General features: G+C 71.9%; 166 protein-coding genes and 9 pseudogenes (1 of these 175 running past the window's edge). 92 read left to right on the top strand and 83 right to left on the bottom strand.

Going from position 1 to position 197,736, the window contains the following annotated elements:
* From ACP4IX_RS10225 to ACP4IX_RS10245, 5 genes are all read right to left on the bottom strand, one after another.
* Nucleotides 1-473, bottom strand: partial view of a hypothetical protein gene (locus tag ACP4IX_RS10225; protein WP_426555309.1) — the 5' portion only. 349 nt of this gene lie to the left of the window's left edge; the window shows 473 of its 822 coding nt (coding positions 1-473); it begins with the start codon at nt 471-473; its stop codon lies off the left edge, out of view.
* Nucleotides 474-738: 265 nt separating this feature from the next.
* A complete protein-coding gene (locus ACP4IX_RS10230) occupies nt 739-1,044 on the bottom strand; it encodes an SCO0607 family lipoprotein (protein WP_426522621.1) in 306 nt (101 codons plus the stop codon).
* Between the two features lie 71 nt (nt 1,045-1,115).
* Nucleotides 1,116-2,081, bottom strand: coding sequence for a hypothetical protein (locus ACP4IX_RS10235; protein WP_426555310.1), 966 nt, complete (start codon nt 2,079-2,081; stop codon nt 1,116-1,118).
* Between the two features lie 24 nt (nt 2,082-2,105).
* Nucleotides 2,106-2,696, bottom strand: coding sequence for a DUF488 family protein (locus tag ACP4IX_RS10240; protein ID WP_426522623.1), 591 nt, complete (start codon nt 2,694-2,696; stop codon nt 2,106-2,108).
* A gap of 110 nt (nt 2,697-2,806) precedes the next feature.
* The gene (locus tag ACP4IX_RS10245) at nt 2,807-3,388 is read right to left on the bottom strand and encodes a GNAT family N-acetyltransferase (protein ID WP_426522624.1); all 582 of its coding nucleotides are present in this window, start codon (nt 3,386-3,388) and stop codon (nt 2,807-2,809) included.
* Nucleotides 3,389-3,631: 243 nt separating this feature from the next.
* On the opposite strand from ACP4IX_RS10245, the gene ACP4IX_RS10250 reads away from it, so the two are divergent.
* Nucleotides 3,632-4,270: a TetR/AcrR family transcriptional regulator gene (locus ACP4IX_RS10250; protein WP_426555399.1), complete on the top strand. Its 639-nt coding sequence runs from the start codon at nt 3,632-3,634 to the stop codon at nt 4,268-4,270.
* A gap of 34 nt (nt 4,271-4,304) precedes the next feature.
* Nucleotides 4,305-5,480 carry a GDSL-type esterase/lipase family protein gene (locus ACP4IX_RS10255; RefSeq protein ID WP_426555311.1) on the top strand — a complete coding sequence of 392 codons (1,176 nt, stop codon included), beginning with the start codon at nt 4,305-4,307 and terminating at the stop codon, nt 5,478-5,480.
* Nucleotides 5,481-5,483: 3 nt separating this feature from the next.
* On the opposite strand, the gene ACP4IX_RS10260 is transcribed toward ACP4IX_RS10255, so the two are convergent.
* Complete coding sequence (locus tag ACP4IX_RS10260; RefSeq protein WP_426555312.1) at nt 5,484-6,182, bottom strand: type 1 glutamine amidotransferase; 699 nt, start codon at nt 6,180-6,182, stop codon at nt 5,484-5,486.
* Nucleotides 6,183-6,303: 121 nt separating this feature from the next.
* Between ACP4IX_RS10260 and ACP4IX_RS10265 the strand changes: the two genes are divergently transcribed.
* Nucleotides 6,304-7,044, top strand: coding sequence for a class I SAM-dependent DNA methyltransferase (locus ACP4IX_RS10265; protein WP_426555313.1), 741 nt, complete (start codon nt 6,304-6,306; stop codon nt 7,042-7,044).
* Between the two features lie 41 nt (nt 7,045-7,085).
* Here the strand turns inward: ACP4IX_RS10265 and ACP4IX_RS10270 are convergent, their stop codons facing one another.
* Nucleotides 7,086-8,213 (bottom strand): lipid II:glycine glycyltransferase FemX, encoded by a 1,128-nt coding sequence (locus tag ACP4IX_RS10270; protein ID WP_426522689.1) that lies wholly within the window; start codon nt 8,211-8,213, stop codon nt 7,086-7,088.
* Between the two features lie 217 nt (nt 8,214-8,430).
* Between ACP4IX_RS10270 and ACP4IX_RS10275 the strand changes: the two genes are divergently transcribed.
* Nucleotides 8,431-9,510, top strand: a complete 1,080-nt coding sequence (locus tag ACP4IX_RS10275) for a Ku protein (RefSeq protein WP_426555314.1) — start codon at nt 8,431-8,433, stop codon at nt 9,508-9,510.
* 13 nt (nt 9,511-9,523) lie between these two features.
* On the opposite strand, the gene ACP4IX_RS10280 is transcribed toward ACP4IX_RS10275, so the two are convergent.
* The 3 genes from ACP4IX_RS10280 to ACP4IX_RS10290 form a co-directional block, all read right to left on the bottom strand.
* A complete protein-coding gene (locus tag ACP4IX_RS10280) occupies nt 9,524-10,369 on the bottom strand; it encodes an RNA polymerase sigma factor SigF (protein WP_426522629.1) in 846 nt (281 codons plus the stop codon).
* Between the two features lie 134 nt (nt 10,370-10,503).
* Complete coding sequence (locus ACP4IX_RS10285) at nt 10,504-11,433, bottom strand: anti-sigma factor RsbA family regulatory protein (protein WP_426555315.1); 930 nt, start codon at nt 11,431-11,433, stop codon at nt 10,504-10,506.
* Nucleotides 11,430-11,783 carry an STAS domain-containing protein gene (locus tag ACP4IX_RS10290; protein WP_426522631.1) on the bottom strand — a complete coding sequence of 118 codons (354 nt, stop codon included), beginning with the start codon at nt 11,781-11,783 and terminating at the stop codon, nt 11,430-11,432. The genes ACP4IX_RS10285 and ACP4IX_RS10290 overlap by 4 nt, the downstream gene beginning before the upstream one ends.
* Before the next feature lie 171 nt (nt 11,784-11,954).
* Here ACP4IX_RS10290 and ACP4IX_RS10295 point away from each other — a divergent pair, with 171 nt between their 5' ends.
* Together ACP4IX_RS10295 and ACP4IX_RS10300 are read left to right on the top strand one after the other, a co-directional pair.
* On the top strand, nt 11,955-12,311 hold the full coding sequence (locus ACP4IX_RS10295) for a PRC-barrel domain-containing protein (RefSeq protein WP_426522632.1): 357 nt from the start codon (nt 11,955-11,957) through the stop codon (nt 12,309-12,311).
* A 64-nt stretch (nt 12,312-12,375) separates the two neighbouring features.
* Complete coding sequence (locus tag ACP4IX_RS10300; protein WP_426522633.1) at nt 12,376-12,660, top strand: hypothetical protein; 285 nt, start codon at nt 12,376-12,378, stop codon at nt 12,658-12,660.
* On the opposite strand, the gene ACP4IX_RS10305 is transcribed toward ACP4IX_RS10300, so the two are convergent.
* The 3 genes from ACP4IX_RS10305 to ACP4IX_RS10315 form a co-directional block, all read right to left on the bottom strand.
* Entirely contained in the window at nt 12,657-13,220 is a 564-nt protein-coding gene (locus ACP4IX_RS10305) for a Dps family protein (protein ID WP_426522634.1), read from the bottom strand. The genes ACP4IX_RS10300 and ACP4IX_RS10305 overlap by 4 nt on opposite strands.
* 343 nt (nt 13,221-13,563) lie before the next feature.
* Nucleotides 13,564-14,169, bottom strand: a complete 606-nt coding sequence (locus ACP4IX_RS10310; RefSeq protein WP_426522635.1) for a flavodoxin family protein — start codon at nt 14,167-14,169, stop codon at nt 13,564-13,566.
* Between the two features lie 127 nt (nt 14,170-14,296).
* Nucleotides 14,297-14,512 carry a hypothetical protein gene (locus ACP4IX_RS10315; protein WP_426522636.1) on the bottom strand — a complete coding sequence of 72 codons (216 nt, stop codon included), beginning with the start codon at nt 14,510-14,512 and terminating at the stop codon, nt 14,297-14,299.
* Between the two features lie 367 nt (nt 14,513-14,879).
* Here ACP4IX_RS10315 and ACP4IX_RS10320 point away from each other — a divergent pair, with 367 nt between their 5' ends.
* From ACP4IX_RS10320 to ACP4IX_RS10330, 3 genes are all read left to right on the top strand, one after another.
* Nucleotides 14,880-15,614: a hypothetical protein gene (locus ACP4IX_RS10320; protein ID WP_426522637.1), complete on the top strand. Its 735-nt coding sequence runs from the start codon at nt 14,880-14,882 to the stop codon at nt 15,612-15,614.
* 191 nt (nt 15,615-15,805) lie between these two features.
* Nucleotides 15,806-16,423 (top strand): sigma-70 family RNA polymerase sigma factor, encoded by a 618-nt coding sequence (locus tag ACP4IX_RS10325; protein WP_426555316.1) that lies wholly within the window; start codon nt 15,806-15,808, stop codon nt 16,421-16,423.
* Between the two features lie 588 nt (nt 16,424-17,011).
* Nucleotides 17,012-17,734: an FAD binding domain-containing protein gene (locus ACP4IX_RS10330; protein ID WP_426555317.1), complete on the top strand. Its 723-nt coding sequence runs from the start codon at nt 17,012-17,014 to the stop codon at nt 17,732-17,734.
* A gap of 26 nt (nt 17,735-17,760) precedes the next feature.
* Here ACP4IX_RS10330 and ACP4IX_RS10335 read toward each other — a convergent pair whose 3' ends face one another.
* The 7 genes from ACP4IX_RS10335 to ACP4IX_RS10365 form a co-directional block, all read right to left on the bottom strand.
* On the bottom strand, nt 17,761-18,597 hold the full coding sequence (locus tag ACP4IX_RS10335; RefSeq protein WP_426555318.1) for a lysozyme: 837 nt from the start codon (nt 18,595-18,597) through the stop codon (nt 17,761-17,763).
* A gap of 250 nt (nt 18,598-18,847) precedes the next feature.
* Nucleotides 18,848-19,681 carry a cytochrome c biogenesis CcdA family protein gene (locus ACP4IX_RS10340; protein ID WP_426555319.1) on the bottom strand — a complete coding sequence of 278 codons (834 nt, stop codon included), beginning with the start codon at nt 19,679-19,681 and terminating at the stop codon, nt 18,848-18,850.
* Nucleotides 19,674-20,480 (bottom strand): DsbA family protein, encoded by an 807-nt coding sequence (locus ACP4IX_RS10345; RefSeq protein WP_426555320.1) that lies wholly within the window; start codon nt 20,478-20,480, stop codon nt 19,674-19,676. The genes ACP4IX_RS10340 and ACP4IX_RS10345 overlap by 8 nt, the downstream gene beginning before the upstream one ends.
* A 77-nt stretch (nt 20,481-20,557) precedes the next feature.
* Complete coding sequence (locus ACP4IX_RS10350; protein ID WP_426522643.1) at nt 20,558-21,055, bottom strand: hypothetical protein; 498 nt, start codon at nt 21,053-21,055, stop codon at nt 20,558-20,560.
* A 53-nt stretch (nt 21,056-21,108) separates the two neighbouring features.
* Nucleotides 21,109-21,585 (bottom strand): hypothetical protein, encoded by a 477-nt coding sequence (locus tag ACP4IX_RS10355; RefSeq protein ID WP_426555321.1) that lies wholly within the window; start codon nt 21,583-21,585, stop codon nt 21,109-21,111.
* A gap of 498 nt (nt 21,586-22,083) precedes the next feature.
* A complete protein-coding gene (gene absA2, locus ACP4IX_RS10360) occupies nt 22,084-22,752 on the bottom strand; it encodes a two component system response regulator (protein ID WP_426522645.1) in 669 nt (222 codons plus the stop codon).
* 18 nt (nt 22,753-22,770) lie between these two features.
* Nucleotides 22,771-24,480: a sensor histidine kinase gene (locus ACP4IX_RS10365; RefSeq protein ID WP_426555322.1), complete on the bottom strand. Its 1,710-nt coding sequence runs from the start codon at nt 24,478-24,480 to the stop codon at nt 22,771-22,773.
* A gap of 136 nt (nt 24,481-24,616) precedes the next feature.
* Between ACP4IX_RS10365 and ACP4IX_RS10370 the strand changes: the two genes are divergently transcribed.
* Both ACP4IX_RS10370 and ACP4IX_RS10375 read left to right on the top strand, forming a co-directional pair.
* The gene (locus ACP4IX_RS10370) at nt 24,617-25,570 is read left to right on the top strand and encodes an ATP-binding cassette domain-containing protein (RefSeq protein ID WP_426555323.1); all 954 of its coding nucleotides are present in this window, start codon (nt 24,617-24,619) and stop codon (nt 25,568-25,570) included.
* A 6-nt stretch (nt 25,571-25,576) separates the two neighbouring features.
* Nucleotides 25,577-26,371 (top strand): ABC transporter, encoded by a 795-nt coding sequence (locus tag ACP4IX_RS10375; RefSeq protein ID WP_426555324.1) that lies wholly within the window; start codon nt 25,577-25,579, stop codon nt 26,369-26,371.
* A 142-nt stretch (nt 26,372-26,513) separates the two neighbouring features.
* Here ACP4IX_RS10375 and ACP4IX_RS10380 read toward each other — a convergent pair whose 3' ends face one another.
* From ACP4IX_RS10380 to ACP4IX_RS10390, 3 genes are all read right to left on the bottom strand, one after another.
* Nucleotides 26,514-27,416 carry a PhzF family phenazine biosynthesis isomerase gene (locus ACP4IX_RS10380; protein WP_426522649.1) on the bottom strand — a complete coding sequence of 301 codons (903 nt, stop codon included), beginning with the start codon at nt 27,414-27,416 and terminating at the stop codon, nt 26,514-26,516.
* A gap of 145 nt (nt 27,417-27,561) precedes the next feature.
* Entirely contained in the window at nt 27,562-29,394 is a 1,833-nt protein-coding gene (locus tag ACP4IX_RS10385; RefSeq protein WP_426555325.1) for a LamG-like jellyroll fold domain-containing protein, read from the bottom strand.
* 53 nt (nt 29,395-29,447) lie between these two features.
* On the bottom strand, nt 29,448-30,209 hold the full coding sequence (locus ACP4IX_RS10390; protein WP_426522651.1) for a FadR/GntR family transcriptional regulator: 762 nt from the start codon (nt 30,207-30,209) through the stop codon (nt 29,448-29,450).
* A 233-nt stretch (nt 30,210-30,442) separates the two neighbouring features.
* Here ACP4IX_RS10390 and ACP4IX_RS10395 point away from each other — a divergent pair, with 233 nt between their 5' ends.
* From ACP4IX_RS10395 to ACP4IX_RS10420, 6 genes are read left to right on the top strand one after another with little or no spacing between them, the layout of a single operon-like run.
* Nucleotides 30,443-31,810 (top strand): MFS transporter, encoded by a 1,368-nt coding sequence (locus ACP4IX_RS10395; protein WP_426522652.1) that lies wholly within the window; start codon nt 30,443-30,445, stop codon nt 31,808-31,810.
* Nucleotides 31,807-33,564 carry a dihydroxyacetone kinase family protein gene (locus tag ACP4IX_RS10400; protein ID WP_426555326.1) on the top strand — a complete coding sequence of 586 codons (1,758 nt, stop codon included), beginning with the start codon at nt 31,807-31,809 and terminating at the stop codon, nt 33,562-33,564. Before ACP4IX_RS10395 ends, ACP4IX_RS10400 begins: the two co-directional genes overlap by 4 nt.
* Nucleotides 33,565-33,575: 11 nt before the next feature.
* Nucleotides 33,576-34,058, top strand: a complete 483-nt coding sequence (locus ACP4IX_RS10405; RefSeq protein WP_426522654.1) for a ribose-5-phosphate isomerase — start codon at nt 33,576-33,578, stop codon at nt 34,056-34,058.
* On the top strand, nt 34,058-34,837 hold the full coding sequence (locus tag ACP4IX_RS10410; RefSeq protein ID WP_426522655.1) for a triose-phosphate isomerase: 780 nt from the start codon (nt 34,058-34,060) through the stop codon (nt 34,835-34,837). Before ACP4IX_RS10405 ends, ACP4IX_RS10410 begins: the two co-directional genes overlap by 1 nt.
* Nucleotides 34,837-35,646 (top strand): sugar phosphate isomerase/epimerase family protein, encoded by an 810-nt coding sequence (locus ACP4IX_RS10415; protein WP_426555327.1) that lies wholly within the window; start codon nt 34,837-34,839, stop codon nt 35,644-35,646. The genes ACP4IX_RS10410 and ACP4IX_RS10415 overlap by 1 nt, the downstream gene beginning before the upstream one ends.
* On the top strand, nt 35,646-36,521 hold the full coding sequence (locus tag ACP4IX_RS10420; protein ID WP_426555328.1) for a phosphogluconate dehydrogenase C-terminal domain-containing protein: 876 nt from the start codon (nt 35,646-35,648) through the stop codon (nt 36,519-36,521). Before ACP4IX_RS10415 ends, ACP4IX_RS10420 begins: the two co-directional genes overlap by 1 nt.
* Nucleotides 36,522-36,772: 251 nt before the next feature.
* On the opposite strand, the gene ACP4IX_RS10425 is transcribed toward ACP4IX_RS10420, so the two are convergent.
* Nucleotides 36,773-38,704: a TerD family protein gene (locus ACP4IX_RS10425; RefSeq protein ID WP_426555329.1), complete on the bottom strand. Its 1,932-nt coding sequence runs from the start codon at nt 38,702-38,704 to the stop codon at nt 36,773-36,775.
* Between the two features lie 149 nt (nt 38,705-38,853).
* On the opposite strand from ACP4IX_RS10425, the gene ACP4IX_RS10430 reads away from it, so the two are divergent.
* The 6 genes from ACP4IX_RS10430 (at nt 38,854) to ACP4IX_RS10455 (ending at nt 44,601) form a co-directional block, all read left to right on the top strand.
* Nucleotides 38,854-39,927 carry a polyprenyl synthetase family protein gene (locus ACP4IX_RS10430; protein WP_426522659.1) on the top strand — a complete coding sequence of 358 codons (1,074 nt, stop codon included), beginning with the start codon at nt 38,854-38,856 and terminating at the stop codon, nt 39,925-39,927.
* Nucleotides 39,928-40,116: 189 nt separating this feature from the next.
* Nucleotides 40,117-40,308, top strand: a complete 192-nt coding sequence (locus ACP4IX_RS10435) for a hypothetical protein (RefSeq protein WP_426522660.1) — start codon at nt 40,117-40,119, stop codon at nt 40,306-40,308.
* A 138-nt stretch (nt 40,309-40,446) separates the two neighbouring features.
* On the top strand, nt 40,447-40,731 hold the full coding sequence (locus tag ACP4IX_RS10440; RefSeq protein ID WP_426522661.1) for a polyprenyl synthetase: 285 nt from the start codon (nt 40,447-40,449) through the stop codon (nt 40,729-40,731).
* Entirely contained in the window at nt 40,724-41,872 is a 1,149-nt protein-coding gene (locus ACP4IX_RS10445; protein WP_426555330.1) for a polyprenyl synthetase family protein, read from the top strand. The genes ACP4IX_RS10440 and ACP4IX_RS10445 overlap by 8 nt, the downstream gene beginning before the upstream one ends.
* Nucleotides 41,873-41,884: 12 nt before the next feature.
* Nucleotides 41,885-43,045, top strand: coding sequence for an oxygenase MpaB family protein (locus tag ACP4IX_RS10450; protein WP_426522663.1), 1,161 nt, complete (start codon nt 41,885-41,887; stop codon nt 43,043-43,045).
* Nucleotides 43,046-43,167: 122 nt separating this feature from the next.
* A complete protein-coding gene (locus tag ACP4IX_RS10455; RefSeq protein ID WP_426522664.1) occupies nt 43,168-44,601 on the top strand; it encodes a WGR domain-containing protein in 1,434 nt (477 codons plus the stop codon).
* A gap of 11 nt (nt 44,602-44,612) precedes the next feature.
* Here ACP4IX_RS10455 and ACP4IX_RS10460 read toward each other — a convergent pair whose 3' ends face one another.
* Complete coding sequence (locus tag ACP4IX_RS10460; RefSeq protein ID WP_398132261.1) at nt 44,613-45,035, bottom strand: DUF350 domain-containing protein; 423 nt, start codon at nt 45,033-45,035, stop codon at nt 44,613-44,615.
* Between the two features lie 128 nt (nt 45,036-45,163).
* Nucleotides 45,164-46,264: a DUF475 domain-containing protein gene (locus ACP4IX_RS10465; RefSeq protein ID WP_426555400.1), complete on the bottom strand. Its 1,101-nt coding sequence runs from the start codon at nt 46,262-46,264 to the stop codon at nt 45,164-45,166.
* 204 nt (nt 46,265-46,468) lie between these two features.
* Between ACP4IX_RS10465 and ACP4IX_RS10470 the strand changes: the two genes are divergently transcribed.
* From ACP4IX_RS10470 to ACP4IX_RS10480, 3 genes are all read left to right on the top strand, one after another.
* Nucleotides 46,469-46,915, top strand: coding sequence for a Fur family transcriptional regulator (locus ACP4IX_RS10470; RefSeq protein ID WP_426522665.1), 447 nt, complete (start codon nt 46,469-46,471; stop codon nt 46,913-46,915).
* Nucleotides 46,916-46,939: 24 nt separating this feature from the next.
* Entirely contained in the window at nt 46,940-49,162 is a 2,223-nt protein-coding gene (katG, locus tag ACP4IX_RS10475) for a catalase/peroxidase HPI (RefSeq protein ID WP_426555331.1), read from the top strand.
* A gap of 397 nt (nt 49,163-49,559) precedes the next feature.
* Nucleotides 49,560-49,826, top strand: coding sequence for a hypothetical protein (locus ACP4IX_RS10480; RefSeq protein ID WP_426555332.1), 267 nt, complete (start codon nt 49,560-49,562; stop codon nt 49,824-49,826).
* Nucleotides 49,827-49,889: 63 nt separating this feature from the next.
* Here ACP4IX_RS10480 and ACP4IX_RS10485 read toward each other — a convergent pair whose 3' ends face one another.
* The gene (locus ACP4IX_RS10485; protein ID WP_426555333.1) at nt 49,890-50,900 is read right to left on the bottom strand and encodes a MerR family transcriptional regulator; all 1,011 of its coding nucleotides are present in this window, start codon (nt 50,898-50,900) and stop codon (nt 49,890-49,892) included.
* Nucleotides 50,901-51,021: 121 nt separating this feature from the next.
* On the opposite strand from ACP4IX_RS10485, the gene ACP4IX_RS10490 reads away from it, so the two are divergent.
* Entirely contained in the window at nt 51,022-52,566 is a 1,545-nt protein-coding gene (locus ACP4IX_RS10490) for an alpha/beta hydrolase (RefSeq protein ID WP_426555334.1), read from the top strand.
* Between the two features lie 612 nt (nt 52,567-53,178).
* Nucleotides 53,179-54,861 carry a cellulase family glycosylhydrolase gene (locus tag ACP4IX_RS10495; protein WP_426555335.1) on the top strand — a complete coding sequence of 561 codons (1,683 nt, stop codon included), beginning with the start codon at nt 53,179-53,181 and terminating at the stop codon, nt 54,859-54,861.
* Between the two features lie 76 nt (nt 54,862-54,937).
* Here ACP4IX_RS10495 and ACP4IX_RS10500 read toward each other — a convergent pair whose 3' ends face one another.
* Nucleotides 54,938-55,159: a hypothetical protein gene (locus ACP4IX_RS10500; protein WP_426555336.1), complete on the bottom strand. Its 222-nt coding sequence runs from the start codon at nt 55,157-55,159 to the stop codon at nt 54,938-54,940.
* Here ACP4IX_RS10500 and ACP4IX_RS10505 point away from each other — a divergent pair.
* From ACP4IX_RS10505 to ACP4IX_RS10515, 3 genes are read left to right on the top strand one after another with little or no spacing between them, the layout of a single operon-like run.
* Nucleotides 55,152-55,499 (top strand): hypothetical protein, encoded by a 348-nt coding sequence (locus ACP4IX_RS10505; RefSeq protein WP_426555337.1) that lies wholly within the window; start codon nt 55,152-55,154, stop codon nt 55,497-55,499. The two genes, ACP4IX_RS10500 and ACP4IX_RS10505, sit on opposite strands and share 8 nt — an antisense overlap.
* A 53-nt stretch (nt 55,500-55,552) precedes the next feature.
* Nucleotides 55,553-56,242 (top strand): response regulator transcription factor, encoded by a 690-nt coding sequence (locus ACP4IX_RS10510; RefSeq protein ID WP_426555338.1) that lies wholly within the window; start codon nt 55,553-55,555, stop codon nt 56,240-56,242.
* Nucleotides 56,239-57,570, top strand: coding sequence for an ATP-binding protein (locus tag ACP4IX_RS10515; protein ID WP_426555339.1), 1,332 nt, complete (start codon nt 56,239-56,241; stop codon nt 57,568-57,570). The genes ACP4IX_RS10510 and ACP4IX_RS10515 overlap by 4 nt, the downstream gene beginning before the upstream one ends.
* 72 nt (nt 57,571-57,642) lie before the next feature.
* Here the strand turns inward: ACP4IX_RS10515 and ACP4IX_RS10520 are convergent, their stop codons facing one another.
* Nucleotides 57,643-58,518 (bottom strand): CAP domain-containing protein, encoded by an 876-nt coding sequence (locus ACP4IX_RS10520; RefSeq protein WP_426555340.1) that lies wholly within the window; start codon nt 58,516-58,518, stop codon nt 57,643-57,645.
* Nucleotides 58,519-58,844: 326 nt separating this feature from the next.
* Between ACP4IX_RS10520 and ACP4IX_RS10525 the strand changes: the two genes are divergently transcribed.
* The gene (locus ACP4IX_RS10525) at nt 58,845-62,219 is read left to right on the top strand and encodes a pyruvate carboxylase (protein WP_426522675.1); all 3,375 of its coding nucleotides are present in this window, start codon (nt 58,845-58,847) and stop codon (nt 62,217-62,219) included.
* Nucleotides 62,220-62,273: 54 nt separating this feature from the next.
* Here ACP4IX_RS10525 and ACP4IX_RS10530 read toward each other — a convergent pair whose 3' ends face one another.
* The 11 genes and pseudogenes from ACP4IX_RS10530 to ACP4IX_RS10580 all read right to left on the bottom strand — a co-directional run.
* On the bottom strand, nt 62,274-62,603 hold the full coding sequence (locus ACP4IX_RS10530; protein WP_426522676.1) for an antibiotic biosynthesis monooxygenase family protein: 330 nt from the start codon (nt 62,601-62,603) through the stop codon (nt 62,274-62,276).
* Nucleotides 62,604-62,629: 26 nt separating this feature from the next.
* Nucleotides 62,630-63,436 carry an endo alpha-1,4 polygalactosaminidase gene (locus ACP4IX_RS10535; RefSeq protein ID WP_426522677.1) on the bottom strand — a complete coding sequence of 269 codons (807 nt, stop codon included), beginning with the start codon at nt 63,434-63,436 and terminating at the stop codon, nt 62,630-62,632.
* Nucleotides 63,433-64,095: a spherulation-specific family 4 protein gene (locus ACP4IX_RS10540; protein WP_426555341.1), complete on the bottom strand. Its 663-nt coding sequence runs from the start codon at nt 64,093-64,095 to the stop codon at nt 63,433-63,435. Before ACP4IX_RS10540 ends, ACP4IX_RS10535 begins: the two co-directional genes overlap by 4 nt.
* Nucleotides 64,092-65,018: an NAD-dependent epimerase/dehydratase family protein gene (locus ACP4IX_RS10545; RefSeq protein ID WP_426555342.1), complete on the bottom strand. Its 927-nt coding sequence runs from the start codon at nt 65,016-65,018 to the stop codon at nt 64,092-64,094. Before ACP4IX_RS10545 ends, ACP4IX_RS10540 begins: the two co-directional genes overlap by 4 nt.
* A 7-nt stretch (nt 65,019-65,025) precedes the next feature.
* A complete protein-coding gene (locus tag ACP4IX_RS10550; protein ID WP_426522680.1) occupies nt 65,026-65,739 on the bottom strand; it encodes a nucleotidyltransferase family protein in 714 nt (237 codons plus the stop codon).
* Nucleotides 65,740-65,773: 34 nt separating this feature from the next.
* On the bottom strand, nt 65,774-66,775 hold the full coding sequence (locus ACP4IX_RS10555; RefSeq protein ID WP_426522681.1) for an SDR family NAD(P)-dependent oxidoreductase: 1,002 nt from the start codon (nt 66,773-66,775) through the stop codon (nt 65,774-65,776).
* Nucleotides 66,776-66,914: 139 nt separating this feature from the next.
* Entirely contained in the window at nt 66,915-68,324 is a 1,410-nt protein-coding gene (locus tag ACP4IX_RS10560) for a hypothetical protein (protein WP_426555343.1), read from the bottom strand.
* Nucleotides 68,321-69,850 carry a GT4 family glycosyltransferase PelF gene (gene pelF, locus ACP4IX_RS10565; RefSeq protein WP_426522683.1) on the bottom strand — a complete coding sequence of 510 codons (1,530 nt, stop codon included), beginning with the start codon at nt 69,848-69,850 and terminating at the stop codon, nt 68,321-68,323. Before pelF ends, ACP4IX_RS10560 begins: the two co-directional genes overlap by 4 nt.
* A gap of 58 nt (nt 69,851-69,908) precedes the next feature.
* Nucleotides 69,909-72,047, bottom strand: coding sequence for a hypothetical protein (locus ACP4IX_RS10570; RefSeq protein WP_426555344.1), 2,139 nt, complete (start codon nt 72,045-72,047; stop codon nt 69,909-69,911).
* A 448-nt stretch (nt 72,048-72,495) separates the two neighbouring features.
* Nucleotides 72,496-73,023: a hypothetical protein gene (locus ACP4IX_RS10575; RefSeq protein WP_426526767.1), complete on the bottom strand. Its 528-nt coding sequence runs from the start codon at nt 73,021-73,023 to the stop codon at nt 72,496-72,498.
* Between the two features lie 615 nt (nt 73,024-73,638).
* Nucleotides 73,639-73,785: pseudogene (locus tag ACP4IX_RS10580) on the bottom strand (TetR/AcrR family transcriptional regulator C-terminal ligand-binding domain-containing protein); the annotation flags it as partial.
* A 2-nt stretch (nt 73,786-73,787) separates the two neighbouring features.
* Here ACP4IX_RS10580 and ACP4IX_RS10585 point away from each other — a divergent pair.
* Both ACP4IX_RS10585 and ACP4IX_RS10590 read left to right on the top strand, forming a co-directional pair.
* Nucleotides 73,788-73,997 (top strand): annotated as a pseudogene (locus tag ACP4IX_RS10585) (aldo/keto reductase); the annotation flags it as partial.
* Nucleotides 73,998-74,125: 128 nt separating this feature from the next.
* Nucleotides 74,126-74,515 (top strand): hypothetical protein, encoded by a 390-nt coding sequence (locus ACP4IX_RS10590; protein WP_426526769.1) that lies wholly within the window; start codon nt 74,126-74,128, stop codon nt 74,513-74,515.
* Nucleotides 74,516-74,932: 417 nt separating this feature from the next.
* Here ACP4IX_RS10590 and ACP4IX_RS10595 read toward each other — a convergent pair whose 3' ends face one another.
* The 3 genes from ACP4IX_RS10595 to ACP4IX_RS10605 form a co-directional block, all read right to left on the bottom strand.
* The gene (locus ACP4IX_RS10595; RefSeq protein WP_426526771.1) at nt 74,933-75,928 is read right to left on the bottom strand and encodes a GlxA family transcriptional regulator; all 996 of its coding nucleotides are present in this window, start codon (nt 75,926-75,928) and stop codon (nt 74,933-74,935) included.
* A gap of 9 nt (nt 75,929-75,937) precedes the next feature.
* Complete coding sequence (locus tag ACP4IX_RS10600) at nt 75,938-76,582, bottom strand: HD domain-containing protein (protein WP_426555345.1); 645 nt, start codon at nt 76,580-76,582, stop codon at nt 75,938-75,940.
* Nucleotides 76,583-76,707: 125 nt separating this feature from the next.
* Nucleotides 76,708-77,865 carry a M23 family metallopeptidase gene (locus ACP4IX_RS10605; protein ID WP_426555346.1) on the bottom strand — a complete coding sequence of 386 codons (1,158 nt, stop codon included), beginning with the start codon at nt 77,863-77,865 and terminating at the stop codon, nt 76,708-76,710.
* A gap of 411 nt (nt 77,866-78,276) precedes the next feature.
* Between ACP4IX_RS10605 and ACP4IX_RS10610 the strand changes: the two genes are divergently transcribed.
* Nucleotides 78,277-79,113: a nucleotidyltransferase domain-containing protein gene (locus ACP4IX_RS10610; RefSeq protein ID WP_426555347.1), complete on the top strand. Its 837-nt coding sequence runs from the start codon at nt 78,277-78,279 to the stop codon at nt 79,111-79,113.
* Between the two features lie 36 nt (nt 79,114-79,149).
* Here the strand turns inward: ACP4IX_RS10610 and ACP4IX_RS10615 are convergent, their stop codons facing one another.
* Complete coding sequence (locus ACP4IX_RS10615; protein ID WP_426555348.1) at nt 79,150-81,786, bottom strand: SpoIIE family protein phosphatase; 2,637 nt, start codon at nt 81,784-81,786, stop codon at nt 79,150-79,152.
* A 544-nt stretch (nt 81,787-82,330) separates the two neighbouring features.
* Between ACP4IX_RS10615 and ACP4IX_RS10620 the strand changes: the two genes are divergently transcribed.
* Both ACP4IX_RS10620 and ACP4IX_RS10625 read left to right on the top strand, forming a co-directional pair.
* A complete protein-coding gene (locus ACP4IX_RS10620) occupies nt 82,331-82,552 on the top strand; it encodes a hypothetical protein (RefSeq protein WP_426526781.1) in 222 nt (73 codons plus the stop codon).
* 375 nt (nt 82,553-82,927) lie between these two features.
* Nucleotides 82,928-84,349: a Gfo/Idh/MocA family protein gene (locus ACP4IX_RS10625; protein WP_426555349.1), complete on the top strand. Its 1,422-nt coding sequence runs from the start codon at nt 82,928-82,930 to the stop codon at nt 84,347-84,349.
* Nucleotides 84,350-84,443: 94 nt separating this feature from the next.
* On the opposite strand, the gene ACP4IX_RS10630 is transcribed toward ACP4IX_RS10625, so the two are convergent.
* Nucleotides 84,444-85,529: a GNAT family N-acetyltransferase gene (locus tag ACP4IX_RS10630; RefSeq protein WP_426555350.1), complete on the bottom strand. Its 1,086-nt coding sequence runs from the start codon at nt 85,527-85,529 to the stop codon at nt 84,444-84,446.
* Between the two features lie 715 nt (nt 85,530-86,244).
* The gene (locus ACP4IX_RS10635) at nt 86,245-87,009 is read right to left on the bottom strand and encodes a L,D-transpeptidase family protein (protein WP_426555351.1); all 765 of its coding nucleotides are present in this window, start codon (nt 87,007-87,009) and stop codon (nt 86,245-86,247) included.
* Between the two features lie 530 nt (nt 87,010-87,539).
* Between ACP4IX_RS10635 and ACP4IX_RS10640 the strand changes: the two genes are divergently transcribed.
* A complete protein-coding gene (locus ACP4IX_RS10640; protein ID WP_019330262.1) occupies nt 87,540-87,743 on the top strand; it encodes a cold-shock protein in 204 nt (67 codons plus the stop codon).
* Nucleotides 87,744-87,842: 99 nt separating this feature from the next.
* On the opposite strand, the gene ACP4IX_RS10645 is transcribed toward ACP4IX_RS10640, so the two are convergent.
* Nucleotides 87,843-88,676 (bottom strand): alpha/beta fold hydrolase, encoded by an 834-nt coding sequence (locus ACP4IX_RS10645; RefSeq protein ID WP_426523502.1) that lies wholly within the window; start codon nt 88,674-88,676, stop codon nt 87,843-87,845.
* A gap of 223 nt (nt 88,677-88,899) precedes the next feature.
* Nucleotides 88,900-89,715, bottom strand: a complete 816-nt coding sequence (locus tag ACP4IX_RS10650) for an SAM-dependent methyltransferase (protein WP_426555352.1) — start codon at nt 89,713-89,715, stop codon at nt 88,900-88,902.
* Between the two features lie 265 nt (nt 89,716-89,980).
* Here ACP4IX_RS10650 and ACP4IX_RS10655 point away from each other — a divergent pair, with 265 nt between their 5' ends.
* Nucleotides 89,981-90,598: a DinB family protein gene (locus ACP4IX_RS10655; protein WP_426555353.1), complete on the top strand. Its 618-nt coding sequence runs from the start codon at nt 89,981-89,983 to the stop codon at nt 90,596-90,598.
* A 212-nt stretch (nt 90,599-90,810) separates the two neighbouring features.
* Here ACP4IX_RS10655 and ACP4IX_RS10660 read toward each other — a convergent pair whose 3' ends face one another.
* The 3 genes from ACP4IX_RS10660 to ACP4IX_RS10670 form a co-directional block, all read right to left on the bottom strand.
* Nucleotides 90,811-91,722, bottom strand: coding sequence for an SMP-30/gluconolactonase/LRE family protein (locus ACP4IX_RS10660; protein ID WP_426555354.1), 912 nt, complete (start codon nt 91,720-91,722; stop codon nt 90,811-90,813).
* A gap of 115 nt (nt 91,723-91,837) precedes the next feature.
* Entirely contained in the window at nt 91,838-92,023 is a 186-nt protein-coding gene (locus tag ACP4IX_RS10665; protein ID WP_426555355.1) for a hypothetical protein, read from the bottom strand.
* A 145-nt stretch (nt 92,024-92,168) separates the two neighbouring features.
* Entirely contained in the window at nt 92,169-92,903 is a 735-nt protein-coding gene (locus ACP4IX_RS10670) for an SDR family oxidoreductase (protein ID WP_426523497.1), read from the bottom strand.
* Between the two features lie 135 nt (nt 92,904-93,038).
* Between ACP4IX_RS10670 and ACP4IX_RS10675 the strand changes: the two genes are divergently transcribed.
* Nucleotides 93,039-93,887 carry a helix-turn-helix domain-containing protein gene (locus ACP4IX_RS10675; RefSeq protein ID WP_426523496.1) on the top strand — a complete coding sequence of 283 codons (849 nt, stop codon included), beginning with the start codon at nt 93,039-93,041 and terminating at the stop codon, nt 93,885-93,887.
* Nucleotides 93,888-93,960: 73 nt separating this feature from the next.
* Here the strand turns inward: ACP4IX_RS10675 and ACP4IX_RS10680 are convergent, their stop codons facing one another.
* The 5 genes from ACP4IX_RS10680 to ACP4IX_RS10700 form a co-directional block, all read right to left on the bottom strand.
* On the bottom strand, nt 93,961-95,193 hold the full coding sequence (locus ACP4IX_RS10680) for a hypothetical protein (protein WP_426523495.1): 1,233 nt from the start codon (nt 95,191-95,193) through the stop codon (nt 93,961-93,963).
* Between the two features lie 134 nt (nt 95,194-95,327).
* Nucleotides 95,328-96,581 (bottom strand): TolB family protein, encoded by a 1,254-nt coding sequence (locus ACP4IX_RS10685; protein WP_426523494.1) that lies wholly within the window; start codon nt 96,579-96,581, stop codon nt 95,328-95,330.
* Between the two features lie 228 nt (nt 96,582-96,809).
* Nucleotides 96,810-97,901: an AI-2E family transporter gene (locus ACP4IX_RS10690; RefSeq protein ID WP_426555356.1), complete on the bottom strand. Its 1,092-nt coding sequence runs from the start codon at nt 97,899-97,901 to the stop codon at nt 96,810-96,812.
* 69 nt (nt 97,902-97,970) lie between these two features.
* Entirely contained in the window at nt 97,971-99,488 is a 1,518-nt protein-coding gene (glpK, locus tag ACP4IX_RS10695; RefSeq protein WP_426555357.1) for a glycerol kinase GlpK, read from the bottom strand.
* 24 nt (nt 99,489-99,512) lie between these two features.
* A complete protein-coding gene (locus ACP4IX_RS10700) occupies nt 99,513-100,358 on the bottom strand; it encodes an MIP/aquaporin family protein (protein WP_426523491.1) in 846 nt (281 codons plus the stop codon).
* A gap of 313 nt (nt 100,359-100,671) precedes the next feature.
* Between ACP4IX_RS10700 and ACP4IX_RS10705 the strand changes: the two genes are divergently transcribed.
* Nucleotides 100,672-100,875 carry a hypothetical protein gene (locus ACP4IX_RS10705; protein ID WP_426555358.1) on the top strand — a complete coding sequence of 68 codons (204 nt, stop codon included), beginning with the start codon at nt 100,672-100,674 and terminating at the stop codon, nt 100,873-100,875.
* A 359-nt stretch (nt 100,876-101,234) separates the two neighbouring features.
* Here ACP4IX_RS10705 and nadE read toward each other — a convergent pair whose 3' ends face one another.
* The 4 genes from nadE to ACP4IX_RS10725 all read right to left on the bottom strand — a co-directional run bounded on the left by nadE (nt 101,235) and on the right by ACP4IX_RS10725 (nt 107,829).
* The gene (gene nadE / locus ACP4IX_RS10710; protein ID WP_426523489.1) at nt 101,235-102,065 is read right to left on the bottom strand and encodes an ammonia-dependent NAD(+) synthetase; all 831 of its coding nucleotides are present in this window, start codon (nt 102,063-102,065) and stop codon (nt 101,235-101,237) included.
* A 135-nt stretch (nt 102,066-102,200) separates the two neighbouring features.
* Nucleotides 102,201-105,209, bottom strand: coding sequence for a family 16 glycoside hydrolase (locus ACP4IX_RS10715; RefSeq protein WP_426555359.1), 3,009 nt, complete (start codon nt 105,207-105,209; stop codon nt 102,201-102,203).
* 170 nt (nt 105,210-105,379) lie between these two features.
* A complete protein-coding gene (locus ACP4IX_RS10720) occupies nt 105,380-106,768 on the bottom strand; it encodes a DEAD/DEAH box helicase (RefSeq protein WP_426555360.1) in 1,389 nt (462 codons plus the stop codon).
* A gap of 257 nt (nt 106,769-107,025) precedes the next feature.
* Complete coding sequence (locus ACP4IX_RS10725; protein WP_426555361.1) at nt 107,026-107,829, bottom strand: SDR family NAD(P)-dependent oxidoreductase; 804 nt, start codon at nt 107,827-107,829, stop codon at nt 107,026-107,028.
* 289 nt (nt 107,830-108,118) lie between these two features.
* Here ACP4IX_RS10725 and ACP4IX_RS10730 point away from each other — a divergent pair, with 289 nt between their 5' ends.
* On the top strand, nt 108,119-108,958 hold the full coding sequence (locus tag ACP4IX_RS10730; RefSeq protein WP_426523485.1) for an SDR family oxidoreductase: 840 nt from the start codon (nt 108,119-108,121) through the stop codon (nt 108,956-108,958).
* Complete coding sequence (locus tag ACP4IX_RS10735; RefSeq protein ID WP_426523484.1) at nt 108,955-110,031, top strand: type I phosphomannose isomerase catalytic subunit; 1,077 nt, start codon at nt 108,955-108,957, stop codon at nt 110,029-110,031. The genes ACP4IX_RS10730 and ACP4IX_RS10735 overlap by 4 nt, the downstream gene beginning before the upstream one ends.
* 12 nt (nt 110,032-110,043) lie before the next feature.
* Here ACP4IX_RS10735 and ACP4IX_RS10740 read toward each other — a convergent pair whose 3' ends face one another.
* Nucleotides 110,044-111,003, bottom strand: coding sequence for an alpha/beta hydrolase family protein (locus tag ACP4IX_RS10740; RefSeq protein ID WP_426523483.1), 960 nt, complete (start codon nt 111,001-111,003; stop codon nt 110,044-110,046).
* 244 nt (nt 111,004-111,247) lie between these two features.
* Nucleotides 111,248-111,658, bottom strand: coding sequence for a PGPGW domain-containing protein (locus tag ACP4IX_RS10745; RefSeq protein WP_426523481.1), 411 nt, complete (start codon nt 111,656-111,658; stop codon nt 111,248-111,250).
* Nucleotides 111,659-112,074: 416 nt separating this feature from the next.
* Here ACP4IX_RS10745 and ACP4IX_RS10750 point away from each other — a divergent pair, with 416 nt between their 5' ends.
* The 3 genes from ACP4IX_RS10750 to ACP4IX_RS10760 all read left to right on the top strand — a co-directional run bounded on the left by ACP4IX_RS10750 (nt 112,075) and on the right by ACP4IX_RS10760 (nt 115,161).
* Nucleotides 112,075-112,773: a bleomycin resistance protein gene (locus tag ACP4IX_RS10750; protein WP_426555362.1), complete on the top strand. Its 699-nt coding sequence runs from the start codon at nt 112,075-112,077 to the stop codon at nt 112,771-112,773.
* A 188-nt stretch (nt 112,774-112,961) separates the two neighbouring features.
* A complete protein-coding gene (locus tag ACP4IX_RS10755) occupies nt 112,962-114,827 on the top strand; it encodes a CocE/NonD family hydrolase (RefSeq protein WP_426555363.1) in 1,866 nt (621 codons plus the stop codon).
* 91 nt (nt 114,828-114,918) lie between these two features.
* Nucleotides 114,919-115,161 (top strand): DUF5302 domain-containing protein, encoded by a 243-nt coding sequence (locus ACP4IX_RS10760; protein ID WP_426523478.1) that lies wholly within the window; start codon nt 114,919-114,921, stop codon nt 115,159-115,161.
* A gap of 228 nt (nt 115,162-115,389) precedes the next feature.
* Here ACP4IX_RS10760 and ACP4IX_RS10765 read toward each other — a convergent pair whose 3' ends face one another.
* Complete coding sequence (locus tag ACP4IX_RS10765; RefSeq protein WP_426555364.1) at nt 115,390-116,334, bottom strand: methionyl-tRNA formyltransferase; 945 nt, start codon at nt 116,332-116,334, stop codon at nt 115,390-115,392.
* A gap of 235 nt (nt 116,335-116,569) precedes the next feature.
* Here ACP4IX_RS10765 and ACP4IX_RS10770 point away from each other — a divergent pair, with 235 nt between their 5' ends.
* From ACP4IX_RS10770 to ACP4IX_RS10805, 8 genes are all read left to right on the top strand, one after another.
* Nucleotides 116,570-117,925, top strand: coding sequence for a lysine N(6)-hydroxylase/L-ornithine N(5)-oxygenase family protein (locus tag ACP4IX_RS10770; RefSeq protein WP_426555365.1), 1,356 nt, complete (start codon nt 116,570-116,572; stop codon nt 117,923-117,925).
* Nucleotides 117,926-117,936: 11 nt separating this feature from the next.
* Nucleotides 117,937-118,995, top strand: a complete 1,059-nt coding sequence (locus ACP4IX_RS10775) for a FecCD family ABC transporter permease (RefSeq protein WP_426523475.1) — start codon at nt 117,937-117,939, stop codon at nt 118,993-118,995.
* Between the two features lie 35 nt (nt 118,996-119,030).
* On the top strand, nt 119,031-120,095 hold the full coding sequence (locus ACP4IX_RS10780) for a FecCD family ABC transporter permease (protein ID WP_426523508.1): 1,065 nt from the start codon (nt 119,031-119,033) through the stop codon (nt 120,093-120,095).
* Between the two features lie 38 nt (nt 120,096-120,133).
* On the top strand, nt 120,134-120,994 hold the full coding sequence (locus ACP4IX_RS10785) for an ABC transporter ATP-binding protein (RefSeq protein ID WP_426523474.1): 861 nt from the start codon (nt 120,134-120,136) through the stop codon (nt 120,992-120,994).
* 90 nt (nt 120,995-121,084) lie between these two features.
* Nucleotides 121,085-122,143, top strand: coding sequence for an iron-siderophore ABC transporter substrate-binding protein (locus ACP4IX_RS10790; protein ID WP_426523473.1), 1,059 nt, complete (start codon nt 121,085-121,087; stop codon nt 122,141-122,143).
* On the top strand, nt 122,140-123,930 hold the full coding sequence (locus ACP4IX_RS10795; RefSeq protein WP_426523472.1) for an ABC transporter ATP-binding protein: 1,791 nt from the start codon (nt 122,140-122,142) through the stop codon (nt 123,928-123,930). The genes ACP4IX_RS10790 and ACP4IX_RS10795 overlap by 4 nt, the downstream gene beginning before the upstream one ends.
* Nucleotides 123,931-123,987: 57 nt before the next feature.
* Nucleotides 123,988-134,913 carry an amino acid adenylation domain-containing protein gene (locus ACP4IX_RS10800; protein ID WP_426555366.1) on the top strand — a complete coding sequence of 3,642 codons (10,926 nt, stop codon included), beginning with the start codon at nt 123,988-123,990 and terminating at the stop codon, nt 134,911-134,913.
* Nucleotides 134,900-136,600, top strand: coding sequence for an ABC transporter transmembrane domain-containing protein (locus ACP4IX_RS10805; protein WP_426555367.1), 1,701 nt, complete (start codon nt 134,900-134,902; stop codon nt 136,598-136,600). Before ACP4IX_RS10800 ends, ACP4IX_RS10805 begins: the two co-directional genes overlap by 14 nt.
* A gap of 75 nt (nt 136,601-136,675) precedes the next feature.
* Here the strand turns inward: ACP4IX_RS10805 and ACP4IX_RS10810 are convergent, their stop codons facing one another.
* A complete protein-coding gene (locus ACP4IX_RS10810) occupies nt 136,676-137,767 on the bottom strand; it encodes an alpha/beta fold hydrolase (RefSeq protein ID WP_426555368.1) in 1,092 nt (363 codons plus the stop codon).
* An 88-nt stretch (nt 137,768-137,855) separates the two neighbouring features.
* Here ACP4IX_RS10810 and ACP4IX_RS10815 point away from each other — a divergent pair, with 88 nt between their 5' ends.
* From ACP4IX_RS10815 to ACP4IX_RS10830, 4 genes are all read left to right on the top strand, one after another.
* Complete coding sequence (locus tag ACP4IX_RS10815) at nt 137,856-138,068, top strand: MbtH family protein (protein WP_426555369.1); 213 nt, start codon at nt 137,856-137,858, stop codon at nt 138,066-138,068.
* 119 nt (nt 138,069-138,187) lie between these two features.
* Complete coding sequence (locus ACP4IX_RS10820; RefSeq protein WP_426523467.1) at nt 138,188-139,084, top strand: aminoglycoside phosphotransferase family protein; 897 nt, start codon at nt 138,188-138,190, stop codon at nt 139,082-139,084.
* 583 nt (nt 139,085-139,667) lie between these two features.
* The gene (locus tag ACP4IX_RS10825; protein WP_426555370.1) at nt 139,668-141,011 is read left to right on the top strand and encodes a GDSL-type esterase/lipase family protein; all 1,344 of its coding nucleotides are present in this window, start codon (nt 139,668-139,670) and stop codon (nt 141,009-141,011) included.
* A 272-nt stretch (nt 141,012-141,283) separates the two neighbouring features.
* Entirely contained in the window at nt 141,284-142,039 is a 756-nt protein-coding gene (locus ACP4IX_RS10830) for an SDR family NAD(P)-dependent oxidoreductase (RefSeq protein WP_426523466.1), read from the top strand.
* A 113-nt stretch (nt 142,040-142,152) separates the two neighbouring features.
* Here the strand turns inward: ACP4IX_RS10830 and ACP4IX_RS10835 are convergent, their stop codons facing one another.
* From ACP4IX_RS10835 to ACP4IX_RS10845, 3 genes are all read right to left on the bottom strand, one after another.
* Entirely contained in the window at nt 142,153-143,229 is a 1,077-nt protein-coding gene (locus tag ACP4IX_RS10835) for a P1 family peptidase (RefSeq protein ID WP_426555371.1), read from the bottom strand.
* Between the two features lie 262 nt (nt 143,230-143,491).
* Nucleotides 143,492-144,199, bottom strand: coding sequence for a B3/B4 domain-containing protein (locus ACP4IX_RS10840; RefSeq protein ID WP_426523464.1), 708 nt, complete (start codon nt 144,197-144,199; stop codon nt 143,492-143,494).
* A gap of 38 nt (nt 144,200-144,237) precedes the next feature.
* Nucleotides 144,238-144,885 (bottom strand): FMN-binding negative transcriptional regulator, encoded by a 648-nt coding sequence (locus tag ACP4IX_RS10845; RefSeq protein ID WP_426523463.1) that lies wholly within the window; start codon nt 144,883-144,885, stop codon nt 144,238-144,240.
* Nucleotides 144,886-145,178: 293 nt separating this feature from the next.
* On the opposite strand from ACP4IX_RS10845, the gene ACP4IX_RS10850 reads away from it, so the two are divergent.
* Nucleotides 145,179-145,754, top strand: a complete 576-nt coding sequence (locus ACP4IX_RS10850) for a helix-turn-helix domain-containing protein (RefSeq protein ID WP_426555372.1) — start codon at nt 145,179-145,181, stop codon at nt 145,752-145,754.
* A 316-nt stretch (nt 145,755-146,070) separates the two neighbouring features.
* On the opposite strand, the gene ACP4IX_RS10855 is transcribed toward ACP4IX_RS10850, so the two are convergent.
* Nucleotides 146,071-147,120, bottom strand: coding sequence for a pentapeptide repeat-containing protein (locus ACP4IX_RS10855; RefSeq protein WP_426555401.1), 1,050 nt, complete (start codon nt 147,118-147,120; stop codon nt 146,071-146,073).
* A 280-nt stretch (nt 147,121-147,400) separates the two neighbouring features.
* The gene (locus tag ACP4IX_RS10860; RefSeq protein ID WP_426555373.1) at nt 147,401-148,312 is read right to left on the bottom strand and encodes an NAD-dependent protein deacetylase; all 912 of its coding nucleotides are present in this window, start codon (nt 148,310-148,312) and stop codon (nt 147,401-147,403) included.
* A gap of 362 nt (nt 148,313-148,674) precedes the next feature.
* On the opposite strand from ACP4IX_RS10860, the gene ACP4IX_RS10865 reads away from it, so the two are divergent.
* Both ACP4IX_RS10865 and ACP4IX_RS10870 read left to right on the top strand, forming a co-directional pair.
* A complete protein-coding gene (locus tag ACP4IX_RS10865; RefSeq protein WP_426555374.1) occupies nt 148,675-150,018 on the top strand; it encodes an APC family permease in 1,344 nt (447 codons plus the stop codon).
* Between the two features lie 176 nt (nt 150,019-150,194).
* Entirely contained in the window at nt 150,195-150,569 is a 375-nt protein-coding gene (locus ACP4IX_RS10870; RefSeq protein WP_426555375.1) for a VOC family protein, read from the top strand.
* Between the two features lie 416 nt (nt 150,570-150,985).
* Here the strand turns inward: ACP4IX_RS10870 and ACP4IX_RS10875 are convergent, their stop codons facing one another.
* Nucleotides 150,986-153,670 carry an erythromycin esterase family protein gene (locus tag ACP4IX_RS10875; protein WP_426555376.1) on the bottom strand — a complete coding sequence of 895 codons (2,685 nt, stop codon included), beginning with the start codon at nt 153,668-153,670 and terminating at the stop codon, nt 150,986-150,988.
* A gap of 604 nt (nt 153,671-154,274) precedes the next feature.
* Here ACP4IX_RS10875 and ACP4IX_RS10880 point away from each other — a divergent pair.
* Both ACP4IX_RS10880 and ACP4IX_RS10885 read left to right on the top strand, forming a co-directional pair.
* Nucleotides 154,275-155,372 (top strand): winged helix DNA-binding domain-containing protein, encoded by a 1,098-nt coding sequence (locus ACP4IX_RS10880; RefSeq protein ID WP_426555377.1) that lies wholly within the window; start codon nt 154,275-154,277, stop codon nt 155,370-155,372.
* Between the two features lie 114 nt (nt 155,373-155,486).
* Nucleotides 155,487-158,927, top strand: coding sequence for a phosphocholine-specific phospholipase C (locus ACP4IX_RS10885; RefSeq protein ID WP_426555378.1), 3,441 nt, complete (start codon nt 155,487-155,489; stop codon nt 158,925-158,927).
* A 453-nt stretch (nt 158,928-159,380) separates the two neighbouring features.
* On the opposite strand, the gene ACP4IX_RS10890 is transcribed toward ACP4IX_RS10885, so the two are convergent.
* On the bottom strand, nt 159,381-160,172 hold the full coding sequence (locus ACP4IX_RS10890) for a class I SAM-dependent methyltransferase (protein ID WP_426555379.1): 792 nt from the start codon (nt 160,170-160,172) through the stop codon (nt 159,381-159,383).
* Nucleotides 160,173-160,364: 192 nt separating this feature from the next.
* Between ACP4IX_RS10890 and ACP4IX_RS10895 the strand changes: the two genes are divergently transcribed.
* The 3 genes from ACP4IX_RS10895 to ACP4IX_RS10905 all read left to right on the top strand — a co-directional run bounded on the left by ACP4IX_RS10895 (nt 160,365) and on the right by ACP4IX_RS10905 (nt 162,741).
* Entirely contained in the window at nt 160,365-161,609 is a 1,245-nt protein-coding gene (locus tag ACP4IX_RS10895; protein WP_426523454.1) for a sensor histidine kinase, read from the top strand.
* A gap of 20 nt (nt 161,610-161,629) precedes the next feature.
* Nucleotides 161,630-162,259: a response regulator gene (locus ACP4IX_RS10900; RefSeq protein ID WP_426555380.1), complete on the top strand. Its 630-nt coding sequence runs from the start codon at nt 161,630-161,632 to the stop codon at nt 162,257-162,259.
* Nucleotides 162,260-162,369: 110 nt separating this feature from the next.
* Nucleotides 162,370-162,741, top strand: coding sequence for a hypothetical protein (locus ACP4IX_RS10905; RefSeq protein ID WP_426523452.1), 372 nt, complete (start codon nt 162,370-162,372; stop codon nt 162,739-162,741).
* Between the two features lie 344 nt (nt 162,742-163,085).
* Here ACP4IX_RS10905 and ACP4IX_RS10910 read toward each other — a convergent pair whose 3' ends face one another.
* The 3 genes from ACP4IX_RS10910 to ACP4IX_RS10920 all read right to left on the bottom strand — a co-directional run bounded on the left by ACP4IX_RS10910 (nt 163,086) and on the right by ACP4IX_RS10920 (nt 164,941).
* Nucleotides 163,086-164,156: a hypothetical protein gene (locus ACP4IX_RS10910; protein WP_426555381.1), complete on the bottom strand. Its 1,071-nt coding sequence runs from the start codon at nt 164,154-164,156 to the stop codon at nt 163,086-163,088.
* Between the two features lie 98 nt (nt 164,157-164,254).
* The gene (locus ACP4IX_RS10915; protein ID WP_426523450.1) at nt 164,255-164,629 is read right to left on the bottom strand and encodes a hypothetical protein; all 375 of its coding nucleotides are present in this window, start codon (nt 164,627-164,629) and stop codon (nt 164,255-164,257) included.
* Nucleotides 164,630-164,680: 51 nt separating this feature from the next.
* On the bottom strand, nt 164,681-164,941 hold the full coding sequence (locus tag ACP4IX_RS10920) for a hypothetical protein (protein ID WP_426555382.1): 261 nt from the start codon (nt 164,939-164,941) through the stop codon (nt 164,681-164,683).
* A 396-nt stretch (nt 164,942-165,337) separates the two neighbouring features.
* Here ACP4IX_RS10920 and ACP4IX_RS10925 point away from each other — a divergent pair, with 396 nt between their 5' ends.
* The gene (locus ACP4IX_RS10925; protein WP_426523448.1) at nt 165,338-165,487 is read left to right on the top strand and encodes a hypothetical protein; all 150 of its coding nucleotides are present in this window, start codon (nt 165,338-165,340) and stop codon (nt 165,485-165,487) included.
* A 351-nt stretch (nt 165,488-165,838) separates the two neighbouring features.
* Here the strand turns inward: ACP4IX_RS10925 and ACP4IX_RS10930 are convergent.
* Both ACP4IX_RS10930 and ACP4IX_RS10935 read right to left on the bottom strand, forming a co-directional pair.
* A pseudogene (locus ACP4IX_RS10930) lies at nt 165,839-166,025 on the bottom strand (IS1380 family transposase); the annotation flags it as partial.
* A 497-nt stretch (nt 166,026-166,522) separates the two neighbouring features.
* Nucleotides 166,523-167,257, bottom strand: a complete 735-nt coding sequence (locus ACP4IX_RS10935) for a D-Ala-D-Ala carboxypeptidase family metallohydrolase (protein WP_426555383.1) — start codon at nt 167,255-167,257, stop codon at nt 166,523-166,525.
* Between the two features lie 726 nt (nt 167,258-167,983).
* Here ACP4IX_RS10935 and ACP4IX_RS10940 point away from each other — a divergent pair.
* The 11 genes and pseudogenes from ACP4IX_RS10940 to ACP4IX_RS10990 all read left to right on the top strand — a co-directional run bounded on the left by ACP4IX_RS10940 (nt 167,984) and on the right by ACP4IX_RS10990 (nt 177,715).
* Complete coding sequence (locus ACP4IX_RS10940) at nt 167,984-168,604, top strand: DM13 domain-containing protein (RefSeq protein WP_426555384.1); 621 nt, start codon at nt 167,984-167,986, stop codon at nt 168,602-168,604.
* Nucleotides 168,605-168,608: 4 nt separating this feature from the next.
* Nucleotides 168,609-169,346 (top strand): response regulator transcription factor, encoded by a 738-nt coding sequence (locus tag ACP4IX_RS10945; protein WP_426555385.1) that lies wholly within the window; start codon nt 168,609-168,611, stop codon nt 169,344-169,346.
* Nucleotides 169,343-170,578: a sensor histidine kinase gene (locus ACP4IX_RS10950; protein WP_426523443.1), complete on the top strand. Its 1,236-nt coding sequence runs from the start codon at nt 169,343-169,345 to the stop codon at nt 170,576-170,578. The genes ACP4IX_RS10945 and ACP4IX_RS10950 overlap by 4 nt, the downstream gene beginning before the upstream one ends.
* A gap of 368 nt (nt 170,579-170,946) precedes the next feature.
* Nucleotides 170,947-171,636 (top strand): hypothetical protein, encoded by a 690-nt coding sequence (locus tag ACP4IX_RS10955; protein ID WP_426555386.1) that lies wholly within the window; start codon nt 170,947-170,949, stop codon nt 171,634-171,636.
* Nucleotides 171,637-171,727: 91 nt separating this feature from the next.
* Nucleotides 171,728-172,261 (top strand): SigE family RNA polymerase sigma factor, encoded by a 534-nt coding sequence (locus ACP4IX_RS10960; protein WP_426523441.1) that lies wholly within the window; start codon nt 171,728-171,730, stop codon nt 172,259-172,261.
* Nucleotides 172,258-173,157, top strand: a complete 900-nt coding sequence (locus tag ACP4IX_RS10965) for a hypothetical protein (protein ID WP_426523440.1) — start codon at nt 172,258-172,260, stop codon at nt 173,155-173,157. Before ACP4IX_RS10960 ends, ACP4IX_RS10965 begins: the two co-directional genes overlap by 4 nt.
* 113 nt (nt 173,158-173,270) lie before the next feature.
* Nucleotides 173,271-173,900: a zinc-binding dehydrogenase gene (locus ACP4IX_RS10970; RefSeq protein WP_426555387.1), complete on the top strand. Its 630-nt coding sequence runs from the start codon at nt 173,271-173,273 to the stop codon at nt 173,898-173,900.
* A 322-nt stretch (nt 173,901-174,222) separates the two neighbouring features.
* A complete protein-coding gene (locus ACP4IX_RS10975) occupies nt 174,223-175,605 on the top strand; it encodes an erythromycin esterase family protein (protein ID WP_426523438.1) in 1,383 nt (460 codons plus the stop codon).
* Between the two features lie 10 nt (nt 175,606-175,615).
* A pseudogene (locus ACP4IX_RS10980) lies at nt 175,616-175,708 on the top strand (MarR family transcriptional regulator); the annotation flags it as partial.
* A gap of 165 nt (nt 175,709-175,873) precedes the next feature.
* Entirely contained in the window at nt 175,874-176,146 is a 273-nt protein-coding gene (locus ACP4IX_RS10985) for a DUF4190 domain-containing protein (protein WP_426555388.1), read from the top strand.
* A 1,107-nt stretch (nt 176,147-177,253) separates the two neighbouring features.
* Entirely contained in the window at nt 177,254-177,715 is a 462-nt protein-coding gene (locus tag ACP4IX_RS10990; RefSeq protein ID WP_426523436.1) for an SRPBCC family protein, read from the top strand.
* Nucleotides 177,716-177,858: 143 nt separating this feature from the next.
* Here the strand turns inward: ACP4IX_RS10990 and ACP4IX_RS10995 are convergent.
* Nucleotides 177,859-178,191: pseudogene (locus ACP4IX_RS10995) on the bottom strand (AraC family transcriptional regulator); the annotation flags it as partial.
* 67 nt (nt 178,192-178,258) lie between these two features.
* Between ACP4IX_RS10995 and ACP4IX_RS11000 the strand changes: the two are divergent.
* From ACP4IX_RS11000 to ACP4IX_RS11010, 3 genes are all read left to right on the top strand, one after another.
* A complete protein-coding gene (locus tag ACP4IX_RS11000; RefSeq protein WP_426555389.1) occupies nt 178,259-178,507 on the top strand; it encodes a trypsin-like serine protease in 249 nt (82 codons plus the stop codon).
* A 38-nt stretch (nt 178,508-178,545) separates the two neighbouring features.
* Nucleotides 178,546-178,932, top strand: coding sequence for a trypsin-like serine protease (locus tag ACP4IX_RS11005; protein WP_426555402.1), 387 nt, complete (start codon nt 178,546-178,548; stop codon nt 178,930-178,932).
* 365 nt (nt 178,933-179,297) lie between these two features.
* The gene (locus ACP4IX_RS11010) at nt 179,298-180,647 is read left to right on the top strand and encodes an endonuclease domain-containing protein (RefSeq protein ID WP_426555390.1); all 1,350 of its coding nucleotides are present in this window, start codon (nt 179,298-179,300) and stop codon (nt 180,645-180,647) included.
* A 28-nt stretch (nt 180,648-180,675) separates the two neighbouring features.
* On the opposite strand, the gene ACP4IX_RS11015 is transcribed toward ACP4IX_RS11010, so the two are convergent.
* Nucleotides 180,676-181,137 (bottom strand): SpoIIE family protein phosphatase, encoded by a 462-nt coding sequence (locus ACP4IX_RS11015; protein WP_426555391.1) that lies wholly within the window; start codon nt 181,135-181,137, stop codon nt 180,676-180,678.
* Between the two features lie 226 nt (nt 181,138-181,363).
* Here ACP4IX_RS11015 and ACP4IX_RS11020 point away from each other — a divergent pair.
* Nucleotides 181,364-181,827, top strand: a pseudogene (locus ACP4IX_RS11020) (IS630 family transposase); the annotation flags it as partial.
* Nucleotides 181,828-181,954: 127 nt separating this feature from the next.
* Here the strand turns inward: ACP4IX_RS11020 and ACP4IX_RS11025 are convergent.
* Nucleotides 181,955-182,560, bottom strand: a complete 606-nt coding sequence (locus tag ACP4IX_RS11025; RefSeq protein ID WP_426523433.1) for a lytic polysaccharide monooxygenase auxiliary activity family 9 protein — start codon at nt 182,558-182,560, stop codon at nt 181,955-181,957.
* A gap of 1,143 nt (nt 182,561-183,703) precedes the next feature.
* On the opposite strand from ACP4IX_RS11025, the gene ACP4IX_RS11030 reads away from it, so the two are divergent.
* Both ACP4IX_RS11030 and ACP4IX_RS11035 read left to right on the top strand, forming a co-directional pair.
* The gene (locus ACP4IX_RS11030; protein ID WP_426555392.1) at nt 183,704-184,474 is read left to right on the top strand and encodes a calcium-binding protein; all 771 of its coding nucleotides are present in this window, start codon (nt 183,704-183,706) and stop codon (nt 184,472-184,474) included.
* Nucleotides 184,475-184,627: 153 nt separating this feature from the next.
* Nucleotides 184,628-185,230, top strand: coding sequence for a GPP34 family phosphoprotein (locus ACP4IX_RS11035; protein ID WP_426555393.1), 603 nt, complete (start codon nt 184,628-184,630; stop codon nt 185,228-185,230).
* A 105-nt stretch (nt 185,231-185,335) separates the two neighbouring features.
* Here the strand turns inward: ACP4IX_RS11035 and ACP4IX_RS11040 are convergent.
* Nucleotides 185,336-185,616 (bottom strand): annotated as a pseudogene (locus ACP4IX_RS11040) (TerD family protein); the annotation flags it as partial.
* Between the two features lie 131 nt (nt 185,617-185,747).
* Between ACP4IX_RS11040 and ACP4IX_RS11045 the strand changes: the two are divergent.
* The 3 genes from ACP4IX_RS11045 (at nt 185,748) to ACP4IX_RS11055 (ending at nt 189,116) form a co-directional block, all read left to right on the top strand.
* The gene (locus ACP4IX_RS11045; RefSeq protein WP_426523430.1) at nt 185,748-186,281 is read left to right on the top strand and encodes a GNAT family N-acetyltransferase; all 534 of its coding nucleotides are present in this window, start codon (nt 185,748-185,750) and stop codon (nt 186,279-186,281) included.
* A gap of 380 nt (nt 186,282-186,661) precedes the next feature.
* A complete protein-coding gene (locus ACP4IX_RS11050) occupies nt 186,662-187,228 on the top strand; it encodes a PadR family transcriptional regulator (protein WP_426523429.1) in 567 nt (188 codons plus the stop codon).
* Nucleotides 187,229-187,397: 169 nt separating this feature from the next.
* Nucleotides 187,398-189,116, top strand: a complete 1,719-nt coding sequence (locus tag ACP4IX_RS11055) for an acyl-CoA dehydrogenase family protein (protein ID WP_426555394.1) — start codon at nt 187,398-187,400, stop codon at nt 189,114-189,116.
* A gap of 314 nt (nt 189,117-189,430) precedes the next feature.
* On the opposite strand, the gene ACP4IX_RS11060 is transcribed toward ACP4IX_RS11055, so the two are convergent.
* On the bottom strand, nt 189,431-189,976 hold the full coding sequence (locus tag ACP4IX_RS11060; protein ID WP_426523427.1) for a pyridoxamine 5'-phosphate oxidase family protein: 546 nt from the start codon (nt 189,974-189,976) through the stop codon (nt 189,431-189,433).
* Nucleotides 189,977-190,288: 312 nt separating this feature from the next.
* Between ACP4IX_RS11060 and ACP4IX_RS11065 the strand changes: the two are divergent.
* Nucleotides 190,289-190,405: pseudogene (locus ACP4IX_RS11065) on the top strand (class I SAM-dependent methyltransferase); the annotation flags it as partial.
* Nucleotides 190,406-191,064: 659 nt separating this feature from the next.
* Here ACP4IX_RS11065 and ACP4IX_RS11070 read toward each other — a convergent pair.
* Nucleotides 191,065-191,337 (bottom strand): annotated as a pseudogene (locus ACP4IX_RS11070) (transposase); the annotation flags it as partial.
* Nucleotides 191,338-191,444: 107 nt separating this feature from the next.
* On the bottom strand, nt 191,445-191,867 hold the full coding sequence (locus ACP4IX_RS11075; RefSeq protein WP_426523425.1) for a hypothetical protein: 423 nt from the start codon (nt 191,865-191,867) through the stop codon (nt 191,445-191,447).
* 1,811 nt (nt 191,868-193,678) lie between these two features.
* Between ACP4IX_RS11075 and ACP4IX_RS11080 the strand changes: the two genes are divergently transcribed.
* From ACP4IX_RS11080 to ACP4IX_RS11095, 4 genes are all read left to right on the top strand, one after another.
* Nucleotides 193,679-194,464 (top strand): cytochrome P450, encoded by a 786-nt coding sequence (locus tag ACP4IX_RS11080; protein WP_426527024.1) that lies wholly within the window; start codon nt 193,679-193,681, stop codon nt 194,462-194,464.
* Between the two features lie 282 nt (nt 194,465-194,746).
* Entirely contained in the window at nt 194,747-194,980 is a 234-nt protein-coding gene (locus tag ACP4IX_RS11085) for a hypothetical protein (RefSeq protein WP_426555395.1), read from the top strand.
* Nucleotides 194,981-195,215: 235 nt separating this feature from the next.
* Complete coding sequence (locus ACP4IX_RS11090; RefSeq protein WP_426555403.1) at nt 195,216-196,091, top strand: alpha/beta fold hydrolase; 876 nt, start codon at nt 195,216-195,218, stop codon at nt 196,089-196,091.
* A gap of 66 nt (nt 196,092-196,157) precedes the next feature.
* Nucleotides 196,158-197,291: an IS630 family transposase gene (locus tag ACP4IX_RS11095; RefSeq protein ID WP_426555396.1), complete on the top strand. Its 1,134-nt coding sequence runs from the start codon at nt 196,158-196,160 to the stop codon at nt 197,289-197,291.
* The last annotated feature ends 445 nt before the right edge of the window (nt 197,292-197,736 follow it).

Consider the following 197,736-nt stretch of genomic DNA (forward strand, 5'->3'; position numbering starts at 1 on the left):
GACGTGGCCTGCGCCGATGCCTTCTTCGCCGCCGGCTTCCTGGTGGTCTTGGCGGCCTTGGCGGCCTTGGGGGACGGCTTGGCGGCAGGGGCGGCGCCGGCCTTCGCGGCAGGCTTGGCACCCGACTTCGCGGCGGTGGCGGCGCGCTTGGGCGCGGTGCCGGTCTTCCCGTTCCGCGTCCGCTTCCCGGAGGCCGGTTCCGTGGCGGCACTGTCACGGGGAGCGGGCACAGCCGCGGCGTCGGGCTGCGGCGCGGTCGCGGGCCGGGCCGGCGGCCCGGTGATGCCGAGCGCCTGCTGCATGTTCACCAGCAGTGCGTGGTCGTGCTGCAGCGAGGCCAGCTGCTGCTGCAGGGACGTGATCTCCTCGCTGATGCGTTCCTGCTCCTTGACGTTGCGCTCCAGGTCATCGGTGACCTGGACGCTGTACTGCGAAGCCAGTTGGGTGGCGGCCTGCTGTGTGGTCTCGGACATGGTGGTGACTCTCCTCGATTCGCGGCCGTGAAGGCTCGTGAGGAACGGCGGGACATCAGGCGCGGGACATGGGGACCATGCCCGGTCGGCGCCCGGCAGCGGGGAATGCGAGACTGCCACCGGCTGTGCTGACACACAGATAGTACGGATGGACGGTGCCTGTTGTTCCCCTGTTTGCTGCCGGGCCGGTATACCACGTAAAGCCGTCAACGTGGTATGTCACGCGGGTTCCTCGTGCGTCCGTTCGGAGCGTCGGTACCCGGACTCACCCGCCGTCGGACACCTCGACGACCTTTCCCTCCCTGTCGACGGTGTGGGTCTGCCAGTAGGTGTCCCACGTGTCGCCGACGTGCTCCGGGACCTTGCCCTCCGGGTAGCGGGTGTATCCCTCGGGCGGCTCCTCGCCGTCCGGCACGCACGCACTGCCGGTGCTGCCGATGGCCAGGACCGGGTACTCGCCGCCGCCGCAGGTCGCCTGCTCCGTGGAGCAGCCGGTCAACACCGCGGCAGCGGTCGCGCAGGCCAGGGCGAGGCCCAGCGCCGGCCGGTGAAGTCGGCTGGTGGTACGCATGTTGACTCCTCCTGCGTGTCTGGTACGGCAAGCCTCCCCGACGGGAGCAGGCGCCTCATGAGTACGGGTACTCAGCGGGACGGGCCGGACTGCCTGCCCCGGCCGGCCGAACGGTCCACCCGGCGTGCGGTCTCCTGCGCTTCCCGCTCGGCCCGGGCCAGCGCGTCCGCGGCCGTACGCCGCCGCTCCTCGGCCTCCCGCTGCTCCCGTCCGGCCCGGGCGAGATCCTCGCGTGCCTGCCGCAGTCGCCGCTCGGCGGCGGACACCTCCTCCCGGGCCCGGTCGTGTTCCTCGTCGGCCCGCCGCAGTGACGCGTCGGCGTCGGCCCGATCCGCGCGTCTGTCACGCAGTTGCCGCGCGGCGGTCGCCGCAGCCTGTTCGGCCCGCGCGAGTTCCTCCTGCCGTTTGCGTCGCCGTTCGGCGAGTTCGTCCTGCGCCCGAGTGCCGCCGGCGGCGCGCGGGGAATCCGGCCGGGCCGGCCGTTCGCGCGGCGCGGCCTCCGCCCGGGCGGCGCCCGCGGGGAACTGCGACGGAGGCGTGAGGGAGACCTCCAGGCGTCCGCCGGCCCACTGGTCGGCCGCGTCCGGGTCCGCGAGGACCGCGCGCAGCGTCGACTCGACCTCCCGCTGCGCCGATTCCGACAGCGGGTGTCCGGCCTCGTGGGCGAGCCGGGCGGCCTGCCGGGACAGGGCGGCGACGATGCGCCGACGCTGCGCGGAGAGCTCCTTGAGACCGGCGGCGTCGAGCGTGCGGTGTGCCTCGCGCAGGGCATGGCCCAGCTCCAGGAACCGCTCGCTCTCCTCCGGCCGGGAGCGTCTGAGCAGATTCGCCGCCCAGGCCGCGAGCGTGGGCCGGTGTGCGGCGTGGATCCGACGCGCGTCCTCTTTGCGACCGGCCTTTCTGGCGGCCGCGACGTGTTCCTCCCGACGGGAGACGAAGTCGGACGGCGGCGTGGCGTAGAGCTGTTCGAGGACCGAATCGACCGGTTCCACGTGCCGGTCACCGGTCTCCCGGTGGTTTCCGCCCTTGCGCTGCATGCTCCTCCGTCCCCGCCTCGGCCCCTACGGTTTCCACGACCGCTGGGACCGCGCGGGCCGGGAGGCGGCGGGCTCGGCCGCCGCCTCCTCGTCGTCGTAGACGAGAAGGCCGTCCGTCCGCAGCCGCGCACCCGGGGTGGGGGAGTGGGCCGTCAGGCGGCCGTCGTGCATGAGGTGGTCCACGGGGGTGTCGCGGGCCAGCACGGCGAAGTCGGCGATGAGGCGTCGGTGGCACCGCCACCACACCGCTTCGCCGCACATCACCGCGGTGCGTTCCCGCGCCACCTGATCCAGCAGCTCGTCCATGGCGGTGACGAACTCCGGCGTGCGGGTGTGACCGGCGTACCCCCTGAACGAGGTGTTGCGCCAGACGACGTCGGGTGAGTCCGGTGCCGGCTTGCGGAAACCGCCCAGACGCCGGTCCCACCGGTAGGCGAGGCCCTCCTCGGGCAGCCACCCGGCGAGCCGTTCCCGGAGCAGGTCGGCATCGCGGCGGCTGCCGGGCGCCGTCCTGACATCGACCACGGCGGCGAGCCCGGCACCGCGCAGCAGTTCGGCCAGCGACGTGCGGCCCGCGGTGCCGTGCCCGAACGTGACCAGGTGAGGCGGGGACATGTGGTCGGGGTCCCCCGGCTGCTTGCGTCCATGCCTCCTGTTCCACGGTCACGCCGACCGCTCCGCGGCCCGGAACGGGACCCGCCCGGGCGGGTGCCGAGCGGTGGCCGTCAGCCGAACGTGCGCCGTTGGGCGTGCGGGCCGGCCCCGAGCGCCGACCACTCCTCGCGCAGGATGCCGAACAGCACCCGGTCGTAGCGCCGCCCCTCCATCAGTACGGCCGAGCGGAGGCGGCCCTCCTCACGGAAGCCCAGCTTGGCGAAAGAGCGCATGGCGCGCTCATTGCCGCTCCAGGTGTCCAGTTCCAGCCGGTGGAGACCGTACGCTCCGAACAGGTGGTCCATGAGCAGCCGTACGGCCTCCGACCCGTGGCCGCGCCCCCAGAACGCCTTGTCGCCGATGGTGATGCCGAGGGTGGCCACCCCGGCGTACGGGTCCAGGTCGCGGTAGTCGGCCATGCCTATCACCCCGCCGCCGGACACGTCCTCGACGGTGAACACGGCCGACTCCCTGGGGCTGAGCCGCAGCATGGTGTCGAAGGCGGCCGAGATCGCCTCCGCCGTCACGGGGCCGAAACACGGGTCACCGGCAGCGGCCCAGCGCACCACCTGAGGATCGTTGCGCCACCGGAGATGGTGTGCCGCGTCCTCGGACCGCAGCGCGCGCAACCGTGTCAATTCGCCTTCGATCATTTCGGGATCCTAACCGCGCGTCGCGGAACACCCCTCACGCGATCACCTTGTCGACGGAGCCCGGACCGTGGCGAACCTCGCGCGGCCGCCCGCCTGCCGCGGCCGGGCGGCAGGCGGCCGGGGCCGCCGCTGTGCAGGCGCCCACCGAGTTGCCCTGCTGCCCGGCCCGCCTGCCTCCGGGGCGAAGTTGCCTAAAGGGATTAGGTAAATGTTTAATCGGTTCAGGTGAATGAGGAGATGATGATGGCGCGTGCGGGGCTGACCACGGAACGTCTGGTGCGGGCGGGCGCGGAACTGGCCGACGAGGTCGGCTTCGAGCAGGTGACGGTCTCCGCGCTGGCCAGGCGCTTCGACGTCAAGGTCGCGAGTCTGTACTCGCACGTGAGGAACTCCCATGACCTCAAGACGGGGATCGCGCTGCTCGCCCTAGCCGAACTCGCCGACCGGGGCAGCACGGCACTGGCCGGACGGGCCGGGAAGGACGCCCTCGCCGCCTTCGCGGACGTCTACCGCGACTACGCCCGGGAACACCCCGGCCGCTACGCCGCGGCCCAGCTGCGGCTCGACCCGGAGACGGCGGCGGCCAGTGCGGGCGTGCGCCACGCACGGATGACCCGGGCCATCCTGCGCGGTTACGACCTGGCGGAACCCGACCAGACCCACGCGGTACGCCTGCTGGGCAGCGTCTTCCACGGCTACGTCAGCCTGGAGATGGGCGGCGGCTTCAGCCACAGCGCACCCGACACCGAGGAGACGTGGGCACGGATCGTGGACGCCCTCGACGCCCTGCTGCGCAACTGGCCCGCGCGTGAACCGCACACCGTCAGCCCCGGCCGGTGGACCTCGCACCGGCAGCCCCGACCGGCCGACCCCGCGCCGTGACACCGACACCATCACGCCATCAGCCGGAGGCGGCATGCACACCCACGACGACTGGATCACCACGCCGATCACCCAGGACCTCCTGCGCGGCGCCCTCGACCTGGAACGCACCGAGCGCGGCCTGCTGCCGCACCGGCTGCCCGCCCGGGCCCGCGCCCAGAACACCGACGGACAGCTGGCCATGGCCGAGTCCCAGCCCTCCGGGGTCCGCCTGGCCCTGCGCACCCGGGCCACCGCCCTCGAGCTGGACACCGTGCCCACCAAGCGGGTCTACGCCGGTGCCCCGCCCCGCCCGGACGGCCTGTACGACCTGCTCGTCGACGGGCGCCCGGCGGGCCAGGGCAGTGTCGCGGGCGGCGACGTGCTGACCATCGACATGACCACCGGCACGGCGGGCGTGGAGCGCGGCCCCGTGGGCACCCTGCGCTTCGCCGGGCTGCCCGAGGGCAGCAAGGACATCGAGATCTGGCTGCCGCACAACGAGACCACCGAGCTCGTCGCCCTGCGTACCGACGCCCCTGTCGAGCCCGCCCCGGACCCGGGCCGCAGGGTCTGGCTGCACCACGGCAGCTCGATCAGCCACGGCTCGGACGCCGCGAGCCCCACCACCACGTGGCCGGCACTCGCCGCGTCCCTCGGCGGCGTCGAACTCGTCAACCTGGGCCTCGCCGGGAGCGCCCTGCTCGACCCGTTCACCGCGCGGGCCATGCGCGACACCCCCGCCGACCTGATCAGCGTCAAGATCGGTATCAACGTGGTCAATCACGACGTCATGCGTCTGCGTGCCTTCGGCCCCGCCGTGCACGGCTTCCTCGACACCGTCCGCGAAGGCCATCCCACCGCCCCGCTGCTGGTCGTCTCGCCCGTCCTGTGCCCCCTCCACGAGGACACCCCCGGCCCCCTCGCCCCCGACCTCGCCGGCCTCGGCGAGGGACGGCTGCGCTTCGTGGCCACGGGCGACCCGGCGGAACGCGCGAGCGGGAAACTGACCCTGAACGTCATCCGGGACGAGCTGGCCCGGATCGTGGCCCAGCGCGCGGCCGACGACCCGAACCTGCACCACCTAGACGGCCGTGACCTCTACGGCGAGGCCGACGCCGCCGAACTGCCCCTGCCCGACGGCCTCCACCCGGACGCGGCCACCCACCGCCGCATCGGCGAACGCTTCGCCGGCCTGGTCTTCACCGGCGGCGGTGCCTTCTCCGGCTGACCCTCACGCCCCGACGACCGCGGCGAAGCGCCGGGCGACCTCGCGCCAGACGGCTTCCGCCGCGGGCTCGTCGCGTTGCGCCCGGCGGGAGAGTTCCGCCGGGTCCAGGCCCCTGGCCCGTAGCCGCTCCGGATCCCACGACCGGACCCGGTCCGCGCCCGCCTCCGGGTGGAACTGCACGCCCCACGCCCGGTCGCCGACCCGGAACGCCTGGTACGGGCACCTCTCGCTCTCCATCAGCCAGGCGGCGCCCGGCGGCAGGGCGGTGACCGCGTCCACGTGGTGCTCGACCGCCGTCACCCGCTCGGGCAGCCCGTGGAAGAGCGGATCACGCCCGGCCTCCGACCGCAGGGTGAGCGGCGTACTGCCGAACTCCGGCTCGCCGTGGTCGCCCCGCACCGTGCCGCCCGCGACCTGCGCGAGGAGCTGCCCGCCGAGACAGACACCGAACACCGGAGCGTCCCGCTCCACCGCCTCGGCGACCAGTGCGCGGGTGGGGGCGAGCCAGGGCGCGCGGTGGTCGTCATCCGGGAGGTAGCCGCCGCCCAGCACCATGACGCCCTCGTGCTCCGGACGACGGGGGAGCGGCGCACCGGCGTACGCGTGCACCACGTCCAGGGACAGCCCCTCGGCGACCAGCCAGTCACCGAACCGGCCGGGTCCCCCGCCCGGACCGTTCTGCACCACCAGCAGCCGCGACATCGCCCGCCCCTCGTTCGTCGTTCTCCGGACCACATCCTGCTCTACGCTGCCCGCGTACGCGGCCCCGTGCGCGGCGGAAAATCGCAGGCGTCGGCGACCTGACGAGAGGTACGGTCCCCGCATGTCTGATGAGGACGGCTACTTCGGGGAAAGCGTCGCCGCGCGGTACGACGAGTCGGCGGCGGACAGGTTCACGCCCGACGCGGTGGTCCCCGCGGTCGACCTGCTGGCCGAGCTGGCCGGCGAGGGACGCGCCCTCGAGTTCGGCGTCGGCACCGGCCGGATCGCGCTGCCGCTGTCGGACCGCGGGGTCCCGGTGCACGGGATCGACATGTCACGGGCCATGACCTCCCGGCTGACTGCCAAGCCGGGCGGCGACGCCGTCGGGGTGACCATCGGCGACTTCGCGACGACCCGGGTGCCGGGCACGTTCACGGTGGCGTACCTCGTCTTCAACACCATCAACAACCTGACGACGCAGGACGCCCAGGTCGACTGCTTCCGCAACGCCGCCGCCCACCTGGCACCCGGCGGCTGCTTCGTCATCGAGGTCGGCGTCCCGGAACTGCGCCTGCTGCCCCCGGGACAGACCGCCGTGCCGTTCCGTATCGGCCCCGGCGGGTGGGCGTTCGACACCTACGACACCGCCACCCAGGCGATGAGTTCGAACTACGTCACCCTCGTGGACGGACGCCCCGAGTACGAGTACTACCCCTTCCGGTACGTGTGGCCCGCCGAACTCGACCTGATGGCCCGGCTCGCCGGCCTGCGGCTGCGCGACCGGTGGGAGGGGTGGACCCGGAAGCCGTTCACCCACGAGAGCCGCGGCCACGTATCGGTCTGGGAGAAGCCCGCCGACTGACCGGGACCGGTCCGGCGCCGGACGGTTCAGCGCCGGACGGTTCAGCGCCGCGCCATGTACAGGCCCAGGGCCTTGTGCAGCACCTTGTTGAGCGGGTGGTCCCACTCACCGAGGTACTCGACGGCCTCGCCGCCGGCGCCCACCTTGAACCGGAGCAGGCCGAGCAGGTGGTTGTCCTCGTCCAGGGTGTCGGTGATACCGCGGAAGTCGTAGACGGCCGCGCCGAGCTCGTGGGCGTCGCACATCATCCGCCACTGGAGCGCGTTGTTCGGCTGCACCTCGCGCCGGCGGCCGGTGGACGCGCCGTAGGAGTACCAGACGTGTTCCCCGACGGTCAGCATCGTGGCCGCGGCGAGCACCTCACCGTCGTGATGGGCGAGGTAGAGGCGCATGCGGTCGGGGTCCTCGGCCGTCAGCGCGGTCCACATGCGCTGGAAGTAGGCGAGGGGGCGCGGGACGAACCGGTCCCGTTCGGCGGTCTCGACGTAGAGCTCGTAGAACGCCGGCAGGTCCTCGTGGTCACCCCGGACGACCTTGACGCCGGCCTTCTCGGCCTTCTTGATGTTGCGGCGCCACTGCTGGTTGAACCCGTTCTGCAGCTGAGCCGGCGACCGTCCGGCGAGCGGTACCTGGCACACGTAGCGCGGCTGGCCCGCGGCGAAGCCGTCCTCGCCCCCCGGCTCGGTCCGCCGCCAGCCCATCCGGCGCAGCCGCTCGACGACGGCGTCGGCCCCGGGCTCGCACACGGTGGCCTCCACGTCCCCCAGCCGTCGCGCGCCCGGATCGGCGATCGCCGCCTTGACCGCTTCGGCACTCCAGCGCCGGGCCACCACCGGCGGCCCCATCCTCACCGAGAAGGCGCCCCGCTCCTTCAGGTACGCGAGCATCGGCTCCAGCCACCGCTCCAGATCCGCCGCGCCCCAGTCGATGACCGGACCCTCGGGCAGATAGGCCAGATACCGTTTCGGCTTCAGCTTCGGCAACGGCCGCAGCAGCACCAGTCCGGTTCCCACCAGGTCGCCGCGCTCGTCGGACCAGCCCAGGCTCTCCGCCCGCCAGTCCGGCTTCACGTCGCCCCACGCGGGGGTCTGCAGGTGACTCACGGAGGGCCGGGCCGAGACGAAGCGGAGATGTTCCTCGCGCGTGATCGTCTTCACGTGACAGTCCATGGACAGTGCCCTTTGTTCGACGTCGTTCGGGGAGAGACGGCCGATGCGCGGGGTGCGGTCGCCGTCCCGCACCTCACAGGGAATACCGGCCGCGGCCGGTGCGCGCGCTGTCGCCGTGCAGCCCACCCGTGTGCGTCGTCCGGCGCGCGCGTCCGGGGGCGGGATGTCAGCGTGGACGGGGTGGGCGGTACGGGCGGGACGGACGGAGCGGACGGTCATGGCGCGGGCGATCTGGACAGGTGTCGTCACGTTCGGGCTGGTCTCGGTGCCCGTGGGCCTGTTCTCGGCGACGCAGGACCACACGGTCCACTTCCACCAGTTGCAGCGCGGCACCTCGGACCGGATCCGCAACCGGCGGGTCAACGAGCGCACCGGCGAGGAGGTCGACTCCGGCGACATCGTGAAGGGCTACGAGGTGGGCGAGGGCGAGTACGTCGTCGTCGAGCCGGAGGAACTGGAAGAGATCGCGCCGGGCCGGTCCCGCACCCTCGAGATCACCGACTTCGTCGACCTGGACCGCATCGCGCCGGTGTACTTCGACCGGACGTACTACCTCGCCCCGCGCGGCGAGGAGTACCTCAAGGTCTACGAGCTGCTCCGCACCGCCCTCGCCGAAGCCGGCAAGGTCGGTGTCGCCACCTTCGTCATGCGCAACCGGCAGTACCTGACCGCGCTCCGCGCCGAGGACGAGGTCCTGGTGCTCCAGACGCTGCACTGGGCCGACGAGGTCCGCGACCCGGTCGAGGAGCTTCCCGAGCTGCCCTCGGGCCGGGCGGACCGGGGCAAGGAACTGGACATGGCGATGCGACTCGTCGACGCCCTCAGCGGTCCCTGGGACCCCGCCCGCTACCACGACACCTACCAGGAGAAGGTCCGCGAGCTGGTCCGGGCCAAGGCCGAGGGCAAGGAGATCGCCGTCGCGGAGGAAGCACCCCGGGCCACCAACGTCGTCGACCTCATGGAAGTCCTGCGGGGCAGCCTGGAGCAGGCGAAGGGGGCCGCCGGCGGTCAGTCACCCGCGAAGGCGGGGAGCACCGGCGCCGAACAGCCCCCGGTACGGCAGAAGAAGGGCACCGGGCCGCAGAAGAAGGGCACCGACCCGCGGAAGAAGGCCACCGCGCCCTCCCGCAAGGCGCCGCCGAAGCGGGGCGAGCTGCGGGAGCTCAGCAAGACGGAGCTCTATCAGCGGGCCACCGACCGGAACATCGCCGGACGGTCGAAGATGAGCCGCGAACAGCTCATCGACGCCCTCGTCGGGTCCGGAACCGGCCGCAGGAAGAAGCCGACAGCCGCGTGAAGGCAGCCGCCGCTCAGTGGGTGGCGAGCATGCCCTCCCGCAGGCGGGCCAGCAGGCGCGAGATCAGCCGGGACACATGCATCTGCGAGACGCCGAGGCGTTCACCGATGTCCTTCTGGGTGAGCTCCTCGACGAACCGCCAATGGATGATCTGCCGGTCGCGTTCGTCCAGCTCGGCGATCATCGGGGCCAGGGCGTGGAAGTCGTCCACGAGCGCCAGCGCGGAGTCGTCCGCGCCGATGAAGTCGGCCAGCGCCGACTCGCCGTCCTCGCTGCCGTTGATGGCCGCGTCCAGCGAGGCGGAGTTGTAGCCGTTGGCCGCCAGCCGGGCCTCGACGACCTCGTCCTCCGGGAGGCTCATCAGTTCGGACAGTTCCGCGGTGGTGGGGTTGCGGCCCAGCCGGCTGCGCAGCTCCTCGGTGGCGCGGGCCAGCTGGACACGGGCCTCCTGAAGCCGCCGGGGGACGTGCACGGCCCACGAGGTGTCACGGAAGAACCGCTTGATCTCGCCGACGATGTACGGCACGGCGAAGGAGGTGAACTCGACCTCGCGGGTCAGTTCGAACCGGTCGATGGCCTTGATGAGGCCGATCATGCCGACCTGGACGATGTCCTCCATCTCCTCCGGTCCGCGGCTGCGGAACCGGCCGGCCGCGAAGCGGACCAGGGACATGTTCATCTCGATCAGCGTGTTGCGCGCGTACTGGTGTTCGGGTGTGCCCTCTTCGAGCACCGCCAGCTGCTCGAAGAACAGCTTCGACAACTCCCGCGCGTCCTTGGGCGCCACCTTGGACGGATCCGCTACCTCCGGCATGCCCGTGGTGGTCGGCTCGGTGGTCTGTGCGGTCGTCGTCGCCATGATGTGCCCTCCCAGTCGATCGGCCCCCGTCACTGTCGGCCTGTCGTCCGACGAGAGACCGCCTACCCCGGGTCAAGGGCACCATGCATGCTTCTGCGGTCGGCGTGGTGGGCCGGGGGCGTTCCGACGCCCTTTCAGAGCCCGAGGTAGAAGCGGACGGTGGTGCCGTCGTCCATCGTGTGCACGCGCACCAGATCCGCGACGTAGTGGACGAGCAGCAGGCCACGGCCGCCGATCTGACCGTGCTCGGGGGGCCGGCGGCCGGCCAGCGGATCCGTGAGCCGGCCCCTGTCGCGGACCTCGCACACCACCTGCCCCGCCTCCGCCCAGATCGCCAGCGTCCCGTGACCGCCGCCGTGGACCACGCTGTTGGTGGTCAGCTCGGCCACCGCCAGTTCCGCGTCCTGCAGCCGTCGCTCGGCCAACCCGAGCGACGTCGCCCGGTCCACGACGAAGCGGCGCGCGTCCGGCAGCTCCCCGGCACCGAAGGCGAAGACGTCGGCGTGCGGCGCCGGCCCCAGCGGCTCGTTGTAGCGGGCGACGACCGCACGCCAGTCGTAGGCCTCGCTGGCCCGCTGACGACCCCCGGCGATGACCGTCGGATGGGTGACGAGGGCGTCGGCCAGGACGTCCGCGTCCAGCCGGGTCTCGTCGTACGGGCACAGGATCGTCGCGGAACGGCCCGCGAAGGCCACGTTGATCAACGCCTCGTGCTGGGCGCACGCCGGGTACTCCGCCGTACTGCGTCCCGCCCAGACCGGCTCGCCGATAATGCGCACCCGTTCGCGCGCGTGCGCGTCGGCGAACGCCCTGAGCACGCCGGGGATGATCCGCCCCGGGTTCCGCCCGGCCTCCGTCATGTCCAGGAAGGAGACGTCCCCCGCCTCCGTGCCCAGGCCCGCCCTGATCAGCTCCAGGTTGGGGGCGGGCACGGCCACCGCCACCGGCTCGCCCGCGGCGAGCCCCTCCCGGACGAACGCCACCGTCCGGTCGGTGTACTCGCCCTCGGAGCGGTAGAACAGCGCGGGATGCGCGAAGTGCGCGTCGGTGTTCACCGTGCTCATCGCGGCGCCACCTCGATCCGGTGCAGCGACGGCCAGAACAGCTCCAGGACGCGGGGGAGTTGCGGCGGGGGCTGTTCCACCACGACCCGTCCGCCGGGCAGGTTCATGGCGGTGACGGCGAGTGCCGTGACCCCGGCCACGTCGACGAACCGCACGCCGGACAGTTCCACGTAGGACACGTCCGCGTGCCGCCTGGACAGCTCGGTGAGGGCCCTCTCCCAGGACAGGCGGGTGGTCACGCTGATCTCTCCACTGGCACGGATGCCGGGACGGCCCGGCAGCGGGCCCACCTCCAGCACGGCCCCGCCGCGCACCCGGGGCGGGCCGTCCGTGGGGCCTGTGGCATCCACACTCGATCTCCTTCGGAATCCGTCGGGTGTCCGTCCGCCCCACGGCGCCTCGTCCGGCCAGGCAGCCTATCGCGATCGGGCGCCGTACGGCGTTGAGGGGACAAACATGCGAGGGAGGCGCGAAGTGGGGAACAAGACAGTGAGCGCGTCCTCGGGAAGGGAAGACCGGACATGTTTGAAGCCGACAACATTCGTGAATGGCGTGACCATGACGTCGTCGACAGCGACGGCCGCAAGATCGGGACTCTGGAGTCCGTCTACGTCGACACCGCCACCGACCGGCCCGCGTTCGCCGCGGTCCTGGTCGGGCTGCCGACCCGCCGGCGCCTGGTGTTCGTCCCGGTGGACAAGGCCACCGTCGGACCCGGCTACCTGAAGGTGACCTACGACAAGAGCCTGGTCAAGGACGCGCCCGGGATCGACCCGGACGGTGAGCTCGCGGCGGAGGACGAGCAAGCCGTCTTCGCCCATTACCACCTGCCCTACGAGCAGGGCAGCCGCGGCGAACGCCGGCTCGGCCGGCGCTGAACCGTCCGACGAGCCCTGCCGGGGGAGACCTCCGTGAGCCCGTCCGCCCCTCCTGCTGTCACTGGTGGCATTCGTCCTGGGGGTGATCGGGCCGGCCGGTCTGATCGGGCCGGCCGTCGAAGGACTGTTCCACCTGTTCGTCGTCGGCGTGGTGGTCCTGGTCGCCGATCTGGTCCTCGCCGGAGTGCCCATCGGCCGCACGCCGGGGACGCCCCGCACGCCGAGTGCGCACGCCGGGCGGACACCGGGGGCCGACCGCCGACCGTTCCGCCGCCGGCACACGGCCGGCGGTCGGCCCGTCCTGCTCCACCACCGGGCAGGCTCGTCCAGGAGAGCTCCGCGCCGCTAGGAAAGCTCCGCGCCGCGTTCCGCCGCCTCCGTCTCGGAGGTCGCGCTGCCCGTCGCCAGCGTGCCTCCGGAGCTCTCCAGATGGGCGCGCACGAACCACTGGAACTGCTCGAGGTCCCTGAGCTGGCCGATCAGGAGGTCCTCCGTGGCGGGGTCGATCTCGCCGGCCTCCTTCACGGCCGCGCGCACGCCCTCGATCACACCCGTGTACACGACGTCGAGCGCGCCGAGATGGGCGATGGCGTCGGCCCGTCCGATGGAGTAGTCGTCCCAGGGCCGCTCGGCCACCAGGGCGCCGGGCGTGCCCTGCGCCACCCCGCCGAGCGCGGCGATGCGCTCCGCGACGTCGTCGGCCATGTCGCGCACCTGGTCGACCTGGGGGTCGATCATCTCGTGCACGGCGATGAAATGCGGTCCCACCACGTTCCAGTGCACGTGCTTGAGGGTCAGATGCAGGTCGTTGAGGGCGTGCAGGCGCAGTCGCAGCACGCCGATCAGCCGGCCGGCGGCCTCGCGCTCGATGCCGGGGACCGTGTACTTCGGGGTCAGGTCGTGCGTCATGGCGGACTCCAGCTCCTCATGTGTCTCGTACGTCGTTGCACGTGCACGACTGCCCCGCTTCGGCGGCGGCAGACATCCACGGGCGCCGTGCCTGAGGAGGACGGGTCTCCCCCGAGCGGGTGAACCAACCGTCGGGATGTCCTTCCGGCGCCGGGTTCCGGACCGTCCCCGGGAGCGACGCCGGGGCGCCGGCCCGCCGACAGGACGATGTGCACGACCACGACACCGCAGCACGCCATCCCCGCCCGCTGGGCGGTCCTCGCCGTGCACACGGTCGTGCTCCTCACGGTCATTGCGGCGGCGCTGCCCCTCCCGCAGGTACGCTCGCCGCGCGCCGACGAGGTCAGGACGGCGGGGCCGGCAGCGGCATCGCGCTGAGCGCACGCGCCGCGTGGACCAGGTTGGACGCCATGGCCCGGCCGGTGGAGGTCGACCAGTCGTGGCCGCGGTCGTCGTCGAGGAAGTCGGGACCGGGCCCCGGGCCGAGGTGCCAGTAGGTCCAGGCCTGTCCCGGAACGGTGTAGCCGATGTCCGCGAGTCCGCCGCTGATCTCACTGATGACGTGGTGGGCGCCGTCCTCGTTCCCGGTGACCAGGACTCCGGCGACGCGGTTGTAGGCGACGGGGCGCCCCTCGTCGTCGGTTTCGCCGAGCATGGCGTCCATGCGTTCCAGGACCCGCTGGGCGACCGAGGACGGGCGGCCGAGCCAGGTCGGCGACGCGATGATCAGGATCTGCGACGACAGCAGCTTCGCGTGCACGCCCGGCCAGTCGTCTCCGTCGCCCATGTCGGTCTCGACCCCGGGTTTCAGGTTCAGGTCGACGGCCCGTACGACGTCCACCTCCGCCCCGTGGCCTTTCAGTGCCGCGATGACCGTGGCGGCGAGGGCCTCGGTGTTCGACGGCTGGGGGGAGGGCTTGAGGGTGCAGTTGATGACGAGTGCGCGCATGCCTACCCCTCTTCCCCGGGCGGTGGCCTTCGACCGGCGCACCGCGCGGCCGTTCACCCGCCTGGACGTACGGCGATCGGGGGAGCGGGTGGACGGCGGCTCGGCGGGCCTGCGGGGCGGTCTCTGCTCAGGGCAGGGCGATGCCGTCCAGTCTGCCCTGCTTGGCGTCGTCGACCAGCGACGAGAACTGGTCGGCGCTCATCTGCACGCGCTGGCCGAAGTCGTCGGTCAGGACGATCCGTTGCTCCGCGGGAGCGTCGGGGTCGACGAACAAGCGGGGGCAGCCGCAGTCGCAGTTCCCGCAGAACGCCGCGACGGGTTCCAGGCCATGAGGATCGGTCATACCGGGGCACCTTCCATGGGGCGGGTCAGTCATGAGGCGGTTCAGCCATGGGGCGGTCGGTCACCGCGCCGGCGTCCGCACCGGCGGTGGTGGGGACTGCCGGGGAGATACCCGGTGCGGCGGCCGTGGACGCGCGGCCCCCGCCGGGCGCGGAGGCACGGCGGACGGTGCCCGTGCGCCGGTGCTCCCGCGTCCGCTTCCGCCGCTCCGGCCCGGCGGGGACGGCCGGGAACCGGGCGGGCACCCGTTCCGACCGTACGCGTGCGAAGTATGGCGCGGATCACGTCCGTCGGGTTGAGTGGAAGGCCGCACCGAAGTCCGTACCCACAGGTGATCGCGGAAGCCCGGATGCAAGGATGAGGCCGCCATGACTGCAGGGTGGTGTTCTCGCACGGTACGCGCCGCGGTGTTCGCGGCCGTGTGTGTGCTGCTCGCCGCTCTGGGGCACCTTCTGATGTCCGGAACCGCGGTGCCCTGGTGGGCGGTTGCCGCCGGCTTGGCGGCGACGGGCGGCATCGCCTGGTGGCTCGCCGACCGGGAACGCGGACCGCTCGCCGTCGTCTGTGTCGCGGTGGCCGCCCAGACCGTACTGCACGCGTCGTTCTCGCTCGCCCAGGCGACGCGGCGGTCGAGTTCCTCGGGCGACGAGCCCCTCGTGCGCCGGTGGCTGGACATCCTGCTGTGCCGGATGCCGTCCGGCCCGGGCGGGCAGCGGGAGGCCGTGCCGAGATCCGTGGGCACCGTGGACCACGGCGCCCACGCCGCGCACTCCATGCCCGGTACGAACGCGATGGACGCCGTGGATCCCGCGGGACACGCCCTCGGCGGCATGTCCTCGACCGGCATGCTCGTCGCCCACCTGGTGGCCGCTTCGCTGTGCGGGCTCTGGCTCGCCCACGGCGAACGCGCCGCGTTCCGCCTCGTACGGTCCCTCGCCGCCCGGCTCGTCGCGCCGCTGCGCCTGCTGCTCAGGCCGCCGGCGCCGTCGTACCGGCCGCGCGTCCGGGCCCGTCGAGCCGCCTCGGACCGGGCACCGCGCCGCCTCCTCCTCGCCCATGCGATCACTTCTCGGGGCCCGCCCGCCGGGGGCGCTGTCGCCTGACGACAGCAGCTCCCCGAGGCCGTCGACGAACCCACGAGCCGTCGAGCGCCACGTCGCGCCTCGGGCACCGGTCGTGCGCTCCCGTGCCCGGCCGCCACCCCGTCGCCGGTCCCGTCGTGCCGTCGGCCCGTCCCGCACGGGCCGGCCCGGCTCGGAGACCGGATCCCTGATCCCGAGAAGGACAGACACAGGTGATCACTCCTGCCCCGCCCCCCTCACGCACGCAACCGGGTACGGACGCGAAGGAGGCGTCGATCACGGCCTGGGCGCTCGCCGCGCGCACCGGTGACCCCGACGCCGTCGACCACTTCGTACGGGCCCTGCACCGGGACGTCCGCCGCTACGTGACCTTCCTCGGCGCCGATCCGCAGAGCGCCGACGACCTGACCCAGGACACCTTCCTGCGGGCCCTCGGCAGCCTGCACCGTTTCGAAGGACGTGCCTCGGCCCGCACCTGGCTTCTCTCCATCGCCCGCCGAGCGGTGGTCGACAGCATCCGCTACGACGCCTCCCGGCCCCGCCTGGCGGCCACGGACGACTGGGAGTCGGCCGCCGAGCGCACCCAGCCGCGGGATCTGCCGGGCTTCGACGACGGCATCGCCCTCGCCGAACTGCTGGCCATGCTCCCCGCCGACCGCCGCCGGGCATTCGTCCTCACCCAGGTGCTCGGGCTGCCCTACGCGGAGGCGGCCGACGTCAGCGAGTGCCCGACCGGGACGGTGCGTTCACGCGTCGCCCGAGCCCGCACCTCCCTGATCGAATGGCTGAACGACGCCGAGCGCCCCGTGCCGGTGGCCCCCGCCGCGTGACGGCTTTCCGCACGGCGGCGGACCCGGGTCACTCGAGTGGCCCGGGCTCGCCGCGGGGCGGCCTCGGCCTCCGGCCGCCGCCGCGACGAACCGCGCGCGGAGTCACGATCGACCACGTCCGGACGCGTCCCGGGCAGCGGAACGGCGGGTACGGACACCACTGACCGCGTTCGACGGGACCGCAGGCGCTCGCCGAGGCGGGCGCGGGCGGCCGGCACGTGGTCGACTTCTGCCCGCTGTTCCATGTGGTCGAGGAATCCGACCGTCGCTGGGAACACCGAGGGCTCCCCTCCGCGATCGGCGCCCGGCACCGCACCGCCGGTGGGAGGGACAGGGGCGGACGCAGGCCGGCTCCGGGGCCTTCCCCTGGCGGTACCGCAAGCGCCCCCCTGAAACGCGGACAGTGTCCGCCGGGCGTGGCCCGGCGTTCACGTGGTGCTCCGGCGCGCGAAAGGCGCACGCCGTGGACGGTGTGAGCCCTGTACGCGCCCCCGCGGCGGTACGGACAATGCGCAGTGGCCGTGATCACGCGGCGGGAGGCGCGGCGTCGTCCGACCGCCGCCCTCCGGGGAAAGCAGGTCGATCGCCATGCTGTTGCGTCTGCCCACATCCGTGTCCGAAGCGCAGGAGTGCATGGCCGAGGGAGCGGTGCCCATCGGCGGTGCCACCCTCGTGTGGGCCACCTGGCAACGGGACGGCTTCCCGGAACTGGCCATGTCGCTGCGCGACCTGCCCGAGGCGACCGCGGTCGGACCCGAAGAGCTGGGGGCGGCCGTGGTGCTCCACCGCGTCGACGACCGCGTACCGGAGGTACTGCGAAGGGCGGCCGGCACGGTGGGAACCGGAGCCGTACGCCGGACGGCCACGGTCGGCGGCAACCTCGTCGGCAGCAGCCTGCGCTGCCTGCTGCCCGCCGCCCTCGTTCTGGACGCCCGCGCCACGGTGCTGGGGCCGGACCGGGCCTACGAGACCGACCTCGCCGAGGTCATGGCGAAGCGTCACCTGCTGCTCGCCCTGAGCTGGCGCATCCCGGTGGCCAGCGGCTACCGCAAGCAGCCCGCCGAGGCCGGCGGGCCGCCGCCGCTGGTCGTCGCCACCGCCGTGCACGCCGACGGAGAGGGCCGGCGCCGACTGCGGGTCTCCGTGCGCGACGGTTACGAGGTGCTCAGCGAGACCGCGCCGTGCGACGCGGGCGTCGACGAGGCGCTCGACACGCTGGAGCGGACGGACGTCGGCGCGCTGCCTCCCGTTGCCCGGGACGTGGTGCGTGAGCAGGTCGCCGACATCCTCGGTCCACTCACCGGTCGTTGACGGAGCCGGCCACCCCGCGGCCGGCGTCAGCCGTTCGCCAGCTCCTTGACCCGGTCGAGTGCCCCGTTGAACTTGTCGTGGTCCCCGACGATCGGCCCGGACGAGGTGTACTGCCACATCGTGTGGTAATCCCAGCCGGCCGGGAGGGGGCCCACGGTCGAGGCGTACCGGGCGATCCACAACGGGTTCGTGGAGCCGAAACCGCTGTAGTCCCCGGTGCACTGCTTCCACCAGCTGGTGGACGTGTAGATCACGGCGTGGCGGCCGGTGCGCGCCTTGTACCGGTCCAGGAAGTCGCTGATCCAGCCGACCATCTCACTCGGGGTTCTGCCGTAGCAGGTCTCCCCGTACGGGTTGTACTCGATGTCGAGCACGCCCGGGAGCGTCCTGCCGTCCTTCGACCAGCCGCCGCCGTGGTCGACGAAGTAGTCGGCCTGGGCCGCGCCGCCGGAACCGTCCGGGATCGCGAAGTGGTACGCGCCGCGGATCATTCCGACGTCGTACGAACCGCTGTACTGCTGCGAGTGGTAGGGGTTCCGATAGGACGTCCCCTCGGTGGCCTTCACGTAGGCCCACTTCACCCCGCTGTTCCACAGGGCCGCCCACGCGACGCTGCCCTGATGGCTGGAGACGTCGACCCCTTCCGTCTGGGTGGCCCGGGTGCCGGCGGGGCGCCCCTGGACTCCCTCGTGGGCGAGAACGCCTCCGCCCATGTAGGCGGAGCCGCGGACGGGTGGCCCCGCGTCGTCGGCCGACGCGGGGACCGCGGACACGGTGAGGAGGAGTGAGTGGGCGGCGAGGAGGACGCCTGACGTGAGCAGGCGGCGTGAGTGGCTGGAGGCCACGGCTATGGGTCTGCGCATGGCACCCATCCGATCCGCTGTCCCGCCCGACCGCATCTCACAGTCGGCCGTACGGTGTTGGGGGGGCGGGTCCCCGAGGCGCGAAGTCGTGTCACCCACCAGGTGAACGAGTTCCCCGCAACCCCGCCGGTCCCGGGCCCGGCGCACGGCTCCCGACGGCACACGGCGCACACGGCTGCCGGGAACGGCTTGACCGACGGGCCGACGCACAGGGACGCCCGAGGCGCCCCTGTGCGTCGGCCCGAGGCCGTCAGCGTCCCCGTCCCTCGCGGACCCCGCGCACCAGGACGGCCAGGGCCCCCGCGGCCAGGCCGAGGGCGAGCACGCCCAGCAGCGTGCGGTCGGAGACGGCGTCCCCGAGGCGGGACGCGCGCTGCTCCCAGGCGAACTCCGTGTCCACGCCCATCAGCGACGGCAGCGCCGACGTGCCGTCGAAGAGCAGGAACACCACGCCCAGGGCGATGAACATCGCCCCGCCCAGCAGTGACGTGGAGTGCGTCCGCAGCGGGCCCAGTCGCACCGGCCGCCCGCGCAGCCACTGCCGTCGGCCCAGGTCGAACCGGTCCCACAGCGCCGCGAGCAGGAACATCGGCACGGCCATGCCCAACGCGTACACCGCGAGCAGCGCCCCGCCCCGCCAGGGGTCACCGCCGATCGCGGCGACCGTGAGGACGCTGCCGAGGATGGGACCGGCGCAGAAGCCGGCCAGCCCGTACACCGCACCCAGTGCCGTCACGGACAGTGCCGAACCCGACCGGCGTCCGCCCGCGGCCTGCTGCATACGGCGCGAACCGAACCCCAGGCCCAGCACCTGCGCCGCCCCGAGGGCGATGACGAGCCAGCCGCCCGCCGTGACCAGCAGGTCGCGGTGACCGTAGAAGAGGCGCCCGGCCAGCGATCCCGCCACGCCCAACGGCACCATGGTCAGGCACAGCCCCGCGTAGAACAGCGCGGTGCGCCCCAACAGCCGGGTGCGGCTGGTGAACGAGTAGGCGAAGAACGCGGGCAGCAGAAGAGCCGAGCAGGGGCTGAGCAGCGCCAGCAGCCCGCCGAGGAAGGCGACCGCGAAGCCCGGGTCACTCATCGGTGCCACCCTGTGCCCGCGCTCCTTCGGCGGCCTCGGCCGCCTCGACCGCCTCGGCGAACACGTCCGTGGGCTGGGCGCCCAGGATCGGCCGGCCGTTGACGAGGAAGGCGGGGGTGCTGCTGACGCCGAGCGCGTAGCCCTCCTCGACGTCCCGGGACACGGCCGCGTCGGCCGCGGAGGAGTTCATGTCCGCGCGGAAGCGGTCGAGGTCCTCGATCCCCGCCTCCTCGGCCATGGTGAGCAGCGCCTTCTCGGCGAAGTCGCCCTTGTTGCGCTCGCGCGGATGGGCGTATGCGGTGTCGTGGAACTGCCAGAACCGGCCCTGCCGCCCCGCCGCCCAGGAGGCGCGGGCCGCCTGCTCCGACTCCGCGCCGAAGAGCGGGAAGTGGCGCCACTCGATCCGCAGCACACCCTTCTCGACGTAGTCGCGCAGCAGTTCCGGCTTGCTCTCGCGGGCGAACCGGCCGCAGAAGGGGCACTGGAAGTCCGAGTACTCGATCAGTACGACCGGCGCGTCCGGCTTCCCCAGGGCGTACGGGTCACCGGACTCGCGTCGGGCGAGCGCGAGCAAGGAGGGATCGGCGGGAGCCGCCGCGGACGGAGCGGCGGAGGCCGACGTGCCGGCGGGACGGCCGGCGGAGTCCCCGCCGCCGGCCAGGGCGACGACGGCGACGACGACGGCGGTCACCAGGACGAGGCCGGCGAGGACCGGCCGCAGCCGGCGGCGCGATACCGCACCGCTGCCGGGGGCGGCGCCCGCACGGGGCTTTGCGGGCAGGCGTGATTCAGCGTTCATGGGTCGACTCCACAGCAGGAGGGAGAGGGTGAGACGGAGCGCGGGGGAGGGCTCCGGGGAAGCGCGGCGGACGGCGCTCAGGTGCGGACCGGCAGCGGACAGGCCTCGGCCGTCGACAGCCTGCGCAGTGCCGCCTCGGCCAGCAGCACCAGCGAGGCGACGGCGACGACCGGCTGGAGCGGAGCCCAGTAGGTCAGCGCGCCGGAACTGCCGAGCAGCAGCAGGACCACCTTGTTGCAGACGGGACAGCCCACGGCCAGGAAGGACAGGAGGCCGCCGAGCGGGCCCAGCCTGCTGCCGGGACCGTCGGTCCGCGGCGAGTCGGCCGTCCCCGGAAGGCGGACGAAGGTGGCCAGGACCACGCCCGCCAGCGCGGCGGTGGCGGCGAGGACCGGATAGTTCCACCACTGGACGGGGACGGCCCGGCCGAAGAAGGGGGAGGGCACGACCGCGGTGGGGACACCCACGACGGCGGCGGTCAGAGCGGCACCGGCTCCGGCGGCGGCCCACTGGGCGGTCCGCCAGGACGCGAGGGCCGCTCCCGCCCGGCGCGGCGACCGGGAGGAGGAAGACATGGGGAATGGACTCCGTTCGAAAGGATGCGACGGACGCGGCACGGAAGTCCGGTCTAGATCCTCAGAACGGTGGTCGAGGTACTACTGGCACAGCCCGGCGGCGGCGCGGTCCCCGAGGCCGGATGCCGGGGCGGGGACGACAGCGGCGTCCCGCGCTGCGAGCCCGTGTCCACGGACCCGGCGGGCGACGGCTCGGGAACGCGGAGGTCCCCGCGCGCCGAAGAGGGCTCGGACAGCCCCTTCTTCTCGCACGGACGAGGCAACGCCGGTTCGTCCGCCGTCGGTCCGGCCGCGGAGGGGACGTCGGCGGAGGACACGACGACCGACGACGAGTAGCCGGTCACGGCCGTCCCGTCGCCGGTGGCCGGAGAGCGGCTCGCCCCCGACACGCACAGCACGGCGACGGCCACGGTGACCATCGCCAGTACGCAGCGCAGCAGCGACACCGCTCGGGTCTGCCTGCCGCGCTGGGACATCGGGGACGGCTCCTGCTGCTGTGACTGCTGGGGACGGACGTATGCGGAAGCCACCCTACATACCCCCCGTCGAGCCGGTCGACGCCGCCTTGCAGAGCGATCGAATCGAGCTTCCCGAGGGGTGGACGAGTCGTCGCGGGCTCCGGGCGGCCGAGTCGCCAAAAGCCGTACCCACCGCGACAGGCAACGAGCCATACCCAGAACCCTGGGCCCCGCCGATCCCACGAATGACCTACGACGGCGGGTTCTTGCTGATGCTCGACGCGCCGTTCGACGCGGACGAGGCCACGCTGGACGTCTCGGCGGCGAACTGCGGCGTCATCCGGCCGCCGATGTGCCATCTCCACCTGGACGACGCGGGCGACCGGCAGATCCGGCTCTCCGGCAGCTGCCTCACCACCGGCCAGGTGGCCGAGGGAGCGCGCCGCGGCCGGCCCGGTTCATCAAGGACCAGGCACCCGCCTGACCGCCCGGCGGGCCCCTACCACGCCGGTGTACGCCCCCACGCGCCCGCAGGCACGGTTTCGGACACGCCCTCACGCATGCCCGGCTCTAACGGCCGAGACCGCCGTCCTTCACCAGGCCCGCCTCGTAGGCGATGATCGCCGCCTGCACCCTGTTACGGACCTCCAACTGCGTGAAGATCGCGCTGACATACGTTTTGATCGTGCCCTCGACCAGGTGCAGACGCTGGGCGATCTCCGCGTTCGACAGGCCGGCCCCCAGCATGCCGAGGACCTCCTGCTCCCGCTTGGTCAGCAGGGTCGTGCGCTCCCCCGCCACCACCGAGAGCGGCGAGGGCGCCCGGCGCAGCTCGGTCATCAGCCGGCGCGCGACCAGCGGGGAGAGGCAGGAGCCCCCGGCCGCCACGGCCCGTACCCCGGAGATCAGGTCCCGCGGGTCGGACGCCTTGAGCAGGAAACCGGCCACCCCCTGGTCGAGGGCCCGCTCGATGTACTTGTCCTCGCCGAAGGTGGTGAGGACGACGACCGCCGTGTCCGGGTTGGTTTTCCGCAGCTCACCCGCGGCCGTCAGGCCGTCCGTCTCCGGCATCCGGATGTCGAGCAGCGCCACGTCGGGCCGGTGCTTGCGGGCCAGTTCGACCGCTTCACGCCCGTCGGACGCCTCGGCGACCACCTCGATGCCCGGCTCGGTGGTCAGGATGGAGCGAACCCCGGCCCTGACGATGGTCTCGTCGTCGGCGAGCAGTACGCGAATCATGCGTTCCCTTCCTGGAGTTCAAAGCGTGTCCTTGGCCGTCAGGACATCGTTCTCGAAGCACAACCGGTACATCGTGTCGGTGAAGTCGAGGAGGCTGGAGCTCGCCCGGTAGTACTCGCACCCGGCGCCGGCCGGAACGGGCGGCTCCGAGGTGACCGGCGGCGGCTTCCTGATCCGACGCGTCGGCAGCATCGGCGCCAACTCTGCGCGGGTCTCACCGACCCGGATACGGGCGTAGTCCTCGGGAGCGACCGAGGTGGTCGCCGCGGTGAAGACGTAGAGCCCCACGAGGAACGTCACGAGGGCGGCGCCGAGCACCACCGGTATCAGCGCGGCCCGTCGGGCGTCCCGCCTGAGCCGTGCCCTGGTCCGCAGCAGCGCGGTCCGCGAGGCGCTCCCCCACGGCGCGGGATGTGCGGTGGGGGCGCCGTCGGCCGCGGATCCGGCGTCGTCCCCAGGGGCGCTCGAGCCGGTCCCGGTGCCGTCGTGCTCGTCGGAGTACGGTCCGCCGGCGCCGGCGCCGGGCGGCTCGGCGGACCTGGACGGCGCGGAGGCCGTGCACGGCAGCCGCGCCCTCACCTCGAAGCCACCGGGCCGGAAGCCCGTCCGCAGGGTTCCCCCCGCGAGGCGGACCCGCTCGTCGAGCCCGATCAGTCCAAAACCGCTGCCCACCGCGGACGCGCCCCGGTCCTGTGCCAGCCGCTCGTTGACGACCGACACCACGGTCTCGTCCGCCGTGTGCGTCACCCGTACGGTGATCGGGGCACCCGGTGCGTGCTTGGCCGCGTTGGTCAGCGCCTCCTGCGCCACCCGGTAGGCCGCGAGGTCGGACAGCAGCGGCGTACCGCGCCGGGCCGGCACCGCGTCCTCGTGGAACTCCACCGGCGTGCCCGACTGTTGGAACCGGCGTACGAGCTGGGCGATCGTCTCGTGAGCGGGAGTCAGCGACGGCGTGGGGTCCTCCCGCAACAGGCCGATCACCTCGTGCAGCCGCTCGGTGGCCATGGTGCACCGCTCCCGCAACTGGCCGGCGGATGCGCGGTGCTGCTCCGACAGGCCGGGGGCCAGCTCCAGCCCGCCGGCGAGCAGGGCCATCACGCTCAGCTCGTGGCCGAGGGAGTCGTGGATGTCCTGGGCGATCCGGGCCCGCTCCTTGAGCCGGGCCTGATCGGCGATGTAGCGCTGCCGCCACTCCAACTGCTCGGCGTGCTCCCAGCCCGCGTGCGCCAGCGCGGTGCGCTGGCTCCACCAGTTGCCCGCCCACCAGGGCAGGACGCAGGCGATGAACTCGGTCATCAGCAGGCTCAGCCAGTCCTTGGTGTCGGCGAAGGCGCCGGCCGTCGGGAGTCCGGCCGCCGCGACACAGACGAACACCAGGTGCGCGGGCCAGATCCGGGCCAGTCTGCGGCCCGCGAGACAGCTGAGGACCGCGGCCGCCACGGTCGGCCACAGGCTCGCGCCGAACCACGGGTAGAAGAGGGTGAGGAGCGCCGCGAACAGCAGGGACAGCAGCGGCGCCGTGCGCTGCACCACCACTGCGGCCGTGACGACCACGCAGGCGGTCAGCCAGCCGGCCGGCGTGGTCACGAGCGCTTCCATGGTGAACGCGGAGGGCACGAGCAGCATCAGCAGCAGCACCAGGTCGCCGCGCAGGGCGAAAGGCCGTTCGGAGCCCAGGACCCGTAGGTGCGACTCGGTTCGTCGGCGCACGGCCTGCCATCGATGCATGCCGGCACGCTACAAGAGGGCGTGCCGCCTCCGGACCTGCCGAAAGTCGCATGCGGTCGTTGCCGATCGCCAGATGTTTCCGGCCCGCCCGGCTCCCTAGCGTCGAGGACGTGACTGTGGAAGGAGCCACCAGGCGATGATCACTTTGGACCGGCTGACCAAGAGGTACGGCGACAGGACGGCCGTCTCGGATCTCTCGTTCGAGATCAACCCCGGAAAGGTCACGGGATTCCTCGGCCCGAACGGCGCGGGAAAGTCGACCACCATGCGCATGATCGTCGGTCTGGACGCACCGACGTCCGGGCGAGCACTCGTGGCGGGAAAAAGGTACGAGGCCATGCGGCACCCGCTGCGCGAGGTCGGCGCGCTGCTCGACGCGCGCGCGGGCCACCCCGGCCGCTCGGCCCACTCGCACCTGCTGGGCCTGGCCCGCAGCAATGGCATCCCGGCATCCAGGGTCGACGAAGTACTGGCGACCGTCGGCCTGACCGAGGTGGCGAAGAAGCGCATCGGCTCCTTCTCCCTCGGCATGGGCCAGCGGCTCGGGATCGCCGCGGCGCTGCTCGGCGATCCGGAGGTGCTGCTCTTCGACGAGCCGGTCAACGGACTCGACCCGGACGGTGTGCGCTGGATCCGTGAACTGATGCGTTCCCTGGCCTCGGAGGGCAGGACCATCCTCGTCTCCAGTCACCTGATGAGCGAGATGCAGGAATCCGCCGACCACCTCCTGGTCATCGGCCGCGGAAAGATCATCGCCGACGCGCCGATCGAAGAGGTCATCGCGGGCAGCTCGCTGACCGCCGTCCGGGTCCGGACGCCGCAGCCCGACGTGCTCAGGCGGGAACTGCTGCGGTCCGGCCTGAGGATCGAGCCGGACACGAGCTCCTCGTCCGACGAACTCCTCGTCGTCGGCGGCACCTTGGAGGAGATCGGCGACCTGGCGTTCCAGCACCGCGTCCCCCTCCGCGAACTGAGCATGCGCAAGGCCAGCCTGGAACAGGCGTACATGGAACTCACCGCGGCGAGCGTGGAGTACGGCTCTCCCGCGCTCTCCCAGGTCACCGAAGCCCCGGCCCGTCAGAAGGCGTAACTGGACATGACTACTACCACCGTCCCCAAGCTCGTGGGCCCCGTCAAAGGCGGCGGCTTCAAGGGCGCAGTCGCGTTCGAGTGGACGAAGTTCTGGAGCGTCCGGGCCACCTGGTGGAACCTCGCCGTCGGCCTGCTGCTCACCGTGGGTTTCGCCGCCATGGTCGGCGCGTCGGCCGACGCCAGTGCGCAGAAGGGCGTCGACGTCACGATGCCCGCCCCGCACCACGCGGCACAGGCGTTCCTCATCTCCCAGTTGACCGTGGTGGTGCTGGCCACCCTCGCCCTCACCAGCGAGTACTCCAGCGGTTCCATCCGCACCACGCTCCAGAGCGTTCCCGCCCGCGGCCGGATGCTCCGGTCCAAGACGCTGGTCGTGATGGCCGTCGTGGTCGCCGCCGGTTTCGTCTTCAGCGCGTTCGGCACCCTGGTGGCGGCGTCCCTGATGGGTGACCACGGTGCCTATTCGGGCGGCGAGTTCCTCGGCACCGCGCTCGGCGCGGGGGTCTACCTCTCTCTTCTCGCCGTGATGTCCATCGGTCTCGGCACGGTCCTGCGCAGCGCCGCCGGCACCATCACGACCGTGATCATGGTGCTGCTGGCGCTGCCGCAGCTGATGGGCGTCATCGGTGCCAAGTGGCTGGAGACCGCCTCGGACTACATGCCCAGCGTGGCCGGCACCGTGCTGCTGACGCAGGACACCGACCCCTACGGCGCCGGGACCGCGCTGATCGTCCTCGTGCTGTGGGCGCTCGCCGCGTACGTCGCCGGCTCCGCGGCGCTGCGCCGGCGCGACGCCTAGCCTGACTCTGCTGGGGATCTCGGGATGTCGGTTCCGCCCGCCGCCTGCTCGAAGAACTCGACACCGGCTACGTCGTCGCCGTGCCGACATCCCAGCAGATCAAGTCCCCGGCTGGCAGCTGGCGCGTCGACCAGCTGGAGTGCTAAGGGATGGGCACCGCCTGTCCCGTGACCCGGACGCGGGGATCCTGGGGGCTCACGTCGATCAGCAGGTCGCTGGGGCGGCCCATGTCCTCACCCTGGCGGATCGCGATCGTGCCGGGGCGGGTGACCAGGCCCAGTTCACGGAGGTACCCGCCGAACGCGGCGGCCGCCGCTCCCGTCGCCGGATCCTCCACGACGCCGCCGACGGGGAACGGGTTGCGGGCGTGGTAGCGCTCCGCGGACTCGCGCCAGACCAGGTCCACCGTCGTCCAGCCGTGGCGCCGCATGATCTCGGCGAGCTCCTCGAAGTCGTAGTCGAGGCCGGCCAGCCGGGCCCGGGACGCGGCGGCGAGCACAAGGTGGTCGTTGCCGCCGAACGCCACGTGGGCGGGCAGGGCGGGGTCCAGGTCGGCTGCGGACCAGCCGAGCGCCCCGAGCGTGGCGTCGAGTTCCGCGGCGAGAGCCGGACGGGAACGCGTCGGCACGCTGGTGAGGGTGGCCCGCACCGCTCCGGCGTCATCGGCCGCGGTGGACACGGGGATCTCGCCGGCGGGGGTGTCGAGGACGATCCCGCCGGGCCCCAGCCGCTGGGCGAGAGCGACGGCCAGCGCGACCGTCGCGTGCCCGCAGAACGCCACCTCGGTGAGGGGACTGAAATAGCGGACCCGGAACCGTCGCGCCGCCTCGTCGCCGCCGGTGACGAAGGCCGTCTCGGAGTAGCCCACTTCGGCGGCGATCGTCCGCATCGCCGTGCTGTCGAGCCCGGAGGCGTCGAGGACCACCCCGGCCGGATTCCCGCCCTCGGGGACGTCGGTGAAGGCGGAGTAGCGCAGGACTCCTGTCTCGGCAGGCTGCTCGGAACGGTCTTCCACGTCGCTCGGTCCCCTCACGTCGGTGGTCATGACCCCACCCTGTCATCCTGTCATGCCGCACGGCACCCGACGCCGCACCGACCGGCCGGTGGGCGCCGGCCCGAAGGGGACTGCCGTACGCAGGGTCCCGGTGCGCCCCGACGGCCACGTCGCCCGACCGGCCCCCGGGCGGACGTCAGTCGAACGGAGTGAGGAAGTCCCGTGTCCGCAGGGGCCGGTCGACGATGCGGGTGTCGCCGATCCAGCCGTAGAAGCCCTGTCCGAAACGCCCGTCGAACTGGGTGCCCCCGAGAACGAAGGGCTTGCCGAGGGTGGCGATTCCGGTGGAGGGGGCGGTGGGGTTGCGGGCGATCTTCGAGCCGTCCACGTACACGACGGTGCGGCGGCCGTCGTTGACCACGGCGACGTGCATCCAGCGCCCCACCGGCACGGCATGGCTCCACGACGTGGGATCCGCGTCCTGGCGGTGGGGGTACACGACGAACTGCAGGAACCGCTCCGGGGACAGGTTGAGGCTGCACGTGGGCTCGAGCGGAGACCAGCCGGTGGTCTTGCCCGCGTCCCCGTTGCGCCCCTCCCAGCTGAGGATGCCCATCCAGCTGTGATCGCCCTCGAACGGCTCGGGCAGCCGGACGAAGGTCTCGATGGTGTACCCGCGCAGGAACTTCTCGTTGTTCAAGGGCGCCCGCGGGCCCGTGCGGAGGACGGCGCCGCGGTCCGGCCCCTTGCCGCCGTCGAAGCGGAGGCTGGCGTGCGCGGGCTGCCCGGGATGGTGGTCCGGCGACCAGGTGAGCGCCTCGGGCCCGCTGGAGTGCAGGCGGCCGACGACGAGGTCGTTGCCGTGGCCGGAGAGGTCGCGCACGACGGAGCCGTCCGCGACCGGGCCGTCGTGCGCGGTGGTCGTCATGCCGGAGGCGTCGAACCTCCAGTAGGCGACCGTGCCGCGCGGCATCACCGCGGCGGCGGGGCGGGGCTTCGGTGCCACGACGGGGGAGAAGCCCCGGAAGCGCTCGTCGAAGTCGATGCTCAGGCTGAACCGGTCGGCGGGGCCGGTCAGTTCGACCGTCTCGGCCTCCAGCGGCGTCCGCCGCCCGGGGTCGCGGGCCAGGAACCACGGCGCGAACGTCTCCACGTCGATCACTCCGCGCACGACGTCGAACCCGTAGGTCCGGATCATGCCGGCGCCGCCGTAGTAACGGTCCTGGTAGTTGGTGATGTGGATGTGGACATCGTTGTCGGCGTCGTTGCGCAGAACCGTGCGGCCGGGCGGCCAGTAGTGTCCGCCGAGCGCCAGGAAGATCTGGTCGTTGCCGCGGATCAGGCCGTCCCACAGCCGCTGCCCGTTGCCGGACAGCCGGGCCGATCCCTCGTCGTCCGCGAAGGCGAGGTCGTGCGTGGTGAGCACGGCGGGCAGGGCGGGGTGCGCGTCGAGCACCCCCTGCGCCCATGCCGTGCCCTTGTCGCTGATCCTCCAGTCCAGGGCGAGGACCAGCCAGTCGCGGCCCGCGGCACGCACGACGTGGTAGCTGTTGTAGCCGTCGGGCGAGGCGCCCTTGAAGGTCGGCATCGAGGCGTAGCGCCGGGGCCCGAACTCCCGCAGGTAGGCGGAGTCGCCGCGCTGGTCGTCCGTCGACGACGCGATGTCGTGGTTGCCCGCCAGCACGCTGTAGGGCACCTTGCCGTGCAGCGTGCGGAAGGTCTGGGCGGCGCGGCGGATCTCGTCCTCGGTGCCGTGCTCGGTGACGTCGCCGAGGTGGGTCATGAAGGCGATGTTGGCCTCGGACCGGTCGGCCACCAGGTAGCGGAAGGTCTCCCGCAGGGGGGCGGGGTCGGTGCTGTCCGCGTCGAACAGGTACTGCGTGTCCGGCAGGACGGCCAGCGTGAAGCGCGGGCTGCCGGTGTCGAAGCGCCGTCCGCCGGACGCCTCGGCGGCCCGCGCGGGCACCGCTCGAGGCTCACGGTGCTCACGGGCGTTGACCGTGTGCTGACGGTGAGCTGAACGCCGCATGGTGGGCGGCGGGCCACTGAAGGGGCTGGTGGGGCCGGCGGGGTGCGGACGGGTCAGGCGTCGCCGTCCACGGAGGCGCGCAGCCGTGCGCTGGCCATCCGCATGTGCTCGGCCATCGCGCGGTCCGCGGCCTCCGGGTCGCGCGCGCGGATCGCCTGGAGCACCGCGTCGTGCTCGCACAGCGTGCCGCTGACGGTGCCTTCGATGTCGCTGACGCGCTCCATCCAGACCTGGAGCAGCGCCCGGATGCTGTGCAGGATGTCGCTGAGGACGGTGTTGCCCGCGATGCGGGCCGTCTCCAGGTGGAAGGCGATGTCGGCGTCGATGAACGCCCTGACGTCGCCGCCCGCGTCGCGCATGTGCTGGAGATGCTCCTCCAGCAGTGCCACGTCCTCGTCGGTGGCGCGCTGTGCCGCCAGCCGGGCCGAGACACCTTCCATGTACGTGCGCACCTCGACGAGGTCCCGGGTGCGCCGCTGACCCAGCATCAGCCCCCAGTTGATCGCCCGGGGCAGGAACTCGGAGGTGCCCTCGCGCACGTAGGAGCCGGAGCCCGGGCGGATCTCGATGATCCCGAGGACGTCCAGGGCGGACAGTGCGCCGCGCACGCTGGAGCGTGCGACGCCGAGGGCCTCGGCCAGCTGCCGTTCGGCGGGCAGCCGCGTGCCGGGCCGGATGTGGCCGGCCGAGAGGTGGTCGAGGAGCCGCTTGGCGACCTCGCTCACGGAGGACTCGCGTACCACGGGGCGCAGCAGCTGCGCGAGATCGGGCGCGGCGGCGGAGCTCTGCTGATCAGGCTGACTGGTCACGGTCACCAGTCAACCAGATGCCGTACCCACCCGACTGACCAGGCGGTTCACCCATCCCTTGGGTGTGGTTTGTCAAGAGTTGGGCCGCCGGGAAATCTATGATCGTCACCACACTGGTAAATTGGTGACCAATTTGGTCCCGAGGCATAGCGTGAGGGCGAACCGGCCGGCCGCCCCGTGGCGACCGTCCGGCACGACCCACCCCGGACGGAGCTGTCCGGGCGAGCCGAGGAGTCGCCATGGGTGCCCAAGCGCCATCCGCGGCAGTCGAGAGAACTGCCATCAAGAAGGTCTCAGTCCGCCTCGTGCCGTTCGTGGCGCTGATGTTCTTCGTGAACTATCTGGACCGCACGGCGGTCTCGTTCGCCGAACCGAACGGCATGGGACAGGACCTCGCCCTGACCGCCGCCCAGTTCGGCTTCGCGTCCGGGATCTTCTTCCTCGGCTACATCGTGCTCGAGGTCCCCAGCAACATGGCCCTGCACCGCTTCGGGGCCCGCCGCTGGCTGGCCCGGATCATGGTGACGTGGGGCATCGTCTCCCTGTTGTTCACGTGGGTCAGCAGCAGCGGCCAGCTGTACACCCTGCGCTTCCTGCTCGGCGTCGCGGAGGCCGGATTCTTCCCCGGCGCGATCCTGTTCCTCAGCCAGTGGGTGCCCTCCCGCCACCGCACCAAGATCCTCGGCCTGTTCTACCTCGCCCAGCCGCTGACCACCGTGTTCGGCGCCCCGCTGGCGGGCTGGCTGATCGGCCGCCACGGCCTGTTCGGTCTCGAGGGCTGGCGCGTGATGTTCCTGTTCGTGTCGCTGCCCGCGATCATCCTCGGCGTCGTCGCCTGGTTCTACCTGATCGACAAGCCCGCCGACGCCAAGTGGCTCACCCCGGCCGAGCGCGACTGGCTGACCGGCGAGCTCGCCGCGGAGAACGCCCAGAAGACCGGGCACGAGAGCAAGCACGCGAAGGGCGACCTGAAGAAGGCCTTCACCAGCGGCCGGGTCTGGACCCTCGCCGCGGTCTACTTCGGCTTCGTCTACGGCCTGTACGCCCTCGCCTTCTTCCTGCCGACCATCATCAACGGCTTCCAGGAGCAGTACGACACCACGTTCAGCGTGATGGACAAGGCCTGGATCACGGCCATCCCGTACCTGCCCGCGGCCGTCGTCCTCTTCTTCTGGAGCCGGCACGCCACCCGCCACGGCACCCGCACCTGGCACGTGGCCGGCCCGGCCGTCGTCGGCGGCGTCTCCATCCCCCTCGCCCTCTACATGGGCTCGCCGACCGCCACGGTCGCCGTGATCACCGTGACCGCCTGCGCCATCTTCGCCGCCCTGCCGGTCTTCTGGTCCGTGCCCTCCCGGTTCCTGACCGGAGCCGCCGCCGCGGCGGGCATCGCCCTGATCAACACGGCCGGGAACGTCGCCGGATTCGCCTCCAGCTACATCACCGGCTGGCTCAAGGACTGGACCGGCGCCTACTACGTACCGCTCTACCTCGTCGGCTTCTTCATGCTGCTCTCCGCCGCCCTGATGGTCCGGCTCGCCGCCCGCCACCGCACCGACGAACCGGCCGCCGACCCCGAGCACAAGGCCATGGAGGCCCTTCGATGACCCGCCTGTTCAACGACCCCGCCGCCTTCGCCGACGAGGCGCTGGAAGGCTTCACCGCCGCCCACCGCCGCTGGGTCCGCTCCGTCACCGGCGGAGTCGTCCGGGCCACGGCCACGCCGGCCGGTCAGGTGGCCGTGGTGATCGGCGGCGGCTCGGGCCACTACCCCGCCTTCTCCGGCCTCGTCGGCCGGGGCCTGGCGCACGGAGCCGCGGTCGGCAACGTCTTCGCCTCGCCCTCCGCCCAGCAGATCCGCTCCGTGGCCAGGGCCGCGCACGGCGGCGCCGGGGTGCTCCTGATGTACGGCAACTACGCCGGTGACGTCCTGCACTTCGGGCAGGCCGCCGAGCGGCTCGCCGCCGACGGCATCGACGCCCGGACGTTCGCCGTCGCCGACGACGTCGCCAGTGCGGTCCCGGACGAGTCCGCCAAGCGCCGCGGCATAGCCGGTGACCTGCCCGTCTTCAAGGCGGCGGCCGCCGCGGCCGAGCAGGGCCTGCCCCTGGACGAGGTGCTGCGCGTCGCCGAACGGGCAGGCGCCCGCACCCGCTCCTTCGGCATCGCCTTCTCCGGCTGCACCCTGCCCGGCGCCGACCGCCCCCTGTTCACCGTTCCCGAGGCCCGCATGGCCGTCGGCCTCGGTATCCACGGGGAGCCCGGCATCGGTGAGGAGACGCTGCCCACCGCCGACGAGGCGGCACGGCTCCTGGTCGACACCCTGCTGAAGGAACTCCCCGACGACGTCGACGGCCCGGCCGGACAGCGCGCCGCCGTCATCCTCAACGGACTCGGCTCGGTCAAGTACGAGGAACTGTTCGTCGTCTACCGCAAGGTAGCGGCCCTCCTCGACGAGGCCGGCGTGGAGATCGTCGACCCCGAGGTCGGTGAACTGGTCACCAGCTTCGACATGGCCGGTGTCTCCCTCACCCTGACCTGGCTGGACGACCGCCTGGAGGAGCTGTGGCGGGCGCCGGCCGACACCCCGGCCTTCCGCAAGGGCACTCTCGACGCACCCCGACAGGACGGCCGGGACCTTCTGGCGGAGGACACCCCGGACACCGCCGTACCCCCCGCCTCCGAGACCTCCCGGCACGCCGCCGGCACCGTCCTGGCCGCGCTGGACGCGGTGGCCGCCACCGTCGACACGCACGCCGACGAACTCGGCCGCATCGACGCCGTCGCCGGCGACGGCGACCACGGCATCGGCATGCGGCGCGGCTCCACCGCCGCCCGCCGGGCAGCCGCCGACGTCCACGCTCGCGGCGCGGGGGCCGGCACCGCCCTGACACATGCCGCCGACGCCTGGGCCGACAGGGCGGGCGGCACCTCCGGCGCCCTGTGGGGCACCATCCTGCGCTCTCTCGGCACCGCCCTCGGCGACCAGGACACCCCGGACGCCGCCAGGGTCGCCGCCGGGATCACGGAGGCCTCCGCCGCCGTACGCCGGCTGGGCGGGGCCGAGGTCGGCGACAAGACCATGGTCGACGTCCTCGTCCCCTTCGCCGACACACTCGCCGACGCCGTGGCCCAGGGCCTGGGCCTCACGGACGCCTGGGACCGCGCCGCCACCGCCGCCACGCAGGCGGCCGCCGCGACCGCCGGCCTGCTGCCCCGCAAGGGCCGGGCCCGCCCGCACGCCGAGAAGTCCCTCGGCACCCCCGACGCCGGCGCGCACTCCCTCGCCCTGATCACCCGCGCCGTCCACGGCGCACTCCTCGACCACCCCCGCGAAGACCACCCCCACGACCACCTCTGAGGAAAGCCGACATGACCGACAAGCTCCGCATCGTCGTCGGGTCCGACGACGCCGGCCACCAGTACAAGGAAGCCCTCAAGCAGGACCTGCGCAGCAGCGCCCTGGTCGCCGAGGTCACCGACGTCGGCGTCGACGCCGACGGCCACACCGCCTACCCGAAGGTCGCCATCGCCGCCGCCGAGATGGTCGCCCGCGGCGACGCCGACCGCGCCCTGCTGGTGTGCGGCACCGGACTCGGCGTCGCCATCGCCGCCAACAAGGTCAAGGGCATCCGGGCCGTCACCGCCCACGACTCCTTCTCCGTCGAGCGGGCGATCCTCTCCAACAACGCGCAGGTCCTCACCTTCGGCCAGCGCGTCGTCGGCCTGGAACTCGCCCGCCGCCTGGCCGCCGAGTGGCTCACGTACCGCTTCGACGAGAGCTCGGCGTCGGCGGCCAAGGTCCAGCTGATGTGCGACTACGAGACCGCCGCGGGCGACGGGGCAGCCGCCTGATGTCCGCCTCCGCACCGTCACCCGTCCTGCTGGGGGTGAGCCTGAAGATGTACTTCGGCCACCACCAGACGCTGAACTGGTCCCGCCGGATCGCGACCCTGGCCGAACGGCATCCCGCGGTCACGTCCGGCGCCGCCCGCCTCTTCGTCCTCCCGGCCTTCCCCACGCTCGTCCCCGCCACCGGCATCCTCGCCCCGTACGGCGTCGCCATCGGCGCCCAGGACATCGCCGCCGAGGACAGCGGCCCCTACACCGGCGAGGTCGGTGGCCCCCTCCTGAAGGAGATCGGCTGCCGCTACGCCGAGGTCGGCCACGCCGAGCGCCGCCGCCTGTACGGCGAGGGCGACACCGTCGTCGCCGCCAAGACCGCCGCCGCCCTGCGCAACGGCCTCATCCCCGTCCTGTGCGTCGGCGAACGCGACGAGGCCGACCCGGCCGACGCCGCGGCCCGCACGGTCGCCGAGGCGGAACGCCTGCTGCACGGGCTGGACGGCGCGGTCGTCCTCGCCTATGAACCCCAGTGGGCCATCGGTGCCCCCGAGCCCGCCTCCGCGGACCACATCGCGACCGTGTGCACCGCCCTGCGCGGCTGGCTCGCGACCCGCCCGCGGCACGCCGGCTCCACCGTCATCTACGGCGGCAGCGCGGGCCCCGGCCTGCTGACCCGCCTGGCCGGCACCGCCGAGGGCCTCTTCCTCGGCCGCTTCGCCCACGACCCGGCGAACGTCGAGGCCATCCTCGACGAGATCCGCTCCCCGGCCCCGGCGGCGGTGGCGTGATGGCGTACGGCATCAGCACCTACGCCTACTTCTGGCGCGTCTCCGCCCGCGCGCCCGAGCCGATGAGCCTGCCCGCGATGCTCCGCGACACGGCGGAGCTCGGTGGCGAGGTCTTCCAGATCTGCGACTACGCGCCCGTCGAGTCCTACGACGCCGCGCGGCTCGCCGACGTCCGCGCCACCGCCGACGACCTCGGCCTCACCCTGGAACTCGGCACCCGCGGCATCCGCCCCGAACACCTGCTGAAGTACCTCGACATGGCGGGCGAACTGGGCGTCACCCTGGTCCGCTCCATGCTCAACACGGCCGACCACCGGCCCGGCACCGCCGAGGCGGTCGCCCTGCTGAAGGAAGCGGTGCCCCGCTACGCCGCCGCGGGCGTCACCCTCGGCCTGGAGACCTACGAGCAGGTCGCCACCGACGACCTCGTGGACGTCGTACGCGCCGTCGACAGCCCGCACCTCGGCATCGTCCTCGACCCCGGCAACAGCGTCGCCCGCCTCGAGCGGCCCGTGGACGTCGTCGCCGCCACCGCGCCGCACGTGGTCAACATCCACGTCAAGGACTTCACCTTCACCCGCCGCGACGGCTGGGTCGGCTTCACCTACGCAGGCTGCCCGCTCGGCGAAGGCCTCCTCGACCACGAGGGCATGATCGCGGCCGTCCGCGCGGCCCGGCCGGGAGACCGCGGCATCAACCAGATCGTGGAGCACTGGCTCCCGTGGCAGGACGAGGGCTACGACGCCACCGCCCGGCTCGAACACCAGTGGACGCAGCACAGCATCGACACCCTCCTGAGGAGCGAGTAATGGCCACCGAGATCCAGCACCGGGCCGACGCGAAGACCGTCGCCGTCATCGGGGCCGCCGGCAAGATGGGCCAGCGCGTCTCCGACAACCTGGTGAAGAGCGACTTCAGGGTCCTCTTCAGCGAGGCGTCCCCCAAGGGCCAGGAGCTGATCCGCGACCTGGGCCGCGAACTGACCGAGTCGACGGACGCCGCCGCCGAGGCCGACGTGGTCATCCTCGCCGTGCCGGACGTCGTCCTCGGCAAGGTCTCCGAGGAACTGGTGCCGCTGATGAAGCCGGGCACGGTCGTCCTCACCCTCGACCCGGCCGCCGCCTACGCCGGCCTGCTCCTCAGCCGTGAGGACATCCACTACGCCTGCGCCCACCCCTGCCACCCGTCGGTGTTCCTCGAGCGCACCACCAAGGAGGAGTGGCAGGACACCTTCGGCGGCATCGCCGCACCGCAGGAGGTCGTCGCCGCGTACGAGGGCGGGGACGAAGCCAAGCAGGAGCTCGCCGACGCGGTCATCCGCGTGATGTACGCCCCCGTGGTCGACGTCCACTGGGTCACCGTCAAGCAGCTCGCCGTGCTCGAACCCACCCTCGTCGAGACCATCGCCTGCATGGTCGGCGCCCTGCTGACCGAGGCCCTGCACGAGACGGTCCACACCGTCGGCGTCCCGGAGAAGGCCGCCCGCGCGATGCTGCTGGGCCACACCCAGGTCGCCCTGGCCAACACCCTGAAGGGCTCCAACCCGTTCTCGGACGCCTGCCTGATCGCCATGGACTACGGCCGCGAGTCCATCGTGCGCGACGACTGGAAGAAGGTCTTCGACGACGAGGAGCTGGACAAGGTCATCACGCGCATGCTGAAGATCAAGGAGATCAAGCGCTGACGTGCCGGCGGCCGTGACGCCGGAGGCCTGCACGGGCCTCGGGCGTCCGGCCCGCCCACGCCCGCATGCCGGACGCGGCGGTGACACCCGGCAGTCCGGACGCGCCCGCCGGCCGCCCGGAGCCGTACCGCGGCCCGGGCGGCACGGACACGCAGGCCTTCACCGAGCGGACATCCGCTGCCTCGGCTTCGAGGACCCGCGGCTGCGGGTGATGACCCGGCTGAGCCGGGGCGGCCGAGAGGGGACGGCGGTCAGTCGGCGACGTCGACGCCGTAGCCCCGGGCGAGGGTGCCGAGGCCGTGGTCGTAGCCCTGGCCGACGGCCCGCATCCGCCAGCTCTGCCCGCGCCGGTAGATCTCCGCGAGCAGCATGGTGTGCTCGGTGGTGGCCGCGTCCAGCGTGGCCTGAGCGAGGGCCGCCGCGCTGCTGCCGGGGCCGGAGACGATGTGCAGGGCGCCGACCTCGCCGAACGCGGGGGAGCCGTCGATGGCGGCGGCGATGACGACCTTGCGGGCCGAGGGCGGCAGGGTGGCGAGGTCCACGCTGACGGTCTGCTCGGTCGGGCCGTCGCTCAGCAGCCGCACCGTCCCGCCCGGGTTCTCCGGGGCGCCGTAGAAGACGAAGTCCTCGTCGAAGGAGACCTGCTCGTCCTCGTCCAGCACGAACGCGACGACGTCGATCTCGCACGCCGTCTGCTGCGCCCACGACGCGGTGACCGTCCAGCGGTGCGCCTCTCCCCGCCCGTGCTGGAGCGGCAGATCGACGACGCCGCCGCGCGGCAGCACATGCGCGGCCGTACGCCGGTCGTCCGCCGGCGGCGCCGCCGTGACGACCGGCGCGGCCAGCCACGCGGCGTCGTGCGTGGGCAGCAGCAGCGCGGCGATGCGGGGCAGTCTGCGGTCGGTGTGGCCGCCGTCGAGGACGACCACGTCGGTCACGCCGGCGGACAGGTTGATGGCCGCGGCCCCGCCGAGTTCGACGACGCGCGTACGGGCGGCCACCGCGTCGGGGTGGGTGCCGCCGAGCACCAGGACCCGCCGTCCGGTCAGCGGGCCGCGCGGTTTGCCGGGGCGCCGGCCGGGCTTGGGGCCGGCGGCCGGCGGGGCCGGTTCCGTCCGCACGGCCGGGCCGGGGAGGGCGGCGGGCCCGGTGGTCTCCGGGGCGACCGCCTCGGCCGCTTCGGGCGTGCGCGGCGCCGGGACGGCCGGCAGCGCGGGAGAGCCGGAGGGCGGGACGGCCTCGGTCTCCGGCGGCGCTCCCTCGTGCGGGACACCGGGCCGGACATCGCCGAGCAGTCGCAGGAAGGCAGCCTCGTCGATGACCGGAACACCCTCGGTGAGCGCCCGCCGGGCCTTGGCGGAGCCGGCCGACGGGTCGTTGACGACCAGAGCACTGGTGTGCCGGCTGACGGAGGACATCATGTTCAGTCCCGCGGCGGAGCCCCGCAGCAGCAGATCCGTCCGTGCGGTCACGGTCTCCCCGGTGACGGCGATCTTCATGCCCTGTACCAGCGGGCCGCCCGTGGTGAGCCGTCCCGGGTTGCGGAAGGCGCACGGCGTCTTGGGCGGCTTCGGCGCGAACTGCGCGTCCTGCCGGGGCGGGCAGGCCACCAGCGGCAACGACAGGTCCAGTTGCGCCGCCTCCCGCAGCGTGGCGCGCAGCACGCCGGCCAGCACCCGCGTGTCGTCCAGCGCGTCGTGCGCCTTCACCTGGGGGACGCCGTAGTGCGCGGCGAGCGTGCCGAGTCTCAGGTCGTCGGTCGGCGGGTCCACGCGGCGGTTCAGGGCCAGCGTGCACAACCGCCTGGCGACGGGCAGCCGCAGCCGGGCCCGCGCGAACTCGTGGGCGAGGAAGTCGTAGTCGAACTGGGCGTTGTGGGCGACCAGTACCCGCCCCTCCAGCAGCGCGCCGATCCGCTCGGCCACCTCCTCGAAGGCCGGCGCACCCCGCAGCCGCTCGGCCGTCAGACCGTGCACGTGAACGGGCCCCGGGTCGCAGCCGGGATCCAGCAGGGTCGAGAACTCCCCGGTCTGCTCGCCGTCCGGACCCAGCGTCACCACGGCCACCGACAGCACCCGGTCACGGCGCGGTACGAGACCGGAGGTCTCCACGTCGACCAGCGCCCATTCGAAGGCGTAGTCGCGCAGGTCGGACGGATCGGCGGCGGCAGACGTGAGAGACATGAAGGAAGGATGGAGGTGTGTCCACGGTTCGTTCAACTCGAATGCCGATTGATCCCGGTTTACGGCCTCCTCGATCGTGCCGCTCGGCGACCGGACACTCCCTGGCACACTGCTGGTGTGTCACCCGCCCGCCTCAGGAGGACTTCGTCATGACCGAGCAGCCGCTGGACCGTGTCGCCCGGTACGAGCGACGGTTCAACAGGCTCTTCGCGGAGTACTTCGACACGCTGGACGCGACGTTGGACGCGCCGGAGTTCAGCCGCTTCACCCCGGACTGCCTGGCGCTGCTGCGTGACCTGTCCCTGCGCGGCGGCAAGCGGATGCGGGTCGTGCTGCTCCACGAGGCCGCGCGCCTGGTGAGTGACGCGCCGGTCGAAGGGCTGGACGCCGCCGCGCTGAGCATCGAACTGCTGCAGACCCACGGCCTGGTGCACGACGACCTCATCGACGACAGTGCCACCCGCCGGGGCGGGCCCACCACCTACTACGCCTACCGGGAGAGATTCCCCCGGCATCCGCGGGCGGCGCTGGGGCTCACCGTGCTCGCGGGCGACCTCGCGCTCGCCCTCTCGCTTCGCGTGCTCCTGGAAGCCAAGCTTCCGGTCGAGGTGCGTCAGTCCATGGTCGAGGTGCAGACACGGGCCGCGACCGACACGTTCGTGGGCCAGATCGCCGACCTGGAGCGCGACTTCGCCGCCGGGGCGCCGGACGACGAAGTCCTGCACGACGTCGCCGACCACAAGTCGGCCCGCTACTCGGTCCTCGCCCCCCTGTGCCTCGGTCTCCTGGCCGCGGGCGAACAACCGGACCTCTACGAGAAGGAGTTGCGCCGCTACGCGCGACTGGTCGGCATCTGCGGGCAGATGCGCGACGACTACCTGGACCTGTTCGGCGACGCGGCCACGATGGGCAAGCCGACGGGCACCGACATCCGCGAGGGCAGGCGCAGCTACACCGTCGCCCGCCTGCTGTCGGCCGTGAGCGGTGCCGAGCGTGCCGTCGTGGAAGCGGCACTGGGGAGCCCGTCCTGCACGCCGGAGACCGTCGCCGCGCTCCGCGAGATCGGCGAGCGCCACGGTGTGGCCGACCGGATGCGCGCGCAGATGCGGGGGTACGCCGAGGAGGCCCGCACGGTGGCCGAGGGGTGGCGTCCGCGGTGGCGCGAGGAGGCGGTCGTCTTCTTCGAGCGTCTGCCGCGGTGGAGCGTCGAGCGGGCCGGCTGAACGGCTCACCCGCCGGTCGGCGCGGACCGGCCGTATCCGTGTATCGGGAACCCGCCCGGCACGGACGCCGACCGGCGAGGAGTCGTGTCGCGCCGGCCGGGGCACCCGCCCGGCCCGGACCTGCCGTCCAGCGACTGACAGGATGGAGCTGGTCTCGGGAACGGGAGCAGGAAAGGGAGAGTGGGGAACATGGCCGTGCTGGTCCTGTCGGGTGTGCTCGTGCTCGTCGTCGGAGCATGTGTCTGCGTCGTGTGGGCGGCGCGGGGCGGTCCGCCCTGGGTACGTGCGGTGTCCGCCGTGACCCTGACGGCGAGTGACCTGGTGCGCGGTTCGAAGGGCTCCGGCAGCCGTTCGGGCAGGCAGGACGACTCAGGCGACTGACCGGACCGCCTGACACCTGTTCCCCACGTCGCTCAATGGGGTATTCGGGATCTTCCGCTCCGGATGCCCGGTCATGCTCTGACCGGATGCGTCGTTCACAAGGCGCATCGGTGACGACGCGATCCCTGGGGGAGAAGCATGACGAACTCGACGCGACGGGGCAGCGTCCTGGACGGCCAGGCCGTACTGCTGGCCGCCGGACTCGCGGATCTGGCCGTGAGCACGATCGGCTCCGCGGTGGGTGGACTGCGCGGTCTCCTGCGTCGTTCGGACACCGCCGACCTGGTGCGGGAAGCGGAACAGGACCTCCAGGCCCGGGGCAGGCTGGCCCTGGACCGGTGTACGAACGTGCCACCCGCCCACCTGGAGGTACTCGCCCAGCACGCGCGGGCTCGGCGGGCAGCCGACGACGGCGATGTCTGACCGGTGGGACCCGGCCGCCTTCAGAACCCGCGTCGACGGCGTCCTGCGGGACTTCCTGGACGAGGAGGCCGGCCACCTCGTGGCCGTCGACGACGCCCTCGAGCCCGTGGCCGGGCAACTGCGGAGTGCGGCCGGTCACGGGAAGAGGCTGCGGGCGGCCTTCTGCTACTGGGGATGGCGGGCGGCCGGACAGCCCGACAGCGACGCCCTGGTGCGGGCGGCGGCCGCCATGGAGCTGGTGCACGCCGCGGCGATCGTCCACGACGACCTCATCGACGACAGCGCCCTGCGCCACGGCCTGCCCACCGTTCACGTCGCCTTGGAAGCCGTACTGACGGCGGATGCGGAAGCGATCCGGCAGACGTGCCCGGAATCGGGCCGAGGCCCGGGCCCGGTGTCGGACCCGGACCCGGCGTCGGAGCCGGCCCGGAACGGACGCCGCCAGGTCCGCGCGGCGGCCCGCTCCCTGGCCATGCTGGTGGGCGATCACCTGATGGCCCTCGCAGGGCAGCTGTTCACCACCAGCGGCCTCCCCGCCGCCTACCTCGCCCGCACCCGGGGCCTGTGGGCCGCGCTCGCCCGCGAACTCATCGCCGGCGAGTGCCTGGAGCTCCTGCACACCGGCGGACCGCCGGACACCGGAACCTCGCTGAAGGTGGTCCGGTACAAGACCGCCAAGTACACCGTCGAGCACCCCCTGCTCATCGGCGGCCTGCTGGCCGGCGCCACTCCCGCGCTGCGGGACACCTACTCCGCCTACGGCCTGCCGCTCGGCGAGGCGTTCCAGCTCCGCGACGACCTGCTCGGCCTGTTCGGCGACCCGGAACACACCGGTAAGACGGCCCTGGACGACCTGCGCGCCCACCGGCCCACCGCATTGCTGGCCGAGACCTGGCGGGCCGCCGACGAGTCCCAGCGGGAGCGGCTGCGCGGCGTGCTGGGCCGCGACGACCTGGACGTGACCCATCTGCGCGAGGTGCGCGACCTCATGCTCGAACTGAAGGCGCCGCAACGGGTCGAGGGGATGATCCTCGCCCGCGTGGAACGGGCCTCCCGCGCCCTGGACACCGCCGACACGCCCCCGCAGGCGCGCCGGGTGCTGCGCGAACTCGCACAGCAGGCCACCGACCGCATCCACTGACAGGAGACCGCGATGACCTACACCGAGACGTCGATGGACGCCCTGCGCGACGCCGGCGACGACCTGGCCGACGCCGTCGTCGCCACCCTCTTCGAGCGCGGGGAGGTCGGCACGTTCAACTCCCTGATGCGCTACGTCTCCACCACCGGGCAGGAACTCCCGGACGGCCTTCCCGGCGTGGCCCGGGAGTACCTGCGGGTCACCGGAGCCCCTCCGGACTGGGTGGACTGGGCCGAGATGGAGAAGGCCCGCCTGTTCTTCATCGACAACAACGTGCACATCTCCACCGCGCTGTCCTTCGCGTCCATGCCCGCCTGCTACGTCGTCCCGCACGTGGCCAAGCTGCTGTCGGCCACCCACGGGCTGAGCTACCCCTCCAAACGGATGGCGGAAACCGGCCAGTTCACCGTCTACCTCATGCGGCCGGACGCGTTCGAGGCCGGCGGACGCTTCATCCCGGCCGCCCAGAAGGTGCGCCTGCTGCACGCGGCCGTCCGCCACCACCTCGAGCGGGAGAACCGCTGGGACACCGACACCCTCGGCGTGCCGATCTGCCAGGAGGACCTGATCGGCGGGCAGATGTTCTTCTCCCTGCTCGTCCTCGACAGCCTGCACCGTCTCGGCATCCACATGTCCGCCGAAGGGGCGGACGCCTACTTCTACGCCTGGCGCGTGGTCGGTGCCATGCTCGGCGTCGACCAGGCGGCCGTGCCCCGCACGCTCGACAGCGGGCGGCAGTTCCTCGACCTGTACATGCTGCGGCACATGGGCCCGTCCGACGAGGGCGCCCATCTGACGAGGCAGCTGATCGACCTGTACGAGGAAGTCGTCCCGGGCACTCTCTTCGACCCGGTCGTGTCCGCCCTGATCCGCTACCTCGTCGGCGACACGTGCGCCGACTGGCTGGACGTGCCCCGCACCAGCTGGGACACCGTCGTGAGGACCGCCCCGCACCTCCTCGGCATCCTGGAGTCGATCGAGGACCGCTCGCCGTGGGGGGCCTGGGCGCTCGACCGGCTCGGGCACCTCACCACGGCGCTCGAACTGACCTCCCTGACCCGTGGACGCGTCATGCACTACGCCATCCCCGAACAGCTGAAGAAGGAGTACGGCGTCTCCGGCGCCGCTTCCCGTACCCGTCGCTGGACCCCGCCGCCCGCGACCGTCTCCTGAGCCGCCGCAGGGGCCGGCCGCCACGACCGGTCGGCACCCCGATTGTCAGTGGGTCCTTCTACGGTTCAGTCAGTGGAACCCGCGGAAACGCCGCAGGGGCCCGACCCGGGGAGAGGTCTGCCATGTCGAAGACGTATCTGGAGCTGTCGCAGGACGGTGGGGGCGCGCACAAGTTCTACGAAGTCACCGTTCAGGGACAGGTCGTGTCCGTGCGTTACGGCCGGATCGGCGCCGACGGGCAGACCCAGACGTCGACCTTCCCCACCGCCCAGAAGGCCCAGGCGGCGGCCGCGAAGAAGATAGGCGAGAAGGTGCGCAAGGGGTATGCCCCGGCCGTGCAGGGGCAGCGCGCGCCGCGCGCGGTCACCCGCCGCCAGGTGACCTCGGCGCCGTCCACGGCCCGCGCGGTCGCCCCCGTGCTGTGGCGCTTCCGTACCGGCTCCTCCGCGTTCGGCATCCACATCGACGAAGACCGCTGCTGGGTGGGGAACCAGGCGGGTGACGTCTACACCCTCGCGCACGGCGGTGAGGTCCTCGCCCGCTACCAGCTGCCGGACGGCGTCAAGTGCCTGGTGGCCGACGACTTCTGGATCTATGCCGGCTGCGACGACGGCCGGGTGTACGACCTGTCGTCCAAGCTTCCCTTCGCGGCCTACGACATCGCGGCCGACGTGGACATCTTCTGGCTCGACATCCACGAGGGCGTGCTGAACGTCGCGGACCGCGCCGGGCGGCTCACCGTGATCGACCACGAGGACGAGCACCAGTGGGCGCGCGGCGGGCGCGGGGAGCACGCCTGGATGGTGCGGGCCGACGACCGGGCCGTGTACCACGGACACACACGCGGCGTGACCGCCCACTCCCCGGACGGCGGAGCCGAGTTGTGGCACACGCCCACGCAGGGCGCCGTGCTCTTCGGCTGGCAGGAGGACGACGCGGTGTACGCGGGGACGGCACGCCACACGGTCCAGCGGCTGTCGAAGGCGACCGGCGCCATCGAGGCGACGTACCAGTGCGACAGCGCGGTGTACTCGTGCGCCACCTCGCCCGGCGGCCGGTTCGTCTTCGCCGGGGACTCGGCCTCCTCGGTGTACTGCTTCGACCGGGACGGCACACGGCTGTGGAAGCTGGGTACGGGCGGCGGCTCCGCCCTGTCGATGCAGTACCGCGACGAGCGGCTCTTCCTGGTCACCACGGACGGCTCACTGGTGTGCGTGGACGCGAGCGAGGCGGCGGTCACGGCCGCCCAGCAGGGCTCGGTGCCCGTCGCCCGTGACGTCAAGCTCGCCGCCGCCCTGCCGACGTACGCGCCGGCCACCACGGCCGGTTCGGTGGCGACCGTCGCCGCGGCGCCCGCGGGTTCGGTGGTGGTGGAGTGCGTCAACGAGAACGGCCGCACCCGGATCCACGTGGTGTCGGAAGGGTACGACCGGTCGTGGAACGTCCAGTTCCCGAGGGCTATACGGGAACCGGGCGCGCGTTACGTCGTCGACGCGCTGCACGTCGCGTCGGGCGGTTTCTACCGGGTGCGCGGAGACATCAGGCGTCTGCTGTGACGGGGGAGCGGTCAGGCGATGGAGGCCGAGATGATGGCGGAGACGGCCAGGTTGCAGGAGGCCGTCACCCATACCGCCGGATGGGGCTCCGGCTCGACCAGCGTCGCGCCCAGCCGGCCCGGGGTGATCAGGTCGACCACCAGGAAGGCGACGGCCATCATCACGAGGCCCAGCAGTCCGAACGCCGCGGTCGACACCAGCCCCTTGCCGAAGTCCTCGTACGTCGTCCAGATGGAGGTGAAGACGATGCCGCCGATACCGAGCAGCGCGGAGCTGAGCACCATGGCCGCGTTGCGGTTGCGCTGCTCCCAGATCTGCCGGCCGAGCTTTCCGGGCGTCAGCACGTCGACCAGGACGATGCCGAGGACCAGGAGGACCAGGCCCAGGCCGCCGTAGGCGGTGGCCCGGCCGAGTCCGTTGACGATGTCGCTCATGGGGTTGCCGGCTCCGTAGCGTGAGAGATCGTGAGTGATCGTGGTCAAGGCGCTGCAAAATGTAGCGCACTCGTTCGGCCCTCCGACTCCGGCGGTCCGACAATCCGGCGATTCGGCCGGACGTGCCGTCAGGGGGAGGCCGCGAGTGCGCGGTTGCGCCGCACCGAGGACCAGAAGGAGGAGCCGATCAGGACCACGCCGACGAGGCCGGTGATGATCTCGTTGATCTGGAACTCGATGGTCACCAGGAGGATGGTGGCGAGGGCGCCGATGGCGTAGTGCGCGCCGTGTTCCAGGTAGACGTAGTCGTCGAGGGTGCCCTGGCGGACCAGGTAGACGGTGAGGGACCGGACGTACATGGCGCCGATGCCGAGGCCGAGGGCCATCAGCACGATGTCGTTGGTGATGGCGAAGGCGCCGATGACGCCGTCGAAGGAGAAGGAGGCGTCCAGGACCTCGAGGTAGAGGAACATGAAGAACGCGGCCTTGCCGGTGAGAGCGACGGCGGAACGAGGCCTGCCCGCGCGATCGGCCTCCTCCTCGGCCGCGTGCTCGCGCTCCTCCTCCTGTTCGAGCTTGTCCTCGAAGAAGCCGGAGAGACCACCGACGACCATGTAGGTGATCAGGCCGGCGATACCGGCGAGCAGGACGGTCTCCGCCTTGTCGACGTGGGTGCCGCCGTGCTGGTGGGCGTGGGCGCCGAAGGTGATCGCGGAGATCAGGAGCACGATCAGGGCGATGCAGACCGGAAGCATGTCGACCTTGCCGAGTTTGGCCAGCGGCCGTTCCAGCCGGCCCAGCCACTTGACGTCCCGGTCCGTGACGATGAAGTCGAGGAAGATCATCGCGAGGAACATGCCACCGAAGGCGGCGATCGACGGATGGGCGTCCGTCACCAGCTCCTGGTAGCGCTGCTTGTCGGTGAGCGCCAGGTCGACCGCGGCCCACGGGCTCAGCCGGGCGCTGATCGCGACGATCACGACCGGGAAGACGAGCCGCATGCCGAAGACGGCGATGAGGATGCCGACGGTGAGGAAGATCTTCTGCCAGAAGGCACTCATCTTCTTCAGGATCCCGGCGTTGATCACCGCGTTGTCGAAGGACAGGGAGACCTCCAGCACGGCGAGGATCGCCACGAGGCCGAAGGCGGTCCACCCCTCGTACAGGACTCCCACGGCCAGCCCCAGCGCGGTGACGGCGAAGGCCCACCGGAACGTCTTCAACAGCACGGGCTGATCACTCACTCCTGATTGTAGAGCTGCGCCGGAATGTGGCATTCCTTGCCAGTGCCCACCACTCACGTTGTCTACCACGATCGTTCGCCGTCACCGTGGCAGGCCGGGCACGGCGGAGGCCCCGGCACCCGACGGTCACCACAATGGATCGGTTCGTTTCCTTGAGGCGTTCACGTGTACGGGAGTAGGTTCGCCGCCATGACCGCATCCCGGGATCCGGCCGTCGCCTCGGAACTGCGCGGGGCCGGTCTGCGAGTGACCGCCGCCCGCGTCGCGTTGCTCGAGACCGTCCGACGGGGCGATCACCTCGACGCCGAGGAGATCGCCACCGGGGTGCGCCGGCGCGTGGGCCACATATCCCTCCAGGCCGTGTACGAGGCGCTGCACGCGCTCACCGCGGCGGGGCTCGTGCGCCGCATCCAGCCGCCCGGCGGCCCGGCGCGGTTCGAAGGGCGGGTGGGCGACAACCACCACCACGTCCTGTGCCGGTCCTGCGGTGCCCTCGCCGACGTCGACTGCGCCGTCGGCGACGCGCCCTGCCTGACCGCGTCCGACGACCACGGCTTCTCGATAGACGAGGTCGAGGTCATCTACCGGGGCCTGTGCCCCGACTGCTCCACCACCGGCAGTTCCCCAGCACCTTGATCCGCCCCGTCCGGAAGGATTCCCATGCCCGAGAACCACGACGCCATCGTGACCGACGCGAAAACCGAGGAGACGGGCGGCTGCCCGGTCGCCTCCGGACGCGCCCCGCACCCCACACAGGGGGGCGGAAACCGTCAGTGGTGGCCGGAGCGGCTGAATCTGAGGATCCTCGCCAAGAACCCCGCCGTGGCCGACCCGCTGGGTGAGGAGTTCGACTACGCCGAGGCGTTCAGGTCCCTCGACCTGCCGGCCGTGAAACGGGACATCGCCGAGGTGCTGACCACCTCGCAGGACTGGTGGCCCGCCGACTTCGGTCACTACGGCCCCCTGATGATCCGCATGGCCTGGCACAGCGCCGGCACCTACCGCATCAGCGACGGCCGCGGCGGCGCCGGCGCCGGCCAGCAGCGCTTCGCCCCCCTCAACAGCTGGCCGGACAACGGCAACCTCGACAAGGCCCGCCGCCTGCTGTGGCCGGTCAAGAAGAAGTACGGCCAGAGCCTCTCCTGGGCCGACCTCCTGGTCCTCACCGGCAACGTCGCCCTGGAGGAGATGGGCTTCGAGACCTTCGGCTTCGCCGGCGGCCGCGCCGACGTCTGGGAGGCCGAGGAGGACGTCTACTGGGGCCCCGAGACCACCTGGCTCGACGACCGGCGCTACACCGGCGACCGCGAGCTGGAGAACCCGCTCGGCGCGGTCCAGATGGGCCTGATCTACGTCAACCCGGAGGGCCCCAACGGCAACCCGGACCCGATCGCCGCCGCCCGCGACATCCGCGAGACGTTCCGCCGCATGGCGATGAACGACGAGGAGACCGTCGCCCTGATCGCCGGCGGGCACACCTTCGGCAAGACCCACGGCGCCGGCCCGGCCGACGCCGTCGGCGCCGACCCCGAGGCCGCCTCCATGGAGGAGATGGGCCTGGGCTGGAGGAGCACCCACGGCACGGGCAAGGGCGGGGACGCCATCACGTCCGGCCTCGAGGTCACCTGGACGACGACCCCGACCCGGTGGAGCAACGGGTTCTTCAAGAACCTCTTCGAGTTCGAGTACGAGCTCGAGCAGAGCCCGGCCGGCGCCCACCAGTGGGTGGCGAAGGACGCGCCCGAGATCGTCCCCGACGCGCACGACCCGTCGAAGAAGCACCGTCCGAAGATGCTCACCACCGACCTGTCGCTGCGCTACGACCCGGTCTACGAGCCGATCTCCCGCCGGTTCTACGAGAACCCGGAGGTCTTCGCGGACGCCTTCGCCCGCGCCTGGTACAAGCTGACCCACCGGGACATGGGGCCGAAGTCCCTGTACCTCGGTCCGGAGGTCCCCGAGGAGACCCTGCTCTGGCAGGACCCGCTGCCCGAGGCCGAGGGCGAGCGCATCGACGCCGAGGACATCGCGACGCTCAAGACCACGCTGCTCGAGTCGGGTCTGTCCGTCTCGCAGCTGGTGTCCACCGCGTGGGCTTCGGCGTCCACCTTCCGCGGCAGCGACAAGCGCGGCGGTGCCAACGGCGCCCGCGTCCGCCTGCAGCCGCAGCGCGGCTGGGAGGTCAACGAGCCCGACGAGCTGGCCCAGGTCCTGCGCGTCCTGGAGGGCGTCCAGCAGGAGTTCAACTCCGGCGCCGGCGCGAAGAAGGTGTCGCTGGCCGACCTGATCGTCCTCGGTGGCTCCGCCGCCGTCGAGAAGGCCGCCAAGGAAGCCGGCTTCCAGGTGGAGGTCCCGTTCGCCGCGGGCCGCGTGGACGCGACGGAGGAACACACCGACGCCGAGTCGTTCGAGGCGCTCGAGCCGACCGCCGACGGGTTCCGCAACTACCTCGGCAAGGGCAACCGCCTGCCGGCCGAGTTCCTGCTGCTCGACCGGGCGAACCTGCTCACCCTGAGCGCCCCCGAGATGACCGTTTTGGTCGGTGGCCTGCGTGTCCTGGGGGCCAACTACCAGCAGTCCCAGCTCGGTGCGTTCACCAGGACCCCCGGCTCGCTGACCAACGACTTCTTCGTGAACCTGCTGGACCTGGGCATCACCTGGAAGTCGACGACCGCGGACCAGACCACCTTCGAGGGCCGTGACGCCGCCACCGGCGAGGTCAAGTGGGCGGGCTCCCGCGCCGACCTGGTCTTCGGCTCCAACTCCGAGCTGCGGGCGCTCGCCGAGGTCTACGCGAGCGACGACGCCAAGGAGAAGTTCGTGCACGACTTCGTCGCCGCCTGGGTCAAGGTCATGAACCTCGACCGCTTCGACCTCGTCTGATCCGTCGGCGTCCGGGCCGGCCGGTACAGGCGGGCCCGGACGTTCCCGGCCGCACGCTTCCGGCCGGTCCAGCGGCCTGCCGCCGGTCACGCTGCCCCTGATCACGAGCGCGACCGTCACGCCGCCCGAGGCTTGGCGGACCACGGCCCTCGACCGGGCGCGGGCCCGCGTGACGCCCACCCGGACCGGTGGACGGGCGCCGGCCGGACAGCGGCGGAACCACGGCGTACGGTGAGCCTTGCCCGGTTGCCCGGTTGCCCGGTTGCCCGGTCGCCTGGTCGCCCGCGCGCGCGGCGGGCTGGCCCCCGCCGCGGAGGGCGCCCGCTGCCCGCTGGAACTTCTCGGCCGGCCGACGGTCCGGACGCCGTTGTCAGTGGCGGATGCGAGGCTGGGTGTCATGGATGAGGTGGAGTTCATGCGGGGCAGGGTCTACGGCGCCGACCACGACAACCCCGGGCCACGGCCCGGACGCGTCTACGCGCAACTGGTGGGCGGCCCGTTGGACGGCCTGCTGCTGGACATCACCGACCTCACCGGGCCGGAGTGCGCCCGAGGAGTGTCACTGGCGACGGAGATAGGCCGCTACGGCCCGGGCGGCCGTTCCGCGTACGGCCCGAGACCCGGCGCCCCCCGCAGCTTCGACTGGCGGGGCGACGTGCCCTGACGTCATGTCACCGGCGTCGGGGACGCACCCTCCGGCCCGGTCAGTGCCAGGATCGCCACCACGTCATGTCGCCTGTGTCGGGGACGCCTCCGTCTGCGCGACCAGGGCCGCGAGCAGCCAGTCGTGTGCGGAGCCGGGGGTCGGTTCCGGCCGTAGCCCCGGCGGGGTGACCACCTCGCCCACCAGTTCCCAGTAGCGGTCGATCCGCGGATCGGCCGCGAGCTGCCCGGCCAGCCGCCGGCGGAAGTCCGGGGTGTCCCGGACGCCGTACGCGCTCGTGTACGCGGCGACGAAGCCGTCCAACGCCTCGCCCGGTCGCGGCGGTCGGCCCCGGCGCAGGTGCGCGCCCGCCAGCTCGTACGCCTCCGCCAGCCCCGCGTACAGCACGGCGGACCCCCGGGCCCCGGCGGCCCGGTGCGCCTCGGGCTGGGGCTGTGCGGTGCCCGGGCACGGGGCGAGCGTGAGGGCGTTCAACCGGGCGAAGGCGAGGACCTGGGCCGGGGCCGGATCGTCGGGCGGCTGCGGCACCGCGACCTCAAGGAACGCGCCCACCGCCCGGGCCGGCATCCGCGGCGGCAGCCAGCCGCGCCAGAACCGGACCAGTGGCGCCGTGCTGGGCGGGGCGGGCACGGCGCCGATCAGCCGGAGCCGACCGGCTCGTTCCCCGGGCGGACACTCCTGCACCAGCCGCAGCGCCGCCTCCCGCCAGCGCAACGCCTTCAGCTCCGAACCGAGTTCACGCAGCCGCCCGGCGACCGCGGCCTCCAGCGCGCCGCCCGCCCGGCCCTCACCGCCCGCCAGATCCCCGTCGTTCCCGTTGTCTCCGTTGTTCCCGTCGTCCTCGTCGTCGAGAACCCGGTGCACCTCGGGGACCGACAGGCCGAGGGTCCGCAGGGACCGGATCAGACGCAGCCGGTCGAGCGACTCGGGGCCGTAGCGCCGGTGGCCGCCGGTGCTGCGCGAGGCCTCCGGCAGCAGTCCGCGGTCGGAATAGAAGCGGACGGTCTTGACGGTGACACCCGCCCGTTCGGCGAGTTCCCCGATGCCGCACAGACCGTCGTACGACGTGAGCACTTGAACCTCCCTCAGGGGGAGTTCCTACCGTACCGGCGAGCGCGGGCCGGTGATCGGGCCGGTCCGCGGACGTACGACGCCGCAACGGGCGTCGTACCGGACTGCGTACGGAGGAGAGGCGATGACCGCGTTCATCCTGGTGTCGGGCATGTTCACCGGCACACACGTCTGGCAGGACACAGCCGCGCGCCTGACCGCCGAGGGTGCCGAGGCGCACACGGTCGCCCTCACCGGGCTCGACGGCCCGCGCGGCGCGACGGCGTCCGGCACCGACCTGGAGACCCACATCGCGGACGTGCTCGCGGTGGTCGACTCGGTCGGCACGGCGGGGGACCGGAAGATCGTGCTGGTCGGCCACGACTACGGCATCCACCCGGCGCTCGGCGCCGCCGACCGGCGGGCGGAGCGCATCGACAGGATCGTCCACCTGGACTCGGGCATGCCGCGGGACGGCGTCCCGGCCCTGGCCGCCGTCCCCGACCAGTCCCTGCGCGAGCGGCTGGCCGGGCGGCCCGGGACGGGCCGGGGGGCGGGGGCCGACGCGGTACTGGCACCCCCGGCGCGCGACGAGTGGCGGATCTGGGGCAGCACCGCGGGCGTTCCCGACGCGGCACTGGACCGGCTCACCGCCCTCGCCGCGCCACACCCCCTGGGCACGCTGCTCCAGCCCCTGCGGCTGACCGGGGCGGTGACCACGGTGCCCACCACCGGCGTGCTGTGCACCGGCAACGGCGCGAGCATCGAGATGGTCCAGATGCTGGTGGGCTTCGGCGGCGATCCCGCGCTGCGGGCCCTGACCGACCCCCGGGTGACCTTCTTCGAACTCCCCACCGGACACTGGCCGATGCTCTCCTGTCCCGCCGAGCTCGCGGACGTCCTGCTGCTGGCCGCGGCCGGCGAGGGACACCGGCTGAAGCCCGCCGACGAGGCGGGACAGCCCGCGCATCTGCGGCCGTTCCTGCTGGACGTCCCCGAAGTCCCCCGCCGGCGGCACCGGAACGTCGACCTGTACCTGCCCGACGCCGAGGAGCCGCGCCCGGCGGTGGTGTTCGTGCACGGCGGTCCGGTCCCGGCCGACGCCCGGCCGACCCCGAGGGACTGGCCGGCCCTGACGGGGTACGCCCGGTACGCGGCCGGCAGCGGTGCGGTGGGCGTGGTCCTCGACCACCGCCTGCACGACCTGGGCGACTACGAGCGTGCCGCCGCTGACGTGGCCGCCGCCGTGGAACTGGCCCGGGCCGACCCGCGGGTGGACGCCGACCGGATCGCGCTGTGGTTCTTCTCGGGCGGCGGCCTGTTCACGGCGGACTGGCTGGCGGCGCCTCCGCGGTGGCTGCGCTGCCTGGCGGCCACCTACCCGGTGCTGGCACCGCTGCCGAACTGGGGGCTGTCCGGCAGCCGCTTCCACCCGGCGCGCGCGGTGGCCGGCGCCGGCGCCCTGCCCGTCGTACTCACCCGCGTGGGACTGGAGATGCCCGAGATCGCCGCCACCGTCGAGGAGTTCCTGGCCGCGGCCGAGGACTGCGGGGCGGACGTCGAGGTGGTCGACGTGCCGCACGGTCACCACAGCTTCGAGACCGTCGACCCGACCGACGAGTCGCGCGAGGCGGTCCACCGTGCGATGCGCGCGGTACTGGACCACGTCGGCCGGCGCGACCTGCCGTGACGAAGCGGGACGGCTCGCCGGAGGCACCCGGCCGAGCGGTGCGGCGACGGGTCCCCGGCGGCCACCGGGCCGGCCCGGTTCGACGAGCGTCACCGTCTCCCCTCCGTCCTGGGCACGACCGTCGGTGCGGTGCTCCTCCACCACGTCGCCGACCGCATCCCGGCGCCGTACCGGGAACCACCACAGGGTGAGGGCCGGGACCGGCACGGCTGCGTGATCACGGCGACCGCCCGCTGCCGCGGCGTGTGCCGGGGCCGGGGGACTGGGCCACCTCCTCAGCGGCGCCGCTGGCCAGGACGTGGCCTCCCGCAAGGCGATGCCGTCGCCGCCCGGCGCGCACCCCGTTCCGGCCGTCACGCCCTGCCGGGTTTCCGGTCCGCCGCCGACCCGTGCGCCGCCGCCCCGAGCAGCGTCGGCACGGCCCGGTCCCCGGCCCGCTCGCCGGCCCGGCCCCGCGCCGGGGAGCGGACCGGGCCGGAGAGCAAGCGTTTTCTGTCCCACGTCTTGACGTGTACGCGGCGCAATGGATTCTATGGGGGACACTCCTTGTGGGAGCGCTCCCACGCCATGCTCATCGTCCACGTGTCCGCACTACTCAGTCCTGGAGTCGCCGTGCGAACAGCAAGACGCGCTGCACCGAAAGGCCCGCTGACCCGCCCCCTGAGCCGCCTGCTGACCGGCCTGGCCGCCCTGGTCGGGCTGGTCGTCGCCGGTGCCCTCTGCCCCGCCGCCGCTCTGGCCCGGTCGCCGGGCACCCAGGCCACCGGCCTGCACATCAGCGACGGCCGGCTGCTGGAAGGCAACGGCAACGACTTCGTCATGCGCGGAGTCAACCACGCCCACACCTGGTACCCCGGCGAGACCCAGTCGCTGGCCGACGTCAAGGCGCTGGGCGCCAACACCGTCCGGGTCGTCCTGTCCGACGGTCACCGCTGGAGCGAGAACAGCCCCGCCGACGTGGCCGCCGTCGTCGGCCAGTGCAAGGCGAACCGGCTGATCTGCGTGCTGGAGGTGCACGACACCACGGGGTACGGCGAGGACGCCGCCGCCGGCACGCTCGACCACGCCGCCGACTACTGGATCGGCCTCAAGGACGTGCTGGCCGGCGAGGAGGACTACGTCATCGTCAACATCGGCAACGAGCCCTGGGGCAACACCGACCCCGCCGGCTGGACCGAGCCGACCGTCGCGGCGGTCGGGAAGCTGCGCGACGCGGGCTTCCAGCACACGATCATGGTGGACGCGCCCAACTGGGGCCAGGACTGGCAGGGGGTCATGCGGGCCAACGCCCAGTCCGTCTACGACGCCGACCCCACCGGCAACCTGATCTTCTCGATCCACATGTACAGCGTCTACGACACCGCCCAGGAGATCACCGATTACCTGAACGCCTTCGTCGACGCCCGCCTTCCCCTCCTCATCGGTGAGTTCGGGGGCCCCGCCGACCAGTGGGGCGACCCGGACGAGGACACCATGATGGCTACCGCCGAACAGCTCGACCTCGGCTACCTGGCCTGGTCCTGGAGCGGCAACACCGACCCGGTCCTCGACCTCGCTCTCGACTTCGACCCCAGCCGGCTCAGTTCCTGGGGCGAGCGCATCTTCCACGGCGCCAACGGCATCGCGCAGACGTCCGAGGAGGCCACGGTCTACGGCAACACCGAGCCGGACGACACCCAGGCGCCCACCACCCCGGGAACGCCGGCCGCGTCCGCGGTGACGGACACGTCCGTCACCCTCGGCTGGGCCGCCGCGACGGACGACGTGGGCGTCGCCGGCTACGACGTCGTCCGGATCGGCGACGGCGGCGAGACCGAGGTCGCCGCCTCCACCACCAGCACCGCCACCGTGACCGGCCTCACCGCCGGCACCACCTACACCTTCGCCGTCTACGCCCGCGACGCGGCCGGCAACCGCTCGGCCCGCTCCGGCACCGTGGACGTCACCACCGACGAGGGCGGCGGCACCCCCGGTGCCACCTGCTCGGTCGGATACCGCGTGGTGGGCGAGTGGCCGGGCGGCTTCCAGGGCGAGATCGCCGTCCGCAACACCGGGACCGCGCCCATCAGCCCCTGGACGCTCGCCTTCACCTTCGCGGACGGCCAGACCATCACGAACATGTGGGGCGGGACCCCGACCCAGGACGCCGGCGCGGTGAGCGTCGCCCCGGCCCCCTACACCGCCGGCATCCCCGCCGGCGGCACGGTCACCCTCGGCTTCACCGCCCAGAAGGGCGGCACCAACACCGCCCCGGCCGCGTTCAGCCTCAACGGGACCGCCTGCGCCACGACGTGACCGTACGGCTGCGTCACCGGCCGGCGGCGGCCACCTGCCTCCGCCGGCCGGTACCGGCGCGTCCGCACGAGGGGCGTCACCACGACACCTCGCGGACGTCGGCCCGGCTCTGCGGCCGCGTCGTCGCGGTGATCTCCGAACGGTGACGGCTCGCCGAGAACGTCACCGTCAGCGTCTGCGGCGCGCTCTGGCTCGTACTCACCGTGAAGCCCCGGTCGGGCACGGCCGAGATCAGACACACCTCGCTGCCCCCGAACCGCACGGTCGCCTTGCCGCCCTCGGAAGGCACCGTGTACACGCCCGCCCCGCCGTCCCGGCACCCCGGGTCGACCCCGCCGGCCGGAGGCTGCGGGGGCGTGGTGCGGGCGGCCGGCGTCGGTGTCGGGCTCGGTCCGGGCGGCTTCTCGCTGGTACGGGTGGGTATCGGGCTGGGTTCTCGGCTGGTCGCCGAGGGGCTGGGGGACGGCTTCACGGTCTTGGACACGGTGGGCCGGGGGGACGCCGTGGGTGCCGGGAGCTCCTTCGGCGCCGACTGCGCGACCGGCGCGGTCGGCCGGGTCGAGCCCACCACGAAGTGGATCGTGACGATGACAGCCGTGACACTGGCCGCCGTGCACGACAGCCAGATGATCAGGTAGCGCAGGAGGCGGGACACGACACCATAGTGACGGACCGGCTAACGTGCCTGCTCATGGCCTCCGTACTTGTCGTCGAGGACGACCCTGTGATCCGGGCCGCGCTGATCGAGGTCCTGACCGGACACGGCTACGCGGTGAAGACCGCCCACCAGGGTTTCGAGGCGCTGCGCGACATCACCCAGAGCCCGCCGGACATCGTGGTGCTCGACCTCGGGCTGCCCGACCTCGACGGGCTCGACGTGCTGCGGATGATCCGGGGCGTCTCCCGCGTCCCGGTACTCGTCGCCACCGCCCGCGACGACGACGCCGAGATCATCCGCCTGCTCAACGCCGGCGCCGACGACTACATGGTCAAACCGTTCTCCGGCGGCCAGCTCGCCGCCCGGCTCGCCGCCGTGCTGCGCCGGTCCGTGCCCGCCGACGTCCGTGCCGCGAGGCGGCCCGTCCTCCAGATCGCCGACCTGCGCATCGACCCCACCGCGCGCACCGCGCACCTCGCCGGCCGGGAGCTGCTCCTCACCCGTCGCGAGTTCGACCTGCTCGCCTACCTGGCCGCCCACGCCGACCAGGTCATATCCAGGCAGCGCATACTCACCGAGGTGTGGCAGCAGCCGTACGTGGAGGACCAGACGGTGGACGTCCACCTGTCCGCGCTCCGCCGCAAAATGGGCGAGAAGGCGCGAAAACCCCGCTATCTCCACACCGTCCGCGGTATCGGCATCAAGCTGGTCAGCACGCCATGAGACGTGCGCTCGCCGGGATCGCCCTGGCCGTCACCTCGATGGTGGCGCTGTCGTTCCTCATCCCGCTCGCCCTCCTCGTCCGCGAACAGGCCCGGGACCGGGTCACCACCGCCGCCGAGCAGCGCGCCTCGGCCCTGTCGCCGGTGCTCGCCCTGACCACCCGGCGCGCCGACGTACAGCAGGCCGTCGCCGAGCTCGGCTCGTCCGACCAGCTCGTCGTACGACTGCCCGACGGAGGCTTCGTCGGAACCCCGCACGCGCCCGAGACCGCGCTCGACCGGGCCGTGCGGGGCCGTGAGACGCTCGCCGTCGACACCGCGGACGGCTGGGTCTACCTCCAGCCCGTCGTCCTGCGGGGCGACCGGGTCGCGGTCGTGGAGGCCTACGTGCCCGCCGCGGACCTCACCCGGGGTGTGGCCGCGTCATGGGGTGTGATGGCGCTGCTCGCTCTCGGCCTGGTCGGCGGCTCCGTGCTGGTCGCCGACCGGCTCGGCGCCCGTGTCGTCCGTTGCTCCCGCGGTCTCGAGCGGGCCGCGCTGGCCCTCGGCTCCGGAGACCTCGACGTACGGGTGGAACCGGACGGCCCGCCCGAGCTGCAGGAGGCCGGAGTGGCGTTCAACACCATGGCCGACCGGGTCGTCGACCTGCTCGCCGTCGAACGCGAGCTGGTCGCCGACCTCTCCCACCGGCTGCGCACCCCGCTGACCGCCCTCTACCTGGAGGCCGACCGGATGGGCGCGACCCCGAGCGCGCGGCGGGTGACGGAGGCGGCCGGACAGCTGGAGAGCGAGCTCGACTCGATCATCGCCGCGGCGCGCACGCCCCTGGCCGCGGCACAGCCCGGCGGGGCGGCGGGTCCGGCGAGACCGTGCGACGTCGCCGAGGTGGTCGCCATGCGCCTGGACTTCTGGTCGGTCCTCGCCACCCAGCAGGGCCGGCCCTACGAGCGCTCCCTGACCCCGCGCCCGGCGCCCGTCGCCTTCCCCGAGGACGACCTCGCGGCCGTCGTCGACGCGCTGATCGGCAACGTCTTCCGGCACACCCCGCAGGGCACCGCTTTCGCCGTCCGCGTGGAGCGGGCGGACGGACTCGTGTTCCTCACGGTCGACGACGCCGGCCCCGGCGTGGCGGACCCCGAGGCCGCGCTCACCCGGGGCGTCAGCGTCGGCGGCTCGACCGGCCTCGGCCTGGACATCGTGGCCCGGGCCGCCCGCGCGGCCGACGGCGAACTGACGATCACCCGCGCGCCGCTGGGAGGCGCACGGGTGCGGGTCTCGTTCCTGCTCGCCGGCACGAGCGGGGGCGGGTCCGGAGGCGGGGACCTGTGACGGACGGGCGGACCGGGAGGCGGGGTCCCGTGACGGACGGGCGGGCCCGGAGGCGGGGTCCGGCGACGAAGGTCAGCGGCTCGTACCGAAGTTCTGGGTCCACCAGGGGCCGCCGTCGCCGAAGTGGACGCCGACGCCCAGCTCCTTGAAGGAGCAGTTGAGTATGTTCGCGCGGTGGCCGGGGCTGTTCATCCAGGAGTCCATCACCGAGGCGGCGTCCGCCTGCCCCCGCGCTATGTTCTCGCCCAGCGTGGACCACTGGTAACCGGCGGCCTCGACGCGGCTTGCCATGGTGGAGCCGTCGGGGCCCGTGTGGGACATCACGCCGCTGCTCGCCATGACGTCGCTGTAGTCGTCGGCGGCCCGGGTCAGCCGGCTGTTCGCCGTGACCGGCGAACAGCCGGCCGCGGCCCGCTCCTCGTTCACGAGCGCGAGAACCTGCGCCTCGGACCCGCCGACCCCACCGGAGCCCGGTCCCGGCTCCGATGCAGAACCCGTTCCGGTGCCCGACCCCGAGCCGCTGCCGCTGCCGTCCGCCGCCCGGTCGCCGCCGCTCTTCGCCGTCGTCCGCGCGGGCGCCCTGGACGCGGGGGCGGCCGCCTTCACCGGGCTGGTGGCCGGACTCGCCGACGTCTTCGGTTCCTTCTCGTCCTTCGGTTCGGCGCTCCCGCTCGGCGGGCTGCTCGCCGTGGCGATCGGGCTCGCCGGCGCGGAGGCGGACGGTGTCGCACCACCCGCCGGGTCCTCGGCGCCCGGCGCCTCACCGGCGGCGTTCGTGGCGACCCGGTCCGAGGCCTTGCCGTCCTCGCCCTCGGCGACGGCCAAGGTGATCCCGACGCCCGCGGTCACGGTGACGGCGCCGAGCACCAGCGCGGCACCGCGCGTCCGGAGTCCGCCGCGGGGACGGGCGTGGGAGCGGGACGGGCGAGCGGCTCGGCGGGAACCCATGCGCAGGACACCTCGGCTTGTCTGTCGGCTGACGGAACCCCCGCCGGACCCGGTGGACGCGACAGCGCCCACCGGGACTGTGGGGGGTGTTCGAGAGCCTAGGACGGGGCAGGCGTGGAAACGGCAGTTCGAAGGGCATCTTCAGAAAGCCTTAAAAGAACCGCCAAAGTCCGCTGAGGTCCCGAGCCGCACCGAGCCGCATCAAGTCGCACCGAGCCGCGTCGGGACCCACGAGAACAGAGCCATGAGTGGCCCGGCTCACATGGCGTACCGGAGGTGGCGCCGACACCATGGTCTCGTCACCCGGCAGGCTGAAGGGATCAACAATGTTCCGCAAGGTGCTGGTCGCCAACCGCGGTGAGATCGCGATCCGGGCGTTCCGCGCGGGCTACGAGCTCGGCGCGCGCACCGTCGCCGTCTTCCCGCACGAGGACCGCAACTCGCTGCACCGGCTGAAGGCCGACGAGGCCTACGAGATCGGGGAGCCGGGACATCCGGTGCGCGCGTACCTCTCCGTGGAGGAGATCGTCCGTGCCGCACGCCGGGCGGGAGCCGACGCCGTCTACCCGGGCTACGGATTCCTGTCCGAGAACCCGGAACTCTCCCGCGCCTGCGAAGAGGCCGGCATCACGTTCGTCGGACCGAGCGCCCAGATCCTAGAACTGACCGGCAACAAGGCCCGTGCCGTCGCCGCCGCCCGCGAGGCCGGCGTGCCGGTCCTCGGTTCCTCCGCGCCCTCCACCGACGTGGACGAACTCGTCCGCGCCGCCGACGACGTGGGCTTCCCCGTGTTCGTGAAGGCGGTCGCGGGCGGCGGCGGGCGCGGCATGCGCCGCGTCGAGGAACCCGCCCAGCTGCGTGAGGCCATCGAGGCGGCGTCCCGGGAGGCGGCCTCCGCGTTCGGCGACCCGACGGTGTTCCTGGAGAAGGCGGTCGTCGAACCCCGCCACATCGAGGTCCAGATCCTCGCCGACGGCGAGGGCGACGTCATCCACCTCTTCGAGCGGGACTGCTCGGTGCAGCGCCGCCACCAGAAGGTCATCGAGCTGGCGCCCGCCCCGAACCTCGACCCGGCGCTGCGGACGCGGATCTGCGCCGACGCCGTGAACTTCGCCCGGCGGATCGGCTACCGCAACGCCGGCACCGTGGAGTTCCTCGTCGACCGCGACGGCAACCATGTCTTCATCGAGATGAACCCGCGCATCCAGGTCGAGCACACGGTGACCGAAGAGGTCACCGACGTCGACCTCGTGCAGGCCCAGCTGCGCATCGCCGCCGGCGAGACGCTGGCCGACCTCGGACTCGCCCAGGAGAACATCACCCTGCGCGGCGCCGCCCTCCAGTGCCGCATCACCACCGAGGACCCCGCCAACGGCTTCCGCCCCGACACCGGGCGGATCAGCGCCTACCGCTCGCCCGGCGGCTCCGGCATCCGCCTCGACGGCGGCACCACCCACGCCGGGACGGAGATCAGCGCCCACTTCGACTCGATGCTGGTCAAGCTCTCCTGCCGGGGCCGGGACTTCACCACCGCGGTGGGCCGCGCCCGACGCGCCGTGGCCGAGTTCCGCATCCGCGGCGTCGCCACCAACATCCCCTTCCTGCAGGCGGTGCTGGACGACCCCGACTTCCAGGCCGGCCGGGTCACCACCTCCTTCATCGAGCAGCGCCCACACCTGCTCACCGCCCGCCACTCCGCCGACCGCGGCACGAAGCTGCTGACCTACCTCGCCGACGTCACGGTGAACAAGCCGCACGGCGAGCGCCCCGACAGCGTCGACCCGCTGACCAAGCTGCCGCCGCTGCCCGCGGGTGAACCTCCGGCCGGCTCCCGGCAGCTCCTCGCCGAGCTGGGCCCGGAGGGCTTCGCCCGGTGGCTGCGGGCAGCGCCCACCATCGGAGTCACCGACACCACGTTCCGCGACGCCCACCAGTCGCTGCTCGCCACCCGGGTCCGCACCAAGGACATGCTGGCCGTCGCCCCGCAGGTCGCGCACTCCCTGCCCCAGCTGCTGTCCCTGGAGTGCTGGGGCGGCGCCACCTACGACGTGGCGCTGCGCTTCCTCGCCGAGGACCCGTGGGAGCGGCTGGCCGCGCTGCGCGAGGCCGTGCCCAACATCTGCCTCCAGATGCTGCTGCGCGGCCGCAACACCGTGGGCTACACCCCGTACCCGACCGAGGTGACCGACGCCTTCGTGCAGGAGGCGGCGGCCACCGGCATCGACGTCTTCCGCATCTTCGACGCCCTCAACGACGTCGACCAGATGCGGCCCGCCATCGACGCCGTACGGCAGACCGGCACGTCCGTCGCGGAGGTGGCCCTCTGCTACACCGCCGACCTGTCCGACCCCTCCGAGCGGCTCTACACGCTCGACTACTACCTGCGGCTCGCCGAGCGGATCGTGGACGCCGGCGCACACGTCCTGGCCGTCAAGGACATGGCCGGACTGTTGCGGGCACCGGCCGCGGCGACCCTGGTGTCGGCGCTGCGCCGGGAGTTCGACCTGCCGGTGCACCTGCACACCCACGACACCACCGGCGGCCAGCTGGCCACCTACCTCGCCGCGATCCAGGCCGGCGCGGACGCCGTCGACGGGGCGGTGGCGTCCATGGCGGGCACCACCTCGCAGCCGTCCCTGTCGGCGATCGTGGCCGCCACCGACCACACGGAGCGGCCCACCGGCCTCGACCTCCAGGCCGTCGGCGACCTGGAACCGTACTGGGAGAGCGTCCGCAAGGTGTACGCCCCCTTCGAGGCGGGCCTCGCCTCACCGACCGGCCGCGTCTACCACCACGAGATCCCCGGCGGACAGCTCTCCAACCTGCGCACCCAGGCCATCGCGCTCGGCCTCGGCGACCGCTTCGAGGACATCGAGGCCATGTACGCCGCCGCCGACCGCATGCTCGGCCGGCTGGTGAAGGTCACGCCCTCCTCCAAGGTGGTCGGAGACCTGGCCCTGCACCTGGTGGGCGCCGGCGTCTCCCCGGCGGACTTCGAGGAGAACCCCGACCGGTTCGACATCCCCGACTCCGTCATCGGCTTCCTCCGCGGCGAGCTGGGCACCCCGCCCGGTGGCTGGCCCGAGCCGTTCCGCACCAAGGCCCTGCGGGGCCGCGCCGAGGCCAGGCCCCTGCCCGAACTGACCGCCGACGACCGCACCGGGCTGGCCAAGGAACGCCGTACGACCCTCAACCGGCTGCTGTTCCCCGGACCGGCGCGCGAGTTCGACACCCACCGCGCCTCCTTCGGCGACACCAGCGTCCTGGACAGCAAGGACTTCTTCTACGGGCTGCGCCCCGGCAAGGAGTACACGGTCGACCTCGACCCCGGCGTCCGGCTGCTCATCGAACTCCAGGCGGTCGGCGACGCGGACGAGCGCGGTATGCGCACCGTGATGTCCTCCCTGAACGGCCAGCTCCGGCCGATCCAGGTCCGCGACCGGTCGGCGGCCTCCGACGTGCCGGTCACGGAGAAGGCCGACCGGTCGGACCCCGGCCATGTCGCGGCGCCGTTCGCGGGCGTGGTGACCCTCGCCGTCGCCGAGGGCGACGAGGTCGGGGCCGGCGCGACGGTGGCCACCATCGAGGCGATGAAGATGGAGGCCACGATCACCGCCCCGAAGTCCGGCACGGTGACCAGGCTCGCCATCAACCGCATCCAGCAGGTCGAGGGCGGAGACCTCCTGGTCCAGCTCGGCTGAGCACGGCGGCGGCCACGACCCGGCCTCGCCGGACCGTGGCCGCCACCACCGCGTTCACGCCTCCTTGGGGGCCGCCTGCTGCACCACCTCGAAGGACCACACCGTGGACCCGCTCGCCGCGGGCTTCGGGCGCTCGCCGCCCTCCGCGCCACCGCCCTGGTGCGCCGCCTTCATCGGCCCCTCCATCCAGGCCTTGAACGACTCCTCGTCACGCCAGCGCGTGTAGACGAGGTAGTCGTCGGTGCCCTCCACCGGCCGCAGCAGCTCGAACCACTCGAACCCGTCGGAGCTCTCCACGGCATGGGCCCGCGAGGCGAAGCGCTTCTCCAGCGTCTCGCGCTGCTCGGCGGGGACGTTCAGTACGTTGATCTTGACTACGCTCATGGGCACCATCCTGCCGTATGCCGCGGTCAACAAGGATCGCGCCAGACCCCGAGCTCCGGTCTCTTCAGCATCGACGACAGTCCGAGCCGGCGTGACTCGGGACAGAATCCCCGGGTCGGCTCGCTGTACTCCACATGGAAGACCGCCTTGCCGGCCTCGACGAACGGCGTGAGCCGCGCGCACTCTCCGTACTCGGCGCACTGTTCGTTGACCGCGAAGTCGAAGTCGTCCACCAGCTGCGGGATCTGCGGCAGGTCGTTCTTCAGGCCCACCGCCAGACCGCGTTCGTGGGCGATGCCGGCGATCATTCGGTTGTACGCCAGCTGGTCCCGCGCGGTGAGCGGGAAACCGGTCCTGTTCCCGTACCCCTCCACCAGATCGGGCTCCACCGCGTCGAAGCCCTTGTCCCGGCACATGTCGAACCGCCGCTCCATGATCGGCCGCAGTACGGAGATCCGGCGGATGTCGAGCCAGCGTTCGCCCCGCCAGCCGTTGGGCTCGCCCAGCACCGTACGGGGAAAGGCGTCCCGGTCGGGCCGGAAGTCCTCCCAGGCGCCCACGTTGATGTAGCAGATCACCTTGCGGCCGGCGCGGTGCAGCCGGTCCACGTCGGCCGCGTCGTTCTCGAAGCCGTCGATGTCGTAGACCGGGACGTCGGCCGACGGATCGACCCGGCCGTCGAGCTGCCACTGCCAGGCCAGCCCGGGCCGGGGCTGCCACACCGCGGTGGCGGACGGGCCCGGCGGCGGTGTGCCGTCCGCACCGGCACACCCGCTCACCGCCGAGAGGGTGAGCGCCGCCAGCAGCGCGGCGAGCGCCCGCCCCCTCCTCATCGCTCCGCCCCGGTCAGTACGGGGGTCAGGCGGGCCCAGGGGTTGGGTGGCTCGCCGGTGACGGGCCCGCAGACCGCGGCGCCGCGCTCGTGCGCGGTGCGTACGGCGAGCGGAGCCAGCGCCTCGGGCACCCCGTACACCAGGTGGCAGAAGCGCTCGGGCGGGTGCCGCAGCGTCCAGTCCGGCCGGCTGAACGCGGACACGTAGGCGGACCAGGACCCCTCGAAGGTGACGACGAGATCGGCCAGCCGTGCGTAGCCCGGGGCCGGGTGGACCCCCGGGTTCAGCACGACGGGAGCCGATCCCTGCCGGCGCAGACCGCGCACCAGCGCTCTGCAGGCGGGCAGTTCGGTCGCGGCCGAAGTCACCCGGTCCAGGAAGCAGCCGTCGGCCCCATACCACTCCCGGTGCCGCCCGGCGTCCTCGGCGACCTCGGCCGCCGGACGCGTCCCGTAGTCCGTGTCGACGTAGCCGAGCAGGCGGGCGCCCGCCGCACGCAGCGCCCCGGCCGCCGCGGCGAAAGCGGGATCGGGCGCACGGCCCGGCCCGTTCGCGGGATTGATGACGACCCCGTACGTGCGGTCGGCCGCCGTGATGAGCCGGTGCCAGGAGCCCGGGTCCTCGGCCGGGTGGACGTACAGCGGGATCAGCAGGCTCACGACGGCCGGTCGCCTTCCGTGATGAGGGACGCGGGACGGGCGCCGGCCGACCACAGCGCGGCCAGCGACTCGTCCAGCGAGTACGACGGCCGCCAGTCGAGGGCGGCCCGGGCGGCGGCGATGTCGGAGCACTGCCAGGACACCTGGTCCGAGCGGGCCGAGCCGGCGCCCTGCTCCTCGATCCGGCCGCGGAAGCCCGCGGTGTCCGCGAGCATCCGCACCAGCCGGCGCACCGGCACGGCGTCGCCACCACCGATGTTGAGCAGGCGCGGCAACGGCCCGGTCGCGGTGACCGCGCGTTCGACCGCCCGCGCGACGTCGCGTACGTCCACGAAGTCCCGGTACGCCGACAGGTCCCCCAGCCGGAGCACCGCCTCCGGGTCCGTGCCCGCCGCGCGCAGCAGTCCGGTGACCCGGCCGGGCAGGCCGGTGGGCGGCGCGCCGGGTCCCACCGGGTTGCCGACCCGCAGGACCACTGCGTCCAGTTCGGAGGTGGCGACCGTGACCGTGCCGGCCAGCTTGGTGGCCCCGTAGGCGGACAGGGGCCGGGTGGGCCCCGACTCCGGCACCCTGACCCGCTCTGCCCCCGGTCCGTACTCCGCGGCCGAACCGAGGTGGATCAGGCGCGCCGCGGGACGGGCCCGACGCAGCGCCGCGCAGAGGACGGCGGGACCGCGGGCGTTGAGCTCGGCGAGCGTCACCGGATCGCCGCCGGTCGCGCCCGCGCAGTTGACGACGGTGTCGACGGCCGCCGACGCCAGAGCGTCGGCAAGCCGGTCGACAGGGTCTCCGGCGAGGTCGACGGTCACGTCGGCGGCGGCGGAGCGGCCGCCGCCGAGGACCCGCGCACCGGGCAGGGCGCGCAGCCGCTCGGCGACGTGTGCGCCCAGATAGCCGGTGGAACCCAGGACGAGAATGCGCATGCGGTGCTCAGGCTCCCTTGAGCAGCAGGGACTTGCGGCTGGTGAACTCCGCGTTGGCCCGGTCGTAGTCGTCGGGACGGCCGATGTCGAGCCAGTAGCCGTCGAAGTCGTAGGCGTGCGGCGGGTTGCCGCCCTTGAGCAGGTCCAGCACCAACTCGTCGAAGCCCAGCGGCAGTCCGGCCGTGTAGCCGTCGAGTGTCGCCCGGGTCAGTCCGTACACGCCCATGGAGACGCGGTAGTCCATGCTGGGCTTCTCGGTGAAGGCGACGACCCTGCTCGCGTCGGTGGTCAGGACCCCGAAGTCGATGTGCACCTTCCTGGCGTACGTGGCGATGGTCAGCGGCGCACCGGAGGCGCGGTGCCGGCTCAGGACGTCGGCGTAGTCGAGGTCGGTGAGGATGTCGCCGTTCATGACCAGGAAGTGCTCCGGCAGCCGCTCGCGCATGGTGAGCAGCGGCCCCATGGTCCCGAGCGGGCTCTCCTCGGCGGCGTAGTCGACGGTCAGACCCCACTGCGAGCCGTCGCCGACGTAGGCGCGGATGATCTCGCCGAGGTGGCCTATGGCGATCGTGCAGCCGGTGAACCCGGCCGTGGCGAGCTGGCGCAGGACGATCTCCAGGATGGCGTGCTGGTCGCCGATGGGCACGAGCGGCTTGGGCAGCGCGGTGGTGTAGGGCCGCAGCCGGACGCCCTTGCCTCCGGCCAGGATCACTGCGTGCATGAGGTTCCCCCCTCGGTCAACGTGCCGGTCGTGGTCAGATGTTGTAGATGCCGGTCTTGTAGCGGGCGAGGTTGCCCGGGTCGCGGAAGAACTCCACCGTGCGGGCGAGGCCCTGCTCCAGGTCGTGTGCCGGGCTCCAGCCGGTCGCCGCCCGCAGCCGGCCGGCGTCGGCGACGAGCCGCATCACCTCGGAGTTCGCGGGCCGCAGACGCTGCGCGTCCTCCCGTACGTCGAGCGCGGTGTCCATCACCTTGCCGATGAGCGCCACCAGGTCGCCGACGGAGATCTCGCCGCCGGTTCCGGCGTTGAAGGTGCGGCCCACGACCCGCTCGGCGGGCGCGGTGCCGACCGCGAGGAACGCCTGCGCGGTGTCCTTGACGAAGGTGAAGTCCCGGGTGGGGCGCAGGTCCCCGAGGGTGATGGTGCGTTCACCGGCCGCGACCTGGCCGATGACGGTGGGGATCACGGCCCGCATCGACTGCCGGGGGCCGTAGGTGTTGAAGGGCCGCAGTGTCACCACCGGGGTGTCGAAACTGGCGTGGTAGCTGTCCGCCAGCCGGTCCCCGCCCGCCTTGGACGCGGCGTACGGCGACTGGGTGTTGATGGGGTGGTCCTCGGTGATCGGCACGGTCTGCGCGGTGCCGTACGTCTCGCTGGTGGAGGTGTGCACCAGCCGGGGCGTGCCCTGGGCGCGGACCGCCTCCAGGACGTTCAGGGTGCCGGTGACGTTGGTGTCGACGTAGCTGTGCGGTGCCCGGTAGGAGTACGGGATGGCGATGAGGGCGGCCAGGTGGTAGACGCAGTCGGCTCCCTCGACGAGGTGGCGGACCGAGCCGGGGTCGCGGACGTCGCCGAGGACGATCTCGACCTGGTCGAGGACGTCGGGGGAGAGGGTCTCCAGCCAGCCGTAGGAGGAGAAGGAGTTGTACTGCGCCATGGCCCTCACCCGGTGGCCGGAGGCGACGAGCGCCTCGGTGAGGTGGGAGCCGATGAATCCCTCGGCTCCGGTGACGGCGGCGAGCGGTGTGGCGGTCACGCGGGATCCTTCCGGTCGATGGGTCGATGGGTCGATGGGTCGATGGGTCGATGGGTCGATGGGTCGATGGGTCGATGGGCCGGTGATGCCTGGGGAGGCCCGTGCGGGCCCGCGTCGGTACGGCGGTTCCGCCGCGGGATCACCCATGGGCGGCAGGCCGTCCCAGCAGCCACAGCACGCATACGGTGAGACAGAGCGCGGCGGCACCGCAGCACAACGGCAGGGCGGTCGCCGGGCCCGGTGCCAGTCCTGCCAGGCTGACCGGCCCGGAGCCGGCGGCCGCCGCGAGACACAGCGCGGCCGGCGGCCAGGCCACCCCGAAGGCCTGGAGCAGCAGGGAGGTCCACAGCACCGTCGCGAGCAGCAGCAGCGTGACGGGCTCGGCGTCGACGAGCAGCGCCGCCGGCAGCAGCGGACCGAGGTAGACCAGCAGGCAGCCGGCGAGCACGGCCGCCGACCGCAGCCGGAAACCGGCCGGAGTGCCGGTCGCCCGCAGCGCCGCCACCGACAGACCGCGGTAGCGGTACAGCAGCCACTCGGCCGGGCCCATGCTCAGGGTCAGCACGATCACCGCCCACGGATGGTGACGGCCCGCCAGGAACACCAGTGTGCCGGCGGCCAGACCGAACAGACCGTACGGCAGTGAGCGCAGAAGCCGCGGGCGGGCGGCGTCCGGTACGGGCGTGGACGCGAGGGTGCCGCGCAGTGCCCAGCCGGCCGCGACCACGGCGCCGACCAGCGACAGCAGCGGCAGCCCGGCCCGCACCGCGGCCCCGGGATCCCACCACTGCAGCGTCGCCGCACCCGCGATCACTGGGGCGAGCGCGGCCAGCAGCAGCCGCTCCCGCCCCAGTACGAGCAGCGCACCGGCCGCCGCGAGATACCCCGACTGAGCAGCCACGGCCACCGCCGTGGTACCCGACCCGGCGAGGACCGCCCCGGCCCCCGTCGCCGCCACGGCGCCCAGCGGCGCCCCCTTGAGGAGGGTGCGGCCGGCCTCCCGCCGTCCCGTCGCCAGCCGCAGGTAGGCCCGGTGGCCCAGCGCCTGGTTCCAGGCCCAGGACAGGAGCCCCGCCACCACCAGCGCCCGCACCGCGCCGCCCTCGGTCAGCAGGCGCCCGGCGAGTGCGTAGGCGAGACCCGGCAGTGCGAACAACGCGCCCCGCAGCGCGCACCGCACGTGGTCGGGCCGCCAGGGGTCGGCCGGGCGCGGAGGGTCCGGGAAGGTACGCGGTATGCGCTCGTACAGCGCCGTGGCGAGGGAGAACAGGTCGGAGTGCCCGTACCGTTCCCGGATCACCTCGCCGGTCATCCCCTCGGACTCCAGCAGCGCGGCCACCTCGTAGGGGTGGACCGCGGGCGCGATGCGGTCGGCCAGCTCGGCGGCCAGCCGGTCGACCGCGTCGCGCCGGTCGTCGTGGCCGGGGCGGACCAGGGCGAGCGTGTGCTGGTCGGCCGCGCGCGGGGCGAGCGTGCGGTCGTCGGCGAGGCGCAGCGCCAGCGTGTCCTGCTCCGCGCCGCCCGGTTCCAGGGCCATGGGTCCGCTCATCCGGTCGCGCTCCTCACCGGAGTGCCGATCGCCGTCGCGAACGCGTCCCCTTCTTCGACGGCCACCGGGTGCGCGGCGGTACCGCCGAACGCCGACAGCTCCAGGTAGATCGACCGGAAGGTGTCGATGGTCTGGCGGAGCGTGAACTGCTCGATCACCCTCAGCCGGGCCGCCTCGCCCATCGACCGGCGCCGCTCGCCGTCGCGCAGCAGCTCCAGGGCCGCGGCGGCCATGGCGGCCGGGTCGCGCGGCGGCACCACGAGACCGGTGTCGCCGACGGCCTCCCGGACGCCGCCCACATCCGTGGAGACGGTCGCCCGGCCGCACGACATGGCCTCGATCAGGGTGAAGGGGAAGCCCTCGCTGATGCTGGAGAGCATCACGACGTTCCCGGCGGCGTAGGCGTCCTTGATGTCCTCCACCCGGCCCTCGAAGGTGACCGCGTCACCGTGCCCGAGCTGCGCCGCCAGCGCCTCGCAGCGCTCCCGGTAGGCCTCGCCTCCGCGCGGGGTGCCGCCGAACAACCGCAGCCGCGCGGCGGGCACTTCGGCCCGTACGAGGGAGAAGGCGCGGATCAGGGTCTCTAGGTCCTTGATCGGGTCGACCCGTCCGGCCCAGCTGAGCACGGGCTGTGCGGGCTCCGGTCCGGCGGGCGGGAACGCGGCCGGGTCCACGCCGTTGTAGACCGTGCGTATGGACTCCGGAGCGGCACCGCCCTGTTCCTCCCACAGCCGGTTGTAGCGGTTGCCCGGTGTGATCAGGGCGGCCCGGCGGTAGGTCTCCTCGGCCAGCAGCCGGAAGAAGCCCAGCAGGAGGGCCTTCACCGGCCAGCGGTAGGGGGCGGTGCGGTATCCGAGGTAGCGCTCACGCAGGTAGACGCCGTGTTCCGTGAGGAGTAACGGCACACCGTGCCGCTCCAGTCCGGCCAGGCCGGGCAGGACCGCGACACCGCCGCTGACCGCGTGCGCCACACCCTCTTCCGGGTACGGCGCGGCCAGCGGGCGCAGGGCGTGCTCCAGCAGCGCGGTCGCGGTCACCGCGTCGTGCAGGGTGGGCCGGGCCTCGCGCACGGCCAGGCCCGGCCGGTTCCAGACCGCCGTCAGGACGCCGATCGCCCGGTCCCCGCGCAGGAACGGACTGAGCCGCCCGTCGGCGGCGGCCCGCGCCAGCCGGTACAGGGCGGGCCCGAAACCGTCCTCGGCGCGCGGGTCGAGCAGCGCGGTCACGAACCGTTCGTAGGCGTCGGCGAGCCGGCCGCGCTCCCGCCCGCGAGGCGCGCGCCCCTGCGGAGCGGGCCCCCACATGGGAACGGAGACGACCCGGGAGACGTGCTCGGGGATGTCCCAGACCAGCGGTTCGCGTCCGGTGCCGGTGACGGCTGTGACGTCGAAGTCGAGGTCGGGCATACCGGTGACGAGTTGGTCGCACCAGACGCTCACGCCGCCGTGACTGTGCGGGTAGGTGCCTTCGGTGAGCAGGGTGACGCGCGACGCGCCGGAGCGTCGCGCGCCGTGGTGAACGTGCATGGATGTGCTCCACGGCCGAGGTGGGGTGTGTGCGGACCTTCGGTGGTGGTGCGGGCGCTCAGCGCTGCGCGCCGTACGGCACCGGATCGGTCACGCCGGCCGGCACGCGGGTGGGTGGCGCGGTGGCTGTAGGGGCGGTCGTGTCGCCGGGAGGGGTGTCAGGGGCGTCGGTGACCGCGGCCGAGGACGGCAGGGTGAGGGAGAGGGCCCCGTCGGCCGTCGGAGTCCAGCCGGAGAGCACGCCGGCGTAGGCGTCGCCGAAGCCGCTCTCCCCGCGCAGGGTGCCCGCGGGCATCGTCGCCGTCACGGCCACGCCGTCCGGTGCCTGAACGGTCACGGTGTCACCGACGCGGTAGGCGGTGACCTGGCCGGCGTCGACCGCGCTCCGCCAGGCGGCGCGGCGCTGCATCTCGACGCCGATGTCCTTCATCCGGAGGTTCACCACGGGGGTGCTGTCGGCGAACAGGTCGTCGTAGCCGTCCAGTACGCCGTCGAGGACGGGGTAGGCGATGCGGTCCTCGGCGAGGTTCGACTGGTGGATGAAGTGCGGCTTGGGATCGTTGGACAGGACGTGCCCGAGCGCGATCCGTGTCTCCAGCGGCACGATGTGCTCGGCGTAGCCCGTGGCGGTGTCCAGCGGGGCGGACAGGCAGGTGGAGGTGGCGGGGTTGTCCTCGCAGATGCCGCTGCCGCCCTGGGCGCGGCTGGTGTAGATCCAGTTGTACTCGTCGACCTGCTCGGCCGCCCGTCCGGCGTTGTAGAAGACGTTCATCGGGTAGCGGGAGACGGTCGTGGCGGTGCCGACCTGCCGCTGGACGGGGTCGCGGGAGCTGTCGGAGGCGAGCCAGGCGATGCCGTTGTCGGCGAGGGCGGGGCCCAGGTTCGGGTTGTCCTCGGGCTGCTGCGGGGTCACCTTCAGACCCGAGTGCTCGCCCGTCACCAACTCGTCGTTCTCCAGCGGCAGTCCGGCGCCCTCGCCCCAGACACGGTTGGTGGCGATCTCGTCGGCGATCTCGTTCCGGCTCATCCACTGGGTGCTGCCGTCGGGGTTGGTCGCGCACTTCCACGGGACGACGCTGGTGTCCTGCCGGCAGCCCAGGAAGGCGTGCGTGTAGGTGTGGTTGATCCAGCGGAACCGGCCCCGGTCGGCGATCAGCTTGTCGGCGAGCGGGTCGGCGCCGTTGTTGTCCTGGCGGTGGTCGACGCTGCCGGAGCCGTTGTAGGCCAGGTCGAGCGTGAAGTCCCGGCTGTCCTGCCAGGCGGTGGCGTGCTCGACGTCGTCGGGGACCATGCGGATGGGGTTCGGTGTGCCCTCGCCGGGCGGGCAGTCCACGTCACCGGGCGTGCAGTTCAGCTCGGTGTCCCAGCGGTCGTCGGCCGCGAAGACGTCGTCGACGTGCACGGCGAAGTAGTTGCGGTCGGCGCCGAGGTGGACCCCGCCGGTCATCCACTCCACGATGCCCCGGGCGAGCAGCCGGAACTGCTGCTGGTGCTGGTTGTAGACGAAGGTGACGACGAGTTCCCGCCGTCCGTCGTGCCGGTACTCGCCCACCAGGGTGCCCTTCGTCGCCCGCCCGGGTATCGCGGCCTGGACGTACGGGACGAAGTCGGCGCCCGGCGCGGGTGTCGAGAGATAGGCGTACGATTCGCCCACGGTGGGGGAGTTGTCCTCGAACGGAACCGTCCCGTCCAGGTAGCCGAAGGGGCCGGCCAGCCCGGCCTGCGTCACCTCCGCGCGGACGCCGTCGACGCTGCCGGCGTATCCGGTGCCGACCGCGTACTGCAGCCCGACCTCGGGGCGCGCGTAGGTGTACGCGTCGACCTGCGGAATCGCGTACGTCTGCTCGTAGGACGCGAGCGCCGTCATCTCGGCGGAGTTCGCGGGGAACGGGTTGTCGTTGGGCAGGACGACGGCCTGGAACTTGGCGCGCGGCCGTCCGTCCACCGTGTCCGCCAGGAACCCGGCGTCGATCACGGGCCGCCCGGCGTCCTGGAGGTCGACCTCCGTGTACGGCGTGCCAGCGGTCTCCAGCTCGGCGGCGATGGCATCGGTGGCCGGCCCTCCGTCGCTCACGACCAGCACACGCAGGTCGACGCGCGGCGCCGGAGCGTCGGCGTGGGCCGGACCGGCAGGCAGCCCGAGCGACGCGAGCAGTACGCCCACTGCGAGTGCTGTAGTGCGATTGGTCCGCTTCATGCGGTGAGATTCCCTCCCCCGGGCAGGGGTGGATCCGCTCCTGCCGGAGCACGCCCCACCCCGTGACCACGCCGTCGCCCCCCTGAGCGCCGGTCGTTGATGCTTCCGTCGCGTCACATAGTGAGGCTCGTGTGGAGCTTTTGTGTGCCCGCTGCGGAACTTGACGGAAAAGCGTATGTGTCTATTTATCTGGAACGGGTGGGGCCGTGAGGGGCCGGTGAGCGCCGGGCTTCGCGCGGCGGACCGCCTCGGCAGGCCCGTGTACTGCTGAGAGTCGGAAGGCGGCGGGCCCGGAACCCCGGACTCCGTAGAGCGCGTGTGTCAATGGTCTTGACCAGTGTGCTGACCGGGGATGGAGCGAGATCAAGTCAACCGTGATGTTGCTCGCGCCGACGGCGGCCGGGGGGATCGGTGTGCGGGTGGGTTCAGCGTGCGGTCGGGCGCACGGTCAGGCGCACAGGACCCGGGTCTCCGGCGTGTAGACCGGGCCGCCGTTGACGCTCGTGCTGTCGCTGAACTCGGCGTAGAAGTACGAGTAGAAACCGATGTTGCCGTTGCAGCCGGAGTCCGCGGCGACCTGCAGGGTCAGGGTGACGGTGCGGCTCTGGCCGGGCGGGATGGTGGCGCCGTAGTTGGTGCCGAGGTCGGCGGGGCCGGTCCCGGTGCACGGGACGGCGCCGGTCTCGGACGCCAGGCTGCACCCGGTGAAGTCGTACTTGAGATCGGGCCGCTGGGTGGTCAGCCAGGTCGGGTCGATCGTCTGGTAGACGAACCAGATGTCGTAGGTCTTGTTGTTCTTGATCGTCATCGACAGGTTCACCGTGCCGCCCGGCTGGGTGGTCGCCGCGTCGGTGGTGAACGTCAGCTCGGCCGGGGCGGGTTCGGCGGCGCTCGCGGAGGGCGCCAGGCCGAACAGGGCGAGGGCGAGGGCGATGATCGTGGCGAGGCCGAAGCGTCTCGTTCGTGTTGATCGCATGGCCCGGGAGATTAGGCACGGCCCCGGCGCACCGTCTGCACCGCCAGGAACACGCGGAGCGGAACTCGGCCGGAAGTGTTCGTTTGGTGAAGGGCTTGTGACGCCACCGTCACATGCGCCGGTGGCCGGTGTTCGTGCACGACAGAGCGGGGGCGCGCCCGTGATCCCCCCGGGCCGGACCGCCTGCCGCACGTCCCGGTGGCAATGGCGGATTCCGGGTGTCCGGCGAGCGCGGGCCCGCACGCCCTGGGGCGGCTGCCCCCGGACGTACGGGCTCACGGCTGCCCCTCCGCTCACGGCAGCCTGGTCACCCGGGCGGACGGTGTCCGTCCCTGACACGGGGCGCCGGTGTCGTTGACGGCATGGCGGTGCGGGGCCGGAGCGCCGAGCGGGATCACCGGCGGAAGCCGCATCCTGACGCCCCGCTTCACCGGTGCCTGGATACCGTGGTGCTGGACCGTGCTCGGACCGGACGCGCAGGTGCGGCGGCTGCCCGGCGCCACCGCCTCGCGCGCCGCGTCGGCGGCCTTGTGGGCCGCGCGGCCGACGGGCCGTCGTGGGCGGTGTCGCCGGGGCGGGGCCCCGGACGAGAGGATCACGCCGAGGAGAAGACTCCGCCCGCGCCGCCGCCACCGCGGCTGCGGCGGCGCGGTCCGCCGTGGCCTCGTCGAGCGGCTCGTCGGTGGTGAGCAGGCGGTAGTAGAGGGGCGCGGAGACCGCGCGGATCACCTCGCGGGTGTCGGTGCCCTCGGGCAGTTCGCCGCTCCTCGGTCATCATCGGTGCCCGCAACGAGGAGCAGCTGCGGCAGAACCTCGGCGCCGTCGGGTGGACCCTGACCGACGACCAGGTGGCGAGGCTCGACGCCGCGGGCGCCACAACGGCTCCGTACCCCTACATCCCCTACGAACGTCAGGAGGGTTTCGCCCGGCTCAACCCCCACCCCTTGCGACGCGTCGGCGCATCCCAGGACTGACCTGCCCTGTTCCGGCGGTGCGGGAGCGGCATTGTCAGTGCCATGTACAAGAATGTGGGCAAGCGAGATCAACACCGGCCGGAGCGGGTAGGCGGTCTCGAGTCCCCTGTCCCGAAAGGCCACAACCGATGCCGCTTACCGTCGTCCACGCGCAGACCGCCGAAACCCGTGCGACCGGCCGTCGCGGACCCCGCCCGTGCGCCCCGCTCAGCCTCGCCGAGGCAGACGTCCTGCGGATCGTCGCCGACACGCGTACCCCCGTGTTCGTCACCGTGCGCGCGGGCGGACGGCGCAGGTACAGCTACTGGCGGCCGCTGGACTCCGCCACGGGCAGGGGCGGCTGCTACGCGGCGCTGCCCACCGCCGAGTGCGACAAGCTGCACGCCGCCGGCCGGATCGCACTGGGCGACCCGCTGACCGACCCCGCCCGGACCACCTACCGGGTCACGGCCGTCCGGACCCCGGCCGGCCCCGTGCGCCCCGCGCGCCCCGTGCGGGCGAGGCCGCACGCGGCGTGAGCACACGGACGGGCCGGGCGGTCGGAACCCGAGGGCGAGGAAGTGCGGATGACGAGGACGCACGGCACCGGTGACGAGGCCGCCGCGGAAAACCTCCTCGAGGGCCCGCGCACCGATTGAACGAGGCCGGAGAAGCCCGTCCAGGCCAACGCGGAGGGGAGGACCATCGGCACCCGGCGGGAGAACCACCCCTCGACCGCGAGGTGCGCAGGTCCGAGTACGAGAGGCGAAGCGGGTCCTGCAGATCGAGCCGCTCGAGACGCAGCGCTGGGCCGAGGGGACCGGGCAGCGGATCGTCGCCCTGTGCGAGGGCCGCGACACGGCCGGCACGTCGTTCACCAGCCCGCGGGACGACCGCATCGCCCTATGGCGCGTACGAACTCACGACGGGCGACGGGCACCGCGACGTCGGAGCGATCACCGCCCGGGACGGACTGGTCCGGCCGGGCTCCCCGAGGTCGTGCGAAAACGCGCGCGGTAGGACGTGGGCGTGACACCCAGGGTGCTCCGGAAGACGCGGCGCATCGTCTCCGAGGAACCGAAGCCCGACCCGTCCGCCACCGCCTCGATGTCGTCGTTGCCGCCTTCGAGCAGCGCCTGCGCGCATTCCAGCCGTACGGACTCCACGTACCGGCCGGTCGTCATCCCCGTCTCGGCGCGGAACAGCCGCCGCAGATGCCGGGCGCTGACCCCCGCGCCGCGCGCCAGGGACTCCAGCCCGTGCGGGGCGGACGGGTCGGCGGTCACGGCGTCCATCACGGCCCGCACCACCGGGTGCCGTGCCTCCCGCGGGGTCAGGCGCGCGCTGAACTGCGACTGGCCGGCCGGGCGGGCCATGAACACGACGAGTTCGCGGGCCACCTCACGGGCCAGGTCCCCGCCGTGGTCGTCCTCGACCAGGGACAGGGCCAGGTCGATGCCGGCGGTGACGCCCGCGGACGTCGTCACCGGGCCGTCCCGGACGAACACCGGGTCCGGCTCGACCGTCACCTCCGGGTAGGCGGCGGCCAGCTGTCCGGCGAGCCGCCAGTGCGTGGTGGCCCGCCGCCCGTCGAGCATCCCCGCGTGCGCCAGCAGAAACGCTCCGGAGCACACGGAGGTGAGGCGACGCGAGCGGCCGGCCAGTGCGGTCACGAGCGCCGTCAGAGCCGGGTCGGCGACGGCCCGCCGCCACTCCCGCCGGCCGGTCACCAGCACGGTGTCCAGCCGGCCGGGCAGACCGTCCGGCCCGCCGTCCACGCCCACCCGGACCCCGGAGGAGGTCCGCACGTCGGTGCCGGACGGGGAGACGACCCGTACGTCGTAGCGGGCGCCGAAGAGATTGGCCGTGGCGAAGACCTCGGCGGGGCCGGTGACGTCGAGCAACTGCACCCCGTCGAAGGCCGTCACCGCCACCACACGCTGCGCGGACACGGGCCGTTCCTACTCCGCCCACGGCGAGCCGAGGATGGTGCGCACGAAGTCCCCGCGCTCGAAACCCGGCACACAGTGCGCGAGTACGTCCGCCTTGACGTTGCCGAAGGTGGTGTCCGGTTTGGGCCGCACGCCGTCGGCGAACGCCTGCAGGATGCGGCGCTTGAAACCGGGACGCGGATGCAGGGCGACGACCGCGGCCCGGTCGTCCTCGCGGACGTCGTGGTAACCGATGCCGAGGACGTCGTACTCCACGCCGGCGGTCACGAGCGCGACCTCCGGTTCCATGAACTCGGGGACGCCGGGGGTGGTGTGCAGGGCGATCGCGGTCCACACCCGCCGGATGCTGTCCTCGGGCACCTCGTGCGCGCGCAGGAAACGGCGGGCCTCGTCGGCACTGTCCACCTCGAAGCGCCGGCCGCTGCCGTGGAAGGCCTCGTTCAGGCCCAGGTCGTGGAACATGGCGCCGATGTACAGCAGTTCAGGATCGAAGCTCAGGTCCCGGTTGCGCCCCTGGAGGGCGCCGAAGAAGTACACCCGGCGCGAGTGGTGGTAGATCAGCTCGCTCGTACTGTCCCGCACCAGCGCGGTCGCCTCCCGGGCCAGCTTCGTGTCCGGGACGCGCACTCCGGTCGTGGAAGGGTCGTTCGTCATCCTCAGCCGCCTGCTCCTCGGTCCGCCGGCGTCTCCGGCAGCCGTGCACCAGTCTGCGCAGCGCCGGACGGTGACGCCATGGCCGTCCGGCCGTATGACCCACGGATGCGGACACGCCGCCGGTCCTAGCCGCCGGCGACGAGCCAGGGGCGGGGGTCGGTGTAGTACCCGTCGAGCACCACTTCGAAGTGCAGGTGGGGGCCGGTGGACAGACCGGTGGAGCCGACCCGTCCGATCGGCGTGCCGGCCTCCACCTCCTGGCCCACGGCGGCCTCCAGGGACGACAGGTGACTGTAGGTCGTCTCCAGCCGCTTGCCCTCGATGGTCCCGTGGTCGATCACTATGCGGTTGCCGTACGCGTTGGTCGGCGCGGCGAACACGACGCGGCCCTTCCGGGCGGCGGCGACCTGTGCGCCCTGGGGCGCGGCGAAGTCCACGCCGGTGTGCAGCTTGGTCACCCCGGTCAGCGGGTGCTCGCGCGACCCGTAGGGCGAGGTGATGGTGAGCGGGCTCACCGGAGCCGCCAGCAGCGCGCCGGCCGCCCCGCCCGCGCCGCTGCCCGAGTCGGCCCGGTCGAGCGCTTCGTACCGCGGGAGCAGGGCCTTGACCTCGGCCAGGTAGGTCTCGGCCGTCGGGGGTATGCGCCCCGCCTCCGTGACGGCGTCCGTTCCCGACGAGTACGCCGCGAGGGTCAGATCCACGAGATCCCCGTTGACCCGGCCCTCCGTGCGCAGCGCGGTCACCTTCTCGGCCAGGGAGCAGTCCTGCCGGCCGAGCGCCATGATCGCGTCCGCCGGATCGCGGGGCGAGGAGTGCCCGTTGCCGTCGTCGTCCTTGCCCCACGTGCGCCACTCGGTGTCGGTGAAGGCGGCGATGCCCTTCTGGCCGGAGAGTTCGTCCGTGTCGTCGCTCCAGCCGGAGAGCTGGTCGACCTGGGCGGCGAGCACCGACGGCTCGAGGATCGTGCAGGCCGAGGCCGCCTTGCGGAGCCAGGGAATGTAGGAGGGGTCGATGTCGACGGTCGTGGCCGGGTCCGCGTCGGAGTCCTCGGGCCACGGGGACGGCATGCCGCCCGTCAGCGCGAGGAACGTGGCCACGCCGGTGACGGTCACCAGGGCCGGCAGCACGAGCAGTGTGAAAGGACCCGGGCCGCGGCGCTTGCGCTTCCCGGCCTGTTCCGGTTGGCCGGGCTGCTCAGGCTCATCCCGCTGTTCTGTTTGTCCCGGCTGTCGCTCGTCCGTGTCTTCGGTCGCTTCCGCCACGGTCAGCCGTTCGTCGTTCACCCGGGCACTCGCCGGGACCTGGTGCTCACGAAGGGAAAGTAACGTCCCGTTCCGCCGACGTCAGGAGCCCGCGAGGCAGAAGGAGATGCCCGAACGGGCAGAGCCGGCGGCGTCCGACGGCCCAGGGTGCCCGCACGAAGGTCCCCTCCCGGCGGTTGGCCCGGTTGCGGCGCCCTTCACTCCCGGCGTCCGCACCACCGGTCGGACGGAGACCTCATGGGACGCCCGGTCCCCGATTCCCGGTCCCCAACCCCTGATTCCCGATCGTCACCGCGTGATCCACCGGCATGGTCTAGAATCCCCGCCATGGGCGTTTCCTGAACCGACCGCACGGTCCGCAGTCATCCGCCCGGCAGACGCCGGGCGTCGATCCGTCATGCCCCGCGCGCTCACTCAGGAGACAGTCAGCCCATGTCCGTTCACTCCGCTTGCCCCGCCCTGGACGACCGCATCGCCCGCCTGCGGCAGCTCGCCCAGGCCGAACCCCGTCTCGAAGGTGTCCTCCTCTACGGCTCCTGGACGGTCGGTGAAGCCGACACGCACTCCGACATCGAGGCCTACCTCTACGTCGAGGACAAGCACCTCGACGACTTCGACGCCCAGGCGTTCCTCGAGCAGCTCGCCCCGCTCCAGCTGGCGTACACCAACATGTACGGCATCCTCGCCGTCGTCTTCGACGACCTGATGCGCGGCGAGTTCCACATCACGCCCGCCGGACCCGGCATCGACGAGGTCCCGGCCTGGGAGGGCATGGTGCACCTGCCCCGCCCCGAAGCCGCCGTCCTGCTGGACCGCACCGGCCGCCTCACCCGGGCCGCCCGGCTCCTGGCCACGTTCCGCCCGCCCGAGCCCGCGCGCACCGCGCAGCAGCTCACCGACGAACTGGCCAACTGGACCCTGATGCTGGCCCACGTCCTGGCCCGCGGCGAAGTGGCCCGCGCCCACAGCCTGCTGCACGCCGTCGTCGCGCCGCACCAGCTGAAGCTCTGCCGGCTCCTGCGCGACAGCACCGCACACTGGCTGACCCCCAGCCGGGCACTGGAACAGGACCTGCCCGCCGCCGACGTCGACCGCTACACCTCCACCACCGCCGCCGCCCGGGAGGGCGAGGTGCGCACGGCCGCTCGACACAGCTGGACGTGGAGCCGGGAGCTGAGCGTCGAGGCGGCCGAGCGTTGGGCCGTCCGGGTGCCGCGGGGACTCCACGAACAGATCGCGCAGCTGCTGGCGGCGAACCGCCGGGGCTGAACCCTGGCGTCCTCGGCGGGACGTGGACGCCAGGGCTCACGACGGTGGGGTGGGGCGGACGGCGAGGACGGCGATGTCGTCGGCGCTGTCGGCCCCCAGGCCGATCAGCACCTCGTCGCAGAACGTGTCGAGGGGCTCGCGGGCCAGATCGGCGGCGTGCCGGCGCAGCCGGTCGAAGGCGTCGTCGAGGGATTCGTCGCGGCGCTCGATGAGACCATCGGTGTACAGCAGCAGTGTCGAGTGGGCCGGCAGCGCGTGGCCGGCCGTGGGCCGGGGCACGTCGGGATCCATGCCGAGGAGGAGACCCGCGCCGTCGTCGAGGTAGCGGGTCTCGCCCTCCCGGGTGGTCAGGAGGGGCGGCAGATGGCCGGCGGAGGAGTGCCTCAGCTCCCAGGGGCCGTGCGCAGGGCCCTTGACCAGGCCGTAGACGCAGGTGGCGGTGGCCTCCCGGTGCAGACTGTGGTTCGCCAGGTCCAGGCGGTGCAGGACCTCCGCGGGCGGCTCCGCACGGTCCACGGCGATGCCACGGAGCATGCTGCGCAGCTGGCTCATGGCGATGGCCGCGTCGAGATTGTGTCCCGTGACGTCACCGATGACGACGGCGGTGTCCCCCTTGGGCAGAACGAAACTGTCGTACCAGTCCCCGCCCACCTGCGCGGTGGTGGAGGAAGCGGCGTAGCGGGCGGCCAGTTGCAGACCCGCGACGTCCGGCAGCACCGGCAGCAGGGAACGCTGGAGCCGTTCGGCGATGGAACGCGTCTCCTGGTACAGGCGGGCGTTGTCCACCCCGAGCGCCAGGCTGTGGACCAGGTCGTCGACCAGGGCCAGGTCCTCTTCGGTGAACGGCCGGCCCCCCGTCTCGCGCGTCAGGGTCAGGGCGCCGAAGATCTTGCGGCGGGCCCGCAGCGGAGCGACGACGGCGCTGCCCGCCCCGAGCCCGCGGAACAGTTCTAGGTAGTTCCGGTCCAGTGCGCTCTCGGCCTGGCCCGGCGCCGGAGCGTCGGTGAGCAGCAGAGGACCCGCGCCGCGCAGTACCCGGGCGAGCGGGCCGCGCGACTCCTCGGAGACCGCCGGGAGCCTGCCCTCGTACGCCGCGGGGCGCAGACCGCGGGGATCCCGGTGGACGACACAGACCCGGTCCACCTGGGCGTGTTCGGTGAACAGGTCCACCACGCACCAGTCGGCCAGCCGCCGCGTCAGAAGCCGGCCGGCGCACCGCAGCCCTTCGTCCAGGTCCAGGGTGTTGCTGAGCTCGGCACCCAGGTCGGCCAGGAGGGAGAGCCTGTTCAGCGCCGACATGCCGCGTTCTGCACCGCTCGCGCTCCTGTCGGGTTCCGGGGTGGCCGGCGCCCGGCCTCCGCGGGGCTCCCGGGCCGCCGCCGGCCGGTTCCTGCCGGGAGTCTTCGGCACCTCGAGGGGTGTGGTCGCCCGCGGAGTGAGCTGGGCGACGAAGACGGTGCGGCCGTCGGCCGTCTCCTGCGTCTGGATGTACAGCCTGACCGGTACCACCCCGCCGTCCCGGCGCAGCGCCGGAAGCGGCACGGAGCGGCCCACGATGCGGGTGCGACCGGTGAGCAGCATCGAGGTGAACGCCGCGGTGTGCCGTCGGCGCAGGTGCTCGGGGATGAGCGTGGTCAGCCTGCGCCCGACGAGGTCGTCCGGTCCCCAGCCCAACAAGTCCGCCGCCGGTCCGTTCGCCGCGATGATCCGGTTCCCGTCGTCGGCGGCGATGGTCGGTACCCTGCTGCTCCGTACCTGACCGGCGTCCCACGGCACGACCTCGGTGGAGCTGACCTCGGGTTCGCGGGGCGTCACGGTCCACGCGGTGGGGTGGGCCCCGGTCAGCTGCCCCACGATCTGGTCGAAGAGCCAGTCCTGGAAGGCGCGGCCGCGCGGCAGCGCCGGCAGCGTGAGCAGCCGTTCCTCCCGGGCCGCCTCCTCGGCCAGGTCGAGCACCCGGCGCAGGGCTCGTACCGCGGGTGCGGCGTCGGCCGGCAGCGGCAGGAACAGCGAGCGGAGATCGGACTCGGGGAGCGGTTCCTCCAGAGCGGCCGTCGCGCAGGCAGTGATCACGCTGTTGATGTCGTTGGCGACCGCGAGGTCCTCGGGGGACACGCCGGGGAGACTCCCGGCGGACGCGGCGAGGGTCAGTTCGCGCAGCATCGCGTGCCGGTGCTGCCGGCACGCCGAGTGCAGGGCACCCGGCACGTCGACGAGCGTCACCGTCTGATCGGAGGCGCACGGCGGTACGCCGGTCTCCCACCCGGACGACGGCGGTGGCGGACCGTCGGGCCACAGCTCGAACCACACGGTCTTGCACTCGTCACCGGTGTCGACGCCGTACCGCGAGGCCAGCTGCTCCACCAGCGCCAGCCCCTGTCCCGTACCGGTGTACGGCGAGCAGTACTGCGGTACCGGTGCGCGGCTCGGCCGACGGTCACCGACCCGTACGCGCACCCGGCCCTCGTGGCGTGCCACCGCCACCTCGGCCTCGCTACGCGCGTGCAGCACCGCGTTGGTGACCAGCTCGCTGACCAGCAGCTCGGCGGTGTCCACCAGGTCCGAGGCGACGTCGTCCAGCGCGGCCCGCACGAACCGCCGAGCCGACGCCACGCTCACCGGCGCCTGCGCGAATCGCCGTGACACCGCCGCCGACGGATCGAGATAGCCCATGTCACCAGTGTGTGCCCCGCACGACGGGCCTCGCAGCGCGCCATGCGTGCGCGCCCCGGCCGAATCGCCGTGATGTCCACCGGCCGGGTGAGGCCTTCGGGCGGCTCAGGGGCGGCCCGCTCTGGCAGGCGGGGGATCACTCCGATAGTTTGCCGGTGCGGCCCCGCGTTCTCCCCCGTACGCGGGGCCGCACCGATCGGCGCCGCCCCCGGCCGGCCACCGGCCTCGCCCGGCACAGGATCATGAGCCGATCGTGACCACCGCGCCGGCACGCGGACCGTCCGCCGCCCGGACCACACACCGGGCGCGCAGACACCCGGCTCACGCCCGACTCCAGGGTGCTCGCCTCACCGCGGCGAGGACGGGTGGAACTGACCGGCGGCTGCTTCTCCCCGAACAGCTCGGACAACCAGTCATGGCGCGTCGGTTGCCGGATGTCCGGGAACGACGGGAGCGAGCCGGGCGGGAGCCGTGATCTCCGGGCCGGCACAGGGCTGGTAGCGTCGCGTGGTCGCGGCGGGCGGCGCGAGAGAGGTGTCGGTGCGTGGGTGAGCGGCAGGACCGTGAGTGGGTGGCGATGACACCGGGCGATTTCGACCGGGACGCCCCGCTGGTCCTCAACGTGGGCACCGGGCCCACCACCGTCCCGGCCGAGCCGGACGAGTACGGCACGGCGCCCCTGTTCGGGGAGACGGCACCCGCACCGAGCGCCCCCCGCCGGAACCGGCGGGGGCGGCACTCACCCGCGCAGGAGCGGCTGTTCTGACCGTCGCCGCCAGGGCGCGGGACACGTGGGCACCTCGTCCACGGAGCCCGTACCGGCAGCGCGGTACCCGGCGGTCCTCGCGCCGGCCCCACGTGGCGTGCGCACCTGGTCCTTGACGTGCCGGCGCGGTCGACCCGTCGGCCGATCCCCTCACGCTCTCGACGCGCGGAGTGGTGCAGCACGGAACACAACACCCCTACGGTGCGTGGAAGTGCTCGGAACGCCTTTGTATCGAGCACATATTGACATGTAACTGCCGAGCCCGCAGAGTCGTGCCCCGAACGTGTTCGACAGCTCGACCGCGCTCCACCGTGCTCGACACGCCCGACAGTGCCCCGACCGTGATGCCGACCACCCACGAGGAGTGTTGCCGTCATGTCCGAAACGCCCGCTGTCTCACGCCGACTGCTCCTGGGCGGCGCCGTCGCCACCGGAGCGCTCGCGGCCGGGACGACCGCCTCGGCCCCCTCCGCCTCGGCGGCCGACCGGACGCCCCGCCGCAGGCCCGGCCAGAAGTCGATGACCGGCGTCCCGTTCGACGCCCACAGAACCGTCCGCGTCGGCGTCATCGGCCTCGGCAACCGGGGCAGCGGCATGATCACCGGCTGGGCGGCCGTCCCCGGCTGCACCGTGACCGCCGTCTGCGACATCCGCGCCGACCGCGCGCAACGCGCCGCCGACCGCCTGGAGGCCAAGGGCAGACCACGCCCCGCGGAGTACGGCGGCTCGGCCGACTCCTACGCCCGGATGCTCGGGCGGGACGACATCGACCTGGTGTACGTGGCCACGCCCTGGGAGTTCCACTACGAGCACGGCAGGGCGGCGCTGCTCAGCGGCAGACACGCCGTGGTGGAACTCCCCATCGCGACGGAGCTGCGTCAGCTGTGGGACCTGGTCGAGACCTCGGAGCGCACCCGCAGGCACCTGCTCCTGTCCGAGAACTGCAACTACGGCCGCAACGAGCTGGCCATGCTCAGGGCCGCGCACGACGGCCTGTTCGGGGAGCTCACCAACGGCCACGGCGGCTACCTCCACGACCTGCGCGAACTCCTCTTCTCCGACACCTACTACACCGACTCCTGGCGGCGCCTGTGGCACACCCGCAGCACCGCCTCCTTCTACCCCATGCACGGTCTGGCGCCGATCGCGGCGGCCATGGACGTCAACCGCGGCGACCGCATGACCACGCTGCGCGCCACCGCCACGGCCCCCAAGGGGCTGGCCGACTACCGCGCACGCTTCGTACCGCGGGACCACCCCAGCTGGAAGGAGACCTACGTCAACGGTGACCTGGTCACCTGCATGATCGAAACGGCGAAGGGCAGGACGATCCGGGCGGAGCACGACGTGAGTTCGCCCCGGCCGTACAGCCGGATCAACACCCTCGCCGGCAGCCGGGGGATCGTCGAGGACTACGCGGGACCCTCCCCGACCGGCGCGCGCATCTACGTCGAACCGGACCACAGCGGTCACGGCTGGCGCGATTTCGAGGGCTACCGCAAGGAGTACGACCACTGGCTGTGGCAGAAGGTCGGCGACGACGCCGCGGGCAACGGCGGTCACGGCGGCATGGACTACATCCTGCAGTGGCGCACCGTCCAGCTGATGCGGGCGGGACTGGTGCCGGACATCGACGTCTACGACTCGGCCGCCTGGTGCGCGCCCGTTCCCCTGAGCGCCACCTCGCTGGCCAGGGGCGGCCGACCGGTCGAGATCCCCGACTTCACCAGGGGCGCCTGGCGTGAGCGCAGGCCCGGCCTCGACTCGACGCCCACCGACATGCCGCCCGTCGGCTGAGCACCGGTGTACGGCACGGGTCCGCCATGGCACACGGTGCGCGGCCGTGGGCCGTGGCGGGCCCGCCACGACGTCGTGTCTGCCCTGCGCGGGGTCAGCGCTCGCGCAGGCGTCCCAGTTCCTCCAGCGTCCGGGCGGCGGCGCGGGCCAGGCCCGGCCGGTCGCGTACGAACCGGCGGGCGGCTCGCACCGGCTCCCGTCCCAGCCGGTAGAGCGCGCCGCCGGGGCCCGGGCCTACCACGGCGCCCGCGTTGACCCGCAGGTCACGCGTCTTGAACGACTCCTTGTAGCGCGCCGGCCCGCTGCCCAGGTCGACCAGCTCGATCCCGTCGGCGGCAGCCGCGTCCAGCATCCGCAGCAGCAGCAGAAGCCCGGGGGAGTACTTGCCGTACGCGCGGTCGTACGCCGGGAACCACCAGGACAGCACGGTGGGCGAGCGCAGCCCGAAGTGGGCGGCCACCGGCCGGCCGGCGGCGTAGAGCACGGACAGCACTCCCCGGCACTCGGGATCGTCGCTCCGGGCGAGCAGCTCCACCAGCCGGGTGATCCACGCCTGCGCGAACCGGTCCCGCCGGCCCGTCCGCCGGTACTGGGCGGACTTCCAGCGCATCAGCGCCCGCAACGCCCCGGGATCCGGATCGTCGTACACGAAACGCACCTCGCCGACCTGGCGGGCGAGTTTCCGCTCCTTGGCCAGGGTCTGTTTGACGAAACCCGGCGAGCTCCGGCGCAGGTCCTGCGCATACCGCTCGTATCCGTCACCGAGGTCGACGACCGGGGAAGCGAGTTCCTCGGTCGCGTGGGGCAGGAACAGGTCCTGGCCGGCCTCGAGACTGTCGAACTCCCAGGACGACAGGGCGCAGGCCCGCAGCAGGGCGTGGACGTCCGGGCGGACGCCCACGCGCAGCGCCATGCCCTGACTGTCCGACACCCCGAGCCCGATGGCCCGCCCGCGCCCCGCCAGGCCCCGTTCGTGCGGGAAGTACCCGATCGGGAACCCGTCCTCCCGCAGCACCGCGACCCTGGCCCCCGGCCTGACCCGCCCGACGGCCGCGGTGAACGCCGGGTCCATGAACGGATTCGCCGGCGCCGCGGACGCGGCCCTGATCTCCCGCCACATCTTCCGGTCGTCCGCGCCGAGTTCTCCCGGCCGGACCACGTCTATGCGCTTCTCGGACATTCGCCTGCCTCCTGCGTCGTCGGAACTCCGGACACACGAAGGCCTGCTGGAGACCGCGTTTCGGCGGGCAGTACTCGGGCCGCGCGGCGCAGGCCTCGTCGGTACTGCCGTGGCTCAGCAGCGGAACGCCTGCAGCTCGGGCCCGTATCGGGCGGCCCCGGGCACTCCCCGGCCGCCTGCCGGCCCCGGCGGGCGAGAGTCCGTGCCGTCCTGCCGCGCCGAGCGCGTCCACGCCCGGGCGCAGGCGGCCACGTCGTCGGCCCCGACTGATCCCGTGGTCCTCGGGGACCGGGCGGCGACCTGGCGGGGTGACAGATCCTCCTCGCGCGGGCACGGTTCGCCGGCCGTCTCGGACGCCACCGTCATGGATGCCGATACCGCCGCCGGGTCACGCTTCGGCGCCGGCTCCGACGGCCCCGGTGACCGCGGGGCGATGACATGCAGCAGCGCCCATGTCAGCACGAACGCCGCAGCTGCCCATCGAAGCCGCACTGTCGGACTCCTGACCTGCGTTCCGGCCGGGGCTGACATTCGGGCCGACACTGGACCAGTCCTCCCGAACACACCCAGTTGCGTCTCCAGTAGGCCGGGGGCGACCCGCCCAGTCAAGCCCGCGTGATATGAACCGGTACGCCCGGTCCGGACCGGCGGACGCACTGGTCCGGTGTCCTCTCGCACCGGGCGTCTAGGGGCGGGTGGACGCCCGCGGGCCGTGCTACTGCGCCAGGAACGGCTCCGGTCCCATGACGACGACCGGCTCCTTGTCCGGGTCCAGGGCGGTGAGCAACGCGCGCATGTGTTCCTCGCTCAGGGACACGCAGGCGTTGGTCGGCCCGTCGTGGTCCACGTGGATCCAGACACCGCCGCCCTTGTCCTCGCCCAGCGGGCGGGTCTTGTCCAGCGGGGTGGTGCCGGGCACCCGGTTGTAGTCGATGGCGATCACGTAGTCGAAGGAGCCCTCCAGCGGTTCGCCGAGATGCCCGGTGCCCGACACGGCGAACTCCGGGTCCTGGTCGTAGGGGAGCCGGGTCCCCGGGTCGGGCAGCCGGCCCCCGGCGTCACTGAGGCGGAAGACGCCGGTCGGCGTGTGCAGGTCGCCCGCCTCGTGGTCGTCGGTCCAGCCGCGCAGGCCGTTGTGGGCGGGCCAGGGGCCGGCGACCGCGCGCCAGCCCTGTGCGGGGTACCGCTCGTACAGCACCGCCCGTGCCTCGGACGAGTCCTCCGTGGCGCCCGAGACCACCAGGGCCTGCCGGGAGGCGTCGGGGACCCGGGCCCGCATCGCCGGTCCCAGCCCGGGAAGGGGGCGGGGAAAGGAGCGCGGGGGAGCGGGGTGGGGGGTCGCCGGTCGTGACGCGGGCCGGCCGGACGTCTGCGAGTCCTGGGGAGAGGCGCCCGGCTGCTGCTGGGCGCAGCCGGTTCCCAGCACGGCGGCGCACATGACAGCGCCGATCACCGGGGCCAGCGCTTTCCTGACGGTCATTTCGATCTCCGACTCCGTGTGTGGACTACTCATTGCTAGACCACTCGCGGAACCGGGTGGTGCGGCCGCCTCGCCGTCTCCCCCGTATGGCCCAGGCGGACGTACGTCCTGCACCGGCGGGACGCCGTGGAGCCTGCGCCGGACGCTCCCCCGTCGCCTCGTGCGGCGAGGCCGGGCCCGGCTGATACCCCGGGGAGTGACGACGCTCCGGGAGCGGGTCCGCGCCGCGAAGATCGTCACAATGCCGGGAGTGCCGGGGCCACGCCAGCGGCCGAGCACCTGCCGGAGGGCCTCGGAGGACCTCGACCCGCACGCCGTCACGGGCTTCGGACCGCAACATCGTTGCCGCTCACACCGCTTACTCACTGGTGAGGCTCGGACATGCCGTGTAGCGTCAGCAGCAGATGTCGTGGTTCGCCCAGACCGCCCGCGCCGGAGTGCGGGCGGTTTGCTGTGCAATGCCGGAGGACCAGGACGACCACCTCCGGGTTCGCACGGTGCGAATCCGATATCGGCTGAAAGGCAAAGGCATGGCCAGCGGAACCGTCAAGTGGTTCAACTCTGAAAAGGGCTTCGGCTTCATCGCGCAGGACGGCGGCGGCCCCGACGTCTTCGCGCACTACTCCAACATCAACGCCACCGGCTACCGCGAGCTGCAGGAAGGCCAGGCCGTCACCTTCGACATCACCCAGGGCCAGAAGGGCCCGCAGGCGGAGAACATCACCCCCGCCTGACCGGGAGACTGCCGGACAGGGCGCGGTGCCCGGGAACCGATCGGTTTCCGGGCACCGCGCCGGTGTCCTGTGCGGTGCCCCGCGCGCCGCGGCCCTCCCTCAGGGAAGGCGCCGCAGGAAGGCGAGCAGGGCGGCCGTGAGTTCGGAGGGCGCGTCCTCCTGGACGAGATGGCCCGCGTGAGCGATCGGCTCCCACTGGGCGCCGGGGACGGCAGCGGCGAGTTCGCGTCCCTTCGCCGCGGGAATCCACGCATCGTCCTCGCCCCAGCAGATCAGTGTCGGGACACCGATGCCGGAGTACCGGTCCTGGATCTCGTCGGTGTGGCACTGGTCGGCCTGGGCGATCTGCCGGTAGAAGGCCGGCTGCCCCGACTCGCCGAGCCAGGGTTCGACGAGCCGGTCCAGCACCGCGGGATGCAGCCCCGGGCTGCTGGCGGACCCCACGTACTCACGGACCAGAGCCCGATGGAGCGCCGGCGGCAGCTCCGCGAAGACCTCCGCGTGTTCGCGGACCAGCCGGAAGAACGGCGATCCCCATGGCGCCAGTGCGACGGGATCGACCAGGGCGAGGGCCCGGTAGCGGACGCCGTGCAGAAGACGCGCCCGCAGAGCGACGGCGCCGCCGAAGTCGTGGGCGACCACGAGGGGATCCTCCAGACCCCAGTGGTCCAGCAACGCGGTAAAGACCCGGCCCTGGGCGGCCAGGGACACATCCTGGCCCGCGGACTTCTCCGAGGTTCCGTAGCCGGGCATGTCCCAGACGAACACCTGGTGGTCACGCGCCAGCGCACGGGCCACCGCACGCCAGACGTACGAGGAGAACGGCGTGCCGTGCAGCAGGACCAGCGGTGGCCGGTCCGCTCCTCCCAGCCGGTTCCAGCGGACGGCCCCGGAACTGCTGGGGAACGTCTCGGGCAACGGCCACTCGGACATGGGAACCGCTCCTTTCGGTCGGACTCGGTCGGACTCCGGTGACGGGTGCTCCGGTGACGGCGGCTCACCCGCCCGGGCCTGTCGGCATCGACCACGGAGCGGATCCCCCGGACCCGCCGTGGCACCCCGCGGACGCCGCGCCCCCAGGCGGTGAGCCCTCTGTCGTTCAGTGGTGAGGCCCCGTGTCGTTCAGGTCGCGGCGAGGGCGTCCGCGGTCAGCACATCACGGTTTGCGGGCCAGGCCGCCGTGTTCGCCGATGAGCTCCGGAGCGGCGGAGCCGGCCTCCGGACGCCAGCGGGTGACCGGGACGACTCCGGGGTCCACGAGCTCCAGTCCGTCGAAGAACGCCGTGATCTGATCCACGGTGCGCAGGATGTACGGAGCGGCGCCACTCTCGTTGTAGGCGTCCTGGGCCCGGTCGAATTCCGGATCGATGCCTCGCGAGCCGTCGTTGACGGAGAGGTAGCTGCCGGACGGCAGTGCGCCCATCAGCCGGGTGACGAGGGAACGCGCCCGGTCGTAGTCCGCCACGTGGCCCAGGATGTTGCTGAGGACCAGGGCGACGGGCCGGTCGAGGTCCAGCGTCTTCGCCGCGGCCGCCAGGACACTGTCGGGGTCGAGTACGTCGGAGTCGATGTAGGCGGTCGCCCCCTCGGGAGTGGAGTAGAGCAGCGCCCGGGCGTGTGCGAGGACCATCGGATCGTTGTCGACGTAGACGATCCGGGTTTCGGGGGCGATGCGCTGGGCGACCTCATGGGTGTTCTCGGCGGTCGGCAGACCCGTCCCGATGTCGAGGAACTGCCGGACACCCGCCTCGGCGACCAGGTACGTGATGGTGCGGCGCAGGAAGGCACGGCTGCTGCGGGCGATGGTGACGATGCCGGGGAAGACGGCGGTGTACGCGTCGCCGGCCGCCTCGTCGACGGGGTAGTTGTCCTTCCCGCCCAGCCAGTAGTTCCAGATCCGGGCGGAGTGCGGCACCGAGGTGTCGATCTTGTGGTGCGCCGCGGGGCCGGGTGTCGTCGCGGGGTCGCTCATGGGTACGTCCGTCTTTCAGCCGAGGCATGGGTGCTTGACCACAACCTACGTCGCAACGGCCTTTTCCCGTGCACCGGTTCACTTTTCCCGGGCCGCCCCGGTCATTCCCGCGCACTTCCGGTCACCTGTCGTGACTCCTCCGGATGCGGCGACGGAAGCCCGGCGGAAATCGGGGGGCGGATCGCCGGCGATTGTGCCAGGGTGGCCGGTCGGCAAGGCCGTCGTCCCTCCGGGGGCTCGTCCCGTTTCGTGGCAGGAGTGTCCGATGGCACCGTCTCGTCTGGTTCCGTTGCTGGAACAGTTCGCATGGGCCTGTGAGCGCCTCACCGGCCGTATGACCGGGCCGGTCATGGACAGCGGTGACGGGGCGGAGACGGGGGTGGGTCCCTTGACGGACGAGGAGTACTTCTGGGAGCCGGTGCCGGGCTGCTGGTCGGTCCGGCGGCGGGCGCACCGGCCGGGGCCGCGCGCGACCCTTCTGACCGGCGCAGGTGACTGGGGCAGGGACGCCGCGCCGTACCCGCATCCCTCGCCGCCGCCCTTCACGACCCTCGCGTGGCGGCTGACCCACCTCAGCGAGATGCTCCTCCTGCGGGCGGATCACACGGCCGGCACCCACACCCTCACCCGTGACGACTACGTCGTCAGCGGCGGCGCGGCGGAAGCGGTCGCGGCATTCGGCACGGGCGCCTCCGCCTGGCGGGAAGCGCTGCTGGAGACCGACGACGCCGCGCTGGACACCGTCGGCCGGTGCACGTACCCCCATGGCAGCGACGCGGAGAGCCCGTTCATCGACATCGTCTGGTGGGTCAACCAGGAAGTACTGCACCACGGGGCCGAGATCGCCCTGCTGCGCGACCTGTACCGCGCACGGCACCGGTAACGCGGCCAACGTCGTGGGCGGTCCGTCACCGGCCGCGGCCGTCGGCCGAGGCGGCGCCATCATGAACGTACCGTCCTCGACGGCCTGCCAACGGCGTTTGGCTCGAGCCGGACGGGCAGGGCACCCAGGCCACCGCGTGGGGGAGGACCCGGCGCGGCAGCAGCCGCCCCGCGGGCGCCCGTGCCGGCGCGGGCCCTCGGACGGCAGTGCGCCTAAAGACGCGGCGCGCCCGTCACCGACATCACCAGGGAGTACAGGGAGGTGGTCGCCGTGATGAACAGGCGGTTGTTCTTCGGACCCCCGAAAGCGATGTTGGAGACGGGCTCGGGCACGTGCAGCCGGCCGATGAGGGTGCCGTCGGGGTCGTAGCAGTGGACACCGTCGTCCAGCGCGGCGGCCCACAGGCGGCCCTCGTCGTCGAAGCGGATGTTGTCGAAGCGCACGTCCCCCCGGCCCTCGGCGAAGACCTTCCCGTCGGACAGGGTGCCGTCCTCGCGGATGTCGAAGGCGTGGATCCGGGCGGCCCGGGAGTCGGAAACGTACAGCCGCTTCTCGTCGGGGGACAGGATGACGCCGTTGGGTCCGTCGAAGCCGTCGGCGGCGAGCCGGACGTCCCCCGAGGCCGGGTCGATCCGGTACACGTTGCACGCGCCGATCTCGGACGGGGCGCGGTGCCCCTCGTAGTCGCTGAGGATGCCGAAGTCCGGGTCGGAGAACCAGATGGTGCCGTCGGAACGTACGACGGAGTCGTTCGGACTGTTGAGCCGCTTGCCGTCGTAGCGGTCGGCGAGGACGGTCACGGTCCCGTCGGGTTCGGTGCGGGTGACGCGGCGGTTGCCCTGTTCGCAGGTGACCAGGCGGCCCTGCCGGTCGAGGGTGTTGCCGTTGCTGTTGCCGGCCGGGGACCGGAAGACGCCGACCGTGCCCGTGGCCTCGTCCCAGCGCATGATGCGGTCGTTGGGGATGTCGCTCCAGATCACCTGGCGCCAGGCGGGGAGGTAGAGCGGGCCCTCGGTCCAGCGGCAGCCGTCGTGCAGGACCTCCAGCCTGCTGTCACCGTTCACACAGCGTCCGGTGCGGAACCGGTCGTCCAGGATCTCGTACGGGCCGACGACGGCGGACATGATGCCCTCCCAGCGAGAACTGATCAGAATGTGATGCAACGTAACACGCCTGTTACGGATCATCTTCGAACGGCCGCGGGACGCCGGTCGGCGCGGCACCAGCGGCCGGGACACCTCAGCGGAGATGCCGAGGGTCGAGGCCGTGGCGGTGTTCGCCCAGGACCCGCGCGCAGACCTCGGCCTCACCCGCCGGGCCGAAGACGCCCCCCGAAGGACCGGCGCTGCCGCGGGCCACAGCGGCGGCGACGTCTCCTTCCCGTGCCCCGGCGTACGGCTCCTCGGAACTCTTCGTGTCAGTCATGGGCACACCCTGCGTCGTTCCTCGCCGAGAACGCCATGTCCCTTGCCGATCCCGCAAAGCCGTCCGTGCGGCCCCCCGGCGTGCCGCGCGCCTCCACGGCGTGGCCGTGGGCCCGCCGGGGAGGCGGCCCTACGGGGCAGGCAACCTACTGGGCACTGGCGGCCGGCCGCACCACGATCTCGTTCACGTCCACCCCGGCAGGCTGGGAAACGGCGAAGGCGACGGCATCCGCGATCGCCGACGCGGGAATGGCCACCGAGCGGTAGGCCTTCATGTCCTCCCGCGCCCGCGGGTCGGAGATGGAATCGGCCAGTTCGGACTCGGTGACCCCCGGGGAGACGACACTCACCCGGATGTCCCCGGTCGACTCCTGCCGCAGCCCCTCGGAGAGGGCGCGCACCGCGAACTTGGTCGCGCAGTACACCGCGGCGGTGGGGACCACCTCGTACGCACCGACCGACGCGACGTTCACGAACTGCCCGCCGCCCTGCTGCCGCATGACCGGCAGGGCGGCGGCGATGCCGTGGAGCACACCGCGGACGTTCACGTCGATCATCCGGTCCCACTCGTCGACCTTCAGTGCCGCGAGCGGCGAGAGCGGCATCACCCCGGCGTTGTTGACCATCACGTCCACCCGTCCCCAGCGTTCCGTCGCGGCCGACACGAACCCGCGCACATCGGCGGCGTCGGTGACGTCCAGCCGGCGGCAGACGGCGGTGCCGCCCTCGGCGGTGATCTGCCCGGCCAGCTCCTCGAGGCGTCCGGTGCGGCGTGCGCCCAGGAACAGCCGGTGGCCGTCGGCGGCGAGGCGGCGGGCCGTCGCCTCCCCGATGCCGCTGCTCGCGCCGGTGACCAGAACGACCTTGGCGATGTGCGTCATGACGTGTTGTCCTCTCGATGCGGTTGTCGCTGTCGCACCGAGTCTGGGCAGGTCAGCGGCGGTCCACCAGGACGCCTGCCGCCTGGGTGCGGCACACCCTGGAAGCACGGCCGGCCACCTCATAGCCTGGACCGCATGGACGACAACCACTTGGGCGACTTCCTGCGCGCACGCCGGGCCGGCCTGCGGCCGGAGGACGTCGGCATGGCGAGCCACGGCTTCCGCAGGGTCGCCGGACTGCGCAGGGAGGAGGTCGCGGTCCTGGCCGGAGTCAACGCCGACTACTACACACGCCTGGAACAGGGGCGCGAGCGCAACCCCTCGCCCCAGGTACTCGACGCCCTCGCCCGCGCCCTGCGCCTGGACACCGACGCCCGGGCGCACCTGTACCGGCTGGCCGGGAGTGCACCGGGCGAGGACACGCGCGTTCACACGGCCGAGCGGGTCGGCCCGGCACTGCGCCAGTTGATGGACGGCTACTCCGGCACCCCGGCGTTCGTCCTGAGCCGCACGCTGGACCTCCTCGCAGTCAACGCCCTGGCCGACGCCCTCTTCGCCCCGTTCGCCCCGGCGGACAACCTGGCCCGCATGGCCTTCCTCGACCCGGCGGGCCGGCACTTCTACGCGGACTGGGACCGGGCGGCCCAGGCCACCGTCGCCAACCTGCGCCAGGCGGCCGGCTTCGACCCGGACGGCCCACGACTGCGCGACCTGGTCCGCACCCTCACCGAGCACAGCGCGGACTTCGCCCGGCTGTGGAGCGCCCACACCGTGCGCGGCAAGACCCTGGACGCCAAACGCCTGATCCACCCGGACGTCGGACCGCTCGACCTCACCTACCAGTCCTTCGACGTACGCGATGCCCCCGGCCAGCAACTCGTCATCTACCACGCCGAACCCGGCAGCCCGAGCGCCCAGGCCCTCGACCTCCTCGGCTCACTCCATGCCACGCGGCGCAGGGCGCAGCCCCGTCACCACGGGTAGCGGGCACCGCCCGGGCGGCCGCCGCGTCCCTCGTTGCCCTGCCGGACCGAGGGGGCGGCCCGTGTCCGCCCGGTCAGCGCGGACGGCGTACATAGGCGTCCGCCTCGGGGCTGCGCGGCCCGTGGGCCAGGTTGTCGGCCGCCGAGGAGAAGGCCACCGTCCGTGCCCGGGCGTCGAGCGGCCGGTCCCCGGTGTCCACCGTCACCGGCGCACCGTCGGCGTCCGTGATCGCCACCTCGGTACGGCCGTTGCGCAGGTCGCGCAGGTACCAGGTACCCGGATCCGACGCGTTCGCGAACGCGCGGAAGAGCAGGTGCCGGCCGTTGCCGCTGAGCGCCCCGTCGGCGGTCGAGAGGGTGGGGTCGGGTGCCTCGACGATGCGCAGGGCGTCGGTGCGCAGGTCGCGGACGTACACGTTGGAACCGGCTCCGTTGGTGTCCTCGGGGCCGAGGTCGGTGGCCGTCGAGGTGAAGGACGCGTAGCGGCCGTCGCCGCTGACACCGGCCTGGGTCGCCCTGCCGTTGCCGCGCGTGCCTTCGGGCGTCGTGTGCAGCGACCGGCGGGTGCCGGTCTGCGGGTCCGCCACCATGACGTCGGAAGCCGGGTTGTCGTACGGCCAGTAGCTGCCGCACGTGAACACCAGGACGCCGCCGTCGTCGCTGAGCAGCGGGGTGTGCCCCCGATGCAGGCAGAGCGGCTGCTCCGTGAGCTCCCCGGTGCGCATGTCCCGCACGGCCACCCCCGCGCCCGGCCGGGGAACCGTCTCGCTCACCGCGAACGCGACGTACCGGCCGTCGGCACTGACGGACGCGTGCAGCGCCCAGCGCATGGATCCGCCGAGGTCGTTGCCGACGTATTTCACCTCCCCGCTGCGCAGGTCCCGCCAGTAGACCGACGGCATGTCGTGGACCTCGCCCGGTATGAGGTCCGTCGAGGCGGAGACGAAGACCGCGTACCTGCCGCTCGCACTGATCGCCCCCGCGGTCGCGCCGTGCGCGGACTGGCCTCCGGCGGCGTCGGTGCTGACACGCTGTGTGCGGTTGGTTCTCAGATCCCGTACGAAGACGTCCGGTGCGCCGTTGGTGTCGCCGGGGACCAGGTTGGACGCCGACGACGTGAAGAGCGCGTAGCGGCCGTCGGCGCTGAGCGACGGTGCCTCCGACTTCCCGTCGGCGCCCTGGGTGAGGCGGAGGCTGTGCGGGGCCTTCGGCTTCTTCCCCGGCCGTTCGTGGCGCGCGTCGTGCGGTGCCGCCTGTGCCGCCGCGGGCGACAGCAGTACCGCGACACACGCGGCCGCGGCGGCCACGGCCGCAGATCGTAGTCCGCTTCGCATGGTTCCCCTTTCGGTTCGTGGACGGACGGGCCCCGGCCGCCTCGCTCGAGGCGGCCGGGCGACACGGGAGGTACAGGCGGTGCGGTGGTGCGGCGACGCCGCGGGGATCAGCGCATCGTCCGGACGTACACGTCGCCGCCCGGGCTGGGAGCACCGGGCGCGAGACCGCCGTCGGCGGACGAGAAGACGACGGTGCGGCCGTGGGCGTCGAGCGGCCGCTCACCCGTGGTCGCGGCCGCGGGCGTCCCGTCCGGGGTGTGACCGACCGCGGTGGTGCGCCCCGTGCGCAGGTCGGTCCGGTACAGGTGGGTCGTGCCCCAGGTGGTGCCGGACGGTGTGAAGCCGAAGACGACGTACCGGCCGTCGCGGCTCATGGACGGCGCGGTGCTCCAGCCCTGCGGGGAGGGCGCGTCGAGCCGCCGGACCGCCCCCGTGCGCAGATCGGTGACGAACACGTCGTGGTTCGCGCCGTTGGGGTCCTCCCCGGGTACCAGGTCGGTCGCCCACGAGGAGAAGGCGGCGAACCGTCCGTTGCCGCTGATCGCCGGGTACCCCGAACGCGCCGTGGTGGTGGAGCCGTCCGCCGCCACGTCCAGCCGCCGGGACTCGCCGCTTCGCAGGTCCAGCAGGAAGACCCGGCTCGGCGGATGCTGGACGGGAGCGGGGACGCTCTCCCAGTAGACGAGCCGGCGGCCGTCGTCACTGAGGTGCGCCTCGCTCGCCCAGGGGGACTCCAGCACCGTCAACTCACCGGTGCGGAGGTCCCGTACGGCGGTGCGGTGGCCCGGACGGCCGGTCCGGGCCTGCCGCGCGGTGAACGAGACGTGGCGTCCGTCCGCGCTGACGGAGGCACCCGCCAGCGTGCTGCTGTCCCCCGGGTAGAGGTCGTCGGGACCGCCGACCCAGTCGGTCGCCCCGGTCCTCAGATCGCGACGGAAGTACCCGTACTGTTCCTGGTTCTCTCCCTGGACGAGGCCGCGAGACCGGAAGACGACGTACCGGCCGGTGGCGCTGATCACCGGGGCACTGCCGCCGTACGCCGCCTGGGCACCGTCCGCGGTGAGGCTGACCCGCGTGGTGCGGCGGGTTCGCAGGTCGTACAGGAAGACGTCCGGAAGGGCGTTGGTGTCGTCCGGCACCAGGTTGTCCGCGGACGAGCCGAAGACGACGTACCGGCCGTTCGCGCTGACGGAGGCGTCCCCGGAGGGGCCGTTGGCTCCGTCGGTGACACGCCGAAGGGACGGGTCCCTGGCCTCGTCCTGCCCGTTCGGTGACGCCAGAGCGCCCGTGGGTGCCAGGAGCGTCGTGGCGCACGCCGCGGCGGTCACCGCGAACAGCATGGATCTGAACTTCCCGCGCATGAATCCCCCCTGATTCATCCGTCCCCGGCCCCCACCGGGCACGTGCCTGATCCAAGCCCAACTCCCCTCCCTGGACAATCCGTTGTTTGCCGTACAACCAGGTGGGGAGATCGATCGTCCGTGCGCGCGACCGGGCGGTGCCGGACGGTGGGCGGGGACGCCCGCCGAGACCAGCACGACCGGGGCGGCCCCGTCGGCGCCGTCCGGTGGCGCGGACCGGCCCGCCGCTCAGGCATCGGCCGCAGCGGGCTCCTCCCGAGGCTCGACGAGCTGCTCGCGTACGTAGTTCCAGATGACCGCGATGATCGCGGCGACGGGTACGGCGAGCAGACTGCCCACGATTCCGGCCAGGCTGCCGCCCAGTGTCACCGCCAGCAGGATCACCGCCGCGTGCAGACCGAGTCCGCGGCTCTGGATGATGGGCTGGAACACGTTGCCCTCCAGCTGCTGCACCACGACGATGATCGCCAGCACGATCAGCGCGTCCGTCAGGCCGTTCGACACCAGGGCGATGAGTACCGCGACGAAGCCCGCGAACAGGGCACCCACGATGGGCACGAAAGCGGAGACGAACGTCAGCACCGCGAGAGGCAGTACGAGGGGCACGTCCAGGATCCACAGTCCGAGACCGATGAAGACGGCGTCGAGCAGACCCACGAGTGCCTGCGAGCGGACGAAGGAGCCCAGGGTCTCCCAGCTGCGCAGGGCGACGGCCGGGACGTCGACGGCGAGCCGGCCGGGCAGCTGGCGGCCGAGCCATGGCAGGAACCGCGGCCCGTCCTTGAGGAAGAAGAACATCAGGAAGACGCCCAGCACCGCGGTGATCAGACCGTTGACCACGGTGCTCAGGCCTGTGGCCACGGTGTTGACCACGCTGCCGATGCTGTCCTGGACGCGTGCCATCGCGGAGTCGAGCGCACTGGTGATCTGGCCGTCGTCGATGTTCAGCGGCGGCCCCGCGGCCCAGTCGCGCAGCCGGTCGATGCCTTCGACCACGCCGTCGGTCAACTCGTCGGTCTGCGAGGACATCGGCACCGCGATCAGCGCCACGATGCCCGTGACGGCCAGGAGGAAGACCACGGTCACCACCGCCGCGGCCAGGGCGGGACGCCACCCGTGCCGCCGCAGGAAACGGGCGGCGGGCCAGGTCAGCGTGGTCAGGAGCAGGCCGACTGTCAGCGGCCACACGACCGACCACATGCGTCCGAGGACCCACAGGACCACCGCAAGCATGACAAGTATCAGCAACAACTCGGCAGAGGTACGCGCGGAGGTGCGGAGCGCGGCGCGGGTCCTCGCGGAACTCAATCTGGCAGACATGGGGATCACCTTATGGCGAAGCCGGTTGCCCTCCTCGCCCGACCTCTTCCGCCGCGGGCGGGGGCCGGTTCACGGCACCTCGATCCAGCCGAGTGTGCGCTCCACCGCCGCCTTCCACCCGGCGTACCCCTGTGCGCGCCGGTCCTCCGTCCACTGGGGTTCCCAGCGCCTGGACTCGTGCCAGTGAGTGCGGAGTTCTTCGGTGTCCCGCCAGAAACCCGTGGCCAGTCCCGCCGCGTAGGCCGCGCCGAGGGCGGTGGTCTCCGCGACGAGGGGACGGCTGACCGGTATGCCGAGGACATCGGCCTGGATCTGCATGCAGAGGTCGTTGGCGGTCACGCCCCCGTCGACCTTGAGCTCGTCGAGGTGGACCCCGGAGTCCTGTTCCATGGCCTCGACGACGTCGCGGCTCTGGTAGCAGATGGCCTCCAGGGCCGCCCGTGCCAGGTGCGCGTTGTCGTTGTACCGGGCGAGGCCGACGATCGCTCCCCGGGCGTCCGAACGCCAGTAGGGGGCGAACAGGCCCGAGAAGGCGGGGACGAAGTACATGCCGCCGCTGTCCTCGACGGTACGGGCGAGGTCCTCGCTCTCGGCAGCGGACTTGATGATCTTCATCTGGTCGCGCAGCCACTGCACGGCGGACCCTGTCACCGCGATGGAGCCCTCCAGCGCGTAGACCGCGGGTCCGTCGCCGAACTGGTAGGCCACGGTGGTGAGAAGGCCGTGCTGCGAGCGGACCGGTTCCGTGCCGGTGTTGAGCAGCAGGAAGTTGCCGGTGCCGTAGGTGTTCTTGGCCTCGCCGGGCGCGAAGCAGACCTGCCCGACGGTGGCCGCCTGCTGGTCGCCGAGCACCCCGCCGATGGGGATGGCGGCGCGCAGCGGCCGCGAGGTCCGGGCCACACCGTACGCCTCCGCGTGCGACGAGGCGTTGATGGCGGGGAGCATCGCCCGGGGGATGCCGAAGAAGCCCAGCAGTTCGTCGTCCCAGTCGAGCGTCTCCAGGTCCATCAGCATCGTGCGGCTCGCGTTGGTCACGTCGGTGGCGTGGATGCCGCCGTCGGGACCGCCGGTCAGGTTCCACAGGATCCAGGCGTCCGTGTTGCCGAAGAGGGCGTGCCCGCCTTCCGCCGCTTCACGGACGCCGTCGACGTTCTCCAGGATCCACTGGATTTTGCCGGCGGAGAAGTAGGTCGCCGGCGGCAGCCCGGTCCTGCGGCGGATGACGTCGCCCCGGCCCGAACGTGCGAGGTTCGCCGCGATGGTGTCGGTGCGGGTGTCCTGCCACACGATGGCGTTGTAGTAGGGGCGGCCGTTGCGCGGGTCCCAGACCACGGTGGTCTCCCGCTGGTTGGTGATGCCGATCGCCGCCAGGTCGGTCGCCGACAGCCCGCTGAAACGCAGGGCGTTCTGCATCACCGAGTTGGCGCGCTCCCAGATCTCCACCGGGTCGTGCTCCACCCACCCGGAGCGGGGGAGGATCTGGGCGTGTTCCAGCTGGTGTTTCGCCACCTCGTTGCCGTCGTGGTCGAAGATCATGAATCGGGTGCTGGTGGTTCCCTGGTCCACCGCGCCGATGAAGTCCGCCATGCTGTGCCGCCTCTCCGGCCGGTGTCAGTCCTCGGGCGCCGGTACGCGCCCCGTGGGCTCCGGTTCCGCCGCAGGCAGGAACCGGCCGATGAAAACCTCGTACAGACCCGCGCCGAGCACGCCACCGATCAGCGGGCCGACGATCGGCACCCAGAAGTAGAGGTTCCCGTACTGGTCCCGCCATGCTCCGCCGTACCCGGTGAGGAAACTGGCCAGCCGGGGGCCGAAGTCGCGGGCCGGGTTGATGGCGTATCCCGCGTTGGTGCCGAAGGCCATGCCGATCGCCACCACGACCAGGCCGATGACGAAGGGCGCCAGGTTCGCGCCCGGCGGCGAGTTCAGCATGTCCGTGAGGGCCAGGATCAGCAGCAGGAGGATGGCGGTGCCGATGACCTGGTCGCGAAAGGCCCCCCACTCGTGCACCGGGAGAGCGGTGTTCCCGTTGGCGGGGAGCGTGGAGAACACGGACTGCGTCTTGACGGTGTGGCCGGGATCGGCCTTCGCCAGCGCTTCGGTGTAGTTCCAGCGGACCAGGAGAGCCGCCACGAAGGCACCGGCTGTCTGGGCCAGCGCGTAGGGAACCACTTTGCGCCACGGAAACCCCTTGAACGCGGCGAGGGCGACGGTCACCGCCGGGTTGAGGTGGGCACCGCTCAGCCGTCCCGCCACATAGGCGCCCAGCGCGACACCGAGCCCCCACGCCCAGGAGATGCTGTCGTGGTCCCCGAGGCCGCCCTCCGGATCCGTGAGGGCCCCGCCCGCGGCCACTTGGGCCACCACGCCGCAGCCGAAGAGGATGAGGACCATCGTCCCGGCGAACTCGGCCGACAGTTCACCGACCGAGCCGGACCTCTTGAGCCGCTCAGCCATGGAAGCTCACCTTCCGCCGGTTGGACCGGCCGTCGACTGCCCGGGCCTCTCAGTCGTCAGATTAAGGTGATGAGGGACAAGTCGCACACAATGTGCGCCCGTCCGCTCGGCGCCAGCCGGTGCCGTCCAGGGCCGGGGCGATCAGGGCGAAGTCCCGGTCGGTCAGTGCAAGCGGTCTTGGGCGCGGTCATCCGCGGCTCGATGTGCTCCTCAACGACGCCGGCATCGTGGCTCCGCCACGACGCCCGAGCGCGCAGGGCTCGCGCATCCCGGCTCCACCGTCACCGACCTGCAGACGAGTGGGCCGACCGGCATGGTGAAGATGCCGTTCGGCCGCGTCCTCGTACCGTTCGCCCACTTCCCGGACCGGGGCGCGCCGCCGCAGCCGTACGCGGCGACCGACCCGAGCGCGCAGGGTGGTGAGTTCGTCGGGCCGGACGGCCCGGCGGAGCTGCGCGGCGGACCGGCACGGGTCCGGCTGTCACCCTCGGCGGCGGACGCCGGACCAGCCCGGTGACGGTGTGCCCGGCCCGGACCAGCCGGGGGCCAGGGCCGAGTGCTCGCCGGTCGGGCCGGCCCCTGATCGACACCCGCGGGGCCGGTGTCGTGGGCGCGGACATGGTCGCGGCTCGCCCCGGCCCGCGACGGTGTCCTGATCGCCGCGCCGGTCGACCAGGCCCGCGCCTGCGGCGCCGACCGCCGCGCGGGCGCCGGCCGCGACGTCCGGCACCCCGGGCCCGGCCCGCCACGTGCCGGGTTCCCACAGCCGTGTGCCTGCCGCTCGCGACCGGCCGGGCCGGCGTCCCCGGCACCGCTCGATCGGCGACCGGCTCACCACCGGCGTCTCCCGGGGACGACGACCCGGGGCCGCTGGCCTCACGGACCGATGGGCATCCGGCGCTTGTGGTCGGTCAGCCGGTAACGGGTGACGATCTTTTCGAAGGCCTGCTCCTCCACCGGCTTGCCCTCCAGGAAGTCGTCGATCTCGTCGTACGTCACTCCGAGGGCGTCCTCGTCCGCCTTGCCGGGGTCGAGGGTCTCCAGGTCGGCCGTCGGAACCTTGCGCACCAGCTCGGCGGGCGCGCCCAGCGCCTCGGCGACAGCGCGCACGCGGCGCTTGGTGAGACCGGTCAACGGGACCAGGTCGGCGGCGCCGTCACCGAACTTGGTGAAGAAGCCGGAGACCGCCTCCGCCGCGTGGTCGGTGCCGACGACCAGGCCGTCGTGCGCGCCGGCCACGGCGTACTGCGCGATCATGCGCTGCCTGGCCTTGACGTTGCCCTGCACGAAGTCCTGGTGACCGGCGTCACGGAAGGTCACGCCGGCGGCGACCAGCGCCTCGAGGGCGGCGTCGCTCGCGGGCTTGATGTCCACGGTCAGCACGTGGTCGGCCTTGATGAAGGAGAGCGCGAGCTGAGCGTCGTGCTCGTCGGCCTGGACACCGTGCGGCAGCCGCATCGCGTAGAAGGCCGCCTCGTGCCCCTCGGCCCGCGCCCGCTCGACGGCGAGCTGGCACAGCCGGCCCGCGGTGGTCGAGTCGACACCGCCGCTGATACCGAGTACGAGGGAGCGCAGACCGGTGGAGGTCAGCCGCTCGGCCAGGAAGGCCACCCGGCGTTCGATCTCCCGCTCGGCGTCGAAGGTCTCCGCGACCTCCAGTTCCCGGGCGATCTCCAGTTGCAGGGCGATGGACGCCGGCTCGCTCAATTCCGCTCCTTGTTCGATCCGCAGGGGGACTTCTCACCCACCCTACCCAGAGGCGCCCGGGGGATCCCTGGCCGACCGGTGTGTGGAGCGCTGCGTGCGGGGTGACCGTCACGGGCCACCCCGCACGGCCGCGGGTCAGCTCAGCGGCTCCACGCGGATGTTGCGGAACCGCACCTTGTTGCCGTGGTCCTGCAACCGGATCGCCCCGGCGGCCGGCGTCTCGGCCCTGCCCGACGCGGTGGGCCCGTCGAGGACGATGTCGTCGTGGACCTTCTCGCCGTTCCACACCACCGTGACCCGGGCGTCGGCGGTCTTGCGGCCGCTGTCGTCGTAGCGGGCCGCGCGGAAGACGATGTCGTACGTCTGCCACGTCTCCGGCGGCGCCGCCGCGTTGGTGTCGGGCGCCTTCTTCAGGTAGATCGCGCCGGCCTCGTCGGTGGCCGGCGAGGTGTCACCGTAGGAGTCGAGGATCTGCAGCTCGTAGCGGTCCTGGAGGAAGATGCCGCTGTTGCCGCGGTCCTGTCCGGTCACGTCCGGCGGCAGCAGCGGGACGCGGTACTCGACGTGCAGCCTGAAGTCCTGGAAGGCGTTCTTGGTGCGGATGTCACCGCAGCACACCTCCATCGACCTCTCCTCGGCCAGCGGCCATGCCACGCGCCGCCCGTCCGTGTGCTGCCACTGCTCCTGCGAGGCGGCGGTGCCGTCGAAGAGGGCGACGCGCGCGCCGTGCGGGTGCACGGTGATCAGGTCGAGGTTGACATGGCCGGTGTCGCCGGGGTCGTACCGGTAGGAGACGGTGTTGTGGCCGGCGCGCAGTCTCAGGCGTTCGGTCTGCGTGGACCAGGAGTCCCAGTCCCCGGTGGAGGCGAGTTCCGTCTGGCGCACCTTCTTCCCGTTGGCGTACAGGGAGAGGGACTTGGTGCCCTCGAACGGGTTCGGGCCGTTGGAGTAGCGCAGGCCCACGTCGTAGGTGCCCGACTTCGGGACCGTCACGTCGAACGTCGTGGCGGCCTTGCCCTCGGTGTCGTACCGGTCGACGAATCCGCTGCCGGAGTAGCCGACGTGGTCGGTGTCGACACCGGCCGTGCCCGTCAGGCGCGCCTCTTCGGCCTCGTAGAGGGTGGCGGGCGGCGGCTGCTTGCCGGGCATCTCGTTGAGCGTGTACCAGGCCTCGGTGCTCCACAGCGTCTCGCCGGTCGCCGAGGTGAAGGGGCGGGGGGAGCGCACGTGCACCACGCGCTCCGGCTGGAGGCCGTCCAGCCTCAACCGGACGGTCCGGCCGTCCTTGGAGAGCGTCGCCGAGCGTACCGCCAGCTCCTCCTCGGCGATCTTCGGGCCGCCGTAGTCGGCGGTCGGCGTGTAGTGCCACTGCTCGACATCGTAACGCGCGGCGAGCTCCGCCGCGGTCTCGTCGGAGACCGGCTGCGTGTACGTCAGGTCGAAGCCGCCCGGCACCGCCCGCATCTTCTGGATGTCGAAGGTGTTGCCGCCGTTCGGCGTCAGCTTCTGCAGACCGAACTTGAGCTTGCCCTCCTGGCCCCAGTTGCCGTCGGCGCCCAGACCACCGGCGTAGATCGCTCCGTCGGGGCCGAGGGTGATGCGGTTGACGCCTGCCTCCAGGCCCTGGGTGTAGCGGAAGACGGCGCCCTGGTACTGGCCCTTCACCTTCTCCAGGTAGGCGCGCTGCAGGCCGCCGTAGGTGACGTCGCCGATCAGCATCTGTCCGGCGAACCTGCCCTTGTTCAGGTACAGCGGGGTGGAGGGCGAGTTGCCGATCTCGTTCTGGGGCAGCCACAGCACCGGTTCGGTGACCGGGGAGTCCTCGAAGGGACCGGCGGGCTCGGTGTAGTGGTTGAAGAAGCGGTCCTGCTTGATCTGGACGAGCTTCGAGGAGGGCAGCCAACCGCCTTGGTTGTCGGTGGCGAAGAGACTGCCGCCGGGTCCCCAGCCGATGCCGTTGGGGGTGCGCAGTCCGCCCGCGACCGGGCTGATCTTGCCCGTCCTCTTGCTGATCTTGTACGTGGTTCCGCGGTTCGGCGCGGGCTGCGGAGTGGTGGTCGCGCCGCCGAGGTCGATGGCGACGGACAGGTTCACGTAGAAGTAGCCGTCGCGGTAGAGCAGGCCGAACGCGAACTCGTGGAAGTTTCCTCCGTACGGCCAGGTCGCGACCGTGCGGTACTCGTCGGTCACGTCGTCGCCGTCCCGGTCGACCAGCCGCGTCAGTTCGTGCTTCTGCGAGACGTAGAGCGAGCCGTCGACGTACTTGATGCCCACGGGTTCGCGCAGCCCGCTCGCCACCTTCTCGACGGTGACCTTGTCGCGGCTGGTCGCGCCGGTGACGTTGCCGAGCAGGTACACCTCTCCGGCAACGTTGTCGGAGCCGCCCCAGGTGCTGATCGCGAGGCGTCCGTCGGGCAGCCAGTCCATGCCGGTGACCTGCGGTTCGAACCCGTCGGGGCGCAGGTCGGTGAGGGTCAGGTCGGGGCGCACGGAGGTCAGCGGCAGGCCGTCGCCGGGGGTGTCGCCGCCGGCCTCGCACTCCTTGCGGCCCGGTGCCGTCACCCGGACGACTCCGGCGTCGGTGCTCAGGGCCTCGCGGGGTACGACGGTGAACCCGCTCTCGCCCGGCGGCATCCAGGAGAGCTGAAGCTGCTGTCCGCCACCGCGGTCGAAGTGCTCGACGCGCAGCGGATGCGGTCCCGCGCTGAGCTCGACCGTGCCGTCCTTCGGCTCCGCGCCGTGCAGCCCGTCGTGGTCGATCACCGTGGCGCCGTCGAGGCTCAGCCGTGAACCGTCGTCGCTGGTGAGCCGGAACACGTAGGTGCCGTCACGTGGCGCGACCAGGTAACCGGAGGCCTCGGAGACGAAGTTGTCGGCGATCCCGCCGAAGTCGGCGGTGGTGGACCAGTCGACCGTCGGCATGAGTTCGTCGTGGTTGGGGGTCTGGCCCGGCTTGAGGGTGCACAGCTCGTTCAGCGGTGTCTGGACGTCGAACACGCGCAGTGTGACTCCGGGCTCCTGCGGAGGGATGTCCGCGGGGGCGGCCGAGGACGCCGGGGCGGCCAGGACGCCGCCGAGGGAGACCGCCGATGTCAGCAGGAGAATGAGGTGTCTTCGGGCACGCCTGAACAGGCGTTGGCGCATTGGTCCTCCAGGGCGTGGGGACCGGACCGTGCCGGAAATCGCTCCGGTCTTGTGCGGTGGGACTGCACTTCCGCCGCCAAGGTAGGAGACTTCAGCTTGACATGTCCATACTTTGTCATGGACGTGTTCAAAGTTCTGGGATCCGCCCGCTCCTGCCGGACCGCCCCGGGTCAGCGGCCCTTGCGCACCCGGGCCGCCGCGCGTGCCTCCGCGGCCTTGCGCGCCTCGGCGGTCTTGCGGGACTCCTTCGCGGGGCGGCCCGAGCGGGCGCCGAGGCCGCGGAAGGGCGCGTTGCCACCGCCGGTCTTCGAGCCGGCCGGCGGACGTCTCGCACCGGTGAGGGTGGTCAGTGTCTGTTCGCCGGAGCGCACGGGGGTGACGGTCGGCCGGATCCCGGCGTCGGACATCATCCGGCTCACCTCGCGCCGCTGGTCGGGAGTGACCAGCGTGACCACACGTCCGGACCCGCCGGCGCGCGCCGTACGCCCGCCGCGGTGCAGGTAGTCCTTGGCGTCGGACGGCGGATCGACGTTGACGACGAGATCGAGCGCGTCGACGTGGATGCCCCGGGCCGCGACGTTGGTGGCCACCAGCACGGTGACCTTGCCCTCCACGAACTGGGCGAGGGTGTGCGTGCGCTGCGGCTGCGACTTCCCGCTGTGCAGGGCGGCCGCCCGCACGCCGCTGGCCCGCAGGTGCCGGGTGAACCGGTCGACCCCGGCCTTGGTGTCCAGGAACATCAGCACCCGGCCGTCCCGGGCGGCGATCTCCGTCGCGGTCGCGTACTTGTCGGCGGGGTGAATGGTCAGTACGTGGTGGTCCATCGTGGTGACCGAGCCCGACGCCGGGTCGACCGATGCGACGACCGGGTCGTGCAGATGGCTCTGCACCAGCTGGTCGACGTCGCGGTCGAGCGTGGCCGAGAACAGCAGCCGCTGCCCGTCGGCGGGCACCTGGTCCAGGATGCCCGTGACCTGCGGCAGGAACCCCAGGTCGCACATCTGGTCCGCCTCGTCCAGCACCGTGATCCGCACGTCGTTCAGGTGGCAGTCACGTCGCGACACCAGGTCGGCCAGCCGGCCCGGCGTCGCGACGACCACGTCGGCGCCGCTCCGCAGCTGCGCCGCCTGCCGGTTGATGGCCAGTCCGCCGACCACCGTCGCCAGTCGCACGCCGAGTGTCTGCGCGTACGGCGCCAGCGCGTCGCTCACCTGCTGTGCGAGTTCCCGCGTCGACACCAGGACCAGCGCGAGCGGCCGCTTCGGCTCGGCCCGTCGGCCGGCGGTCCTGACCAGCAGAGCGAGCCCGAAAGCCAGCGTCTTGCCGGAGCCGGTCCGCGCGCGGCCGAGGACGTCACGGCCGGCCAGCGCGTCGGGCAGGGTCGCCGCCTGGATGGGGAAGGGTTCCGTCACCCCGAGGCCGGTCATCGTCTTCAGCAGCGCGGGCGGCAGTCCGAGCGCCTCGAAGGTCGCGGCCGGCGGCCGGTCCGCCGGCGTCGGAGTTCGCTGGGATGTGCCGGTCCGGGAGATACCGGGGGGCGGCGACGGCTGCGCGTTCATGGGGAACCTTCCTGGTCAGGCGCCCGGAACGTGCCCGGGTCCGTACCCATCGGTACGGACCCGGGCGCCTCGAAGCGTGACCCCAGTTTACCAGCGGGTACCGGAGGTCCGGCTGGTCCGCCAAGACCTCACGCGAGGCACTCCCGCGCGTCGACCGCAGAGGCGCAGAGGTACGGACGCACGCACGTACAGACGCACGGACGCACACACGTGCAGACGGACGGTCCCGGCCTGCGTGGCGGCGCGTGCGGATCCGGTCAGCTCCCGCCCCGGCGGGCCGCCGCGCGGATCGCGCGTTCGGCCTCGGCGAGGCCGGCGACCGGGGCCGGGTCCGCGAGCCCCGGCACACACACCACCTGGCCGGTGTCCAGAGCGGCCAGTGAGGCCTCTACCACTTGGTCCACGGGCATTCCGCCCTCCTCGTGCACGGACTGCTCCCGGCCCGGTACCGGCTCGTCACCGCGCGACCGGTGGAACTCCGTGGCGGTCAGACCGGGGCACAGCACCTGGACGCGCAACCGGGTACCGGCAAGTTCGGCGGCGAGCGTACGCGTGAAGGTGACCACGTAACCCTTGGTGCCGCCGTACACCGCGCGCTCGGGCAGCGGATCCGGCGGCAGCGACCCCGCGAAGGCCAGTTGCGAGGCGACGTTGACCAAGGTGCCGCGCCCGCGTTCCAGCATGGCCGGCACCACTGCCCGCGCCAGCGCGGTGACGGCGAGGACGTTGACGTGGAGGACCTTCGTCATGAGGCCCGGATCCAGTCCGGCGAACGGGCCGTAGCCGTTGATCCCCGCGTTGTTGAGGAGGAACCCGACGCCGTCGTCCGCCGCGCGGCGCGCCACCCGTGCCACGTCGTCGGGTTCGGACAGGTCGGCCACGACCGTCTCCACCGTCGTGGCCGTCTCGGCGCGCAGCCGCCGCGCCAGGTCGTCGAGCCGCTGCGCCCTGCGGGCCGCGAGGATGGTGTCCCACCCCTGGGCGGCCAGTCGTGCGGCGTAGGCCGCGCCGATGCCCGAGGAGGCTCCCGTGACCAGGGCCGTGCCGGGTCGTGCGTTCATCGTGATGCCACCTCTCCTGTCGCCGGCCTGCGGTGCCGTGTGCGTTGACAGGTACCCGGACCCCGCGTGATCACCAACCGCGCACCCGACCGGCAAGGCACGGGAGCGGGCATGGAGAAAGGCCGGGCCGGGGCGATCAGGCATGAGCAGGCGCGGGCAGACACGGGCGGGGACGAGCAGGCATGGAACCACCCACATGCGGCTACACGGACACCGGCCCCGGCGTCACCGCTGCCCGGCAGTGACCGTCCGCGGACAGCCTTCACGTACCCGACCGCAGGAGTTCCGAGTGAGTCAGCCCGCACAGCAGCAGACGCCGCCCGGAGACACCGACCGGATGCGGCCCCGGCCGGACCACGGTGAGGAGAGCTACCGGGGATCGGGCCGCCTGTCGGGGAAGGCGGCATTGATCACCGGCGCCGACAGCGGCATCGGGCGGGCCGTCGCCATCGCCTTCGCCCGCGAGGGCGCCGACGTACTGGTCTCCTACCTCGACGAACACGACGACGCCCGCGAGACCGCGCGGTGGGTCGAGGAAGCCGGGCGCAAGGCGGTCCTGGTCCCCGGCGACCTCGCGGACCCGGAGCACTGCCGGGCGGTGGTGCGTAAGGCCGTGGACATGTTCGGCCGTATCGACGTACTGGTCCCCAACGCGGCCTACCAGATGACCCGCGAGTCGCTGGAGGACATCCCGGACGAGGAGTGGGACCACACGCTCGCGGTGAATCTCAGCGCACTGTTCCACCTCTCCAAGGCGGCCGTGCCGCACATGCCGCCGGGCGGCTCGATCATCGCCACCACCTCGGTCAACTCCGACTCCCCGCCGCCGCAACTCCTGCCCTACGACGTCACGAAGGCCGGGATCGCCAACTTCGCCGGCGCGGCGGCCCAGTTGCTGGCGGGGAAGGGCATCCGGGTCAACAGCGTCGCTCCGGGCCCGATCTGGACCCCGCTGATCCCCTCGACCATGCCGGCCGGGCAGGTCGAGAGCTTCGGCCGGGACGTCCCGATGGGCCGGCCGGGGCAGCCCGCCGAGGTGGCGCCGGTGTACGTCCTGCTGGCCTGTGACGAGAGCAGCTACGTCTCCGGTGCCCGGGTCGCGGTCACCGGAGGCCGGCCGATCCTGTGACGAGTCCGGAGGTGGACTGGTACCCGCTGCGGCTGACCACGCCCGTCAAGCAGCACGTCTTCGGCGGCCGGGCCATCGCCGACCGCCTCGGACGTCGAGGGCTTCCCGCCGGACGGATCGCCGAGACCTGGGAAGTCAGCGATGTCGACGGCGACGGGGCGCGGGTGCGGGAGGGGGCGCTGGCCGGCACCTCCCTGCGGGAGCTGGCCCTCGCGCACCCGCGAGGCCTCGTGGGGCGGGACTGGCGTGGCGCACGCTTTCCGCTCCTGACGAAGTTCATCGACGCGGCCGCCCCGCTGCCGGTGCACCTCCACCCGGACGACGCGGCCGCACGCGAGCGGGGCGAGCCCAACGGCAAGACCGAGGCCTGGCACGTCCTCGAGGCCGAGCCGGGCGCCACCGCGCTGGTGGGCGTACTGCCGGGTGTAGGGAGGGAGCGGTTGCGGCGGGCTCTGCTGGAGCAGGACTTCGACGCCGTACTGCGACGTCTGCCGGTGCGCGCCGGGCAGACGCTGTACGTCCCGGCCGGCACCGTGCACAGTTTCGGCCCGGGCACACTCGTCTACGAGATCGAACAGACCTCGGACCTCCAGGAACACGCCATGCCTCACCGTATGGAGGACGGGAGCGCCCTCGACGAGGAGCAGTGGCACGCCAACATCGACGCTCTGCTGAAGCAGTGGAAAGCGGATCCGCGGCCGCAGTTCGTTCCCGGTCTGCGCCTCCCGGCCCACGAAGACGCTCAGCGGGTGATCCTGTGTGCGGGCCCCTTCTTCGCCCTCGAACGGTGGCAGGTGCGGGCCGACGCCGTGCTGGAGCACTCGTACACGACCGCCCTCGTGCTCAGCAACGCGGGTGCGCCGGCCTCCTTCACCTGCGGTACGTGCACGGAGGGGCTGGGCCGGGCGGAGACGGTACTGCTGCCCGCGGCGCTCGGCCGGGTACGGCTGCACGGGCCCGCCGACGTCCTGGTCGGCCATGTGCCCGACCTGGACGCGGACATCCGCCGGCCCCTGGCCTCGGCCGGTTACGGACCGGCCGCCGTCTCGGCCCTCGGGGAGGGCCTCGGCTGAGGCCGGGGCGGCCTACTTGGATTCGACCCGTCCGAACGGGTGCGGTCCGGCCGTGAGCTCGTCACGCGCCGCCTGCCAGGCGGGGTCCCCGGGATACAGCTCGCTGCGCAGATAGGCGGATGTGAGCCGCTGGACCGCGGCCACTCGCTCGGGATTCTCGTCCGTGGTCTCGGCGACGTCGTAGCCGGCGACCCCGCCGAGCCCGTGCTCCGCGTCGAACAGGGTGAGCAGGGACTTGGGGCCGGGGGCGAGGAAGTACGGATCGGCGTGCCACTCCGCCCCGCGGACCGTCAGGTGGGCGGAGTCGTCCTTGTCGCCGGCGACCACGAGCGCGGGCGTCGTCATCCGGGAGAAGTCGGTGGTCAGGAGGAAGGAGAAGTTCTCGGCGGCGGACGCGCTGAGGGCGTCGCCGCCACGGCCGGGCGCGGCGAGCAGGACGCCCGCCTTGATCCGGGGGTCGGCCAGGTTCGCTTCCGTTCCGTCGTCCGGATCGGTGAGCCGGGCGCCCAGCAGCAGGCTCGCGGTGTGGCCGCCCATCGAGTGCCCGGCCACCGCGACCCTGCTGCGGTCCAGGCGCCCGGGAAGCTGCGGGACGGCGGCTTCCAGTACGTCGAGCTGGTCGAGGACGCGTGTCATGTCCTCGGCCCGCGATCGCCAGAACAGCGGGGCCCCAGGGGTTTCGGGGCCCAGTCGCAGCGTCCTGGAGCTCAGGTGGGTGGGCTGGACGACGACGAAGCCGTGCGCTGCCCAGTGGTGGGCGAGGGGGGAGTAGCCGTTCAGCGAGGAGAGGTGGTTCGAGTAGCCCTGCCCGTGCGAGAGGAGGATGACCGGCAGGTCGCTCCCGGTCGCGGGTGCGGATACCCGCACCGCCAGGTCCACGGCCCGCCCCGGGGCCGGCAGCACGACCGGAGCGACCGAGAGGACGCGAGCGGGCGAGCCGGCGAGGTCGGCGGTGGAAATCGGTGCACTCATGATGCGTATGTCCGTTCGACGGCGGCGTCGGCCGGTGTCTTCCGGTCGGCGGCGGGTGGGGTGCGGCGGGACGTCCGGCCTCTGTCGAACCGAAGCGGGACGTTGTCCCGTTAATATACGGAACGTTGTTCCGTTTGGTCAACGCGTGCAGGGAGCCGGGCCACTCGCTGTGATCGCGCGGCAGTGAGCGCGGGCGGCGCACGCCTTGGACCGCCCGCTCGGTGCTCTCCGTACCGACGGGGGATCAGGACCTGCCGCGCGCCGCGCGGACCCGGCGGCGGCTCCAGGCGAGCAGGGCGAACAGGACGACGCCCGAGACGATCAGGCTCACTCCGGTGCCCCATCCGGAGTACGGCAGCTGGGGAAGCGCTCCCCACACGACACCCGCGACGATGAGGAACAGTCCCACCAGGATCGAGCCCGCGATACGCCAGGGTGAGGAGACGCTCTCCTCGGCCGCACGCATCGCCTGTCGGCGAACGGGGGCGACGAACCGGTGCAGGGCCGGGACGGCGCGCGCCAGTAGCACCATCCCCGCGAACACGAGCAGCAGGCCCGGTCCGGGCAGCACCAGCAGGGCGACGCCGATCACCACCAGCACGGCGCCGAGAGCGCCGAGAGCGGCTCGCCGGATCGATTCGACACTGCGCGCCATGTCGCCCCGCCTTCCTGCGGTCGGCAAGAACTCCGCTTCCGTCGGCCTGCCCAACCTTAGGCAGGCATCGAGGTGCGGGCGATTCCACCCGGTCCGTCCGCCGGACGGTCCGGCTCGGTCGCCGGGGAGGGCACCACCGCGCCCGAGCCCGCAGCCAGGAGGGCGCCGGACCGAAAGTCACTGCTCCCTGACGTGCGGGCTTCGGCGGGCTGCGGTCAAGAATCGCGCGCAAGTCCTGCTCATCGGGGGCGTGCCGGTGCCGGCAGGGTGACGGTGGCATGCGAGGTCTCGGAGCGCCGCGGGTCCCGTCGGCCCCCCGTGCGGTCGTCGAGGGCGACCTCGTGCGCCGGATGTCTCCGGCGCACGAGCTGTACGAACGCCACCCCCTGGTAGTCAAAGTTGATTAGATTGTGGGCATGACTGAGAAGACCATTCCGATCCTGCCGTGCCGGACCCTCCAGCCCGTCCTCGACTTCTACACCGCTCTCGGTTTCGAGGTGACGTTCCGGCAGAAGAGCCCCAACCCGTACGCGGTCGTGGAACGCGGCGGCATCGAGCTGCAGTTCTTCGGGATGAGAACGCACGAGCCGGCCGAGTCGGTCACGTGCTACGTCCTGACCGATGACGTCGACGGCCTCCACGCCGCCTTCCGAGCGGGACTCAAGGCGGCCCACGGGAGGGTCCCCGCACGAGGGCTGCCGCGTATCGGGCCGCTCAGGGACATGTCGTACGGCGTGCGGCAGTTCCTCATGACCGATCCGGGCGGCAACTGCATCCGCGTCGGGCAGCGCACGGGCGAGGACCGGCACCACCGGCGCGCCCCCGAGGGGACTTTCGCCCGTGCCCTGCACCACGCCTGCCTCCTCGCGGACTCGAAGGAGGACCCGGCGGGCGCCGCGAAGGTCATCGACCGGGTGCTTCACCTCGAGGACGAGCGGCCCACACCCGTGCAGTTGTTCCGCCTGCTCGTGCTCCGAGCGGACGTCGCCGGGCGTCTCGGGGACGAGGAGACCACGACCACGGCGCTCGCCCGGGCCGCCGCGGTCCGTCTCACCGCCAAGGACCGGGAGTCGCTGGCCGACGAACTCGAACGCCTCGAAGAGCTGCGGAACTGAGGGCGACAAGCGGTCGGATCGACAACGGCGACGTGCCAGGCGGGCGACGGCCTGCCGACAGCCGATCGGCGGCGCAGGCCCAACGCCCTGGACCGGTGGGGAACGTGACGCCCCATCGACGTACGAGGCCTTCACTGCTAGACCTGCACCACCTGCACCACCTGCACCCGCCGTTCAAGGAGGAGCATGTGAGAGCACGTCGCGCGTCCGTCCGCACCCCCTCGGCCCTCGTCGCCGCCCTCGCCCTGACCGTCGGCCTCGCCGGTCACGCCGCGGCGGCACGCGACGCGGGGGCCCGCCCGGCCGCCACCGCGACCGGCCCCGTCACGCACGAGGAGAACGACCGCGTCCCGGAGGGCTCGGTCTGGACGCAGCACTACTTCCCGTCCTCGGACCGCTCCGGCACCCAACTGCACGCGGACGTCCTGCTGCCCGAGGGGCTGGCCAGAGGACAGAAGGTGCCGGTCATCCTGTCGGTCGGACCGTACTTCGCCCACTCCGGGCAGACCGGGCCGGAAGGCTGGACCCGCACCGGCCCCTCGGCCCGCTTCCAGGACTTCATCGAGGGCACCGACCTGTTCGACCAGGGCTACGCCTTCGTCATGGTGGACCTGCGCGGCTTCGGCGGCTCCACCGGCTGCCTCGACTGGGGCGGCCCCGGAGAACAGGCCGACGTCCGGGCCGCGGTCGACTGGGCCGCGAAGCAGCCGTGGTCCACCGGCGCGGTCGGCATGTACGGGAAGTCGTACGACGCCGTCACGGGCCTCATCGGCAACAACCTGGACCAGCGCGCGCTCAAGGCCGTCGTCGCCCAGGAACCCCTGTGGGACATGTACCAGTACATCTATTCCAACGGTGTGCCCCGGCCCAACGTGACCGGAACCGCCGACGCGTACAACTCCATCGCCACGATGCCTCCGATGGCGGACGACGATCCCCGGTACCGGGCCAACGCCCGGTACGAGGAGCGCCACCCGGAGTGCCTGACCGAGAACTCGGCCGGATACCGGATATCCGACCAGCGGGACGAGCACTGGACCTCCCGGGACCTGGCCCGCATGGCCAGGGGCAGCGACACACCGCTGTTCGTCACGCAGGGCTTCGTCGAGAACAACACCAAACCCGAGGAGATGGAGGAGTACCTCGACCACCACAAGGGCCCCGAACGCGGCTGGCTCGGCCAGTGGGACCACGTCCGCGGCGGCGACCGCACACCCGACGGACGCCTCGCGATGGGCCGCGAAGGCTGGTACGCCGAGACCCTGTCCTTCTACGACCAGTACCTCAAGGGCATCCGGCCGGCCGTGCGTTACCCGGCCTACGCCGTCGAGGACTCCACCGGCGCCTGGCGCGCCCAGCACACATGGCCCGTCACCGAGCGGTCGGTCACCCTTCGGCTCGGCGGCGGCTCGTACGTGGACGACGGCGGCGCCTCCGCCCGGGCGGCCCTGACCGCGACCGGCCGGCCGGCACCGCAGGCGCCCGCGCAGCCGGACGGCGAGTGGGACATGGAGAACGCGCCCGCGACCGAACAGCCCGCCCCCGAGGGGCTGGCCGGAGTACTGGCGGAACGCCGGCAGGCCGGTGAGGTCACCTCCAGCTTCTTCGTGTGGTCGAAGCCCCTGAAGCAGGCCGTACGCGTCACCGGCACCCCGCAGGTCACCCTGACGGCCAAGGGCGAGGGCAACGTCATGCTCAAGCTGTACGACGTCGCCCCGGACGGCACCGCCGTCATGTTCGACGAACAGGTCTCCCTGGTGGACTCGGGCCGGCTGTCCGTCGACCTGAAGGCGACCGACTGGACGCTGGCGGCAGGGCACGTCCTGGCCGTGGAGATCGGCTCCGTCCGGACCGGCTCGTGGCGCGACACACCCTCCGGCGAGACCGTCGAGGTGAAGGGCGCCAGACTCCGGCTGGCCCTGGGCGACCCGGCCGACGACGTGGCCACCCCCGGCGACCGCTCACCGTACCTGGACACGTACCTGCGCCAGTACACGGTGGCCCTGCCGGCCGGCCCCGGGACGTTCACGGTGGTCCCGGGCGGCCGCCGGTGACCGCCCTGGCGCACCGCCGGGCGGGGGCGGTACCCCGGGCGGCGGTCGGCATGACAAGCTGTGGTCCTGTTGTCCGAACCCAGGAGGTCACATGACTGCAGAGTCTTCATCGCAAGCAGGTTCGGAATCGGCCGAGGCCGAGGGCCCTGCCCTGACGCCCGACGAGGACGGCCAGTACGACCTGAAGGGCAAGTTCCGGGAGGCCCTGGAGCGCAAGCGCGGGAAGCAGGCGGAGGCCGCGGCCCTCGCCGCGCACACCGACGCGTCGAAGATCCGCAGCGCGCACGGCCCGGCCGCGAGCCAGCGATCGTTCCGGCGCAAGAGCGGGGGCTGACGGCGCCGGAGCAGCAGTGTGTGAGGGCCCGGCGCATGCCGACCGGGCCCTCACCGGTGTCCCGGTGTCACGCACCGCGCACCTGCCTGCCGAGCTTGGCGCGCGCCACCAGCTCCAGCACGATCGCGATCGCGACGGACTCCACCGCCAGCAGCGCGGCGGCCGGCCGTCCGTGTCGCCACCGCGAACAGCATGGCGACGAAGCCGCACCCCACGGCGGTGGTGCCGTCAGGGATGGCTGGTCAAGTAGCCGCCCATGGAGGTGAAGTACTCCGTCGCGGACAGTTCCTGTCCGTCCTCCGTCCGTACCCGCGTGAGGGCGAGGCCCCGGTTGCGGCCGGTGCGGGCGTCGGCGCCGGCGACGATCACCACGCCGTCGCCCTCGCGGTAGAAGACGCGGCCGGGCGTGCCGCCGTAACGGCCCTGGGACACCACGGCGGCGAGGACCTCGAGCCGCCTGCCCCGGTGGAAGGTGAAGGCGCTGGGGTAGGGCTCGGACTGGGCGCGGACCAGGCGTTCCAGGTCCTCGGCCGGCCAGGTCCAGTCGATGCGGATGTCCTCGACGGACCGCTTGTGGAAGAAGCTCGCCCGGGACCGGTCCTGCTTCGTGAACTCCGTCTGCCCGGCGGCGATGAGGCCGAGTGCGCCGGTGGTGACCGGGGCGATGAGGTCGACGGTCTTGTGGAACAGATCGGTGGCGGTGTCCGACGGTCCGACCGGCACCGCCTCCTGCCGGACGATGTCGCCGGCGTCGAGTTCGTCGTTCATCATGTGCGCGGTGACACCCACTTCGGTCTCCCCGTTGATCAGAGCCCAGATCAGCGGGGAGAAGCCGGCGTACTTCGGCAGCAGCGAGTCGTGGACGTTGAGCGTTCCGTGGCGCGGGAGGTTGAAGATGCGCGGGGGGATCCAGGTGCGCCAGTTGTTGGCCACGATGATGTCCGGGTCGGCCTGCTCGAGGCGCTCGAACAGCTCGTCGTCGGGGCGGTTGCGGATCAGTACCGGGACGCCGTGCTCTTCGGCGAGGTCGGCGACGGAGTCGCTCCAGATCTTCTCGTACGCGTGCTCGCTCTTGGGGTGCGTCACGACCAGTACCACGTCGTGTTCGGAGTCCAGGAGGGCTTGCAGGGTGCGGTGCCCCCACGTCTGGTAACCGAACATGACGACCCGCATGGGGTTCCTCCTCGAGGCAGGGGACGGCCCGGGCAAGTAAAGCAAGGCTTACCTTAGTCCACAACGGCCGCCTGCGGCACCCCAGTTGGTGGCGGTGATTGCGGGGCTGCCCTATCGACAGCCTCGGGATATTAGCTTAGGCTCACCTAAGTTTCCGGCGGTCACTCCGTCGGCATGTCCCGGTTCGGCAATCCCCCACGTTTGACAGGCGACTGTCCCGCACGATGGGAGTGACATGTCACAGGTTCTTCCTGATGACGCAACACCGGTCCACGACCTCATTGGCATCGGCTTCGGACCGTCCAATGTCGCCATGGCGATCGCGATCGGCGAGCACCACGCACGCGCGGGCGGGCAGGAGGCGATCAGCGCGCGCTTCTTCGAGCAGCAGCCGCGCTTCGGCTGGCACCGCGGCATGCTGATCGACGACGCGACCATGCAGGTGTCCTTCCTGAAAGACCTGGTGACCCTGCGGAACCCGGCCAGCGAGTTCAGCTTCCTCTGCTACCTGCAGAGCAAAGGACGGCTGATCGACTTCATCAACCACAAGAACCTCTTCCCGCTGCGGGTGGAGTTCCACGACTACTTCGAGTGGGCCGCGGCCAAGGTCGACGACATGGTCTCCTACGGTCACGAGGTCGTCGGCGTCGCACCCGTCGGGCGTGACGGAGCCGTGCACCACCTGGAGGTGACGGTCCGCTCGGGAGAGGGACTCGAGATTCACCGGGCCCGCAACCTCGTCATCGGTACGGGGCTGCGTCCCTTCCTGCCTCAGGGTGTGGAGCGCGGCGACCGTGTCTGGCACAACTCCGAACTGCTGGCGAAGGTCGACGGGCTGGAGGGCACCTCACCCGCTCGGTTCGTCGTCGTCGGCGCCGGCCAGAGCGCCGCGGAGAACGTCGCCTACCTGCACCGCCGCTTCCCCGGAGCCGAGATCTGCGCCGTCTTCAGCCGCTACGGCTACAGCCCCGCGGACGACAGCGGTTTCGCCAACCGGATCTTCGACCCCGCCGCCGTCGACGACTACTTCGCCGCGCCCGGCAGCGTGAAACGCCGGCTGATGGACTACCACGGCAACACCAACTACTCCGTGGTGGACATCGACCTGATCGACGACCTGTACCGGCAGGCCTACCGGGAGAAGGTCCTCGGTACCGAGCGGCTGCGCTTCCTCAACGTGTCCCGGCTCACGGACGTCAAGGAGATGCCGGACAAGGTCCGTGTCACCGTGACGTCCCTGGTCACCGGCGAGGAGACCCTCCTGGACGCGGACGTCGTGGTCTTCGCCACCGGTTACGGGCAGGCCGACCCCCTCGCTCTGCTCGGCGAGGTCGCGGAGCACTGCCTGCGTGACGACGAGGGCCAGGTCCGCGTGGAGCGCGACTACCGCGTCGCGACCGACCCCGGCCTGGACTGCGGCATCTACCTGCAGGGCGGCACCGAGCACACCCACGGCATCACGTCGTCCCTGCTGTCCAACACCGCCGTCAGGGTCGGGGAAATCCTGGAATCGCTCCTCGACCGGGGGCTCAAGTCCGCTTCCGACGAGGCCCGCACGGTTGCCGACGGAACCGGCACCACCGCCCGTTAGTGTACGTCCCCATGGCCACGACTGCGGTTGAACGCCCCGCTCCCGGGGGCACAACGGAGGCCCGCCGACGGCGGGTTGCGGGTTTGGGTGTGCTTGCGGTGGTGCTCGTGGCCGCGGGAGCCGTGTCGCTGACCGTCGGTGCGCGCGCGCTGAGCCCTGCCGAGGTGTGGCACGGGCTGTTCGCGGCACCCGACCCCGACCAGCGACTCACCGAGATCAGGCTCATCGTGCGGACCGTGCGCGTACCCCGCACGGTGCTCGCGACCGTGGCGGGCATCGCCCTGGGGATCGGCGGAGCACTGATCCAGGGGTACACGCGCAATCCGATCGCCGACACGGGCCTGCTGGGCGTGAACTCCGGCGCCTCGTTCGCCGTGGTGTCGGGGATCGCGCTGTTCGGGTTCACCGACCCGTTCCAGTACGTCTGGTTCGCCTTCCTCGGCGCGGCGGTCGCGGGTGTGGTCGTGTTCGGGCTGTCGAGCATCGGCCGGGGCGCCGGCAACCCGCTGACGCTCGCGCTGGCCGGGCAGGGCGTCACCGTGTTCCTCGCGGCGATGACCACGGCGGTCGCGCTGACCGACAAGGCCTCGCTCAACGCGCTGCGGTTCTGGAACGCGGGCTCGGTCGCCGGTGTCGGCTTCGACGTCATCTGGCCGGTCACCGCGTTCATCGCGGTCGGGCTGGTGCTGGCGCTGACCACGCTGCCCGCCGTCAACCTGCTCAACCTGGGCGACGACGTGGCGCGGGGCCTGGGCGTGAACATCGCGCTGACCCGGACCGTCGGCATCGTCGCCATCACCCTGCTGGCGGGCGGGGCGACGGCGGCGTGCGGCCCCATCGCCTTCATCGGCCTCATGGTGGCCCACGTGGCCCGGTATCTGACCGGGCCGGACTATCGCTGGCTGGTGCCGTACGCGGGGCTGCTCGGAGCCGTCGTCCTGCTGGTCTGCGACATCGTGGGCCGTCTGGTGGTGCGGCCGGGGGAGCTGGACGCGGGTGTCCTCGTCGCTCTCCTGGGCGCCCCGTTCTTCGCGGCGCTCGTGTGGCGCGGAAAGTTCAGGAACGCGTGAGCGGGGCGGAGGTGAAGGCGGACGGGGCTGACGTGATGGCCGACGGGACGGAAGTGAGGCCGGCCCTGACGCCCGGTGTGCGGCTCGGACACGTGTCCTTCGTCTGGAGGCCCTGGATCGCCGGCGTCACGCTGCTGCTGACGGCGGCGGTCTTCCTGGTGTTCTGCCTGTCCATCGGTGTCGGGGACTTCCCCATCGGCCTGCGCCGCGTGGTCGCCACCCTCCTCGGCCGGGGCGAGCAGGTCGACGAGTTCGTGATCATGGACCTGCGGATGCCCCGCGCCCTCGCCGGCCTCGTCGTGGGAATCGCGCTGGGTGTGTCCGGGGCGCTCACGCAGTCCATCGCGCGCAATCCGCTGGCCAGCCCGGACATCCTGGGCATCACCGGTGGGGCCAGTGCGGTCGCGGTGTTCCTGGTGACCGTGTCGGGCGGCACCGCCGCCGCGATCGTCGACACCGTGGGCCTGTCCGCGGCCGCGCTCGCGGGCGGTCTCGGCACCGGCCTGCTGGTGTACTTCCTGGCATGGCGGCGCGGGATCGACGGCTTCCGGCTCATCCTCATCGGCATCTCGGTGAGCGCCGTGATGCAGGCCATCACGACCTGGCTGCTGGTCGAGGCCGACATCAGGGACGTGGCCCGGGCGCAGGCGTGGCTGGTCGGCTCGCTGGACAACCGGGGGTGGAACGAGGTGTGGGTGGCGCTGTGGGGCACGCTCGGCCTTCTGGTCGTGGTGTCATGCGTCGCGTTCCAGTTCAAGCCGATGCACTTCGGTGACGAGGTCGCCGCGGGCCTCGGCGTCCGGTTCTCGGCGGTGCGGGCGGTCCTGCTGCTGTGCGCGGTGCTGCTGGCCGGCGTGGCGGTGAGCGCGGCGGGCCCGGTCCCGTTCGTCGCGCTGGTGGCCCCGCAGGTGGCGATGCGTCTGGCGAGGTGCCCGACGCCGCCGTTGGTGGCCTCCGGCATGGTGGGAGCACTGCTGCTGATCGGCTCGGACCTGATCGCGCGCACGGCCCTGCCGGTCTCCCTCCCGGTCGGTGTGGTCACCGCCGCGATCGGCGGCCCCTTCCTCGTCCATCTGCTGGTGCGGGCGAACCGCAGATAGCTGGTACAAAGTAAGGCGAGCCTAAACAAGGGGGCCTTGTGGTCGTTCAGTCCATCACCGCGACCGAGTCCGGAGTCGACGGCGCCGCACGGCTGGCCGCCAGGGGGGTCACGGTCGGGTACGGGGCCCGGACCGTCATCGACGGTCTGGACGTGGTGATCCCGCCCGGGGTGATCACCACGATCATCGGTCCCAACGGCTGCGGGAAGTCGACCCTGCTGCGGACGTTGTCCCGGCTGCTCAAGCCGGCCCGGGGGACGGTCGTGCTCGACGGCGAGGACATCGTCGGGCTTCGCACCAGGGACGTGGCGAAGAAGCTCGGCCTGCTGCCCCAGGCGCCGGTCGCGCCCGACGGCCTGACGGTGTCCGACCTGGTCGCCAGGGGCCGCCACCCGCACCAGAGCTGGCTGCGGCAGTGGTCGTCGGACGACGCCGCCGTCGTGGAGCGTGCGCTGGCCATGACCGGGGTGTCCGACCTGGCCGACCGCCCGGTCGACTCGCTCTCCGGCGGCCAGCGCCAGCGCGTCTGGATCTCCATGACCCTGGCCCAGGGCACCGACCTGCTGCTGCTGGACGAGCCGACCACCTACCTCGACCTGGCGCACGCGATCGACGTGCTCGACCTGGTGGACGACCTGCACGAGTCGGGCTGCACCGTGGTCATGGTGCTGCACGACCTCAACCTGGCCACGCGGTACAGCGACAACCTCGTCGTGATGCGGGAGGGAGCGATCCTGGCGCAGGGCCACCCGCGTGATGTGATCACCGCCGAGCTGCTGCACGACGCCTTCGGACTGCGGGCCAAGGTGATCGACGACCCGGTCGGGGACCGGCCGCTCATCGTGCCGATCGGGCGTGCCCACGCCGAACTCGGCCGAGTGCCCACCCAGTTGACGTAGTGAGGGTAGGCTAACCTCACTCGGGCGCGGTAAGGTTTGCTGCCCTTAGACGGGGGCGCAGTGAACGGCGCGACAGCAAGGGATCTCCGGATGCTCCTCAGTACGACGCGTACGAAGCCCTGGCGGCGGTTGGCGACGGCACTGTCCGCCGCCGTACTCGGCGCGGGCCTCCTCTCGGGGTGCGGTTCCGACTCGGACGACTCGGCGGACAGGACGGGCGACGACCCCCCGGCCGCCGCCGGTGCCTTCCCGGTCACCGTGGAGCACGCGTTCGGAACCACGAAGGTCGCCGAGGCTCCCGAGCGGGTCGTCTCCGTCGGCTACACGGACGACCAGACCATCCTGGCGTTCGGCATCAAGCCGGTCGGCATGGTCGACCAGTACCCGAACCCGGCGGGCCGGAGCCCCGACATCAACACCCAGTGGCCCTGGGTCAAGGACAAGTGGGGCGACACCGAGCCCGAAGTCGTCATGAAGAACGGCGACTCCGGCCCCAACTACGAGAAGATCGCCGCCCTGCGGCCGGACCTGATCATCGCGGTCTACTCGGAGATCGACCAGGCCGCCTACGACAAGCTCTCCAGGATCGCTCCGACGGTGGGCCGCACCAAGGCCGAGAAGGAGCCGTTCAGCGCGCCGTGGCAGGACAACGCGCTCCACATCGCCAAGGCGCTCGGCAAGGCCGAGGAGGGCGAGAGGATGGTGACGGACATCGAGGGCAAGCTCGACGCGGCCAAGAAGGCACATCCCGAGCTCGCGAGTCAGACGGCCGTCGTCCTGTCCTGGTACGAGGACTCGGTGGCGCCGTTCACCTCCACCGACGTGCGTGGCCGGCTGGTGACGGGTATCGGCTTCGCGTACCAGACCGCGATCGACAAGGTCGCCGACGGCACCTTCTACACGAAGCTCTCCCCGGAGCGGGTCGACCTCGTCGACGTCGACCGCATCTTCGTCATCAACGACAAGGCGGACCAGGAGGCGCTCAAGAAGTTCGAGCTGTTCACCAACCTGGACGCCGTCAAGAACGGCAAGGTGTCGTACCTGCTGGACAGTGAGGGCCCGGCGGTCGGAGCGGCCATCTCCCAGGGCACCATGCTCTCCATGCCGTACGCGATCGACGAGCTCGTCAAGTCGGTCGGGCAGGTGTGAGCAGCACCGACACACGCCTCGCCCCGCCGACGCTGCGTACGGCGACCGGACGCGAGGCCACCCGATGGGTCGCGGCGCACTGCCGCGAGGTGCCGTGGCTGACGGCCGCCACCGTACTCACCACGGTGGCCGGAGCGGCGCTCCAGGTGCTCCCGGTGCTCCTGCTCGGCCGGGTGGTCGACGAAGTGGCCGAGGGCGGAGCGCAGTCGGTCCTGGTGACGGTCGGGGCCCTGATGGTGGCCGCAGCGCTGCTCGGCGCGGCGGCCACCGCGGCGTCGACCTACCTGATCGGGAGGCTGGGCGCCGATCTGCTCGCGCGACTGCGGGAAGGCGCCGTCCGGGCGGTGCTGGGGATGCCCAGCACCCGGATCGAGCAGGTCGGCCGGGGGGACGTGCTGTCGCGGGTCGGCGACGACGTGGCCGTGATCTCCAAGGGCATCCGGACGGCTGTCCCCACGGTGTTCTCGGCGGGCGTGCTGGTCGCCATCGCCACGGCCGGCATGTTCGGACTGGACTGGCGGCTCGGCCTGGCGGGCGCGGGCGCGCTCCCGGCGTACGCGCTGGCGCTGCGCTGGTACCTCCCCCGGTCCGCTCCGCTCTACCGGAAGCAGCGGGCGGCCCAGGCCGACCGTGCGCAGGCCCTGATAAGCGGTCTGAACGGAATCGACACGGTCCGGGCTTACCGCCTGGAGGACGCCTTCCGCGACAAGGTCACCACCGAGTCCTGGCGGGTGCGCGATCTCGGTATCGAGGTGTTCCGGTTCTTCGGCCGGTTCGTCGGCAGGGAGAACCGCGCCGAGTTCATCGGGCTGACCCTGATCATCGTGGTGGGTTACGCCCTGCTGGAGGCCGACGCGGCCAGCCTGGGCGAGGTGTCGGCCGCCCCGCTGCTGTTCCACCGGCTGTTCACCCCGCTGGGCGCCATCATGTTCACCTTCGACGAGGCGCAGAAGTCGGGTGCGAGTCTGACCCGGCTGGTCGGGGTGGTGGGGGAGGACACGGAGGTCCGGCTGGTGGGTGACGCGTCGGTCGAGGCGGCGGGCGCCGCCACCTCGTACCCGGTGAGGGTGGAAGGGCTGACGTTCGCCTACCCCGGCGCCGAGGAGCCGGTCCTGAGGGACGTCGACCTGACGATCCCGGCGGGCGGTTCGCTCGCCCTGGTGGGGGCGACGGGCGCGGGCAAGTCGACCCTGGCCGCGCTGATCGCGGGCATCGGGACCCCGCAGGCCGGGTCGGTGCGCGTCGGGCCGACCGATCTGGCCGGTGTGGACGAGGCCGGCGCGCGGGCCCTGGTGAGCATCCTGACCCAGGAGACGCACGTGTTCTCCGGCCCGCTCGCCGACGACCTGCGGCTGGCCGCGCCGGAGGCGACCGACGCCGAACTCGCGGACGCCCTGCGCACGGTGGGCGCCGACGCCTGGGTCGACGCGCTGCCCGAGGGGATGGACACCCTGGTCGGCGAAGGCGGTGAGCGGCTCGACGTCACCAAGGTCGCCCAGATCGCCCTCGCGCGGCTGGTGCTGAGCAGGTCGCCCGTGGTGGTCCTGGACGAGTCGACCGCGGAGGCGGGCAGCGAGGGCGCCGCCGAACTGGAGCGGGCCGTGCTGGCCGCGTGCTCGGGCCGGACCACGCTGTTCGTGGCCCACCGGCTGACCCAGGCGATGGCCGCCGACCGGATCGCCGTGCTGGACGCGGGACGCGTCGTGGAGGAGGGAACGCACGAGGAGTTGGTCGCTCTGGGCGGCCGGTACGCGCGGCTGTGGCGGGCCTGGCGAGAGGGTAGTTAGGTAAGGCTTGGCTAAGTTACTCTGCCTTCATTCCTTGGAAGGGGCGTTGAGTCTTCGATGACGGAACCGACCGCTCGTCTCGTTCTGCTTTCACCCGCGCACCTGACCGGCATACGCCGCCGCACCGGCGACTTCTCCGACCGGACCATCGCCGGGGCATGCGCCGTCGGACTGTCGTACTGGGTGACGGGCCGGAGCCCCGACGGCATCGACCTCACCCCGGGCACCCTGTTCGCCGACGTCCTCGGATGGGTCGACAACGGCGGCTCGGCGCCCCGCGACTGGGGTATCGGACCGGACGGCCGGAGCATCCGTCTCCCGGAAGGCGTCGTACCGGACGACGCGCAGCTCGCGCTGGACGACCTGGCCGACTTCCCGGACCGGCCCCTCGGCACCATCGGGCCGTCCAGCGCGGCGGCGCGGCGCGCCCAACTGGCCCAATGGAACGACACGGGGGTCGACCGGGCCCGTCCGACCCTGGTGGAGATGTTCCGCGAGCAGGCGAGGAGCAGGCCGGACGCCGTAGCCGTCGTCGACGACCGGCGGACGCTGACCTACCGCGAAGTGGACGAGAGATCGGCCCAGTTGGCCCACCACCTCGTCGAACGCGGGCTCACCGCCGAACAGGTAGTCGGCGTCTGCCTGGAACGCTCCGCCGACATGGTGATCGGACTGCTCGGCGTGCTCCGGGCGGGCTGCGCGTTCGTGCCGCTGGATCCGCACTGGCCCGCCGCGCGCCGGGCCGTCGTCATCGAGGACGCCCGGGCCGTGGCGCAGCTCAACACCTCGGGCGAGCACGCCGCGGGCGAACCGGAAGCCGTGGCCGTGGACCTCGGCGACTGGCGGTTCGGATCCCACCCCGCCGAGGGCGCCGAGGTCACCGTCCTCGGCGACGCCCTGGCCTACGTGATCTTCACGTCCGGTTCGACCGGGCGGCCCAAGGGCGCGATGATCCGGCACGAGGCGATCAGCGAGCGCCTGCTGTGGCAGGCCCACGAGATCCTGGGCTTCGGCCACGGCGACGCGTCACTCTTCAAGGCACCGCTGTCCTTCGACATCTCCATCAACGAGATCTTCCTGCCACTGGTGTCCGGTGCGAGGCTCGTGGTCCTCAGGCCCGGCGGCGAACGCGACCCGCACCATCTGCTGAGCGTGATCGCCGAGCAGCGCGTCACCTTCACCTACCTGGTGTCGTCCATGCTGGACGTGCTGCTGGAGATGGCCGGCGACTCCGGGCGCCTCGACAGCCTGCGGCACGTGTGGTGCGGCGGTGAGGTGCTGACCCCGGAGCTGTACGAGCGGTTCCGTACCCGGCTGGACATCCCCATGTACCACGGGTACGGCCCCGCCGAGGCGACGATCGGCGTCTCGCACGTCATCTACCGGGGCGCGGCGGAACGCCTGTCGACGTCGATCGGCAAGGCCAACCCCAACACCCAGTTGTACGTACTGGACGACGAGCTGCGCCCGGTCCCGGTCGGCGTCGGCGGTGAACTGTACGCCGGAGGCCTCCTCCTCGGGCGCGGGTACGTCAACGCGCCCGCCCTCACGGCGTCCCGGTTCGTGGCGAACCCCTTCGCGAACGACGGCTCACGGCTCTACCGGACCGGTGACCTCGCGCGCTACACCCCCGACGGCTCGCTGGACTTCCTCGGCCGGGCCGACAACCAGATCAAGATCCGCGGCATGCGGCTGGAGACCGAGGACGTCGAGGCCGGCCTCGCCGAGCACCCGGCGGTGCGGCACACCTGCGTCGTCGCGAAGGAGAACGCGGCCGGCGGCACCTACCTGGTGGGATACGTGATCCCGTCCACCGGGAACGACGGTCTGCGGGCGGCCGACGTGAAGGCCTGGGCCGGCGAGCACATGGTGGAGTACATGGTGCCCGCCCACATCGTCGTGATGGACGAGTTCCCCCTCACGGCGAACGGCAAGGTCGACCGGAAGGCGCTGCCCGAGCCGGTGACCGGGACGGCCTCGGTCGTCCAGCCCGCCACCCGTAACGAGCGCGTCGTGTGCGCGGCGGTCGCGGCGCTGCTGCGGCTGGACGAGGCCGGCGTCGACCAGGACTTCTTCCAGCTCGGCGGAGACAGCATTCTGGCGATCTCGCTCCTGGGCGCACTGCGGGACGCGGGTCTCCACGTCACGGCACGGCAGATCCTCACCCACAGCACCCTGGGGGCACTGGCGGCCGTGGCGAGCCGTGAGGACACCACCGTCGTGGACGACCGCGACGTCGAGACCGGCTCCGTCGTGGGATCGCCCATCGTGCAGTGGCTCGGTGAGACCACGGACGCGATCGACGGCTTCGTGCAGTCGGTGGTGCTGAACACCCCGGCGGACCTGACCGCCGGCGCTCTCGACGCGATCCTCGCCGCCGTGGTCGGCCGGCACGCCATGCTGCGCGCCAGGCTGGTGCGCGGCGACTGCTGGAGCTTCGACATCCCGGAAGCGGAGGAGGCGGGCGGGACGGACCCCTTGGCCTCGCGGTGGCAGGAGAGCGACCGGCCGCTCGACGAGTGCGTGGCGCTCGCCACCGAGCGGCTGGACCCGGCGGGCGGCGCGATGCTGCGTGCCGTCTGGCGCCGCGCGGCACGGCAGTTGGTCCTCGTCGCCCATCACGTGGTGATCGACGGCGTGTCCTGGCGGGTGCTGATGGAGGACCTGGCCACGGCATGGCGGCAGCTCGCCTCGGGCACCCCGATCGAACTTCCCCCGCCCGGCACGTCGTTCCGACGCTGGACGCAGTTGCTGGAGCGCGCGGCCTTCGACGCGGACAGCGCGTACTTCCGACGTCCCCTGCCGGGAGCGGACGAGCCGGTGGGCAGGCGTGCGCTGTCCGAGGCCGACACCGTCGCACAGGAGCGGGTACGGACCGTGTCGATCGGCGCGGAGGCCACGGCCGCGCTGCTGGGCGAGACACCGGCGAAGTTCCACGCGGGCGTCAACGACGTACTGCTGACCGCGCTCGCCGTCACCCTCGCCCGGTGGCGCCGGGACCTCGGCCAGGACCAGACGTTCGCCCACATCGAGCTCGAGGGCCACGGCCGCGAGGGGCGGTTCGTGGCACCGTCCGCCGGCTTCGAGCCGGAACTGTCGCGGACCGTGGGCTGGTTCACCACCCTCTTCCCGGTGACCGTGGACCCCGGCTCGGCCCCCGACCTCACCGCGCCCCGGTACCTGGCCGCCGCACTCAAGGCGGTCAAGGAGGACCTGTCCCGGGTCCCGGACAACGGCGTCTCCTACGGCGCCCTGCGCTACCTGGCCCGCACCGACTTCGAGGCGCCCGCACCCCAGGTGCTGTTCAACTACCTGGGCCGCTTCGACGCGGGCGCTCGTGGCGACTGGCGACTCGCCCGTACCACCGGCCGGCTGGGAGAGCGGCGGGACGCGAGGATGCGCCTGCCGCGCGCCCTGGAGTTCAACGCGATCGCCGAACCCGGCCCGACCGGCGCCTACGAGCTGATCACCGCCATCTCCTGGCCCGACGGCGTGTTCACCGATGACGACATCGCGACGATAGGGTCCTACTACCGGACGGCCCTGGCGGGGCTGGCCGCGCTCGACGCGGGCGGCCACTCGCCCAGCGACTTCGCCCCGGTGCCGCTCACACAGGCGGACGTCGACGCCCTCGACGGCCCGGCGCTGCGGGACATCCTGCCGTTGACACCGCTGCAGGAGGGCCTGTACTTCCACTCGGTCTACGACGACGACCGGACGGGGAGCTATGTCGAGCAGCAGTTGCTGACCCTGGACGGCGACATCGACACCGGCCGTCTCGCGGCGGCGGCCACCCGCCTGCTCACGCTCCACCCGAACCTGGCCGCGCGCTTCGTGGCCCTCGCCGACGGCCGAGTGGTCTCGGTGCTGGAGAGCGGTGTGGAGGTGCCCTTCACCGAGCTGGAGCGCCCCGGCATCACCGACGACGAGATCCGGGCCCACGCCGAGGAGGACCGCCGCGCCGGGTTCGACCTGGCCACCGGCCCGCTGATGCGGTACACGCTCATCCGCGGGGGCCCGGGCCGCGACGTCCTGGTGCAGACCGTGCACCACATCATCGCCGACGGCTGGTCGGTGCCGCCCATGCTGCGCGCGCTGCTGGCCGAGTACCACGCGCCGGGGACCGTGCACCCGCTCGGCGGCTTCCCCGACTACGTACGCCTCCTCGCCGGACGCGACGACGAGGTGAGCGACCGGGTGTGGCACGACCAGCTCGCCGATCTGCCCGGCCCCTCCCTGGTCGCCGAGGGACACACCCCGTCCGACCGGTTCGCCGACACCGCGGCGGTGCCGGAGCAGGACGTCGACGCGGCCGCCCGGTCGGCCGGCGTGCCGCTGAGCGTGGCCGTGCACAGCGCCTGGGCGGTGACGCTGGGCGGCATCCTGCACGGTACGGACGTGGTGTTCGGTTCCACGGTGTCCGGACGCGACGCGGACGTGCCCGGCATCGAGGACATGGTGGGCCTGTTCATCAACACGGTCCCCGTGCGCGCCCGGTGGACCGCCGCCACCACCGCACGCGACCTGCTCGCCTCGGGCAGGGCGCACCAGAGTGCCGTGCTGGCCCACCAGCACGTCTCGCTGGCACGCATCGCCCGTCAGGCCGGTGCCGGCCCCCTGTTCGACACCCTGGTGGTGTTCGACGTGGCGACCGACGTGGCCGGTCTGCGGCGGCCGGACGACACACTGGTCGTCACCGGCATCGTCAACGAGGGCGCCCCGCACTACCCGCTGACGCTCGTGGTGGAGCGCACCCCCGACGGCCGCCCGCGCTTCAACCTGATCCACGACGGCGAGCTGCTGCGGGAGGCGGGAGCCCGGAAGATCCTGGACACGTTCACCCGCACCCTCATCGGCCTGCTCACCCGCCCGGGCGCCGTGGTCGACGACCTGGCGTCCGAGGGAACCCGGCGACCCGCGCCGATCACCCCGACGACCCTGGACCAGCTGTTCGACGCCGCCGCGCGCCGAGACCCGTCCGCCACCGCCGTCACCCAGTGCGGCCTCGACGGCGGCACCCGGTCCCTGACCTACGGCGAACTGGCGGACGCCAAGGACAGGCTGGCCTCGGTCCTGCGCGCGGCCGGCGTCGGACCCGGGCAACGGGTCGCCGTCGCCGTACCCCCCTCCGTCGAACAGGTCGTCGCGTTGGTCGCGATCGTCAGCGCGGGGGGCGCGTACGTCCCGCTGGACCCGGCCTACCCGGACGAGCGTCTGGAGTACGTCCTCGCCGACGCCGCCCCGCAGGTCGTCCTCGTGGCCCCGGACCGGCGCGACCGCTTCGCGGGGCTGCTGTCCCGGGCGGGTGTGCCGACGGCCCGTGTGCTGGTGCAGGGGGACGAGCCACCACCGGCCACCGCTGCCCCGGGAACCGGACCCGGCCGCCACGACCCCGCGTACGTGATCTACACGTCCGGATCGACGGGCAGGCCCAAGGGCGTCGTCGTGCCGCACTCCAGCGTGGTGACGCTGCTCGCGAGCACCCGGCCGGACATGAACTCCGGCCCGGACGACGTGTGGGTCCAGTTCCACTCCTTCTCCTTCGACTTCGCGGTCTGGGAGCTGTGGGGCGCGCTGGCGCACGGTGCTGAGCTGCTGGTCCCGGAGTACGGGCTGACCCGCTCGCCGGTCGACTTCCACCGGCTGGTCCGCGAACGCGGGGTGACCGTCCTCAACCAGACCCCATCGGCCTTCTACCGGTTCATCGAGGCCGACCGGCATGCCGGCCGGCCGCTCCCCGCGCTGCGCCGGATCATCTTCGGCGGCGAGGCGCTGGACCTCGGGCGGCTGCGCGGCTGGGTCGAGCGGCACGGCACCGGTTCGCCCGAGCTGGTCAACATGTACGGCATCACCGAGACCACCGTCCACGTCACCCACCGGGTGCTGACCGACGCGGACTTCGCACCGGGCGACGAGGCCGGCCCGATCGGAGGTCCGCTCGCCGGGCTGGTCACCTACCTGCTCGACGACCGGCTCCGGCCGGTGCCACCGGGCCGGGTGGGTGCCCTCTACGTCGCCGGCGACCAGGTGTCACTCGGCTACCTGGGGCGGCCGGGGCTCACCGCGGCCCGCTTCGTGGCCGACCCGTTCGCGGGGGACGGCTCCCGCATGTACCACACGGGCGACCTCGCCCGCCGCACGCTCGACGGCGAGCTGCGGTTCGCCGGGCGCGCCGACGACCAGGTGCAGCTCAACGGGTTCCGTATCGAACCGGGCGAGGTGGAGTCCGCGATCAGGGGTCTCGACGGTGTCGTGGACGTCGCCGTCACCGTGGCCGACACCGGCGACCACCTGGTCGCGCACGTCATGGGCCGGATACCCGGCGACCTCACCGAGCAGCTGTCCAGGAAGCTGCCGGCGCACATGGTGCCGGGCCGGGTGCGGCCGGCCGACGCGCTGCCGCTGACGGTCAACGGCAAGCTGGACCGCCGGGCCCTGATCGAACGGGCGGCGGACGACGATGCTCCGGTGGCGGCGGCGGGCCAGGTACTCGCCGCGCTCGTCGGCGTCTTCGCCGAGGCCCTGCCCGGCTCCGAAGTGGACGGTGACACCGACTTCTTCAGGGCCGGCGGTGACAGCATCGTGGCCATTACCGTGATCAACCGGGCCAGGGCGCTCGGCCTCGCGATCGCGCCACGGGATGTGTTCCTGCACCGGACACCGCGTGCGCTCGCCGCGCACCTGGCGACCCGGGGGGCGGCGGGGCCGGAGGCACCGCGGGCCACGGAGTCCGCGTCCGGACACCGCGCAACGGGCCCGCTGCCGCCGACGCCCGTGATCCTGCGCCAGCGCGAACTGGGCGGCTCCCTGACCCGGTTCGCCCAGGCGAGGACCCTGCGGGCCCCCGAGGGCACCGGCTTCGCCCACGCCGAGCGCGCCGCGCAGGCCGTCGTGGCCGCGCACCCGGCCCTCCGTCTGCGGCTGCGCGTCGAGCACGGGGTGTGGGCACTGCGCACCGAACCCACCCGCGATGCCACCGTCGTACGACCGGACACGACCGACGCGACGACGGCGGCGAACGAGGCCGCCGGACGGCTCGACCCCGAGTCCGGGGACGTCGTCGCGTTCTCCTGGCTGGAGACGAGCCGGACCCTCGTGATCACCGCGCACCACCTCGCCGTCGACTCGGTGTCCTGGCTGATCCTCCTGGACGACCTGGCCACCGCGATGCGCGGCGCGCCCCTGCCACCGCCGACCACGTCCTACGCCGAGTACGCCGAAGCACTGACGTCCCACGCCACCCGCGCGACCGGCGACCTGGACCACTGGATCACCACGCTCCAGGCCCCCGCGCTGCTGCCCTCCGTCGACGGGCTGCGCGAGACCACGGCCGTACTCCCGCCCGAAGCGGCCCACCGGGTGACGCGCACCGCGCCCACCGCACTCGGCGTCGGTCTCACCGAGTTGCTGTGCGGCGCGCTGCGCACCGCGCTGACCCGCATCCAGCCGTCCCCCACCGATCTCGCGATCGAGCTGGAGCGGCACGGCCGGGTCCCGGTCCTCGGACACCACGACTACACCCGCACGGTCGGCTGGTTCACCTCCATCGCGCCCGTACGGCTCACCCCGCACACCGATCCCCTCGCGGCGGCGCGCGAGATCGCCGAACGCCAGCCGGACGAGCGTGCGCACGTCGCCTACGGCGGGCTCAGGTACCTCAACCCGCAGACGGCACCGTTGCTGACCGCCCGCCCGCAGGTGCTGTTCAACTACCTGGGCCGGGGCGGCGAGTCCCAGGCGCCGCACCTCACCGGAGGCGACCAGGGCAGCCCGTACGCCGTCGAGGTCAACGCGTGGACCGACGAGACCACCGGCAGCCTGCACGCCGCCTTCACCCTTGCCGAGGGCATCCCCGACGAAATCACCGAGCACTGGCTCGGCGCGCTGGAACGCATCGCGGACGCCTCCGCGACGGCCGAGCGCACGGCACCGGTCACCCCGCTCCAGCGGGGGCTGTACTTCCAGGCGCAGATGGCGGGCTCGGCCGGACACTACGTCGCGCAGAGCTACTTCACCTTCGAACGGCGCCTGGAGACCGAAGCGCTGGCCGAGGCGATGGCGTACGTGATCGCACGGCACCCGGTCGTGGGCGCGGGCTTCACGACCGACGCCGGCGGAAACCCCGTCCAGGTCCTCTCCGCCGGCCGGCGGGTCGGCGTCCGCACGGTCGAACTGGCCACGGACGCCGAGGTCGAGGCCCTGCGCGCCCGGGACCGCGACACGGGCTTCGACCCCGGTGAGCCGCCGCTCGTCCGGCTGACCGTGGTGCGCCGGCCCGACGACCGCGACGGCCTGCTGCTCAGCTACCACCTGCTGCTGTGGGACGGCTGGTCGCGCGAGATCGTGCTGAGGGACCTGTTCGACGCCTATCAGGACGCCCTGGCGGGGACACCGCGGACCGCTGTCGCGGCCACCCCGAGCTTCGAGGACCACGCCCGCCTGCTCGCCGCGAAGGACTCCGCCGTGGCGGAGCGCTTCTGGGCGGACCACCTGGCCGGCCTCTCCGGCCCCACCCTGCTCGCCGGACCGGCGCCGGCCCTCTCCGACGACCTGCCGCGCGCACTCGTACACACGCTGTCCGGCGCACAGTCGCACCTGCTGCGGGAAGCGGCCAGGGCGCACGGGGTCACCCTGAACTCGGTGCTGACCGGCGCCTTCGGCCTCCTCCTCGGCGCCCGCACGGGCCGCGGCGACGCCGTGTTCGGTGTGACCGTCTCCGGCCGCGAGGGCGAGGGACTGTCCGGCATCGTCGGCGTACTGCTCAACACCGTGCCCCTGTGGACGCGGGCGCGGCCGGGCGACACGGTGGGCGCGTACCTGACGGCCGTACAGGCGGCCAGGGTCGCGGCCATGGAGCACGAGCACCTCGGGCTCGGCGAGATCCAGCGGGCCGGCGGGCACGGCACCCTGTTCGACAACCTGTTCGTGCTGCAGAACTTCCTCGACATGGACGCCTTCGCCGAGATGAACACCAGGCACGGCATCACCTCGGTCCGGGCCGACGACTCCACCCACTATCCGTTCACCTGGGTCGTCACGCCCGGCGAACAGCTCACCGTCAAGCTGGAGTACCGCGACGACGATACGGAGAACGCCCGCGGTCTCCTGGACGACTACCTGAGCGTCCTCGACGACCTGGCCCGGTCGAACGGACCGGTGGGCGCACTGCGGGGCCTGGGGCCGAAGCCCGAACCCGCCGAACGCACCGACATCGGCACGGACACCGTCGTCGACCGGTTCGACCGGGCGGCAGACCGCGACCCGCGGCGAGTCGCGCTCGTGGCCCACGGCTCGACCATGACCTTCGCCGCTCTCCGCGACCGCAGCCGCGCCGTGGCGGGTGTACTGGCCCGCCGCGGCGTCGGACCCGGGACGACCGTGGGCCTCGCGATCCCGCGCTCCCCGGACTCGATCGTGGCGCTGTTCGCCGTACTGCGCGTCGGCGCCGCCTACGTGCCGCTGGAGCTGGACCACCCGGACCAGCGGATCGCCGCGATCGTGGCGGACGCCCGCCCGGAGGTGATCCTCACCGTGAGCACCGTGTCGCCCCGCCTGACCGGCGACCTGATCGAGCTGGACCGCCCGCTGCCCGAGGCCGAGCCGTTCGTGACGTTCGCGCCCGACGACCCGAACCGGCTGCGGCACCCCGCCTACACGATCTACACCTCCGGATCGACCGGCAGGCCCAAGGGCGTGGTGACCGAGTACGCCGGACTCACGAACATGCTGATCAACCATCAGCGCCGGATCTTCCGACCGGTGCTGGCGGAGCACGGTCACCGGACCTTCCGGATCGCGCACACCGTGTCGTTCGCGTTCGACATGTCGTGGGAGGAACTGCTGTGGCTCGCCGACGGCCACGAGGTGCACATCTGCGACGAGGAACTCCGCCGTGACGCGCCCCGCCTGGTCGAGTACTGCCTCGCCCACCGGATCGACGTGATCAACGTGACCCCGACCTACGCGCAGCAACTGGTGGCCGAGGGCCTGCTCGACGACCCGGCACGCCGGCCGGCGCTGGTGCTGCTGGGCGGCGAGGCCGTCACCCCGACGCTGTGGCAGCGGCTCGCCGGGACCGAGGGGACGGTCGGCTACAACCTGTACGGTCCCACCGAGTACACCATCAACACCCTCGGCGTCGGCACCTTCGAGTGCCAGGACCCGGTCGTGGGTGTCGCGATCGACAACACGGACGTGTACGTGCTGGATCCGTGGCTGCGGCCGTTGCCGGACGGGGTCCCCGGCGAGCTGTACGTGTCGGGCATCGGCATCGCCCGGGGCTATCTCGGACAGCCCGCCCAGACCGCGCACCGTTTCGTGGCGTGCCCGTTCGGCGCCCCCGGCGAGCGCATGTACCGCACCGGCGACCTGGTGGTCCGGCGGCCCGACGGGAACCTGACGTACCTGGGCCGCACCGACCAGCAGGTCAAGATCCGGGGACACCGGGTCGAACCGGGCGAGGTCGAGGCTGTGTTCGCGGCGCACCCGGCGGTGCGGTTCGTCGCCGCGGTCGCCCAGCCCGACCCGCAGGTGGACGGGGCCTGCCGGCTGGCCGCCTACCTCGTGCTGGACGGCTCCGATCTGGCGGCGGTCGCCGCCGAAGTGGGCGCCGCGCTGCCGGACTTCCTGCGCCCGACGCACTACGCCCAGGTCGACGGCATCCCGTTGACCGTGAACGGGAAGGCCGACACCAGGACGTTGCCGGAGGCCAAGCCGCTGGGCGCGCTGACCACGGCGGGGGAGCGTGGCCCGCGGACCGGGACCGAGACCCAGGTGTGCGAGTTCTTCGCCGAGGCACTGGACCTGGACGACGACGAGGTGAGCGCGGTGAGCGACTTCGTCTCCCTGGGAGGGCACTCCATGCTGGCGGTGCGGCTGACCGGACTGCTCCGCCGCGAGTACGGTCCTGTGATCACGATCCGCGACCTGTTCACCCTGCGAACCCCGGAAGCGATTGCGCGCCACCTCGATGACAACGCCTGACACGCAGCGGCCCCGACCGGGGTCCGACATCCTCCGCACCGCCCTGCGCCGCAACGTCGGCGCGATGGTCTGGGGCACCGTCCTCATGGGCCTGTACCAGGCCGGTGAGACGGCCTTCCCCATCGCGCTGGGGCTGATCGTCGAACACGCCCTGCGCGACCGGAGTCCCGAGGCCCTCGCCGTCTCGATCGCCGCCCTTGCCGTGATCATCACTACCGTGTCGCTGTCGTGGCGGTTCGGGATGCGCGTCCTGCAGGACGCCAACACGACCGAGGCGCACCGCTGGCGGGTGCGGGTAGCGGCCTGCGGACTCCAGCCGGTGGCCCGGGACGTCGACCTCAAGTCGGGCGAGGTGCTGACCATCGCCACCGAGGACGCCGACCAGACCGCCGACATCATCGAGGTGGTGCCGCTGCTGATCAGCTCCCTGGTCGCGGTGGTGATCGCGGCTCTCGCCCTGGGCCTGGCCGACGTCCGGCTCGGACTGCTGGTCATCGTGGGAACCGTCGCGATCCTGTCGGTCCTGAGCGTGATGTCCAGACGGATCGGCTCCAGCACCCGCGAGCAGCAGGCCCGGGTGGCACGGGCCGGTGCGAAGGTGGCCGACCTGATCATCGGTCTGCGCCCGCTGCACGGCTTCGGCGGCAACCACGCCGCGTTCCGCTCCTACCGGGAGGTCAGCACGGAGGCGAAGCACCAGGCGGTCACCGTCGCCCGGGTGAACGGCGTGTACGCGGGTACCGCGCTGGCCCTCAACGCGGTCCTCGCCGCCGCCGTGACCCTGACGGCGGGCCGGCTGGCGTTCGACGGTCAGATCAACATCGGCGAGCTCGTCATGGCCGTCGGGCTCGCACAGTTCATCATGGAACCGCTCAAGCTCTTCTCCGAGATGCCCAAGTACGTGATGATCGCCCGTGCGTCGGCCGAGCGGATGGCGCTGGTCCTGACCGCGCCGCCGGTGACGGCCCCGGGGCCGGAGCGGCCGGCCGCGGGAGGAGCCCTCGAGGTCGACTCCCTCCGGCACGGGGCCCTGCGCAAGGTGCGGTTCCGGGTGTCCGCCGGGGAGTTCGTGGCGATCGCCGCCTACCAGCCGCGCGCGGCGGCCGACCTCGCGTCGGTCCTGGCCCTGAACGTCCCGCCGGACGCCTACGAGGGGGCGGTGCGGGTCGGCGGCCAGGACCTCGCGGACCTGTCGATCGAGGCGGTCCGCGCACACATGCTGGTCAACCCGTACGACGGGGAGATCTTCGCGGGCACCCTCCGCACGAACATCGACCCCTCGGGCACCAGCCGGACGGTCCCCGCGGCCGTCGAGGCATCCATGCTCACGGACGTCGTCGCCCTGCACCGCGAAGGACTCGACTACGCCGTACGCGACCGGGGCGCGAACCTCTCCGGGGGGCAGCGGCAGCGGCTCTCCCTGGCCCGCGCTCTCGCCGCCGACGCCGACGTCCTCGTCCTGCGCGATCCGACGACCGCCGTCGACGCGGTCACCGAGCAACTCGTCGCACGCAACATCGCGAAGCTGCGCCGGGGGCGCACCACCCTCGTGATCACCAGCAGCCCGGCGCTGCTGGACGCCGCCGACCGAGTCCTCGTCCTGGACGACGGCGTCATCACCGCCGAGGACACGCATCGCAACCTCCTCGCGACCGACGAGGCCTACTGCCAGGCCGTCGCCCGGTGATCCGGCGGTCGGTGACCCGGCGGTCGGTGACCCGGCGCCCGGTGACCCGGCGGTCGGTGCCCCGGTGGCCGGCCCTCAGGCGAGTGCCCAGGCGACGTCCCTGAGCAGGGCGTGCCGCCAGCCCGCCCGGTCGTGGTCCGACGCCGACCGGGAGACCCGCACGGTCGCACCGGCCTGCTCGGCCAGGGCCTCCACCAGGCCGCAGTGGGGGAGCATCCGGGTCTCGTGCTCCCCCACGTCGAAAGCCACCCGGAGACCGGACAGGTCGGGCCGCCCGCGCAGGCGCGCGGCGAGGGCACCGCCGACCGGCCCGCCCAACGGGTCCGCCAGGTCCGCGGCGCCGGGTGCCCACCACAACGACGCCGACTGGCAGGCGACACGGGACACCAGGTCCGGGAACTCCAGCGCCGCGTACAGCGCGCTGAGTCCGCCGAGGCTCTGCCCCGCCACGACCAGCCGGTCCCGGTCGGCGGGCACCCCGCACTCCGCGACCAGCGGCAGCAGTTCGTCCCGGACCGCCTCCCACAGCGCGGGACGGCATCCGAACTCGGCCGGCCTGTCCTTCGCCGGCAGGAAGACGAGCGTGACCGGCGGCATCGCGCCACCGGCGACGGCCGAGTCGAACGCGGTCGCCGCCGGGTGCAGGTGGAGCCAGTCGTCCCCGTCGAGCAGCAGGACCACCGGTCCGCCGCCGCCCGCCGGATGGACCCGCACGGTACGCCGCCCGCCGAGCCGTTCGCTGCTCCAGCGGAGCCGGGTGCGGGGGAGGGGCAGTACCGCGTCGGTGCCGTCGACGAGGGGCCAGTGCGGCTGCGCGGGGGCGTCCGGGGTAGCGGCGATGGACCGGTCACCGCCCGCACCGACCGGGTTGAGCGGGTCCGCGTACGCCGCGTCACCCACGAGGAACCGGTACGTGACCCGCAGCCGCGCCGGCATCCGCACCTCGGCGTACCAGCAGTCCGTGTCGCCCCACCGTCGCAGGGGCACCGGCTCCGACCAGCTCTCGAAGACCGTGGTCGCCGCTTCGGAACCGCGCCGCAGGAACAGGGTCGTCCAGCCGTCGCCGTCGGGTATCGACGCGGGGGCCCTCGCGGTCGCCCAGAAGGCCTCGGTGCCGGGCGCCCCGGACAGCCCGAATGCGGCGAAGGCGTCGTCCCCCGACCTCATGAACGTCTCCTTGTGGAGCGGAAAGCGAGAAGGCTAAGCTCAATCGCGATTAGGCGAGCCTAACCTAATTCTCTCGGAGGTACCGCGTATGAGCACCAACCCGTTCGACGACGCCGACGGCCGGTTCCTCGTCCTCGTGAACGACGAGGGGCAGCACTCGCTCTGGCCTTCCTTCGCGGAGGTGCCCGGGGGGTGGACGACCGTCTTCGAGGAGAACACCCGGGACGCCTGCCTGGAATACGTCGAAGCCAACTGGACCGATCTGCGCCCCCGGTCACTCGCCGAGTCCATGGACGCCTGACGCGCCTGACGTCCGATGCTGAGGGCAGCGCGGGAATTCGGTCGACAGGAGGGCCCGCGACGCACTGTGATGGCCGGGACCGCCCGCCGTACGCAGCGGGCCGACGTCAGGAGCCGTCCTTGGCAACCGCGAGCACCCCGCCCCGCCCCCCGATCGACACCTCACTGGTCAGGCGCCTGGTCGACAGGCAGTTCCCGCAGTGGGCGGAGCTGCCCCTGAGGCTGCTCGAACCGGCCGGCTCGGACCACGTGATCCACCGGCTGGGTGAGGAGCTCGCCGTCCGGCTTCCCCGTCATGCCGGCGCCATCGGGCAGGCCAGGAAGGAACTCGAGTGGCTGCCCCGGCTCGCCCCGCACCTGCCTCTGGCCGTCCCCGTCCCGGTAGCGGTGGGGGAACCCGGCCTCGGATATCCCTGGCCGTGGGCGGTCTCCCGCTGGATCGACGGGGAGGTGGCCACCGCCGACGCGCTGGCCGACTCCTGCGAGACCGCCGTCGAACTGGCCGGATTCCTGACCGCGCTTCAGCGGTTCACACCCGAGGAGGCCCCGGCCCGGGGCCCCGTGGACGACCTCACCGACCAGCCGCTGGCCGCTCGGGACGAGGCGACGCGCGCGGCCATCGCGGAGGTCGACGGCGCGTTCGACAAGGCTGCCATGACCGAGCTGTGGGACGCGGCGCTCAGTGCCTCGGGATGGGAACGCCCTCCGGTCTGGTTCCACGGAGACTTCCACACCGGCAACCTGCTGACCGTCGACGGCCGCCTCAGCGCGGTCATCGACTTCGGCGGCCTCGGCATCGGTGACCCGGCCTGCGACCTGACCATCGCCTACACCCTGATGTCGGCCGGGCCCCGGGCCGCCTTCCGCGCCGCGCTCGGCGTGGACGACGCCACCTGGACCCGAGGCCGGGGCTGGGCCCTGGCCACCGGCCTGAACGCACACCTCTCCTACGCCGCCACCAACCCCGGGATCGCCGCGCAGACCACTCGGCAGATCACGCAGGCGCTCATCGGGTAACGCGAGCCGTCCGCGTCTACGGCCCGTCCGTGGCCACCGCCGGGCGCGGCACGCCCCGCTCCCCGAGGTGAGCCGCCGGCCCGTGCTGCGGTCCGGGCCGCAGCGGGCAGCTCCCCGGACCGCGTGGCGGCAGCGTCGTCGGTCCGCATCCGGTCGCCGGCGACGACGGCTCGTTGCGGAACAGCGGTGCCGGCCGGTGGGCCGGAGATGTCATGGCGGCCGTTGGTGGCGGCCCGGCCGGGGTGGGGTTCCTCGGAGACCGTCACGAAGTGGTCCCCGGGCCGCCGCGGCACCGCCGGCCCGGAGGATTCCGTACGGGCGAAGCCGGACGACAACTGCAACACGCTTTCAGCGGCGCGGCGTTGGTGTCTACGATGCTGGGGTCATCGGAGCGTCGCGAGTGGTGGAGGCGACGCGGAGCAAGCCGAGCGACGACGCGGGGCCGCGTTCACGCGACTGCCGTCCGACCGAGGACGGACCGAGGAGGGGAGGAGGGGGGGACCACGGGAGACCACGCGGGGCCGCTCCACGGACGCTCGTGCAGATGACCGACCCGTCCAGCCACGTCGGAAGGCAGGCACCCATGCACCGTCTCCTTGCCCGGGTACTCAGTCCCGCCCAGGCTCCGTCGGCCAGACGCATCGCGGCCGGCCTGGCCTTCACGTTGGCTTCCTCGTGCCTCGCCGCGTCCGCGACGACCGCGGCCACCCCCGCCGACACCCGGTCAGGCAGGCACCCCGGGGCCAACGCCTGGTTCACGTCCTGGGCGAGTTCCCAGCAGAGCCTCGCCCCCACCCCGCTGCGTGATCAGTCCGTTCGGATGATCACCCACCTCAGTCAGGGAGGCGACGCACTCCGGATCCGCGTCCAGAACACCTTCGGCGAGACACCCCTCACCGTCGACGCGGCGACGGTGGGACACAGCAGCGGCACGGGCGCCGCGACGGAAGGCCGCCCACGGCCTGTCACGTTCGACGGTCGGCGCGAGGTCGTCGTACCGGCCGGCGGTGAGGTGTGGAGTGACACCACCGTGCTCAAGACCGAGGCCCAGGACGACGTCGCGGTGTCGCTCTCGGTCTCCGGCACGGTGATCCCGGGCCGGCACGACAGTGCCTTTCGCACCAACTACCTGACCGCGGCAGGCTCCGGCGACCACACCGGTGACACGACCGGTGCCGCATTCACCGAGACGACCGGCTCCACCTACCTGGTCAGCGCCGTCGACGTGCGCAACCCGCGACTACGGGGCAGCCTCGTCGCCTACGGCAGTTCGGTGGTCGACGGGTCGGGATCGACGAACTGCGGGCGGGACTGCAGCCGGCCGGGCGCCAACCTCCGGTGGACGGACGTCCTCGCCCGGCGGATCACCGCAGAACTCCCTCCGGAGCGGCGGTTCGCCGTGGTCAACGCCGGTATCGGCGGCACCACCAGCGCCGGGACCTGCCCGGGCATCGGCGAATCCGTGCGTGGCCTGGACGCGTCCGCCCGACTGGAACGAGACGTCCTGTCGCTGCACGGAGTCACCGGGGTCCTCTACTACTACGGCACCAACGACCTCGCGGCCGGCTGCGATGCCGCGGGGATCCTGGCGAGTTACCGGGAGGTCTTCCAGCGGCTGCGTGCCGCGGGGATCAAGGTGTACGTCACGCCCATCACCCCCCGCCCGGGCTACACCGACCAGAACAACCGCGACCGGCACACCGTCGGCACGTTCGTGTCGAAGTGGAACAGGTGCGGCGGTACCTGTGACGGCGTTCTCCCCTTCGACCAAGTACTCAAGGACCCCGTGGAGCCGAACAGCATTTACCCGCCGTACGACACGGGGGACGGAGTACACGCGAACATCGCCGGTCAGCAGGCTCTCGCCGACATCATCTCGCTCCCGATGCTGACAGCGTCGGGCCGCCGATGGCATGAGGGCCGATGACCTGCGCCAGGGCGGTCCCGCGGAACGCGACCGTGTGAGCGATTGACGGCCCCGGCCCCGGCCGGCCCTGCACCGGGGGGCATGCCATCGCCGGCCTTGTTTGCATGCAAACAGTGATATGTGTACTGTGCATATGAAGTGCATAATACATATTAGCGCTTGTGTGGCGGGCAGTGCGTCGTGGCCGCCGGTGACGACGCACAAGGACGTCCAGGAGGCCCCCGCTCTCCGTCCGAACCGGGACCGCAGGCGTTCACGAAAGGCAGCGACCCATGAATTCCCTCAGCCTCGAAGGCAAGTCGGCCATCGTCACGGGAGGTGCGTCCGGCATCGGCGGCGCCATCACGAAACTGTTCGTCGCGCGCGGCGCCCGGGTCGTGGTCGTCGACCTCCAGGAGGAGGCCGGAGAGGCGCTCGCCCGCGAAATGGGCGAGTCGGTGGTCTTCCTCCGCGGCGACGTGTCCGACCGGACCGTCGCCGACCGTGCCGTCGCGACCGCCGCCGAACGCTTCGGGAAGCTCGATGTCCTGGTGAACAACGCGAGCGTGTCGCGCCAGAAGCCGTTCGAGGAGCAGACGGACGACGACTGGAACCTCGCCATGAACACCAGCCTGTACGCCACTCGCAACTTCATGCTCGCCGCCCTGCCGGAACTGAAGAAGGCCGGCAGCGCGACGGTCATCAACTTCGGTTCCGGCGCAGGCCTCGACGGCCAGCCCAACCAGGCGTCCTACGCGGCGACGAAGGAGGCCATCCGCGGACTGAGCCGCGTGGTGGCCAACGAGTGGGCACCGCTCAACATCCGCGTCAACGTGGTCTGCCCGATGGCCATGACGGCAGGTGTGGCCCAGTGGGCCGAGGCGCGCCCCGAGCAGTACGCGCAGTCCGCGGCCAAGGTCCCCCTGGGCCGCTTCGGCGACCCCGACCGTGACGTCGCCCCCATCGTCGCCTTCCTCGCGAGCGACGATGCCCAGTACATGACCGGGCAGACCATCATGGCCGACGGCGGTGCGATCAAACTCCGCTGAGCCCCGCCTGCCGCGGCGCGAGAGCCGCCGAGTGACGCGAATACGCTGACGGTTGTCCCGCCCCGCTCGGCCCACTGCTGTCAGGGAGGAGGCGGCCGAGCGGGGTTCGGCTCTCAGTGGGAGGGCGGTATCGGCGGGGATGCGAGGGCGTCGAGCAGGAGGTCCGCCGACAGTGCGGGTACGGTCCGGCCGCCGAAGCCGGTGGTCGTGGTTGCCGCGAGCAAGGAATTGAGCACCGCTTCCTCGACTCCGTCGAGGACAGATTCGAACAGCGGGCCGAGTTCGGCATCCGTCACCGGAGTACCGCCCGGTCGCGTACCGAAGGCGACGGCGTAGTCGCCGCTGCCGTGGCTGTAGGCCGCGCCCGTACGGGCCAGGGCGAACACCGCCCGCCGCGCGACACGGGTGAGCTGCCGGGCGTCGAGAGGGGCGTCCGTGGCCACCACGATCATGCACGAGCCGGTGTCCGCGGCCGGCACCGGACCCTCGGCGCCGACGCACACGGACCGCGGGGTGAGGGTGCGGCCGAGCACCCGCAGCGTGCCGCCGAAGTTCGCCTGCACCAGGACCCCGGCAGTGAAGGACCGGCCTGCCAGGGCCGGGGTACGAGAGGCGGTTCCGATGCCGGACTTGAAACCCAGCGCGACGGTGCCGGTTCCCGCGCCGACGCAGCCCTCGGCCACCGGCCCGCCGGAGGCCGAGTCGAGGGCCGCCCGGACGTGCTCGGCGTGGACGGGCCGTGAGCGAATGTCGGACAGGAGGCCGTCATTGCACTCGCCCACCACGGGGTTGAGGCTGAGTACCTTCTCGCATCCGGGTCGCTGGAGCATCCAGCCGACGACGGCGTCGGCGACGCGGAAGGCCGACAGGGTGGAGGTGAGCAGGACCGGGGTTTCGAGTGTGCCGAGTTCGGCCAGTTGGGTGGTGCCGATGAGTTTGCCGTAGCCGTTGCCGGTGAACACCCCGGCCGGCAGGGGTGTCCGAGGACTGACGAGGTCGGGCACGACGGCGGTGACTCCGCTGTGTACGTCGGGCTGCCGGCGAACGGTGGTGTGTCCGACGCGGACACCCGGCACATCGGTGATCGCGTTGAGAGGCCCGGTGGCGGCAGATCCGATGATGATGCCGAGGTCACGGGCCCGGCGTCGGGGGGTGCCGGGCGGGGGCTGTGGGTGAGACCGCGCTTCCATGCGGCTGGACGTTACGCGTTGGGTGGCGAGAGGCATACCGGCCGCGGGGCGACCCCTGTCCGAGCGGCTCACCCGGCGGCGCGGCGGGCCGGAGAACCGCACACGCCCGCGCCCGGCCGAGCCCGACCCGGGGCACCGAAGAAGGCCATGCCCCGCGCCGAGAGCGCTCACGCGTGAGCGCAGGGGGTCGGCAGGCGGTCGCGGGGGCACGCGTACACCGGCCGAACGGGCGCGGATACGGCCCGGGTCCACACCGCCGACGTCAGATGCCGGCGTGCGGATGGGCGGGGCTGAGGTAGTGCACCGCGGTCTGCTCGGCGTGCGGGACCAGCAGGCCCCGCAGTTCCTCCGCCGCGGCCTTGAGGCAGTCGCCGTCGCGGGTGGCGTGGAGGGTCTCGAGGACGAAGGCGACGTGGGCGGAGTCTTCGGTGACGCGTGTGCGGTGGGCGTCGCGGTGGTTCCAGTGGCGGGTCAGGACGCCGTCGGTGTCGGCGTAGATGATCTCGCCGGGCTTGGGGTTCTCGACGGTGTCGGGCTCGCCGAGCGGGGTGAACTCCTCGCCGCCGTCCGCGTAGCGGATGTCCACGTCGCCGGTGACGTGGTCGAGGTCGAAGGCGCCGGCCGGAAGTGCGTGACGGACGGAGACGGAGTTGTAGGAATCGACGGCCGGGTTGATACGCGGCAGCGAACGCTTCTTGGTGAGGCGGCGCCCGAGGGCGTCGACGCTGGGGCGGATGCGGCGGGGATTGGTGCCGAAGGAGCGGTAGGCGGTGTGCCATGCCTCGATGCGGGGATCGTTCTCGTCGGCGGGCTGCCAGGTGCCGTCGGCGAGCTGCTGCTCCAGGTTCTCCAGAGCGGCGGTGGTGTCGGGCCAGGCTTCGTGGCCGCGCAGACCGGAGGCGATGACAAGGGCGATGAGTGTGTCGGGGTATGCGTCGGCGACGGCGGGGCTGATGCGAAAGGCGGTCATGAGGGGGTTCCTGATTCGTACGTGTGCTGGTGGAGGGGTCAGGGCTTCCACGGACCGATGCGGTCCAGTCGGCGCAGCTGCTGGCGTGCGGTGGACACGTCGAGGCCCTGGCCACGCTCGGTGAGGCGGCCGGCGACGGCAGTGCGGTGTGCCACCGGTTTGTGGTCGTCGTACTTGAACTTGGCCCGCACTTCGAGCACTTCCAGCCTCAGGCCTCGGATTCCGGGAAGCATCCGTCCGTACGGGGGGCGGTCGGCGTCGATGGAGGCGTGGTCGCCGTCGGGCTGGAAATGCGCCATCTGGCGGCGCAGCAGCTCGGCCTTGGCCTCGGGCTCGTCGATGATGTGGGCGCGGCAGATGAACTGGACGGCCGCGTAGTAGCTGGTGGGAACGCCGTCGGTGGGCGGGTCCTCGGGCCTGGCGCGCCAGGGGCCGGGGATGAAGGCGTAGTCGCCGATGACGGTGAAGGTGACGTTCGGGTCGTTCTCGATCGCCTTCCAGAGCGGGTTGGGCCGGGCCAGGTGGACCAGCAGCCGGCCGGCGTCGGTGGTGAAGTGGGTGGGAACGGTGAGGGGCGCTTGGCCGGGCAGGCCGTTGACGCTGAGCTGCCCGAAATCGTGACCGTCGCCGACCCAGGCCCGCCATTCGGCTTCGTCCAGGGCGGCGTCCCAGGGCTGGATGAACATCGGGTTCTCCCTGTGTGGAGGGTGCGGCGGTTCGGATGACAGCGAGCGGGCCGGCGGCGACGGCGGCGGTGGTCAGCCGGCGAGGCGCCCGGGAGGAGTCACAGCGGCAGGTCGACCGCGAGCTGGTCCGGGCCCCGCCCGGCACGGTGCCCGGCACCTGCCGCCCTGCAGCCGGCAAGGCCACCGGGCTTCACGGTGGAACGACTCGACCGTACAATGAAACGACCGCAGGTTGTCAACCAAATGACCGTGCGGTCCATTCCAGTGCTGTAAGACGTCAGGACGGTGATCAAGTGCTCGAGGCAGAGGCGGCCTTGCGCGCCCTCGCGCACAACGTCAGAGCCGCACGCACGCGCGCGGGGCTGTCCCTGGACGAACTGGGCCGACGGGCGAAGGTCAGCAAGGGTGCCCTGGTCGGGTTGGAGAAGGCCCAGGGCAACCCGAACTTCGCCACTCTGGTCCGCCTCGCGGACACCCTCGGTCTCTCGGTGTCCGCCCTGATGGACGGACCGGCCGAAGGCCGTGTCCGAGTGGTGTCCGCGGACGCCGTCAGGCCCTTGTGGGCCGGGGAGCGGGGCAGCGAGGCCCGGCTCGTGCTGACCACCCCGGGAGCGGCCCCGGTCGAGGTGTGGCGCTGGAAGCTGGAGCCGGGGGAGGAGTACCCCAGTCACCCGCACCAGGCCGGCGTCGTGGAGACGGTCAGTGTCGTGCACGGCCGGATGACGCTGGTCGTCGACGGCACCGAGCACCCCGTCGAAGCCGGACAGACAGCCACCTACGACGGCGACACCGCCCACACCTACCGCGGCTCGGGGACCGAAACCTGCCACCTGATCATGACCGTCCACATCCCGCCCACGAGAGGGTGACGCTGCCGGCCGGGACCCGGGGGGGCGCGGTCGGCAGTGAGCGACCCCGCGACCACGGTCTCGGTGCCGGCCGGCGCAGGCCCGCGGGTCCGATTCCGCCGAGCCGCGGCAGGACCGGCGTCGCACCGCCGAAGCGGACGGGCGAAATGCGGGCCACATTCACTTCACCGTTCTCGGGCCGTGACGTCTCGGTGGCGGACGGCGATCACTCGCCGCGGCGAACGGCATCGAGGACGCGAGCGCGATCGCCCTCGCCTGCCCTTGGCGCAGTCGCCGCGCCCGGAGGCTGGGACGCGGCTGTGTCCGACCGCGCCGGTTACTGGGTGGACCGCAGTGGCGGCGCCTGCCACGTCATGCCCGGGGGCTGAAGCAGGGGCGAGGGTTCGGGGCCCGGGTCATCGGTGTCGACGACTCCGGCGGCCGGGTGGTCGAAGCCGACGGGCCAGCGGGTGCGGTCACTGGCCAGGGCACCGGTCAGGCGTGCTTCGGCGAGGTCGGCGGTGCTCAGGTCCGTGCCGCGCAGATCGGTCATGCGGAGGTCGGCGCGGTGGAAGACCGCCCCACGTGCGTCGGCCTTGCGCAGGTTCGCCTCGCGCAGGTCGGTCCCGGTGAAGTCGGCGTCGCGCACATCGGCTTGGACCAGTTTCGCACCCCGCAGATCGGCCAGCACGCAACGGACCCGTCGGAGAATCGCCGTGGTGAGATCGGCGTGCCGCAGATTGACCGAGACCAGAGAGGCCTGGGTCAGATTGGCGTGGTACAGGCCCGCCGCCTCCATGCAGGCGCGGTCGAAGTTGACCTCGGGCAACCCCAGCCCGTCGCAGTCGGCGCGGCGCAGATCGGTGACGCTGAGATTGACCCATGACTCCTCCCGGTGCCGGCACAGAGAGCCGAGCCCGGTCAGCGCCACCTGGGCGTCGGCGACACGGGTCTCCAGCGGTGCTATGTCGTTGATGGCCACGTCCGCCGCCGGCGACTCGGGGCCGGTGGGCGGCCAGGGCAGACGCGTACGCAGGTACGCGGCCTGGATGGAGATGACGGCGTCCCGGTCGCGGGCGGACTGCTCCGCGATCCGCCGCAGGGCGTGCAGCCCGCCGATGCGTACATCCATTTTGTCGCTGCCGAGCTGGTCGACCGCCCGGCTGAACCGATCGGTGACGTACCCCTCCTGAGTGGCGCGCAGACTTTCCTGGCTCACCCGTACCTGCCGCCAGGTGGCGGACGCGCCGAAGAGCACGACGAGACCGGCGAGTACCTGCAGAAGCGTCGTTCGGACATCGTTCACGGCCTTCAGCCGATCCTGTGCGGCAACGCTCGACCCGGCGAGATCGTGATCGACCACCACAGCCGGCAGGACGACGAACATCGTTCCCAGAACGACCACCACCACCGCCGTCCCGGCCAGCACAGCTGCGACTCCGCGCCCCCTGACCAGCCGACGGCTCGATCCCCTCGGACCGTGATGCGGTCCCCCCGTTTCCATGGCCGGGAGCCTAGGCAGCTCCCGAGGGATGATCAAGAGGAACGGCCGGTCGGCCGATCGGCCCGGGGCGTGAAGAGCCGCAGACGGTGGCCGGCTGCGGCTCGGCGTGGGGCGCGAGAGGCGGGCTGTGGGGTGAGGTGTGGTGCGCTGACGTCCGCCACCGTCACGACTCGCCCGGGGCCGCCGGCCTGCCGTCGACGGGGATGCCCAGCCGGTCGGCCACGGTGGTGAGGGCTGTTCCCAGCGGGAGCGCGACCCGGGTGAGGGCGTGCCGGTCGCCCCGTGTCGGGTCCAGGTTGACGATCAGCACCGGCTTCGCGTCCTGAGCCGCCTGACGGACGAACCGGAGCCCGGACATCACCGTCAGTGAGGAGCCCAGGACCAGCAGCGAGGCCGCTTCGCGGACCAGCTCGCGGCAGTGCTCGACCCGCCGCGGCGGAACGGCTTCGCCGAAGAACACCACGTCCGGTTTGAGGATGCCGTCACAGAGAGCGCAGGGCACCACCCGGAAGTCCCCGACCTGTGCGTCGGTGAGGTCGGCGTCACCGTCCGGGTTGATTCCCGCGGCCACCGGCTCGAAGCCCGGGTTGGCCTCCTCCAGCCGGCGGGCGAGTTCACGGCGCGGGCTGAAGGTGCCGCAGGAGAGGCAGACGACCCGGTCCAGGCTTCCGTGGAGTTCCACGACGCCGTCGCTGCCGGCGGCCTGATGCAGGCCGTCGACGTTCTGGGTGATCACACCCGTGAGCAGTCCGTGGCGTCCGAACGCGGCGACGGCGCGGTGCCCGGTGTTGGGACGGGCGCGGCCGAAGGTACGCCAGCCGAGGTGACTGCGCGCCCAGTACCGGCGCCGGGCCCAGGGATCGGCGATGAAGTCCTGGTAGGTCATCGGGGTGTGCCGGCTCAGGCTCCCGCCCTCGCCCCGGTAGTCGGGGATCCCCGACTCCGTGGAGAGGCCCGCCCCGCTGAGCACCAGTACACCACCGGCGCTCAGCGCGTCGGCGACCGGCTCCACATCCGTGGTACCGGGCGGCAGATCCTCGGTGGGCGTCCAGCTCAGAGTGGGGCGCATGCGCATGCCGCCAGGGTACGGAACCGGCCGCCCCCGGTCGCGGGCGGCGGCGACTCGTCCACCGGCGCCGGCGGGCGGCCGCGTACGCGGCGGAAGCCGGGACACCGGCGCCGACGGGCTGTCGTGTACGCGGTGGAAGCCGGGACACCAGCGTCAGTGGGTGCCGCCCCAACCGCGGCAACCGGGGCGCAGCCGGCCGCGGATTCCCCCTGGTTCGCTGACCGGGCGCGGGAACGTCGGAAGGTCCCGTCGGCGCGCTTCCGAATGCAGTATGCCCGGGCATGACTCCCCGGCCCCTCGGGCAGGGGACACGTTGTTCAGCGCCGAAACCTCGAGGGGGAGCCTCCGTGACCACAGGCGGAAGAGACGTGACTGCCTCGCCGGACGGAGCGGACGACACCCCTTTGCGGCGGGCCATCGGCCCCAGACTGCTGATCCTGTTCGTGATCGGCGACATCCTCGGTACCGGCATCTACGCGACCACCGGGCAGGTCGCGGGCAAGGTCGGCGGGGCGCTGTGGCTGCCGTTCGTCATCGGGTTCGTCGTGGCGGTGCTCACCGCGGCCTCGTACGTCGAGCTCGTCGGCAAGTACCCGAAAGCCGCAGGGGCCGCGCTGTACACCCAGAAGGCGTTCCAGGTGCCGTTCCTGACCTTCATCGTCGCCTTCATGGTCATGTGTTCGGGCCTGTCCTCGGCGAGCGCGGCGGCACGCGCCTTCAGCGGCGACTACCTCGCCGAGTTCACGGACCTCTTCCCGCCCACCCTCATCGCCATCCTGTTCGTCCTCGCCCTCGCGGCCCTCAATCTGCGCGGCGTGTCCGAGTCCGTGAAGACCAACGTGGTCCTCACTCTGGTCGAACTGACCGGCCTGTTCGTCATCCTCGCCGTCGGTGCCTGGGCGGTTTTCACCGGTGACGGTGAACCCTCCCGACTCGGCGAGTTCCAGGCAGGGGGCTCCGGCTACGCGCTGATGACCAGCGTGCTGGGAGCGACCGCCCTCGGCTTCTTCGCCTTCGTGGGCTTCGAGGACTCCGTCAACATGGCGGAGGAGACCCAGGACCCGGCACGTACGTTTCCGCGCGCCATCTTCATCGGCGTCGCCGTCACCGGGACCATCTACGTCCTGGTCGCCCTGGTCTCCTCGCTGCTCGTCGACTACCGCGTGCTGGAAGGCTCCAGCGGCCCGCTGCTGGAGGTCGTCAAGGCCGGAGGGCTGGACTTTCCACCGAAGCTGTTCGCGCTGATCGCCCTGTTCGCCGTCACGAACTCGGCACTGATCAACATCATGATGGCGTCCCGGCTCTGCTACGGCATGGCGAACGAACGCATCCTGCCGCGCGCCCTGGGCCGGGTTCTTCCCCGGCGCCGTACTCCGGTCGTCGGCATCGTCTTCGTGTCGCTGCTCGCCATCGGCCTGGTCTCCACCGGAGAGATCGCGGGCCTCGGCGACACCACGGCCTTCCTGCTCCTGTGCGTCTTCGCCGTCGTCAACATCGCCGTACTGGTTCTGCGCCGCGACCGTGTCGAGCACAAGCATTTCCGTACGCCGACGGCGCTGCCGGTACTGGGCGCGGCCACCTCCCTCATTCTCGCCGGCCCCCTGTCCGACCGGCCCGCGCACGTCTACATCCGGGCGGGCGTGCTGCTGGCCATCGGCATCGGGCTGTGGGTGCTGAACAAGGCGGTGATGAAGGCACGCGGCGAGGCGTGAACGGCGCCATCGAGGCCTGAGCAGTCGTCCACGACGACCGGCGGCGGTCCGGAGTGCGCCTCGCATGTCCGCCGCGACAGCGGGTACGACACCTCCCGAGTTCGTCTGCGTCCCGGCGGTCCGTGGACGGCCGTACGGGGCGTCGCGGATGTGGCCGAAGAGCGAGGGGATCGGAAGTGATTCGAAAGCTGCAGGCGGTCGCGCTGGACTGCGCTGATCCGGTACGGCTTGCGGAGTTCTACGCGGATCTGCTCGGTGGCCGGGTGGTCGCGGACCGGGAGGACCCGGACTGGGTGGAGGTGCACGGGTTCGAAGGGACACCGCTGGCCTGCCAGCGGGTGGACGGTTACGAGCCGCCCGCGTGGCCCGGCCAGGAGCACCCGCAACAGCTCCACCTGGACTTCGACGTGGACGATCTCGACGGGGAGGAGAAGCGTGCACTCGCCCTCGGCGCGACCGTGCTGGAGCGGACGGACCAGCTCCGCACGGAGGCCAATTGGCGGGTCTACGCGGACCCGGCCGGCCATCCGTTCTGCCTCTGTCTCCACTGAGTCCCCCGGGCCCGCCGCCCCGCCTCGATGACTGCCACCGCCCGCACGGGCGCCATGAGCGCGAAGCCGGGCGCCTACCGTCCTGCGCCGGCACAGCCGCCGCCACGGCAGGCCCAGGAAGCAGATGCCGGGTTCACCGGCCATCCCTCGGCGCTGCTTCGGCCGGCCGTTCCCGGCGAACGTGTCGATTTCCGGGCCGGCGTGGGGCGCGACGAGCGCGCCGTACGGGAACCGCGGGGCGTCCCGGTCGCCCGGCGCGGAGCGGCTGCCCCCGCACCGGGCGGCCGACCGTCCACGGACCGCCGGGGACGCAGACGAACACGCGGTGCCGGAGCCGAGGGAGTCGGCGCCGGCACCACGTGCGTGGGACGGTCGCCTTGCCGCAGCGGAGGAGCGGCCGACCGCCGGCGCAAGGGTCAGTGGCGCGGAAGCAGGCGGCTCGGCCGGATCTCGTGCAGGTGCACCACCACGTCCGCCGACCTCAGCAGATTGACCGAGTCCGGGTCCCGGGGCCAGTGCGTGCCGATCTCCCGTTTGGGACGGGTCACGGCCAGCCAGGCGCGGACGGCGGGCGGCGCGGTGCGCAGGTCGAGGTACCAGTCCCGGTGGCTCACCCGGTCCAGGGTCTGCTCGACCGAACCGGCCGCGACCGGCCCGGAGCGGAACTCCTTCACGTCCTCGTCGCGGGGGTTGGAGACGCCCTTGTCGGTGGCGTGGAAGGAGCCGTGGTCGAAGGCCAGGCCCACGACGAGGTAACCGTTCCCGAGCGCGCGGCGGAGCAGGCCGCCCTGGATGACCGGGTAGTCCGGGTCGTAGCCCTCCAGGTACACGTGGCCGTTGTGGGCGGCCAGCACCGCCCGGGCGCCGGTCTGCCGGAGCCACCAGAGGGTGTTCTCCGTCATCACGGTGTCGCGGTAGGCCAGGGCCTCGCGTTCGTCGGCCGGGTCGTCGTAGTCGAAGGCGTTCTGGCGTGCGACCTGATGGACGATCTCCGCGTTCCGCACCGCCCGGGCGTGGGCGTCCCCTGCCACGGTGCGCCCGGCGAAGCTCCGGGCGCGCAGCAGCTCCACGACGCGTCCGGTCCGTTCGGCCTTCTCCCGCCGCAGGGCCGGAGGTTCCTCGATGGCGGCCACCATGTACTCGCCGGCGGACAGGGTGGGGCGCAGTCCCCGGTACAGCCCGGTGACGGCGGGCAGCAGGTCGGGGTGGGCGCGCCGGACGTGGTCGACGACCCGGTCGTACAGATCGGGGCCCGCGTAACTGCTGTCGTTGCCGGCGAACCTGACCGGGTCGTCGGGGTGGGCGACGTTGTACGCGCGCATCCAGCGGATCAGGTCCAGCACCTCGCCGGTCCGCATGAACAGGTAGGCGTTCTGGAACTCCTCGGACACGATCCGGGCGGGGTCGCCGTGCCCGGTGAGCAGATAGTCGTCCAGGCGGAGCCCCGCGCTCCAGGGGGCTTCGAGGACGAGGGAGCGGAAACCCTTCTCCTCGACCAGGTACCGGAACACCCGGTGCTGGAGGGCGAGGAAGTCGCGGGAGCCGTGGACGGCCTGCCCGACGCCGACCAGCCGGGCGTCACCCACCGCCTCCCCCAGGGCGCGCAGGTCGTCGAAGGGGCCGACGGGCTCCACGGTGCGCAGCGGACGGGCCGCCTCCTCCAGGGCGGGCAGCAGACCGGTGGACGTCCCCGGAGCGTGGGGCCGCTGCTCGGCCGCTGCACGGGCGAGTCTCCGGCTCGGCCGGATCTCGTCCAGGTGCACCACCAGGTCCATCGACCTCAGCAGGTTGACCTGGTCGCCGGTCGGCGGGTAGTCGGTGCCGATCTCCCGTTTGGGCCGGGTGACGTCCAGCAGGGCGCGGGCTGCGGGCGGCGCGGTGCGCAGGTCGGCGTACCAGTTCCGGTGACCCACCCGGTCCAGGACGTACTCGGCCGAACCGGGAGCGGCGGGCTCCACCTCGACCCGTCCGACGTCCTGGTCGGCCGGATTCTGCAGACCCTGCGCCGTGGCGTGCACGACGCCCCGGTCGAAGGAGAGCCCCACCGCCAGGTAGCCGTCGCCCAGCCGTTGCCGGAGCACCGATCCCTGGGGGAGGGGGAGGGTGGGGGTGGAACTCCTGGTGTACAGGTGGCTGTTGTGTCCGCCGAGTACGAGTCGGTGGCTGGTGTGGCGGTGCCACCACAGGGTGTTCTCCGCCATGGCGGTGTCGCGGTGGGCCATGGCCTCCGGCCCGCTCCGAGGGTCGGAGAGGTCGAAGGCGTACAGGCGTGCCACCTGGTCGATGACGGTGGCGTGCTGGAGCGCCCAGGCGTGCTCCTCGTCCGTCCCGGCGGGTTCGCGGGCGCGGAGCAGTCCGAGGACGCGTCCGGTGCGTTCGGCCCGTGCGCGACGCTCGTCCAGGGGCTCGGTCACGGCGGCGCGCATCCACGCGTCGACGGGCAGGGTGGGGCGCAGCCCCCGGTACAGCTCGGTGACGGCGGGCAGCAGGTCGGGGTGGGCGCGCCGGACGTGGCCGACGACCCGGTCGTACAGCTCCGGACCGGCGTAGCCGTTGTCGTTGCCGGCGAACCTGACCGGGTCGTCGGGGTGGGCGACGTTGTACGCGCGCATCCAGCGGATCATGTCCAGGTACTCCTGGCTGTGCAGCAGCAGGAAGGCGTTCCGGAACTCCTCGGACATGATCCGGACGGGATCGCCGCGCCCGGTGAGCAGGTAGTCGTCCAGACGGAGCCCCGCGCTCCAGTTGGCCTCCAGGACGAAGGAGCGGAAACCCTTCTCCTCGACCAGGTACCGCAGCACCCGGTGCCGGAAGGTGACGAAGTCGTGGGAGCCGTGGGCGGCCTCGCCGACGCCGACCACCACGGCGTCACCGACCGCCTCCCCGAAGGGCCGCAGGTCCTCGACAGCGCCCGAGGGCTCGGTGGTGCGCAGCGGACGGGCGGCCTCCTCCAACGCCTGCAGCGGGTCACCGGTTGGAGTGGGAGACCCGTCTGAGGCCCCTGGCCCCCCACCGGCCGGCACCGCGGCGACCGTCCCGGGGACGACGGCGAGCCAGACGAGCAGCGCGACGGCGAGCCGCCTTGATATGAGGGGTGCCATGACGCCAGCATTCCTGCCCGGGCGTCGGGCCGCGCTCCGTATGTCACCTGGTCGGAGCAATGCCGCGGGCGGCGGACGGGCCGCCGACGTGTTGTCCCGGGCCCTTGCGGGCTTCGCGGGATGCCGCCGGGAGCGACGGTGCCGACCGCCTCCGTGAACGGGTGCCCGTCATTCCGCCCGCAGTAGAGGACACAGGCTGACCGCTAATCCTGCGACGGTGGGATCAGAGCCACCCCGGGACCAAGAACTGCCGGGGCGACGCGCGTCGGGCGCGCATGTCCGTGTTCGGCGGACGCACCGGCGCCGTCACCTACCAGGAAACCGGCAACGTGCGGAACGAGAACGAGAACCAGGCGGACCGGGCGATCCGGGGCGAGGCGGCCGGGGGACCGCAACGGCCGAGCCGGCCGGCTCGACACAGTACGACGGGCGCCGCCGACGACGCGACGGCACCCGGCAGACAAGCGGAAGGAAGCGAATCACGTGCGCATACGACAGCCGGGGCGGCGGACCGGCCCCGTGGACGTCCCCCGCACACCCCCCTCACCGTCCCACCCCGTTCCGCGCCGGCGTCCGGCCACCGAGCGAGCCGCGGCCTGAGAACATGACCGTCCTCGGCACACGCGCCCTCAACCGCGCCACCCTCGCCCGCCAGTACCTGCTCGGGCGCGCGGACACCTCCGTCCACGACGCCGTGGCGCACCTGTGCGGAATGCAGGCGCAGGAACCCCAGGAACCCTTCATCGGCCTGTGGTCCCGGCTGCACGCCTTCCGACCGCGGGACCTGGACGACGCGCTGACAGGCCGCCAGGTCGTGCGCACCCACCTGATGCGCCGCACCGTCCACCTCGTCACCGCCGGCGACGCGCTGGCCTGGCGAGCCCGCCACGACACCATGCTGCGCCAGCGGGTGATGGCCACCTACCGGCGCGAACTCGCGGGCATCGACGTGGAGGAGGTCGCCGCGGCAGGCCGAGCGGTCATGGCCGACCAGCAGCCCCGCACCATGGCCGCACTCGTCGAGGCACTCGAAGGCCGCTGGCCCACGCCCCCGCGCCGTGTCCTGGGCGAACTGCTCGTCGCGGCCCTCGTCCCGATGGTCCAGCTCCCGCCCCGAGGCCTGTGGCGCACCAGGGCCGGCGTCCGCAACCTGCCCCTGGCCACCTGGCTCGGGTGCGACATCGACCCGCTCTCCCCCGACGAGAGCGACCCGGCCGGGCAGCAACTGGTACGGCGCTACCTCGCCGCCCACGGGCCCGCCGCCACCGCCGACCTCCGTTCCTGGTGCGGCCTCGCCGGACTTCCCGCCGCGGTCGAGGCCGTCCGCGAGGAGCTCGTCGCCTTCCGCGACGAACGCGGCCGGGTCCTTCTCGACCTTCCCGACGCACCGCGCCCGCACCCGGACACTCCCGCACCCGTCCGGTTCCTGCCGGCCTTCGACAACGTGATCCTCGGCTACCACGACCGCAGCCGCATCATCGACGACGCCCACCTCGGCCTGTCCGTCGCCGGCCGACGAGCCGTCCTCGTCGACGGACGCGTCGCCGCCACCTGGACCGTGCACGACGAAGAGCTCGCCATCACCCCACTCCGCCCACTCTCCGGCCCGGAGCGAGAAGCCGTCCACGCCGAAGCCCTGGCCCTGACCACTTTCCTGGACGAGGGCGTCGAGCGCGTACGCATCACCGCGGACAGCGGCTGAGCCACTGGTCCGGCGTACGGACGACGGAACAGCCGATGTCGTGTGGTGAACGGCCGGCGAAAATCCGTTGCCCAGGGTTATGCCGTGAGGTACGAGCGCCTTAACGTCCCCGTCATGCCTGACGTTTCCCGCCGCAAGGTTCTCGGCACCCTCGCCGGTGGAGCCGGCCTCTCCCTCCTGCCCCCCTCGCTGCACCGGGCCATGGCCGCGCCGATGCCGCGCGGCGGCCTGCGTGCCGTCGAGCATGTGATCGTCCTGATGCAGGAGAACCGCTCCTTCGACAACTACTTCGGCGCCCTCAAGGGGGTGCGCGGTTTCAGCGACCGGACGCCCCTGCGGCTGCCCTCGGGAGCCGATGTCTTCCGGCAGCCGCGGCCCGGCGGCGGCGAGGTCCTGCCGTTCTCGGCCCGCCGGGCGGCGCTCGACGCGGGCCGCCCGGAAAGCGACATCCAGTATCTGGGTTCGCTCCCGCACGCCTTCCGCGACGCCGTCCAGGCCCGGGGGAACGGCTGGTGGAACGACTGGGTCGCCGCCAAGACCCAGAGCACCATGGCCTTCTACGACCGGCGTGACATCCCGCTCCAGTACGAACTGGCCGACCGCTTCACCATCTGCGACTCCTACTTCTGCTCGGTCTACGGCTCGACCAACCCCAACCGCAACTACCTGTGGACCGGCACCACCGGTTACGAGCCGGACGGTGTCAACCGGGCCCTCACCAACGCCGCCTACGACCACCGCCACGCCGGATACAGCTGGACCACGTACCCGGAGCGCCTGGAGGCCGCGGGCGTCGACTGGCAGATCTACCAGGAGTGGGACAACTTCACCGACAACGCGGTGGAATACTTCCGGCCGTGGAAGGAGATCGGCCGGAAGATCCTCTCCGCGGTCGGCGGACAGTACTCCACCACCGAGCAGTTCTACGACAGCCTGTGGGCCAGGACCCCGGAGCAGCGCAGGGCCGCGCTGGCCGAGTTCCAGCGGGGCGTCGACGCGCTGACCGAGGCCGAACGCCGGCTGTTCCTGCGGGGCGCCTACCGTTCCGAGCCGGACACCCTCGTCCGGCGGATCCGGTCCGACATCGACAAGGGGACACTGCCGGCGGTCAGTTGGATCGTTCCGACGGCGGCGCTGTCCGAACACCCCAGCAGCTCCACCCCCGTCGGCAGCGCCAACCTGGTCTACGACCTCCTCGACGCCCTCGCGAGCGACCCGGACACCTGGTCGAAGACGGTGCTTTTCATCAACTTCGACGAGAACGACGGCTACTTCGACCATGTGCCGGCGCCGGTCGCGCCGCGGCCGGCCTCAGGAAGCGACGACGACTGGTCCGGCGGGAGCCCGGTCGGCCCCGGCCCGCGCGTGCCGATGACGATCGTGTCGCCCTGGACGGTGGGCGGCTTCGTCAGCTCGCAGGCGTTCGACCACACCTCGGTCATCCGGTTCCTGGAGAAGTGGACCGGCGTCCACGAGCCCAACATCAGCGCCTGGCGCCGCAGCGTGTTCGGTGACCTGACCGCCGCCTTCGACTTCCACCGCACCTACCGGCAGCCCCGGGTCGAGCAGCCGCGTCCCGTACCGGACGCGGTCGGCCGCTGGAACCCCGTACCGCCGGGTGAGCAGTCGCTCCCGGAACAGGAGGCCGGCACGCGCCGCACGCGTCCCTCCCCCTACCGGCTGTCCCTGCGCTCCGACGTCACCCGCACCGGCGTCCGCCTCCGCCTCGGCAACGACAGTGCCGACGCCGCGGTCTGGTTCTCCGCCTACCCCGGCGACGGCACCGCCCCGCACACCTGGACGGTCCCCGCGCGCGGAAGAGCCGACCACACGGTCGAGTACGGCGCCGACGGCTACGACCTGCAGGTGCACGGGCCGGGCTGGTCCGTGTGGGAGCTGCGGGGCACCGGCGTGGGCGCCGAGGCGTACCTCCCCGAACGCCAGGGCGCCGGCCAGGTGAGTGTCGTCTGCTCCAACCCCTCCACCCGCACCCGCAGGCTCCTCGTCGGCGAGTCGGTCCACGCCCACAGGCACGGCGACCGTGTGCGCGCCGTCACCCTCAGACCCGGCACGTCCCGCACGGTGCGGCTCGGCCTGCCGGACCACGGCTGGTACGACATCGTGGTCGTCGACCGGGACGACCCGATGTTCCTGCGCCGCATGACCGGCCGCCGGTCCCACAACAGGCCCGGCGTCACCGACCCGGCGACCGGCACGCCCCCGGCGCTGACCGCGGCCATCGGCCTGCCCGAGCCCCAGCCCTCCCTGGACACGCCCTTCGCGCAGGGCAACCCGACCGATGTCGTCGTCACCGTACGCAACGACGGCCAAGACCGGCTCGAAGGGCTCTTCGTCGCGCTGACCGCCCCCTCCGGCTGGACGGTCGAACGACCCGGCACCGCCCCCGCAACCCTCGCGGCCGGCGACTCGGCCGATGTGCGCTTCACGGTCACGCCCGCCCGGAACGCCACCGCCGGCCGACTGGTCGTCGCCGCACACGCCCAGGGCGACGGTCTGCTCAGGCTCGCCGACGCCCGCGCGCAGGTCCGGGTCGTCCCCGCCCTGAGCGTCACGCTGACCGGTCCGGCGAGCTCACCCGGCACCGACGGCGCCGTCCTGTCGCCGGGCCGGGCGGCCACCGTGACGGCCACCGTCGTCAACGCGGCCGGCACGCCCCTCACGGACCTGGCCGTCACGCCGGCCCTGCCGCAGGGCTGGCAGGCCACTCCCCAGGGCACCGCGCCGACGTCGGTTCCGGCACGCTCGAACGTGACCCTGGCCTGGGACGTCGTCGCGCCCGTCACGGCGGCCCGCGTCTCCGACACGCTCACGGCGACCGTCACGGCGATGCCGGGCGGCAGCGGTACGGAGGTATCCGCGTCCCTGCCCGTCAGAACAGGCCCCGTCATGACCGGTCACCTCCTCGCGGAGGACTTCGAGTCCGCCGCCCCCGCGCTCGCCCCGGCCGCCGATCTCAGCCGCCCCGGGCTGCTCGGCTGGACCCGGACCGCCCCCGAGGGCTGGACGGTCACCAACGCGCCGGACATGCCGCAGGGCACGCGGGAGTTGCAGGGCTGGACGTTCATGACCAAGCAGTTCTGGTTCCCCGCCGGGCAGGACCGCCCCGGCTTCACCCGCGCCCTCGGCGTCGTCGCCGTCAGCGACCCCGACGACTGGGACGACAACGGGGGCCCGTCCGGCCGGGGCCGGTTCGACTCGACCCTGACCAGCCCGGCGGTGGCCGTCCCGCCCGGCACCCCCACCCTGCACCTGGGCTTCGACTCCCACTACCGGCAGGAGAGCCCGCAGGAGGCCGAAGTCACCGTCGAGTTCGATTCCGGCGGCACGGTGCGGCTGCTCCACTACAGCGGCGCGACCTCCGGGAACACCAACCAGGGCCGGGACCAGGAGAACCGCCTCGTCCGGCTCTCCTGCCCCGTCCCGGCCGGGGCCACCTCGGCGAAGGTCGCCTTCCGGATCTTCAACGCGGGCAACAACTGGTACTGGGCGATCGACAACGTCCGCCTGGGCACGGCCCCGATCACCGACGCCTGACCCGCCCACGCGGCCGCCGAGGACGGGACGGGAGGTGGGACAGGGCAGCACCCCCGTACCGCAGAGGATTCGCGTCACGGGGCGACGGTTCCGAAGTCCGCATTGGTGCCCGTCGCCCCTCTGACGTACCGCATCCTCTTCCGCCCGGTCGGCCTCGACGCCGGGTACGCGCGCCGGCTCGTGGCGGGAGCTCGCGACGGGCGTGTCCGACAACTGATCCTGTAGCGGGACGGGCTGAGCCGGGGAAGCCGGCGGGGATGCGGTCGGGCAGCATCGCGCCCGGACGTATGACCGGCGGCGGTACCCCCGCCGGCGGTGCAGCGGGTGCGTGGTCCGCGGGCTCGAGCCACGCCGCGGGGCCGTTTCGGGCCCCGATCGGGCACCGGTGGGACCTGGCGGCCCGGGGCGCCGAGCGGGAACTCAGCAACGGCCCCGGGCGCCGGCCCGGTGCGCTCAGGAACGGCCGCCGTCCCCCGGCCGGTGCGTCACACGGATCTTGGACTGGCCGTGCCCGAGGTCCTCCCAGTCCTCCATGAAGCGCGCCGCGAGGCCGTGCTCGGCGGCCAGGGCGATCAGCGTCTCGGTCCGGTAGTAGAAGTCCTCCCGCAGCACATGATGCTCCTCGCCCTCTGTCCGGTCGAAGGTGAAGTCGAACCAGCCACCCGGCGCCAGAACGCGGCCGATGTGGGCGAAGCACTCCTCGATCACCGGTAGCGGGGAGTGCGAGAACACGCTGTGCGCGTGCACCACGTCGAAACGGCCCTCCGGCAGGAATCCCAGCGTGAGATCCCGGACCGGCGTCAGCGCGGGCAGCCGGTCCTGAAGGCCCTGGGCCTGGAGGGTGTCCTGTGCGGAGACAAGTATGTCGGGGGAGATGTCGACGCCGTAGTAGTGGCCGGCGTCGAGGTACTCGATGAAGCGCCAGCCCGCCCGCAGGTTGCCGCAGCCGATCTCCAGCATCCGGTGGTCCGGACGCAGCCCGTGGCGCAGTAGGTAGTCGAACTGCATCTGTCCCAGCGCGAGCCAGCGCTCCCGGCTGCGACTGCCCACCGCGGCGTCCGGGTCGCGGCGTGTGTCCGACCGCATGACCGCCCGGTAGTAGGAGACATGGTCCGGCGAGCGGTACCGCAGCCACGCGTCGCGAGCGGTGCGACGCAGGTGGCGCGGCACCCGACCCGGGTGGCGCACTGCGTAGGACAGGCGATGCGTGAAGGAGGCGCGGTTGGCCGTGAGGTTCTTGGGCATGCGGTGCTCGATCTCCGTAGGGGCCGTGCGTGTCCCAGCAGTCTCACCGCTGCGCCGGTCCCGTTCTTCGGACGTACGGCTGGTCCGAGGAGCCGACGGGACTATGCGAAGATCAGCCGATCGGATGACGCGCCTCACGGGGTGCGCTTGTATCTGTGGTGAGACGGGGACGGGCGAGACGACGGGGACACGGTGGAGCGAGACGCCATACGGCCGGACCCCGACGCGCGGTGGCTGACCGCGGCCCTGCACATCGCCTTCGTGCTGCTGCTCGGCGGCGCGATCGCCCGCCTGCTGACCCACGACCGGGGCGATGGCACCCGCACCATTGTGACCCTCGTCCTGTTCCTCCTGTTCGGGGCGCTCTACCTGCTCGGACTGCGGTGGGCGCCCGCGCCGCGGTACGGGGAGCGCCCCGCCACCCGGCATCTGCTGTGGCTGAGCGCGGTGCTCACCGTCTGGATGGTTCTGCTCGCCCTGGAACCGAGCGCCACGTGGTGCACCATGCCGCTGCTGTTCACCGGACTGCACCGTTTGCCGGTGCGGCTCGCGGTGCCGCTCGCCTCCGTGCTCGTCGCCCTCGTGGTGGTCTCCGAACTACGCGTCCTGACCGGCCCGTTCAATCCCAACCTGGTGATCGCCCCGGTCGCCCTCGGTACGGTCGCCACGGCCGTCCTGGTCGACGGCAGACAACTGACCGCCCGGCAGCGCCTGCTCATCGACGACCTGGTGCGCGCCCGCGGCGAACTGGCCGCCACCGAACGGCACGCCGGCATCCTCGCGGAGCGCCAGCGCCTGTCGGCCGAGATCCACGACATCCTCGCGCAGAGCCTGTCCAGCCAGCAGATGCTGCTCCAGGCCGCCGACCGCCGCTGGCACACCTGCCCGGACACCGCGCACGGGCATGTGCGCGACGCCGCCGCGGCAGCCGAGCGTGCGCTCACCGAGGTCCGCCGGTTCGTCCGCGACCTGACACCGCTGGATCTCGCGGAGAACACCCTCGTGCAGGCGCTGCGAGCCCTCGCCGCGCAGGACGGCGGACCGGAACCGGGACCGGCCGTCGAGTTCCGGCTGGACGGTGCCCCCGACGCCCCCGGCTCTCTGCCCGGGCCCGTCGAGACAGCCCTGCTGCGGGTCACCCAGCAGGCGCTGGCCAACGTACGGGAGCACGCCGGGGCGGCCCGGGCCGTCATCACCCTGACCTGTCTGGAGGACCGGATCACAGTGGACATCGCCGACGACGGGCGCGGCTTCGACACGGGCCGGCCGCCTCGCCGGGACCGGGCCTCCTCCCGCGGTCACGGGCTTCCGGGCATGGTCACGAGGGCCCAACAGGCGGGCGGGACGCTCGCGGTCGAGTCGGCGCCCGGTGAGGGGACGGTGGTCACGATGTCCGTGCCGCTCGCCGGGAACGGCGTCGGAAGGCAGGCGTGGTGACCCCGGCCGCCGCTCCCGCAGTGCGTGTACTGCTCTGCGACGACCACTCCGTCGTACGCGCGGGACTGCGCGCCCTGCTATCCAGCACCGGCGGCATCGACGTGGTCGGCGAGGCCGGCAGTGGCGAAGAGGCCCTGGTGATGGCAGCGCGGCTGAGGCCGGACGTGGTGCTCATGGACCTGCAACTGGGCGCCGGCATGGACGGGGTGGCGGCCACCAGCCGGCTGACCGCCCGGAGCGGGCCGGACGGGCCCGCTCCGCGAGTGCTGGTCCTCACGATGTTCGACACCGACGCCGACATATCCCGTGCCGTGGCGGCGGGTGCCACGGGCTATCTGCTCAAGGCCGAGCGGCCGGAGCGGCTGTTCGCGGCCGTCCGGGACGCCGCCGCGGGACGCACCGTGCTGTCGGGGCCGGTCACCGACCGGGTCGTCGCCCGTCTGCGCGCCCCCGGCCCCGCCCTCACCGAGCGCGAGCGCGACATCCTGGGCAGGCTCGCCGAGGGCCTGGGCAACCGGGAGATCGCCCGGGCCCTGTTCCTCAGCGAGGCCACGGTCAAGACCCATCTGGGGCGCGTCTACGCCAAGTTGGGTGTGCGGACCAGGGCGGGCGCGGTGGCGGCCGCGGCCCGCCACCGTCTGCTGCCGTGAACGGCGGCCGGGCTCCGGACGCGCGGAATCGGCGACCGCCGCGCTCACGGGCCTGTGGTCCGCCCGGCGCGGCCGACGGCATTGAACCGAAACTCTTGGAGGGAGTGGGCGTGGGATACGACGGGGTACCGGAAGAGCGCCCTGGGCGTACGCGTGCCGAGCGGGTGACCGAAGGGCTGACCGTCGCCGTGGCGTCGGTCCTCTCGTCGGTCCTGCTGACCGGACCGGCCGTGGTGTTCGGTACCACCGCCTGGCACCTGGCCACCGACCCCGGCACCACCGCGTTCAGCCGGTGGGGTACGCCGGTGCTCTTCCTCGCTCTCGTGGCGCTGCCGCTCGTCCTGGCCCGCGTGGCGTTCCGCGTGGGCCGGCGCAGGGGCAGGGAGCGGCTGACGGCGGCGGTCCCGGCGGTGCTGACACTGCTCGGCGCGTCCGTCGTGCTGTTCGCGGCCCTGTGCCTGGTCGTCGTGTACGCGGACTGACCTCCGGCTACGGCGGTCCGGCCCCGGTGTGCGCCGGGTGGCGTCCCCGTGTCGCGTGTACGGACCGGGCGGCGCCCCGGCCGGGGCGCCGCCCGGTCCCGCCGTCCTTGCCGCCGCGACGCATCCGCTCCGTGCCGGAGCGGGTACGCCGCGGTGCGCGCCCCGCCACCGCCGCCCAGGCGGCCGGCCGCCCGACAAGCGCTGTACGCGGTGAGCCTGCGCTGCGCGGGGCCACGCGGCTGTCCGCCGCGGTCGCTGCCTCCGGGCATGTGGGCGCGGAGCCCCGTACGGCGTCGGCAGCCGGGCGACGGCGAGGCCGCCCGGCTGCCGCGTCGGCGTCAGGGTCAGAGGGTGTCGATGATGAAGACGTCGAGGGCTTGGGTGACGAGGTCGATCGGGTGGGCGAACGACCTGCTGAAGTTCACCGTGCCCCCGTAGAGCATGCCGACCGGGTTCCGCTGGACGAAGTCCAGAGTCCAGACGATCGCCCCGGAATCTCCGGTTTCGCTGAAGGTGCCGAGCGTCCCTTCCACTCCGATCGAGCCGGAGAAGTACGCGTTGCCCCCGGGATAGGCGATCCAGTGGGAGGCGTCCACTTCCCGGACGGTCCCGGCTCTCACTTCCGTGGTCCGCCCGCTCTTGAACACCAGTTGGTCCACCGTGACGGTTCCGGTCGTGGCGCTGATCGGTACCTCGACGGGGCCGAGCACCCCGGTGATCAGGATGTTCGGACTCACGTCCTCGGGTCTGGCCCATGCCGTGGCGGCGTCGGCGATGTTGATGGATCCGTCGAACTTCAGCTCGACGAAGCGCTCCAGCACCGCGATGAGGTCCTGCGGCGCAGAACCTCCGTCGCGTCCGCCGGGCTGGATGATCACGTCACCGAGCGCGGCGTTGTTGTTGTTCGCGAAGACGTGGTTGCAGCCGAGGATGAGGGTCCTCTGATCGCGCGGGAAGGACCGGCCGGTCGCCAGGCAGCCGAACGTGCCCGCCACGGGCAGCGAGGTGGGTGTCCGATGGATCGACACGCCACCGGGCGCGGGACGCCGGTGGAAGTCGTACGCCTGCGTCTCGATGATCCCGGTGACGACGGGTACGACCGTGACCTGCGGGGAAGCGGCGGCGCGGACACCCATCCGTTCGACGATGAGCGACACGAGATCTTCGTCGTTTATCGGCCGGGCCAGGTAGACGTTCAGCGAGGGCTGCCCGGACGGCGCTGCCCTGCCGAGACCGGCCCCCTGGATGTTCGTCGCCTCGGTCAGGTCCTCCACGGACCGGACCGCGCTGCGCTGGTCACCCTGTCCGCTGAGCGTCTCCTCGATCACGGCTCGCGCCTCGAGCAGGTCCTGGGAGAACTCGCCGGTATCGAGGCCGATGTGTTCCCGCGGGCCCTCCAGGTCTCTGATCACCACGTCTTCACCGGAGTGTGCGAAGTCGTCGGGCGGCGGTGCGTCAGGCCTCGGCATGGGACCCTCCGGAAGACGTCGTGCTGAGCCGGCACGAACGGCGGCTAGAGGTGGTCGGGCAGGATGTTCCTGCCGATCCATGTGAGCGTTCCCGGCTCGCTCTGCGGACGCCTGTAGATGCCGGTCCCGGACTTGAACGTCCCGTCGGGGTTCGGAACACAGTCCTCCGGGTACTGCATCCGGAGCTGGACACGCGTTGCCACGTTCTGCCACGGCCCGTCCCTGAGTTCGACCGTGCGTGAGTCCCAGCCGACGATCCTGAATTCACCGGCGCCCACCCCGACCCAGTTGTTCCGCGTGACGATGGCCCAGGTCTTCTTGGTGAAAGGCAGCCACGGGTCGGTCAGTACCAGGAACACCTGCCTCGGTGATCCCGGCGGGGAGTGCATGTCCTCGATCACTATCGTGTGTACGGCCACCGGGACACCTCCCTCGGCGCGGGGCGTGTGCGCCTCTCCCCACCTCACGCGCTACCACGATTTTCCCACGTCCGGGCGCGGCCCGCCTGCCGGACGACGGCCGCGGACACCGGCCCACCAGCTTCTGGCGGGCTTGGGGGCGCTGTCGCCCGTACCCCACTGCCCGGGCGTCCCGCCGATCACGACGGAAGGCCCCGCCAGGGCGGGTCCGACGCGCAGGGCCGTGATCAGCCCGGCGCCGTCACGCAGGAGCCCTTTGACCGTGCTGACCACGCCACGGTCCGGCCGCTCGGCCCGGCTGGTCTTGATCACGGTGGCGGCGCCTTCCCTCGGCGCGAGGGGCACGGTGGGACCAACGGCACGGTCCAGGAGCTGCGGCCTGCTCCCAGCGCGCGGATGCGGGCCCGTGTCCGACCCCGGCCGCCCGCAGGGCCTGTCCCGCACAGGTGCCCACGCGGCAGGCGACCGGACGTTCGGCCATACAGATCGTCACTGCGGCGGCGGGTGCGGGCCGCGTCGGGCAGAGTCCGGGGCGCGGCCGGCCTATGCCGGGAGCACTGCCGTCCGGTCTTCGCGGGCAGAGTGATCGGCTCGGCTTGCTGTACTTCAAGTAACAAGATCACTGTTATGTGCGCCTCGTGCGACCAGGCGAGGCGACCCGCCCGTGCGCCCGTGAACGCGGTGCCCGGACCACCAGGAGGAAGCCGAATGAAGCAGTCATACGACCGCCTGGAGCAGGCGCGCGCGGACTACGAGCACCACCTGCGGACCTGCCGCCAATGCGCGGCGGACGGGGTGAAATGCCCCGCGGCCAAACACCTGAGACGCTTGTACAACAACCTGCTCAGAACGGCGTGACCTCGTCCGGTACTGCGCAGGCCACGCGCGCGTCCGGTCTCGCGGCGAGTACTGCGTCACACTGACTGCCGGTCGCGGGCCAGTCGGCCCGGCACTGCGGATGGTGGCCTTGGGCAGGCCTCGGCAGGGCGGCGGATGTCCAGGGAGTCGCAGTCGGGGGACTGCTCATCGTGGTCGGCCACGACATCGAGCTGCGCGGAGGACGCGAAGCCGATGACGCGGCCCACGACGGCATCCGTCGGCTCCCCCCCATTCGCGCATGCCGTTGATCCGCCGCCGGAGGAGCAGGTCGGTCATGAGATCGGCTCTTTGCCCTCGACGGGCTCTGACCGCGGGAAGGCGTCCGCAATCCCATCAGCGGATGATCGCCGTAGGTTCGCTTCCCCGTGGGTGCGGCGTCCTCCTTGTCCGAGTGCGCGACCAGCAGCACCCCGTCGAGGCCCACGGTCACCGCCCCGCCCGCATCGGGCGCTCCCCGGTCGGCCAACAGCCGCACTCGTTCGCGGACTTCGGCCCGCGCGGCCCGGATGGCCCGCAGGGGGAGCGCGGTGCCGCCGGCGGCCTGGATGTCCTTGACCAGGCTGTCGAGGCGCTTCTTGCGCCGGGCCGGCACGACCACGGTGCGAGTTCGGCGAGGCGCCGAGCGGTGACGGCGCCCATGCCGCTGGAGGCGCCGGAGACGACGGCGACACGGCCGACGAGGGGAGTGCCGGTGAGCAGAGCGGCAGACATCACACAACCTCAATCTCTCCGACCGGGAGGTCTGGATGGTGGGGAGAGCCGGAGTGGTGCGGTGTGCCCGGCCGACCAGGTCGCCCTGCCCGGCCGGGCTGCTGGAGAGGGCCGCGAGTACCCGAAGGTGAAGGCACACGGCGGGATGTCGGGCGTCGTCGGGTGGCCCCGGACGCCGAGTGTTCTCGGCGGTGCGCCGGCCAACCGCTGGCGAAGTACCAGGAGATGGCGAGGCGGGCGGGCCGGCGGTCGACAGCGTCGAGTGTTGAGCCCCGGCCCGCCTTCCTGTCCGTCCTCGGTGGGTCAGATACCACAGGTGGGAGCCGACCAGTACGGCGACGGGTCGAAGGCCACGTGGGTGTGGTCGTTGTGGCCGGGGTAGCCCGGGCCGAGGATCTCCGAGAAGCCGTGAGTCCTGGACTGCTGGGCGAGCCGGCACAGGGACGGCGAGCCGACGAGGTCGGCCGCGTCGCCGTAGAGGTGACGGCTGGTGGCGGAGCCGCCGACGGCGTTGTTGCACGCGCGGGAGCGGAAGCCGCTGGAGATGGTGATCGGCACGTCACCGAGGGCGTGCCGCATCGCCTCCAGCTTCCACATGGTCTTGAGCGCGTTCGACTTGGCGGTGGCCGCGGAGACCGCGCCGCCGGACCAGTCGGAGTTGCACTTGTTGAGTTCGGCGTAGCTGAAGTGGACGGGTGTGCAGTCGGCGTCCTGGAGAGCGTAGATCTTGCTGAAGGTCGCGGGTCCGGCGACCCCGTCCGCACTCAGCCCGTACGCGGCCTGGAACTTCTTGACGGCGGCGGTGGTCCGCGCGCCGTACTGGCCGTCGTAGGAGAGCCGCTCTCCGGAGGTCACCCAGCCGGCGACCCGGATCTGGAGCTGGGTCACGTCGCTGCCGGAGGATCCCTGGGAGAGGGTGCGATTCCAGGTGTAGCAGGAGTCGGCGTGAGCGGTGCCGGCGGTGACGCTCACCCCGACCGCCACGCTGGACGCGAGCATGACAAATGAGAGAATCAGGCGTGACATGCGTCTGAACATCCCGGCCTCCCGACCGTTGAGTCGACAACAACCGGAGCCCAGCGTGCGGCAACGAGCTACGCGCGTCAATGGCGCCCCTGTGAAGCCGAGATGGGCCCTGCCTGCGGAGTTCCCGGTGGGAGACGGTCTACGGGCTTCTCTGGAGGTGGAACCGGGGCGGTGCCCTCACCTGCATCCGTGACCAGCTTCGCCACCGGGTCCGTACCGGCAAGGGCCGCTGCCCCACCTGGTGGCGCTGATCGTCGACTCCCAGTCGGTCAAGCCGCCTCTACCGTCGGTAGCAACAGTCCAGGACGACACGGCGGCAACCGGCCACGGGCGGGCAGTCCAGATCCCACCAGCACAGTCAGCTCAGGTGACTACCGCTGGCGGATCCGCGCCGAGAACTCCGACGGCCCGCCCGCCTGGTCCGCTTGGTGCACGTTCACTATGACCGGCATGACTGCAACGGCACCCAGGCACAGTAATGGGAGCGGCTCATCCCGGCCTGACCTGGAGGGCCGCCCGCCTGTTTCGGTTCCGTGTGGTCGTCGGCGCACGGACATCCTCATGCGGGACCGCCCCGATCCATGCGAAGACCTCGGTCTGTGATGCCGTGATGCCGGGAGACGCCGCCGCCGTGGGCTCCGGCGACGGTGACGGTGATGAACCGGAGCTTTATTACGGGAGTCTGACAGGGGGGTTCCGTCAGTACCTTGGCGGGCCGAGTACGGCTTGGATGAACGCATGATGGGGCCGGCCGGCCGCGGTCGGTCCGCCCGTTGTCTTCCGGAGGTATCGGTGTCTCGTTTGTCCCGCCGTACGGTTGTGCCTGTCCTGCTCGTCCTGACGGTCGTCGCCGGTCTCGGGCTTTTCTGGTTCCAGCCGTGGAAGGCGTTCACGGACACCACCGTGGACGAGGCGCTGTCCGGCGTCTCCGCGCCTGCGTCGAAGGGTGAACCAGCGGTGAAGGACACGGCCGGTATGAACGGTGGGGAGCCGTCGACGAAGGACAGGGGTCCGGTAGACCTTGCCGAAGGCCGCTTCGTGACCCATGAGCACGACACCAGCGGCACTGTCCGCACGATCCGGCTCGCGGACGGCAGTCAGGTGTTGCGGATCGAGGACCTCAAGTCCTCGCAGGGGCCGGACCTGCGGGTCTACCTGTCGACCCGGGACCCCGCCGCGGTGGAAGCGGGGCTCGGGGACGGGGACATCGCTCTCGGGAGGCTCAAGGGGAATCTGGGAAACCAGAACTACACCGTTCCGGCCGGTACTGATCTGTCCCGCTTCCGGAGCGCCGTCATCTGGTGCGAGCGGTTCGCGGTGTCCTTCGGCGCTGCCGGTCTTGCTCCGGTCAAGGGCTGACCCCGTGGCTGCCTGCCCCGCCCGCCGAGTCCTGGTTGTCGAGGACGATCCGACGGTCGCCGAGGTCGTCACGGGATACCTCGCCCGCGCCGGCTACGAAGTCGAGCACGTCCATGACGGCCTCGAAGCCCTGGAGGCGTTCGCGGCCCTGCGACCGCAGCTGGTCGTTCTTGACCTGATGCTGCCCGGCCTGGACGGCCTGGAAGTGTGCCGCAGGCTTCGTGCGTACCAGGGACCTCCGGTACCGGTGGTGGTGCTGACAGCGCGCGGTGCGGAGGCGGACCGTGTCCTGGGGCTGGAGCTGGGCGCGGACGACTACATGACCAAGCCGTTCAGCCCTCGAGAACTGGTGCTGCGCGTGACCTCGGTACTGCGCCGTGCCGAGGCCCCGCCGCCCTCTGCCGCCTCGGCCGTACTGCGGGCGGGTGACATCGTCGCCAGCCCGGATGCACGGCGAGCGCGACGTGGTGGACGCGAGCTGCCTCTGACGGTTCGCGAGTTCGACCTGCTGGCCTTTCTGCTGCGCAATCCGGGGCGCGTCTTCTCCCGCGAGGAACTGCTGCGGCATGTATGGGGATGGGAGTTCGGTGACGTGTCGACCGTGACCGTGCATGTCCGACGTCTGCGCGAGAAGATCGAGGACGATCCAGCCGTGCCGAAGTTCATCAGCACCGTGTGGAGCGCCGGATACCGCTTCGACCCGCCCGAGGGCGAGGCCGGCCGCAAGGAGCTCCAGCCGTGATCGATATGTTGATCATCGTCGCCCTGGCCGCTCTGGGTGCTCTGTTCGCCGGGCTGCTCGCGGCCCCCGTCGTCACCTGGCTGCGGGGCCGCTCCGTCGTCCTGTCGATGTTCGCGGTCGCCGCGCTCGCCGTCGTCGCGATGGCGGCCGGCACAGTCGCGGTGGCGCTGGAGATGTTCCTGTCGGCCCACGACTTCCATGTAGTCCTCATCGTGGCCGCCGTCTCGGGGATGTTCTCCCTGGGAGCCGCACTGCTCTTCGGGCGCCGGATCGCCGCGGGCAGCCGCGAACTGGCGCTGGCTGTGACCACCGTCGGCGGCGAGCCCGGCTTCCTGGCCCCGGCAGACCCGCCCACCAGCGAACTCGCGGCACTCGCTGCCGCCCTGGAAACGGCCGGAACGCGGCTGCGCGCCGCGCAGGACCGCGAGAGGTCGCTGGACACCTCACGAAGGGAACTGATCGCCTGGATCTCACACGACCTGCGCACCCCGCTCGCCGGGCTACGGGCGATGGCGGAAGCGCTGGAGGACGGTGTGGCCCCCGATCCCGGCCGCTTCCACTCACGCATCCGTATCGAGGCCGACCGACTCTCCGGCATGGTCGACGACCTCTTCGAGCTCTCCCGTATCCAGGCACGCTCCCTGGAACTGGTTCTGACACGGGTGTCGATCTACGATCTGGTGGACGACGCCCTCGCCTCAGCCAGGCCGCTGGCCGACGAACGCAGGGTCCGCCTGGTGGACGGCGGAGTCGCGGCGCTCCCGGTCCGGGCCGACACCCAGGCGATCACCCGGGTACTCGGCAACCTCCTGGTCAACGCCATCCGGGCGACACCGGCCGACGGAACCGTCGCGGTGAGCGCACACCTGAAGGACGACAAGGTGGTACTCGGCGTCGAGGACGGCTGCGGCGGTATCGCGGAGCAGGACCTGCCGCACGTCTTCGACACAGGCTGGCGCGGCGGCCAGGCCCGTACACCGCCCAGCCGGACGGTCAAGGACCCCGGGACAGCCTCCGGGCACACGGCCGGCTGCACGACGACTGCCACTGTCGTGGGGCAGAGGCACGGGGACAGCGGGGCGGGTCTCGGACTCGCCATCGTCCGCGGCATCGTGGAAGCCCATACCGGCCACGCCTCGGTCCGTAACACCGCGGTGGGCTGCCGCTTCGAGGTCACCCTCCCCACAGACGGGGCAGGCCTGTCCGTGCCCGGAGCAGGTACGGCCCGGTAGTTCCCGAGTGCGGCCCCGGCCTGCCGCACGGCCTTCACGCCAAGGCCGCACAGCGGGCGGAGAGCAATCCGAAGGCGGGAGCGAACGGATGGGCCGGACCGGTGGCTTCCGCAGCCGGTCAGAAGTTGTCGGCGTCGGCCCAGCTGGAGACGATCACACGCTCTGCGCGCGATCCGCTCGTGTGAACCCGGTCGACCCCTTCCTGCTCCCGCCCCGCAACCGGTCCACCCCGGCAATGCGGGCCTCCGCGCCCAGTGCCTCCTGCACGATCCTCTGCCGTCGCGTGCAACCCCCGGGCCGATAACGGGAGTAGGAGTGGGTGGAGAGGCGCCCTCCGGTCCATTGACCCCACTTCCCGTAGGAGCAACGTGTCCAGCAGCATCAAGAAGCTCGCGGTCGCCGTCGGCGCGGCCACCATCGTGGTCAGTACACCGATATCCGGTGCCTGGGCGGCTGACGAGGCGCCCGGTGACGCGTCCGGCAAGGGGCAGCAGACGCAGTCAGCCGTGCGGGGGGAGCAGCACCCGATTCGGCACGCGCGGGACGGGGAACAGGAAACCGTGGCCCGTACCGTGGGCTCCGGAGTCATCGACGGCAAGGAGTGGTCGATGACGCTGCGGTTCTATCCGGAGGTTCCGGAGGACTTCCCCTCCGTCGACCGGACCTCCCGCTTCGGTGACTCCCGGCCCGGGGATCCCTCATTGCTCTGTCAGCGGGTGTTCATCGGCGGGGTCCAGGTCGATCACCAGGCGGGGCCGTGGGCGGGTTGCGCCGTCGTGGACGGTCGGGACGACTTCGTCGAAGGTGCCGGGCTGCACGGTCTGACCGGCAAGGGTACGTCCGGGACTCGGATCTTCGTCGGCAACCCTGCCTCGGGTACGGCCACGGCCGGGTTGACGCTCGACGGTGGTGCGGTCCGTACCGCCGAGGTGGTGACGCTGCCGGGCACCTCGTATCGCGCGTTCGCCCTGCCCATCGCCGACGGGGAGACCATCGCGTCCGTCGACACCTTCGACGGACAGGGCAACCGGCTGACCCACGAGACGTACTGGGACTGACCCGCCGGTCCCCGGTCCCCGGGAGCCGCCCGCATCCGGGGACCGGACCCTACCTCCTTCCCGCCCACACACCCGCAGGGACAGACTCTTCGTGCACATCGGACCGGCCCTCGATGCCGAAGGTGATTTCACGGCGTTCGCCTCGGCCTACTGGAGCCGCCTGGTCAGGACCGCCTACATGCTGACCGGCGATTTCCATGAGGCGGAAGATCTGGTGCAAACCACGCTGATCAAGGTGTACGCGCGGTGGGACCGGGTGCGGCGGGAGGACGCCGACGCCTATGTACGGCGCGCGCTGGTGAACAACAACCGCAGCCGCCACCGCCGCAGGCGGGTCGCCCACCTGCTCACCCCTTTGCTTCCGGACCGTCCGCAGCGGTCCGGCGAGGCCGAACGTCTGGAGGAGCGTGACGTGCTGATGGAGGCCCTGGCCGAACTGCCCGAACGGCAACGTGCTGTGGTCGTCCTCCGCTACTGGGAGGACCTCGGGGCGGACGAGGTGGCACGGACGCTCGGCTGCACGCCCGGCACGGTCAAGAGCCAGGCTTCTCGCGCTCTCGCCAAGCTGCGGGCACACCCCGCGCTGGCAGCGCACGACCGCGCGGATCTCGGAGGTGCCGCATGACCGCCCACCGCACACCCGGCGGGCAACCAGATGCCTCGAGCACCTCGGGCGCTTCCGTGCCGGGCCGGCACGGCCCCCTGCACGCCGCCGATTCCGCACCGGATGTGCGGGACGCGCTGGCCCGGGCGGCCGGGCGGAAGGTGCCCGGACCAGCACCTGTGCAGGCCATCCTGGACGGTGCCCGTGCCCGGAGATCGCGCCGCACCAACCTGACCGCGGCGGCCGGGGTGCTGGTGGCCGCGGTCACGGCAGCCGTCGTCCTGCCGCTGCTGACCGGCCCGCCGCAGGACGACGGCCCGCGCCCCGCTGCCTCGTCCCCCTCCAACTCACCGGTTCCCGACGCGTCGGAAGCCGGGGAACGCAGCCGGGTGGTCCGCTCCGGCAGCATCGACGGGAAGGAGTGGTCGGTGGCGCTGACGTTCTATCCGGATGTGCCGGACGACTTTCCCTCCGCTGACACTGACGCTGACGTCGGCGACAAGGACGACCGGGACGCCGACGGAGGCCCCGGCGGCGGTTCCCGGCCGGAGGGCCTCTCGCTGCTCTGCCAGCGGGTCTTCATCGGCGGTGTCCAGGTCGACCACCAGGCGGGCCGTTGGGCGGGCTGCTCCGTCGTGCACGGCGAGACCGACTCCGTAGAGGCCGCCGGGCTGCGCAGCCTGTCCGACAAGGGGGCGTCCGGGACTCGGATCTTCGTCGGCAACCCTGCCCCGGGTACGGCCACGGCCCGGCTCACCCTGGACAGCGGTACGGTCCGCACGGCACAGGTGGTGACGCTGCCGGGGACCTCGTACCGTGCGTTCGCCCTGCCCATCGCCGACGGGGAGACCATCGCGTCCGTCGACACCTTCGACGGGCAGGGCAACCGGCTGACCCACGAGACGTACTGGGACTGACTCCGTTGCTGAGAATCAGGGCGCTCCGCCACCGCTCGAACCGCTGTACGTCGCCTCGGGAGTCCGGAGGGTGACAGAACGCCGCAGGCAGCCGTACAGGGCCGGGAAGGATCATGTGCGCCTGGCGGGTGCCCGGCTGGGACGCCGCGGGCGGGGTGGTCGGGGCAGCCGCAGACGGCTCCGGACCCGCGGTCGGCACCCCCGTCGTCACCGTGGGGGCCGACGGGGCCTGGGCCGAACTGCGCACCGTGGACACCGAAGTGATCGGTACCGTGCCCGAGGGAGCCGATCTCGGCCCGATCAGCACGCTGCCGGTCGCAGCGGGCACGGCCCTGCGCGCTCTGCACCGCATCGGGCCGATCCCGGGACGGCGCGTCCTGGTTACCGGCGCGGGCGGCGGAGTGGGCCGCTTCACCCTGCAGCTCGCGGCCCGAGGCGGCGTCCATGTCACCGCGGTGACCAGCGACCCGGCGCAGGCGGACGCACTGCGAGCACTCGGCGCCCACGAGATCGTCACCGACCTGGCCGCACTCCAGCACCTCGAACAGGTCCACGGAGTGGTCGAACTGGTCGGCGGCGCCCACATGGTCGCCGCGCACGGCGCCCTGGCCGAGAACGGCGTGCTGGCTTCCGCAGGTCACGTATCCGGCGACGGCGAGCAGTTCCCCACGGAACCCTTTTCGACAACGGCCGTGGCCACAACCGCCAGATTGCCACCTACCTCCTGCTGGACGATGCCGTAGGCCCTGGCGCCGACCTCACCTGGCTCGCTGCGCTCACCGCCCGCGGCGAGCTGGATCCGCACGTTCTGAGTGAGGCGGCCTCGAATCCCATGTCCAGTGGCGGTTGACGCGGGTGCGGTCACCCGCTGGGGTGACTCGCGTCCGTTCCACCGGGCATGTGTCACGGCATCGGTGATGGCCGAGTCAAGGGTGGGGAGCGCCGCAGGCGGGCGGCAGGTCCCCGAGTGGCACCCGCTCCACCGTGGGCCTGTGGTTATCCCCCGGAGGAAAACTGAAGGTGGCAGGCTGCCCGGGACCAGCCGCCCATCGGCAGCCTTGGTCCATGCCTGTATTTCACAGATCACATCGATCACATCGGTTACTGCTGCTCCTGCTGGCGCTGACGCTCGGGGCCGGTACGCTGACGGTCGCCGCCCGGCCGGCGCACGCGAGCGCGATGACCACCACCGATCCGGTGCGCGAACTGGCGCGTGTCGCGGAGCCGCTGCGCTCCACGGAGGCCGGCGCCCCCTCCAGCGATCTGCGCCCGCTCGGCAGCATGATCGGCTCGGCGAAGATCGTCGGCCTGGGTGAGGCTACGCACAGCTCTCGGCAGTTCTTCACGATGAAGCACCGCGTCTTCCGGTACCTCGTCGAGGAGCAAGGCTTCACCACCTTCGCGCTGGAGGCGCCCTGGTCCACCGGTCTGGTCCTCAACGAGTACGTGTTGTACGGGAAGGGCGACCCGGAGAAGCTGATGCGGGAGGAGTTCCAGAGCTCGTACCGGATATGGAACACCCGCGAGTATCTCAACCTGCTGAGGTGGATGCGCGCCCACAACGTTCGCCACCCCGACCGCCCGGTGCAGTTCATGGGTGAGGACAACGGCTACGCGGGACCTGAGCTCTTCGACGCGGTCACGGACTATGTGTCCGCGCACCACCCCGAGCTGCTGCCGGAGTTCCGCCGTCTCTACCGCGAGCTCCGGCCGACAGGGAGCGTGGAGGAGACCGTCAACGAGAACATGGCCAGGCCCGTCGCCGAGCGCGAGCGGACGGCCGCGGATGTGCGGCGCGCCTACGAGCTGCTGCAGGCGCAGGGGCCGGACGGGGACCGGCAGGCGTACGAGTGGATCCTCCAGCACGCCAGGGCCATCTCCCAGACCGGCACCCTCTACGCGTACTACGACTTCTCCGACCCGGAGAAGATCGCTCGGGCCATGCTCTACCGCGACCAGATCATGGCGGAGAACACCGTGTGGTGGCAGCGGCACACCGGACACCGGATGCTGTTGTCGGCCCACAACGGCCATGTCTCCTACGAGTCCGACAACCCTGAGCAGTATCCGAAGACGCAGGGGGAGTTCATACGCGAGGCGGTCGGGGCCGAGTACGTGAACATCGGTTACACCTTCGGGCAGGGCTCGTTCAACGCGATGGATCTGACGGATCCGGAGCAGCCCTATCGTCGCTTCTCCGTGAAACCGCTGGGCGCGGGCAGCAGTGAGGAGGTGCTGGAGCGAGTCTCGCGCCGGGACTACTACGTCGATCTGAGGGCCGTGCCCGAGCCGGCGCGAGACTGGCTGATGGCGAAGCGGCTGACCCGCTCCATCGGCAACGCCTGGCCGGAGGACCCCTATCAAACCTCGCTCGGGCGCCAGTTCGACCTGCTGATACACCTCCACCGCGTCACCGCCGCGGATCTCCTGCCAACGACCCGGGAATGAAAGCCCCGGGCTCGCACAAGCCGTCCAGGACGAACTCACGGACGAGGAGCGGGCGTTGCCGGCCCGCAGTGCCGCCCTGCTGGAGCGGCTCGCCGCACGCTAGGGCCGTATCAACCGACTCGTGTTGTTCGGGTCGGCCCTGCGCCCCAACTGGCAGGCACACGCGCGGTTTTCGCCTGGTTCGGCAGGTGTGATCCGGCCGCGGCGGGCAACTGGATTGAGGGGTAAGGAGCACAAGAAGCAGATCGACGACTCTTCAGGAGATATCATGTCGAGCTACAGCAGAACGGGCGCACGGAACACGAGCAAGGCGAACGGGCTGGCCATCGCGGGACTGGTCTGCGGGATCGTCGGCCTCCTGTTCCTGCCGATCATCCTCGGTCCCTTGGCCATCGTCTTCGGCGCCGTGTCGCTGCGTCAGACCGGCTCCGCCATGGCGAAGTGGGCCATCGGCCTCGGCGTGGTCGACATCCTGCTCATGATTCTGATGTTCGTGCTCGCCGCCAACAACGGTGGCAGCTTCACCTGGCACTTCGGCTGACCAGGCCCGGCCGGCCCCGGTGCGTGGGCGCCCCGCCGCAGGCGCACGAGAGCCCAGGCACCGTACCCGCACGAGGTTTCGCCTTGGTGAAGCAGCCCGTCGCCGGCCGCCACCGGATGGCCGTGCAGGTCGGCACCTCGGGCCCGGCTCTCTTCGTGCAGGGGCGGCGCATCGTCGCCGTGGAGTGCCGCCCAGGAGGCGGTGCTGCGGTTGTCCGTGCGCCGGGCGCTGCGGGCCCGGGAAGCGACGCCTGACCCACCGGCCAGGTGATGCCTGGCCGGCCCGTCTGAACCGGGCCAGGGCCCGCGGTCGCGTACAGCTCGGGCTGCTGGTGGCGCAGCATGCCGTGCAAGCGGGTGAGGATGACGGCCGGGCCGTCACCTGTGACGAGTGGGTGCGCGGCGCGGTGCGCAGTTGGTCCATCAGTACCGCGGCGTCGAGACCCTGGTCGGTGACGTTCCCGATGACGGCGAGGAGGCCGCCGTCGGGATGGCTGAGGCGTCGTCCCCGTCGGCACCGATGCTCAAGCCCGCGGGCGGGTGGCGGGCGGACAGGAGCAGCCCCGGTGTGGCGGGCAGGACGGTGAGCTGCGCGCGTCGCCGGGTCCGGGTGGTGCGGCCGGTACGCGGCCCGGCTGTGACCGTCCGGGTTCCGGAACATCACGATGTCGCAGTGGGTGCCGTCGAGCCCGGTGCGCTGGTCGGCGACTGGGTTCCGGCTCCCCGGTCGGAGAGACAGGACCCAGTACCCCGGCCTCCGCCCTGCCCTCCGGCTCCCTTACCGAGTTCCACGAAGAACGCGGCGGCGGCGTCCCTGCCCCCGACGACGATGCCGACGGCGTCCATACGCACAATCGCCGTGCTGGTTTCTCCCGCCTCGTGCGGCCGGTGGCGGCCGCTGATGTCCCCGGGGACAGAGCCGGTGGCCGGTTCGCGACGTCGCAGCGTGCGCCGGGGCGTCGCGCCTCCCCGGTTTCAGCGGCTGATGCGGGCGGTTACTGACCGGACGTTATACGAGCGATGCCTGGGTACTCGTTTCGTCCTGCCGGGGCCGACGGGCCGGCCGGCCGGTTCCGGTGATGGCGAATCCTGTAGAGAGGAGTTCCAGATGAGCACGGTGAAGGAAGCGGTGGAGGTCGAGGTTCCTGTGCACACCGCGTACAACCAGTGGACCCAGTTCGAGGAGTTCCCGCAGTTCATGGAGGGGGTCGAGGAGGTCAGGCAGCTCGACGAGCGCCACAACCACTGGACGACCAAGATCAGTGGGGTGAAGCGCGAGTTCGACACCGAGATCGTCGACCAGCTCCCCGACGAGCGCATCACGTGGCGCACCACCACGGGTGACTCCAGGCAGAAGGGCACGGTCCGCTTCCAGCGCCTGGACGACACGCACACTCGGGTCGAGCTGGTCATGGATGTCGATCCCACCGGCGCCGCCGAGAAGGCCGGCGACATGCTGGGAGTCATCGACCGGCGGGTGAAGGGCGACATGCGGCGTTTCAAGGAGTACATCGAGGGGCGCGGCGGGGAGGCCGGAGCCTGGCGTGGGCGCATCAGGCCGGGTGAGTGACTCCCGTACCCGTGGTGCACCGCACCTCGGTGGGGACCCGGGTGACGCCGCCCGGCGGGCATGCAGTCCGGTCCGGCCCACGGCGGAAGCGGCGACATCCGACCTCGGGTGTCGCCGCTTCCGTCACGGTGCCGGGCGGGACGCGCACGTGAAAGGACGAACGCGCCCGTGCACCGGGAGACGACGCGGGCGCCCGCGTCGTGAGCGTCCCGCAGCGCGGCGAGGAGATCCCCCGGCAGGGAAACGTCGGCATCGGCCCAGCCGGGCACGATCACTGTGTCGGCATGCCGCAGCTGGTCGAGGCCGTGATCGGGGGCGAGGCGGAAATGGCCCAGCCGGACGGGGCGCGGCGCGCACACCACCAGGTCGTACCAGGGGACGGTGACGGCGGCGGGGGCGGAACCGAACACCTGGTGGGCCACTGCCAGGTCGATGTGGAGCATGCCGTCCGTGACGGCCGGCGCCACGGAAGCCATGTCCGGAACTGTACGGGACACGTCATTCCGGACACTCACGGCTCGGTGCCCGGAGTCGCCAGAATGGGTGGACGACACCATTTTCAAAGGTGTCTGCGGGGGATCGCTGATCGACTCGAAGCGGGTGCTCACAGCTGCCCACCGCGTGGACCCGGCGCTCGTGATCCCGGACGGCACGGTCCGGATCGGCAGTGAGTGGAAGAAGTCCGGAGGCGCGGTCCGGTCCGTGGAGAAGCCGGTGTCCCACCCGGACTACAGGAACGGCGAGGACACCGGGCCCAACCGCCCGGCCCCAACCGCAATGATGTCGCTCTGATCCGCCTGAACCGCCCGGTTGCCGAGAAGCCCATCCGCATCGCGGACAAGCCGGGGCGGCCCGGCACCCCGACCCGGATCCTGGGCTTCGGCACCGTCGACGACACTCCCGACCGAAGCACGTGGGTCTTCCCCGACCGTCTTCAGGAACTCGACACGTTCAGGGGTGCGGTCTCCGAGTGCGCGCCGGGCTACGCGGACGACACCCGCCTGTGCACGATCAGCCAGGTGCCCAGAGCCATGGCTTGCAACGGCGACTCGGGCAGTCCCCAGCTCCGGCTGGACCGGAAGGGACGCTGGGACCTCATCGGCGTCACTTCTGGCCCCGGCGCCCCAGGCGTGCGATGCAGCGAGGGCCCGGGGCTCTACACCAGCGCACCCGCCTACGCGGGCTGGATCCACAGGGCGATGAGCCGCAACGGGTGATCGGGACTCCGAGAACGGAGCCCGTGTCGCTAAACGGAGCCCATGTCGCTGGACGCGCCGCACCGTACGTGTCGGCCCCGCGGTGGCTCGGCGGGCACCCGTAGCGTGGAGACCGGTCGGCGGTCCGAACCCCGCCCCCTCCGGCGAGGGTGGAACGGCCGGGCATGCGGCGGCAGCGGGATCGCGACGCCGAACGACGGGGGAGGGGTGCCTGCGCTCCATGCTGCTCCGGACAGACCGGCTGTGCGCGCCGGCGGGGTGGCTCGCGGCGCGATCGTGTGTGTCCGGCCGCTCGGTGCCACCGCCATGCCCCGGCCGTGACGGAGTCGGCTTGGGACCGCGTGGCAGGCCGTTAACCTGTCGGTATGTCAGAGCGTGTCATGCCCGGTCGCACGGACGGCCTGATCGCCCTGGTTGCCGCGGACGCTCTGTGGGTCGATCAGACGGCCGACAGTGACGTACCGACGGCTTCTGGGGCATTCACCTGCTTCCCTGCTCACGCCCGGCTGGAGTACGTCCTGCTCGGCAGCCATGTGGTGCCGACGGTGAGGGCGGGCGACGGTCAGCGGATGGTTCCGGAGGCTGAGGTGCGCCGGGCGGCCGCGGAACTCAACGCGGTGGGGATGGACCGGCGGGACCTGATCCGCGTCGGTCCGTTTCGTGGTGCGCCGAGGCAGGAGTGCGACGGGCAAGCGCCGCTGCGTTGGCGCCAGCGCATCACAGGGGAACTGCAGGACCTGGGCGGTCCGGAGCGGGCAGCACGACGTGAAGTCGTCCGGCCGTACCCCCTGGCGGGGATCGACTGGCGACAGATACTCGTGGAGCGGGCCCGCGACGGGACGCAGCGCACGTGGTGGCTGCCGCGCGCTGTGGTCAGGGTGCTGGACGCGGCCGAGCACGCCGAAAAGCGGTGGGTGCGAACCGTGCGGACCCGCCAGGCAAGCGCAGCCGTCACCGAGCCGCCCTCCCACCCCCGGCAGCTACGAGACGCCGGCGGCCGGCAAACGACGAGTCCCGGGGGACCGGGACCCACCACCTCACCGCGCCCGTACAACAAAGAGCTGGAAGGCCAGCTGTACTCGGTGCTCAGCAGGAAGCCCGGTACCTCCCGCAAGGTGGCAGAGTGGGCGTGCGCCGTGTGCCGTACTGCGCCCGCCACCGTGCTCGACCACTGCCACGAACACGGCTACATCCGCGCCCCCGTCTGCCAGTCCTGCAACACACAGGAACGCCCCGACCACCTGTACAGCAACGACATCCGCGTGGCGAACCGCTACACACGCCTCTTCCACACCGACACCGACGACTGGCTCCGTCACTGGCATCGCTGCCCCGGCTGCCGTGCACGCACCACCCTGCCCCTGCCGCACCTCGCGGCATGGACCGCCTACATAGCCTGCCGATCGCTGCGTCCGACCCACCGCGCCCCGCGGGGGCGCAAGCCCTGCGGTCTCCTGCGCGTGTCCTGGTCGGGTAGCCAGAACGCGCCCCGTTCCTGCCTGCTCACTGTCGCCGTCGACTTCTGCCCCTCCGGCGAGCACCGTGTCCTGGCGCGAGTCCCCTACCGCGAAGCCACCGAACGGTTTCGTACCTGGTTGGCCGAGACGGCCCCTGCCGTGGCCGCCGCGGCCGGTCCTGACCGCCTGGACGGCCTCCCTGCCCAGTTCCGCCCAGTCGTCGCGGACACCAGCGGCGGGGACCTGGAACTGTTTTGAGCGGGCATCGGGAGACCTCCTCCCACCGTCACCTGGCAGCTGCTCGCTCCCGGCGCGGCCACCTGGCACGCCCCAGCGAAAGGCGCGGCAGAGTCGAGGTCGCCCGCTCCGGACGAAGTCCCATCGTCACGATGCGTCGACGGATCACCGGCGGTGACAGCAGCGCTCCGCCAGCCAGGGCGGTGGTTGGGGAGCGTCTTCGCTCTCCGACAGCCTCAGGACCAGGCCGCGGCGACACAGAACGCGTTGCCCTCCGGGTCGGCCATCGCGGAACGGGAGCCGGTGGGGACCGCCGGGACACGGCAGCCTCGGTCAGGCCGTCGGTGTACAGCACCAAGGTGTCCCTGGGAGCCAGCACGGTCGTGGCGGCGGAGAAGGTGGCGGTGGGCAGGACTCGTGGAAATCGTCCACCACGCGCTCGGCACGGCCGACGACCCCACCGACCACTCCGTCGTCGCCCGCACTCCCGCCGCATGGTCCTGTCCACCATCGAGGGCACCCTCGACTGGAAACGGGGGCCCGCCCCAGCATCGCGCTCCTCCGCCTGGCCGGCGGCCAGTGGCGTCCCGGCCGAAAGGCCCCAGCCTCGCCATCACCACCAACCACGACGCTCCCGACACCCCCGTCGCCGGTCAACTCCAGCCCACCTGACCGGGCACCGCGCTACTTCGGTGAGTGACCTGAGTCAGAGATTCGTCGCCAGTCGGGCACGAGTCGTCCGGGCCGGCACCGCCACCCTCTTCGCCGCCCTGGAGGTCGCCACCGGCAAGGTCATCGGCTTCCTGCGCCGCCGCCACCGGGCAGCGGAGTTCAAGAAGTTCCTCACGAAGCTGAACAAGGAAATCCCGGCTGAGCTACGGGTCCACCTGATCCTGGACAACCACGCGACCCACAAGACACCCGACCTCAAGAAATGGCTGCCGGCCCACCCACGGTTCCACCTGCACTTCACGCCTACCAGCGCATCCTGGCTGAACCTGGTCGAGCGGTGTTCGCCGAGATGACCCAGAAGAAGCTCAAGCGCGGCGTCCACCGCTCCGTCCAGGCACTCGAACGCGATTTCCGGGCCTGGCTCACTGACTGGAACGAGCGCCCCAGACCGTTCGTCTGGACGAAGACAGCCGACGACGTCCTCGACATAGTCGTTTCCTACTGCCGACGAATCTCTGACTCGGGTCATCAGGAGCGCAGGAACCCGTCGGGGCAGGGTGACCACATGGGTCCCCTGCCCCGACGGAGCTCGGTCGGCCGGGCGGCGGGTTACCGGCGTCCCGCCGAGGCCGGTGACGTGTGCGGCGCTCCCCGGCTCAGCCGAAGTTCACGTCACTGCACCACATGTAGGCCTGGTCGAGGTGCGAGGCCTGCCAGATCACGAACAGGATGTGGTGTCCGGTGTAGCCGGAGGTCTGGACGGGGAACGTGATGTCCTGGGCCGGGGCGAAGCGGCCGGTCTGCGTGATGAAGTCGAGGTTGCCCCAGCCCAGGGTCTGGGTCTTGGGGTTGAAGCCCTGCTTGCTCACGTAGACCTTGAAGTAGTCGGCACCGTGGGACGCCTGGTCGTGCAGGTGGACCGAGAAGTTGTTGCCGACGGTGGTGGTCTTCCACTGCCCGGGCTTGTTCAGGCTGGCGTTCCTCGAGAGGTTGTTGCTGCAGAGCGTCCCATCGGGGGTCCGCGCCTGGAACTGGCCACCGAGGCCGTCGCGGAGCGCGCTCATCCAGTTCCACATGGTGTCGGGGTTGGCCTGGAAGGCCTGCCAACACATGGGGTCCTCGGTCTGCATGGCCGGGTTCGTGTGGTTGCTGCCCCACGTCTTCCAGCACTGGTACGCACGGGAGGCAGGGCCGACGATGGTGCCGTGAGCTTGGGCGGGGGCCGACCAGGTCAGTGCGCCGACAACCACGGCGAACAGCATGACGAGTGCCTGGAGAGGTCGGCGGAGGGACGACCGCGAACGCCCGGTTAACGAACTCTGTTTGCGCATGTGGGGGGAACTCCTTCCAGTTTCAAGGCTGTAATGGGAGCGCTCCCAACGGTAGGTCGTCTGAGTGAAATGTCAATGAGGCAAACGGAGTTGATTGCAGAGGCGGGCGGCGAGCAGGGAATCTGCCGAGAGTCTGGAGTCAGAACCGTGCCCGGGACCGGAAGCGAGGATGCGGCCTGGACCGGTGTGCGGGGCGATGCCGGCGAGGAGCGTTCGCAGCATGGCAACGGGACCTGGTTCTGGCGTGAGGGCTGCCCAGTTCCGCAATACGCGAGATCCCCGGTCCCGATGGTGCGCCTCCGTACACCCGAGTCGGCCTCGCCGGGCACGTTGCCTGGTAGGAGCCGTGGCTGTACGGCGCATCGGGCGGGGCGCGGCCGAGGGCACGCAGCGGGAACGTGCGTACTCCTCGGATCCGAAGCGACGGCACTGGAGCAGGGATGCCGTAACGAGGGAAGCCGCCGGCAACGCAGATCAGCCTCGGCGCGCTCCAGCTCACCTGGGCCACCGCCGCGGCCCAAGACGTTCGCGGACCAGGTGCCGGAACACTTCCCGGTGGACCGTCGGCCAGGCCATGGAGAAGAGTCCTGGATGATCACGCCCGGGTCCGTTCCACGTTTGCTGACACGGCTGCTTTGGACAGGGCTGGCTGCCCCGCGGTGAGCGGGCGGCATGGGCTGAGGCTCGGCTGTCGCCAGTTCCCCATTGATGGTGGTCCCCCGCCGATGATGATGGTCCCCTCGCCGAGCCCTCCACCCTCACCCACGTAGCGGCCACCAGCGCGACGATCCGTCGGTAGTCCACCGCGAGCACCTCCACGGTAGCCGCCTCGTGCCAGTGCGGTACGACAGCCCCGCGTCAAGCCCTGCCACGGCGACACCGGGGCATGGCCTGACCAAAGAAGCCCAACCATCGCATCCGGAGGGACATCGGCTTGCCATGACGCCGCGTCAGTGCGCGGTCTTGCGGATCTGGACCAGCAGGGGAGACTGCCTTCACGGCCGGGTCCGCCCGGCCCTCGGCAGCACCACGCCGCCAGGTCGGTCCACCGTCACTCCACCGAGATGAGGTCTCGTGAACCGAAACCGAGCCGCCGTCAGCGCGATCGCCGTGACCCTGTTCACCGCCGGCCTCGCCGTCGGCCCGGCATCCGCCGCCACCGCCACCGAGGCGAAGGCCCGCATCGGAGCCGACTGGGCAACTCAGTCGATCGTCTTCACCGCGGTTGCAGGGCAGACGAACAACCTCAACATATTCTCCATGTACACCAGCGACGGGATCCGGCGGATCGGCTTCAGTGACGTGGTCCCGCTCGAACCGGGCGACCACTGTGCGTACTCCAGAGCCGAGGACACCACCTCCGTCGTCTGCGAACTGCCCGCCGACAGCCCCCGGCCCGACAGGATCGACGTCTTCCTCGGCGACGGCGACGACACGATCGCCGCCTTCACCCCCGGGATCGGCACCGTCAACGGCGGCCTCGGCGATGACGAACTGCACGCCCACACCGCGCGCACGGTGCTGGGCGGCGCGGGGAACGACATGGTCATGGGGCCCGCCGCCCTGCACGGCGGCGACGGCATGGACCATCTGATGGGTGACAGCAGTAACCAGCAGATGTGGGGTGGCCGGGGCGACGACATGATCGAGGGATACGGCGGTGACGACACCGTGCACGCCGGCCCCGGCGACGACCACGCCATGGGCGGGGACGGCCGCGACATCGTCCTCGGCGGCCCCGGCAACGACACACTGGACGGTGAAGGCGGCGACGACCTCGTCTGCGGTGGCACCGGCGAGGACGCCCTCGAAGGCGGGCCCGGCCGCGACATCGTCCTCCCGTGAGCGCGGCTCCATGCCGCGGCCAGAGCACTGGTAGCCGCTGGCGTACGGCTGGGGGCCAGGCCCGTCGCCCGCGCTTCGCTTCGCCGTGTGGGTGGGCTGACCGGATCACGGTCGCCATGTCGCAGCAGATGTTACAGGTGCGGAGCTCCCGCCATGATCACAGCACATGACCTGACGATCGTCTCTCTCGAGGTTCGCTCCGACTACCCCGTCGAGCGAGGCGACCTCTCGCTGGCCCTGGCCGGGGCCGAGCTGGCCGACTTGCTCGATGCCGGGGCGGTGTCCCTCGAAGGCCGCCTGCTCCGGCCGATTGCTCCGCCCGGAAGCGGTGACCGACTTCTGGACGCTGCCGCGTCCCTCGTCAGGCGGGAACCGGCCGAGTCGGTGGAGGACTGGTTGTGGCGACGGGGGCGCGGTCTCGCAGCGGAGTACCTCGCCACCGCGGGGGCGAGCGACAGTGGCCGCAGGCGCTCTCGATGGTCCGTACGGCCCACCGCCGACCGGCCGGATCCGGTCGATCCGGTGGCCCGCCGGCGGGCCATCGATCGCTGGGCCACCGGCGATCCCGTGCTGGTGGGCCTCGCGGGGGCAGTGGGAATCCGGCACGCGTCGGCGGATCAGGTCGTGGATCCCGAGGATGACGGGACAGCGGCCGCTCTCGCCGCCGTCAATGACGCCGTGGTGGAGTTGGCAGGCGTCCGGCAGCGTCGCAGCATCGAACAAGCGGCCTTCGACAACATCTGGCGTGGGATGTGACGGTCGGCGAGGACGTGGCTGTCCCTCCGAGGTGCCGTCCGCTCGTGGTCCGTACCCCGGCCCGCCCACGGCGGTGGAACCGGATGCGTGCGCGTCGCACCGGGCTCACCGGCCCGCTCCGTCCTGCTTGCTCGCAGCAGGCCCGAGGAGGTGCTGTCCGACGTTGACGCCGTAGTCGGCGGCGATGTCCGCGAGACCGGAGGCGTACCCTTGCCCGACCGCTCGGAACGTCCGCTCCGCGCCGTGCCGGTACGGCTCGCCGAAGACCATCGCGGTTTCTCGGTCCAGGCGCCCTCGAAGAGGTCGTAGCGGGCGAGTTCCTGGTCGTTAGCCTGGTTGACGACGCGGAGGAAGGCGTCGCGGACCTGGCCGAAGCTCTGGCCGCGGCGAGGAGGGCCGGGACGTGCCCGGGTCGGCGGAGTCGCTCGACCACAGAACTGTGCCGACCGATCCTGCGGGCCCCCGGGGTGCGACGCCGCGGTTCGCGCTCTCGCCTCCTCGTCGGCAGGATGGGGGCATGACCGAGATCCGCACCCCCCGTCTTGTCCTACGTCGTTGGCTGGACGACGACCTCGCCCCCTTGTCCGAGATCCAGGCCGATCCGGTGGTGATGCGGGGCATCGGCGACGGCCGCCCGCGGTCCCCGGAGCAGACCGCTGAGGACATCGAGGCGTGGGAGGAGGGATGGGACGAGGAAGGCTTCGGGATGTTCGCGGTCGAGCTCCTGGGATCCGGCGAACTGGCCGGTGCCGTCGGACTGTCCGTCGCCGACGCTCCGACGGAGGTCGCCGGTCAGGTGGCGGTCGGTTGGCGGCTCGGGCGGGTCTTCTGGGGACAGGGATACGCCTCCGAAGCAGCGCACGCCGCACTGGAGTTCGCCCTGCAGGACCGCGGCCTCGACCGTGTGGTCGCCGTCTTCCGGACGGGCGACAGCGCCTCCGCGAACGTGGTCGACAAACTCGGCATGGAGGCGCAAGGCGTCACACAGCACCCGGTCCACGGCTACGACCTGGCGGTGTACGGCATCGACCTGACGCAATACCAGGAGTAGCGGCCGGCCCGACCGGTCCGAGTTTTGGGAGCAGGGCAGGAGGCCCGTGAGGTTTCCGTGGGGCGTTGAGCATGGACAGGTCATGGATGACGCCCTGGTGGCGCACGGCGGTGGCGGGTGCGCCGGATCCGGAAGGCCGTGAGCCGGCCGGCCCGGGCCCCGCCTCCTTGCCGCGCCCGATGCCGTGACACGCGGACAGCGTGGATCACCGTGGAGGCGCCGTACCCGCGGTAGCCCCTTCGGGACCGCCGCCGCGGAGGCGCTTCTGTTTTCGGACGGCTCCCTCGACGCCTGCCGACGAGATCCCGCGCGGGGTGAGCCGCGTCTCAACCGCATCCGGCGGCTTGTATATGCAACAAATTGCATAGCAGGATCGGAGCATGGCGCTCGAACACGCGATCCTCGTCTCGCTGCTGGAGAAGCCGGGCTCGGGTTACGAACTCGCGCGCCGGTTCGAACGGTCCATCGGCTACTTCTGGACCGCGACGCACCAGCAGATCTACCGCGTCCTGCGACGCATGGAGGGCGACGGCCTCCTGGCCGTCCGCGAAGTGCCGCAGCAGGGCCGGCCGGACAAGAAGGAGTACACCGTCGCGTCGTCCGGCCGCAGGGCACTCTCCGCGTGGCTGCACGAGCCGGTCGAACCGGAGAGTATCCGGCACGAGCTCGCCGTGAAGGTCCGGGGCGCGGCCTTCGACGACCCGGCGGCGCTGATCTCCGAGGTCGAGCGCCACCGAAACGCACACGACGACCGGCTCAGGCGCTACCTCACCGGGGAGTGGCGGGACTTCGCCGGCCCCGAAGCGCCCCGGCCCCTGGACGTCGGCCAGGAACTCCAGCACGTCGTCCTGCGCGGCGGCATCGCTTTCGAGCGAATGACGATCGCCTGGCTCGACGATGTCCTCGACACCCTGCACAGGCTCCGCGCGACACGGTCCGGCACCTGACACACGGTGAGTGCCCCGTACCGGCCCTGCCGGCCGGCACTCGCCCCCCTGTACCCCTACACCCTCGCGCCCCCGCATCCGTGCGCCCCGCGGCCCGGCTCCCCGCGCCCTTCTCTGTCCTGCCCTCGTGACCGACCCCGTCAGACCCGATCCCCGGAAGGCGTACCTCATGGCCGACCAGCTCCTGTTCAATCCGCGCACGTACGACCCGGCGCACTTCGACCCGGAGACACGCAGGCTGCTGCGCGCCACGGTCGACTGGTTCGAGGCGCGCGGCAAGCGCAGACTGATCGAGGACTACCGTTCGCGGGCCTGGCTGGAGGACTTCCTCGCCTTCGCCGCAAAGGAAGGCCTGTTCGCCACCTTCCTGACCCCGGCGGCAGAGGGTGATCGGCCGGACCAGCGCTGGGACACCGCCCGAATCGCCGCCCTCAATGAGATCTTGGGGTTCTACGGACTCGACTACTGGTACGCGTGGCAGGTGACCATCCTCGGGCTCGGCCCGGTCTGGCAGAGCGGTAACGCAGGTGCCCGGGCACGGGCGAGCGAACTCCTCTCCCAGGGCGAGGTGTTCGCCTTCGGCCTCTCAGAGAAGAGCCACGGTGCCGACATCTACTCCACGGACATGCTGCTGGAACCCGACGGAGAGGGCGGCTTCCGGGCGACCGGCTCCAAGTACTACATCGGCAACGGCAACGCCGCCGGGCTCGTTTCCGTGTTCGGCCGGCGTACCGACATCGAGGGCCCGGACGGCTACGTCTTCTTCGCCGCCGACAGCCGCCACCCCGCGTACCGCCTGGTCAAGAACGTCGTCGACTCCTCCAAGTACGTCAGCGAGTTCCGGCTCGAGGACTACCCGGTCGGCCCCGACGACGTCCTGCACACCGGACGGAACGCCTTCGACGCCGCCCTGAACACCGTCAACGTCGGCAAGTTCAATCTGTGTACGGCTTCGATCGGCATCTGCGAGCACGCCCTGTACGAGGCCGTCACCCACGCCCACACCCGCATCCTGTACGGTCGGCCCGTCACCGCGTTCCCGCACGTGCGGCGCGAACTGGTCGACGCCTACGTACGTCTCGTCGGTATGAAGCTGTTCAGCGACCGAGCCGTCGACTACTTCCGTTCCGCCGGCCCGGACGACCGCCGCTACCTGTTGTTCAACCCGATGACCAAGATGAAGGTCACCACCGAGGGCGAGAAGGTCATCGACCTGATGTGGGACGTCATCGCGGCGAAGGGCTTCGAGAAGGACAACTACTTCGCCCAGGCCGCGATCGAGATCCGGAGCCTGCCGAAGCTCGAGGGCACGGTGCACGTCAATCTCGCGCTGATCCTGAAGTTCATGCGCAACCACCTGCTCGACCCGGTCGACCATCCGCGGGTGCCGACCCGTCTCGACGCGGCCGACGACGCGTTCCTCTTCCAGCAGGGCCCGGCCCGAGGACTCGGCTCCATCCGGTTCCACGACTGGCGTGCCGCCTTCGACGCCTGTGCCGGGGTGCCCAACGTGGCCCGGTTCCGCGAGCAGGCCGATGCTCTGTGCGTCTTCGTCACCACCGCGGCTCCCGACGAGCGGCAGAGCCGTGACCTGGACCTCCTGCTCGCCGTCGGCCAGTTGTTCGCCCTCGTGGTGCACGGACAGTTGATCCTCGAGCAGGCCGCGCTGACCGAACTCGACGAGGATGTGCTCGACGAGCTGTTCTCCGTACTCGTCCGCGACTTCTCGGGACACGCCGTCGATCTCCAAGGCAAGGACTCCGCCACGGAACGGCAGCAGAGCTGGGCTCTCGACGCCATCCGCCGCCCCGTCGTCGACGAAGCTCGCTCGAGTCGCGTCTGGGAGCGTGTCGAGGCGCTGTCCGGCGCCTACGAGATGGCCCCGTAGCCGATACCGTGACAGGCGAGGTGGTGAGGTCGGCGCAGGCGGCCGGCGCCGCCACCTGCGCCTGGACCGGTACGCCCGTCCCGAAGGCCCGGGGTGTACGGGGTGCCCAGTCGAGTGCGCGGCCCGAAGGCCGGACACGAGGGCACAGTGCTCAAGAGAGGCGTCCACCGCTCCGTCCAGACCCTCGAACGTGACATCCGCGGCTGGCTCGCGGACTGGAACGACCACCCCAGACCGCTGGTCTGGACAGAGACCGCCGAAGAGATCCGAGACTCCCTCACCCGCTTCTGCCGACGGATCTCCGGCGCAGGACACTAGAAGGTGTAGCGGGTGTGGCTGAACACCTGACCGTCGTGCCCGAAGCCGTACGCTGTGCCGGGAGCCACCGCAAACAGCAGATCGTTGCCCTGGCGGATGCTGTCGCCGAAGCCCCAGAAGGTCCCCTCCGGCGAGGTGATGTGGTCCCCGTACTGCGCCTCGAACGCGGCGATGACCTCGTTCTGCCGCGCCGGATCCGTCACCTGCTCCGCCGTGCCCTCGATCACGAAGTCAATGCCTTCGGAGAGTGAGTTGTGCCCTGTGGTGAGTGCGCAGTGGGCGTTGCCGGCCAGGTTCTTCGCCTTCTGCTCGCCCGGCCCGGTGCTGAAGTGCAGCGCACCGTCGTGCCAGGCGGCGATCAGTGGCGTGACGTGCAGCCGGCCGTCCGGGCGGACCGTGGTGATCCAGAAGACCTCGGCGGCCCGCAGGTGGCGCTCGGCCTCGGCCCAGTCGGTAGCGGTGACGTTCTCCGCGCCCGGGCGTGGGCTGAGCGCGGAGCTGTAGCGGGCGTCGAGCTCGGTCTTGGGCTGCCTCGGCGTCATGCGGAACTCCTTTTCCTCTTCGTGCAACAAAGGCTACGCAGCCCGGCCCGGCGGCGCTCAGGACTGGCTTCTGGCAGAGAGCAATGAGCACGAGGAACAGCACAGGAAGGACCTTCCGCTCGCGCAATCCAACTGCCGGCAGGAAGCCGTGCCGACCCGCCCCGGCGCCCGCGATCTCCAGGCCTACCGGCTGAACCGGTGGGAGCAGCTGACCAGCGGCGGTCCGGTGAACAGCACGCTGCCGTTCGGCGGAACGCGCCGAACGCGGACAGGGCAACCACGGCGAGGCGCACCTGTGCCGTCATGCCGTGGATGCCCGGCTCACACCTGCTGGACGTCGGCTGCGGCACCGGACGGGTCCTGATCGAGCTCGCCCGGCCCGGCTACGACGGGGTTGGCGTGGACCATGACGCTTCCCCGCTGACCGTGGCATGCCGAAGCGCGCCACGGCTGACCTGGCCGCAGGCCGATCTCGCCGACTTCGACCCAGCCACCACGGGCGTCGGATCGGGGTTCGGGGCCTCGTCGTCGCGGCAGACAACATCTCCCGCTCATCGCCCCGGGAACGGAGAGCGCCGTCGCCGCCGCGCTGGCCCGGGCCCCGCGCTCTGGCGGCTTGCTCATCGCCGTCTTCGGCCCGTCTCGGAGCATCTTCCGGCGCCCCCAGTCTCACGTCTGTCGGCGGAGTGCGACGACCACCGCACCACGGCCGGTCTCACGCTCACCGACCGCTATACCACTTGGACGACGCCGACCCCTGCGAGGGCGGCGACGCGGTCAGCGTCCATCGCAGCTGATTCCCTCCCGCGGTCCCGCCCGAGGCGTCACTCCTCGCGCAGGCTCGTCGCCAGTGCGCACGGCAGGCCGTGGTGTCGTGGAGGTAGTGGAAGTCCTCTTCCCCCAGAGGGCCCCGGAACCGGGGCCGGGCGAGCACTTTTCGGCCGCGCTCCACAGGTCGGCGGAAGCGGCGCTCTTCCTTCAGCTGCAGTCGTCGTACGGGTTCGGGGCCGCCCTCCTGGCGGAAGCGGTCCAGCGTCTCCGAGACCAGTTCGTCGGGGAGGCCACCGAGCCCGCCTGAGGGGCGTCCCGCCACAGCCCGCGCACAGTCTCCGGGCGATCCGCCGCCGCACCGGCAGCGGATCCCACGGCGACGGGTTCACGAACTGCTGCAGGGCCTGCATGTCGCCGTCCGGCAGCCGCGACACCATCGGCCGGACCGACTTCCGCCGGCCGTCCAGCATCAGGCCCCGCAGACAGCACGCACCCCACCGCCGCCGGCCCCGCCGCGGCAACGACCCGAACACATCGGCAACGAACTCCGCCAACTCACCCCGGAGCCGTTTCACTTCCCCCGCCTTCACTCTGGGAAGCTGCCCACCGCCAGCCGATATCACTCAACGTAACGAAGCGCTCCCAGTTGACTGGCGAGTGGCTGGGCGGCGGATTCACGGCCCGCCGGCCGGGCGGGTCAGATGCCCATGGAAGCCATTTCGATGGGTGAGCGGTAGTTCGCCGCGGCGGTGACCACGCAGGCGCGGTACGTCCGGTCGCTCTTCACGGCCAGGAAGTAGTCGCGAAGGTTCTTCCAATAGTTGACCAGATAGCCGACTCCGGGCACGAAGCCGGCCGGGCGCGGCACGAGGGCGAACGCCTCGCTGCACTTGAGGATCTCGCCCGTGGCCGTGGACAGTACGTTGGCCACCTCGGCGTTCATGTTCCAGCCGGCCGCCAGCCCGGGTGTCCAGATGGCGCCGGCGACGGCCCTCAGCTGCTCCTGCTCGTCGGGTGTGGGGTCGCTCATCGTGATCGACTGCGCGGTCACCGGTGTGCCGGCCGGCGGACCGCCAGTGGCTGCCGCGGCCGGTCCCGCCATGGCCGTCGCGACCAGCATTGCCGTAAGCGCGACGGCCAGCCTGGTGCCTTTGCCTCTTCTGTGTCCGCTGCCTGTGGTCACCGTGTGCCCCTCCCGTGCATGACTGCCTTCGACCGCCCGAAGGTGACATGGCGCGGATACGGCGGTCAACGGCGACAATCACGCCACACACCCTTACGATCCGGTCGGCGTTCCGCACGTCGAATGAGGTACGGGCCGGCGCAGAGGACGCGGTCGGGGATGATCCGGGATCAGTGAGGTGCTCGCCGTTCAGACGGAACGAGCGCAACGGTGGCGTGGGGATCGGCGGAAGGTCGTGCTCGACGGATGTGCGCAGGAGCCGCCGGTGGCTCATCGGAAGATCGCAGCGCTCTTCGGTGTCTCGCTGCGTACAGCGCAGGACATCGAGGCCGGCAACACGGGGTCGGGGAAGAATTGGCCGCGGACGGCTGGGGATGCCGATGCGGGGTGGGAACCGCCCTGCACGGTCGGGCAAGGCGCGGCGGATGCCACGACAGTGGGCGCTTGTGGGACGCCGGGACCGCCCTGCGCCGTCTGCCGCGCCTGGGCAACGGTGGCCGGGCCAGTGAGAACCGCTCCCATGGCCAAGGCCAGGACGGCTATGAAGCCGGTGCCGTGCGGTGCGCGTCCGCGCGCCCCGCTCCCTGTCGCAGCTCTTCTTGACGGCAATCGCCTGTCCATCTGTGTGTCCCTGCGTCGCGTGGCCGACAATCTCCACGACTGGCGGACTCCGTGCCCCGTCGACGCCGGGCAGGTGCGTTCCCGAATACCCGGCGGATGCCCTCCCCAGGAAGATGTCGGATCCACGATCCGCACGGAATCGGGCACACCCCGCCATCGTGTACCGGAGCATGCCTGTGGTCGGGACCATCTGGAACTGTCCGAGCACTGCCGCAGGGGCGTACGCACAACCGCAGGGTGCACATCCGGCGCGCGAACGTCTACGTTCCGGCATGCCCCTCAGCATCGCCGGTCTGGCCGGTTTCACCGGTTCACCCGGTACCGCGGGGTGTGTAGCGTCATGACGCACGGTGGGCTCTGGCCGACCGCATTCATGTCCCTGGGCTGATCCTCCGCTGCGACGTGCGGTGGCGGACCGAAAGGCGCAAACCTGCCCGACAGCGAAGATCACCGATCATGAGGAGCACCATCATGTCCTGGATCACTACCGGCCTTCGTGCGTTCAGCGGTGAAATGCGCGCACGCTGGCACGGATACTTCGTCGGATACGGGCAGCAGGACTGACGCGAAGCGCTGCGTTACAGGAGGACGACAATGGCGTGGGTCACGAAATGTGTTCAGGTACTCATGGGTGAGATGCGCGCTCGCCACGACGCGTACGGCGACAGGTACGGACGCAAAGCGTAGACATCCCGCCGCACGGGAAGGGGTGCGCGGCCGGAGCCGCGCGTCCCTTCCCTCTCTATTGCGGAGGACTTCGTGTTCCTGGACAGGCACAGCCTTTGGCGTCATCTTCGAAGGTGGGAGAGCCTGGCAGCGGACGCCGACGGCCCGTTCAGGCTCCGCTTCGGGACCCTGTTCGTCGCCGAGCGGAAGCGGCCCGGGAGGTGCTGGTCGATTCGGCTGACAAGTACGCGCCGCAGTCCGGGTTCTTCCGCCTGGGACCGACGCCTCTGCCCCGGACGTTGCGAGCCGAGGCATCACACGGACTACTCAAGATCCTGGCCTGCCACGATCTTCGCTCGTCGTTCGACATCGACTCCGCCCTCCGCGAGGCAGGTGACAGGCGCGGCCGCCTGCGGCACCAGCGCTGGGGAGTCCACGTAGTACGGCGGTATTTCGCACCAGTGATAGCACACCAGCGGCACAGCGAAATCAACTCGCTCGTCGACGCCTACCTGACCTCGAGCATCGTCGCCGACGACATCGTCGGGCACGCGGTGAGGCGAGCCCACCGCTCCGTACCCGCCACGCGGGCCGGAATCACCGAGCAGCTGGCACGGCTGCCCGCACAGCGCGCCGACGACCAGGACCTCGTCGACATGGTGATGCGCCTGCCCGGGCAACTCTCCCTCGCGGATCGCGCGCAGCTGCTGCAACGCCTCGTCCTCGCCACCGTGGGCTTCACCGGCGTGACCCTCGAATGGGTGGTGCTGCTCGGCGTACAGCACGGGTACAACGATCCAGCCTTACGACTGGAACACGTCCGTTCGCTGGTCAAAGAGGCGTTGCGCCTCTATCCGACGGCATGGCGGCTGGCCAGGGTGGCCGCCACTGATCACGAGATAGCCGGCGTTCCGGTGCGGGCAGGCGAGCACATCCTGATCGGCACCCACGCGCTCCACCGGTCGGCGACCGTGTGGGACCAGCCACTGGACTTCCGTCCCACGCGTTGGGAGAAACCGACCCGCGATCAGAAGCGGTCCTACCTTCCCTTCGGGAAGGGAGCGGAGATGTGCCCGGCGAACGGATTCGCGGTCCAGGCTCTCGAGCACCTCAGCTACCTCGCCCTTCGTGACTACCAAGGGACCGTACGGTTCAGGAGCCGAAAGCCTCATGCCCGCACGCTCTTGGCTCCACCGGCGGGCTGGACCCGCCTCACCAGAAGGGCACAGGCGGATCGGCGGGACTGAGTCGAAGGGCTCCCGAGGGACCACTCGGTGACCGTCAAAAGAGCTTCCCGGAAGGCATCCCCCCATCCGATGCACACGTCCTGACCTCCGCGCTTCACCTGCGATGGCGTCGGCCCCCGAGCGGAAGCGTGAAAGTGCTTTGTGAGCAGGAGTGATGAACGCCCCGGGATCTCGCCCGCACCATGGGCCACCGTCTGTGTGTCGCAGTTCCCGCTCGGCCTGACAGATCCGCAGGCGGCGAAACCGGTCGGGTGCCGCGTCGATTTCGAGGGTGCCCTGGCCATGGAGCGGTATGGTCCCGGCTTCCGTCACAGCGCGCCGGCCGACTTCCGCGCGAGCCTCGGCCGGGACGATCACGCCGTCCGCCTCCTCGGTCTGGCGCTCGCGCGCCTCAAGGAGGCCGGACTCGTGCGCGCCGCACAACGCACTGGCTCCCCCCGCTTCCTGGCCGCGGTGCGCGACCTGACCCGGCTGAACTGGTCACTGAGGTCGTCCGTGCCGTGTCGGAAGAAGTGACCAACACCGCTTCACCGCACCCGACGACCTCGACCGCAGCTCCGCGGCGATTTACCAAGAAGCCAGCTCAGGCCCCGTTTCATCGACGGTTGTCGTATCGTCACAGGACCGGCCATCATCCCGCCGAGCCCACCTTGAAAACCTCACTAGTGCCGCATCAGGCAACGTTTGCCCTGTTCAGGGTCAAGGTGAATTTCAGTTGCGGGACGACCTGTCCATGACCATGATGTTGATCATGGCTGGATATATCGATATTCCTACCCGGTTGGGCGAAAGTGCTCTCTCTGATGGACGGTTGCTTGGCTGGGCCGAGTGGGGGCCGTTGGACGGAGTGCCCGTTCTGTTGTGTCCAGGCGCGGCTACGAGCCGGTGGCTCGGATTCGGCGCAGGCGTTGTTGAAGCACTCGGAGTGCGGCTTGTCTCTGTGGATCGTCCGGGTCTTGGTGTCTCGACGCCCGCTCCTGGGCGGACCTTCTCTGACTTCGCTGGAGATATGCGTCAACTCTGTGTGCAGCGGGGGCTGGGGCAACCTGTTGTGGTCGGGAATTCGCAAGGTGCACCATTTGCTCTTGCCTGCGCTGCGGAGGGGGCCGCTTCGGCACTGGCTGTCGTCTCCGGTGCGGACGAGGTCGCCAGGCCGGAGTTCGCTTCAGTTCTGAACGCGGACCTGCGTGGTCTCGTCGAGCGGATTGAGTGCGATCCGGCTGGCGCCGAGGAGTTTTTCACCGGCTTCACTGCGGATGCGATGTGGGACATGGTCATGGCCGGGAGCCCGGGGTGCGACCTGGCCGTGTACCAGGATCCTGATTTCGCGGCTGGTTACCGCAGGGCCTTGAACGAGGCATTTGCTCAAGGTGCTGCTGGTTACGCTCGCGACACGGTCCTGGCAATGGGGCGGTGGCCGTTCGCCCTCGACGCGATCACCGTCCCGGTCGACATCTGGTACGGCGAGCGGGACACCAGCCACTCGCCCGACAACGGAGCACTGCTCGCTGCCCGTGTGCCCGGTGCTCGTCACCATGTAGTGTCGGAGACTGGCGGCGCCCTCCTGTGGACACATGCCGAGCCGATTCTCACGTTGCTCCTTGGGAAGGCCATCGCCGACGGGTAGACGATCGGTTTATGGCCGTACTGAGGCGTGCGCGTGCCGGGCAACGATCTCCGTCAAGCTGTGCGCGTGGCTGAACATGTGCGCGTCCGCGAGATCGATGACGATGAAGGGCAGCGCCTGCTGCAAATCATCCGCAGGGGCACGGGATCGGTGGTGACCTGGCGACGCGCGCAGATGGTGCTGCTGTCCGCGCAGGGCATGAGCGTGGCGAAGATCGCCGAGGTCACGTTCACCAGCGCCGACCGGGTCCGCGACGTGATCCACAACTTCAACGCCGACGGCTTCGACTCCCTGTATCCGAAGTACAAGGGCGGGCGGCCGAAGACCTTCACACTGCCCGAGCGGTGCGAGATCAAGAAGGTCGCGAAGTCCAAGCCGGCCGAGCACGGCCTGCCGTTCTCGACCTGGAGCCTGACCAAGCTGGCCGACTTTCTGGTTGCCGAGGGGGTGGTCGACGACATCAGCCACGAGGGCCTGCGCATCCTGCTCCGCCAGGAGGGCGTCTCCTTTCAACGCATAAAGACCTGGAAGACCTCCCGCGATCCGGACTACGCCATCAAGAAGGCCCGAGTGGAGCACTTGTACGCGATCGCCGACGGCGAGGTCGTCCCCGAGGACGGCGAGCCGGACGCGGTGTTCTGCCTGGACGAGTTCGGACCACTGAACCTGCAGCCGCACCCGGGACGGCAGTGGGCCGAACGCGGCGGCAGGCATAAAGACCCCGATCGCGAGCCCAGGCCAAGGCGGCGGGCGACCTACACCCGCCCGCACGGGGTGCGCCACCTGTTCGCCGCCTACGACCTGGGCAAGGACAAGCTCTACGGCCACATCAAGAAGACCAAGAACCGGTCGAAGTTCCTGGAGTTCTGCCGCTACCTGCGCACCCTCTACCCGCCGACAGTCCGCCTGGCGATCGTGTGTGACAACTACTCCCCGCACCTGACCACCAAGCGGTGCCGCCGGGTGGCGGACTGGGCAGAGGCGAACAACGTCGAGATCGCCTACACCCCGACCAACTCCTCGTGGCTGAACCGCATCGAGGCCCAGTTCACGGCACTGCGTTACTTCACCCTCGATGGCACCGACCACGCCAGCCACAAGGAGCAGGGCAGCGTGATCCGCCGCTACATCATCTGGCGAAACCGCCACGCCGACGACCAACGCCTACGTGCCGTGGTCGCCAGGGCGAACGTTGCCTGATGCGGCACTAGTTCGGCAGCAGCTCAGCGGTCCGGCGGAGCCCGGGGGGTACTCGATGCGTTTCAACTCGCAGACGGCTTCCGGGTGTGTGCCACGACGGAGCACACGCGTCCGCCGTCGCCCCCTGGTTCGCCAAGAGGTCGCCTGACGACCTGTTTCCGCAGATGTAGCGGCTGTGCCGACCTTGGCGGTCAGCACCGCGAGAAGCGGCTCACCACCGGGGCGAAGAAGAGCCGGCACCCTTCGCCAGCCACCATGACGCGGATGTTGCGTGATCACGACGAGCCGTTCGAGGGATACGCAGACAGGCCATCAGCGGAGCGCGTCACCCGCTTCACGCTGACCAGCACGACGCCAAAGAGACAGAACCTAGAAGACTGATGAAGATCTTGGGTTCTGGCCCCGCCGCGTCTGCGGTGGGGCCAGACTCGTGTGGTGGTTCAAG

The organism is Streptomyces sp. WG5 (genome assembly GCF_049974565.1).
GTDB lineage: Bacteria > Actinomycetota > Actinomycetes > Streptomycetales > Streptomycetaceae > Streptomyces.

What these genes read in the sequence shown, in the direction of transcription:
- ACP4IX_RS10230 (WP_426522621.1), bottom strand. Translation starts at nt 1,044, where the DNA reads ATGCGTACCACCAGCCGACTTCACCGGCCGGCGCTGGGCCTCGCCCTG.
- ACP4IX_RS10235 (WP_426555310.1), bottom strand. Translation starts at nt 2,081, where the DNA reads ATGCAGCGCAAGGGCGGAAACCACCGGGAGACCGGTGACCGGCACGTG.
- ACP4IX_RS10240 (WP_426522623.1), bottom strand. Translation starts at nt 2,696, where the DNA reads ATGTCCCCGCCTCACCTGGTCACGTTCGGGCACGGCACCGCGGGCCGC.
- ACP4IX_RS10245 (WP_426522624.1), bottom strand. Translation starts at nt 3,388, where the DNA reads ATGATCGAAGGCGAATTGACACGGTTGCGCGCGCTGCGGTCCGAGGAC.
- ACP4IX_RS10250 (WP_426555399.1), top strand. Translation starts at nt 3,632, where the DNA reads ATGGCGCGTGCGGGGCTGACCACGGAACGTCTGGTGCGGGCGGGCGCG.
- ACP4IX_RS10255 (WP_426555311.1), top strand. Translation starts at nt 4,305, where the DNA reads ATGCACACCCACGACGACTGGATCACCACGCCGATCACCCAGGACCTC.
- ACP4IX_RS10260 (WP_426555312.1), bottom strand. Translation starts at nt 6,182, where the DNA reads ATGTCGCGGCTGCTGGTGGTGCAGAACGGTCCGGGCGGGGGACCCGGC.
- ACP4IX_RS10265 (WP_426555313.1), top strand. Translation starts at nt 6,304, where the DNA reads ATGTCTGATGAGGACGGCTACTTCGGGGAAAGCGTCGCCGCGCGGTAC.
- ACP4IX_RS10270 (WP_426522689.1), bottom strand. Translation starts at nt 8,213, where the DNA reads ATGGACTGTCACGTGAAGACGATCACGCGCGAGGAACATCTCCGCTTC.
- ACP4IX_RS10275 (WP_426555314.1), top strand. Translation starts at nt 8,431, where the DNA reads ATGGCGCGGGCGATCTGGACAGGTGTCGTCACGTTCGGGCTGGTCTCG.
- ACP4IX_RS10280 (WP_426522629.1), bottom strand. Translation starts at nt 10,369, where the DNA reads ATGGCGACGACGACCGCACAGACCACCGAGCCGACCACCACGGGCATG.
- ACP4IX_RS10285 (WP_426555315.1), bottom strand. Translation starts at nt 11,433, where the DNA reads ATGAGCACGGTGAACACCGACGCGCACTTCGCGCATCCCGCGCTGTTC.
- ACP4IX_RS10295 (WP_426522632.1), top strand. Translation starts at nt 11,955, where the DNA reads ATGTTTGAAGCCGACAACATTCGTGAATGGCGTGACCATGACGTCGTC.
- ACP4IX_RS10305 (WP_426522634.1), bottom strand. Translation starts at nt 13,220, where the DNA reads ATGACGCACGACCTGACCCCGAAGTACACGGTCCCCGGCATCGAGCGC.
- ACP4IX_RS10310 (WP_426522635.1), bottom strand. Translation starts at nt 14,169, where the DNA reads ATGCGCGCACTCGTCATCAACTGCACCCTCAAGCCCTCCCCCCAGCCG.
- ACP4IX_RS10315 (WP_426522636.1), bottom strand. Translation starts at nt 14,512, where the DNA reads ATGACCGATCCTCATGGCCTGGAACCCGTCGCGGCGTTCTGCGGGAAC.
- ACP4IX_RS10320 (WP_426522637.1), top strand. Translation starts at nt 14,880, where the DNA reads ATGACTGCAGGGTGGTGTTCTCGCACGGTACGCGCCGCGGTGTTCGCG.
- ACP4IX_RS10330 (WP_426555317.1), top strand. Translation starts at nt 17,012, where the DNA reads ATGCTGTTGCGTCTGCCCACATCCGTGTCCGAAGCGCAGGAGTGCATG.
- ACP4IX_RS10335 (WP_426555318.1), bottom strand. Translation starts at nt 18,597, where the DNA reads ATGCGCAGACCCATAGCCGTGGCCTCCAGCCACTCACGCCGCCTGCTC.
- ACP4IX_RS10340 (WP_426555319.1), bottom strand. Translation starts at nt 19,681, where the DNA reads ATGAGTGACCCGGGCTTCGCGGTCGCCTTCCTCGGCGGGCTGCTGGCG.
- ACP4IX_RS10345 (WP_426555320.1), bottom strand. Translation starts at nt 20,480, where the DNA reads ATGAACGCTGAATCACGCCTGCCCGCAAAGCCCCGTGCGGGCGCCGCC.
- ACP4IX_RS10350 (WP_426522643.1), bottom strand. Translation starts at nt 21,055, where the DNA reads ATGTCTTCCTCCTCCCGGTCGCCGCGCCGGGCGGGAGCGGCCCTCGCG.
- absA2 (WP_426522645.1), bottom strand. Translation starts at nt 22,752, where the DNA reads ATGATTCGCGTACTGCTCGCCGACGACGAGACCATCGTCAGGGCCGGG.
- ACP4IX_RS10365 (WP_426555322.1), bottom strand. Translation starts at nt 24,480, where the DNA reads ATGCATCGATGGCAGGCCGTGCGCCGACGAACCGAGTCGCACCTACGG.
- ACP4IX_RS10370 (WP_426555323.1), top strand. Translation starts at nt 24,617, where the DNA reads ATGATCACTTTGGACCGGCTGACCAAGAGGTACGGCGACAGGACGGCC.
- ACP4IX_RS10375 (WP_426555324.1), top strand. Translation starts at nt 25,577, where the DNA reads ATGACTACTACCACCGTCCCCAAGCTCGTGGGCCCCGTCAAAGGCGGC.
- ACP4IX_RS10380 (WP_426522649.1), bottom strand. Translation starts at nt 27,416, where the DNA reads ATGACCACCGACGTGAGGGGACCGAGCGACGTGGAAGACCGTTCCGAG.
- ACP4IX_RS10385 (WP_426555325.1), bottom strand. Translation starts at nt 29,394, where the DNA reads ATGCGGCGTTCAGCTCACCGTCAGCACACGGTCAACGCCCGTGAGCAC.
- ACP4IX_RS10395 (WP_426522652.1), top strand. Translation starts at nt 30,443, where the DNA reads ATGGGTGCCCAAGCGCCATCCGCGGCAGTCGAGAGAACTGCCATCAAG.
- ACP4IX_RS10400 (WP_426555326.1), top strand. Translation starts at nt 31,807, where the DNA reads ATGACCCGCCTGTTCAACGACCCCGCCGCCTTCGCCGACGAGGCGCTG.
- ACP4IX_RS10405 (WP_426522654.1), top strand. Translation starts at nt 33,576, where the DNA reads ATGACCGACAAGCTCCGCATCGTCGTCGGGTCCGACGACGCCGGCCAC.
- ACP4IX_RS10410 (WP_426522655.1), top strand. Translation starts at nt 34,058, where the DNA reads ATGTCCGCCTCCGCACCGTCACCCGTCCTGCTGGGGGTGAGCCTGAAG.
- ACP4IX_RS10415 (WP_426555327.1), top strand. Translation starts at nt 34,837, where the DNA reads ATGGCGTACGGCATCAGCACCTACGCCTACTTCTGGCGCGTCTCCGCC.
- ACP4IX_RS10420 (WP_426555328.1), top strand. Translation starts at nt 35,646, where the DNA reads ATGGCCACCGAGATCCAGCACCGGGCCGACGCGAAGACCGTCGCCGTC.
- ACP4IX_RS10425 (WP_426555329.1), bottom strand. Translation starts at nt 38,704, where the DNA reads ATGTCTCTCACGTCTGCCGCCGCCGATCCGTCCGACCTGCGCGACTAC.
- ACP4IX_RS10430 (WP_426522659.1), top strand. Translation starts at nt 38,854, where the DNA reads ATGACCGAGCAGCCGCTGGACCGTGTCGCCCGGTACGAGCGACGGTTC.
- ACP4IX_RS10435 (WP_426522660.1), top strand. Translation starts at nt 40,117, where the DNA reads ATGGCCGTGCTGGTCCTGTCGGGTGTGCTCGTGCTCGTCGTCGGAGCA.
- ACP4IX_RS10440 (WP_426522661.1), top strand. Translation starts at nt 40,447, where the DNA reads ATGACGAACTCGACGCGACGGGGCAGCGTCCTGGACGGCCAGGCCGTA.
- ACP4IX_RS10445 (WP_426555330.1), top strand. Translation starts at nt 40,724, where the DNA reads ATGTCTGACCGGTGGGACCCGGCCGCCTTCAGAACCCGCGTCGACGGC.
- ACP4IX_RS10450 (WP_426522663.1), top strand. Translation starts at nt 41,885, where the DNA reads ATGACCTACACCGAGACGTCGATGGACGCCCTGCGCGACGCCGGCGAC.
- ACP4IX_RS10455 (WP_426522664.1), top strand. Translation starts at nt 43,168, where the DNA reads ATGTCGAAGACGTATCTGGAGCTGTCGCAGGACGGTGGGGGCGCGCAC.
- ACP4IX_RS10460 (WP_398132261.1), bottom strand. Translation starts at nt 45,035, where the DNA reads ATGAGCGACATCGTCAACGGACTCGGCCGGGCCACCGCCTACGGCGGC.
- ACP4IX_RS10470 (WP_426522665.1), top strand. Translation starts at nt 46,469, where the DNA reads ATGACCGCATCCCGGGATCCGGCCGTCGCCTCGGAACTGCGCGGGGCC.
- katG (WP_426555331.1), top strand. Translation starts at nt 46,940, where the DNA reads ATGCCCGAGAACCACGACGCCATCGTGACCGACGCGAAAACCGAGGAG.
- ACP4IX_RS10480 (WP_426555332.1), top strand. Translation starts at nt 49,560, where the DNA reads ATGGATGAGGTGGAGTTCATGCGGGGCAGGGTCTACGGCGCCGACCAC.
- ACP4IX_RS10490 (WP_426555334.1), top strand. Translation starts at nt 51,022, where the DNA reads ATGACCGCGTTCATCCTGGTGTCGGGCATGTTCACCGGCACACACGTC.
- ACP4IX_RS10510 (WP_426555338.1), top strand. Translation starts at nt 55,553, where the DNA reads ATGGCCTCCGTACTTGTCGTCGAGGACGACCCTGTGATCCGGGCCGCG.
- ACP4IX_RS10515 (WP_426555339.1), top strand. Translation starts at nt 56,239, where the DNA reads ATGAGACGTGCGCTCGCCGGGATCGCCCTGGCCGTCACCTCGATGGTG.
- ACP4IX_RS10520 (WP_426555340.1), bottom strand. Translation starts at nt 58,518, where the DNA reads ATGGGTTCCCGCCGAGCCGCTCGCCCGTCCCGCTCCCACGCCCGTCCC.
- ACP4IX_RS10525 (WP_426522675.1), top strand. Translation starts at nt 58,845, where the DNA reads ATGTTCCGCAAGGTGCTGGTCGCCAACCGCGGTGAGATCGCGATCCGG.
- ACP4IX_RS10530 (WP_426522676.1), bottom strand. Translation starts at nt 62,603, where the DNA reads ATGAGCGTAGTCAAGATCAACGTACTGAACGTCCCCGCCGAGCAGCGC.
- ACP4IX_RS10535 (WP_426522677.1), bottom strand. Translation starts at nt 63,436, where the DNA reads ATGAGGAGGGGGCGGGCGCTCGCCGCGCTGCTGGCGGCGCTCACCCTC.
- ACP4IX_RS10545 (WP_426555342.1), bottom strand. Translation starts at nt 65,018, where the DNA reads ATGCGCATTCTCGTCCTGGGTTCCACCGGCTATCTGGGCGCACACGTC.
- ACP4IX_RS10550 (WP_426522680.1), bottom strand. Translation starts at nt 65,739, where the DNA reads ATGCACGCAGTGATCCTGGCCGGAGGCAAGGGCGTCCGGCTGCGGCCC.
- ACP4IX_RS10560 (WP_426555343.1), bottom strand. Translation starts at nt 68,324, where the DNA reads ATGAGCGGACCCATGGCCCTGGAACCGGGCGGCGCGGAGCAGGACACG.
- pelF (WP_426522683.1), bottom strand. Translation starts at nt 69,850, where the DNA reads ATGCACGTTCACCACGGCGCGCGACGCTCCGGCGCGTCGCGCGTCACC.
- ACP4IX_RS10570 (WP_426555344.1), bottom strand. Translation starts at nt 72,047, where the DNA reads ATGAAGCGGACCAATCGCACTACAGCACTCGCAGTGGGCGTACTGCTC.
- ACP4IX_RS10575 (WP_426526767.1), bottom strand. Translation starts at nt 73,023, where the DNA reads ATGCGATCAACACGAACGAGACGCTTCGGCCTCGCCACGATCATCGCC.
- ACP4IX_RS10590 (WP_426526769.1), top strand. Translation starts at nt 74,126, where the DNA reads ATGCCGCTTACCGTCGTCCACGCGCAGACCGCCGAAACCCGTGCGACC.
- ACP4IX_RS10600 (WP_426555345.1), bottom strand. Translation starts at nt 76,582, where the DNA reads ATGACGAACGACCCTTCCACGACCGGAGTGCGCGTCCCGGACACGAAG.
- ACP4IX_RS10610 (WP_426555347.1), top strand. Translation starts at nt 78,277, where the DNA reads ATGTCCGTTCACTCCGCTTGCCCCGCCCTGGACGACCGCATCGCCCGC.
- ACP4IX_RS10615 (WP_426555348.1), bottom strand. Translation starts at nt 81,786, where the DNA reads ATGGGCTATCTCGATCCGTCGGCGGCGGTGTCACGGCGATTCGCGCAG.
- ACP4IX_RS10625 (WP_426555349.1), top strand. Translation starts at nt 82,928, where the DNA reads ATGTCCGAAACGCCCGCTGTCTCACGCCGACTGCTCCTGGGCGGCGCC.
- ACP4IX_RS10630 (WP_426555350.1), bottom strand. Translation starts at nt 85,529, where the DNA reads ATGTCCGAGAAGCGCATAGACGTGGTCCGGCCGGGAGAACTCGGCGCG.
- ACP4IX_RS10635 (WP_426555351.1), bottom strand. Translation starts at nt 87,009, where the DNA reads ATGACCGTCAGGAAAGCGCTGGCCCCGGTGATCGGCGCTGTCATGTGC.
- ACP4IX_RS10640 (WP_019330262.1), top strand. Translation starts at nt 87,540, where the DNA reads ATGGCCAGCGGAACCGTCAAGTGGTTCAACTCTGAAAAGGGCTTCGGC.
- ACP4IX_RS10645 (WP_426523502.1), bottom strand. Translation starts at nt 88,676, where the DNA reads ATGTCCGAGTGGCCGTTGCCCGAGACGTTCCCCAGCAGTTCCGGGGCC.
- ACP4IX_RS10650 (WP_426555352.1), bottom strand. Translation starts at nt 89,715, where the DNA reads ATGAGCGACCCCGCGACGACACCCGGCCCCGCGGCGCACCACAAGATC.
- ACP4IX_RS10655 (WP_426555353.1), top strand. Translation starts at nt 89,981, where the DNA reads ATGGCACCGTCTCGTCTGGTTCCGTTGCTGGAACAGTTCGCATGGGCC.
- ACP4IX_RS10660 (WP_426555354.1), bottom strand. Translation starts at nt 91,722, where the DNA reads ATGTCCGCCGTCGTCGGCCCGTACGAGATCCTGGACGACCGGTTCCGC.
- ACP4IX_RS10665 (WP_426555355.1), bottom strand. Translation starts at nt 92,023, where the DNA reads ATGACTGACACGAAGAGTTCCGAGGAGCCGTACGCCGGGGCACGGGAA.
- ACP4IX_RS10670 (WP_426523497.1), bottom strand. Translation starts at nt 92,903, where the DNA reads ATGACGCACATCGCCAAGGTCGTTCTGGTCACCGGCGCGAGCAGCGGC.
- ACP4IX_RS10675 (WP_426523496.1), top strand. Translation starts at nt 93,039, where the DNA reads ATGGACGACAACCACTTGGGCGACTTCCTGCGCGCACGCCGGGCCGGC.
- ACP4IX_RS10685 (WP_426523494.1), bottom strand. Translation starts at nt 96,581, where the DNA reads ATGCGCGGGAAGTTCAGATCCATGCTGTTCGCGGTGACCGCCGCGGCG.
- ACP4IX_RS10690 (WP_426555356.1), bottom strand. Translation starts at nt 97,901, where the DNA reads ATGTCTGCCAGATTGAGTTCCGCGAGGACCCGCGCCGCGCTCCGCACC.
- glpK (WP_426555357.1), bottom strand. Translation starts at nt 99,488, where the DNA reads ATGGCGGACTTCATCGGCGCGGTGGACCAGGGAACCACCAGCACCCGA.
- ACP4IX_RS10700 (WP_426523491.1), bottom strand. Translation starts at nt 100,358, where the DNA reads ATGGCTGAGCGGCTCAAGAGGTCCGGCTCGGTCGGTGAACTGTCGGCC.
- ACP4IX_RS10705 (WP_426555358.1), top strand. Translation starts at nt 100,672, where the DNA reads ATGGTGAAGATGCCGTTCGGCCGCGTCCTCGTACCGTTCGCCCACTTC.
- ACP4IX_RS10715 (WP_426555359.1), bottom strand. Translation starts at nt 105,209, where the DNA reads ATGCGCCAACGCCTGTTCAGGCGTGCCCGAAGACACCTCATTCTCCTG.
- ACP4IX_RS10720 (WP_426555360.1), bottom strand. Translation starts at nt 106,768, where the DNA reads ATGAACGCGCAGCCGTCGCCGCCCCCCGGTATCTCCCGGACCGGCACA.
- ACP4IX_RS10725 (WP_426555361.1), bottom strand. Translation starts at nt 107,829, where the DNA reads ATGAACGCACGACCCGGCACGGCCCTGGTCACGGGAGCCTCCTCGGGC.
- ACP4IX_RS10740 (WP_426523483.1), bottom strand. Translation starts at nt 111,003, where the DNA reads ATGAGTGCACCGATTTCCACCGCCGACCTCGCCGGCTCGCCCGCTCGC.
- ACP4IX_RS10745 (WP_426523481.1), bottom strand. Translation starts at nt 111,658, where the DNA reads ATGGCGCGCAGTGTCGAATCGATCCGGCGAGCCGCTCTCGGCGCTCTC.
- ACP4IX_RS10750 (WP_426555362.1), top strand. Translation starts at nt 112,075, where the DNA reads ATGACTGAGAAGACCATTCCGATCCTGCCGTGCCGGACCCTCCAGCCC.
- ACP4IX_RS10760 (WP_426523478.1), top strand. Translation starts at nt 114,919, where the DNA reads ATGACTGCAGAGTCTTCATCGCAAGCAGGTTCGGAATCGGCCGAGGCC.
- ACP4IX_RS10765 (WP_426555364.1), bottom strand. Translation starts at nt 116,334, where the DNA reads ATGCGGGTCGTCATGTTCGGTTACCAGACGTGGGGGCACCGCACCCTG.
- ACP4IX_RS10770 (WP_426555365.1), top strand. Translation starts at nt 116,570, where the DNA reads ATGTCACAGGTTCTTCCTGATGACGCAACACCGGTCCACGACCTCATT.
- ACP4IX_RS10775 (WP_426523475.1), top strand. Translation starts at nt 117,937, where the DNA reads ATGGCCACGACTGCGGTTGAACGCCCCGCTCCCGGGGGCACAACGGAG.
- ACP4IX_RS10780 (WP_426523508.1), top strand. Translation starts at nt 119,031, where the DNA reads ATGGCCGACGGGACGGAAGTGAGGCCGGCCCTGACGCCCGGTGTGCGG.
- ACP4IX_RS10790 (WP_426523473.1), top strand. Translation starts at nt 121,085, where the DNA reads ATGCTCCTCAGTACGACGCGTACGAAGCCCTGGCGGCGGTTGGCGACG.
- ACP4IX_RS10800 (WP_426555366.1), top strand. Translation starts at nt 123,988, where the DNA reads ATGACGGAACCGACCGCTCGTCTCGTTCTGCTTTCACCCGCGCACCTG.
- ACP4IX_RS10805 (WP_426555367.1), top strand. Translation starts at nt 134,900, where the DNA reads ATGACAACGCCTGACACGCAGCGGCCCCGACCGGGGTCCGACATCCTC.
- ACP4IX_RS10810 (WP_426555368.1), bottom strand. Translation starts at nt 137,767, where the DNA reads ATGAGGTCGGGGGACGACGCCTTCGCCGCATTCGGGCTGTCCGGGGCG.
- ACP4IX_RS10815 (WP_426555369.1), top strand. Translation starts at nt 137,856, where the DNA reads ATGAGCACCAACCCGTTCGACGACGCCGACGGCCGGTTCCTCGTCCTC.
- ACP4IX_RS10825 (WP_426555370.1), top strand. Translation starts at nt 139,668, where the DNA reads ATGCACCGTCTCCTTGCCCGGGTACTCAGTCCCGCCCAGGCTCCGTCG.
- ACP4IX_RS10830 (WP_426523466.1), top strand. Translation starts at nt 141,284, where the DNA reads ATGAATTCCCTCAGCCTCGAAGGCAAGTCGGCCATCGTCACGGGAGGT.
- ACP4IX_RS10835 (WP_426555371.1), bottom strand. Translation starts at nt 143,229, where the DNA reads ATGGAAGCGCGGTCTCACCCACAGCCCCCGCCCGGCACCCCCCGACGC.
- ACP4IX_RS10840 (WP_426523464.1), bottom strand. Translation starts at nt 144,199, where the DNA reads ATGACCGCCTTTCGCATCAGCCCCGCCGTCGCCGACGCATACCCCGAC.
- ACP4IX_RS10845 (WP_426523463.1), bottom strand. Translation starts at nt 144,885, where the DNA reads ATGTTCATCCAGCCCTGGGACGCCGCCCTGGACGAAGCCGAATGGCGG.
- ACP4IX_RS10855 (WP_426555401.1), bottom strand. Translation starts at nt 147,120, where the DNA reads ATGTTCGTCGTCCTGCCGGCTGTGGTGGTCGATCACGATCTCGCCGGG.
- ACP4IX_RS10860 (WP_426555373.1), bottom strand. Translation starts at nt 148,312, where the DNA reads ATGCGCATGCGCCCCACTCTGAGCTGGACGCCCACCGAGGATCTGCCG.
- ACP4IX_RS10875 (WP_426555376.1), bottom strand. Translation starts at nt 153,670, where the DNA reads ATGGCACCCCTCATATCAAGGCGGCTCGCCGTCGCGCTGCTCGTCTGG.
- ACP4IX_RS10880 (WP_426555377.1), top strand. Translation starts at nt 154,275, where the DNA reads ATGACCGTCCTCGGCACACGCGCCCTCAACCGCGCCACCCTCGCCCGC.
- ACP4IX_RS10885 (WP_426555378.1), top strand. Translation starts at nt 155,487, where the DNA reads ATGCCTGACGTTTCCCGCCGCAAGGTTCTCGGCACCCTCGCCGGTGGA.
- ACP4IX_RS10890 (WP_426555379.1), bottom strand. Translation starts at nt 160,172, where the DNA reads ATGCCCAAGAACCTCACGGCCAACCGCGCCTCCTTCACGCATCGCCTG.
- ACP4IX_RS10925 (WP_426523448.1), top strand. Translation starts at nt 165,338, where the DNA reads ATGAAGCAGTCATACGACCGCCTGGAGCAGGCGCGCGCGGACTACGAG.
- ACP4IX_RS10935 (WP_426555383.1), bottom strand. Translation starts at nt 167,257, where the DNA reads ATGTTCAGACGCATGTCACGCCTGATTCTCTCATTTGTCATGCTCGCG.
- ACP4IX_RS10940 (WP_426555384.1), top strand. Translation starts at nt 167,984, where the DNA reads ATGATGGGGCCGGCCGGCCGCGGTCGGTCCGCCCGTTGTCTTCCGGAG.
- ACP4IX_RS10965 (WP_426523440.1), top strand. Translation starts at nt 172,258, where the DNA reads ATGACCGCCCACCGCACACCCGGCGGGCAACCAGATGCCTCGAGCACC.
- ACP4IX_RS10970 (WP_426555387.1), top strand. Translation starts at nt 173,271, where the DNA reads ATGTGCGCCTGGCGGGTGCCCGGCTGGGACGCCGCGGGCGGGGTGGTC.
- ACP4IX_RS10975 (WP_426523438.1), top strand. Translation starts at nt 174,223, where the DNA reads ATGCCTGTATTTCACAGATCACATCGATCACATCGGTTACTGCTGCTC.
- ACP4IX_RS10985 (WP_426555388.1), top strand. Translation starts at nt 175,874, where the DNA reads ATGTCGAGCTACAGCAGAACGGGCGCACGGAACACGAGCAAGGCGAAC.
- ACP4IX_RS10990 (WP_426523436.1), top strand. Translation starts at nt 177,254, where the DNA reads ATGAGCACGGTGAAGGAAGCGGTGGAGGTCGAGGTTCCTGTGCACACC.
- ACP4IX_RS11010 (WP_426555390.1), top strand. Translation starts at nt 179,298, where the DNA reads ATGTCAGAGCGTGTCATGCCCGGTCGCACGGACGGCCTGATCGCCCTG.
- ACP4IX_RS11015 (WP_426555391.1), bottom strand. Translation starts at nt 181,137, where the DNA reads ATGGTGGACAGGACCATGCGGCGGGAGTGCGGGCGACGACGGAGTGGT.
- ACP4IX_RS11025 (WP_426523433.1), bottom strand. Translation starts at nt 182,560, where the DNA reads ATGCTGTTCGCCGTGGTTGTCGGCGCACTGACCTGGTCGGCCCCCGCC.
- ACP4IX_RS11035 (WP_426555393.1), top strand. Translation starts at nt 184,628, where the DNA reads ATGATCACAGCACATGACCTGACGATCGTCTCTCTCGAGGTTCGCTCC.
- ACP4IX_RS11045 (WP_426523430.1), top strand. Translation starts at nt 185,748, where the DNA reads ATGACCGAGATCCGCACCCCCCGTCTTGTCCTACGTCGTTGGCTGGAC.
- ACP4IX_RS11050 (WP_426523429.1), top strand. Translation starts at nt 186,662, where the DNA reads ATGGCGCTCGAACACGCGATCCTCGTCTCGCTGCTGGAGAAGCCGGGC.
- ACP4IX_RS11055 (WP_426555394.1), top strand. Translation starts at nt 187,398, where the DNA reads ATGGCCGACCAGCTCCTGTTCAATCCGCGCACGTACGACCCGGCGCAC.
- ACP4IX_RS11060 (WP_426523427.1), bottom strand. Translation starts at nt 189,976, where the DNA reads ATGACGCCGAGGCAGCCCAAGACCGAGCTCGACGCCCGCTACAGCTCC.
- ACP4IX_RS11075 (WP_426523425.1), bottom strand. Translation starts at nt 191,867, where the DNA reads ATGCTGGTCGCGACGGCCATGGCGGGACCGGCCGCGGCAGCCACTGGC.
- ACP4IX_RS11085 (WP_426555395.1), top strand. Translation starts at nt 194,747, where the DNA reads ATGGAGCGGTATGGTCCCGGCTTCCGTCACAGCGCGCCGGCCGACTTC.
- ACP4IX_RS11090 (WP_426555403.1), top strand. Translation starts at nt 195,216, where the DNA reads ATGGCTGGATATATCGATATTCCTACCCGGTTGGGCGAAAGTGCTCTC.